212 protein-coding genes, 1 riboswitch and 1 other annotated feature are annotated in these 229205 nt (G+C 69.5%); of the genes, 73 read left to right on the top strand and 139 right to left on the bottom strand.

The features are described 5' to 3' along the window. Window positions 1-16 precede the first annotated feature (16 nt). Together QNI14_RS08280 and QNI14_RS08275 are read right to left on the bottom strand one after the other, a co-directional pair. Window positions 17-1237 (bottom strand): hypothetical protein, encoded by a 1221-nt coding sequence (locus tag QNI14_RS08280; protein ID WP_283716067.1) that lies wholly within the window; start codon window positions 1235-1237, stop codon window positions 17-19. Window positions 1238-1413: 176 nt separating this feature from the next. Next, window positions 1414-1923, bottom strand: coding sequence for a DUF4916 domain-containing protein (locus QNI14_RS08275; RefSeq protein WP_283716066.1), 510 nt, complete (start codon window positions 1921-1923; stop codon window positions 1414-1416). 129 nt (window positions 1924-2052) lie between these two features. Here QNI14_RS08275 and QNI14_RS08270 point away from each other — a divergent pair, with 129 nt between their 5' ends. The 6 genes from QNI14_RS08270 to QNI14_RS08245 all read left to right on the top strand — a co-directional run bounded on the left by QNI14_RS08270 (window position 2053) and on the right by QNI14_RS08245 (window position 13716). Continuing rightward, a complete protein-coding gene (locus QNI14_RS08270; protein WP_283716065.1) occupies window positions 2053-3222 on the top strand; it encodes a hypothetical protein in 1170 nt (389 codons plus the stop codon). 11 nt (window positions 3223-3233) lie between these two features. Beyond that, on the top strand, window positions 3234-5231 hold the full coding sequence (locus QNI14_RS08265) for a peptidoglycan DD-metalloendopeptidase family protein (protein ID WP_283716064.1): 1998 nt from the start codon (window positions 3234-3236) through the stop codon (window positions 5229-5231). Between the two features lie 32 nt (window positions 5232-5263). Continuing rightward, the gene (locus QNI14_RS08260; protein WP_283716063.1) at window positions 5264-5584 is read left to right on the top strand and encodes a hypothetical protein; all 321 of its coding nucleotides are present in this window, start codon (window positions 5264-5266) and stop codon (window positions 5582-5584) included. A 360-nt stretch (window positions 5585-5944) separates the two neighbouring features. Next, window positions 5945-10300: a ricin-type beta-trefoil lectin domain protein gene (locus QNI14_RS08255; protein WP_347177828.1), complete on the top strand. Its 4356-nt coding sequence runs from the start codon at window positions 5945-5947 to the stop codon at window positions 10298-10300. 120 nt (window positions 10301-10420) lie between these two features. After that, window positions 10421-12115 carry a sensor histidine kinase gene (locus tag QNI14_RS08250; RefSeq protein WP_283716062.1) on the top strand — a complete coding sequence of 565 codons (1695 nt, stop codon included), beginning with the start codon at window positions 10421-10423 and terminating at the stop codon, window positions 12113-12115. Between the two features lie 101 nt (window positions 12116-12216). After that, window positions 12217-13716: a tyrosine-protein kinase domain-containing protein gene (locus tag QNI14_RS08245; RefSeq protein WP_283716061.1), complete on the top strand. Its 1500-nt coding sequence runs from the start codon at window positions 12217-12219 to the stop codon at window positions 13714-13716. Window positions 13717-13719: 3 nt separating this feature from the next. Here the strand turns inward: QNI14_RS08245 and QNI14_RS08240 are convergent, their stop codons facing one another. Continuing rightward, window positions 13720-14088 (bottom strand): response regulator transcription factor, encoded by a 369-nt coding sequence (locus QNI14_RS08240; RefSeq protein WP_283716060.1) that lies wholly within the window; start codon window positions 14086-14088, stop codon window positions 13720-13722. Between the two features lie 110 nt (window positions 14089-14198). Here QNI14_RS08240 and QNI14_RS08235 point away from each other — a divergent pair, with 110 nt between their 5' ends. The 6 genes from QNI14_RS08235 (at window position 14199) to QNI14_RS08210 (ending at window position 22626) form a co-directional block, all read left to right on the top strand. Continuing rightward, a complete protein-coding gene (locus QNI14_RS08235) occupies window positions 14199-15818 on the top strand; it encodes a sensor histidine kinase (protein ID WP_283716059.1) in 1620 nt (539 codons plus the stop codon). A 129-nt stretch (window positions 15819-15947) separates the two neighbouring features. Further along, window positions 15948-17399 (top strand): sugar transferase, encoded by a 1452-nt coding sequence (locus QNI14_RS08230; RefSeq protein WP_283716058.1) that lies wholly within the window; start codon window positions 15948-15950, stop codon window positions 17397-17399. Window positions 17400-17445: 46 nt separating this feature from the next. Beyond that, window positions 17446-19083 (top strand): sensor histidine kinase, encoded by a 1638-nt coding sequence (locus QNI14_RS08225; protein ID WP_283716163.1) that lies wholly within the window; start codon window positions 17446-17448, stop codon window positions 19081-19083. Next, a complete protein-coding gene (locus QNI14_RS08220) occupies window positions 19080-20213 on the top strand; it encodes a diguanylate cyclase domain-containing protein (RefSeq protein ID WP_283716057.1) in 1134 nt (377 codons plus the stop codon). Before QNI14_RS08225 ends, QNI14_RS08220 begins: the two co-directional genes overlap by 4 nt. Before the next feature lie 19 nt (window positions 20214-20232). Continuing rightward, the gene (locus QNI14_RS08215; protein ID WP_283716056.1) at window positions 20233-21999 is read left to right on the top strand and encodes a DUF4012 domain-containing protein; all 1767 of its coding nucleotides are present in this window, start codon (window positions 20233-20235) and stop codon (window positions 21997-21999) included. Window positions 22000-22071: 72 nt separating this feature from the next. After that, complete coding sequence (locus tag QNI14_RS08210; protein ID WP_283716055.1) at window positions 22072-22626, top strand: cell wall protein; 555 nt, start codon at window positions 22072-22074, stop codon at window positions 22624-22626. 2 nt (window positions 22627-22628) lie between these two features. Here the strand turns inward: QNI14_RS08210 and QNI14_RS08205 are convergent, their stop codons facing one another. Continuing rightward, window positions 22629-23324 carry an endonuclease/exonuclease/phosphatase family protein gene (locus QNI14_RS08205; protein WP_283716054.1) on the bottom strand — a complete coding sequence of 232 codons (696 nt, stop codon included), beginning with the start codon at window positions 23322-23324 and terminating at the stop codon, window positions 22629-22631. A gap of 30 nt (window positions 23325-23354) precedes the next feature. Between QNI14_RS08205 and QNI14_RS08200 the strand changes: the two genes are divergently transcribed. Both QNI14_RS08200 and QNI14_RS08195 read left to right on the top strand, forming a co-directional pair. Beyond that, the gene (locus QNI14_RS08200; RefSeq protein WP_283716053.1) at window positions 23355-24368 is read left to right on the top strand and encodes a glycoside hydrolase family 6 protein; all 1014 of its coding nucleotides are present in this window, start codon (window positions 23355-23357) and stop codon (window positions 24366-24368) included. 161 nt (window positions 24369-24529) lie between these two features. Then, window positions 24530-25561, top strand: a complete 1032-nt coding sequence (locus QNI14_RS08195; protein WP_283716051.1) for a response regulator transcription factor — start codon at window positions 24530-24532, stop codon at window positions 25559-25561. A 95-nt stretch (window positions 25562-25656) separates the two neighbouring features. Here the strand turns inward: QNI14_RS08195 and QNI14_RS08190 are convergent, their stop codons facing one another. The 3 genes from QNI14_RS08190 to QNI14_RS08180 form a co-directional block, all read right to left on the bottom strand. After that, complete coding sequence (locus QNI14_RS08190; protein WP_430539263.1) at window positions 25657-27060, bottom strand: glycosyltransferase family 2 protein; 1404 nt, start codon at window positions 27058-27060, stop codon at window positions 25657-25659. Window positions 27061-27415: 355 nt separating this feature from the next. After that, complete coding sequence (locus tag QNI14_RS08185) at window positions 27416-28240, bottom strand: fructose 1,6-bisphosphatase (RefSeq protein ID WP_283716048.1); 825 nt, start codon at window positions 28238-28240, stop codon at window positions 27416-27418. Window positions 28241-28436: 196 nt separating this feature from the next. Continuing rightward, a complete protein-coding gene (locus QNI14_RS08180; protein WP_283716047.1) occupies window positions 28437-29111 on the bottom strand; it encodes a hypothetical protein in 675 nt (224 codons plus the stop codon). A gap of 259 nt (window positions 29112-29370) precedes the next feature. Between QNI14_RS08180 and QNI14_RS08175 the strand changes: the two genes are divergently transcribed. Continuing rightward, entirely contained in the window at window positions 29371-29946 is a 576-nt protein-coding gene (locus QNI14_RS08175; RefSeq protein WP_283716046.1) for a hypothetical protein, read from the top strand. 213 nt (window positions 29947-30159) lie between these two features. Here QNI14_RS08175 and truA read toward each other — a convergent pair whose 3' ends face one another. The 3 genes from truA to QNI14_RS08160 all read right to left on the bottom strand — a co-directional run bounded on the left by truA (window position 30160) and on the right by QNI14_RS08160 (window position 33023). Next, window positions 30160-30996 carry a tRNA pseudouridine(38-40) synthase TruA gene (gene truA, locus QNI14_RS08170; RefSeq protein WP_283716045.1) on the bottom strand — a complete coding sequence of 279 codons (837 nt, stop codon included), beginning with the start codon at window positions 30994-30996 and terminating at the stop codon, window positions 30160-30162. Window positions 30997-31273: 277 nt separating this feature from the next. Then, a complete protein-coding gene (locus QNI14_RS08165; protein WP_283716044.1) occupies window positions 31274-32158 on the bottom strand; it encodes a PfkB family carbohydrate kinase in 885 nt (294 codons plus the stop codon). Window positions 32159-32189: 31 nt separating this feature from the next. Further along, window positions 32190-33023, bottom strand: a complete 834-nt coding sequence (locus tag QNI14_RS08160; protein ID WP_283716043.1) for a universal stress protein — start codon at window positions 33021-33023, stop codon at window positions 32190-32192. Window positions 33024-33279: 256 nt separating this feature from the next. On the opposite strand from QNI14_RS08160, the gene QNI14_RS08155 reads away from it, so the two are divergent. Beyond that, entirely contained in the window at window positions 33280-35241 is a 1962-nt protein-coding gene (locus tag QNI14_RS08155; protein WP_283716042.1) for an acyltransferase family protein, read from the top strand. A gap of 42 nt (window positions 35242-35283) precedes the next feature. After that, a complete protein-coding gene (locus tag QNI14_RS08150; RefSeq protein ID WP_430539261.1) occupies window positions 35284-36327 on the top strand; it encodes a GNAT family N-acetyltransferase in 1044 nt (347 codons plus the stop codon). Window positions 36328-36455: 128 nt separating this feature from the next. On the opposite strand, the gene rplQ is transcribed toward QNI14_RS08150, so the two are convergent. From rplQ to QNI14_RS07950, 40 genes are all read right to left on the bottom strand, one after another. Then, a complete protein-coding gene (rplQ, locus tag QNI14_RS08145; protein WP_283716038.1) occupies window positions 36456-37016 on the bottom strand; it encodes a 50S ribosomal protein L17 in 561 nt (186 codons plus the stop codon). 47 nt (window positions 37017-37063) lie between these two features. Then, the gene (locus QNI14_RS08140) at window positions 37064-38053 is read right to left on the bottom strand and encodes a DNA-directed RNA polymerase subunit alpha (protein ID WP_283716037.1); all 990 of its coding nucleotides are present in this window, start codon (window positions 38051-38053) and stop codon (window positions 37064-37066) included. Window positions 38054-38176: 123 nt separating this feature from the next. Next, window positions 38177-38575: a 30S ribosomal protein S11 gene (rpsK, locus tag QNI14_RS08135; protein WP_283716036.1), complete on the bottom strand. Its 399-nt coding sequence runs from the start codon at window positions 38573-38575 to the stop codon at window positions 38177-38179. A 34-nt stretch (window positions 38576-38609) separates the two neighbouring features. After that, on the bottom strand, window positions 38610-38984 hold the full coding sequence (rpsM, locus tag QNI14_RS08130) for a 30S ribosomal protein S13 (protein ID WP_283716035.1): 375 nt from the start codon (window positions 38982-38984) through the stop codon (window positions 38610-38612). A gap of 147 nt (window positions 38985-39131) precedes the next feature. Then, on the bottom strand, window positions 39132-39248 hold the full coding sequence (rpmJ, locus tag QNI14_RS08125) for a 50S ribosomal protein L36 (RefSeq protein ID WP_005050492.1): 117 nt from the start codon (window positions 39246-39248) through the stop codon (window positions 39132-39134). A gap of 66 nt (window positions 39249-39314) precedes the next feature. Then, entirely contained in the window at window positions 39315-39536 is a 222-nt protein-coding gene (gene infA / locus QNI14_RS08120) for a translation initiation factor IF-1 (protein ID WP_017201569.1), read from the bottom strand. A 133-nt stretch (window positions 39537-39669) separates the two neighbouring features. After that, window positions 39670-40347, bottom strand: a complete 678-nt coding sequence (locus QNI14_RS08115; RefSeq protein WP_283716032.1) for a DsbA family protein — start codon at window positions 40345-40347, stop codon at window positions 39670-39672. Between the two features lie 11 nt (window positions 40348-40358). Then, window positions 40359-41192: a type I methionyl aminopeptidase gene (gene map, locus QNI14_RS08110; protein WP_283716030.1), complete on the bottom strand. Its 834-nt coding sequence runs from the start codon at window positions 41190-41192 to the stop codon at window positions 40359-40361. Then, window positions 41192-41779 carry an adenylate kinase gene (locus tag QNI14_RS08105; RefSeq protein ID WP_283716029.1) on the bottom strand — a complete coding sequence of 196 codons (588 nt, stop codon included), beginning with the start codon at window positions 41777-41779 and terminating at the stop codon, window positions 41192-41194. The genes map and QNI14_RS08105 overlap by 1 nt, the downstream gene beginning before the upstream one ends. Then, complete coding sequence (secY, locus tag QNI14_RS08100) at window positions 41776-43101, bottom strand: preprotein translocase subunit SecY (RefSeq protein WP_283716028.1); 1326 nt, start codon at window positions 43099-43101, stop codon at window positions 41776-41778. The genes QNI14_RS08105 and secY overlap by 4 nt, the downstream gene beginning before the upstream one ends. Before the next feature lie 100 nt (window positions 43102-43201). Next, window positions 43202-43765, bottom strand: a complete 564-nt coding sequence (gene rplO / locus QNI14_RS08095) for a 50S ribosomal protein L15 (RefSeq protein WP_283716027.1) — start codon at window positions 43763-43765, stop codon at window positions 43202-43204. After that, a complete protein-coding gene (gene rpmD, locus QNI14_RS08090; protein WP_020098644.1) occupies window positions 43765-43950 on the bottom strand; it encodes a 50S ribosomal protein L30 in 186 nt (61 codons plus the stop codon). The genes rplO and rpmD overlap by 1 nt, the downstream gene beginning before the upstream one ends. After that, on the bottom strand, window positions 43950-44627 hold the full coding sequence (rpsE, locus tag QNI14_RS08085) for a 30S ribosomal protein S5 (protein WP_283716025.1): 678 nt from the start codon (window positions 44625-44627) through the stop codon (window positions 43950-43952). Before rpsE ends, rpmD begins: the two co-directional genes overlap by 1 nt. Continuing rightward, window positions 44624-44983, bottom strand: a complete 360-nt coding sequence (gene rplR / locus QNI14_RS08080; protein ID WP_283716024.1) for a 50S ribosomal protein L18 — start codon at window positions 44981-44983, stop codon at window positions 44624-44626. The genes rpsE and rplR overlap by 4 nt, the downstream gene beginning before the upstream one ends. A gap of 2 nt (window positions 44984-44985) precedes the next feature. Then, the gene (gene rplF / locus QNI14_RS08075; RefSeq protein ID WP_283716023.1) at window positions 44986-45522 is read right to left on the bottom strand and encodes a 50S ribosomal protein L6; all 537 of its coding nucleotides are present in this window, start codon (window positions 45520-45522) and stop codon (window positions 44986-44988) included. Between the two features lie 6 nt (window positions 45523-45528). Further along, window positions 45529-45927 carry a 30S ribosomal protein S8 gene (gene rpsH / locus QNI14_RS08070; protein ID WP_283716022.1) on the bottom strand — a complete coding sequence of 133 codons (399 nt, stop codon included), beginning with the start codon at window positions 45925-45927 and terminating at the stop codon, window positions 45529-45531. Window positions 45928-46061: 134 nt separating this feature from the next. Continuing rightward, window positions 46062-46652, bottom strand: a complete 591-nt coding sequence (gene rplE / locus QNI14_RS08065) for a 50S ribosomal protein L5 (protein WP_283716021.1) — start codon at window positions 46650-46652, stop codon at window positions 46062-46064. Between the two features lie 2 nt (window positions 46653-46654). Beyond that, the gene (rplX, locus tag QNI14_RS08060; protein WP_184215358.1) at window positions 46655-47014 is read right to left on the bottom strand and encodes a 50S ribosomal protein L24; all 360 of its coding nucleotides are present in this window, start codon (window positions 47012-47014) and stop codon (window positions 46655-46657) included. Window positions 47015-47016: 2 nt separating this feature from the next. Further along, window positions 47017-47385, bottom strand: a complete 369-nt coding sequence (rplN, locus tag QNI14_RS08055) for a 50S ribosomal protein L14 (RefSeq protein ID WP_283716019.1) — start codon at window positions 47383-47385, stop codon at window positions 47017-47019. Window positions 47386-47388: 3 nt separating this feature from the next. Beyond that, the gene (gene rpsQ, locus QNI14_RS08050; protein WP_283716018.1) at window positions 47389-47715 is read right to left on the bottom strand and encodes a 30S ribosomal protein S17; all 327 of its coding nucleotides are present in this window, start codon (window positions 47713-47715) and stop codon (window positions 47389-47391) included. Next, window positions 47715-48029, bottom strand: coding sequence for a 50S ribosomal protein L29 (gene rpmC / locus QNI14_RS08045; protein WP_184215349.1), 315 nt, complete (start codon window positions 48027-48029; stop codon window positions 47715-47717). Before rpmC ends, rpsQ begins: the two co-directional genes overlap by 1 nt. Beyond that, a complete protein-coding gene (gene rplP, locus QNI14_RS08040) occupies window positions 48029-48448 on the bottom strand; it encodes a 50S ribosomal protein L16 (RefSeq protein ID WP_184215346.1) in 420 nt (139 codons plus the stop codon). Before rplP ends, rpmC begins: the two co-directional genes overlap by 1 nt. Next, window positions 48448-49206, bottom strand: coding sequence for a 30S ribosomal protein S3 (rpsC, locus tag QNI14_RS08035; RefSeq protein ID WP_184215343.1), 759 nt, complete (start codon window positions 49204-49206; stop codon window positions 48448-48450). Before rpsC ends, rplP begins: the two co-directional genes overlap by 1 nt. Then, entirely contained in the window at window positions 49206-49601 is a 396-nt protein-coding gene (gene rplV, locus QNI14_RS08030; RefSeq protein WP_283716015.1) for a 50S ribosomal protein L22, read from the bottom strand. Before rplV ends, rpsC begins: the two co-directional genes overlap by 1 nt. 42 nt (window positions 49602-49643) lie before the next feature. Further along, a complete protein-coding gene (rpsS, locus tag QNI14_RS08025) occupies window positions 49644-49925 on the bottom strand; it encodes a 30S ribosomal protein S19 (RefSeq protein WP_018187348.1) in 282 nt (93 codons plus the stop codon). A gap of 12 nt (window positions 49926-49937) precedes the next feature. Further along, window positions 49938-50777 carry a 50S ribosomal protein L2 gene (gene rplB, locus QNI14_RS08020; protein ID WP_283716013.1) on the bottom strand — a complete coding sequence of 280 codons (840 nt, stop codon included), beginning with the start codon at window positions 50775-50777 and terminating at the stop codon, window positions 49938-49940. Window positions 50778-50801: 24 nt separating this feature from the next. Next, window positions 50802-51098, bottom strand: coding sequence for a 50S ribosomal protein L23 (rplW, locus tag QNI14_RS08015; RefSeq protein ID WP_283716012.1), 297 nt, complete (start codon window positions 51096-51098; stop codon window positions 50802-50804). Further along, window positions 51095-51757: a 50S ribosomal protein L4 gene (gene rplD / locus QNI14_RS08010; RefSeq protein ID WP_283716011.1), complete on the bottom strand. Its 663-nt coding sequence runs from the start codon at window positions 51755-51757 to the stop codon at window positions 51095-51097. Before rplD ends, rplW begins: the two co-directional genes overlap by 4 nt. Window positions 51758-51759: 2 nt before the next feature. After that, entirely contained in the window at window positions 51760-52419 is a 660-nt protein-coding gene (gene rplC / locus QNI14_RS08005) for a 50S ribosomal protein L3 (protein WP_283716010.1), read from the bottom strand. An 11-nt stretch (window positions 52420-52430) separates the two neighbouring features. After that, window positions 52431-52739 (bottom strand): 30S ribosomal protein S10, encoded by a 309-nt coding sequence (gene rpsJ, locus QNI14_RS08000; RefSeq protein WP_018171443.1) that lies wholly within the window; start codon window positions 52737-52739, stop codon window positions 52431-52433. Between the two features lie 357 nt (window positions 52740-53096). Next, window positions 53097-53339, bottom strand: coding sequence for a hypothetical protein (locus tag QNI14_RS07995; protein ID WP_430539260.1), 243 nt, complete (start codon window positions 53337-53339; stop codon window positions 53097-53099). A gap of 141 nt (window positions 53340-53480) precedes the next feature. After that, complete coding sequence (locus QNI14_RS07990; RefSeq protein ID WP_283716007.1) at window positions 53481-53696, bottom strand: Rv0909 family putative TA system antitoxin; 216 nt, start codon at window positions 53694-53696, stop codon at window positions 53481-53483. A gap of 137 nt (window positions 53697-53833) precedes the next feature. Beyond that, a complete protein-coding gene (tuf, locus tag QNI14_RS07985) occupies window positions 53834-55024 on the bottom strand; it encodes an elongation factor Tu (protein ID WP_283716006.1) in 1191 nt (396 codons plus the stop codon). Window positions 55025-55172: 148 nt separating this feature from the next. Next, window positions 55173-57287, bottom strand: a complete 2115-nt coding sequence (gene fusA, locus QNI14_RS07980) for an elongation factor G (protein ID WP_283716005.1) — start codon at window positions 57285-57287, stop codon at window positions 55173-55175. Window positions 57288-57368: 81 nt separating this feature from the next. After that, complete coding sequence (gene rpsG / locus QNI14_RS07975; RefSeq protein ID WP_018187368.1) at window positions 57369-57839, bottom strand: 30S ribosomal protein S7; 471 nt, start codon at window positions 57837-57839, stop codon at window positions 57369-57371. Between the two features lie 5 nt (window positions 57840-57844). Beyond that, window positions 57845-58213, bottom strand: a complete 369-nt coding sequence (gene rpsL / locus QNI14_RS07970; RefSeq protein ID WP_018171438.1) for a 30S ribosomal protein S12 — start codon at window positions 58211-58213, stop codon at window positions 57845-57847. A gap of 279 nt (window positions 58214-58492) precedes the next feature. After that, the gene (locus QNI14_RS07965; protein WP_283716002.1) at window positions 58493-59896 is read right to left on the bottom strand and encodes a DUF5684 domain-containing protein; all 1404 of its coding nucleotides are present in this window, start codon (window positions 59894-59896) and stop codon (window positions 58493-58495) included. Between the two features lie 65 nt (window positions 59897-59961). Beyond that, on the bottom strand, window positions 59962-60621 hold the full coding sequence (locus QNI14_RS07960) for a spermidine/putrescine ABC transporter substrate-binding protein (protein WP_283716001.1): 660 nt from the start codon (window positions 60619-60621) through the stop codon (window positions 59962-59964). A gap of 39 nt (window positions 60622-60660) precedes the next feature. Beyond that, window positions 60661-61143: a DUF6121 family protein gene (locus tag QNI14_RS07955; protein WP_283716000.1), complete on the bottom strand. Its 483-nt coding sequence runs from the start codon at window positions 61141-61143 to the stop codon at window positions 60661-60663. Window positions 61144-61147: 4 nt separating this feature from the next. Next, window positions 61148-62224 (bottom strand): ABC transporter, encoded by a 1077-nt coding sequence (locus QNI14_RS07950; protein ID WP_283715999.1) that lies wholly within the window; start codon window positions 62222-62224, stop codon window positions 61148-61150. Between the two features lie 256 nt (window positions 62225-62480). Here QNI14_RS07950 and QNI14_RS07945 point away from each other — a divergent pair, with 256 nt between their 5' ends. Next, window positions 62481-63074, top strand: coding sequence for a hypothetical protein (locus QNI14_RS07945; RefSeq protein ID WP_283715998.1), 594 nt, complete (start codon window positions 62481-62483; stop codon window positions 63072-63074). Between the two features lie 4 nt (window positions 63075-63078). Here the strand turns inward: QNI14_RS07945 and QNI14_RS07940 are convergent, their stop codons facing one another. The 6 genes from QNI14_RS07940 to pxpA form a co-directional block, all read right to left on the bottom strand. Beyond that, window positions 63079-63711, bottom strand: a complete 633-nt coding sequence (locus QNI14_RS07940; protein ID WP_283715997.1) for a hypothetical protein — start codon at window positions 63709-63711, stop codon at window positions 63079-63081. A gap of 121 nt (window positions 63712-63832) precedes the next feature. Continuing rightward, window positions 63833-67708, bottom strand: coding sequence for a DNA-directed RNA polymerase subunit beta' (rpoC, locus tag QNI14_RS07935; protein ID WP_283715996.1), 3876 nt, complete (start codon window positions 67706-67708; stop codon window positions 63833-63835). Window positions 67709-67749: 41 nt separating this feature from the next. Further along, entirely contained in the window at window positions 67750-71247 is a 3498-nt protein-coding gene (rpoB, locus tag QNI14_RS07930) for a DNA-directed RNA polymerase subunit beta (protein ID WP_283715995.1), read from the bottom strand. Window positions 71248-71734: 487 nt separating this feature from the next. Then, window positions 71735-72334 (bottom strand): hypothetical protein, encoded by a 600-nt coding sequence (locus QNI14_RS07925; RefSeq protein ID WP_283715994.1) that lies wholly within the window; start codon window positions 72332-72334, stop codon window positions 71735-71737. 41 nt (window positions 72335-72375) lie between these two features. Then, a complete protein-coding gene (locus tag QNI14_RS07920) occupies window positions 72376-73905 on the bottom strand; it encodes a 5-oxoprolinase subunit B/C family protein (RefSeq protein ID WP_283715993.1) in 1530 nt (509 codons plus the stop codon). Continuing rightward, entirely contained in the window at window positions 73899-74654 is a 756-nt protein-coding gene (gene pxpA, locus QNI14_RS07915) for a 5-oxoprolinase subunit PxpA (protein ID WP_283715992.1), read from the bottom strand. Before pxpA ends, QNI14_RS07920 begins: the two co-directional genes overlap by 7 nt. A gap of 130 nt (window positions 74655-74784) precedes the next feature. Here pxpA and QNI14_RS07910 point away from each other — a divergent pair, with 130 nt between their 5' ends. Together QNI14_RS07910 and QNI14_RS07905 are read left to right on the top strand one after the other, a co-directional pair. Next, complete coding sequence (locus QNI14_RS07910; RefSeq protein WP_283715991.1) at window positions 74785-75648, top strand: alpha/beta fold hydrolase; 864 nt, start codon at window positions 74785-74787, stop codon at window positions 75646-75648. A gap of 105 nt (window positions 75649-75753) precedes the next feature. Beyond that, on the top strand, window positions 75754-76269 hold the full coding sequence (locus QNI14_RS07905) for a hypothetical protein (RefSeq protein WP_283715990.1): 516 nt from the start codon (window positions 75754-75756) through the stop codon (window positions 76267-76269). Window positions 76270-76383: 114 nt separating this feature from the next. Here QNI14_RS07905 and QNI14_RS07900 read toward each other — a convergent pair whose 3' ends face one another. From QNI14_RS07900 to QNI14_RS07890, 3 genes are read right to left on the bottom strand one after another with little or no spacing between them, the layout of a single operon-like run. After that, window positions 76384-77361, bottom strand: coding sequence for a DNA-methyltransferase (locus tag QNI14_RS07900; RefSeq protein WP_430539259.1), 978 nt, complete (start codon window positions 77359-77361; stop codon window positions 76384-76386). Beyond that, complete coding sequence (lplAB, locus tag QNI14_RS07895; protein WP_283715989.1) at window positions 77340-78389, bottom strand: lipoate-protein ligase LplAB; 1050 nt, start codon at window positions 78387-78389, stop codon at window positions 77340-77342. Before lplAB ends, QNI14_RS07900 begins: the two co-directional genes overlap by 22 nt. A gap of 24 nt (window positions 78390-78413) precedes the next feature. Next, window positions 78414-79262 (bottom strand): alpha/beta fold hydrolase, encoded by an 849-nt coding sequence (locus QNI14_RS07890; RefSeq protein WP_283715988.1) that lies wholly within the window; start codon window positions 79260-79262, stop codon window positions 78414-78416. Window positions 79263-79348: 86 nt separating this feature from the next. Here QNI14_RS07890 and QNI14_RS07885 point away from each other — a divergent pair, with 86 nt between their 5' ends. Beyond that, entirely contained in the window at window positions 79349-79822 is a 474-nt protein-coding gene (locus QNI14_RS07885) for a MarR family winged helix-turn-helix transcriptional regulator (RefSeq protein ID WP_283715987.1), read from the top strand. Between the two features lie 8 nt (window positions 79823-79830). Then, entirely contained in the window at window positions 79831-81174 is a 1344-nt protein-coding gene (locus QNI14_RS07880) for an MFS transporter (RefSeq protein ID WP_283715986.1), read from the top strand. Window positions 81175-81425: 251 nt separating this feature from the next. Here QNI14_RS07880 and QNI14_RS07875 read toward each other — a convergent pair whose 3' ends face one another. The 5 genes from QNI14_RS07875 to ddaH form a co-directional block, all read right to left on the bottom strand. Further along, the gene (locus QNI14_RS07875) at window positions 81426-82271 is read right to left on the bottom strand and encodes a transglutaminase family protein (RefSeq protein ID WP_283715985.1); all 846 of its coding nucleotides are present in this window, start codon (window positions 82269-82271) and stop codon (window positions 81426-81428) included. Further along, on the bottom strand, window positions 82268-83200 hold the full coding sequence (locus QNI14_RS07870) for an alpha-E domain-containing protein (RefSeq protein WP_283715983.1): 933 nt from the start codon (window positions 83198-83200) through the stop codon (window positions 82268-82270). Before QNI14_RS07870 ends, QNI14_RS07875 begins: the two co-directional genes overlap by 4 nt. Continuing rightward, a complete protein-coding gene (locus QNI14_RS07865; protein ID WP_283715982.1) occupies window positions 83194-84987 on the bottom strand; it encodes a circularly permuted type 2 ATP-grasp protein in 1794 nt (597 codons plus the stop codon). Before QNI14_RS07865 ends, QNI14_RS07870 begins: the two co-directional genes overlap by 7 nt. A gap of 80 nt (window positions 84988-85067) precedes the next feature. After that, on the bottom strand, window positions 85068-86294 hold the full coding sequence (rocD, locus tag QNI14_RS07860) for an ornithine--oxo-acid transaminase (protein ID WP_283715980.1): 1227 nt from the start codon (window positions 86292-86294) through the stop codon (window positions 85068-85070). Then, entirely contained in the window at window positions 86291-87169 is an 879-nt protein-coding gene (ddaH, locus tag QNI14_RS07855) for a dimethylargininase (protein WP_283715978.1), read from the bottom strand. The genes rocD and ddaH overlap by 4 nt, the downstream gene beginning before the upstream one ends. Window positions 87170-87319: 150 nt before the next feature. On the opposite strand from ddaH, the gene QNI14_RS07850 reads away from it, so the two are divergent. Continuing rightward, window positions 87320-88045, top strand: a complete 726-nt coding sequence (locus tag QNI14_RS07850) for a hypothetical protein (RefSeq protein ID WP_283715976.1) — start codon at window positions 87320-87322, stop codon at window positions 88043-88045. 280 nt (window positions 88046-88325) lie between these two features. Here QNI14_RS07850 and QNI14_RS07845 read toward each other — a convergent pair whose 3' ends face one another. Beyond that, window positions 88326-88886, bottom strand: a complete 561-nt coding sequence (locus QNI14_RS07845; protein ID WP_283715975.1) for an acyl-CoA thioesterase — start codon at window positions 88884-88886, stop codon at window positions 88326-88328. A gap of 132 nt (window positions 88887-89018) precedes the next feature. On the opposite strand from QNI14_RS07845, the gene QNI14_RS07840 reads away from it, so the two are divergent. Continuing rightward, window positions 89019-89528 (top strand): GNAT family N-acetyltransferase, encoded by a 510-nt coding sequence (locus QNI14_RS07840; RefSeq protein WP_283715974.1) that lies wholly within the window; start codon window positions 89019-89021, stop codon window positions 89526-89528. A 79-nt stretch (window positions 89529-89607) separates the two neighbouring features. Here QNI14_RS07840 and QNI14_RS07835 read toward each other — a convergent pair whose 3' ends face one another. The 4 genes from QNI14_RS07835 to zapE are packed head-to-tail and all read right to left on the bottom strand — an operon-like array spanning window position 89608 to window position 93931. After that, a complete protein-coding gene (locus tag QNI14_RS07835; protein WP_283715973.1) occupies window positions 89608-91134 on the bottom strand; it encodes a cytochrome b/b6 domain-containing protein in 1527 nt (508 codons plus the stop codon). A 7-nt stretch (window positions 91135-91141) separates the two neighbouring features. Further along, window positions 91142-92107 carry an electron transfer flavoprotein subunit alpha/FixB family protein gene (locus tag QNI14_RS07830; RefSeq protein WP_283715972.1) on the bottom strand — a complete coding sequence of 322 codons (966 nt, stop codon included), beginning with the start codon at window positions 92105-92107 and terminating at the stop codon, window positions 91142-91144. A 1-nt stretch (window position 92108) separates the two neighbouring features. Then, on the bottom strand, window positions 92109-92885 hold the full coding sequence (locus QNI14_RS07825) for an electron transfer flavoprotein subunit beta/FixA family protein (RefSeq protein WP_283715971.1): 777 nt from the start codon (window positions 92883-92885) through the stop codon (window positions 92109-92111). Next, a complete protein-coding gene (zapE, locus tag QNI14_RS07820) occupies window positions 92882-93931 on the bottom strand; it encodes a cell division protein ZapE (RefSeq protein ID WP_283715970.1) in 1050 nt (349 codons plus the stop codon). Before zapE ends, QNI14_RS07825 begins: the two co-directional genes overlap by 4 nt. Before the next feature lie 182 nt (window positions 93932-94113). On the opposite strand from zapE, the gene QNI14_RS07815 reads away from it, so the two are divergent. Further along, window positions 94114-95427, top strand: coding sequence for an HNH endonuclease (locus QNI14_RS07815; protein ID WP_283715969.1), 1314 nt, complete (start codon window positions 94114-94116; stop codon window positions 95425-95427). A gap of 44 nt (window positions 95428-95471) precedes the next feature. On the opposite strand, the gene QNI14_RS07810 is transcribed toward QNI14_RS07815, so the two are convergent. After that, window positions 95472-96248: an enoyl-CoA hydratase-related protein gene (locus tag QNI14_RS07810; RefSeq protein WP_283715968.1), complete on the bottom strand. Its 777-nt coding sequence runs from the start codon at window positions 96246-96248 to the stop codon at window positions 95472-95474. Between the two features lie 173 nt (window positions 96249-96421). Here QNI14_RS07810 and QNI14_RS07805 point away from each other — a divergent pair, with 173 nt between their 5' ends. Next, a complete protein-coding gene (locus QNI14_RS07805; RefSeq protein WP_283715967.1) occupies window positions 96422-99928 on the top strand; it encodes a choice-of-anchor I family protein in 3507 nt (1168 codons plus the stop codon). A gap of 110 nt (window positions 99929-100038) precedes the next feature. Here the strand turns inward: QNI14_RS07805 and QNI14_RS07800 are convergent, their stop codons facing one another. The 7 genes from QNI14_RS07800 to QNI14_RS07770 all read right to left on the bottom strand — a co-directional run bounded on the left by QNI14_RS07800 (window position 100039) and on the right by QNI14_RS07770 (window position 113716). Further along, the gene (locus QNI14_RS07800) at window positions 100039-101223 is read right to left on the bottom strand and encodes a thiolase family protein (protein ID WP_283715966.1); all 1185 of its coding nucleotides are present in this window, start codon (window positions 101221-101223) and stop codon (window positions 100039-100041) included. A gap of 40 nt (window positions 101224-101263) precedes the next feature. Next, on the bottom strand, window positions 101264-103177 hold the full coding sequence (locus QNI14_RS07795) for a hypothetical protein (RefSeq protein ID WP_283715965.1): 1914 nt from the start codon (window positions 103175-103177) through the stop codon (window positions 101264-101266). A gap of 91 nt (window positions 103178-103268) precedes the next feature. Then, the gene (pulA, locus tag QNI14_RS07790; RefSeq protein WP_283715964.1) at window positions 103269-109328 is read right to left on the bottom strand and encodes a pullulanase-type alpha-1,6-glucosidase; all 6060 of its coding nucleotides are present in this window, start codon (window positions 109326-109328) and stop codon (window positions 103269-103271) included. A 126-nt stretch (window positions 109329-109454) separates the two neighbouring features. Next, window positions 109455-110645 carry a bifunctional 2-methylcitrate synthase/citrate synthase gene (locus QNI14_RS07785; protein WP_283715963.1) on the bottom strand — a complete coding sequence of 397 codons (1191 nt, stop codon included), beginning with the start codon at window positions 110643-110645 and terminating at the stop codon, window positions 109455-109457. A 1-nt stretch (window position 110646) separates the two neighbouring features. Next, a complete protein-coding gene (prpB, locus tag QNI14_RS07780; RefSeq protein ID WP_283715961.1) occupies window positions 110647-111549 on the bottom strand; it encodes a methylisocitrate lyase in 903 nt (300 codons plus the stop codon). Further along, complete coding sequence (locus QNI14_RS07775) at window positions 111549-113075, bottom strand: MmgE/PrpD family protein (RefSeq protein ID WP_283715960.1); 1527 nt, start codon at window positions 113073-113075, stop codon at window positions 111549-111551. Before QNI14_RS07775 ends, prpB begins: the two co-directional genes overlap by 1 nt. Then, the gene (locus QNI14_RS07770; protein WP_283715959.1) at window positions 113072-113716 is read right to left on the bottom strand and encodes a GntR family transcriptional regulator; all 645 of its coding nucleotides are present in this window, start codon (window positions 113714-113716) and stop codon (window positions 113072-113074) included. Before QNI14_RS07770 ends, QNI14_RS07775 begins: the two co-directional genes overlap by 4 nt. Window positions 113717-113998: 282 nt before the next feature. Between QNI14_RS07770 and QNI14_RS07765 the strand changes: the two genes are divergently transcribed. Continuing rightward, the gene (locus tag QNI14_RS07765; protein WP_283715958.1) at window positions 113999-114532 is read left to right on the top strand and encodes a ribonuclease H family protein; all 534 of its coding nucleotides are present in this window, start codon (window positions 113999-114001) and stop codon (window positions 114530-114532) included. Between the two features lies 1 nt (window position 114533). On the opposite strand, the gene QNI14_RS07760 is transcribed toward QNI14_RS07765, so the two are convergent. The 3 genes from QNI14_RS07760 to rlmN are packed head-to-tail and all read right to left on the bottom strand — an operon-like array spanning window position 114534 to window position 117356. Next, on the bottom strand, window positions 114534-115016 hold the full coding sequence (locus QNI14_RS07760) for an NUDIX hydrolase (RefSeq protein WP_283715957.1): 483 nt from the start codon (window positions 115014-115016) through the stop codon (window positions 114534-114536). Window positions 115017-115022: 6 nt separating this feature from the next. Then, the gene (locus tag QNI14_RS07755; protein WP_283715956.1) at window positions 115023-116036 is read right to left on the bottom strand and encodes an aldo/keto reductase family protein; all 1014 of its coding nucleotides are present in this window, start codon (window positions 116034-116036) and stop codon (window positions 115023-115025) included. 60 nt (window positions 116037-116096) lie between these two features. Then, the gene (rlmN, locus tag QNI14_RS07750; RefSeq protein WP_430539257.1) at window positions 116097-117356 is read right to left on the bottom strand and encodes a dual-specificity RNA methyltransferase RlmN; all 1260 of its coding nucleotides are present in this window, start codon (window positions 117354-117356) and stop codon (window positions 116097-116099) included. A gap of 81 nt (window positions 117357-117437) precedes the next feature. Here rlmN and QNI14_RS07745 point away from each other — a divergent pair, with 81 nt between their 5' ends. From QNI14_RS07745 to QNI14_RS07725, 5 genes are all read left to right on the top strand, one after another. Then, window positions 117438-118343: a PRD domain-containing protein gene (locus QNI14_RS07745; RefSeq protein ID WP_283715955.1), complete on the top strand. Its 906-nt coding sequence runs from the start codon at window positions 117438-117440 to the stop codon at window positions 118341-118343. 186 nt (window positions 118344-118529) lie between these two features. Next, entirely contained in the window at window positions 118530-120386 is a 1857-nt protein-coding gene (locus QNI14_RS07740; RefSeq protein WP_283715954.1) for a beta-glucoside-specific PTS transporter subunit IIABC, read from the top strand. Window positions 120387-120478: 92 nt separating this feature from the next. Next, window positions 120479-121897 carry a glycoside hydrolase family 1 protein gene (locus QNI14_RS07735; RefSeq protein WP_283715953.1) on the top strand — a complete coding sequence of 473 codons (1419 nt, stop codon included), beginning with the start codon at window positions 120479-120481 and terminating at the stop codon, window positions 121895-121897. A gap of 72 nt (window positions 121898-121969) precedes the next feature. After that, on the top strand, window positions 121970-122440 hold the full coding sequence (locus QNI14_RS07730; protein WP_283715952.1) for a GNAT family N-acetyltransferase: 471 nt from the start codon (window positions 121970-121972) through the stop codon (window positions 122438-122440). 60 nt (window positions 122441-122500) lie between these two features. Beyond that, window positions 122501-123349: a Cof-type HAD-IIB family hydrolase gene (locus tag QNI14_RS07725; RefSeq protein ID WP_283715951.1), complete on the top strand. Its 849-nt coding sequence runs from the start codon at window positions 122501-122503 to the stop codon at window positions 123347-123349. A 30-nt stretch (window positions 123350-123379) separates the two neighbouring features. Here the strand turns inward: QNI14_RS07725 and QNI14_RS07720 are convergent, their stop codons facing one another. The 5 genes from QNI14_RS07720 to QNI14_RS07700 all read right to left on the bottom strand — a co-directional run bounded on the left by QNI14_RS07720 (window position 123380) and on the right by QNI14_RS07700 (window position 127014). After that, the gene (locus QNI14_RS07720; RefSeq protein WP_283715950.1) at window positions 123380-123571 is read right to left on the bottom strand and encodes a hypothetical protein; all 192 of its coding nucleotides are present in this window, start codon (window positions 123569-123571) and stop codon (window positions 123380-123382) included. A gap of 50 nt (window positions 123572-123621) precedes the next feature. Beyond that, a complete protein-coding gene (locus QNI14_RS07715) occupies window positions 123622-124365 on the bottom strand; it encodes a sulfite exporter TauE/SafE family protein (protein WP_283715949.1) in 744 nt (247 codons plus the stop codon). A gap of 63 nt (window positions 124366-124428) precedes the next feature. Next, a complete protein-coding gene (locus QNI14_RS07710) occupies window positions 124429-125271 on the bottom strand; it encodes an SDR family oxidoreductase (RefSeq protein ID WP_283715948.1) in 843 nt (280 codons plus the stop codon). Between the two features lie 11 nt (window positions 125272-125282). Continuing rightward, window positions 125283-126053: an enoyl-CoA hydratase/isomerase family protein gene (locus QNI14_RS07705; RefSeq protein WP_283715946.1), complete on the bottom strand. Its 771-nt coding sequence runs from the start codon at window positions 126051-126053 to the stop codon at window positions 125283-125285. 160 nt (window positions 126054-126213) lie between these two features. Continuing rightward, window positions 126214-127014, bottom strand: a complete 801-nt coding sequence (locus QNI14_RS07700; protein ID WP_430539256.1) for an SDR family NAD(P)-dependent oxidoreductase — start codon at window positions 127012-127014, stop codon at window positions 126214-126216. Here QNI14_RS07700 and QNI14_RS14125 point away from each other — a divergent pair. Beyond that, window positions 126947-127477: a TetR/AcrR family transcriptional regulator C-terminal ligand-binding domain-containing protein gene (locus tag QNI14_RS14125; RefSeq protein ID WP_430539255.1), complete on the top strand. Its 531-nt coding sequence runs from the start codon at window positions 126947-126949 to the stop codon at window positions 127475-127477. The two genes, QNI14_RS07700 and QNI14_RS14125, sit on opposite strands and share 68 nt — an antisense overlap. A 21-nt stretch (window positions 127478-127498) precedes the next feature. After that, entirely contained in the window at window positions 127499-127999 is a 501-nt protein-coding gene (locus tag QNI14_RS07695; protein WP_283715944.1) for a GNAT family N-acetyltransferase, read from the top strand. A 5-nt stretch (window positions 128000-128004) separates the two neighbouring features. Here the strand turns inward: QNI14_RS07695 and QNI14_RS07690 are convergent, their stop codons facing one another. The 3 genes from QNI14_RS07690 to QNI14_RS07680 form a co-directional block, all read right to left on the bottom strand. Then, on the bottom strand, window positions 128005-128787 hold the full coding sequence (locus tag QNI14_RS07690) for an energy-coupling factor transporter transmembrane component T family protein (protein ID WP_283715943.1): 783 nt from the start codon (window positions 128785-128787) through the stop codon (window positions 128005-128007). Next, window positions 128784-130178 (bottom strand): ABC transporter ATP-binding protein, encoded by a 1395-nt coding sequence (locus QNI14_RS07685; protein ID WP_430539262.1) that lies wholly within the window; start codon window positions 130176-130178, stop codon window positions 128784-128786. Before QNI14_RS07685 ends, QNI14_RS07690 begins: the two co-directional genes overlap by 4 nt. 68 nt (window positions 130179-130246) lie before the next feature. After that, window positions 130247-130879 carry an ECF transporter S component gene (locus QNI14_RS07680; RefSeq protein WP_283715941.1) on the bottom strand — a complete coding sequence of 211 codons (633 nt, stop codon included), beginning with the start codon at window positions 130877-130879 and terminating at the stop codon, window positions 130247-130249. Further along, window positions 130872-130981: riboswitch (TPP riboswitch) on the bottom strand. Its footprint overlaps the gene before it by 8 nt. 58 nt (window positions 130982-131039) lie before the next feature. Here QNI14_RS07680 and QNI14_RS07675 point away from each other — a divergent pair. Beyond that, window positions 131040-132488, top strand: a complete 1449-nt coding sequence (locus QNI14_RS07675) for a D-alanyl-D-alanine carboxypeptidase family protein (protein ID WP_283716158.1) — start codon at window positions 131040-131042, stop codon at window positions 132486-132488. A gap of 29 nt (window positions 132489-132517) precedes the next feature. Here QNI14_RS07675 and QNI14_RS07670 read toward each other — a convergent pair whose 3' ends face one another. From QNI14_RS07670 to QNI14_RS07635, 8 genes are all read right to left on the bottom strand, one after another. Then, window positions 132518-133444, bottom strand: a complete 927-nt coding sequence (locus QNI14_RS07670; RefSeq protein ID WP_283715940.1) for a J domain-containing protein — start codon at window positions 133442-133444, stop codon at window positions 132518-132520. Window position 133445: 1 nt separating this feature from the next. Then, a complete protein-coding gene (locus QNI14_RS07665; RefSeq protein ID WP_283715939.1) occupies window positions 133446-134510 on the bottom strand; it encodes an enoyl-CoA hydratase/isomerase family protein in 1065 nt (354 codons plus the stop codon). 29 nt (window positions 134511-134539) lie between these two features. Beyond that, complete coding sequence (locus QNI14_RS07660) at window positions 134540-135013, bottom strand: hypothetical protein (protein WP_283715938.1); 474 nt, start codon at window positions 135011-135013, stop codon at window positions 134540-134542. A gap of 66 nt (window positions 135014-135079) precedes the next feature. Further along, a complete protein-coding gene (locus QNI14_RS07655) occupies window positions 135080-135910 on the bottom strand; it encodes a uroporphyrinogen-III synthase (RefSeq protein ID WP_283715937.1) in 831 nt (276 codons plus the stop codon). A gap of 175 nt (window positions 135911-136085) precedes the next feature. Then, window positions 136086-136352, bottom strand: coding sequence for a hypothetical protein (locus QNI14_RS07650; protein ID WP_283715935.1), 267 nt, complete (start codon window positions 136350-136352; stop codon window positions 136086-136088). Continuing rightward, on the bottom strand, window positions 136342-136752 hold the full coding sequence (locus QNI14_RS07645; RefSeq protein ID WP_283715934.1) for a phage holin family protein: 411 nt from the start codon (window positions 136750-136752) through the stop codon (window positions 136342-136344). Before QNI14_RS07645 ends, QNI14_RS07650 begins: the two co-directional genes overlap by 11 nt. After that, entirely contained in the window at window positions 136749-137183 is a 435-nt protein-coding gene (locus QNI14_RS07640; protein WP_283715933.1) for a hypothetical protein, read from the bottom strand. Before QNI14_RS07640 ends, QNI14_RS07645 begins: the two co-directional genes overlap by 4 nt. 88 nt (window positions 137184-137271) lie before the next feature. After that, complete coding sequence (locus QNI14_RS07635; RefSeq protein ID WP_283715932.1) at window positions 137272-138681, bottom strand: protoporphyrinogen/coproporphyrinogen oxidase; 1410 nt, start codon at window positions 138679-138681, stop codon at window positions 137272-137274. A gap of 50 nt (window positions 138682-138731) precedes the next feature. Between QNI14_RS07635 and QNI14_RS07630 the strand changes: the two genes are divergently transcribed. Together QNI14_RS07630 and QNI14_RS07625 are read left to right on the top strand one after the other, a co-directional pair. Beyond that, complete coding sequence (locus QNI14_RS07630) at window positions 138732-139307, top strand: HhH-GPD-type base excision DNA repair protein (RefSeq protein WP_283715931.1); 576 nt, start codon at window positions 138732-138734, stop codon at window positions 139305-139307. A 1-nt stretch (window position 139308) separates the two neighbouring features. After that, window positions 139309-139731 carry a DUF1801 domain-containing protein gene (locus QNI14_RS07625; RefSeq protein ID WP_283715930.1) on the top strand — a complete coding sequence of 141 codons (423 nt, stop codon included), beginning with the start codon at window positions 139309-139311 and terminating at the stop codon, window positions 139729-139731. Window positions 139732-139782: 51 nt separating this feature from the next. Here the strand turns inward: QNI14_RS07625 and QNI14_RS07620 are convergent, their stop codons facing one another. Continuing rightward, on the bottom strand, window positions 139783-141171 hold the full coding sequence (locus QNI14_RS07620; protein ID WP_283715929.1) for a glycine--tRNA ligase: 1389 nt from the start codon (window positions 141169-141171) through the stop codon (window positions 139783-139785). Between the two features lie 198 nt (window positions 141172-141369). Next, complete coding sequence (locus tag QNI14_RS07615; RefSeq protein WP_283715928.1) at window positions 141370-141744, bottom strand: DUF4870 domain-containing protein; 375 nt, start codon at window positions 141742-141744, stop codon at window positions 141370-141372. 120 nt (window positions 141745-141864) lie between these two features. Between QNI14_RS07615 and QNI14_RS07610 the strand changes: the two genes are divergently transcribed. From QNI14_RS07610 to QNI14_RS07595, 4 genes are all read left to right on the top strand, one after another. Next, entirely contained in the window at window positions 141865-143298 is a 1434-nt protein-coding gene (locus QNI14_RS07610; protein WP_283715927.1) for an SPFH domain-containing protein, read from the top strand. Further along, a complete protein-coding gene (locus QNI14_RS07605) occupies window positions 143295-143798 on the top strand; it encodes a hypothetical protein (protein WP_283715925.1) in 504 nt (167 codons plus the stop codon). The genes QNI14_RS07610 and QNI14_RS07605 overlap by 4 nt, the downstream gene beginning before the upstream one ends. A 91-nt stretch (window positions 143799-143889) precedes the next feature. After that, window positions 143890-145290: an MFS transporter gene (locus QNI14_RS07600; RefSeq protein WP_283715924.1), complete on the top strand. Its 1401-nt coding sequence runs from the start codon at window positions 143890-143892 to the stop codon at window positions 145288-145290. Between the two features lie 71 nt (window positions 145291-145361). Further along, window positions 145362-145631: a hypothetical protein gene (locus QNI14_RS07595; protein WP_283715923.1), complete on the top strand. Its 270-nt coding sequence runs from the start codon at window positions 145362-145364 to the stop codon at window positions 145629-145631. Between the two features lie 12 nt (window positions 145632-145643). Here the strand turns inward: QNI14_RS07595 and menC are convergent, their stop codons facing one another. Then, window positions 145644-146780, bottom strand: coding sequence for an o-succinylbenzoate synthase (gene menC / locus QNI14_RS07590; protein WP_283715921.1), 1137 nt, complete (start codon window positions 146778-146780; stop codon window positions 145644-145646). 23 nt (window positions 146781-146803) lie between these two features. Then, on the bottom strand, window positions 146804-147496 hold the full coding sequence (locus QNI14_RS07585; protein WP_283715920.1) for a GNAT family N-acetyltransferase: 693 nt from the start codon (window positions 147494-147496) through the stop codon (window positions 146804-146806). A gap of 144 nt (window positions 147497-147640) precedes the next feature. On the opposite strand from QNI14_RS07585, the gene QNI14_RS07580 reads away from it, so the two are divergent. Then, window positions 147641-148495: a sulfurtransferase gene (locus QNI14_RS07580; RefSeq protein ID WP_283715919.1), complete on the top strand. Its 855-nt coding sequence runs from the start codon at window positions 147641-147643 to the stop codon at window positions 148493-148495. Between the two features lie 30 nt (window positions 148496-148525). On the opposite strand, the gene QNI14_RS07575 is transcribed toward QNI14_RS07580, so the two are convergent. Beyond that, window positions 148526-148873 (bottom strand): carboxymuconolactone decarboxylase family protein, encoded by a 348-nt coding sequence (locus QNI14_RS07575; protein ID WP_283715918.1) that lies wholly within the window; start codon window positions 148871-148873, stop codon window positions 148526-148528. 160 nt (window positions 148874-149033) lie between these two features. Between QNI14_RS07575 and purU the strand changes: the two genes are divergently transcribed. Then, window positions 149034-149912 carry a formyltetrahydrofolate deformylase gene (gene purU / locus QNI14_RS07570; RefSeq protein ID WP_283715917.1) on the top strand — a complete coding sequence of 293 codons (879 nt, stop codon included), beginning with the start codon at window positions 149034-149036 and terminating at the stop codon, window positions 149910-149912. 9 nt (window positions 149913-149921) lie between these two features. Here purU and QNI14_RS07565 read toward each other — a convergent pair whose 3' ends face one another. Continuing rightward, window positions 149922-150695: an SDR family NAD(P)-dependent oxidoreductase gene (locus QNI14_RS07565; protein ID WP_283715916.1), complete on the bottom strand. Its 774-nt coding sequence runs from the start codon at window positions 150693-150695 to the stop codon at window positions 149922-149924. 84 nt (window positions 150696-150779) lie between these two features. Between QNI14_RS07565 and QNI14_RS07560 the strand changes: the two genes are divergently transcribed. From QNI14_RS07560 to QNI14_RS07550, 3 genes are all read left to right on the top strand, one after another. Continuing rightward, window positions 150780-151253 (top strand): MarR family winged helix-turn-helix transcriptional regulator, encoded by a 474-nt coding sequence (locus QNI14_RS07560; RefSeq protein ID WP_283715914.1) that lies wholly within the window; start codon window positions 150780-150782, stop codon window positions 151251-151253. Between the two features lie 81 nt (window positions 151254-151334). Continuing rightward, window positions 151335-151709, top strand: coding sequence for a YciI family protein (locus QNI14_RS07555; protein ID WP_283715912.1), 375 nt, complete (start codon window positions 151335-151337; stop codon window positions 151707-151709). After that, window positions 151706-152917, top strand: coding sequence for an RNA polymerase sigma factor (locus QNI14_RS07550; RefSeq protein ID WP_283715911.1), 1212 nt, complete (start codon window positions 151706-151708; stop codon window positions 152915-152917). Before QNI14_RS07555 ends, QNI14_RS07550 begins: the two co-directional genes overlap by 4 nt. 127 nt (window positions 152918-153044) lie before the next feature. On the opposite strand, the gene QNI14_RS07545 is transcribed toward QNI14_RS07550, so the two are convergent. The 4 genes from QNI14_RS07545 to QNI14_RS07530 form a co-directional block, all read right to left on the bottom strand. Continuing rightward, window positions 153045-153845: a MerR family transcriptional regulator gene (locus QNI14_RS07545; RefSeq protein WP_283715910.1), complete on the bottom strand. Its 801-nt coding sequence runs from the start codon at window positions 153843-153845 to the stop codon at window positions 153045-153047. Between the two features lie 140 nt (window positions 153846-153985). Continuing rightward, the gene (locus tag QNI14_RS07540; protein WP_283715909.1) at window positions 153986-154501 is read right to left on the bottom strand and encodes a 2'-5' RNA ligase family protein; all 516 of its coding nucleotides are present in this window, start codon (window positions 154499-154501) and stop codon (window positions 153986-153988) included. Between the two features lie 2 nt (window positions 154502-154503). After that, window positions 154504-156486, bottom strand: a complete 1983-nt coding sequence (locus QNI14_RS07535) for a M13 family metallopeptidase (RefSeq protein ID WP_283715908.1) — start codon at window positions 156484-156486, stop codon at window positions 154504-154506. A 57-nt stretch (window positions 156487-156543) separates the two neighbouring features. After that, complete coding sequence (locus QNI14_RS07530) at window positions 156544-158301, bottom strand: lipase family protein (RefSeq protein ID WP_283715907.1); 1758 nt, start codon at window positions 158299-158301, stop codon at window positions 156544-156546. Between the two features lie 228 nt (window positions 158302-158529). On the opposite strand from QNI14_RS07530, the gene QNI14_RS07525 reads away from it, so the two are divergent. The 4 genes from QNI14_RS07525 to araA all read left to right on the top strand — a co-directional run bounded on the left by QNI14_RS07525 (window position 158530) and on the right by araA (window position 163686). Continuing rightward, window positions 158530-159516 (top strand): substrate-binding domain-containing protein, encoded by a 987-nt coding sequence (locus QNI14_RS07525; RefSeq protein ID WP_283715906.1) that lies wholly within the window; start codon window positions 158530-158532, stop codon window positions 159514-159516. Window positions 159517-159806: 290 nt separating this feature from the next. Then, window positions 159807-160526: an L-ribulose-5-phosphate 4-epimerase gene (locus tag QNI14_RS07520; protein ID WP_283715905.1), complete on the top strand. Its 720-nt coding sequence runs from the start codon at window positions 159807-159809 to the stop codon at window positions 160524-160526. After that, a complete protein-coding gene (locus tag QNI14_RS07515; protein ID WP_283715904.1) occupies window positions 160523-162187 on the top strand; it encodes a xylulokinase in 1665 nt (554 codons plus the stop codon). The genes QNI14_RS07520 and QNI14_RS07515 overlap by 4 nt, the downstream gene beginning before the upstream one ends. Beyond that, entirely contained in the window at window positions 162184-163686 is a 1503-nt protein-coding gene (araA, locus tag QNI14_RS07510; protein ID WP_283715903.1) for an L-arabinose isomerase, read from the top strand. The genes QNI14_RS07515 and araA overlap by 4 nt, the downstream gene beginning before the upstream one ends. A gap of 126 nt (window positions 163687-163812) precedes the next feature. Here araA and QNI14_RS07505 read toward each other — a convergent pair whose 3' ends face one another. The 16 genes from QNI14_RS07505 to QNI14_RS07430 all read right to left on the bottom strand — a co-directional run bounded on the left by QNI14_RS07505 (window position 163813) and on the right by QNI14_RS07430 (window position 180832). Continuing rightward, on the bottom strand, window positions 163813-164367 hold the full coding sequence (locus QNI14_RS07505; RefSeq protein ID WP_283715902.1) for a hypothetical protein: 555 nt from the start codon (window positions 164365-164367) through the stop codon (window positions 163813-163815). 3 nt (window positions 164368-164370) lie between these two features. Further along, window positions 164371-164781, bottom strand: a complete 411-nt coding sequence (locus tag QNI14_RS07500; RefSeq protein WP_283715900.1) for a DUF4383 domain-containing protein — start codon at window positions 164779-164781, stop codon at window positions 164371-164373. A gap of 96 nt (window positions 164782-164877) precedes the next feature. Continuing rightward, the gene (locus tag QNI14_RS07495) at window positions 164878-165981 is read right to left on the bottom strand and encodes a glycerate kinase (protein ID WP_283715898.1); all 1104 of its coding nucleotides are present in this window, start codon (window positions 165979-165981) and stop codon (window positions 164878-164880) included. Continuing rightward, on the bottom strand, window positions 165978-167012 hold the full coding sequence (locus QNI14_RS07490) for a LacI family DNA-binding transcriptional regulator (RefSeq protein ID WP_283715897.1): 1035 nt from the start codon (window positions 167010-167012) through the stop codon (window positions 165978-165980). The genes QNI14_RS07495 and QNI14_RS07490 overlap by 4 nt, the downstream gene beginning before the upstream one ends. A 23-nt stretch (window positions 167013-167035) precedes the next feature. Further along, window positions 167036-167905, bottom strand: coding sequence for a sugar phosphate isomerase/epimerase family protein (locus tag QNI14_RS07485; protein WP_283715895.1), 870 nt, complete (start codon window positions 167903-167905; stop codon window positions 167036-167038). After that, entirely contained in the window at window positions 167902-169104 is a 1203-nt protein-coding gene (locus tag QNI14_RS07480) for a dihydrodipicolinate synthase family protein (RefSeq protein ID WP_283715894.1), read from the bottom strand. Before QNI14_RS07480 ends, QNI14_RS07485 begins: the two co-directional genes overlap by 4 nt. Window positions 169105-169107: 3 nt before the next feature. Further along, window positions 169108-170310 carry a Gfo/Idh/MocA family protein gene (locus QNI14_RS07475; protein WP_283715892.1) on the bottom strand — a complete coding sequence of 401 codons (1203 nt, stop codon included), beginning with the start codon at window positions 170308-170310 and terminating at the stop codon, window positions 169108-169110. A 113-nt stretch (window positions 170311-170423) separates the two neighbouring features. Beyond that, window positions 170424-171947, bottom strand: coding sequence for an arabinosylfuranosidase ArfA (gene arfA, locus QNI14_RS07470; RefSeq protein WP_283715890.1), 1524 nt, complete (start codon window positions 171945-171947; stop codon window positions 170424-170426). 29 nt (window positions 171948-171976) lie between these two features. Then, complete coding sequence (locus QNI14_RS07465) at window positions 171977-172636, bottom strand: hypothetical protein (RefSeq protein ID WP_283715889.1); 660 nt, start codon at window positions 172634-172636, stop codon at window positions 171977-171979. A 2-nt stretch (window positions 172637-172638) separates the two neighbouring features. Beyond that, a complete protein-coding gene (locus QNI14_RS07460; RefSeq protein ID WP_430539254.1) occupies window positions 172639-173565 on the bottom strand; it encodes a carbohydrate ABC transporter permease in 927 nt (308 codons plus the stop codon). Then, the gene (locus QNI14_RS07455; protein WP_283715887.1) at window positions 173562-174554 is read right to left on the bottom strand and encodes a carbohydrate ABC transporter permease; all 993 of its coding nucleotides are present in this window, start codon (window positions 174552-174554) and stop codon (window positions 173562-173564) included. Before QNI14_RS07455 ends, QNI14_RS07460 begins: the two co-directional genes overlap by 4 nt. 75 nt (window positions 174555-174629) lie before the next feature. Continuing rightward, entirely contained in the window at window positions 174630-175904 is a 1275-nt protein-coding gene (locus tag QNI14_RS07450) for an ABC transporter substrate-binding protein (protein WP_283715885.1), read from the bottom strand. A gap of 198 nt (window positions 175905-176102) precedes the next feature. Further along, entirely contained in the window at window positions 176103-177041 is a 939-nt protein-coding gene (locus QNI14_RS07445) for a glycoside hydrolase family protein (protein WP_283715883.1), read from the bottom strand. Next, a complete protein-coding gene (locus QNI14_RS07440) occupies window positions 177038-178132 on the bottom strand; it encodes a Gfo/Idh/MocA family protein (RefSeq protein WP_283715882.1) in 1095 nt (364 codons plus the stop codon). The genes QNI14_RS07445 and QNI14_RS07440 overlap by 4 nt, the downstream gene beginning before the upstream one ends. Further along, window positions 178129-179001 (bottom strand): DUF6807 domain-containing protein, encoded by an 873-nt coding sequence (locus QNI14_RS07435; protein ID WP_283715881.1) that lies wholly within the window; start codon window positions 178999-179001, stop codon window positions 178129-178131. The genes QNI14_RS07440 and QNI14_RS07435 overlap by 4 nt, the downstream gene beginning before the upstream one ends. A gap of 55 nt (window positions 179002-179056) precedes the next feature. Then, a complete protein-coding gene (locus tag QNI14_RS07430) occupies window positions 179057-180832 on the bottom strand; it encodes an ABC transporter ATP-binding protein (protein ID WP_283715880.1) in 1776 nt (591 codons plus the stop codon). Between the two features lie 394 nt (window positions 180833-181226). On the opposite strand from QNI14_RS07430, the gene QNI14_RS07425 reads away from it, so the two are divergent. From QNI14_RS07425 to QNI14_RS07415, 3 genes are all read left to right on the top strand, one after another. Then, window positions 181227-181553 carry a hypothetical protein gene (locus QNI14_RS07425; protein ID WP_283715879.1) on the top strand — a complete coding sequence of 109 codons (327 nt, stop codon included), beginning with the start codon at window positions 181227-181229 and terminating at the stop codon, window positions 181551-181553. Window positions 181554-181700: 147 nt separating this feature from the next. Continuing rightward, window positions 181701-183452 carry a glycoside hydrolase family 35 protein gene (locus QNI14_RS07420; RefSeq protein WP_283715878.1) on the top strand — a complete coding sequence of 584 codons (1752 nt, stop codon included), beginning with the start codon at window positions 181701-181703 and terminating at the stop codon, window positions 183450-183452. Beyond that, entirely contained in the window at window positions 183452-184414 is a 963-nt protein-coding gene (locus tag QNI14_RS07415) for a serine hydrolase domain-containing protein (protein ID WP_283715877.1), read from the top strand. Before QNI14_RS07420 ends, QNI14_RS07415 begins: the two co-directional genes overlap by 1 nt. Window positions 184415-184477: 63 nt before the next feature. Here QNI14_RS07415 and QNI14_RS07410 read toward each other — a convergent pair whose 3' ends face one another. Then, on the bottom strand, window positions 184478-186640 hold the full coding sequence (locus tag QNI14_RS07410) for a beta-galactosidase (protein WP_283715876.1): 2163 nt from the start codon (window positions 186638-186640) through the stop codon (window positions 184478-184480). Window positions 186641-186845: 205 nt separating this feature from the next. Here QNI14_RS07410 and QNI14_RS07405 point away from each other — a divergent pair, with 205 nt between their 5' ends. From QNI14_RS07405 to QNI14_RS07395, 3 genes are all read left to right on the top strand, one after another. Next, the gene (locus QNI14_RS07405; protein ID WP_283715875.1) at window positions 186846-188168 is read left to right on the top strand and encodes an ABC transporter substrate-binding protein; all 1323 of its coding nucleotides are present in this window, start codon (window positions 186846-186848) and stop codon (window positions 188166-188168) included. Window positions 188169-188239: 71 nt separating this feature from the next. After that, the gene (locus QNI14_RS07400; protein ID WP_283715874.1) at window positions 188240-189151 is read left to right on the top strand and encodes a carbohydrate ABC transporter permease; all 912 of its coding nucleotides are present in this window, start codon (window positions 188240-188242) and stop codon (window positions 189149-189151) included. Next, window positions 189145-190011 carry a carbohydrate ABC transporter permease gene (locus tag QNI14_RS07395; RefSeq protein ID WP_283715873.1) on the top strand — a complete coding sequence of 289 codons (867 nt, stop codon included), beginning with the start codon at window positions 189145-189147 and terminating at the stop codon, window positions 190009-190011. Before QNI14_RS07400 ends, QNI14_RS07395 begins: the two co-directional genes overlap by 7 nt. A gap of 27 nt (window positions 190012-190038) precedes the next feature. Here the strand turns inward: QNI14_RS07395 and QNI14_RS07390 are convergent, their stop codons facing one another. Beyond that, window positions 190039-190902 (bottom strand): AraC family transcriptional regulator, encoded by an 864-nt coding sequence (locus QNI14_RS07390; protein WP_283715872.1) that lies wholly within the window; start codon window positions 190900-190902, stop codon window positions 190039-190041. Between the two features lie 108 nt (window positions 190903-191010). On the opposite strand from QNI14_RS07390, the gene QNI14_RS07385 reads away from it, so the two are divergent. The 3 genes from QNI14_RS07385 (at window position 191011) to QNI14_RS07375 (ending at window position 197045) form a co-directional block, all read left to right on the top strand. Further along, entirely contained in the window at window positions 191011-194262 is a 3252-nt protein-coding gene (locus tag QNI14_RS07385) for a DUF5107 domain-containing protein (RefSeq protein WP_283715870.1), read from the top strand. Then, complete coding sequence (locus QNI14_RS07380; RefSeq protein WP_283715869.1) at window positions 194259-195566, top strand: cellulase-like family protein; 1308 nt, start codon at window positions 194259-194261, stop codon at window positions 195564-195566. Before QNI14_RS07385 ends, QNI14_RS07380 begins: the two co-directional genes overlap by 4 nt. 120 nt (window positions 195567-195686) lie before the next feature. Next, window positions 195687-197045: an HNH endonuclease gene (locus QNI14_RS07375; RefSeq protein WP_283715868.1), complete on the top strand. Its 1359-nt coding sequence runs from the start codon at window positions 195687-195689 to the stop codon at window positions 197043-197045. A gap of 140 nt (window positions 197046-197185) precedes the next feature. Here QNI14_RS07375 and QNI14_RS07370 read toward each other — a convergent pair whose 3' ends face one another. Then, window positions 197186-199513: a rhamnogalacturonan lyase gene (locus QNI14_RS07370; protein ID WP_283715867.1), complete on the bottom strand. Its 2328-nt coding sequence runs from the start codon at window positions 199511-199513 to the stop codon at window positions 197186-197188. A 219-nt stretch (window positions 199514-199732) separates the two neighbouring features. Between QNI14_RS07370 and QNI14_RS07365 the strand changes: the two genes are divergently transcribed. Genes QNI14_RS07365 through QNI14_RS07340 form a run of 6 tightly spaced genes read left to right on the top strand, consistent with a single transcriptional unit; the run spans window position 199733 to window position 207211 of the window. Beyond that, the gene (locus tag QNI14_RS07365; RefSeq protein WP_283715866.1) at window positions 199733-200914 is read left to right on the top strand and encodes a glycosyltransferase family protein; all 1182 of its coding nucleotides are present in this window, start codon (window positions 199733-199735) and stop codon (window positions 200912-200914) included. Beyond that, entirely contained in the window at window positions 200904-202127 is a 1224-nt protein-coding gene (locus tag QNI14_RS07360) for a glycosyltransferase (RefSeq protein ID WP_283715865.1), read from the top strand. The genes QNI14_RS07365 and QNI14_RS07360 overlap by 11 nt, the downstream gene beginning before the upstream one ends. After that, window positions 202127-203248: a glycosyltransferase family 4 protein gene (locus QNI14_RS07355; protein WP_283715864.1), complete on the top strand. Its 1122-nt coding sequence runs from the start codon at window positions 202127-202129 to the stop codon at window positions 203246-203248. The genes QNI14_RS07360 and QNI14_RS07355 overlap by 1 nt, the downstream gene beginning before the upstream one ends. Further along, window positions 203245-205113 (top strand): ABC transporter ATP-binding protein, encoded by a 1869-nt coding sequence (locus QNI14_RS07350; RefSeq protein ID WP_283715863.1) that lies wholly within the window; start codon window positions 203245-203247, stop codon window positions 205111-205113. The genes QNI14_RS07355 and QNI14_RS07350 overlap by 4 nt, the downstream gene beginning before the upstream one ends. Next, window positions 205110-206207 carry a phosphotransferase gene (locus tag QNI14_RS07345; RefSeq protein WP_283715862.1) on the top strand — a complete coding sequence of 366 codons (1098 nt, stop codon included), beginning with the start codon at window positions 205110-205112 and terminating at the stop codon, window positions 206205-206207. The genes QNI14_RS07350 and QNI14_RS07345 overlap by 4 nt, the downstream gene beginning before the upstream one ends. Then, a complete protein-coding gene (locus QNI14_RS07340) occupies window positions 206204-207211 on the top strand; it encodes a hypothetical protein (protein WP_283715861.1) in 1008 nt (335 codons plus the stop codon). The genes QNI14_RS07345 and QNI14_RS07340 overlap by 4 nt, the downstream gene beginning before the upstream one ends. A 5-nt stretch (window positions 207212-207216) precedes the next feature. Here QNI14_RS07340 and QNI14_RS07335 read toward each other — a convergent pair whose 3' ends face one another. Next, the gene (locus QNI14_RS07335; protein ID WP_283715860.1) at window positions 207217-208209 is read right to left on the bottom strand and encodes a LacI family DNA-binding transcriptional regulator; all 993 of its coding nucleotides are present in this window, start codon (window positions 208207-208209) and stop codon (window positions 207217-207219) included. Between the two features lie 103 nt (window positions 208210-208312). Here QNI14_RS07335 and QNI14_RS07330 point away from each other — a divergent pair, with 103 nt between their 5' ends. From QNI14_RS07330 to QNI14_RS07300, 7 genes are all read left to right on the top strand, one after another. Continuing rightward, window positions 208313-208669 (top strand): L-rhamnose mutarotase, encoded by a 357-nt coding sequence (locus QNI14_RS07330; RefSeq protein ID WP_283715859.1) that lies wholly within the window; start codon window positions 208313-208315, stop codon window positions 208667-208669. Beyond that, window positions 208666-209832, top strand: a complete 1167-nt coding sequence (gene rhaI / locus QNI14_RS07325; protein WP_283715858.1) for an L-rhamnose isomerase — start codon at window positions 208666-208668, stop codon at window positions 209830-209832. The genes QNI14_RS07330 and rhaI overlap by 4 nt, the downstream gene beginning before the upstream one ends. Before the next feature lie 124 nt (window positions 209833-209956). Further along, entirely contained in the window at window positions 209957-210802 is an 846-nt protein-coding gene (locus QNI14_RS07320; RefSeq protein WP_283715857.1) for an alpha/beta hydrolase fold domain-containing protein, read from the top strand. 25 nt (window positions 210803-210827) lie between these two features. Then, a complete protein-coding gene (locus QNI14_RS07315; protein WP_283715856.1) occupies window positions 210828-212864 on the top strand; it encodes a bifunctional aldolase/short-chain dehydrogenase in 2037 nt (678 codons plus the stop codon). 118 nt (window positions 212865-212982) lie between these two features. After that, the gene (locus QNI14_RS07310; protein ID WP_283715855.1) at window positions 212983-214404 is read left to right on the top strand and encodes a rhamnulokinase; all 1422 of its coding nucleotides are present in this window, start codon (window positions 212983-212985) and stop codon (window positions 214402-214404) included. 15 nt (window positions 214405-214419) lie between these two features. Further along, complete coding sequence (locus QNI14_RS07305) at window positions 214420-215664, top strand: alpha-hydroxy acid oxidase (RefSeq protein WP_283715854.1); 1245 nt, start codon at window positions 214420-214422, stop codon at window positions 215662-215664. Between the two features lie 305 nt (window positions 215665-215969). Then, entirely contained in the window at window positions 215970-216137 is a 168-nt protein-coding gene (locus QNI14_RS07300; RefSeq protein WP_167760736.1) for a hypothetical protein, read from the top strand. A gap of 100 nt (window positions 216138-216237) precedes the next feature. Here QNI14_RS07300 and QNI14_RS07295 read toward each other — a convergent pair whose 3' ends face one another. The 6 genes from QNI14_RS07295 to istA all read right to left on the bottom strand — a co-directional run bounded on the left by QNI14_RS07295 (window position 216238) and on the right by istA (window position 220910). Further along, window positions 216238-216423, bottom strand: a complete 186-nt coding sequence (locus QNI14_RS07295; protein WP_032495303.1) for a hypothetical protein — start codon at window positions 216421-216423, stop codon at window positions 216238-216240. Between the two features lie 331 nt (window positions 216424-216754). Further along, window positions 216755-217045 carry a hypothetical protein gene (locus QNI14_RS07290; protein ID WP_283715852.1) on the bottom strand — a complete coding sequence of 97 codons (291 nt, stop codon included), beginning with the start codon at window positions 217043-217045 and terminating at the stop codon, window positions 216755-216757. 245 nt (window positions 217046-217290) lie between these two features. After that, window positions 217291-218025, bottom strand: coding sequence for a GAF and ANTAR domain-containing protein (locus QNI14_RS07285; protein WP_283715850.1), 735 nt, complete (start codon window positions 218023-218025; stop codon window positions 217291-217293). Window positions 218026-218063: 38 nt separating this feature from the next. Further along, complete coding sequence (locus QNI14_RS07280) at window positions 218064-218276, bottom strand: hypothetical protein (protein WP_283715849.1); 213 nt, start codon at window positions 218274-218276, stop codon at window positions 218064-218066. A gap of 142 nt (window positions 218277-218418) precedes the next feature. Then, window positions 218419-219237, bottom strand: coding sequence for an IS21-like element helper ATPase IstB (gene istB, locus QNI14_RS07275; protein ID WP_283715848.1), 819 nt, complete (start codon window positions 219235-219237; stop codon window positions 218419-218421). After that, the gene (gene istA, locus QNI14_RS07270; RefSeq protein WP_283715847.1) at window positions 219234-220910 is read right to left on the bottom strand and encodes an IS21 family transposase; all 1677 of its coding nucleotides are present in this window, start codon (window positions 220908-220910) and stop codon (window positions 219234-219236) included. The genes istB and istA overlap by 4 nt, the downstream gene beginning before the upstream one ends. A gap of 536 nt (window positions 220911-221446) precedes the next feature. Between istA and QNI14_RS07265 the strand changes: the two genes are divergently transcribed. Next, a protein-coding gene (locus QNI14_RS07265) for an IS3 family transposase (RefSeq protein ID WP_283715845.1) occupies window positions 221447-222747 on the top strand; the annotation gives its coding sequence in 2 pieces (ribosomal slippage) (window positions 221447-221741 and window positions 221741-222747; 1302 coding nt in all). Further along, window positions 221725-221877: a sequence feature (AL1L pseudoknot), on the top strand. It overlaps the preceding gene by 153 nt. 27 nt (window positions 222748-222774) lie before the next feature. Here the strand turns inward: QNI14_RS07265 and QNI14_RS07260 are convergent. The 7 genes from QNI14_RS07260 to QNI14_RS07230 are packed head-to-tail and all read right to left on the bottom strand — an operon-like array spanning window position 222775 to window position 229097. Next, window positions 222775-223002 (bottom strand): GntR family transcriptional regulator, encoded by a 228-nt coding sequence (locus QNI14_RS07260; RefSeq protein ID WP_283715844.1) that lies wholly within the window; start codon window positions 223000-223002, stop codon window positions 222775-222777. A gap of 49 nt (window positions 223003-223051) precedes the next feature. Beyond that, the gene (locus QNI14_RS07255) at window positions 223052-223867 is read right to left on the bottom strand and encodes an ABC transporter ATP-binding protein (RefSeq protein WP_228178107.1); all 816 of its coding nucleotides are present in this window, start codon (window positions 223865-223867) and stop codon (window positions 223052-223054) included. Next, window positions 223864-225276 (bottom strand): amidohydrolase family protein, encoded by a 1413-nt coding sequence (locus QNI14_RS07250; protein WP_195691670.1) that lies wholly within the window; start codon window positions 225274-225276, stop codon window positions 223864-223866. The genes QNI14_RS07255 and QNI14_RS07250 overlap by 4 nt, the downstream gene beginning before the upstream one ends. Then, complete coding sequence (gene add, locus QNI14_RS07245) at window positions 225273-226301, bottom strand: adenosine deaminase (RefSeq protein ID WP_228178106.1); 1029 nt, start codon at window positions 226299-226301, stop codon at window positions 225273-225275. The genes QNI14_RS07250 and add overlap by 4 nt, the downstream gene beginning before the upstream one ends. Before the next feature lie 2 nt (window positions 226302-226303). After that, window positions 226304-227095 carry an ABC transporter permease gene (locus QNI14_RS07240; protein ID WP_283715842.1) on the bottom strand — a complete coding sequence of 264 codons (792 nt, stop codon included), beginning with the start codon at window positions 227093-227095 and terminating at the stop codon, window positions 226304-226306. After that, window positions 227092-227811: an ABC transporter permease gene (locus QNI14_RS07235; RefSeq protein ID WP_283715841.1), complete on the bottom strand. Its 720-nt coding sequence runs from the start codon at window positions 227809-227811 to the stop codon at window positions 227092-227094. Before QNI14_RS07235 ends, QNI14_RS07240 begins: the two co-directional genes overlap by 4 nt. A 59-nt stretch (window positions 227812-227870) precedes the next feature. Further along, the gene (locus QNI14_RS07230) at window positions 227871-229097 is read right to left on the bottom strand and encodes an ABC transporter substrate-binding protein (protein ID WP_283715840.1); all 1227 of its coding nucleotides are present in this window, start codon (window positions 229095-229097) and stop codon (window positions 227871-227873) included. Window positions 229098-229205: the final 108 nt, after the last annotated feature.

Here is a 229205-nt window from a genome sequence, read left to right as displayed (position 1 = left end):
CTGCGCGAGGTAGGCGCTACGACGGATTAGCGAGTCGCGTTTCCACCGCGACGGGACGTACGCCGCGGCCACTGAGCCCACGATGAGGGCTTGCGACGAGGGCGAACGCAAGCATTACGAACCATGCCCCCACCTGCCACTGCGACGGTTGCGCCGTGACCGCGGACACCGCAAAGCCGAGCCAGATGACGGTCCCCGGTATCGAGTTGAACGCAACGAACGCCGCCAGCACGAGACCGAGAATCAGGCAGCCTGCTAGCGCCGGATCATTCGACAACGCAACGAGGATGTTGATGTTCGCATGTCCTCCATCCGCTCCGATGCCGCGAGCAGCGATGGATACGCCCGCGACCGAGTTCTTCTGGTCAAAGACAGGGAGGAGAAATGCGGGTACAGCAAGCGCTGCGCTCGCACAGACGAGAACGACCGTCCCGATGGAGCGTCGTCGCATTCGGATAAGGGTTAGACCGACCACGGCGCAGGCAAAAACGATCAATATTGTTGCGGTCGACTGCGTAAGAAGGGTGACGAGCACAATCAGCGCTGAGAGTCCGACCCTCACTCGCGTTGTAGTGACGACGAATAGCGCAGCCACGAGCGGGAGGAGATAGAAGACAACAAGACCGGGCTCCCCGATAAATGGTGCCCCGCGGCGAGTTCCTTCCAGGATCGGGGCGCCAGATGTCGCCAAGGTAAGTGGCGCGTAGAGCTCCAATGTTCTGTGTCCGATTTCGATATTGGCTATCAAGCTCCCCCGGAACCCAACGACGATCGTGGCGAGGTAAGAGGCTACGTAGATAGAGAAGTACACGACCAAACCTCGCAGCAGATCCCGCACGAACCCTCGGCGTTCGGCGATCAGGAATGCGGCAACGGCGAGCAGCGCGTATGACGCAACGAACGGCCACTGCCCCAGCAGAGCGAGTCCGGCTGCCGGGGCAGCCATTGCCGCGACAGCGAGTGCCCGGCCTCCAAACGGTCTCGAAGACTCCGACCGGTAGGTCAGCGACAGCATCAGAAGGCCGCTCGAACCAAGGAGCGCTAGCGACGCCGCCGACTCGCCGAGTACGCCAGGTGGGACCAGGAAAAGGAACGTGGCAGCAAGGAATCCACGAAGAGTAGCGAATCGGATCGCGAAACTCACCGCGAGAACTGCCGCGAATGCCATGAACCCAAGCCGCACGTCACCGGTGACAATAAAAGACACCACTGCTGCCAACGCGCTCGACGTCGCCACAACACCTAAGAACATCGCCCCTCCCCGCTGCTCAGACTAGCTTGCGCACGCACCCAGCTACCGGTAGTCAGCGGTCGAGCCGATGGGAGGTGAAGGTGGCTAAACATCGTTACCCGTCGAGTTGTTTGTCGTGTGGTCGTGACTTCCCAAGAGATTCAGACGAGGACCCCGGAGGCCTACTCAATCGCGAATCGCCAGTTCGACTCCAAGCCGATGAGCTTTAGGACGAGCGTCGCTGATCCAGGCCACATCGACGGCAGCTCATTGGCCGTGAACCATTCAAAATCATGGGCCTCATTGCGTGGTGCCGGTGTGCCGATGAGTTCGACGGCGTAGGAGAGACCAATCGCGTGCTTGCGGGGGTCGTCGCCGTAGACGGTGCCGTCGGTGGGGGCGATGTTCGGCGGGAACCATTCGTAGACATAGTCGGGCTGCGCGTTTGGTTCGATTGCGAGGTCGACGTCGAGGGTGTCGCGGGCGTGACGCCGGAGTGCCTGCACGATGGTCTCGCCTCGGTTCACGCGGCCGCCGAGGTGACACCACACCTGCCCGAACGGTGAGTCACGGAGGATCAGCCCGATCTCGGTCGTGCCGTCCGGAGTCGTCCGCACGGGAATGAAGTCGACACAGGCGATCGGCATTGACTGCTCGATCTGCGCGTAGAGATCGTCGGGCAAGAACGTCACGCGGCTATTCTTGCGGCGCCCACACGCGCAACGCGAATGCTCGGCAATCCTCTACGCTCAAGGCGGGGCGCTGGGGGCGCTGGCGGACAGATCATTGCTCCGCCGAGGGGGAACATCGTGGATCGAGTCGTGCGCACGCGCGCACTGGCGGCATCGCTGGTCGTCGTCGTCGCGACACTGTTCGGCGGCGCATCGAACGCAGCATCGGCTGAGGAATCTGCGCCGAGCCCGGCAGTCGAGGTCTCGGCGGCGAGCGCGTTCACGTCACCTGCCGCAGTTGAGATCGAGGGCGTGGCGCAGGTCGGCGAGGTGCTCACTGCGGTCGTCACCACGGATGCGGTGCCGCTCCCCGATTCGTACACCTACCAGTGGTTCGCAGACGATTACGAGATCGAAGGCGCGACCGAACAGACGTTCCCTGTCGAGGCGTGGTATCGAGATGTGTCCCTCGCGGTCGTCGCGACGCCGGTGCTCGACGGTTACGACGGCGCCAGCGGTGCCGGCCCGTCGCTGCCCACCGATGCAGTCGCCCCGGCGCTGTACACCGGCATCATGATCGTGTCGCTCCCCGACACGATCAGGGCAAGCGACGTGATCACCGCGACGCTCGACAGCGACCTCGCACTTGAACCGGACCATCTCGAGTACACCTGGATCGTCGACGGCGAACCGATCGACGACGGGTGGGAGGGGACGCTCGACCTCGTGCAAAGCGGCTTCCAGGGCGGCGAAGAGCTCGCTGTCTTCGCCCACGCGGGCGCGCTCGGGTACGAACCGGTGTTCGCCACCTCACAGACCGTCACCGTCCTTCCGGCACCGATCCTCACGGTCGACGTCGTCAACCTGGACACGGGGATCGGGATCGGGGTTGGACTCGAGGTCGCCGGCGAACGCTTCCTACACACCGGGCCCGTCACGATCGAAATCCAGGGCGAGCACGCTGTCCCCGGCGAGTGGGAGAGCGTCTTCGACGATCCGATCGTCCTGGGCACCGTCACTCCCGATGTCGACGGAAACTTCAGGTTCGACGCACCGCTCCACTCTCTCCCCGGTGCCCTCAACGTTCGCGTCATCGCGGCAGACGGCACCCTGCTCGCCTCGGAAAACCCCCTGTTCCTCTTCGGAGAAGATCCGGCCGAAGAGTCCGCTGCTGCTGCTGCCGGCGAGCGACTCGCCGAATCGGGCGACGACGCACCGCTCCTGCCGATCGCGCTGATCGGATTCGCGCTGGTCGCCGCAGGCGGCTTCCTGCTACGTTTCGGCAAGCAGTATCCACCGCGGCTGGGGAGTTCGCGATGAACGGGGAATCAATGGGAAACGCCGTCCTGGAAGACGACCGCCGAGTGCTGCCCGCGTGGCGCAAAGCGATCGCGGCAATCGTCATCGCCATCGTCGTCGCCGCGGCCGGTGCCACTGGCACCGCCCCGGCGTTCGCGGCATCCACCATCTCGGCCAAGACACCCACGGTCTCGGGATCCGGGCTCGTCGGGCAAACCCTCACCGCCAACGCCGGCAGCTGGTCGCCCGCCCCCGTCACCCTGCAGTACCAGTGGTACCGCAACGGGGAGCCGATCTCGAAAGCCACCGCACGCACCTACACGCCGACCACCGCCGACGCCGGCCGCAAGGTGCTCGTCATGGTGACCGGCACGAAGCGCGGCTACACCCCCGCCGTCCGCGCGAGCGCGAGCCGCACCATCACCGGCACCTTCACCACTGCACCCAAACCGAAGATCAGCGGCGCCTTCACTCCCGGCTCGAGACTCACCGTCACCACCGGCACGTGGTCGCCCACGCCGACCACGCTCAGCATCACCTGGCTACGCGCAGGCAAGGCCATCCCGGGCGCTACCAAGTCCACATACACGGTCACCAACGCAGACCTCGACAAGCAGGTGTCCGTCCAGGTGACCGCCCGCCGCTCGGGCCACACCACCAAGACGACGGTCAGCACCAGCGCGACCGTCCGGCGCACGTTCAAGACCGCACCCGCGCCCATCGTCGTCACCGACCCGGCGGGACCCATCGTCGGATCGCAGCTCAGGGTCACCGATCAGCTCCCGCGCTGGTCACCCACCCCGACAACGCTCACTTACCAGTGGCTGCGCGGCTCCACCCCGATCAGCGGCGCCACCTCGCGCAGCTACCGCATCACCACCGGCGACGTCGCCACCGGCATCAGCGTGCGGGTCACCGCGAGCCGCACCGGATACCGCACCACCACGAAGACCTCGACGGCAGTCACGCCACGGCCCGCCGCACTCACGATCATGCCCTGGCGGCTGATGGGGACCCCCTCATACGATTCGACGCTTACCGTTCGACCCGAGTTCATCGCGTGCAGCGGTGTGTGCGTGCAACCCGACTTCATCAGCTATGTCTGGCGGGTGAACGGCACGCCGATCAACCACTCCGGGCACGAATGGCGGGTGCCCGCCTGGGCAGCCGGTAAGCAGGTCACCGTTGAACTCATCGGTGTGAAGCCCGGGTACCCGAACGTGTCGTCCGTCGGCCAGCCGGTTACCATCGACCGCAACCTGCGATCCTCGGTCGCGGGTGGCAGCACCATTCCCGTCGACGCCTATCTGCAGTCGAACAACGGCCGCTACCGCTTCATCCTGCAGGGCGACGGCAACGCCGTGCTCTACGACGGCAGTCGAGCAACGTGGTCGTCACGCACGAACGGCAAGGCCCCGCGCGAACTCGTGCTGCAAGGCGACGGCAACTTCGTATTCTACGACACCTCCGGGCGCGCGGGCTGGGCCTCGAACACCGCCGGCAAACCGATCCGCAACCTCGCCCTCCAAGACGACGGCAACCTCGTGCTCTACGGCACCAACGGCGCAGCCACGTGGTCGAGCAACACCGCCACCGGTGGCGGCGGAAGCGTTCCGGGCGTCAACGGCTGGGCGTACCCGATCCGCCCGCACGCGACATTCACCACGTACAGCGGACACAATGGCGACGACATCCCGGTGGGGGTCGGAACGCCGGTGTACGCAATCAGCTCCGGCCCGGTCGCGATCGTGTCGTACCCGATCGGCCCGTGGTGCCCCGTCGGCGGCGTCAGCGGCAATCAGACCGACCTGAGAATCACGACGCAGCGCGACGGCAACACGTACACCGTCGCGTACGCGCACCTCGACTCCTTCGCGGTCAGCAATGGGCAGCAGGTCCAAGCGGGCCAGCTCATCGGATACTCCGGCAACAAGGGATGCTCGACCGGCCCGCACCTTCACATCGACATCAAGGTGAATGGCGTCGCGAACAAGCTCTACCCCCGCGACATCTTCGGACGCAGCTACTGAGCCCGAGCCACCGCGGCGAGGAGGAGTCGACCATGCCTGACGAGAACGAGTCGGCGGTGCCCGGGCGGGCGGCATCCGAGCCGGCGAAGCCCTGGTGGCCGTCGCAGCTGCACATGCTCGTCTGGATCACCTGCGGCGCGCTGCTGCTCGCACTCGCGTTCGGCGGATGGCACGAGGGCCTCATGGTGCGGCTCGAGAATGGCGAGCTCTACGAACCGTCCGACGCCGCAGCTGCCGGCGCCCTCGGGTACTTCAGCGCGTTCTTCGAGCGGGTATTCATCGTCGCGGGCATGGGCGCGATCGTGCTCGGCGGCGTCGTCGCTGCCCTCGCCCACCACCGCAGCACGGTTTGACGCGCGCGAAGGACCCATCCCGCCCGAAGTGCAGCGGCGACACCACCTTTCCACCGGATATTGCGGGCGACAAGACCGGTGCAATATCTTGAGCTCGGCATCCGCGCGATTTAGGCGATCGTGCGTGTTGCGGTGCCGATCTTGGGGAAGATCAAGCTCGCGTGAAGGCGATGTTCGCGGACCGCGATTCTGGGGGAGCAATTGTCAGGTCATTTCTCCGCGGACGCAGTTGGATCCGCGCACGCAGCAAGCCACCCGCCAATTCGCGCAGCGCAACGGCGTAGCCGTCCGCACACCGCACACCGCACACCGGCAGCGGTACTTGCGCTGTTCACCACCCTGGCGCTGTTCGTCGCACTCATGGTGCCGCAGCCTGCACACGCTGCGCGCATGAATTGGCCGGGTCACTGGACGAATCCCGCGGGTGCCGCCCAATGGGAGGATTGGAACTTCAACGCGTGCGGGTATGCCCACATCAACGGGGAGAGCGCCGCGCACTTGGGCTCGGATTCCCAGGGATACCTCTCCGGCCCCGTCCGTTCAATCGGCAAGGGTTGGGTCAAACGCACGACAGGCGACCGAGGTATCAATTCGATCCTCCACGTCGAGTATCAGTCGGCGTCAGGCCCGTTCACCCTCATTTATCAGCACATCGTTCCATCGGTCGCAGTAGGCGCAGAGGTGCAGGCCGGTACCCAGGTGGGGACGGTCGCGAACTGGGCGGGCAACAGCCACGTCCACGTCTCGGTTATCCCAGGGGCTTATTCTGCCCGCACCTCGAGCTACGGGTATCGCGGCTGCTCGACTGGCGCCGGGGCGAACCAGGGTCACGTGAACCCGATCCCATGGCTCACCGCGAACGGTCCCGCACCAATCGGACCACCGCCCCCCTCAGCTATCGACGGCGGTCGAGAGATCCCCGTCGTAGGGACACGAAAGTGCATGGACGCTGAAGGCGCCGGCACCGCGAATGGCACGCGGATCCACATGTGGGACTGCCATGGGGGAAGCAACCAACGATGGAAAGCGACCGCGGACGGTCTCCTTCGGCTCTACGGCAACTACAACATGTGCCTCGACGCGAATGGAGGCGCATCGGTCCACTTGTGGTCATGTGACGCGAACAACCCCAACCAGCGATGGTCGCGACATGATGACGGAACCATCCGTTGGGACGGCAACGGTCTCTGCCTCGACACTGCGGACGACTCGTACTCGAATGGCGCACGGCTCCAGCTCTGGAGTTGCTCGGGCGCAGGCATACCACGATGGGATGACGGCGGCTTGTTCCCAAGGGTGCCCGTCGCGTCGGGTAAGCAGATTCAGGTTGCTGGCACCAACTCATGCATCGATATCACAGACGCAGGGGTGGCAAACGGCACCCGGGTCCAGATGTGGAACTGTCTTGGGAACGCCGCCCAAACGTGGCGATGGTCCGACGGCCTCCTGCGCGCGTACAACAACTACGCAAAGTGTCTGGCAGCTGACACATCGGGCGGTCTACGGCCAGGGAGTCGGGTGCTGATCGCCGACTGTTCCGCGGGCAGTAGTAATCAGATCTGGTCGCGCACGGGCAGTGGCGCGATCGCATCAGGACAAACCGGGCTCTGTCTTGATACCCCCGGCACCGGGTACGAGAACAGTGCACCCCTTCAGCTCTGGGATTGTGCCGCGACCGCAGTGCCCATCTGGACGGAGAACGGTGCACTGCCGCTGCCCGCGATTTCATCCGCCAAACCGTCGCTCGCAGGTAAGGCAGCGGTCGGTCAGACGCTGAGAGCAGAAACCGGCGCATGGACCGCGGGAACAGCCTTCGCGTACAAGTGGCTCGTCAACGGATCAGCGGTCAACGGCGCAGTACAGTCGACCTTCATTCCCACGCAAGCGCACGCAGGCATGACAGTCACTGTCGCTGTAACCGGCTCACTGGCGGGATACGTGTCGAGCACGAGGACATCGTCACCCTCAGCGATCGTCGTGGGCGGAGTGCTGACGAGCTCCACACCAACGATTGCGGGCGCTGCGGTCGTCGGACAAGTCCTCACTGCAAAACCGGGCACCTGGACTTCGGGCACCAAGCTCACCTACCAGTGGTTCGCAAACGGGAAGGCGATCTCCGGCGCAACTTCCTCAGAGATCCAGTTGAACGCGAACCATGCCGACAAGTCGATGAGCGTGGCTATCGCTGGCGAGAAGGCGGGATTCACGTCCGCCTCAAGGACGTCAAAGGCAACTGCGTCCGTGCGCCGCGCGCTCGGCGCCGCCGTTCCGAAGATCACTGGAAGCGCGGTAGTCGGGCGGACGATGAGCGCTCACCCAGGGTCGTGGACATCGGGGGCCACGTTCACCTATCAGTGGGCAGCCGACGGAAGGGCCATCGCCGGCGCGACGAAATCGACCATCACGCTGACCTCGGCGCACGCGGGGACGAAGCTCACCGTAGCCGTCACCGGCCGAAAGCCCGGGTACACGACAGTGACTCGGACTTCGCTTGCGAGTGGAGTTGTGACCGGCGGCACACTGAAGGCAACAACGCCGACCATTTCGGGCACTGCGGTCGTCGGCAAGTCGCTCACGGCGAAAACCGGTGCCTGGACACCAGGAGTGAAGCTTGCTTACCGGTGGTACGCCGGAAGCGACGAGATCCCCGGGGCGACCACACCGACGCTCAAGCTGACTTCAGCCCACGCAGGCAAGAAGATCTCGGTTCTGGTTTCTGGGTCGAAACTTGGATTCACACCGATCGCGAGGAAGTCGGCTGCTACCGCGTCGGTCCTGTTTGCGCTTTCAAGCGCGAAGCCGACGATCAGCGGCCAAGCGATCGTCGGTTCGACATTGACGGCGCGGGTGGAAAACTGGACGACAGGTGCGAAGCTCACATACCAGTGGTCCGCTGATGGCGCACCGATTCGTGGGGCAGTCCACACCACGTTCAAGCTGACGGATCGTTTCGCGGGCAAGCGGGTCACAGTTGCCGTCACAGGCACGCGAGCCGGGTACACCTCTGCAACCGAGATATCGGCTGCCTCGACTGCGGTGCTCAAGGTACTGTCGACGTCGACGCCGACCATCTCAGGCACCGCGATCGTCGGTGGCAAACTCGTCGCGAAGGCGGGGTCTTGGACCTCTGGCTCGACACTGAAGTATCAATGGCTCGCCTCAGGGTCCTCGATTCGAGGCGCGACCAGTAGCACCTTCACGCTGACCGCGGATCAAGCAGGCAAGGCGATGACAGTCGTCGTCACAGGCTCGAAGACGGGCTACGCGACAACGAGCAAGTCTTCAAAGGCGACAGCCACCGTGTTGCGATCGATGTCGAGTACCGCGCCGGCCATCACGGGCACGGCCGTAGAAGGCCAAACCCTCGGCGCAAACCCCGGGAAGTGGACTGCAGGAGCGCAGATCACCTACCAGTGGCTGAGTGACGGCAAGGCGATCGCCGGAGCGACTCAGCCGACTCTGAAGCTCGGCTCTCTCCACGTGGGGAAGACGATTTCAGTTCGTGCGGCTGGATCGAAGTCGGGATATGCGAGCGCGATTCGCACATCCGCATCAACTCCCCGCATCTTGCGCGCGCTGAGAATCGACACTCCCACGGTCACTGGGACGCCGAGGGTGGGGCAGACTCTCAAGGCAAACATGCGTTCCTGGACGCCGGGAACGACACTGCGATATCAATGGCTGGCGAATGACTCCCCGATCCCGGGCGCGACGAGCACTACTCTCATACTCGGCACAGCCCAGGCAGGAAAGACTCTCCGTGTACGGGTGACCGGAGAAAAGAGCGGATACGGGAGCACTTCTCGTACTTCAATCCCTACGGTGCGGGTGCCACTTCTGACGTTCACAACGTCGCCCTCGCCGACGGTGACGGGTTCGACCAGGCCGGGGAGCACTCTTATTGCCGACGCCGGATCATGGCACCCGCAGCCCGTCATTCTCTCGTATCAATGGCTGCGAAACGGCGCAGCGATCAGCGGAGCAATGGACCGCACGTATCTCACGACCATCGACGACGTGAACGCGTCGATCAGTGTTCGAGTCAGCGCCGGGAGAGTCGGCTATGCAACGGTGGAAAGAACATCGCCGAGCGTGCATCTTCCAGCGGCGACCGAACTGAGAAGCGGTGAGACACTTACAGCCGGGGCATTCGTCTCGTCGCCAAGTAGCGCATTTGCCCTCATGATGCAGTCGGATGGGGCTCTCGTCCTCCTCGATGTCCATCGAGGATCACGGCTCTGGTCGACTCCCATGACAGGTGCCGGCTCTCATGCTGTGCTGCAGGGCGACGGCAACTTTGTTGTGTACGACGCCGCCGGTGGCGCCCGCTGGGCGAGTGACTCCCGCGGGAACGCGGTGACCCTCAGGGTGCACGACGACGGAAACGTCGTTATCTACGAGGGCGGCTCAGCAGTCTGGACGCGCTTGGTCGTGGGATGGATCACTGTGGCGCAGGGCGCCACGACCGGGTTCGGCCGAGGGACCCAGGGAATGCCGGCGCCGACCTTGAACGGCTCGATCAATCGGATTTACCCCCCGGGAGCACGCTTGGCTGTGGTGTGCGGTACCACGAGCGGGCAACCAGTCGATGGCGCGGCGACGCCAGGAGTCTCCCGGACCGCAACCTGGCACCGCCTTGCGAACGGCGACTGGGTTCCGGACGCCGACTTCGTCACCGGGGTGAATGGGCTCATTCCAGGGGAGCCACATTGCTGAGCCCCAACGCCGCGCAGTTGAAGGCCGCGCGCTCGTTGGGGACGGCCAGGCGTAGCTCCGGGCGGCGACCGTGGCATCCGCTAGTCTGACCGTCGAGCAGCCATGACGTGAGGGGGTCAGATGCCGGCATCGCCGCGCCCTCGCGCCGCTCGCAGGCCCTTCCACCGCGTCGCACAAGCGGTCCTAGGCACCCTCCGCAGCGGTGAGTACTTCACCCGCTGGTCGCTCATCCTCGCGTTCATCGTCGGCACGTTCCTCAGCGTCCCGAGTGTCGGCGAACCCTCACTCATCGGCTACGCGAAGGGCGTGCTCGTCGCCGCCCTCGGCTTCCTCCCGCTCGCCATCATCGGAGGGTTCGGCGCGATGGCCGAACGCCGTCTCACCTCGGGCGGTGCCCGCATCGTCGTCATCGCGATCACCATCGTCGCCATCGCGGCGCTCCGCCCCTTTGTCAACGACGCCATCAGCCTCGGATTGTTCGACACCGCCACTGGCGCCAACTGGCCCTCCCGCATCACGACGAACGTCATCACGTCGTTCGCGCTGCTCTCGATCTGCGCCATTGCCGTCTCCTACCACCGCCAACTCCGTGCGACGACGGCGCGACTGCGCGACGCCGGTGGCCGTATGCGCGCGGGCATCGCCCACGCCGACCGCATGCTCACCGGCATCCCCGACCTGCTCCACTCGACCGCAGTCGACCTGCGCACGCACCGCGACCTGCTCCTCAGCGGCCCGCTCACGTACGAAGCCGTACGCGCGTTCTGCGAGCGCGTCCGCACCGCCAGCCACCGACTCGACGAGCACGGCCGCACCGACCCGCCCCCCACATCCGAAGTCACCGTGCAGGGCACGCGCCCCGTGCCGCTGCTCGGCAGGCTGGCACCCACGCCGCCGCTCGTCGTGTGCCTCACCTACGTCGCGGCCGCCCTCCCCTTCGGCATCGCCCACGGCGGCATGGACGTCATCGTCATCACGCTCGTCGTCGCCGTCGTGCTCGACCTCGCAGCCGGCGTAGCCGTCCGCGCGACCCGCCGCCTCGCGCCGCGGCCGCGTGGCGTCGTCTTTCTCTCGATCTGGTTCGTCGTCGGCGTCGGCGTGGTGTGCCACACGTACATCCAGGTGCCGCAGGTCGGCACGCTCGGGCTCGTCCCCCTCATCGGCATCCCGCTCGTCGCCGTCATCATCAGCGTCTCGGTCGACGCGTACCGCCGCGCTCGCTCCGAAGAGCTGCGAGCCACCGCGCAACTGCGCAGCAGCGCCGTCGAACTCGCCGCCGCCGTCGAAGCAGCGCGCGCGCCGCTCCAGCAGGCGGTCGACATCCTCCACGGCAGGCTCCAGGGCCGCTGCGTCATCTTCGCCGCGCGCATCGACGACGGCCAGCTCGACGACGCCACGATCGCCACGTTCCGCGTCGAGACCGACGACATCCTCGACTACCTCCTCCGCAGCACCTCCGATGCGGATGCCGACGGCGAAACCGTCGACGACCTCCTTCAGGCGTGGTCGGTCGTCATGCGCGTGCAGGCCGACACCGACGACGACGCCCGCGCGGCCCTCACCGATCCGCACGCCCGACGCGCCGCCGTCGGGCTCGTCAACGAAGCGCTCGTGAACGCCGTCAAGCACTCCGCAGCGCGCGCGGCATCCGTCCGCATCTCGCAGGCCGACGACGCGATCCGCGTCCGCGTCTCGAGCGCCGGCACCCTCGGCACCGGGGTCCACGGACTCGGCGGCCAGACCGCCCGCACCACCCTCAGGCAAGTCGGCGACGACGTCGTGCTCGAAGGGCTCGTTTCCGTCGGCGACGCCTGACGCGCCGCGCCCGTCATCGCGACATCAGGCCGACACACCGCTGTGGCAGACTGATCCCATTCAACTGGGGCGCCTGTGGGGGGCGGAACACGAGAGGCGTCATGGAGCTCAGCGACTACATCCGCATCCTGCGCAAGAACTGGGTCATCATCGTCGTGCTGACGATGCTGGGGCTTGGTGCAGCCGCAGGCTACTCCCTTACCAGGACGCCCACCTACGAGGCATCCAGCACGGTCTTCGTCTCGACCCAGACCGGCGGCAGCGCAGCCGAACTCCAGCAGGGCTCGAGCTTCACGCAACAGCGCATCAACACCTACGTCGGTGTCGCGACCAAGCCCATCGTGCTGAACACGGTCATCGCCGACCTCGACCTCGGCATCACGGCGTCGCGCCTCGCCGACCAGGTCGGCGTCTCGGCGCCGCTCAACTCGACGCTCATCGACATCCGCGTCGAAGACACCGACCCGGTTCGCGCGGCCGACATCTCGAACGCGATCGCCGCGAGTCTCGCCTCCGTCGTCCCCTCGCTCGAGCCCGAATCAGCAGACGGCATGAGTCCCGTGCTGCTCACCCGCGTCGAAGACGCGCAGCCCGCCCTCTCGCCGGCGAGCCCGAACATCCCGCTCAACCTCGCGCTCGGTGCACTCGTCGGCCTCGCCAGCGGCATCGGGCTCGCCGTCCTGCGCACCGTGCTCGACAACCGCGTCCGCACCCCGCGCGACGCCGAGCAGATCACCGAAGCACCCAGCCTCGGCGCGATCGCCTACGACGCGAAGGCGAAAGACCGGCCGCTCATCGTGCACGCCGACCCGCTCAGCCCGCGCGCCGAGTCGTTCCGCGCCCTGCGCACCAACCTGCAGTTCCTCGACATGGGCGGGCGCTCGAGCTTCGTCGTGACCAGCTCGATCCCGAGCGAGGGCAAGTCGACCACGACGATCAACCTCGCGATCGCCCTCGCCGACGCCGGCAAGAAGGTCGCCCTGATCGACACCGACCTCCGTCGCCCGAAGGTCGCCGAGTACCTCGGCATCGAAGGTGGCGCGGGCCTCACCGACGTGCTCATCGGCCGCGTCCGCGTGGGCGACGTCATGCTGCCCTGGGGCGGCCGCAGCTTGTTCGTCCTGCCCGCCGGCAAGATCCCGCCGAACCCGAGCGAGCTCCTGGGCTCCAAGCAGATGGCGACGCTGCTCGGCGCACTCGAGCGCGACTTCGACGTCGTCCTGTGCGACGCCCCGCCCTTGCTCCCCGTGACGGATGCCGCCATCCTCGGCCGCGCCACCTCGGGGGCGATCCTCATCGTCGCCGCGGGTCGCACGACCCGCCACCAGCTGCAGGGGGCGAGCGACGCGCTCACCACCGTCGGCGCCAAGCTTGCGGGCTTCGTCATGTCGATGGTGCCCACCCGCGGGCCCGACTCGTACTACAACGGGTACGGCTACGGATATGGGTACGGCTACACCGAGTACTCGCAGGACACCGCGAAGGGCAAGGCCAAGCGCGGTCGCTCCCGGCGCGCACCGATCGCGTCACTGCCGACGACCGACTTGCGGGACTTGAACCTCGACCCCGGCAACACCGCGGAGCCGCGCGACGACCGCTGAGCGTCAGTCGCGGTCGAAGAGCGACTGCACGCGTGCGCGCAGGTCGCGCGGCATGAACGGCTTCACGAGGTAGTCGTCGGCGCCGGCGGCCTCTGCGCGCGCGAGATCCTGCGGCGACGAGCGTGCCGTGATCATCATGATGCGGGTGCGCTCGAAGTCGGGGTCGGCGCGAAGCGCAGCGCACACCTCGATGCCCGTCTTGATCGGCATCATCCAGTCGAGGATCACCAGATCGGGGTGGTGGGCATACGCCGCAGCCAGTCCCGCACCGCCGTCGTGAGCGACTTCGACCTCGTGTCCGACGCCGACGAGCACATGGCGGAGAAGCGACGCCACATCGGTGTCGTCTTCCACCACGAGAACGTTCGCCACGTCTCCACCCGCTCTTGTCTGACACCGAATCGGCGGTGTCGCTCTCACGATACACTCGCGCATCGCCCGCGAAGGTACGGTGTATCCGTGACGACTCGCGAGGTGCTCAGGTGAAGCCTCACCGCGTCGCGCCCGCGATCGCGATGTGGACGCTCACACCGGCCGGGATCTTCGCCCTCGGCGTCCTCGGCGCCTCGCTCCATGCCCCCGGACTCCTCATCGCGCCGTGGTGGCCCGCGGCCGGACTGTCGCTGTGGTTCGCGCTCCGTGTCGCGCCCCAGCACCGGGCGCTGGCCCTCGTCCTCATCTTCGTCGTGACCGCCGCGGCGAACGCCGTCACCGGCCGCCCGTTCCCGCTGTGCGTCGTCTACGGCGCCCTCAACACGGTCGAGATCATCGCCGCACTCAGCATCCTGAAGGCGTGGCGCACCCCCTACCGACTCGACTCGTTCGCCGCGGCCGCGCGGTTCGTCTTCGCGGCGTTCATCGGAGCACTCGTCCTGAGCGTGAGCGTGAGCGCGATCGGCGCGATCTTCCTCGGCGGCTCGTTCTGGACGACCGTCGTCATCGCCTTCGCGTCGCACAGCTCGGCGATGATGCTGATCGCCCCGTTCGCCGCACTCCCGCGGCGGCTGCCCGACCGGATCAACCCCCTCGAGCTCGTCCTCCACGCGACGATCGCCGCCGCCGCGACGATCCTCGCGTTCGGCCCGTTCTCGAGCGCGCCGCTCGCGTTCCTCGTGTTCGCCGCGCTCGCGTGGGGTGCGCTCCGGTTCCCGATGCACATCGCGTTGACGCAGTCGCTCGTCATCGCCGTCGCGGTCATCGCGCTCGTGCTCTCACCGGGAGACGTGTTCGGCGTGGCCGGCACCTCCATCAACGTCACCGTGACGCTTGTCACGTTCCTGAGCACCGTCGGCGTCTTCACCGTCCTCGTCGTGGCATCCCGCCACGAGAGCAAAACGAACGCCGCCATCGCCCTCACCGCAGCGCACGACGTCGCCGAAGCCGAGCGCGAACGGGCCGCGACCCTCAGCATGCGGCTCGATCTCGAACGGCAGCGTGAGGACTTCGTCACCGCGACCAGCCACGAACTGCGTACACCGGCGACCAACATCCTCGGCTACAGCGAACTGCTCGTGGCCGCCCAGCTCCCGCCGGAGCTCGCCGACTGGTCGAGGGCGGTGCACCGCAGCGCGACGCGCCTGAAACTCCTCCTCGACGACCTGCACCACTCCACTGCGGACCCGGCCCCTCCCGTCGAAGAGACCGACGTCGATGGGTTGATCCGCGTCACCCGCGATGCCCATGCGAAGGACGCGCTGGCGCACCGCACGACGATCGAGATCGTCGGCTCGTGCGGACTCGTCGCGAAGTCGAACACCGTCGACGCCCAGCGAGCACTGTCGAGCCTGGTCTCGAACGCCGTGAAATTCAGCGCCGAGCAGCCGGTGCGGATCTTCGCCCACCGTAACGGCGACCATGCCGTCGTCACGGTCGTCGACAGCGGCGCCGGCATGACCCCCGAGACCCTCGCCAACGCCTTCGAACGCTTCTACCGCGGCGCCGACGCCGAGGCCGCCGTCTCGGGCCTCGGACTCGGACTCGCGACCGCGCGCGAACTCGCCCAGCGCAACGGCGGCGACGTGCGACTCGACTCGACCCCCGGTGGCGGCACCCGCGCTTCGCTGCACCTCCCGGCGACGAATGCCCCTTCCGCCACTGTGTGACGCCCTCGTCATCCTCACGTCACATAGGACTGCTACGTTCGAACGCGGGGACGATTCCGGGGGGAAGGCGGGGAAGTGGCGATCGATGTGGTGCACACACCGACACCGACACGCGACAAGGGTGACGACGTGAACGATGCAAGGCGATCGTGGCGACGCACCTACGCGCGACGAATCTGGTTCAGCGACCTCATCGTGCTGGTCTGGATCGTCTTCGGCACGCAGATCGCATGGTTCGGCACCGGGCAGGCCGAGGTCGCGGTCAAGAGCGGCATCGTCGCGAACGACTTCTCGTATTGGTCGTTCTCGTCGATCCTCGTCGTCCTCTGGATGTGGTCGCTCTCCCTGGCTGACACGCGCGATCACCGCATCATCGGCGCAGGCAACACCGAGTACGTCCGCATCACCCGCGCCAGCGTCACCCTGTTCGGCGTGATCGCGATCATCGCGTTCCTCACTCGCATCGAGGTCGCCCGCGGCTTCCTGCTCATCAGCCTGCCGCTCGGGCTCCTCATCCTGCTCTTCGAGCGGTGGCTGTGGCGCCAATGGCTCGTCGCGCAGCGCAAGACCGGCCGGTACTCCGCCCAGGTGCTCCTCGTCGGCTCACGACGCTCCGTCACCGAGGTGGCAGCCGAACTCATCCGCGCCCCCGGCAACGGCTACCACGTCGTCGGGGCGTGCATCCCGAGCGGAGCGATCGCCGACACCATCGAGGGCACCGGCATCCCGATCATGGGGTCGATCAACGCCGTGAGTGCGGCGATGGATGCCAGCGGTGCCGACACCGTCGTCATCACGAGCACCGACGAACTCCCCCACGACAAGGTGAAAGAGATCTCCTGGGGCCTCGAAGCGGGCCGCCAGCACCTCGTCCTCGCCGCAGGCATCGCCGACATCGCCGGTCCCCGCATCACCTCACGACCCGTCGCGGGACTCCCCCTCATCCACGTCGAGACACCGCGTTTCTCGGGCGGACAGCGTGTCGCCAAGCGGGTCCTCGACGTCACGGCATCCGCCTTCGGCCTCATCCTCATCAGCCCGCTGCTCGTCTTCCTCGCGATCTCCATCCGTCTCTCGAGCGAAGGCCCCATCCTGTTCCGCCAGACCCGCACCGGGCGGGGTGGGCGTGAGTTCACCATGCTGAAGTTCCGCTCGATGGTGGTGAATGCCGAAGCGCTGCTGCCCGAACTCGCGGCGCAGCAGCGCGACGCCGGCAACGACGTGCTCTTCAAGATGAAGAACGACCCGCGCGTCACCCCGATCGGCCGCATCATGCGCCGGCTCAGCCTCGACGAGCTCCCCCAGCTGTTCAACGTGCTCGGCGGCTCGATGTCACTCGTCGGTCCACGCCCGCCGCTCCCGCGCGAAGTCGAGCTCTACGCCGACCACGTGCACCGCCGCTTCCTCGTGAAGCCCGGCATCACCGGACTCTGGCAGGTCAGCGGTCGTTCGTCGCTGTCATGGGACGAGTCCGTGCGCCTCGACCTCTCCTACGTCGAGAACTGGAGCCTCGTGGGCGACATCGTGATCATCGCGAAGACCGCCCGAGCCGCCCTCGCCCCCGGCGAGACCGCCTTCTGACACGAAGCGCCGCGCTCCCTGGTTACACTTGCGGCGGAGCGTGGGTATGCAGACATTCGTGAGCCGGTGGGCCGACAGCCAGCTCATCGGCACGCGCACGCGCTCGGTGTGGCAGTGGCAGCTGATCTTCACGTTCAGCGTGGTCGCGATCGCCGTCGTCATCGCGATCCTCGACGAGACGATCATCACGCACTGGGCGTTCCTGCTCGGCATCGGTCTGATCGTCGCGGCATCCACCGTCTCGCTCGTCACCCCGTGGGCGCAGTACCCGAAGGGCGTGGCACTCACGCTGCCCATCGTCGACATCATCGGCGTCGGCCTCATGGCCGTCAGCGAGTCGAACCTCGGCTATCTCTGGGTGTTCCCGATCGCCTGGATCTCGACGTACTACAGCACACGTGAGCTGATCGGCGCGCTGGCCGTCACCGGCTTCATGAATCTCGTCGACACATGGCCGCGCGGGTACTCCGCCGCGGTCATCCTCGAGCTGCTCATCGTGCTGCTGGCGCTCGCATTCCTCGGCATCACGATCATCGTCGGCGCGCGTCGCACGCGGGCCTTCCGCCACCTCACCCGGCGCCAGGCCGAGCGACTCGATCGCACCCTCCGTCGCGTGCAGTCTGCCGAGACGCGGGCAGTCGCCGTCTTCGACTCGATCTCGGTCGCCCTCGCGCGCGTCTCGGCCAGCGGTGAACTCGTCGCCGCCAACACCAGCTATCGCGCCCTGTACGCGATGGACCCTCGCGACCTGCACTTCTCGGCGGCCGGCGCCGTCGAATACACCGACTACCGGGGCACCGCCGTCCCCGCGAGCGAGACCTCGCTCGCACGCGCCGCGCGCGGCGAGCTCGTCGAGGGCGAACAGCTCTGGCTCTTCGACCGCACCGGCGCCTGGCGGACGATGGGCATGTCGATCACCGCGGCACAGCCCAACTCGCTCGGCGAGCAGACCTTCCTCATCGAGCTCGAAGACCTCACCGCCGTGACCGACGCGCAGCGCGAGCAGCCCAACATCACGCGCGTCGTGTCGCACGAGCTCCGCAACCCGCTCACCGCGATCCTCGGTCACGCCGATCTGCTGCTCGAGAGCGACGGGCTCACCCGGTCGCAGCGCGACCATCTCGAGGTCATCGAGTCGGCGAGCGAGCGGATGCTGACGCTCATCCAGGGGCTGCTCAACCAGACTCGCGACGCCGACAACGCCCGCACCGTCTTCGACCTGGGCCACGTGCTCGCGGCATCCGTCGAAGCATTCACGCCCGCCGCAGCGGCAGCGGCGATCACGATCCACGGCACGATCGTCGGGCCGCTCAACGTCGAGGGCGACGAATTCCGCCTGCGGCAGGTCATCGACAACATCGTGAGCAACGCGATCAAGTACACCGACCGTGGCACCGTCAGCGTCGACGCCAGGGCGGCGGGCAGCAGCATCGACATCGTGATCGGCGACGACGGCATCGGCATGACACCCGAAGACGTCGAGCGCATGTTCACGCCCTACTTCCGCGCGCAGAGCGTGCAGGACGACGGCATCACCGGCACCGGCCTCGGCATGGGCATCACGCGGGATATCGTCGAGAGCCATGGCGGTAACATCACCGTCGAGAGCGCACTCGGAAAAGGCACGACCGTCTCGATCTCGCTCCCTCTCGTCCCGACGACCCCCGAAGGGCCTACGCCGTGAACACCGTCGACGTCACGACCGTCCTCGTCGCGCTCGCGACGACGTGCACGATCGTGATGATCGGCCTCGGGTTCCTGCCCTTCCCGTCGCGGCACGCCTCGATCTGGTCGGGCGCGTTCGCCACCGCGATGGTCGCGACCTACCTGCTCGTCACCGCTGACACGATCGATTCGACGATCCTCCGCGCTGCCGCCAACGGTCCGATCCTCTGCGCGACCGGTCTGCTCTGGGTCGGCCTTCGCGCCCGCCGCGGACGCGAGCCGGTCATGCTCTTCCCGGTGATCGGCGTCTTCACCGTGTTCACGGTGCTGCTCGCGCTGACCGCGACGACGGAGTGGTACGGGCTCGTGTTCCGGCTCGGCTTCGCCGTCGGTGGACTCTGCTCGGCCCTCGCCGCCGTCGAACTCACCCGCATCGAGAAGTCGCTGCGCGACCTCGCCCTGCCGACCATCGTGGCGACGCTCGCCTTCGCGGGCCTCACCGTCATGCTGCTCGTCGACGGCGCCGTCCGCCTCATCGAAGGCGACGGCGGGCAGAGCGAGGCCGAACTCATTGCCCTTCGGTCGATGAACGAGCTCGTCGCCGGCATCTATCTCGTGTGCGCGCTCATCACGCTGCTGGCGATCACGCGAGGCGGCGACGCCCCGTCGTCGAAGGCGTCCGACCTCAGCGACTTCCGTGTCGTCGCGCAAGACCGCCTCGACCGCGCGAAGGCGTCGGGCGACCAGTGGTGGTCGATCATCGACGTGCGACTCGACGACCCGAGCGAACTCCTCGAGGCCTCGAGCGGCCGCGCGTTCGACCGCGTGACATCGCGCTTCGCCGACGACATCCGCTCCGTCATGCCGCCTGAGGCCGACATCCACGCCCTTTCGCCCACCCAGTTCGTCATCCTGTTGCCGCGCCAGGACACCGCGGTGCGAGCGATCCTCTCCCGCCTCCTCGAGCGCATCGCGACGGTCACCGACCAGCAGGCGATCCCGGTGCGCCTCTCCGCCAGCATCGGCGTCGCAGCGGCCCCGCTCGCCGACTACGACCTCACCCGACTCTGCGCATCGGCCGCCGACGCCGCCGCGCACGCGCAGGTCTCGGGCGGCGACCGCTGGGAGCGCGCCGTCTTCGCCAGCTGAGGCGACACGCGACCGAACCATGCCTCAGCACGTCCTGCCCGCACCGGCCCGCACGGCCGGACGCATCTTCGCCTGGATCCTCGGCGCCGTGCTCCTGCTCGCCGTCGTCGCCGCGGGGTGGATCGGGGTCCGCGGCGTGCTCGCCGCGAACCACCTGCTCGCCGCGCAGGCCCTCGTCGAAGACATCGCGACCGACCTCGACAACCTGGCCGACGCCGAGGCCGTCACCGCCCAGCTCACCGAGCACAGCGGCAGCGCACGCGAGCTGACGAGCGATCCGGTCTGGCAGACGGCCTCGGGCCTGCCCTGGGTCGGCCCGCAGCTCGCCGCCGTCGCCTCGGTCGCCGCCGGTGTCGACGACATCGCGACCGGCACCGTCGCCCCGCTTGCGGCATCCGCCGACGGACTCACCGCGAACGCTTTCCTCCCCGCCGACGGGCGCATCGACACGGCCGCGTTCGCGAGCTTCGCCGAACCCGCCGCGCAGGCTGCCGAGAACACCGCGAAGGTGCTCGCCGATGTCACGGCGATCGACCGCACCCCGCTCGCCGCCCCGCTCGCCGAGATCGTCGCCGAGTTCGAGACGCTCGTGGGCGACGCGGCCACGACGACCGACTCGATCGCCCGCGCTGCCCTCCTGCTGCCCCCGATGCTCGGTGCCGACGGCCCGAGGCAGCACTTGCTCATCACCCAGAACAACGCCGAGTGGCGGTCGCTGGGCGGCATCGCGGGCGCGACGTCGGTGATCCGGACGGATGCCGGTGCGGTCACCTTCGCCGAACACCTCTCGACAGCCGACTACTCGTCGTACCCGACCTCGGTGCTCGACCTGGGCGACTACGGCCCCATCTACAGCCAGAAGCCGGGACGCTTCATCCACAACGTGACCCAGGTACCCGACTTCGCCCTCACCGGCGCGCTCGCGGCCGAGCTCGCGGCGCGTGAGGGCGTCGAGGTGTCGAGCGTGATCTCGACCGACCCCGTCGCGCTGTCGTACCTGCTCGCGGCCACGGGACCGGTGCAGCTGCCCAGCGGCGACACCCTCACGGCAGACAACGCCGTGCAGCTCCTGCTCAACGAGGTGTATCTGCGCTACGAAGACCCGCAGATGCAGGACGCGTTCTTCGCGTCGGCAGCCGCGGCGGTGTTCGAGGCGCTCACGACCGGCGCCACCGACCCGACCGCGCTGCTCGGCGCGCTCGCCCGAGCCGGCGACGAACACCGGCTGCTGCTGTGGAGCGCCGACGAGGCCGAGCAGGCGCTCCTCGCCGAGACGACCCTCGCCGGCGCACCGCCGGTCTCGGATTCGAGCGTCGCCCGCCTCGGCGTGTACCTCAACGACGGCACCGGCTCGAAGATGGACTTCTACATGGCCCCCGACGTCTCACTGACGTGGTCGGGGTGCACCGCCGGTCCGCGCACGCTCGACGTGAAGATCACGCTCCAGAACGACGCTCCCGCCGACGCCGCGACGTCGCTCCCCGCGTACATCACCGGCGACGGCGCCTTCGGCGTCGAAGCGGGCCTCGTCCGCACCGTCGGCGAGGTGTACATCCCCGAGGGCTTCGAGGTGGTCTCGAGCGCGAACTCGAACGGCTCCGGCTTCGGCGGCGGGCTCGTCGACGGCAGGCAGGTGCTCTCGTACACACTCGACACCACGTCCGGCGAGACCGGCGAGATCCTGATCTCGCTCCGCACGACCGCAGACGTCCCCCGAGCCGAAGCGTGGGTCACCCCCACCGCCGATGCGGCGCTGTTCCCCGTCGTCGACGCCACGTGCGGATAAGCGGCCGGGCTGCGGGGACTGACCCGATCTGCAGGTAAGCTCGCCGTACCCCACTCGACGGAAAGCCCCATCATGCGTCGGACCCTGCTCGCGATCTGCGTCGCCATCGTCAGCGCCGCGCTGCTCGTCGCCGCGCCCGCAGCGGCATCCGCAGCCACCCTCTACCCGCCCGTCGACGCCTGCACGACCGGCAGCGACGACTTCAGCCCCGGCAGCACCGTCGGCTTCGACTGCGAAGCCGGGACGTTCACGCCGGGCGAGCGCATCACGATCACCGTCACCGGTGAGCGCGGCGACCAGGTGACCTTCGCGACCGTCCGCACCGACATCACGACCGCGAGCGTCGTGCGCACGGCAGACGCCGACGGCGCCCTCGGCACCCTCGAGATCGTGCTGCCCGACGACGCCCGCGGCGTCTATAACATCGCCGCGGTCTCACCGACCTCGGCCGGCGGCACGGCGAGCGCCGTGATCGACACGTCCGCCGAGGGAGTCCTCCCCATCAGCGGCTTCGACGGCAACCAGCTGCTCGGGCTCTGGGTCGGCGGCGGTGCACTCGTCTTCGCCGGACTCGTCGTCGTCGGCGCGGCCGCCTACCGGCGTCATCGCGATGCGACGGACGACTGAGCTCAGGCCGCGAACGGCTTCTTGCGACTGAACGGCTTCGCGGTCACGAGGATCGGCAGATGGTCGCTCGCCCCCTGCGGCAGCGTCGTCACCTGCGAGATCTCGAACCCGCTCGATGTCGCGAAGTCGTAGTGCCCGCGGAAGAACTTGTACCGCGTGTAGGTGCGCGCATCACTCAGGCTCAGCTCGTACCCGCTCTCGCGCACCACCTGGCCGAGGTTCTCTTTGAACACCGGGTAGTTGAAGTCGCCGACCATCAGGATCGGGTCACCCTTGCCGAGAGTCGACAGCTCTTTCAGCGCGGCACGGATCTGGTGGCGGCGCAGCGAATTGAGCGCCGTGAGTGGCGCCGCATGGAACGACGCGACGATGAAGTCGGTGCCGTCGTCGATGTCGCGCAGTTGCAGCCCCAGCATCCGCTCGTCCGCAGGCTTGAGCACGATGTCGTGCAGTGACTTCTTCAGGGAGAAGGTGCGACTCTCGCCCGCTTTGAACCCGTTCTCGCGGTAGTAGATCGCCAGGCCGAGACGGTTCTGCCGCGTGGCATCCGCCAGCACCAGACCGCCGATCCGGTCGGGCATATCGGTCGTGTCGACTTCTTGCAGACACAGCACATCGACGTCGTGCCGGTGGACCAGCTCGACCAGTTCCCCCGCCGCAGCATGCTTGCGGAGGTTGTACGAGACGACAGTGATCATCAGGCATCAGCCTATGACTAGAGTGCAAGAGTGGCTCCCAGGAAGCAGCTGCGGAAGCCCCCGGCCCGCATCGTCGTTCCCATCGCGATCGTCGCGGCGCTCGTCGTCGTCATCGTCGCGATCGGCGTCGTCGGCAACCTCTTGACCCGAGGGTTCCACATCCTCACCGCCCAACCGCCCAGCGCCGGCACCACCTTCGTCGCCCCCGAGCAGTCCAAGGCGAGCATCGCCCTCGACAAGGGACTGACCGGCGACGAGGCGGCCGCAGCTGAGTACCTCGCCGCCCAGCCCACCGCCTACTGGCTGACGCCCGAAGTCGACCCCATCGGCACCGCAGGCGACACCGTGCTCGACCTCGTTACCCAAGCGAAGGATGCCGGAGCGTCACTCGCGATCGTCATCTACGGCCTGCCGGGTCGTGATTGCGGCAACCACTCGGCGGGCGGGCTCTCCGAGTCGGACTACCCGCAGTGGCTCGACGAGATCGGCCGCGCCCTCGACACCGCGCCCGACCTGCAGAAGATCGTCATCCTCGAGCCCGACAGCATCGCCCTCGCCCCCGACTGCGGCAACATCGCCGACCGGGCGCGGCAGCTCTCCGCCGCCGTCGACGAGCTGACCGCGCCGGGCACCTGGATCTACGTCGACGGCGGCCACTCCAACTGGCTCGGCGCCGACCGCATGGCGCAGCTCATCCGCGAGACCGGCGTGGTCGGCAAGGTGCGCGGCTTCGCGACGAACGTCTCGAACTATCAGTCCACGACCGACGAGTTCGAGTACGCCGCGCAACTGTCGTCGATGCTCGACGGCGCCCACGCGATCGTCGACACGTCGCGCAACGGCTCCGCCACCTCGGGCGGCGAGTGGTGCAACCCGCCGTGGCAGAAGGTCGGCGAACCGAGCGGCACGTACGGCGACGGGGTCGTCGACACCAACCTCTGGATCAAGCCGCCCGGAGAGAGCGACGGCGAGTGCAACGGCGGCCCCATCGCGGGCGCGTTCTGGCCGAACGCGGCCGTCGACCTCACCCGCGACGTCCGCTGACCCCGCGGCGTCCGCCCGCCTGGCGTTCAGGTGGCACCACACGCCGCAAACCCGCCCGAAACCGACAACAACTGCCACTCGAGCGCGCTGGCGGGAGCCGCCTCGCGCGCTGTGTAGCATGAGTTCCGACCTCTATCACAAGCCGCTGGGAGTCGATGTTGATGAGTGATGCGAGCACGCTGCACAAGACAGCGGTGATCGTCGAGGACGACCCCGACATCCGTCACCTGATCGTCGAAGTCCTCGAAGCGGCCGGGTTCTCGACCGTCTCGGTCGGCAACGGCATCGACGGCGTGCGCGCCGTGCTCTCGTACCAGCCGCTCATCACGACGCTCGACGTGAACATGCCCGGGATCGACGGATTCGAGGCGGCACGCCGCATCCGCGCGCAGAGCGACACCTACATCATCATGATCACCGGCCTCGAAGAAGAGGCCGACGTGGTGCTCGGTCTCGGCGCCGGCGCAGACGAGTACGTCGTGAAGCCGTTCCGCCCGCGCGAGCTCCGCGCCCGCGTCGAGTCGCTGCTGCGACGTCCGCGCGGCGGCGGCGCACCGGCTGCGGCGCAGCCCACCGCTCCTCGACAAGAGGCTGCCGGCCCGTCGTTCCCGAATGCCCGCCCCGCCGAGGCCGACCTGGCACCGACCACGCCGGTCTTCGACGAGCGGATCATGACCCCGGTCTACCCGCCGTCGCAGCCGACCACCCCGGCGCCGCAGTCCGCGCCGGTCCAGCCGTACATCGTGCCGCAGGGCGCGCCGATGGGCGGCCCGCAGAACGGGCTCGTGCCCGCGGGCTACCACCCCGGCAACGCGGTCGCTCCGGTCTCGAACACGCCCCCGGTCGGCGGCCCCGGCTGGGCCATCCACCGCGACCTCGCCGTCCACGCCGAGCACCGCGTCGTGCTGGTCGCAGGCCGCGAGCTCACCCTCACGCGCACCGAGTTCGACCTGCTGGCGACCCTCATGGAGTCCAAGCGCCGCGTCCGCAGCAAGGCCGACCTGACGCTCGTCCTGCGCGGGGAGTCGTATGTCACGAGCTACTTCGTCGGCGAGGCCGACAAGCGCGCCATCGAAGCGCACATGACGAACCTGCGCCGCAAGCTCGGCGACAACCCGAACAACCCGCGGTACATCGAAACCGTCCGCGGCGTCGGCTACCGCCTCACCTCCGAGACAGTCAACTCCGCCTGATCCTCCCGCGTCGAGCGGATGCCGCGCCGCGGCATCCGCCATCACGAAACCCCCAGCTCGATGAGCCGGGGGTTTCGCTTCGGGTGGCCTGTGGGTCAGACCTTGTACCCCTGGTGTCGCTGGAACAGTTTGAACGCCATCGTGAGCGTCTGGATGACCGTGACGATGCCGAGCACCGGCCAGCCGACCCACAGGATCGCCGACTGCGTGACGGGGTCGAGCAGGTTCCAGATCACCGCCATGCCGATGGCGACGACGATGAGGATGATGAACGGCGCCCAGTGGCCGAGGCTCGCGCCACCCTTCTCGGCGCGCGCCTGGAGCGCCCAGTTGTCGACCTTCTTCTTCGACAGGAAGCGGCTCCACGAACGGATGAAGTGGCTGATGCGGATCCACATGAAGATCTCGGCCGGGAACAACAGCACCGCGAACGCGACGTCACGCGAGTTGGACTTCTCCATCGCGCGGGCCATGCGGTAGTTCAGCGCGGCCGCGACGAGCGGCGGGATCAGCCACCATGCCGAGAACACGAACGCGTTGATCGACAGCGACGCGACGAGCAGCGTGATGAACACGACGCGCACGAAGAGGTTCGTCAGCATCGAGAACTGCTCGAACCAGCGCAGGCGCAGGTTCGGGTGGAAGGGCTGCCCCTTCGTGTCGCCTCGCTGACCGGGCCACATGAGCTCGATGGCGCCGTACGTCCACTTCACCTGCTGGGCGTCGTAGCCCTTCAGGGTCGTCATGCCACCCACGTCGGCCCGAGCGAACGGGCTGATCTTAGTGAGGTAACCGGCCGACTTGATCTGCAGCGAGAGCAGCGAGTCCTCGACCTCGGAGTCCTTGACCCACGGCGAGTTCTGGTGGTTCGCCTTCATGACGTCGCGGAGCGCGGTCGTCGAGAAGATCGAGAACTGCCCCCCGAGCACCGCCATGTTGCGGCCGCGCAGCAGGTTCTGCATGTTGAACGCCGCGAACTGCGTGCGCTGGCCGGTGATGAGCCACTTGGCGATGAAGCCCTTGATGGGCCGGTCGTCGATCGTGTAGATCGCCGAGATGCCACCGATGCGCGAGTCCGAGACCGCCTCGTTCTCGAGGTACTCGACCGCGCGGCGGTCGGCCGTCGTGTCACCGTCGACGCCCAGCAGGTAGTCGTAGCCCTCGACGAGCGCGTAGCCGTAGTTGAGCGCGCCGACCTTCTTGTCGGGGTTCTTGCCGATGTCGTGCACGAACACCTCGGTGAACTGCAGCCCGAGCTCGGTGGTGACCTCGTGCGGCCCCGAGAACTCCGAGGCGATCGACACCGTGGCATCCGAGGTGTTGTTCACGACGACATGGATGACGTCGGGCACCCGGCTCTGCTCGAGGAGCGAGCGGATGACGTCGGCGATCGACTCTTCCTCGTTGTAGGCGGGGACGATGCAGCCGATGGTCGAGCGGTGCACCGAGGTGCTCTCGAGCACCGACGAGAAGTCATCGGCGAACTCATCGACCGGCACCAGGCCCGCGGACGCGCCGTACGGGTCGGCGAAGGGATCGGCGTACGGGTCAGCGCCGCCCTGCTGGTAGTCGGCGGTGTCCTGCCAGCCCTGCTGCGGGGCTTCCTGCCAGCCGCCGACAGGCGCTGCCTGCCACTGGGGTTCGCCCTGCTGCCACTGCTGCTGCGCCTGCGGCGCGGGCTGCCACTGCTGGCCCGCCCACTGCTGCTGACCGTACTCGGGCTGCCACTGCGCGCCGGTGTGGCTCGACTGCCACTGCGGCGCGGGCTGCCAGCCCTGCGGGCCGGGAGGGTTGGGACTCGTCACGTCTGATCCTTCTGCGGAACGTCGACTCGGATGCTACGGGTGATCAGGTTCACGGCTGCGAGGGGCCGCCGGTGCCGCCGGTGACCGTCCACCCTCCGTTGGAGGTCTCCTCTTCAGAGTCCTCCGCGCTCGCATCATCGGACCACCCGTCGGTGGCATCAGTGGACTCGGTAGTCCGAGGATAGATCGCAATCGGGATCACGGGGTAGATCGTCTGCTGGGCGAAGCTCGAGGCGGTGTTCGCCTCACCCTCCACCCACACGTCGAGGGCGAACTGCAGCGTGATGCCGTATGTGTCGGGCGGGAGCTGGTTGATCGTCGTCTCGGGAACGAGCAGCCCGCCCTGGTAGCTGTTGATGAGCAGCCCCTTGCTGGAGCGGATCGTGTCGGTGGGCACGAGCGTGCGCGGGTCGGCGCTGAACTGGAACGGCGAGCTCACCTGGTTCGACGTCTGCGCGGTCTGCGAGCTGATGCTCACGTTCGAGAGGAAGACGCGCCGCTTCTGCTTGAGCACGGCCTTCTCGTCGACACGGCGATCGTGGACGTTGACGGCGAAGCCGAAGGTCTTGGGCGCATCGGCGTACCACTCGCGCGTGCGCTTGGAATCGACGGCCCAGAAGTCGAGGATCACATCGAGTCCGTCCGAGATCTCGTACGTCATCTGCACCGAGCCGTCGTACGTGAACTGCGAGTCGAACGGCATCTCGACGGCGCCGTCGATCGGCGTCGCGGACGGCGTCGGTTCGCTCTGGCCGGGGCTCGAGATCGAGTTGAACGCCTCGACGACCTGCGCGCAGCCGGTGAGCGACAGGGCGCCGGCGGTGAATGCCGCGACAACGGCCAGCCGCGCGCGGCGAGAGAAGCGGAGAGTCATGAGCGGACCTCGATCATCGAAGGGCTTGTTGCAAGGAAGAGGGGACCGGCGGCGGGGTTCGGGTCACCGCCGCCGGTAGCACCCTTTCAATGTAGGAGAGGAACGGCCGCGATCGGCGTGGATTCGGGGAGCCTCGCGGCGGTCTTTACCTCGCGTTGAGGTTCTTGAGGTTGCGTTGAGGTGAACTGCAGGCGTCTCAGCCTTCGGTTTCCTCAGTTTCCTCGGGCTCGTCGTCGGCGGCAGGCTGCGCGATCGCGACGGTCACCGTGTCGGTGGCCGTCTGCTTCGCGAACTGCTTCGACGTCGGGGTCGTCTGCACGAGGTAGTCGTACGTGAACTGCAGGGTCACGAACGTCGCCTCGGCGGGCACCTGGCCGACGTTGAACGTCTGCGAGTAGCTGTACGGGTTCCGCACCAGGTAGCCGGGCGTACTGGTGAGCGTCGACTCGTCCACCTGGGGGCTCAGCGGCGGGAACGACTCGGTGGCGTTGCCGGGCACGGCGACCATCGTGGCCTTCTGCAGATAGACGTCCTGGCCGTCGTTCGGCGTGACGCGGGTCACCATCGAGATGCTCACCGGCTTGAGTGCGCTCGCTGTCCAGAGGTCCATCCGCAGCGTCGACCAGTAGTTGATCCGAGCGGTCACCGAGCCGGCGGTGATGCGACGCTCGGTCGAGCCGCTCGAGAGATCGTTGGGCACCGGCGGCGCGACATCCTCGGTCGGCGTGACAGCTGCCGGTTCGGTCACGGTCGGGGTCGGGCTCTGCAACGCCCACGGCGAGGGACCGCACCCGGTCAGCACGACGATCGCCAGGCCGGTGGCGACGGATGCCGCGGCGAGGCGGGACGAACGAATGTCGAGGCGCCGCATGATGTCCCCTCTCCACGGCAGTGCTGTCATCCTACGGCTCGGGGCCACCTGCGGCCGCCTTCGACGGCGTCGCGACGCCGCCAAGAGTTAACCTGTGCGAAACGGCGTCGACTTGCTCAACCTGAGCAAATGCTGAATACTTTGAGGAGTCCAATCGACGGGGGCGCCGATCCGGACATGGTTCCCTCTGGGGTTTTGGGTTTTTCTTGGGGACTGTACTGCGTCGGCGGCCCGACTCACGACGACCGAAAGCAGTCACATGAAGAACAAAATCAGCAAGGCAGCGGCGGCTCTCGCCATTGCTGCAGCGGCGGTCTTCGCGGCGCCGGCCGTCGCGAGTGCCTACACGCCTGTCGCGCCCGGCGGAACGGTTTCCGTCGAGCCCGGCCAGCCCATCACCCTGTTCATCGACCAGTCGGCACTTCCGGCCGCAGACACCCGCGTCATCTTCACGTTCACCGGTGAGGGCGTCACGGGCGCCAACATCGCGATCGTGAAGACGGCAGTCACGTCGGCGTCGGTCACCAAGCCGCGCGGCTCGAGCGTCACCGTGACCGTCCCCGCAGACGGCTTCGGCGACTACTCGCTGGTCGCGACCGGTGCCACCAGTGGCACCGCGCTTCCCCCGCTCGCAATCGCCCTCCCGGGCGGCGGCGCCGGTGGTGACGGTGGCGACGACGGGTCGGCAGCAGGCGGCGACGGCGAAGGCCTGCCCGACACCGGTTTCGCGGGCGAGACGCTCCTCGGCCTCTGGGTCGGCGGCGGCATCCTCGTCCTCGCCGGTGCGAGCATCGCGGTCGCCACCTCGGTGCGCCGCGCGCGTCAGACGGCGTAAGCACTCACGACAGCACAGCAGTGAAGGACCCCCGGGCTACCGCTCGGGGGTCCTTCCGCGTTACGGCGCGCGTCGGCGGATGCGGCCCGCGCACGATTGCAAAGGATCTGCGGCGACACCCCGCCACGCCCGCCCGCCGCACGGCGCGCCGCGCGGCATCCATTGCAATCGCGCACGCCATTCCCCGAGCGGATGCCACGGGGCGTGGTCCCGCTACTCCGCCGTGAGCTCCCGGCGTGCACGCGTCTGGTCGGCGCGCGCACCGAGCAGGTCGTCGGCCGGGTAGCCGACCTCGGTGAGGGTGAGCCCGCGGGCGGCGAGCACCTTCACCTGGTTGACGCGCTCGAGCCCGTCGCGGATCTCGGCGAGCCGCTCGATCTCGAGCCGCCCCTCCCCGACCGCGACGCATCCCCCGACGAGCGCGCGCACCATGCTGTGGCAGAACGCGTCGGCCTTCACGTGCGCGATGAGCGTGCCGGCATCGTCGCGCCGCCAGTCGTACTCGAGGAGCGTCCGAATCGTCGTCGCCTCTTCGCGCGGCTTGCAGTACGCCGCGAAGTCATGGAGCCCGCGCAGGCTGCGCGCCGCGGCATCCATCCGCTCCACATCCAGCTCGGCGTTCACGAACGTCGTGTGCGCCCGAGCCAGCGGGTCGTACCCCGTCGACCGGTCGGCGAGGCGGTACTCGTAGCGCCGCCACACCGCCGAGAAGCGCGCGTCGAAACCCTGCGGCGCGACGCCGACGCGGTGCACGGCCACGTCGGGGTACTGGCCGAGCACGCCGTTCAGCCGCGCGGCGAGCGCAGCCGGCTCAGGGTTGCGGCCGACCGCGAGGCGGTGCTGCTGGGCGTCGGTCAGATCGAGGTGCGCGACCTGGCCGGATGCGTGCACACCGGCATCCGTCCGCCCTGCGACGACGAGCCGCGGGTCACCGCCGAGGATCCGCACGATCGCGGCTTCGAGCGTGCCCTGCACCGTCCGCAGCCCCGGCTGCCGGGCCCAGCCGCGAAAGTCGGTGCCGTCATAGGCGAGGTCGATCCGCAGGCGCACGCGCTCAGCCTATCCGCCGGCGTCTCCCCCGCCCCGCGGTCACAACGTCTCCATCCCCGAGCGGATGCCGCAATGCAACCGGTCACATCGGCTCCCGCTCGTCAGATTGGCGTCGTTGTGCACGCCACCGACTCGAGGCCGCGGCACCGTCCGCTCCGCGACCCCGCGTGCACAACTCCTCAACAATTGCGCGGATGCCGCCGTGTAACCGGTCTCACTGCCCAGATCACACCGAACGTGAGGAGTTGTAAACGCCGCCTGCGGACGGCGCCTCGACTCACACCAGCCGGTCGACCTCGGCGCGGGTCGGCGGGTCGGCGCCAGGCCGTGACACGGTCACGCCGGCGGTGACGGCCGCGCGGCGCAGCGCGCGCTCGAGCGCCGCGTCGTCGCCCGAGAGCAGCCCAGGGTCATCGACCGCGCTGACGATGAGGCTCGCCATGAAGGCGTCACCCGCGCCGATCGTGTCGGCGACGTCGACCCGCAGCGGCTCGGCCGCCACGACGCCGCCGGCACTCAGCGCGAGCGCACCCGCCGCGCCGCGGGTCATCACCACGACGCGCGGTCCGAACGCCGCGACGCGCGCGAGCACGTCCGCCGCCGCGACGCCGGGGTAGAGCGCCTCGGCGTCCTCGTCGCTGAGCTTGACCACGGATGCCGCGGCGAACGCGCGCTCCGAGATCGCGACCGCGTCGTCACCGACGAGGGCGGGCCGGATGTTGGGGTCGACGGTCACGATCGCGCCCGCTCGCTGTGCGCGCTCGAGCCCCACGAGGACGGCCGACCCGCCGGGCTGCAGGAACAGCCCGATCGACCCGGCATGGACGACGGATGCCGCGTCGACGAGCGCCGACACCGCGTCGTCACCGAGCGACCAGTCGATCTGGAAGTCGTACTCGGCCGACCCGTCGGCGCGGATGCGGGCGCGGGCGGTCGACGTGGCGGCATCCGTCCACGACGCCTCGGCGATGCCAGCACCCGACGTCTCGACCTGCGCGGCGATGCGCCGCCCGCGGTCGTCGCGGCCGATCCGCGTGAGGAGCGTGGCCGCGACGCCTTGTCGCGCAACGCCGACGGCGACATTCGCGGGGCTGCCACCCACGTACTCGGCTCCGTCGACGATGTCGATCAGCGCTTCACCCAGCATCAGCACGGAGGTCATGGATGCCAGCTTGGCAGAAACGCAGCCGACGTCAGCGCACCACGGCGGTGGCCGTCGGCAGGTGCGACAGCAGCTCTTGACTGATCGACCCGAGCAGGAACCGTGCGACGGCCCCGCGCCCGTGCGTTCCGACCACCACGAGCCGGGCGTCGCGCGCGATCTCGCTGAGCACCTGCGACGGGTGGCCGCGCTCCGCCCGACGCACCACCTTGAGGTCGGGGTAGCGCGACGAGATGCCCGCGAGCGAGAGCGCGAGGGTCTCTTCGGCGGCCGACTGCATGTTCGCGAGGTACAGGTCGGGGTAGACCTCCATCGCCGTCCGCGGGGTGTGCAGCGGCGTCCACACGCTCACCGCGATGAGCGGCTCGTCGAGCCGGTCGGCCTCGGCGGCCGCGAACTCGATCGCGTGCTCCGAGACCTCCGAGCCGTCGACACCGACGACGACGCCCGCACCTTCGCCGAGATCGCGGTCCGGCACGACGACGACAGGGCACTTCGACCCGGCGGCGATCCGCATGCCGTGCACGCCACGAGCCGGGCCCGTCCCGGCGCCCCGGTAGTCGCTGCCGATGACGAGCATCGCCGCATCGGCCGACGCCTCCACAAGCACCGAGACGGGGTTACCCGACGCGACGCGGGTGCCGACGTCTCCCCCGACGCGCGCCGCCTCGTCGTCCAGCAGTTGCTGCGCGGCGGTCTGCGCGGCGCCGAGCACCTCGGCTTCGCCGATGGCGCCCACCGCGCCCCCGACGACGGCGATGAGCTCGACGGACTGGTGGGTCCGCGCCGCGCGGGCCACAGCCCAGTCCACGGCGCGACGCGACACCGGTGCTCCGGTGACGCCGACGATGATCCGACCGGACATGATGCATCCCTTCTTCGGGCGACGCGCCAGCCTGATCGCGGTGCCATCAGCGGCGCCGTCGGTGTCTCCTCTCACGCTACCGCGGCGAGAGGCTCCGCGGGAGAGACGCTTCCCCGCCGCACGACCCGGCGCTCCACACACCCGGCATCCCCTCAGGCCCGTCCGAGCACCGGACGTACACTGGATGCCGCGGCCCGCCCCGGCCGCCGCGAGCCACCGACTCGCCCTCGGCCCCCCACCGAACCCGCTGCCACCCATGACCCGATCAACTTCTGCGCGCCTCGGCGGACTCGACGGCCTCCGTGCCGTCGCGGTCCTCCTCGTGCTCGCCTACCACCTGTTCCCGGCATTGCCGGTGCTGCACGGGTTCGTCGGCGTCGACGTGTTCTTCGTGATCTCGGGCTTCCTCATCACCACGCTGCTCCTGCGCGAGCGTGAGGACACCGGGCGCATCGCGCTCGGGGCGTTCTGGCGGCGCCGCGCCCGCCGACTCCTCCCTGCGATCGCCCTCGTCGTGCTGGTGAGCGCGAGCGCCGCGTGGCTCGTCGGCGGCGACGTGCTGGTCGGCCTCGGGATGCAACTGCTGGGCGCCGCGACGTTCGCGTACAACTGGGTGGCGATCGCCGCGGGATCGTCGTACTTCGGTGCCGGCTCGTTCGAGTCGACCTCGCCCGAGCTGCTCCGCAACCTGTGGTCGCTCGCCGTCGAGGAGCAGTTCTACCTCCTCTGGCCGCTGCTCCTCCCCGCCGTCCTGCTGCTGCGCCGCTGGCGCGTCGTGTTCGCGCTCGCCCTGGCCGCCGCGTCGGCGGGCTGGGCCTGGCTCTTGCTCGCCGAAGGCACGACCCGCATCTACTACGGCACCGACACGCACGCCTACGGGTTGCTGCTCGGCGTCGCGCTCGCGTTCCTGCGCCCCGAGCGTCGGGGCCGCGGCGTGCCGGGCACCGTGGGGCTGCTCGCGCTCGTCGGTGTCGTCGCACTCGCGGTGATTCCCTGGCCAGCCGATGCCGCGGTCTTCCCGTGGCTGCTCGTCGCGGCATCCGTCCTCACCACCGTCGCGATCGCCGCCGCCGTCCGCCCGGGCGCGTGGCTCGGCAGCACCCTCGACGTCGCGCCGCTGCGCTGGGTCGGCGAACGCTCGTTCGGGCTGTACCTGTGGCACTGGCCGATCGTCGTGCTGCTCACCGCCGCCGTGTCGGGCGCATCGCCGGACGTCGACGTGCCCGTCTGGGTCGGCGTACTCACCCTCGTGCTCACGGTCGGGGCCGCCGCGGCATCGTACCGCTTCGTGGAGCAACCGATCCGCCGGCGAGGCCTCCGCGGATCCGTCGCAGCGCTCGACCGCGCCCTCCGCGGGCGTCCCGCGCGGCGCTTCGGGGCGACGGCCGCCGTCGTCGCAGGGCTCACCCTCGTCGCCGGCACCACCTCGGCCGTGGTCGACGCCCCGCAGATGGCGTCGAGCGAGAGCGTCGTCGCACAGGGGCAGCGCGCGCTCGACGCGGCATCCGGTACCGCCTCACCAGGCCCGACGATGCCCGGAGTCGTGATCAAGCCGGGCGCCGCACCGCTGCCGCCGCAGTGCGCGTCGACGCACCTCTCCGACGACGAGGGCATCTGCGTCGCCCCCGACGGCCGCCCTGCGCGCCCCGCCCCGGCGTCAGTCCCGGGCTCGCGCATCTCGGCAGTCGGCGACTCCGTGATGCTCGCGTCGGCACCGGGCCTGCTCGAGCGGATGCCGGGAATCGACGTCGATGCGAAGGTGTCACGGTCGATGTCCACCGGCACCGACATCGTCGCGCGCATGGCCGAACGCGACGAATTGCGTGACTACGTCGTCGTCGCGCTCGGCACCAACGGCCCTGTCGACGGTGCCGACCTGCGTCGCTTGCGTGAGGACGTCGGCCCGGAGCGGACGCTCATCCTCGTCAACGCGTACGCGCCGCGCGACTGGATCCCGGGCGTCAACCGCACCCTGACGCGGTTCGCCGCGAAGACCCCCGGTGTCGTCGTCGCCGATTGGTCGGGTGCCATCCGTGCGCACACCGACCTGCTCGCCGGCGACCGGATCCACCCCGGCGCCGCCGGTGGACGCGTGTTCGCCGACACGGTCGAGCACACCGTGAACGAGGTGGAGAACGAGCGCGCCGAGCTGGCGTACCGGGTCTCGGTCGCGCAGTGGACCGTCGCCCAGACCTTCGGCGACGATCCGAAGCCCTGACCTGCCTCCCGGAAGACATGCCGTCTGCGTAACATGGCCCGCGTGAGCGCACCCCACCTCGCCGACCGCCTCGGCCGCCCGTCCGCACCGACACCTCCGGCACACCCCGCGATCGCGACCTGGCGCGCGGCCACGAGCGACGACATCGACGCCATTCACGCCGTCTTCGCGGCGGCCGACGCCGTCGACCACCCGACCTGGATCACGCCCCGCCAGGACGTCGCCGAGGTCTTCGACCTTTCCCACGTCGATCCCGCACTCGACACCCTCGTCGCGGTCCTCCCCGACGGCTCGATCGTCGCTGCCGGCTCCGCGATGCTGCACCCGTCGCGCGTCGACGGCAAACTGTCCGTCGACATCGGCGGTGCCGTCCACCCCGAGTGGCGGCGACATGGCATCGGCGGCGCAATGATGGCGTGGCTCGACCAGCGTGGGCTCCAGCAGATCGCGCAGGCGGCCGCCGCGCTGGAGGATGGCGGCACCGCGGGGCAACTGAAGGTCTACGCCCGCGAGGACAACGTCGACCATGTCGCAGTCGTCGAGGCGCAGGGCTACACGCCCGAACGCTGGTTCACGACGATGGAGCGGGTCCTCGCTGGCGAGCCGACGCAGCTCGAGGCGCCGGAGGACATCACCGTCCTCCCCTATGACCGAACCCGCGACGAGGACGCCCGCGTAGCGCGCAATGACGCGTTCCGTGATCACTGGGGCAGCCTCCCCTCCAACATGGAGCGGTGGCAGCACTTCGTCGGGGGCGACTTCTTCCGCCCCGACTTGTCGCGCATCGCTGTGGCATCCGACGGCACGATCGTCGCCTTCTGCCTGGCATCCGTGAACGAAGACGACTTCGCGGCGCTCGGCGGATCGCACGCGTACATCGATCTCATCGGTGTGGTCCGCTCGCACCGGGGCCGCCGGCTGGCCCCGCTCGTCGTGTCGGCGACGCTCGGGGCGATCTTCGCGAATGGCCTGGAGCGCGCGGTGCTCGACGTCGACACCGCGTCGCCCACCGGCGCGAACGCGCTCTACGAGCGCCTCGGCTTCGTCGCCACCGAGCGCGACGTCGCCCTCGTCCGCCGCGTCTGACCGGCCCCGCGCGACGCCCCACACGCGCGACGGCCCACGCCGCCCGCGGCATCCGCCCCCGCAACACAGCGCAGGGCCCGCCCCCGAAACGGGGGGCGGGCCCTGCGGTATCCCTCGGTGAGGGAGTCTTACTTGGCGTCGTCGCTCTCGACGGCGTCCTCGGCAGCAGCCTCAGCGGCAGCGCCTTCCTCCTGCGACTCCGCGCCGGCGTCGGCCGCGGCGGTCTCCTCGACGGGAGCCTCCTCGACGACCTCGGCCTCTTCGGCGACCGGCTCAGCCGGAGCGGCAGCGGCGGGCGCAGCCTTCTTCGCGGCCTTCGCCTTCGGGGTGACGGGCTCGAGGACGAGCTCGATCACGGCCATGGGCGCGTTGTCACCCTTGCGGTTGCCGACCTTCGTGATGCGGGTGTAGCCACCCTCACGCTCGGCGACCAGCGGCGCGATCTCGGCGAAGAGCTCGTGCACGACGGTCTTGTCGCCGATGACCGACAGCACGCGGCGGCGTGCGTGCAGGTCGCCGCGCTTGGCGAACGTCACCAGGCGCTCCGCGAACGGACGCAGGCGCTTGGCCTTCGTCTCGGTCGTGGTGATCGACTTGTGGGTGAACAGCGCAGCGGCGAGGTTCGCAAGCAGCAGGCGCTCGTGTGCGGGGCCGCCTCCGAGGCGAGCACCCTTCGTGGGCTTGGGCATATCAGTTACTCCAGTTGGAAAAGATCAGTCGGTCGGACCGGCGTGGGTCAGACGGTCTCGTCGTCGTAGCCGCCGTAGAAGTGCGCGCCGTCGAACCCGGGGACCGAGTCCTTCAGCGACAGGCCGAGCGACACGAGCTTGTCGCGCACCTCGTCGACCGACTTCTGACCGAAGTTGCGGATGTTCATGAGCTGCGTCTCCGAGAGGGCGACGAGCTCGGACACCGTGTTGATGCCTTCGCGCTTGAGGCAGTTGTACGAGCGGACCGACAGGTCGAGGTCCTCGATCGGCATCGACAGCTCGTTGGTCAGGACCTCGGCGACCGGCGCGGGGCCGATCTCGATGCCCTCGGCCTCGACGTTCAGCTCGCGAGCGAGACCGAACAGCTCGACCAGCGTGCGACCAGCCGATGCGACGGCGTCGCGGGGCGTGATCGAGGGCTTGGTCTCGACGTCGAGGATGAGCTTGTCGAAGTCGGTGCGCTCACCCGCACGGGTGGCGTCGACGCGGTAGCTGACCTTGAGGACGGGCGAGTAGATCGAGTCCACGGGGATCTGACCGGCCTCGGCGTACTCGTTGCGGTTCTGCGTCGCCGAGACGTAGCCACGGCCACGCTCGATCGTGAGCTCGAGCTCGAACTTCGCCGAGTCATTGAGCGTCGCGATGACGAGCTCCGGGTTGTGCACCTCGACACCGGCGGGAGCCGAGATGTCGGCGGCGGTGACCTCACCGGCGCCGGTCTTGCGGAGGTACGCCGTGATGGGCTCGTCGCGCTCGCTCGAAACCACGAGCTGCTTGATGTTCAGGATGATCTCGGTGACATCTTCCTTCACACCCGGGACGGTGCTGAACTCGTGCAGCACGCCGTCGATGCGGATGCTGGTGACCGCGGCACCCGGGATCGACGACAGCAGGCTGCGACGCAGCGCGTTGCCGATCGTGTAGCCGAAGCCCGGCTCCAGGGGCTCGACGACGAACCGGCTCCGGAACTCGCCGATCTTCTCCTCGGTCAGAGTGGGACGCTGTGCAATGAGCACTATGTGTTCCTTTCAGTCACGTGACCGCTATATGACACGTGCAGTTTCAAGAGGTGTTGAGTTGTGTCTCGGATGCCGGTGGGTCACGCAGAAGCGAGACTCACCGGCATCCGTGCAAAGCGATCAGACGCGGCGACGCTTCGGGGGGCGGCAGCCGTTGTGCGCCTGGGGCGTGACGTCCGAGATCGAGCCGACCTCGAGGCCGGCGGCGGTCAGCGAACGGATCGCCGTCTCGCGGCCGGAGCCCGGACCCTTCACGAAGACGTCGACCTTCTTGACGCCGTGCTCCTGCGCCTGACGCGCAGCGGACTCGGCGGCCATGCCGGCGGCGTACGGGGTCGACTTGCGCGAGCCCTTGAAGCCGACGCCACCCGAGGAGGCCCAGCTGATGACCGCACCCGAGGGGTCGGTGATCGAAACGATCGTGTTGTTGAACGTCGACTTGATGTGGGCCTGGCCCAGCGCGATGTTCTTCTTCTCCTTGCGGCGCGGCTTGCGCGCAGCGGACTTGGCCTGTGCCATGTGCGTGTTCTCCTAAACCTGTGGCGGCCGCGCTTTAGCGCGCCTTCTTCTTGCCGGCGACGGTGCGCTTCGGGCCCTTGCGGGTGCGCGCGTTGGTCTTCGTGCGCTGACCGCGCACGGGCAGGCCGCGACGGTGACGGAGGCCCTCGTACGAACCGATCTCGACCTTGCGGCGGATGTCGGCGGCAACCTCACGACGGAGGTCACCCTCCACCTTGTAGGTGCCTTCGATGTGGTCGCGGAGGGCGATGAGCTGGTCGTCGGTCAGGTCCTTGACGCGGATCGACTCGTCGATCTCGGTCGCGGCGAGGATCTCGACGGAGCGGGTACGGCCGATGCCGTAGATGTAGGTGAGGGCGATCACCACGCGCTTGTCGCGCGGGATGTCAACGCCGGCAAGACGTGCCATGCGATGTCTCCTAGGAGTGAGTGGAGGTGTGGAGCAGGATCGGTGCCCGGGCCTCCGACCCGGGGTGTCCCCCGCACTGCGGGTTCTGATCCTGCCGTTGTGTGTATTGAGTTGTGAGACTGCGGGCCGCGCGGACGCGGCATCCGCTCAGCCCTGGCGCTGCTTGTGACGCGGGTTCGACTTGCAGATGACCATGACGCGACCGTGGCGACGGATGACCTTGCAGTGGTCGCAGATGGGCTTGACGGAGGGGTTGACCTTCATGATGTTCCTGATTCGCTGTCTTCGCCGACGCACCTGGTGGCGCGGGGCGTTACTTCTCGACCGGTCTCAGCGGTAGCGGTAGACGATGCGACCACGGGTCAGGTCGTAGGGCGAGAGCTCCACGACCACGCGGTCTTCGGGGATGATGCGGATGTAGTTCTGCCGCATCTTTCCGGAGATCGTGGCGAGGACCTTGTGACCGTTGCTCAGCTCAACGCGGAACATCGCATTGGGCAGGGCCTCGGAGATCACACCCTCGATCTCGATGACACCGTCTTTCTTCGCCATACGCTCGCTTACAGTTGGCAGACCGGTCGGTCTGCGGTTTGAGTGGGATTGTGGTGACACGCCGAAAAGGCGCAAGGCACCAAAGATTCAGTGTACGTGATATTTTCCCACCCCGCCACCCGGGCGTGGCGGCTCAGCCGATGCGCGACAGCAGGTCGGCCTCGACGTCGCCGGTCACGTTCACGTACTCGCCGTCGACGAGGAGCGTGGGCGTTCCCGCCCCGCCGTTCACCGGGTCCTCGGGGATCGACGAGGTCTGCTCGGCGACGAGGTCGTCCCAGGTGCGGTCGGCGATGCAGTCCGCGGCGCCCGGTGCGCCCGCGGCTTCGGCCGCGGTGACGAGCTGCTCATCGGTCAGGCCCGCACCCGAAGGCTTCTGCCCGAACACATCGACGTAGAACGGGAAGGCGGCGGTCGGCTCGGCCTCCGCCACGCAGTACATGGCGTTCGACGCACGCTTGGAGAAGTCGGTGCCGGATGCCGCGTTGAGCCCCGACAGCGCCACCGGATGCACGTTGAGGGTGATCGCGCCGGCCTCGAGCTGCTCCTCGATGTCGGCGCCGTAGATGTCCTCGAAGTCCTGGCAATGCGGGCAGTAGAAGTCGACGTACACGTCGACCTGCGTCTCACCGGTTCCGATCACGACCGCGCCGGTCGACTCGTCGATGCCCGCGCTGTCGGGTCGGGCAGCGGGCGCCGAGGCGGCGCCGTTCATCACGACCACCAGCGCGATGATGATCGCCAGCACGGCGACCACCGCCACGCTGATCCAGACCGCGAACCAGTTCGTCTTCCCCGCAGCCGCGGCCATGCTCGTCCTCCTCAGGCGATCGGAACAGGCGTGACGCCGAACGCGGCGAGCTTCGAGGCTCCGCCGTCGGTGGCGGTCAGCACCCAGATACCACCATCGTGCACCGCGACGCTATGTTCCCAATGGGAGCCGTCCGTGCCGTCGACGGTGGACACCGTCCAGTCGTCGTCTTCGACGAGCGTCGCTTCGTCGCCCGCGACGACCATGGGTTCGATCGCGAGGCAGAGGCCCGGGCGCACCTCGGGTCCGAGGTCCGCGACCCGGTAGTTGAACACCGTCGGCCCTTCGTGCATCTTGCGGCCGATGCCGTGCCCGACGTAGTCGCGCAAGATGCCGTAGCCCTCGCCCGACGACTCGATCGAGGTCTGCACGGCGTCACCGATCTCACCGACGCGCGAAGCGGATGCCAGTGCCGCGACACCCGCCCACAGCGAGGTCTCGGTCACGTCGGACAGGCGCTGCCGCGCGGCGACGAGTTCGGGGCGCGTCGGGTCGGGCACCACGATCGTGATCGCGGAGTCACCGTTCCAGCCCTGGAACTGCGCGCCGCAGTCGATCGAGACGATGTCGCCGGGCTGGAGCACGCGCTCCCCCGGGATGCCGTGGACGACCTGCTCGTTGACCGAGATGCAGGTCGTGTGACGGTACCCGCGCACGAGCTGGAAGTTCGACTCGGCACCGCGCGAGACGATGACGTCGTGGGCGATCGCGTCGAGCTCGAGGGTCGACGCGCCCGCGACTGCGGCCGGACGGACCGCGTCGAGTGCCGCGGCGGTGATGAGACCGGGTTCGACCATCGCCCGCAGCTGGGCGGGCGTCTTGTAGATCGAACGGCGGAAGACCATCAGGCGGTGATGCCGCGCGCCGCGAGGGCGGCGGTGATGCGCTCGGTGATCTCGTCGAGCGTCCCGACACCGTCGATCACGTCGACGACACCGCGTTCGCGGTAGACGTCGAGGATCGGCGCGGTCTCGGACTCGTAGATCGCCAGACGCTTCGCGATCGACTCCTCGTTGTCGTCGGCACGGCCCTGCTCTGCGGCACGCAGCGACAGCCGCGAGATCGACTCGTCGCGCGGCACCGAGAGCTCGATGACGGCGGTGAGCGCTTCGCCGCGACCGGTGAGGAACGCGTCGAGATCGCCGACCTGACCGAGGTTGCGGGGGTAGCCGTCGAGGAGGAACCCGGCCGCGGCATCCGGCTGCTCGAGACGGTCGCGGACGATCGCGCTGGTCAGCTCGTCGGGCACGAGGTCGCCGGCGTCGATGATCGCCTTGACCTTGAGCCCGAGCTCGGTGCCGTCCTTCACATTGGCGCGGAACACGTCGCCGGTCGAGACCGTCGGGATGCCGAGTGCGTCGGAGATCCGCGCGCCCTGGGTGCCCTTGCCCGAACCCTGCGGACCGACGATGAGGAGGCGAGCAGCGGTCATCGGAGGAGCCCTTCGTAGTGGCGCTGCTGGAGCTGCGCGTCGATCTGCTTCACGGTCTCGAGGCCGACACCGACGATGATGAGGATCGATGCGCCACCGAACGGGAAGTTCTGGTTGGCACCGACCGTCGCCAAGGCGACGAGCGGCACGAGTGCGATGAGGCCCAGGTAAATCGAGCCCGGCAGCGTGATGCGCGTGAGGACGTAGTCCAGGTACTCGGCCGTGGGCCGACCCGCGCGGATGCCGGGGATGAAGCCGCCGTACTTCTTCATGTTGTCCGCGACCTCGACCGGGTTGAACGTGATCGCAACGTAGAAGTAGGTGAAGCCGATGATCAGGAGGAAGTAGACCGCCATGTAGAGCGGGTGGTCACCGGTGGTGAAGTTCGTCTGGATCCACGACACCCAGCCCGGGACCGAACCGTCGGCGGCCGGGTTCGCGTTGAACTGCGCGATGAGCGCGGGGATGTAGAGCAGCGACGACGCGAAGATGACGGGCACGACGCCGGCCATGTTCACCTTGATCGGAATGTAGGTGTTCGTGCCGCCGAGCGTGCGACGGCCGACCATGCGCTTCGCGTACTGCACCGGCACCCGACGCTGTGACTGCTCGACGAAGACGACGAGCGCGACGGTCAGGACGCCGACGGCGAGCACGAGCAGGAAGGTCTCGAAGTTGCGCGCCTGCGCGATGCCCCAGAGCGCCGAGGGGAAGGTCGCGGCGATCGAGGTGAAAATGAGCAGCGACATGCCGTTGCCGATGCCGCGCTCGGTGACGAGCTCGGCCATCCACATGATGAGGCCGGTGCCGGCGGTCATCGTGATGATCATGAGGAGCTGCGCCCACCATGCCTCGTCGGTGAGGAGCTGCTCACACTCGGCGATGCCGGTGATGCCGAACAGCTGTCCCGAGCGGGCGACCGTGACCAGCGTGGTCGACTGGAGGAGCGCCAGCGCGATGGTCAGGTACCGGGTGTACTGGGTCAGCTTGGCCTGGCCGGACTGACCTTCCTTGTACAGCGTCTCGAAGTGCGGGATCACGACGCGCAGCAGCTGCACGATGATCGTCGCGGTGATGTACGGCATCACGCCGAGCGCGAAGATCGACAGCTGCAGCAGCGCGCCGCCCGAGAACAGGTTCACGAGCGAGAGCAGGCCCTCGGTCGAACCGGACTGGTCGAGGCAGGACTGCACGTTCGGGTAGTCGACGAACGGCGTCGGGATGTGTGCACCGAACCGGTAGATGGCGATGATCGCCAGTGTGAAACCGATCTTCCGACGCAGATCCGGAGTGCGGAAGACCCGCGCGATGGCGCTGAACAAGGGGATTTCCTCCAGTGGGATGCTGGGCGCGTCGAAACACGCCGCATTCCAACATACGGCAACAGGGGCCGGAGGTGATCCTCCGGCCCCTGTGACGCGATTACTTGATCGAACCGCCTGCGGCGACGATCTTCTGCTCGGCCGAACCCGAGACCTTGTCGACGGAGACCGTCAGCGCGACCGAGATGTCGCCGGTGCCGAGCACCTTGACCTTCTCGTTCTTGCGGACGGCACCCTTGGCGACGAGGCCCTCGACGGTGACGTCGCCACCGGCCGGGTACAGCTCGGCGAGCTTGTCGAGGTTGACCACCTGGTACTCGACGCGGAACGGGTTCTTGAACCCGCGCAGCTTCGGCGTACGCATGTGGAGGGGCATCTGCCCACCCTCGAAGCCCACCTTGACCTGGTAGCGAGCCTTCGTACCCTTGGTTCCACGACCCGCGGTCTTACCCTTGGAGCCCTCACCGCGACCGACACGGGTCTTCGCGACGTTGGATCCGGGGACCGGACGCAGGTGGTGCACCTTGAGCACGCCGGGGCGCGACGCGGGGGCATCCTTCTTGGCGGCGGGCTTCGCAGCCGCCTTCGGAGCTGCCTTCTTGGCAGCGGGCTTCTTCGCAGGAGCCTCGACGGTCTCGACCGTCTCGTCCTTCTTCTCAGCCATCAGTCGATCTCCTCAACCTTCACGAGGTGCGCGACGGTCTTGATGTAGCCGCGCGTCTGCGCGTCATCCGGACGAACGACGGAGTCGTTGATCCGCTTCAGACCGAGCGAACGCAGCGTGTCACGCTGGTTCTGCTTCTCGCTCACCTTGGACTTGACCTGGGTCACCTTCAGACGGGCGGCCATCATGCACCAACCTTCGCTGCCTTGGCAGCCTCGGCCTCGGCGCGGACGAGCCGGGCCGGAGCGACCTGGTCGAAGTCCAGGCCACGGCGCGCGGCGACCGCACGGGGCTCTTCGAGCTGCTTCAGCGCCTGGACCGTCGCGTGCACGATGTTGATCGTGTTCGACGAGCCGAGCGACTTCGACAGGACGTCGTGGATGCCGGCGCACTCGAGCACGGCGCGGACCGGACCACCGGCGATAACACCGGTACCGGCAGCGGCCGGGCGCAGGAGCACCACACCGGCAGCGGCCTCACCCTGGGTGGGGTGGGGGATGGTCGAACCGACGCGCGGCACGCGGAAGAAGTTGCGCTTGGCCTCTTCGACCCCCTTCGAGATGGCGAGGGGGACCTCACGCGCCTTGCCGTAGCCGACGCCGACGAGACCGTTGCCATCGCCCACGACGACGAGCGCCGTGAAGCTGAAGCGGCGGCCACCCTTGACGACCTTCGACACGCGGTTGATCGTGACGACACGCTCGAGGAACTGGTTGTCGCCCCGGTCGCGCGAGTTGCGGTCACCGCGAGTCTGGCTGCGCTCGCGGCCACCGCGGCGCGGCTCGCGCTCGGCAGGCGCCTCGGCGGCAGCCGTGGTGGGCTGCTCGGTCGCAGTCACTTCGTTCTCCTTGTTCTCGGTCACAGGTTCAGACCTCCTTCGCGAGCGCCATCGGCGATCGCAGCGACGCGGCCTGCGTAACGGTTGCCACCGCGGTCGAAGACGACCTCGGAGACACCTGCGGCCTTGGCACGCTCGGCGACGAGTTCGCCGACCTTGCGGGCCTTCGCGGTCTTGTCACCGTCGAACGTGCGCAGGTCGACCTCGAGGGTCGAAGCGGATGCCACGGTGAAGCCCTTGCTGTCGTCGACCAGCTGGACGAAGACGTGACGGGCGGAACGGGTCACAACGAGACGCGGACGCGACTCGGTGCCCACGATCTTCTTGCGAAGACGGGCGTGACGACGCGAACGGGCGTCGGACTTGCTCTTGAGAGCCATGGTTACTTACCACTCTTTCCGGCCTTGCGGCGCACGACCTCGCCCGCGTACCGCACACCCTTGCCCTTGTACGGCTCGGGCTTGCGGATCTTGCGGATGTTGGCGGCAGCCTCACCGACGGCCTGCTTCGAGATACCGGCGACGGTGACCTTGTTGTTGCCCTCGACCGTGAGCGTGATGCCCGCGGGCGCCTCGACGAGCACCGGGTGCGAGAAGCCGAGTGCGAACTCGACCGCCGTGCCCTTCTGCGCGACGCGGTAACCGGTTCCGACGACCTCGAGGCCCTTGGTGTAGCCCTGGGTCACGCCGATGATGTTGTTGTTGATGAGGGTGCGGGTGAGCCCGTGGAGCGCGCGCGAGTCACGCTCGTCGTCGGGCCGCGAGACGAGAACCTGGTTCTCCTCGACAGCAACCTCGATGGGGCGCGCGACGGCGAGCACGAGCTCACCCTTCGGGCCCTTGACGGCGACGTCCTGACCGGTGACCGTGACGGTCACGCCGGCGGGGATGTCGATGGGAAGTCGTCCAATACGCGACATGTCAGATCACCACACGTAGGCGAGGACTTCCCCGCCGACGCCCTTCTGCTCGGCCTGGCGGTCCGTGAGGAGGCCAGAGGAGGTGGACAGGATGGCGACGCCGAGGCCACCGAGGACCTTGGGGAGCTCGGTCGACTTCGCGTACACGCGGAGACCGGGCTTCGAGACGCGCTTGATGCCGGCGATCGACCGCTCGCGGTTCGGGCCGTACTTCAGGGTCAGGGTGAGGGTCTGGCCGACACGGGCGTCGGAGACCTCCCAGCCGGAGATGTACCCCTCCTGCTGGAGGATCTCGGCGATGTGGGTCTTGAGCTTGGAGCTCGGCAGCGCCACGGAATCGTGGTGCGCGGAGTTCGCGTTGCGCAGACGGGTCAGCAGATCTGCGACCGGGTCTGTCATCGTCATAGGTGTTGTCCTTTTGTCATGCGGTTTCGGATGCCGTTACACGACAGCCGACCTTCGTGGCGTTGCGATATTCAGTTGTGCGCTCGTTCGGCCCCGGAGCACGCCCCGAGGCCGAACGATCGATCTTATCGGACTTACGCCTGAGCGTCAGCCGACTTGAACGGGAAGCCCAGGTGCTTGAGCAGCGCCCGACCCTCGGCATCCGTCTTCGCCGTGGTGACGATCGTGATGTCGAAGCCGCGAACGCGGTCGATCTTGTCCTGGTTGATCTCGTGGAACACGGACTGCTCCTGGAGACCGAAGGTGTAGTTGCCGTTGCCGTCGAACTGCTTGTCCGAGAGACCGCGGAAGTCGCGGATACGGGGCAGTGCGAGGTTGACGAGGCGGTCGACGAACTCCCACGCGCGGTCACCGCGGAGGGTGACGTGGGCACCGATGGCCTGGCCCTCGCGCAGCTTGAACTGCGCGATGGACTTGCGTGCCTTGGTGACGATCGGCTTCTGGCCGGTGATCTTGGTGAGGTCGTCGACCGCACCATCGATCACCTTGCTGTCGCGCGCAGCCTCACCGACACCGGTGTTGACGACGACCTTGACGAGACCGGGGATCTGCATGACGTTGGCGTAGCCGAACTCGTCCTGCAGGGCCTTCTTGATCTCGCCCTGGTACTTCTGCTTCAGGCGGGGCTGGATCTTGCCAGCCGCCGCGGCAGTTGCGTTGCTCATATTCAGAGGTCCTTGCCGCTCTTCTTGGCGTAGCGGACGCGAACGGTGCGCTTGACGCCGTCCTTCGTCTGCTCCTCGACGCGGTGGCCGACACGGGTCGGCTTCTTGGTCGACGGGTCGACCAGCGCCACGTTGGAGATGTGGATCGGGGCTTCCATCGTCTCGATGCCGCCCGTCTTGGTGCCGCGCTGCGACTGGCCGACGCGGGTGTGCTTCGTGACGTAGTTCACGCCCTCAACAACGACGCGGTTCTGCTCGACGAGGATCTCGAGGACCTTGCCCTGCTTGCCACGGTCGCCGCCCTTGTCCTGCTTGCGGCCGCTGATGACCTGAACCAGGTCACCCTTCTTGATGTTCGCCATGATCAGATGACCTCCGGGGCGAGCGAGACGATCTTCATGAACTTCTTGTCACGAAGCTCACGACCGACCGGTCCGAAGATACGGGTGCCGCGGGGCTCCCCATCGTTCTTCAGGATGACGGCGGCGTTCTCGTCGAACTTGATGTACGAACCGTCGGAACGACGGGTCGACTTGACGGTGCGGACGATGACGGCCTTGACCACATCGCCCTTCTTGACGTTTCCGCCCGGGATCGCGTCCTTGACGGTCGCCACGATGATGTCACCCACGCCCGCGTAACGGCGGTTCGAGCCACCGAGCACACGGATCGTGAGGAGCTGCTTGGCGCCGCTGTTATCGGCGACCTTGACGCGAGACTCGTTCTGGATCATTTCTTACTTCGCCTTCTCGAGAATCTCGACCAGGCGCCAGCGCTTCGTGGCGCTGAGCGGACGGGTCTCGTTGATGAGGACGAGGTCGCCGATACCTGCGGTGTTCAGCTCATCGTGAGCCTTCACCTTCGTCGTGCGACGCATGACCTTGCCGTAGAGCGGGTGCTTCACGCGATCCTCGACCTCGACGACGATGGTCTTGTCCATCTTGTCGCTGACGACGTAGCCACGACGCGCCTTGCGGTACCCGCGGGCGTTCTCGTCGCGGACGTCGTGGGCGGCCGACTCGTGGCCGGCGACCTCAGCGGCAGCTGCCTTCTTCTCAGCCATCACTCAGCCTCTTCCTTCACGGCCTCGTCAGCGGCATCCGCCTTCTTGGCCTTGGTCTTCTTCGCCTTCGTCGCCGTCTCGACCGGGGCGGGCGTGGCACGGATGCCGAGCTCGCGCTCACGGATGACGGTGTAGAGCCGCGCGATGTCGCGCTTGACAGCACGGATGCGGCCGTGGCTCTCGAGCTGACCGGTGGCCGACTGGAAGCGCAGGTTGAACAGCTCTTCCTTGGCCTTGCGGAGCTCCTCGACGAGGCGCTGGTCTTCGAACGTGTCCAGCTCGCTCGGGGCGAGCGTCTTGGTGCCGACAGCCATTACGCGTCGCCCTCCTCGCGCTTGATGATGCGTGCCTTGAGCGGCAGCTTGTGGATGGCACGGGTCAGGGCCTCACGAGCGAGTTCCTCGTTGACGCCCGCGACCTCGAAGAGGACGCGACCCGGCTTGACGTTGGCGACCCACCACTCCGGCGAACCCTTACCGGAACCCATGCGGGTTTCGGCCGGCTTCTTCGTGAGCGGACGGTCGGGGTAGATGTTGATCCACACCTTGCCGCCACGCTTGATGTGACGCGTCATCGCGATACGAGCGGACTCGATCTGACGGTTGGTCACGTAAGCGGGCGTCAGTGCCTGGATGCCGAACTCACCGAAGCTGACCTTGGTGCCACCGGTGGCGGCGCCGTCGCGCTTGGGGTGGTGCTGCTTGCGGTACTTGACCTTGCGGGGAATAAGCATCAGGCAGACGCTCCTTCTGCGACGGGGGCCTCGTTGCGGCGGTCGTTGCGGGGACCACGACGGTCGTCGCGACGACGGTCCGACTTGGGCGCGTTGGCCTGCTCGCGAGCGAGTTCCTTGTTGGTGAGGTCGCCCTTGTAGATCCAGACCTTCACGCCGATGCGGCCGAAGGTGGTCTTCGCCTCGTAGAAGCCGTAGTCGATGTTCGCGCGGAGCGTGTGCAGGGGCACACGGCCTTCGCGGTAGAACTCCGACCGGCTCATCTCGGCGCCGCCGAGGCGGCCGGAGACCTGGATGCGGATGCCCTTGGCACCGGCACGCTGGGCGCCCTGCAGGCCCTTGCGCATCGCGCGGCGGAACGCCACACGAGCGGAGAGCTGCTCGGCAATACCCTGCGCGACGAGCTGAGCGTCAGCCTCGGGGTTCTTGACCTCGAGGATGTTCAGCTGGATCTGCTTGCCGGTGAGCTTCTCGAGGTCGGCGCGGATGCGCTCGGCCTCGGCGCCGCGGCGGCCGATCACGATGCCCGGGCGGGCGGTGTGGATGTCGACGCGGACGCGGTCACGCGTGCGCTCGATCTCGATGTTGCTCACGCCGGCACGGTCGAGCGACGTCGTCAAAAGGCGACGGATCTTGACGTCCTCGGCCACGTAGTCGGCGTAACGCTGTCCGGGCTTCGTGGAGTCCGAGAACCAACGCGACACGTGGTCGGTGGTGATGCCGAGGCGGAAGCCGTACGGGTTGACCTTCTGTCCCATTACTTGCTCGCCTTCTTGTCCTTGGCAGCAGCCGTCTCAGCGACCTCGGGGGTCGAGAGCACAACCGTGATGTGGCTGGTGCGCTTCTTGATCTGGAACGCACGACCCTGGGCGCGGGGCTGGAAACGCTTGAGCGTCGTGCCCTCGTCCACGTACGCGTTGGCCACGTACAGGTCCTGCTCGTCCAGGAACTCGTTGTCCTTGTCGGCCTTCACGCGGGCGTTGGCGACCGCCGAGGCAACGAGCTTGTAGATGGGCTCGCTGGCGCTCTGCGGGGCGAACTTCAGGATGGCGAGAGCCTCCTGAGCCTGCTTGCCCTTGATGAGCGCGACGACACGACGAGCCTTCTGAGGGGTCACGCGGATGTGCTTCACGCGTGCGATGGATTCCACCATGTGTTTCTCCTCCTCTTTCTCTCTCTAGGGAGCGCCACCGCCTTAGCGGCGACGGCCCTTCTTGTCGTCCTTCTCGTGGCCGCGGAAGGTGCGGGTGGGCGCGAACTCGCCCAGCTTGTGACCGACCATGGTCTCGGACACGAACACGGGGATGTGCTTGCGTCCGTCGTGCACGGCGATCGTGTGACCCAGCATGGCCGGGATGATCATCGAACGACGCGACCAGGTCTTGATGACGTTCTTGGTACCCGCTTCGTTCTGCGAGACGACCTTGCGAAGCAGGTGCTCGTCGACGAAGGGGCCCTTCTTCAGGCTGCGAGGCATCTTCCTCTACTCCTACTTCCGCTTCTTGCCGGCGTTGCGACGGCGAACGATCAACTTGTCGCTTTCCTTGTTGGGGTGGCGGGTACGACCCTCAGCCTGGCCCCAAGGAGTGACGGGGTGACGTCCACCGGACGTCTTGCCCTCACCACCACCGTGCGGGTGGTCGACCGGGTTCATGGCGACACCACGGACGGTCGGGCGGACGCCCTTCCAGCGCTTGCGGCCGGCCTTGCCCCAGTTGATGTTCGACTGCTCGGCGTTGCCGACCTCGCCGATGGTCGCGCGGCAGCGCGCATCGACGTTGCGGATCTCGCCCGAGGGGAGACGCAGCTGGGCGTAGGGGCCGTCCTTCGCGACGAGGCGAACCGACGTGCCGGCCGAACGCGCCATCTTCGCACCGCCGCCGGGGCGGAGCTCGATCGCGTGGATGACCGTACCGGTGGGGATGTTGCGCAGCGGCAGGTTGTTGCCGGGCTTGATGTCAGCGCCGGCACCCGACTCGACGACGTCACCCTGCGACAGCTTGTTCGGGGCGAGGATGTAGCGCTTCTCACCGTCGAAGTAGTGCAGCAGCGCGATGCGCGCGGTGCGGTTGGGGTCGTACTCGATGTGAGCGACCTTGGCGTTGATGCCGTCCTTGTCGTTGCGACGGAAGTCGATCACGCGGTACTGGCGCTTGTGGCCACCACCGATGTGACGCGTCGTGATGCGGCCCTGGTTGTTGCGGCCACCGGTCTTCGACAGCGGACGAAGGAGCGACTTCTCGGGCGTCGATCGGGTGATCTCAGCGAAGTCGGCGACCGACGAACCGCGACGACCGGGGGTCGTGGGCTTGTACTTGCGAATAGCCATGTCTTGAGTCCTCTAATCCAGCTGTCAGCCGACGGCCGTGAAGATGTCGATGGTGCCCGACTTCAGGGTCACGATGGCGCGCTTGGTGTCCTTGCGCTTGCCGGTGCCGAAGCGGGTGCGGCGGGCCTTGCCCGGACGGTTCAGCGTGTTCACCGAAGCGACCTTGACGCCGAAGATCTTCTCGATCGCGAGCTTGATCTCGGTCTTGTCGGCGCGGGGGTCCACGAGGAACGTGTACTTACCCTCGTCGATGAGCCCGTAGCTCTTCTCCGAGACGACCGGCTTCAGGATGATGTCGCGCGGGTCCTTGTTGACGGTCATGCGGAGACCTCCGAGGTTTCGCCGGCCTTCGCAGCGACGAACGCGTCGTACGCGGCCTTGGTGAAGACGATGTCGTCCGAGACGAGCACGTCATAGGCGTTGAGCTGGTCGAACGTCAGCACGTGCACGTACGCGAGGTTGCGGGTGCTCTTGACGCTGAGTTCGTCGTCGCGGGTGATGACCACCAGGACGTTCTTCGTCGGGGCGAGCGACGCCAGGACCGATGCGGCGGCCTTGGTCGACGGGGCACCCTCGATGCCGAACGAGTCGACGATGTGCAGACGGCCACCACGAGCACGGTCGCTGAGCGCACCCAGGAGGGCGGCGGCGATCATCTTCTTGGGGGTGCGCTGCGAGTAGTTGCGCGGCTTGGGACCGTGCACGATGCCACCACCGGTCATGTGCGGCGCGCGGATCGAGCCCTGACGGGCGTTACCCGTGCCCTTCTGCTTGAAGGGCTTGCGGCCGGCGCCCGAGACCTCACCGCGACGCTTGGTCGAGTGGGTGCCCTGGCGAGCCGCCGCGAGCTGCGCGACGACGACCTGGTGGATGAGGGGGATGTTCGTCTTGACGTCGAAGATCGCGGCGGGCAGCTCCACGGAGCCTGCCTTCTTGCCGTCGGCCTTCACGACGTCGAGCGCGAGAGTCGAGTCAGCCATGTTCAGGCACCCTTCACTGCGTTGCGGACGTAGACGATGCGGCCACGAGCACCGGGGACGGCGCCCTTGACGAGCATGAGTCCCTTCTCGGCGTCGATGGCGTGCACCGTGAGGTTGAGGACGGTCACGCGCTCGCCACCCATACGGCCGGCCATGCGCATGCCCTTGAAGACGCGGCTCGGGGTCGACGATGCGCCGATCGAACCGGGCTTGCGGTGGTTGCGGTGTGCACCGTGCGAAGCCGAAACGCCCTTGAAGTTGTGGCGCTTCATGACACCCGCGGTGCCCTTGCCCTTGCTGGTGCCGACGACGTCGACCAGCTGGCCGGCCTCGAAGGTGCCGTCCACGGTGAGCTCCTGGCCCAGCGAGTAGTCAGCGGCGTCAGCCGTGCGGACCTCGGTGAGGTGACGGCGCGGGGTCACGCCGGCAGCCTCGAAGTGCGCGGTCTGCGGCTTGTTGACCTTGCGGGGGTCGATCTGCCCGTATGCGATCTGCACGGCCTTGTAGCCGTCCTTCTCGGGCGTACGGACCTGCGTGACCACGTTGGGCGCGATCTCGATGACGGTGACGGGAACGAGCTTGCCGTTCTCATCCCAGACCTGGGTCATGCCGAGCTTGGTGCCGAGCAGGCCCTTGGAAACCTTGGTGTTGATGTCAGCCATGATGATCGACCTCAGAGCTTGATCTCGATGTTGACGTCAGCCGGGAGGTCGAGACGCATCAGCGAGTCGACGGCCTTGGGCGTCGGGTCGATGATGTCGATGAGGCGCTTGTGGGTGCGCATCTCGAAGTGCTCGCGGCTGTCCTTGTACTTGTGGGGCGAACGGATGACTGCGATCACGTTCTTCTCGGTCGGAAGGGGCACCGGGCCCACGACCGTCGCGCCCGCACGGGTCACGGTGTCGACGATTTTGCGCGCCGACGAGTCGATGACCTCGTGGTCGTACGACTTCAGGCGAATGCGGATCTTCTGTCCCGCCATTGTTCACTCTCTTTCTCGCGTCTTACCTCGGGGGCATTGGACGCACGAGGCGCTTTCGCGCCGGGCACTCCCCCTCGAAGCCGAGGGATGCTGCACCGCTGTTTTGATGTCAATCCACGGGGCTGAGCTCGTGGCATCCGCTCCCCCGGCACGCACGCGTGCGGATCCGTTTCCGGGTGGGGTGTGGGGATGTGATGTTCTGCTGCCCGCGGCCTAGGTCATCGCGCGTCACCCGAAGGTTGCGCTGCCTATGCACTGCCCTGGCAGTGATCCCGCGCATGCGCGCAGGAATGTGGAACCTGTACAGTCTACGTGCCGTTCGGGCGTGTCGCAAACCCGGGCGTGTCGGATTTCGCCTCAGTCGGCGTGTCGCGGTCGGACCGGTCGGCCCGACCACCAAACGTACCCTCCGGAGAGCACGATCGCACCGCCCGCGATGACCGCCCACCAGGGGAATCGCGGGATGTCGGGGCGTTCGCCGGCGGCATCCACGTCCTTCTGCGGCGTCGGGATGACGCGCTCGGCGGTGACGAGGATGCGGTGACTGTTGACGCCCAGCGGCGTGCACGTGACGAGGGTCATGAGGTCTTCGCCGAGCACCGAAGTTTTCTTTTGAGCGTCAAGTGAACATCGGTTTACGAGACAGCTCTCATGTGAGTGGCCTCTGCGTCGGCTGGATACGGCCTGAACGCCGGAGGGGGTGGATGCCGCGGCATCCACCCCCTTAGTGTCCAATCGGAATCACTCGTTGCCGATGTGCCGATCCGCGGTGTCTCGCAGCTCGTCGACCTTCGCGTCGACCGAGTCCGGGGCGACCTTCTTCACGAACTCGGCAGCGGCGTCGAGGACGTTGTCGCTGACGCCCTCAGCCTGCTCCGACTGCAAGGTGTCCTGGATCTGGTCCTTGTGCTGCTCGAGGAATTCCTTGCCCTTGTTGACCACATCGTCGATACCCATGGCTGTTGCTCCCGTCCGTCAGGTGGGCCGAGCCGATCGCCCGGCGCGGTCAGTCTAGGTCCGCGGCGGATCGTGCGCCAGGGACGACGAAGGGGCCGGGCCCGAAGGCCCGACCCCTGTCGGTGTATCCGAAGAACTTACTTCAGGATCTTGGTCACCGTGCCGGCGCCGACGGTGCGGCCACCCTCACGGATCGCGAAGCCCAGACCGTCCTCCATGGCGATCGGCTGGATGAGCTCGACCGTCATGTCGGTGGTGTCACCGGGCATGACCATCTCGGTGCCCTCGGGCAGCGAGATGACGCCGGTCACGTCCGTGGTACGGAAGTAGAACTGCGGGCGGTAGTTCGTGTAGAAGGGGTTGTGACGGCCACCCTCCTCCTTCGAGAGGATGTAGGCGGTGCCCTCGAAGTTGGTGTGCGGCGTAACCGAACCCGGCTTCACGACAACCTGGCCACGCTCGACGTCGTCGCGCTTGAGACCACGGAGGAGCAGACCACAGTTCTCGCCGGCCCAGGCCTCGTCGAGCTGCTTGTGGAACATCTCGATACCCGTGACCGTGGTCTTCTGCGTCGGGCGGATGCCGACGATCTCGACCTCGGAGTTGATCGCGAGCGTGCCACGCTCGGCGCGGCCGGTGACGACCGTGCCACGACCGGTGATCGTGAAGACGTCCTCGATCGGCATGAGGAACGGCTTGTCCTTGTCACGCACGGGGTCGGGGATGTTCTCGTCAGCGGCATCCATGAGGTCGAGGATCGACTGGACCCACTTCTCGTCACCCTCGAGCGCCTTGAGGCCCGAGACGCGGACGACCGGAGCGTCCTCAGCGAAGCCCTGCGAAGCGAGGAGCTCCGAGACCTCGAGCTCGACGAGCTCCAGGATCTCCTCGTCCTCGACCATGTCGGCCTTGTTCAGCGCGACCATGAGGTACGGCACGCCGACCTGCTTGGCGAGCAGCACGTGCTCACGCGTCTGCGCCATCGGGCCGTCGGTAGCGGCGACCACGAGGATCGCGCCGTCCATCTGGGCAGCACCGGTAATCATGTTCTTGATGTAGTCAGCGTGACCCGGGGCGTCGACGTGTGCGTAGTGACGCTTCGGGGTCTCGTACTCGACGTGCGAGATGTTGATCGTGATACCACGCTGACGCTCTTCGGGAGCCGAGTCGATCGACGCGAAGTCACGCTGCACGTTGGTGGCCGACGGGAACTTGTCGGCGAGCACCTTCGAGATGGCAGCGGTGAGCGTGGTCTTGCCGTGGTCGACGTGACCGATCGTTCCGATGTTGACGTGCGGCTTGGTCCGCTCGAACTTGGCCTTGGCCACTGGGTCCTCCTCAGGACTTGTCGTGTAGTCGCCCGGGCGCTGGATTGCGACCGGGTTTCTACGGGGATGTTGTCAGTGTAGTTGACGTGTCGGTATTCAGTTTGGGCGGATGCCGGGAGCCGGAGCCCCCGGCATCCGAAGAGCGGTGTTACTCGCCCTTGGTCTTCTGGACGATCTCGTCGGCCACCGCGCGCGGCACCTCGGAGTAGCTGTCGAACTCCATCGAGTAGACCGCGCGGCCCGAGGTCTTCGAGCGCAGGTCGCCGATGTAGCCGAACATCTCCGAGAGGGGGACGAGCGCACGGACGATCTTGATGCCCGCGCCGTCCTCCATCGACTGGATCTGGCCACGACGCGAGTTCAGGTCGCCGATGACGTCGCCCATGTACTCCTCGGGAGTACGGACCTCGACGGCCATCAGCGGCTCGAGCAGCACGGGGCCGGCCTTGCGGACAGCCTCCTTGAAGCCCATCGAGCCCGCGATCTTGAACGCCATCTCCGAGGAGTCGACGTCGTGCGAGGCACCGTCGGTGAGGATCGCCTTCACGCCCACCATCGGGAAGCCGGCGAGCACGCCGACCTGCATCGCGTCCTGGAAGCCCTGGTTGGTCGGCTCGATGTACTCGCGGGGGATGCGACCACCCGTGACCTTGTTCTCGAACTCGTAGGTCTTGTCCGCGGTGACCTCCATCGGCTCGAGGCCGAACTGGATCTTTGCGAACTGACCCGAACCACCGGTCTGCTTCTTGTGGGTGTAGTCGTGACGCTCGACGACCTTCTTGATCGTCTCGCGGTACGCCACCTGCGGCTTGCCGACGTTCGCCTCGACGCGGAACTCGCGCTTCATGCGGTCGACGAGGATGTCGAGGTGCAGCTCGCCCATGCCCTTGATGACCGTCTGGCCGGTCTCGGGGTTGAGCTCGGTGCGGAAGGTCGGGTCCTCTTCGGCGAGCTTCTGGATGGCGACACCCAGCTTCTCCTGGTCGGCCTTCGTCTTCGGCTCGATCGCGACCTCGATGACAGGCTCGGGGAACGTCATCGACTCGAGGACGACCGGCTCGTTCGGGTCGGCCAGGGTGTCACCCGTGGTGGTGTCCTTCAGGCCGATGACGGCGTAGATGTTGCCCGCGGTGACCGCGTCGACCGGGTTCTCCTTGTTGGCGTGCATCTGGAAGATCTTCCCGATGCGCTCCTTCTTGCCCTTGGTCGAGTTGATGACCTGCGCGCCCGAGTCGAGCTGACCCGAGTAGACGCGGATGTAGGTCAGGCGACCGAAGAACGGGTGCACGGCGACCTTGAAGGCCAGTGCGGCGAACGGGTCGTTCGCGTCGGGGTGACGCTCGATGACCTTCTCTTCGTCCTTCGGGTCGTGCGCCTCGATGGCGGGCACGTCGAGGGGCGAGGGGAGGTAGTCGACGACCGCGTCGAGCATGGGCTGCACGCCGCGGTTCTTGAACGCGGAGCCGCAGAGCACGGGGTAGAGCTCGCCGGCGACGGTCATCTTGCGGATGGCGCCCTTGATCTCGGCCACGGTCAGCTCTTCGCCGCCGAAGAACTTCTCGAGGAGCTCTTCGTCACTCTCGGCGACGGTCTCCAGCAGCTGCTGGCGGTACTCCTCAGCACGGTCCTTGAGGTCCGCGGGGATCTCCTGGACTTCGTACTTGGCGCCCATGGTGACATCACCCTTGGCATCGCCGGGCCACACCAGGGCACGCATCTCGATGAGGTCGATGACGCCGACGAAGTCGTTCTCGGCACCGATCGGGAGCTGCAGCACGAGCGGCTTCGCGCCCAGGCGCTTCACGATCGTGTCGACGGTGAAGTAGAAGTCGGCGCCCAGCTTGTCCATCTTGTTGACGAAGCAGATGCGGGGGACGTCGTACTTGTCAGCCTGACGCCACACGGTCTCGGACTGGGGCTCGACACCCTCCTTGCCGTCGAAGACGGCGACGGCACCGTCGAGCACGCGGAGCGAACGCTCGACCTCGACCGTGAAGTCGACGTGTCCGGGGGTGTCGATGATGTTGATCTGGTTCTTGTTCCAGAAGCAGGTCACGGCGGCAGACGTGATCGTGATGCCGCGCTCCTTCTCCTGCTCCATCCAGTCGGTGGTCGAAGCACCGTCGTGCGTCTCACCGAGCTTGTGGTTGACACCCGTGTAGAAGAGGATGCGCTCGGTCGTCGTCGTCTTGCCGGCATCGATGTGCGCCATGATGCCGATGTTGCGGACCTTGTTGAGGTCGGTGAGCACTTCTTGTGCCACGGGGTGTCCTTTACGTGTGGTGTGCGGAGGTCGCGGGGTGACCGACCGGCAGGGTGTGCCGGCCGGTCACCGTGGCGCTGATTACCAGCGGTAGTGCGCGAAGGCGCGGTTCGACTCGGCCATCTTGTGGGTGTCTTCGCGGCGCTTGACCGCGGCACCCAGGCCGTTCGAGGCGTCGAGGATCTCGTTCTGGAGACGCTCGGTCATGGTCTTCTCACGGCGACCCTTGGCGTACGAGACGAGCCAGCGCAGCGCGAGCGTGTTCGCGCGGTGCGGCTTGACCTCGACGGGAACCTGGTAGGTCGAGCCACCGACGCGGCGGCTCTTGACCTCGAGGGTGGGGCGGACGTTGTCGAGCGCCTTCTTGAGCGTCGCGACGGCGTCCTGGCCGTTCTTCGCCTCGACACCCTTGAGGGCGTTGTAGACGATGGCCTCGGCGATCGACTTCTTGCCGTCGACGAGGATCTTGTTCACCAGCTGGGTGACGATCGGAGCACCGTAGACCGGGTCGTTGACGACGACGCGGCGGGGTGCGGGTCCCTTGCGAGGCATCTAACTCAACCCTTCTTCGCGCCGTAGCGGCTACGAGCCTGCTTACGGTTCTTGACTGCCTGGGTGTCCAGGGCGCCACGGACGATCTTGTAACGCACACCGGGGAGGTCCTTCACACGACCACCGCGGACCAGCACGAGCGAGTGCTCCTGCAGGTTGTGGCCCTCGCCGGGGATGTAGGCGGTGACCTCGGTGCCGTTGCGGAGCTTCACACGAGCGACCTTGCGCATCGCCGAGTTCGGCTTCTTGGGGGTGGTGGTGTACACGCGAGTGCAGACACCCGCCTGCTGCGGGTTCGCCTTGAGCGCGGGCGCCTTGGTCTTCGAGACCTTGGGCGAGCGACCCTTGCGAACCAACTGCTGAATGGTTGGCACGTTCTCTCCTTGTCGATCTGCGCGGAGCTTTCGCCCGGCGCAGGTGCTGCACGGTGACAGCGTTCGTGGTTTCACCACAGATCCATCGCGCGCCGGATTCCGGCGGGCTTTTGGGTGATGGATATGCCGTGGGGGCGACCTGTTCGCAGGCCGGTCCCTGTGTGGCTCGTGCACCTGATCGCACCGGGGCACGAAACAGGGCGCGCACGCGCGCACACCCGGTCAATGATACGCCGTATGACGGAGGAGGGTCAAACGCGCTCGGATGTCGAGAAGAGGTCAGTCTCCGAGCTCGACGCGCTGCAACCGGAGCGCGGCATCCCCAAGCAGGAATCGGTCCGCGACCTCGACTTCCGTGCCCGGCTCGAGCTCGATGTCGGTGCCGAGCAGACTCGGCAGCAGGACGCCGTTCGTGGAGTCCAGATCGGTGATGTGCCAGGCATCGCCGCGGCGCTCGAGCCGCGCGTGGGTCTTCGACACGGTACGGGTCGGATCGATGATCGTGACGAGTTGGGCACGCGGATGCCGCGGCTCGGCGGCCGGGTGGCGGCCGAGGATCACGACGTCTGCCTCGAGCGGGATCGGCGCACCCGACGGTGGTACGAGCTCCCATACGGCCCGGCGCCGCCGGACCATCACGGTCTGGTCCACGTCGTCGAGATCGTCGCCCGTCGCTTCCGCTTCGTCACGATGCTGCGCGGACACCGACCGAGTCGCCGAAACCGGGGCACCGGCCGCGGGTGATCCGACGACAGCGGAGACCTCGCCGGTGAGCTCCGGGAACACATTCCGCTCATCGACCGGATCGGGTTCGGACGGCGCGGCCGGCTCGTGTCGCGCCGGCGCAGGGCTCCGCGTCACGGGGGCATCCGCTCCCCGACCCGGGACCTCGGAGATGACCGCATCATCACCGGCCGCGACCGGCGGGCTCACGAAGGAGGCGCCCGCCGAAGCGGCACTCGGCGCCGCGCTCGGGGGGAACGGCGCCGGGGAGATCGCGGAGACCTCGTCGACCTCTGCCTGCCAGTCGGGCGTCGAACGGGGATGAGGCATCGGGACGGTCGGCTCATGCCCGGGCGGCATCCCTACAACGGGAGTCGGCGCGGGCGGGAGCGGTGGCGGGGCGACGGGTCCCGCCGGCGGAGGTGGCGCCCACGACTGCGGGGCCACCGCGGCGGCGTGCGGAGCCGGCGGCGGCGTCGTGAGGCCACCCGGCCACGGAGCCGGAGGTGCAGATGTGAACGGGGCGTACGGCGGCGACGCTCCCGTCGGCGGCGGCAGGGTTGGCCGCGCAGCGACGGGACGCGCGCCGCGCCAAGGCGCGGGGCCGAACCCGACGATCGTTGCCCAGACCGGGAAGAGCAGTGCAGCGAGCGCCGTCATCCCACCGCCGTAGCCGAACCCACGGTTGAGCTTGTGGGCCGACATGACCACGAGGACCGTGACAGCGAGTTGTCCGAGCCCTGGAATCAGCGAGAAGAGCACCAGCCACGGCGAGAACCCGCCCCACTTCAAGACCGTCGCGATGTTGAGGAACGGCACCCATCCGCGCCAGGGCTCCTCGCCGAGCTTGCGGAACAACGCGGACAGCGCGAGCGCTACCCATGCATAGATGCCCACCAACAGCACGAAGCTGAGCAGGCCGATGACGGCGTTCGCGGCGCTGTCGACACCCGAATTCATGGGACCACCCTATTCAGCATTCGATGTCAGGTCAGCACTCGGCGACCGTCCCGGATCGGGGCGAATCAGAGTCCGGGGAGCCCGTCGCGAGGGTCGAACGGCGCATCCAGTGAGCGGGTCAGCTCCTCGAGCATCGCCGCGATCTGCGGCTCGACGTACTGACCGACGGCGGCCTGGATCCGCAGTCGATGGCGGAGCAGGATCGTGCAGACCTCGCGACCGATCATGCTCGCGTACTCGTCGGCGAGGCGGACCTCCTGCCGGAGCGCCGCTTTGGCGTCGTCCGACAGCGGCGGCAGCGCCGGGACCGAGGCATCCGCTTCGTCGGCGAGCCCGGCGATGGTGAACAGGAACGGCGAGCCCGGCACCGGGTCGGGATCCAGTGGCAGGCCTTCGAACTCGGGCTCCAGCCCCTCGGCCGGACGGTAGCTCCGCGAGCGGTTGCGCGCCGCCTGCGTGTCGAGCTCGCCCTGCAGCATCGGCAGATTCCGCGATGTGTACTGCGCGACCGCATGGTCGACGATCGTCTTCACGCGCGTCGACAGGCCGTGTTGCACACCGTGCGGAACGTCGGACCCGAGGCCGGCCGCAGAGAGGACCGGAGAACCGAGGCAGCGGCGGCACGGCGCGACGCGACCACGATGGGTCGCCGGCTCCCAGCGCGGCAACCATCGCAGCCAGGCATCCACTGCCAGGCTGACCTGCGTCTCGAGCGAGCGCTCCACGGTGACCATTGTCGCGGAAACCGCGGGAAATCGCTGGATTCAGGACTCGCCGTCGTCGTCCTCGCGTTCCCACGGCCACTCCGGTCGGTGCGCCCTCGTCCGCACCAGGGCGACCGCGACCCATCCCGCGATCGCCGCCGCCGCCGCGAGGACGAGTGCGAACCATGACAGCGCGAAGGCGCCGGATGCCGCGACGGCTCGGGCCGGGTCCACACCGGTGAAGACGGCACCGAGCGCAAGACCGAACGGATAGGCGAGGTACACCGCCCCCGCCGACCAGGCTGCGGCCCCGTACGTCGGCCGCGGCTGCCTGAGCGCCCACAGCAGCAGGAGCTGCAGGACCGCGACCGACAGGCAGAAACCGACGACACCTGCGATGTTGCCGAGACCGCGGGTCGCGACCACATCGGTGTCGGTGAGCAGGCTCGCGAACCCGAGGCCGCAGATGCTCAGCGCCCCGAACCCGCCCGTCGACAGGAAGGCGGCGAGTGTCGGCGTGACGCCGGGACGCGCCTCGTCCACCGGCTCAGTACTGGTGGAGCTGCGGACCGGCCTCGAGCGTGCGCTCGTACTCGCGCTGTGCCTCGTCGTTCAGCTCGGTGATGCGACGACCGCGCGCCGATGCCCATGCACCGAACCAGACCGTGACCTCGCGCCCGAGGACGAACGCGATGACCGCGAGCGGGGCGAGGAGGTGCTCACCGATCAGCGTCGCTGCCTGCGACGGGGCGATCGACCAGAACGGTGCCGCAACGAGCTGTCCGAGCAGGTAGCCGCCGTACGACACCGCGCCGACGAGAAGACCGAGCACGACCCACAGTCCCCAGCGACCCCGGTTGATGAACGCGCCCAGCAGCCAGAATCCGAGGAAGAAGACGACCACCGGGACCCAGAATGCGGCCGTCGAGAGGGCGGACACAGCAGCCATCGGAAGGTCGGCGAGGGCGATCCCGTTCTCCCACGCTGCGAAGCCGAGCACGGCTGCGAGGTAGAGGACGGCGAACACGAGGGCGGCGAGCAGGCCGATCGCGCCGATCACACCACGGTTGCCGCGCGGGCGCGGGGCCTCGGGCGCCTGGACGAAGATGGGCTGCTGCGAGTACACCGCGGTCGGTGCGGCCGCTTCGGGCGCGCGGTCGGCGAGGGGCGCGGCATCCACCCGCTCCGTCACCGCCTCGCTCCGCGTGATCGGCTCGCTGTGCGTGACCGGCTCACTGGGGGTCACCGTGGCCGGCGTCTCGTTCGCGTGCGCGTACGCGGCGGTGGCGGCAGCGGGAGCGGATGCCGCGTCGGTGGCGTCCGGCTGGGGACGGTACAGCGGCTCGCTCGAGACGGCGGAGGCGGGCACCGCGGACTCGTCATCGGCGTACTTGCCGTAGTCGACACCGAGGTCGGACCCGCGGTCGGTGAACGAGAACGAGGCGTCGCCACGGTCGGAGGTGCGCGAGGCCGCCTCGGCGTCGGCGAGACTGTCGTTGGCGCTGCCCACGACGTCGTCGACCGCGGGCTGCTCGGGCGTGGTCTCCTCGACCGGGTCGCCGTAGGCGGCGTCGCCGTCACGCGTGTTCTCGGGGGTGCGCTCGCCGTTGCTGGGGTCGCTCATTGCCGTGTACTCCTCACGCGGGGCGCGCGCCACCGCACCTGGAAGCGTATCCCTGGCGTGAGAGCCTGCCCCGCAGGCGTGCCGACGTGTCCCGACCCCGGATCTCCGGGCGTGTCCACGCATCGAGAGACCCCCTGTTGCCGACCGCTCCCCGTCATGCCGGTGCGGAAGGAGCGCACTCGACACGAAGGGGATGTCTCGGCGGGCACGGTCGGATGCGCCGGGCTCCCGGGGTGCGGCGCGTATCGTGAAGGGCATGAGGATCGGGGTGCGTGCTGGGGCGACAATCGCCCTCACAGCTGCAGCACTCGCGGTCACGGCGTGCGCACCGGAGCCGGATGCCGCACCGACCCAGACCGTGCTGCCCTCCCCCACTCCGACCGTCACCCCCGTCCCGATTGCGGACTTCCCGTTCGGCCCGTCCACGTCGATCACGGCGCTCCCCGAGGACTGCGCGAGCATCCTCACCGACGAGATCCTCACCTCGCTCGAAGGGATTCCGCTCAATGCCGCGGGCACGGGGGGCGGCATCCGTCCCGACAGCAGCCGCGTGTGCGTGTGGGCGGACCCCGGCGCCAGCATGACCCGCCTCGTCACCGTCGTCGGCTACGCGCCGGAGCGCGAAGCGCGCGATGCGTTGTACCTGCTCGGCGTCGAGGACGGCTACCTCTGCTACGAACCCGACGACGGCATCCGCTGCGAGAAGACCTGGGAAGAAGGCCCGCTCGAGCTCACCCAGGGGCGCACTGTCTACTGGCGCGACGGCGTCGCGGTCGACACGCAGTACTCGAACCTCGCACCGCAGGGGTACACCGCGGCGATCGTCGACGCGCTCTGGCCCGACGACTGAGCCGTCAGTCCTGCGCCGCCCACGCGGCTTCCGCAACGCGACGAGCATGCCCAGACGGATGCCACGCATCCTCGGACGTCGACACCCAGAGCCCGCCGCCGGTCTCGATCGTCTCGACGAGGTCGCCATCCGTCCGGGTGCACAGGGTCCGACTGTCTCGGACGTCGCACGCGAAGCCGACGGTCGGGAGCGCGGATGCCGCGATCGCCCCGGCATCCGTCGGCACCGACGCGACCGTCGTCGACACCGACCCGACATCCGCCGTCCAGGTGCAGGTCATCGACACCTCGGGCAGCAGCGCATCGACCAGCGCGGTCGCGGAGCTCTGCGGTGCGTCCGTCGACGCGACGAGTTCAGCGCCCGACGTCCACCGCATCGACGCCCACAGGGCGTCGTCGTACAGGTCGCGGCACTCGTCGAACGCCGCAGGATCGACGGGCGTCTCAGAGGGCTCGGGCGCCGGCGGCGCGGCATCCGGATCGAAGAAGCGCTGGACCTCGGTGAACGCCCCCGCGAACCATCCCGACGTGGCGGGGAACAACGGCAGCGCGACCACGATCATCGCGATCACGACCGCCGCGCACACGACGCCCACGAACCACGCGAACACCGTGTTGCGTCCCCCCACCGAAGCCATGCCTCAACGGTACGTCGCCGTCTCGCGGATGCCGCGCCGCACCGCCGCCGGAAACGACGACGGCCCCCCGGATCAGATCCAGAAGGGGATCAGATCCAGAGGGCCGTCGTGCGGATGGTGCTTAGTTGTAGCTGCCCGGCGTGAAGTCGTCGGTCGAGAAGCTGTCGAAGTCGACGTAGCTCAGGTCGGCGTCGCTGTACGCGCCGTCCGAAGCGAAGATGCGGTTGGGGTACCGCTCGCTCTTCGCCTCCTCCGTCGCCTCGACGGTGACGTTGCGGTACTTCGCAAGGCCGGTGCCGGCGGGGATGAGCTTTCCGATGATGACGTTCTCCTTTAGGCCGACGAGCGGGTCGCTCTTGCCCTCCATGGCCGCCTGCGTGAGGACGCGGGTGGTCTCCTGGAACGACGCGGCCGACAGCCACGACTCGGTCGCGAGCGACGCCTTCGTGATACCCATCAGCTCGGGACGACCCGACGCGGGGCGCTTGCCCTCGGCGACCGCCTCGCGGTTGAGCTGCTGGTAGCGCTTGAAGTCGACGAGCTCGCCCGGGAGCAGCTCGGTCTCGCCGTGGTCGACGACGGTGACCTTGCGGAGCATCTGACGGACGATGACCTCGATGTGCTTGTCGTGGATCGGCACACCCTGCGAGCGGTAAACACCCTGGACGCCGTTCACGAGGTACTTCTGCACTTCGCGGGCACCCATGACACGCATGACCTCCTTGGGGTCGAGCGTGCCGACCTGCAGGGGCTCACCGACCGAGACGCGCTGGCCGTCCTCGACGAGGAGGGTGGCGCGCTTGAGGACCGGGTAGACGTGCGGCTCATCGCCGTTGTCGGGCGTCAGGATGACCTTCTTGGCCTTGTCGGTCTCGTCGATCTTGATGACACCGTCAGCCTCGGCGATCGGGGACGAACCCTTGGGGGTACGCGCCTCGAACAGCTCCTGCACGCGGGGAAGACCCTGCGTGATGTCGTCTGCCGACGCCGAACCACCGGTGTGGAACGTACGCATCGTCAGCTGGGTACCGGGCTCACCGATCGACTGTGCCGCGATGATGCCGACGGCCTCACCGATGTCGACGAGCTTGCCGGTCGCGAGCGAACGGCCGTAGCACTTCGCGCAGACACCGACGGCCGAGTCGCAGGTGAGCACCGAGCGGACCTTGATGGTCTCGATGCCGCCGGCGACCAGCTTGTCGATGAGCACGTCGCCCACGTCGTCGCCGGCCTCAGCGAGCACCGTGCCCTGCGCGTCGACGACGTCGGCGGCGAGGGTACGGGCGAAGACCGAGTTCTCGACGTTGGCGTCACGCACGAGCGTGCCGGTCGCGTCGGGAGCGGCGATGACGAACTCGAGGCCCTTGCCGGTGCCGCAGTCCTCTTCGCGGATGATGACATCCTGCGAGACGTCCACGAGGCGACGGGTCAGGTAACCCGAGTCGGCGGTACGGAGTGCGGTGTCGGCGAGACCCTTACGGGCACCGTGGGTGGCGATGAAGTACTCCGCGACCGACAGACCCTCGCGGTACGAGGAGATGATCGGGCGGGGGATGATCTCACCCTTGGGGTTGTTCACCAGGCCTCGCATACCCGCGATGTTGCGGATCTGCAGCCAGTTACCACGGGCACCCGAGCTCACCATGCGGTTGATGGTGTTGTCTGCCGGGAAGTTGTCCCGCATCGCCTTCTGGACCTCGTCGGTGGCCTCGGTCCAGATCTTGATGAGCTCCTGGCGACGCTCGGCGTCGGTGGTGAGACCCTTCTCGAACTGACCCTGGACCTTGGCGGCCTGCTTCTCGTAGGCGCCGACGATCTCCTTCTTGTTCGGCGGCGTGAGGACGTCGCTGAGGGCGACGGTCACACCCGAACGGGTGGCCCAGTAGAAACCGGCGTCCTTGATCCGGTCGAGGGATGCCGCGACCTCGGTCTTCGGGTACTCCTCGGCGAGCTTGTTGACGATCTGCGACAGCTTGCCCTTGTCGGCCTGCTCGCGGACGAACGGGTAGCCCTTGGGGAGCGTGTCGTTGAAGATCGCCTGACCCAGCGAGGCGTCGACGAGACCGTGACGCTCGTAGCCCTCGGGAGCTTCGCCCTCGAGGAAGGTGAGACCGGGCACGCGGATGCGGACCTTGGCCTGCAGGTCGAGGGTGCCCTCGTCCTTGGCCAGGATCGCCTCGCCGACCGAACCGAACACGCGGCCCTCGCCGGCTGCGCCTTCCTTGAGCGTGGTCAGGTGGTGGAGACCGATGATCATGTCCTGCGAGGGCAGGGTCACCGGGCGGCCGTCCGACGGCTTCAGGATGTTGTTCGACGCGAGCATGAGCACGCGGGCCTCGGCCTGCGCCTCGACCGAGAGCGGCAGGTGGACAGCCATCTGGTCACCGTCGAAGTCGGCGTTGAACGCCGCGCACACGAGCGGGTGCAGCTGGATGGCCTTGCCCTCGACGAGCTGCGGCTCGAAGGCCTGGATGCCCAGGCGGTGCAGGGTGGGTGCACGGTTCAGGAGCACCGGGCGCTCGCGGATGATCTCCTCGAGCACGTCCCAGACCTCGGGACGGGTGCGCTCGACGGCACGCTTGGCGGCCTTGATGTTCTGCGAGTGACCGAGGTCGATGAGGCGCTTGATCACGAACGGCTTGAAGAGCTCGAGCGCCATCTGCTTGGGCAGACCACACTGGTGCAGCTTCAGCTGCGGGCCGACGATGATGACCGAACGGCCCGAGTAGTCGACGCGCTTGCCGAGCAGGTTCTGGCGGAAACGACCCTGCTTTCCCTTCAGCATGTCGCTGAGGGACTTGAGGGCACGGTTGCCGGTACCGGTGACGGGGCGACCGCGGCGGCCGTTGTCGAACAGCGCGTCGACGGCCTCCTGCAGCATCCGCTTCTCGTTGTTGACGATGATCTCGGGGGCACCGAGGTCGATCAGGCGACGGAGACGGTTGTTGCGGTTGATCACGCGACGGTAGAGATCGTTCAGGTCGGAGGTGGCGAAGCGGCCACCGTCGAGCTGGACCATCGGGCGAAGCTCCGGCGGGATGACCGGGACGACGTCCAGGACCATCGACGCCGGCGACATGCCGGTCGACAGGAACGAGTTGACGACCTTGAGGCGCTTGATCGCGCGGATCTTGCGCTGGCCCTTGCCCTCGGAGATCTGCAGGTGCAGCGACTCGGCCTCGGCGGCCAGGTCGAACGCCTCGAGGCGACGCTTGATCGACTCGGCGCCCATGTAGGCCTCGAAGTACTGGCCGAAGCGGTCCTGGAGCTCCTGGAAGATGTCGTCTTCCTGCTTGAGCTGGCCGACCTCGAGGCCGCGGAACTCGTCCCACATGCGCTCGAGCTTGGCGACCTGCTCGTCACCGCGCTTGCGGATCGTCGCCATCTCCTTCTCGGCGGCGTCCTTGACCTTCTTCTTCTGGTCGGCCTTGGCACCCTCGGCCTCGAGCGCGGCGAGCTCGTCCTCCAGCTTCTGGAGGCGGTCGGCGACGCGAGCATCGCGACGGTCCGCGATGTTCTTGATCTCGAGGCGCAGGTTCGACTCGTGCGTCGGGAGGTCGCGGTGACGCGCCTCCTCGTCGACCGAGATCACCATGTAGGCGGCGAAGTAGATGACCTTCTCGAGGTCCTTCGGCGCCATGTCGAGCAGGTAGCCCAGGCGCGACGGGACGCCCTTGAAGTACCAGATGTGGGTGACGGGGGCGGCGAGCTCGATGTGGCCCATGCGCTCACGACGGACCGAGCTCTTGGTGACCTCGACGCCGCAGCGCTCGCAGACGATGCCCTTGAAGCGGACGCGCTTGTACTTGCCGCAGGCGCACTCCCAGTCGCGGGAGGGGCCGAAGATCTGCTCGCCGAAGAGGCCGTCCTTCTCGGGCTTGAGCGTGCGGTAGTTGATGGTTTCGGGCTTTTTGACCTCACCGAAGGACCAACGACGGATGTCGTCGGCGGTGGCGAGACCGATGCGAAGCTGATCGAAGGTGTGTGACTCGAGCACTGATTCTCCTGTGTCGGAATTTGAGTTCGTACCGGTGCGGGTCAGATCTCGTCGATCGACGTCGACTCGAACCGGGTGGAGATGTTGATGCCGAGCTCTTCCGCAGCGCGGAAAGCCTCGTCGTCACTGTCGCGCAGGTTCACCTCGGTGCCGTCGGCCGAGAGGACCTCGACGTTCAGGCAGAGGGACTGCATCTCCTTCATGAGGACCTTGAACGACTCCGGGATGCCGGGCTCCTGGATGTTCTCGCCCTTGACGATCGCTTCGTAGACCTTCACGCGACCGACGATGTCGTCGGACTTGATCGTGAGGAGCTCCTGCAGCGCGTACGCGGCACCGTAGGCCTCGAGGGCCCACACCTCCATCTCGCCGAAGCGCTGTCCACCGAACTGCGCCTTACCACCGAGCGGCTGCTGGGTGATCATCGAGTAGGGCCCCGTCGAACGAGCGTGGATCTTGTCGTCGACGAGGTGGTGCAGCTTCAGGATGTACATGTAGCCGACCGAGATCGGTGCCGGGAACGGCTCGCCCGAACGGCCGTCGAACAGGTCGGCCTTTCCGGAGCGGTCGATCAGGCGCACGCCGTCACGGGTGGGGTTCGTCGAGTCGAGCAGACCCGCGATCTCCTCCTCGAACGCACCGTCGAACACGGGCGTCGCGACCTTGGTGCCGGGAGCGGCCTCGCGGGCGACCTCGGGGAGGCTCTCAGCCCACTCCGGCGACCCGTCGACCTTCCAGCCCTGCTTAGCGACCCAACCGAGGTGGGTCTCGAGGACCTGGCCGAAGTTCATTCGACCGGGGATGCCGAGCGGGTTCAGGACCACGTCGACGGGCGTGCCGTCGGCGAGGAAGGGCATGTCCTCGACGGGGAGGATCTTCGCGATGACACCCTTGTTGCCGTGACGACCGGCGAGCTTGTCACCCGCAGTGATCTTGCGCTTCTGGGCGATATACACCACGACGCGTCGGTTGACGCCCGAGCCGAGCTCGTCGTCGCCGTCCTCGGCGTTGAACTCCTTGACCGCGATGATCGTGCCCTGTTCACCGTGGGGCACCTTCAGCGACGTGTCGCGGACCTCGCGGCTCTTCTCGTTGAAGATCGCGCGGAGCAGGCGCTCCTCGGCCGAGAGCTCGGTCTCGCCCTTGGGCGTGACCTTGCCGACGAGGATGTCGCCGGGGCGCACCTCGGCGCCGATGCGGATGATGCCGCGCTCGTCGAGGTCCTTCAGCAGGTCGGGGCTGACGTTGGGGAGGTCACGGGTGATCTCCTCCTTGCCGAGCTTGGTGTCGCGGGCGTCGACCTCGTACTCCTCGATGTGGATCGAGGAGAGCGTGTCGTTCTTGACGAGCTCCTGGCTGAGGATGATGGCGTCCTCGAAGTTGTGGCCCTCCCACGTCATGAAGGCGACGAGGAGGTTCTTGCCGAGGGCAAGCTCGCCGTTCTCGGTCGCGGGACCGTCGGCGATGACCTCGCCGGCCTCGACGCGCTCGCCGGCCGAGACCACGACGCGCTGGTTGTACGACGTGCCCTGGTTCGAGCGGTCGAACTTCCGGAGGAAGTAGTCCTGCGTGCCACCCTCGTCGAGCTGGACGGTGACGACGTCGGCGGAGACCTCGGAGACGACACCGGCCTTCTGCGCGGTGATGACGTCACCGGCGTCGATGGCTGCGTAGCCCTCCATACCGGTACCGACGATCGGCGACTCGCTGCGCAGCAGCGGGACGGCCTGACGCTGCATGTTCGCACCCATGAGGGCGCGGTTCGCGTCGTCGTGCTCGAGGAAGGGGATGAGCGAGGTCGCGACCGACACCATCTGGCGCGGCGAGACGTCCATGTAGCCGATCTCGTCGGCGGGGAACAGGTCGACCTCACCACCGTTGCCACGACGGGCGAGGATGCGGTCGTTGACGAACGACCCGTCCTTCTTCAGCTCTGCACCGGCCTGGGCGACGATGTAGTCGGTCTCCTCGGCTGCCGTGAGGTAGTCGATCTGGTCGGTGACCTTGCCGCCGACGACCTTGCGGTACGGCGTCTCGATGAAGCCGAACGCGTTGATGCGAGCGAACGATGCGAGCGAGCCGATGAGGCCGATGTTCGGGCCTTCCGGGGTCTCGATCGGGCACATGCGGCCGTAGTGCGAGGGGTGGACGTCACGGACCTCGACGCCGGCACGCTCACGCGAGAGACCACCGGGGCCGAGCGCCGAGAGGCGACGCTTGTGGGTCAGACCCGCGAGCGGGTTGTTCTGGTCCATGAACTGCGACAGCTGCGACGTGCCGAAGAACTCCTTGATCGCCGCCACGACGGGACGGACATTGATCAGGGTCTGCGGCGTGATCGCCTCGATGTCCTGCGTGGTCATGCGCTCGCGGACGACGCGCTCCATGCGCGACAGACCGGTGCGGACCTGGTTCTGGATGAGCTCGCCGACCGCGCGGATGCGACGGTTGCCGAAGTTGTCGATGTCGTCGACGTCGAGACGGATCTCGGCGGCCTTGCCGCTGCGGACGCCGTCGTAGCTGACGTCGCCGCGGTGCAGGCGCACCAGGTACTTGATCGTCGCGACGATGTCCTCGACGGTCAGGACCGAGTCGGACAGCGGCTTGTCGATGCCGAGCTTCTGGTTGATCTTGTAGCGACCGACCTTGGCCAGGTCATAGCGCTTCGCGTTGAAGTAGAAGTTGTCCAGGAGCGCGCGGGCGGCCTCGGCGGCGACCTGCTCGCCCGGACGGAGCTTGCGGTAGATGTCGCGGAGCGCATCTTCCTTGGTGAGGATCGTGTCCTTCTCGAGGGTCTCCTCGATCGAGCTGAAGCCCGCGAACTCGTTCATGATGTCTTCGCTCGAGAGGCCGAGTGCCTTGAGGAAGACGGTGACCGACTGCTTGCGCTTGCGGTCGATGCGGACGCCGACCTGGTCGCGCTTGTCGATCTCGAACTCGAGCCATGCACCGCGGCTGGGGATGACGCGCGCCGACACGATGTCCTTGTCGGAGGTCTTGTCGGGCGTCTTGTCGAAGTAGACACCGGGCGAACGGACGAGCTGCGAGACGACGACGCGCTCGGTGCCGTTGATGATGAACGTACCCTTGGCGGTCTGGAGCGGGAAGTCGCCCATGAAGACCGTCTGGGTCTTGATCTCACCGGTGAGGTGGTTCATGAACTCGGCCTCGACGTACAGCGGGGCGGCGTAGGTCTTGCCGCGCTCCTTGCACTCCTCGATCGAGTACTTCTCGGGCTCGAGGTACGGGTTCGTGAACGAGAGCTGCATGGTCTCGCCCAGGTCCTCGATCGGCGAGATCTCTTCGAAGATCTCGTCGAGACCGCTCTGCACCGCGATGTCGGTGCGACCGGCGGCCTGCGCCTCGGCGAGGCGCTCGCGCCATGCCTCGTTGCCGACGAGCCAGTCGAACGACTCAGTCTGCAGCGCCAGCAGGTCAGGGACCGTCAGCGTGTCGGAGATCTTGGCGAACGAGAGGCGGGAAGCTCCGCGGCCGTTCTTGGGGGTGGTGGTGGAAGTTGCGTTGCGCGCAGCAGCCAAGGGAATTACCTCCGTGAGCCCGGGGAGGGCTGGTTTTCCTTGTCGTCAGGTGGAGTACTCCCGAATCCGACGCCTGCGGCACGCGCCGATGGGATTCCATCGGGGCCACAGGCACAAGCCGACCACCATATGAGGGCAAGTAGAGGGGAGCGCAACTACCCACTATAGGTCAGCCGACGCGCCGTGTCCACCCGGATCGTTGACGAGTTCGATTCGCTGCGGTATAACCGCGCGATCCCCGGATTCCCGCGGGTGCGGCATCCGCGACGGACTCGGAACACTCCACCGGCTCGGGGTGGAGAACCCGAGCCGGTGGAGTCCGGCGCCGCTTCGCTCCCGAATGCGTGGGCGCCGAGCCCGTATCGACACCGCCGGAATGAGGTGCAGCGGAATCGCTTCCGAGCCTATGTCGCCACGGCCCGTGAAAACGGGCCCGAGCGAGGTTTTTCGATGAGATCTCTCTCATCGAGATCCGCGTGATTCCGCGTCAGTTCCAGGTCCAGGTCGCAAGGACGGATGCCGCGAGCGCATCGCGCTCCGCCTGGTCGATGCCGGGGCTGAAGGAGAACGTCACGATGTGCGTCTGGCCTGCCGAGGTCAGGTAGTACTGGTCGATCGTGTACTCGACGCCCTCCGAGGTGAACCCGGCGGTGAGGTGGGCGGACTCGGCGCCGGCGGCATCCACTCGGTCGAGGACCGTGACGTCGGTCGCCTGGGCCGCTTCGAGCTCGGCGACGCCGGCGCTCTCCACCTGCTCGGGCGTGATCTCGCCAGCAGGAGAGGTGATGACGTTCACGTTGTCGGAGAAGCCGTCTTCGATGTCGGCGAGGTCGACGGCGAACATGCTCGCGTCGTACCCCTCGGGGGCCTCCTCGGGGAAGCCCCAGCCTTCGGGGACCTGGAACGTGTACGCCTCGGCGGTCACATCCGGACCGATCGCCGGCGCCACCGCCGCGGGCGACGTGGCCGCCGGTGCGGGCGACTCGTCGGCGTCGGTTCCGGCGGGCGCGCTGCAGCCGGCGAGCGCGAGGCCGGCCGAAAACGCGAGCAGGACGGCGGCGGCACGAGAGCGGACGGATCGGCGCATGGCTCGACGGTACGCCCTCGAGCGAGCCCGTGGGGCGCCGGTCAGACCGCTCTGGCGTGCCGGAACCTGACCCGCGTGCCTGGACGCGCCTGCGCGAGCGCGTCGAGCCCGTCGTCAGTGATGACGGCGATCACCGGGTACCCGCCGGTGACGGGGCCGTCGGGGCCGAGGACCACCGGACGGCCGCTCGGCGGCACCTGCAGTGCGCCGGGCAGCATGCCCTCGCTCGGCAGTTCCCCGTGACGGATGCGCTCCAGCGCCGGACCGTCGAGGCGGAGGCCGACGCGATCGGCGTCCGCCGTCACCGACCAGACCGCGTCGAACAGGAGCGCTCGAGCCTCGGCGGTGAACCAGTCGGCGCGCGGCCCGGCAGCCACCGGGACGTCGAGCGCGTCACCGGGCGGCGTCCAAGGGTGCAGATCCTCCGGCGGCACCTCCCCCGCGGTTTCGTCGGCGAGTGCGAGGCCGTCACCCGCAGCGAGGCGGGCCGGCCCGAGCCCGGCCATCACGTCGGTCGCGCGGGAGTCGAGCACCGGCGATGCCGCCACACCACCCCGGATCGCGACGTATCCGCGGATGCCGGCGGTGAACGCACCGACCTCGAGGTCGGCGCCCGCCGGCCACCGGTGCGCGCGGAACGGGTCGACCTCGCGGCCGCCGATGCGGATCGGCCCCCACGCGCCCGCGACCGCGACCCACAGGTCGGTGCGCGCCGTCGCACGGAATCCTCCGACGGTGACCTCCAGCCCTGCGGCCGACTCGACGTTGCCGACGAGGCGGTTCGCGGTTCGCAGCGCCGCGCGGTCGGCTGCACCCGAGCGCGCCACGCCTTCCGCGAGGTGTCCGGGCCGCCCCTGGTCCTGGATCGTGGTGAGGGGACCGGCGGCGACGACGTCGACCGCGGCGCGCGCGGGTGCGGCATCCGTTCGCGCGTCAGCCGCACCGAACGCGGTCGCGCGGGTCGGCACGAACCGCACCCGTTCGCCGGGGTGCAGGAGGGCAGCGCGCGACCGAGCCGGGTCGAACAGCTGCGCGGGCGTCGTGCCGAGCAGCCGCCAGCCGCCCGGCGTCTCGCGCGGATACGCGCCGGTGAACTCCCCCGCGACACCGACGGCACCCGCCGGCACGCGCGTGCGCGGGGTCGACAGGCGCGGAACGTCGTGCCGCCAGTCCGCGCTGACGAGGTAGCCGAACCCCGGTGCGAACCCGGTGAACGCGACCGTCCAATCAGCCGCGGCATGCTCCGCGGCGAGCGCGTCGGTGGAGACACCGAGGAGGGATGCCACGTCGGCCAGGTCGACGCCGTCGTAGACGATCGGCACCTCGACCAGCGGTGTCGCGCTGCGGTCCGCCTCCGCGGGCGTGGCATCCGCTCCCTCGATCCACGCGCGCGCGGCCGAGACCGGGAGTGCCGACGGGTCGACGCGGACGAGCACTGTGCGGGCGGCCGGGACGAGGTCGACGACGCCGGCGGGGCGGGTCGCCGCGAGGCGCGCATGCAGCGCGAGTACCTCGTCCAGCGAAGCGACCTCGGCCAGCAGCGACCGGTCGCCGAACGGCAGGATCACCACGGCGCGCGCACCGCCACGCCCGCGGCGTCCAGCGCGGCGCGTACCGCGCGGGCCATCGCGACCGCGCCGGGCGAATCGCCATGGACGCACAGCGACGCCGCATCGGCGCGCAGCAGGGTGCCGTCCACCGCTTCGACGACGCCCTCGACCGCGAGCCGGACGGCGCGGGCCGCGACGACGCCCGGATCGTGGAGGAGGGCGCCCGGCTCGGTGCGCGGCACGAGGCCGCCGGTCGGCAGGTATCCCCGGTCGAGGAACGCCTCGGCGACGAACGGAAGTCCCGCCGCGGTCGCAGCGCGGACGATCTCGCCCGGCATCCCGAGGACGGGCAGGGGACGGCCGACCACGGCCGCAGTGTCGGCGACCGCTGCGACGACGGCATCGGCGGCATCCGCGTCGCGAGTGACCACGTGGTACAGCGCACCGTGCGGCTTCACGTACCGGAGGTCGGCGCCGGCGTCGACGAGCGCTTGCAGCTGCGCGCGCACCTGCCCGCGAAGGATGTCGGGCGCGACGGCGAGCGCGGTGCGACCGAACCCCGCCCGGTCGACGAACGACGGGTGCGCCCCGACCGCGACCCCGGCGGATGCCGCGCGGGCGACCGCCTCGCGCATCGAGGCGTCGTCACCGGCGTGGCCACCGCACGCGACCGACGCGCTCGAAATCAGCGGGAACATCGCGGCGTCATCGGCCGTCGGCACACCGTCGGTCGTCTCGCCGAGGTCGGCGTTGAGGTCGATCGCGGGCATGCGCCCACGGTACCGGGGGCGGGCGGGTGAACACTCGGCGACCGATGCGTCAACCCGTCGCCACGGCGCACCGCCCGACCGTAGCGTCGGAGGCGACGCCGGGAACGGCCCGGCCGGAAGGAGCCGCATCGTGGCATTCATCACCGTGGCGACCGAGAACTCGGTCGACGTCGACATCTTCTACACCGACCAGGGATCGGGGCAGCCGGTCGTCCTGATCCACGGGTTCCCGCTCAACGGCGAGTCGTGGGGCAAGCAACACGCGGCGCTGCTCGACGCCGGGTACCGCGTCATCGCGTACGACCGTCGCGGATTCGGGGCGTCCACGAAGGTGGCATCCGGCTTCGACTACGACACCTTCGCCGCCGATCTCCACGCGCTCATCGAGGAGCTGGACCTCTACGACGCCGTGCTCGTCGGCTTCTCGATGGGCACCGGCGAGATCGCCCGTTACCTGTCGCGCTACGGCTCGTCGCGCATCGCGAAGGCGGTGTTCATCGGATCGCTCGAGCCGTGGCTGCTGAAGACCGACGAGAACCCCGACGGCGCCGGCGACCAGGCGTTCTTCGACGGCACCGCCCAGGCAGTGCGCGACGACCGCTATGCGTTCCTCACCGGGTTCTTCCGCGACTTCTACAACCTCGACGACCTGCTCGGCTCGCGCATCTCGCAGGAGGCGGTCGACGCCTCGGTCGCCGTCGCGAACCAGGCCGGCAACGCCGCGATCGCCGCCGCTCCCCTCACTTGGCCGACAGACTTCCGCGCCGACGTCGACGCATTGTCGGTGCCGGCGCTGATCGTGCACGGCACGGCCGACAACATCCTGCCCATCGACGCGACCGCCCGCCGATTCCGCGAACTCGTGCCGACCGCGGAGTACGTCGAGATCGAGGGCGCCCCGCACGGCCTGCTCTGGACGCACGGCGCCGAGGTCAACGAGGCGCTGCTCGCATTCCTCGCGACCGAGGTGGAGGGCGACACCGACGCGGAGTGACGCGCACTCGTCGCGACTGACATGCGGCCACGGCATGTCGTGACCGGCGAGCGCTGGTCTCCCGCTCCGGCGCGTGCGACGATGGGCGCGTCGGAGGGGGACACGATGACGATCGAGGCGACAGGTACGACGGCGAAGACCATGCGGGTGGATGCCGCGCTCGCGAAGCGACTGGCGAAAGATGCCGGGCGGAGGCACCTCGCACCCGTGTGGATCGGCGCGGCCGTGCTCGCGGTGATCTGCCTCGGGTGGCCGATCTTCTTCACCGGCAACCCGCGATCACTCATGACCGGCGGCTTCTGGTTGTTCATCGCGCTCACGATCCTCATCGCGGCTCGCGCGATGCGGGCACCGGCGATGCTGCGACTGATCGAGGGCGTCTACCCGCGCGGCGATGAGCTCGCCGTCGAGATCGACGAAACCGGAGTTACCACGACGACCTCGATCGCCCACGTGCACATCCCCGCGCGCGCGATCACCTCGGTTGCGGTCGCCCGCCACTCCGTCAGCGTGCGCGTGTCGGGGATCGCCGGCCAGGGGGTGGTCCTCCCCCGCGAGCTCGTCGACGACGCTGCCGTGGCGACGCTCCGCGCAGCGGCGTCGCGAGCGCGCCGGCGCTGAGCGCGCGGCATCCGCTCACGCCCGCCTTGCAACAACTCCGGAGTTCCCGACGAGGAACGCACCGAACGAGGCTCGGACGGCCGCTTGAGACAGATTCTCCGGAATTGTTGCCGGTCAGCCGACGACGATGGCGTCGGGGATCCGGGCGCGCATGACGGCGAGCGCCTCGGGGCTGTGATCGACGAGCACGGCGTCGCGGCCGAGGGCGTCGGCGACGGCGCCGGTGGTGCCGGACCCTGCGAAAAGGTCGAGCACGCGGTCCCCGGGACGACTGGATGCCTGCACGATGCGCCGCAGGATGCCCTCGGGCTTCTGCGTCGGGTACCCCGTCTTCTCGCGTCCCGACGTCGGGACGATCGTGTGCCACCAGACGTCGGTCGGGAGCTTGCCGCGCGCGGCCTTCTCGGGCGTGACGAGACCCGGTGCCATGTACGGCTCCCGGTCGACCGCCTCGGAGTCGAAGTGGTAGCCGGACGGATTCTTGACGTACACGAGGATCGTGTCGTGCTTGCTCGGCCAGCGGCGGCGAGACTTCGCGCCATAGTCGTACGCCCAGATGAGCTCGTTGAGGAAGCACTCACGGCCGAAGACCGCGTCGAGCATGACCTTCGCGTAGTGCGCCTCGCGGTAGTCGAGGTGCAGGTACAGGGTGCCGTCGTCGGCGAGCAGTCGCCACGCCTCGCGCAGGCGCGGCTCGAGGAACCCCCAGTAGTCGTCGAACCGGTCGTCGTACAGCCGCAGCGCGCCGCGCGTGCGGGCGTACGAGGTACCGCGGAACCCGCCCTTGACCGGTGCCGACGGGTCGGGGACGAGCGGCGGCAAGTCTGCGGCCGGTGCAGAACTCCTCACATCCGCGCCTTCACCGTCGCCCGCACCGCGTGATTCCGGGGGTGCGCCGGCACCGGCGCGCGAATCTTGAGGAGTTATGGACGCGGCGCGGGTCGCGGACTCGATCGCGCGCTCCTGCGTGCGGCCCGTGTTGAACGGTGGGTCGAGGTAGACGAGCGTGAACGAGCCGTCGGCGAACCGTCGGGCGACGTCGAGGTTGTCGCCGAGATGGATCTCGACGGTCACGGCACGCGCTGCAGCCACGCGTCGGTGGCGAACTTCGACGCGACGAGTGCCTCGGCCTCGGCGTATTCGTCGGCCGAGATCACGCCGGGGGTGGCGCCGTAGAGCGACGTGAAGGTCTCCTTCAGCCGGTCGATGATCTCGGCGCGCGGCATCCCGGTCTGACTGCGGAGCGGGTCGACGCGCTTGGCGGCCGATGTCGTCCCCTTGTCGGAGAGCTTCTCGCGGCCGATACGGAGCACCTCGGTCAGCACCTGGCCGTCCATGTCGTAGCTGAGCGTCGCATGGTGCAGCACACCGCCGTTCGCGAGCCGCTTCTGCGCGGCACCGCCGATCTTGCCGCTCGGCGACGCGATGTCGTTCAGCGGCTGGTAGGTCGCCTCGATGCCGAGCGACCGCAGCGCGTGAAGGACCCAGTCGTCGAGGAAGGCGTACGAGTCGGCGAAGGTGAGGCCCGCGACGAGCTCGGCCGGGACGTACAGCGAGTAGGTGATGATCGAGCCGGCCGCCATGAGCATGGCCCCGCCGCCCGAGATGCGGCGGACGACCTCGAAGCCGTGCTTCGCGGCGCCGTCGGGATCGACCTCGTTGCGCAGTGACTGGAACGATCCGATGACGACGGCGGACTCGTCCCACTCCCAGATGCGGAGCGTCGGGGTACGGCGACCGTCCCCGACGCGTGCCGTGAGCACCTCGTCGAGGGCGAGGTTCATCGCCGGCGAGACCGCCTTCTCGTGAACGATCTCCCACGCGAACTCGGTCCAGCCCGGCGCGACGATGAGCGCGCGGCGGACGGCAGTGCCGACCGACTCGGGCGTGAAGCCGAGCAACTGCGCCCCCTCGGGCAGTGCGCCGCGGACCGCCGCGGCGATCGCGGCGACGTCGGACTCGATCGGCATCCCGGTGATGGCGGCGTCGATGTCGGCGAGCGCGTCATCGGGCTCGAGGAAGAAGTCGCCGGCGAGGTGGAAGTCGGCGATGCGGCCGTCCTCGACCTCGAGGTCGACGACGACCAGCTTTCCACCGGGGACCTTGTACTCGCCGTGCATGGTGCCCAGCCTACGGTCGCGCGCTCAGTCGCGGCGCGGGATGCGGGCGTCGAGCCAGGCGAGCAGGTCGGCGCGCACCTCGGCCTGCGAGTGCTCGTTGAAGATCTCGTGCCGCGCGCCGGGGTAGACGAGGGTCGTCACGTCGGTCAGCCCGGAGCGGGTGCGATAGGCGTCCGCCAGCTTGTGCACGCTGCGCGGGCCGCCGACCGGGTCGTCGCGGCCGACCATCAAGAGCACCGGCAGCGGCACCCCGAGGTCTCGCCCGGGCTTGCCGAACAGGCGTGCAGCCTCGATCGGCCCGAAGAGCTTCAACAGCGGCTCGGTCGTCGTAAGCGGGTCGTCGAGGAACGCCGCCTGCACGGACGCATCGGTCGACAGCCACTCGACACCGTTGGCATCCGGTCCCGCCCATCGCGCATTCAGCGGGGCCGCGTTCAGCGATCCCGGCCACCGCAGCGCCGAGCCGGAGAGGATGAGCGCGGCGTACGCCTCCGGCTCCTCGTCGACCATCATCTGCGCGAGGAACGACCCCCACGAATGGCCGAGCAGCACGAGCGGCAGCCCCGGGTGCGCATCGCGGATGATCCCGGTGAGTTGCCGGCACGCGGCGAGCGCCGCGCGGAGCCCTCCGACGCCGAGACGACCGAGTTTCTCGGGTCCGCCGTGCTGACGGATGCCGGTGCGGCCGTGCCCCCGGTGATCGTCGGCGTAGACCGTGAAACCGTCGGCCGTCAGCGCCGCGATGACGGCGCCGTAGCGGCCGGCGTGCTCGCCGACGCCGTGGAGGAGTTGGACCACGCCGCGCGGGGTACCGACCGCAGGGTGGACGTCGTAGACGATCGCGACGCCGTGCGCGTCGGTGAACTCGGGCATGGTTCGCATCTTAGGGGCGCGGATGCCGCGGGCTCCGAATCCGCCCGGCTGTTAGCCAGACTAATGAGCTAGGCTAATGAATCGACATGAACGCCTCCCCCACCGCACCCCCCTCCGAATCACCCGCAGCTGCCCCCGCCGAAGACCTCGCCCACGCGGCATCCGACTTCCGGCTCGCAACGTTCCGGCTCGCCCGCCGCCTCCGCTCGCAGCGCGCCGTCGATTCGATGAGCGACGCGCAGTTCGCGGTGCTCGCCGTGCTCAAGGTGTACGGGCCGCACACCCTCGGCGAACTCGCCGACCGCGAGCGCGTCTCGGCGCCGTCGATGAACCGGACGGTCAACTGTCTCGAGGAGTCGGGGTACCTCAGTCGGACCCCCGACGACACCGACCGGCGCAAGGTCAACATCGAACTGACTGACGCCGGCCGCGAAGTCGTCGACGAGACGGCCCGCCGCCGCGACTCGTGGATGGAGCACGCGCTCGCCGAGCTCACCCCCGCACAGCGCGCGACCCTCGCCGACGCAGCGGCGCTCATGCTGGAGGTCGCCGCCCGATGAGTTCCGCCATGTTCCGCAGCTTCTCCGTGTTCAACTACCGCGTCTGGTTCATCGGCGCCCTCGTCTCCAACGTCGGCGCCTGGATGCAGGCGACCGCGCTCAGCTGGGTCGTGCTCACCCAGCTGACCGACAACGACGCGACCGCGATGGGCATCACGATGGCGCTGCAGTTCGCGCCGCCGCTCCTGCTCGTCGGGGTGACCGGGTGGGTCGCGGACCGCTTCGAGCGACGCCGACTCCTCTTCTTCACGCAGGGCCTGCTCATGCTGCTCGGGCTCATCATCGGCGCGTTGCTGCTGCTCGATGTCATGAACCTCTGGACGATGTACGCCTTCGCGTTCGCCCTCGGCATCGTGGCCGCGTTCGACAACCCGGCACGGCAGGCGTTCGTCTCCGACCTCGTCGCCCGCGAGAATGCGTCGAACGCCGTCGCCCTGAACGCCGCATCGTTCAACACCGCGCGCATGATCGGCCCAGCCGTCGCGGGTTTCGTGATCGTCGCCGTCGGCACCGGATGGGTGTTCCTCCTCAATGCGATCACGTTCGCGGCGATGCTCGTCTCGCTCGGCCTCATCCGCGCCGACGAGCTCGCCCCGCGACCCAAGATGCGCAGCGCCGCACGCATGGCCGACGGCCTTCGCTACGTGTGGGGGCGCCCCGACCTCGTCGTCACCTTCGTCATGGTGTTCCTGCTCGGCGCGTTCGGCATGAACTTCCCGATCCTGGCGTCCACGATGGCGCTCGAATTCGGGCAGGAGGCCGACGGGTACGGCATCCTCAGCTCGATCCTCGCGGTGGGCTCGCTCGCCGGTGCGCTGCTGGCCGCCCGGCGCGATCGCGCCCGACTCCGGCTGGTCATCGGCGGCCTCGGAATGTTCGCCGTGGCATCCGTCCTCTCGGCCTTCGCACCCGGCTACGCACTGTATGCCGTCACGCTCATGTTCATCGGCTTCGCGGTCGTCACGACGCTCACCACCGCGAACGGCTACGTGCAGACCACGACCGAACCGGGCCTGCGCGGACGCGTCCTCGCGCTCTACATGGCGATCCTCATGGGCGGCACCCCGATCGGCGCCCCCATCATCGGGTGGGCGGCCGACGCATTCGGCCCGCGCGTCGCGATCCTCTTCGGCGCGGCGGCGGCACTCGTCGCGTTCGCCGTGGGTCTGACCTGGCTCATCGTCTCGGGGCGACTACACCGCCACGAGAAGCGGCGCTTCGCCCTCACGATCGACGAGACCCGACCGATCACGGTGATCACGCCGGAGGAGTTCAGCGACGAAGTCGCCGGGACGACGCCGATCCGTGTGCCGGACGACGAGCAGCCGACCGAGGTGCGGAAGGTCAGCTGACCTCGACGGTGGCGCGGCATCCGTCTCGCGAGAAACCACTCCGACACGAAACATCACGCCTGCGATGGCTTCTCGGGGCGGACGTGGTTTTTCGGAGCAGCGCGCACCGACGCACACGGACCGTCAAGACACTGCCCCGTCTGTCGCCATTGCTGATGCCACGGCGGCACGGTCGTAGCGCTTCACCCTCGCCCCGGCGCGTGCACCATGATCGCGCTGTCGAGGAGGACGCCGCGAGCCCGGTGTAGCGGTCAGGCCTCGCGGGTGATCTGCACCTGCACGGCGAGCTTGCCCTTGAAGCCACCTGCGTACACACCGCGCAGCGGCGGCACGTCGTTGTAGTCGCGGCCGCGACCGACGGTCACGTGGCGGTCGCCGATCTCGGCGTCGTTCGTCGGGTCGAACCCGTGCCACGACCCGGCGTACCACTCCACCCACGCGTGCGACTCCCCGACGACCGGCACGCCGACCTCGGCGTTCGGGTTGGGGTGCAGGTAGCCCGAGACGTAGCGGGCCGGGATGCCGACCGACCGCAACGCACCGAGCGCGATGTGGGCCATGTCTTGGCAGACACCCTTGCGGGAGGCCCACGCCTCTGCCGCGGTGGAGTGCACCTCGGTCGCGCCGGGCACGTACTCGACCGCCTCGCCGACCGCCGTCGCGATCGCGAGCGCCGCGTGCGACGGGTTCTCGTGCTGCGCGGCGATCGCCTTCGCCATCGCGGCGACCTCTTCGTGCGGCTCGGTGCGACGCGTCTGGCCGAGCATCTCGACCGTGGAGATCGAGCGCTGCGCGTCGCGCTCGAGCGCTTCCCACGTCGTGTCGGGGTGCGTCAGGGGCCGCGCCCGCACCTCGACGAGCGACCGCGCCGTGATCTGCAGCGCCGAGTGCTTCGCGAGCACGTCGAACGCCGCGACGCGGGTGCCGAAGTAGTCGATGTACGAGTTCACGGCCGTCGACGGCTCGATGTCGAGCTGCGAGCTCAGCACGAACTGACTGTCGCTCGTCGTCGGGAGCATGCGGGCCTCGTTGTACGACGCGCCCACGTCGCCGGGGTAGTCGAACCCGGTGGTGTGCTCGATGCGCAGACGCTTCATGAGGTCTCTCCGATCCAGCTCGGTTCGGCGTGCGTGGGGAAGAATCGTCCCCGGATCGCCTCGGATGCCTCGCGGGTCACCGACTGCACGCTCTGCATGTGCTCGGGGAGTTCCGCGAGCACCTCTTCGATCGGGCGGTACTCGAGCTCGTTGCGGATGCGGCCGAGTGCGCGCAGCACCGAGTTCGAGTGTCCGACGCGGTCGGCGACCGGGTCGATCGCGCTCATGCAGCGCTCCGCCGTCTGGATCGAGTGGATGATCGAGCGCGGGAACAGTCGGTCGAGCAGCAGGAACTCCGCCGCGTTCCGCGAACTCGGCATGCCACGGTAGGTGCGCAGGTACGCCTCGTATGCGCCGCACGAGCGGAGGATCGTCGTCCACGACGGGCCCGACGCCTCGGTGAGCGAACGCGTCGCGAGCATCCGCGCCGTCATGTCGGTACGCTCGATCGCGCGGCCGAGCGTGAAGAACTGCCACGACTCGTCGTGGCTCGTCGAACTGTCGGTCACGCCGATGGCGAGCGCGGCGCGCTCGCGCACCCACTGGAAGAACTCGTGCACCTTCTCGTCGTTCAACCGGCGCGGCATCCGGGACGACGTCGTGTTCAGCGTCTCCCACAGCTCCGTCGAGACGATCTCGCGCGCGCGGCGGGCGTTCTCACGTGCGGACTGCAGCGAGTACGCGATCGACGACGGGTTCGACCGGTCGACGGCGAGGTGGGTCAGCACGTCGGCGCGGGTGACCGGACCGTCGGTCGTGCGCGGCACGGTGCCCATGACGCCCATGAGCGACCGGCACGCGGTGTCCTCGTCGATCCAGGGGTCTTCGAGCAGGAGCTGCAGGTGGACGTCGAGGATGCGGGCGGTGCCGTCGGACCGCTCGATGTAGCGGCCGATCCAGAACAGCGACTCGGCGATGCGGCTCAGCATGCGGTCTCACCTCCGTCGCGGCGAGAGAACAGCTGCGCGCCGAGAGTACGGGTCGCACCCGACCCCTCGGCCGCTCTGTGTTCTCTCGCGGTCAGTGCAGCGTCGGCGGGCGACGCCGAGGCGGCGTCGCGGCCCTGCTGCTGCTGTTCCTGCTGCTCGTGCGTGCTGCGCGGGCGATCCTGCGGCGAGTGCGTCGGCTCGTCCTGCGCGTCGTAGATGACGGGGATCGCCGACGTCGGCGTCGCCTGCTCTGCCACGAGGCCGGCGAGGGACGGATGCTGCCCGCCGTACTCCCCGCGAGACGGGGCGTCGCCGCCCACGATCCAGGTGTCCTTCGACCCGCCGCCCTGGCTCGAGTTGACGACGAGCTGTCCCTCGGGCAGCGCGACGCGGGTGAGCCCGCCGGGAAGCACCCAGACCTCATCGCCGTTGTTGACGGCGAAGGGGCGCAGGTCGGCGTGGCGGGGGCGCATACCGTCTTCGACGAGCGTCGGGATGGTCGAGAGCATCACGACCGGCTGCGCGATCCAGCCGCGCGGGTCGGCCTGCAGCTTCGTGCGGAGCGCGTCGAGCTCGGCGCGGCTCGCGTCGGGACCGACAACGAGGCCCTTGCCGCCCGAGCCGTCGACGGGCTTCACGACGAGCTCGTCGAGCCGGTCGAGCACCTCTTCGAGCGCGCCCGGGTCTTCGAGGCGCCACGTGTCGACGTTCTTGAGGATCGGCTCTTCGGCGAGGTAGTACCGGATGAGGTCGGGCACGTACGTGTAGAGCAGCTTGTCGTCGGCGACGCCGTTGCCGACCGCGTTCGCGATCGTGACGTTGCCGAGGCGGGCGGCGAGCATGAGGCCGGGGGCGCCGAGCATCGAGTCGGCACGGAACTGGAGCGGGTCGAGGAAGTCGTCGTCGACGCGGCGGTAGATGACGTCGACGCGACGCGGACCGCGCGTCGTGCGCATGAAGACCTTGCCGCCCTGGCAGACGAGGTCGCGCCCCTCGACGAGCTCGACGCCCATGAGGCGTGCGAGCAGCGTGTGCTCGAAGTACGCGGAGTTGTAGACGCCGGGCGTGAGGACGACCACGTTCGGGTCATCGACACCCGGAGGTGCCGAGTTGCGCAGCGCCTGCAGCAGCTTGTTCGGGTAGTCGCCGACGGGGCGCACCCGCATCTTCACGAACAGCTCAGGCAGCGTCTGCGCCATCACCCGTCGGTTCGAGATGACGTAGCTGACACCCGAGGGGACGCGCACGTTGTCTTCGAGCACCCGCATCTCGCCGTGCTCGTCGCGGATGAGGTCGATGCCGGCGACCTGGATGCGCACGCCGTTGGCGGGGCGGATGCCGGCGGCCTGCCGGTAGAAGTACTGCGATGAGGCGATGAGCTTCGCGGGGAGCACGCCGTCGCGGACGACGTGCTGGTGGCCGTAGGCGTCGTCGAGGAACGCCTCGAGCGCTCGGACGCGCTGCTGCACGCCCTTCTCGACCCGCGACCACTCGTCGTAGGCGATAACGCGGGGGACCGCGTCGAGCGGGAACGGGCGTTCCTCACCGGCGAAGTCGAACGTGACGCCCTGCGCGAGGTACGAACTCGCGAGCGACTCGGTGCGTCCGCGCAGCTCCTCCTGGGTCATCTGCGCGAGGGCCTGGTAGAGCTCTCGATACGACGATCTGGACTCGGCAGCCGCTCCTGCAGAGGTCGGCTCGGAGAACATCTCGTCGAAGGCGGGCACCCCGGAGGGGGTCTTCCTCGGCGCCAGCGTGGAGCCGTATCCGTCGAACAGGTCACCCATGACCCGAGCCTAACGCGGCCCCTGTTGCCGGAGTGTTTCGGCCCTGAGGCCTTGACAGCATGCCGTGCGGATGCCGCGCCTCAGCCCGCCAGGACGACCTTGAGCTGCTCGACTGCCCAGTCGATCTCGGTCGCCCGGATCACGAGCGGCGGCGCCATGCGGATCGTCTGCCCGTGCGTGTCCTTGACGAGCACGCCGCGGCCGAGGAGCCGTTCGGCGACCTCTCGCCCGGTGCCGATCTCGGGGTCGATGTCGACGCCCGCCCAGAGCCCGGCGACCCGCACGGCGGTCACGCCCGAGCCGAGGAGCCCCTCGAGTCGGTCGCGCAGGTGGTCGCCGAGGGCGGTGGCACGGGACTGGAACTCGCCCGACGCGAGCATGTCGACGACCACCCGACCGACAGCCGCCGCGAGCGGGTTTCCGCCGAAGGTCGAGCCGTGCTCACCGGGGTGGATGACCCCCAGTACGTCGCGATCTCCGACGACGGCCGACAGCGGGAGGATGCCGCCACCGAGCGCCTTACCGAGCAGATACAGGTCAGGCACGACGCCTTCGCGGTCGCACGCGAACGTCGTCCCGACGCGGCCGAGCCCCGACTGGATCTCGTCGGCGATGAACAGCACCCGCTGCTCGGTGCACAGCTCGCGCACCGCACGGAGGTACCCGTCCGGCGGGATCACGACGCCCGCTTCGCCCTGGATGGGTTCGATCAGCACGGCCGCGGTGTGCTCGTCGATCGCGGCGGCGAGCGCAGCGGCATCCCCGTACGGCACGGTCCGGAAGCCGGGTGCGAACGGACCGAACCCGTCGCGCGCCTGCGGGTCGTCGCTGAAGCCCACGATCGTCGTGGTGCGGCCGTGGAAGTTCCCCGCGGCCACGACGATGTTCGCGGCATCCGTCGGCACACCCTTGACCCGGTACGCCCATGCGCGCGCGACTTTGATGCCGGTCTCGACCGCCTCGGCTCCCGTGTTCATCGGCAGCACCATGTCTTTGCCGGCGAGCTCGGCGAGCGCAGTGGCGAACGACCCGAGCACGTCGTTGTGGAACGCGCGGCTCGTCAGCGTGAGCCTGCCGAGCTGTTCGGTCGCCGCCGCCACGAGGGCCGGATGCCGGTGCCCGAAGTTCAGCGCCGAGTACGCCGAGAGCAGGTCGAGGTACCGGCGCCCCTCGACGTCGCTGACCCACGATCCCTCGCCGCGCGCGACGACGACGGGGAGCGGGTGGTAATTGTGGGCGACGTGTGCAGCTTCGGCGTCGATGAGTTCGGCCGTCGCAGTGTCGGGCTCGGTGCGGATGTCGGTCATCGTCGTCCTCCTCGCAGTTCCAGGGTGCAGCATTTGATCCCGCCGCCGCCGAGCAGCAACTCGGACAGGTCGACGGGCACCGGGGTGTAGCCGCGTTCGGCGAGCTGCGCGGCGAAGCCCGTCGCACGCGGCGAGATGAAGACGTGCTTGCCGTCGCTCGCGGCGTTGAGGCCGAAGACGGCGCCATCCTCGTCCGACACCTCGATCGCGTCGGGGTAGCGCTCGGCGAGGATCGTGCGGGATGCCGCGTCGAACGCCGTCGGCAGGTAGGCGATGTTCGCGCGTTCCACGCCGCCCGGCCCTTCGACCGGATCGAGCACGGTGATGGCGGTGTCGAGGTGGTAGAACCGCGGGTCGATCAGCCGGAGCGAAAGCACCTCGCGGTCGAACACCTCGGCGAGCTCACGGTGGCTGTCGCCGACCGAGCGGAAGCCGGTGCCGGCGAGGATCGTGTCGCCCACCAGCAGGAAGTCACCCTCGCCCTCCTGGACCTCCACCGGCTCGACGACGTCGAAGCCGTTCGCGGCGAACCAGTCCATGAACGGTCGCTCCTCGCCGCTGCGCTCCGGCACCCGGAACTTCACGCCCAGCGCGCGACCGTCGACGATGAAGCCGCCGTTGGCGGTGTAGACCATGTCGGGCAGGCCGGGCACAGGATCGATGAGCTCGACCTCGTGCCCGAGCGACACGTACGCGTCGTACAACTCCTGCCATTGCCGCACGGCCTTCGCGGTGTCGGTGGGCTTCGTCGGCTCCATCCACGGATTGATCCGATAGCTCACCGTGAAGTACTCGGGGCGACACATGAGGTACCGGCGACGCTGCGCGATGCGCGCGGACGTCGGGACTGCGGTGGTGTCGTTCGTCGTGGACATTGATCGCTCCTCGAGACGAAGGGCGGCGGACGCTGTCCAGAGGCCCGGCGGAGCTCATCGAACCGACGACCCGGGCACGCCGGTTTCATCCTGCCACGGCACCCTCGATTGCGCTCCCGTGCGTTCGAGAACGGTGACAGGATGCCTCATATGGGGCGACGAACTGGGGAACAGACGAAGGCGCTGCTGCTGCGCGCGGGCATGCAGATGCTGCTCGAGCGCGGGATGAGCGCCGGCGTGCAGCACATCCGCCTGCAGGACGTGCTGCGCCGGACCGGTCTCACCACGGGCGCCGCCTATCGACTGTGGGCGGACCAGTCCGATTACCACCGCGACCTCGCCGTCGCGATGATGCGGATGCGAGTGGTCGGCCCCGCCGACACGATGCAGGCCGCGATCGTCGACCTGATCGAATCGGGCGCGTCGGGCGAAGACGTCATCAACGCCGCCGCGCTCGCACACGTGCGCACCGCGAACCTCGACATGTCCGACCCCACCGACCTGCTCGACGCGCAGTCGTTCCTCATCGCGCTCGCCCTGCGGACGACTGCAGACACGTGGCCCGAACTCACCGAGGCGAGTCACGAACGCCACCGCGAGTCGGTCGCCGCCTTCTCGGACCTGTACCAGCGACTCATGGACGCGTACGGCATGCGCATGCGCGCGGGGCTCACGCTCGAGGACTTCTCGGAAGCGCTCGCCGCGATCGCCGAAGGGTTCGCGATCCGCGCGCTCGAAGGGCTCGAGCACCCGACCTACCGCCTCGACGGCGCCGACGGGTTGCCCACCGGCGAGTGGACGCTCCTCGGACTCTCAGTCCGCGCACTCGTGTTCGGGTTCATGGTGCAGGACACGCCCGCGCCGGGCGGCGACTGAACCGAGTACCGGTCGGCGCGGCATCCGCGCTCGGGCAAAAGGAAAGCCCCGGAGCGGAAGGCTCGGGACCTTCGGCTCCGGGGCGACACTCCCCCTGGTGTGTCTTTCACACGGACTCGTCGGCTCAGCCGAACTGGAACGATTCGTCCGCGGGCGCGCTCCCCAGCAGCGCAGTTCTCATGCTGGCGATCCCGGAGCGCTGCGCACCAGAAAGATAAATTGTTTCTTTGTAGGCGCGCGGGACATCCCGCCATCACGGGACAGAGGAGGCCGCGACCGCCTACGGCCAGACGCTCGGCGCCGGGACGCGCGTCGACGGCAGCGCCGCGCCGGCCGCCCAATCGTTGATCCATTGCGGGAGCGGCGCGAGGGTGTCGGGGCGATGCAGCGCCTCGAACAGCTCCTCGATCGGAACGATGCCGCCACCACGTCGCAGGAACCGCACCCGCAGCACCATCTCGGCGTAGACCTCACCGCGGACGACCGCGCGGTGCATCTGATAGACCGCCTTGTCGTCGTGCCCGATGATGCGCGTCTCGACCGTGAAGCGCTGCCAGAGCTGCAGCGACTTGCGGAACGTCACCGACTCACTCGCAACGACCCCGTACCAGCCGCGCTCGCTCATCGCCTGCCAGATACCGGTCCGCACCAGCAGGTCGAACCGGCCGAGGTCGAACAGCGATGCGTAGCGACCGTTGTTCATGTGCCCGAGCAGATCGATGTCGGTCGGCAGCGTCCGCAGTCGGATGCGCCCCACCGTGTCAGGTGCCAGTGCACCGCGCCGGCGGTAGAGAACCCGGGCGCGCATCAGAGTCAGCAGGGTCCGCCACCATACGTTCACGAGCCGCGAGCCTAGTCCGCCCCCACCACGGACCGGCGAATCCGTTGTGGAAGTTCGACAGTGGCGGATGCCGCGCACGGTGGCATCTGCACCGATTTCACGATCCTGCGAGGCCGTGCGTAGAGTCTGCCCATGGAAGCCGAACTCCAGACCGACATCGTCGTCCGTCCCGTTCGCGATGTGGACGCGGAGGCTCTCGGCCGCGTGCACGCCACGTGCTGGCACGAGACCTACGACCACCTGATCAGCAGGGCGGCGCTCGAGAGCGTGTCCGCCAAACGCCTCGCCGAGCTGTGGACCCACTGGTCGCAGCAGGGACCCGACCACCACATGGTCGCCGCGCTCGTCGACGGAGAGATCGTGGGCTTCGCCGGCTCGGGCCCCGCCCGCGAGGACGACGCCCCCCGCCGCCGCGAGCTGTACTTCATCTACCTGCTCGACGCGTGGCACGGCACCGGCATCGGCCAGCGCCTGTTCGACGCGGTCATCCCCGACGACGAGTCGGAGCTGTACCTGTGGGTCGCCGAAGACAACCCCCGTGCGCACCGCTTCTACACCCGCAACGGCTTCGCCCTCGACGGCGAGACCCACACCGAGCCCTTCCTCGGCGAAACGCTGACGGAAGTCCGTTTCGTGCGCTGACGCGCGAGACGACCAGGACGGCGCGGCATCCCGACTCGGGTGTCGCGCCGTCCCCCTTTTGTCGAACGGATGCCGCGGTTCAGCGGCCGCTGACGTTGCCGAAGAGCTTGGCGATCGGGGCGACCACGATGGGTCGGGCCGCGATGAACGCCGCGACGATCGCGGCGAGCGACAGTGCGAAGAGCCAGAACCCGGTCCAGTTCGCCGCGTACGCGTCGGGATCGACCGATCCTTGCGCGGCGTACATGTGGTTCAGGTTCCGCAGCGCCCCGGTCGCGAACACGAGTGCGACGTGGATGACGATGAACACGACGAAGTACAGCATCACGGGGAAGTGGGCCTTGCGCGCCCACTCGACCGGGTACAGCTCGTTCAGCTTCGTCGCCTGCTTCGGCCACACCGCGCTCATGCGGTAGCCGGTGATCGCGGCGAGCGGCGCCGCGACGAACACGGTCGTGAAGTACGCGAGCTGCTGCAACGAGTTGTAGTTCACCCAGCCGTTCTCGGTCGGCCAGTCGAGCGACACGTACTGCAGCGCGGCCGACAGCGCGTTGGGGAACACCTCCCAGCTCGTCGGCACGATGCGCATCCACTGGCCAGTGGCGAACAGCAGCACCACGAACACGAGGCCGTTCACGAGCCACAGGACGTCGAGCGCCTGGTGGAACCAGAGCGTGAGGCTCATCTTGCGCTTGCGATGCTTCTTCGAGATCCAGAACGCCGAGGGCCGCTTCTCGCTCCGGACCTGCAACCCGGTGCGGATGATCAGCACCATGAAGAACGCGTTGAGGAAGTGCGACCAGTTCAGCCACGCCGGGAAGCCGACCGGCGCACCCTCGGGCAGGTGGTACTCGCCGGGGTAGGTGACGAGGAAGTCCTGCATCGGCTCGAGGCTCAGGATCCAGCGCACCGCGACGACCGCCATCGCCGCCGCGTAGAGCAGCGCGCCGCCACCGACCACGACGATGCCGACCCACTGCGCGGTCGTGAACGGGCCGCGGCGCGCGGGCTCGGGCCGCGGCACCGGACGACGCGCAACACCCTGGTGCGCGAGGCGGCGCTCGGTGAGCGGTTCGCGAGGAGCGGATGCCGCGGAGGCGGCTGCTGCGGGCGCGGCAGCCGCTCGAGCGGCTTCAGGTGGCACTTCTTGTCGCTCTGCCGGGTCCGAAGCGACAACTGCTGCCACCTGAGCGGGCGTGCTCGGCGCGGCATCCGCTTCGGGGGAAGCACCCACCGGCATCGTGTCGGCGGGCGGCCAGGCCTCGCCGCCCGCGGTGCGGGGCAGCCCGCGGCGGAAGTGCGCACCCTCGAGGGGCGCATCCTGCGCCTCGGCCACCGCCGAAGCAGCGTCGGGCGCCCCCGGAGCGGCGTCTGGCGCCCCCGGAGCAGCGTCTGGCGCCCCCGGAGCCGACGCCTCGACCTCACCCGAAGCGGATGCCGCAGCCGCGGCACCGCCTTCAGGTGGCAGGTCGTGTCGCGTCGAGCCCGCGGAAGCGGCATCTGCTGCCACCTGAACCGGGTCGGCAGCATCCCCCGCGGGCGGCCAGGGCTCGCCGCCGGGCACGCGGGGAAGTCCCCGGCGCACGTGTCGCGCGTCCGTTCCCATGCCGCTCCTACTTCTTCGCTGCCTCGAGGGCCGCGATCAGCTGCGGCACCACGGTGAACACGTCTCCCACGACGCCGAAGTCGGCGATGTCGAAGATCGGTGCATCTCCATCTTTGTTCACCGCGACGATGGTCTTCGCCGTCTGCATGCCCGCCTTGTGCTGGATCGCGCCCGAGATCCCGAGTGCGATGTACAGCTGCGGCGACACCGAGACGCCGGTCTGGCCGACCTGATACGAGTACGGCACGTACCCGGCATCCACCGCGGCACGCGATGCGCCGACCGCGGCACCGAGCACGTCGGCGAGCTGCTCGACGAGCGCGAACCGCTCCCCCGACCCCAGTCCACGGCCGCCCGAGACGACCTTCGCGGCGCCGCGGAGCTCCGGACGGGTCGACGTCGCGACGACGGCATCGACGCCCGAGACGGTCGCCGCCGGGGCTCCGGATGCCGCGACCTCCAGCGCCACGACCTCGAGCGGCCGCGCCTCGGCGCGCGCGTCGATCGAGCCCTGCCGCACGGTGATGACGGGTACGCCGAACGTCGGTGCCGACGTCACCGTGTACGCGCCGCCGTAGACGGAATGCTGCGCAAGCACGCCGTCCTCGTCGCGGGCGACCCCGACGGCGTCGACCGACAGGGCGAGCGAACGGCGGGCGGCGAGGCGCCCGGCGACGTCTCGCCCCTCGATGGAGTTCGACACGAGCACGGCGTCGGGCTGCACGAGGTCGATTGCGGATGCCACGGCGTCGACGACCGGCACGGTGAGCCCCTCGCCGGGCGCAGCGGTGAGCACGACCGCGGCGCCGAGGGCGGCGGCATCCGCTGCGACATCGGCGTCGGTCACGACGAGCGCGACGGGCGTGCCGACCTGGGCGGCGGCGCCGAGGAGTCCGGCGGCAGCCTTCTCGAGCGCACCGTCGGGCGTCACGTCGAGCCAGACGAGGATCGCGTCTTCGGTGAAGTCGGTCATGTCACACCAGCCTGTTCTCGAGCAGGTACGCGGCGAGCTGGTCGCCCGCGTCGCCCTCGTCGGTGATCTTCACGCCCGCGGTGCGTGGCGGTTTCGCGGCGACGGTCGTCATGATCGTCTGCGGCGCAGCGGACGGGTCGACGTCGACCTCGAGGTCGGCGAGCGAGAGGGTCTCGAACGGCTTCTTCTTCGCCGCCATGATCCCCTTGAAGTTCGGGAACCGCGCGTCGGGGAGCGCCTCGGTGATCGAGATCACGGCGGGCAAGGGCGCCTCGACGGTCGCGGTGCCGACCTCGGTCGCGCGCGTCCCCGAGATCTGCTCGCCGGTGATCTCGACGGCGGCGAGCGCGGTCGCGTGCGGGACGCCGAGGTGTTCGGCGAGCATCGCGGGCAGCACGCCGCCCGATCCGTCGGTCGACAGGTTGCCGGTGATGACGAGGTCGTAGCCGGTGCGGCGCAGGGCCGCTGCGAGCACTCGGGCGGTGACACCCAGGTCGGCGCCGGCGAGCGCGTCGTCGACGACGTGGACGGCGGATGCCGCCCCCATGGCCAATCCCTTGCGGACCGACGTGGCCGCGGCATCCGACGCCATCGACATGACGACGACCTCGGTGCCCTCGTTCGCTTCGGCGTACGTCAACGCGACCTCGAGGGCGCGTTCGCCGATCTCGTCGAGCACCCGCTCGGACGCACCGCGATCCGCGAGCCCCGTCTCGAGGTCGAGCACGCGGTCGCCGTACGTGTCCGGCACCTCTTTCACCAGGACGACGATCTTCATTGACTCCTCCTCGACATCGACGTCGAGTCTACGTTTCCGTCCTCGGATGCCGCCTGGAGCGACGCGAGTCGACCCTGTGTTCCCAGTCGACTCAGCGTTCTGGCGGCATCGACGGGCACGTCCGCCGCGTCGGTCAGCCGCGCAAACGACGCAGCGGCGTGGACGACGAGGCGGACGTCGTGGTCGTGGAGCACGTCGACGAGCGTCGTGAAGCGCATGAGCGGCTCGCGCCGGACGGTGGCGAGGTCGGGCACGGCGTGCAGGGTGAGCGCGTCGAACCGGTCGGCGAGCGCCTGGAACTGTCGCACGCCGACCTCGGCGACGCAGAGCGCGGCGAAGTCCGCCTCGACGTGTGCACCGTCGATGCGGCGAACCTGGACGGGGATGTCGGCGAGGACGAGCTCGATGGTCGCTGCCGAGGTGGGCGGGGACGGGTGCCAGGCCCCGGAGGCGAAGCGCGGCCTGGCGGTGTCGCCGGCAGAACGGTGGTCCGGGCCGTCACCGAGATCGACGACCGCGAACGTCTCGGCGATGTGCTCGATCGCCGGGAGGAACCGGTCGTGCAGGCCAGGAGCTGGCAGGAGGTCGGCCGGTGCGTAGTTGCTCGTCGCGATGACCGTGATGCCGTCCTCGGCCGCGACCTCCAGCAGCGCCGAAAGGTACAGCGCGTCGGCGAGGTCGTGCACGTGGAACTCGTCCACAAGCACGACGCGGATGCCACCGAGCATGCGCCGCAGCATCACCGCGGGCGCCTTCCAATCGCGGGCGAGCTCGGCCTGCAGCATCCGGAACAGTTCGTGCAGGTGAAGTCGGCGGGTGTCCTCGCCGAACGCGGCGAGGTACCGCTCGGCGAGCATCGACTTGCCCCGGCCGACGGGCCCGTGGAGGTACAGGCTCGGACGATCGTCTCGGGCGATCGCGGCGACCGCCACGCGCTGGCTGGCGTCGAGGTCGAGTCCGTCGACGGATGCCGCGAACCGGGCGGTCACCTCGACGGGTCGAGTCGGCGGCTGCTCGTCGATCGCCTCCGGGTCGTCCTCTGCCACGGTTCCATCGAACCAGACCCTCCGCCGGTGCGGGCGTTCATGTGAGATCTGCGGCCCTGCGGGCCCGGCTGAGACGAGGGTGTTCACTGAGGTCGGAGAATGAAGTTTTTCTCATCTTGATCTGGGGTTGATTCGCTGGAATCGGGCCTCTCAATGTCGGAACCCCTCACCAGAATGGATGTATGACCAGCCCCGCAGAGACTCCCGGATCGGACGCCTTCACGGCGTCCCTCGCCGGGCTCGCGCACGGGGCTGAAGGGGTGCTCGCGCGGGCGGCGGAAGCGCAGATCGCGGAGGTCCGACTCCTCGCCGCCGCGGCCGCCCTCGCGGAGAAGACGGCGGCCGGTTCACCCGCGAAGGTCCGCGAACAAGACATGGCGCTCCGGTCGATCTCCGCCGAACTCGCCGGGATCATGCGGGTCGCCGACCGCACGATGCAACGCCGGATCGATGAGGCGAGGACGATCGTCGAGGACTATCCGACCGCTTTGGCCGCCTGGGAGGCCGGCCGCATCGTGCGCGGGCATGTCCTCACGATCATCGCCGCAGGGAGCGTGCTCCCACCCGAACTGCGCGGTCAGTTCGCAGTCGCCGCAATCCCGAAGTGCGAACGCGACACCCCCAACCGGGTCCGGCCAGCGCTCGAGATGCTCGCGCAGCACCTGCACCCGCGGTCGTTCGCAGAGCGGCACGAGCAAGCCGCGGCCGGGCGGTGCGTCAGAATCGTGCCCGGTAGCGACGGGATGTCCGAGCTGATCGCGAAGATGCCGACCGCGATCGTCGAGGGCATGCACGATCGGCTCACCCGGATGGGACGCGCGATCATCGACACCCGGGGCGAGCGCGCGGCTCTTGGTGACGCCGAGATCGTGTCAACCGACGCGCGCAGCATGGACCAGGTCCGCGCCGATCTGCTCGCAGACCTGGTCCTCGCAGGCACGCCCGCGCTCGACGACACGAAGGACACCAGCGCCGGACCGCTCGGGAAGATCCGGGCGCGCATCCAGGTCGTCATCCCCGCGCACGCCCTCGCGGGGGACGACCACGACGCGTGTGATCTCGTCGGACGCTCCCCCATCGACGCCGCGACTGCCCGCGAGTTGGCGGCAGGGAACAGCCAGTGGGAACGACTCGTCACCCACCCGGTCACCGGGGCGGTCCTCGCGGTGGACTCGTACCGGGTCCCCGAGAAGATGCGCCGCTACCTCCAGGCTCGCGATCAGCACTGCAGGTTCCCCGGCTGCCGACAAGCGGCGGTCCGCTGCGACGTCGATCACAACGAAGATCACGCGCTCGGCGGGAAGACCCACGTCTGCAACCTCTGCCACCTGTGTCAACGGCATCATTCGATGAAGCACTTCACCTGCTGGAGAGTGCGACAACTCAAGGGTGGTGTCCTCGAATGGACCTCACCCCTCGGCAGGATCTACAGAGAAGACGCCCCGGTACCGGCCGTCGCGTTCACCCCTGCCGACCTCGCACTCCCGCCGTTCTGACCAGCCACGCCAGGCGGGCGTGCGCCCGACGCGCCCCGAGCGGGTCAGCGGTGGCGGAAGGCGGCGGCGCGCTTCTCGCGGAACGCGGCCATGCCCTCCTTCTGGTCGTCGGTGTCGAACAGCGCGGCGAAGGCGTGCTGCTCGAACCGCAGCCCCTCCGCAAGCGTCGACTCCCGCGCGACGTCGAGCGCCGCGGTCGCCGCGTACAGCGACGGCAGCGACTTCGACGCGATCGTCTCGGCCGTCCGCTGCGCCTCGTCGAGCAGCTCCGCGGCCGCGACCACCCGAGACACGAGGCCGATCCGGTCCGCCTCCTCCGCGCCGATCTGGCGCCCGGTCAGGATCAGCTCCGCGGCTTTGTACGAGCCGATCGCGCGTGTCAGGCGCTGCGTGCCACCCATCCCCGGAATGACGCCCAGGTTGATCTCGGGCTGCCCGAACTTCGCGGTGTCCGCCGCGAGGATCACGTCGCACATCATCGCAAGCTCGCATCCGCCGCCGAGCGCGTAGCCGGCGACCGCCGCGATCACCGGGGTCCGCACCCCCGCGAACCGGGACCACGGCGCGAAGTGCCCCTCAAGCAACATCTGGGTGCCGGTCAGCGCCTCCATCTCCTTGATGTCGGCGCCGGCCGCGAACGCACGCTCGCTGCCGGTCACGACGATTGCACCGATCCCCTGGTCGGCGTCGAAGGCCTCCGCTGCATCCACCACATCGCGCATCACCTGCGTGTTCAGCGCGTTGAGCGCCTCGGGACGGTTGAGGGTGATCCAGCCGACGCGGCCCTGCGTGCTGGTGAGGATGGTCTCGTACTCGCTCATCGCCCCATGCTCGCAGACGTCCGGTCCTCGCGCCCAGCACCGATGGACACGCCAGGCCGGGCGTCCGTCCACCGACCGTTCACCTGGCGTCCACTCAGAGGCAGGTGCCCGTCATCCCGCGTCGATAGGACGGAGGGGCGCACCTCGCGCCCATCCCGACCATGAGGAATCCGATGCCTTCGCACGCTTTCCGTCGCTCCGTCGCCCTCGGCACGGCTGCGGCATTGACCTGCACGCTCGCAGTCGTCACGACACCCGCCACCGCGGCGCTCGTGACCGACCGCCCGACCACCTCGGCCGCCGTTCCGGCGCTCGAACTGACCCCGATCGGCACCTACGAGACCGGGATCTTCGACGAGTCCGCCGCCGAGATCGTGCAGGCGTACAAGAACCGCCTCTTCGTCGTGAACGCGCAGGCCGGCGTCGTCGACGTGCTCGACAACAGCGACCCGACGAAGCCCGTCAAGCTCTTCTCGATCGCCGCAGACGGCGTCGCGAACTCGGTCGCGATCCGCGAGGACGGCCTCGGCGTCATCGCGATCGAGGCTCCCACCAAGACCGACGACGGCCACCTGGTGTTCTTCGACGCGGATGCCACGGCCGCAGCCGACGCCACGCTCGGCACCGTGCCGGTCGGTCCGCTGCCCGACATGGTCACGATCTCGGCCGACGGTGCCTACGCGGCCGTCGCGAACGAGGGCGAGCCCGCGGACGACTTCAGCATCGACCCCGAGGGTTCGGTCGCCGTCGTCGCGCTACCCGACACGAAGACGGCACCGGCGACGAGCGCCGTCCGCACCGCCGACTTCCACGCCTTCGAGGCGCCCGGCGCCCTCCACGAGGACGTCCGCGTCTTCGGTCCGACCCCGCACGGCGCCGACAACCCGGTGAGCCGCAATCTCGAGCCCGAGTACATCACCACGGTCGGCACCACGGCCTACGTCACGCTGCAGGAAGCGAACGCGATCGCGGTCGTCGACCTCGTCACCGCGACGGTCACCGATGTCCACCCGCTCGGGTTCAAGGACCACGGGCTCGAGGAGAACGCCCTCGACCCGAGCGACCGCGACGACACGGTCGAGCTCCGCACGTACGAGGGCCTCAAGGGCATCTACATGCCCGACGCCATCGACTCGTACACCGCCGGTGACACCACGTACCTGGTCACCGCGAACGAAGGCGACGCCCGCGAGTGGGGCACCTACGTCGAGGGCACGCGTGCGAAGAACATTGCCGACGACGGCTACGGCCCCGTCTGCGCCACCAGCCCGCTCGCCGACTTCCTCGGCGACGAGGACCTCGGCCGTCTGAACGTGACCACCGAGAACGGCTTCAACGAGGGCGACGGCTGCTACGACGAGCTCTACGCCTTCGGCGCCCGCTCGTTCTCGATCTGGACCACCGACGGCGAGCTCGTCTGGGACTCGGGCTCGAGCTTCGAGGAGATCACCGCGGCCGCAGCGCCCGAGTTCTTCAACTCGAACCACTCCGAGTCGAACCTCGAGGGCCGGAGTGAAGACAAGGGCCCCGAGCCCGAGACCGTCGTCATCGGCGAGCTCAGCGGACGCACCTACGCGTTCGTCGGCTTCGAGCGCGTCGGCGGTGTCGCCGCGTACGACGTGACCGACCCGACCGCGCCGACGTTCGTCACGTACGTCAACAACCGGGACTTCTCGGAGTCGGTCGAAGACGGTGGCGACCTCGCCGCCGCCGGCGACCTCGGCCCCGAGAGCATCGCGTTCATCGACGCCGCCGACTCCCCGAACGGTTCGCCGCTGCTCGCCGTCGGCAACGAGGTGTCGGGCACGACCACCGTCTTCGAGGTGACCGACTTCCTCGACCCGATCGACATCGACATCCTGACGATCAACGACTTCCACGGTCGCCTCGAGTCGGCGTTGAACGATGACGACCTCCCGAGCACGGATGCGGGCGACGAAGCGGGCGCCGCCCGCATCGCCGGCGCAGTGAACGCTGCGAAGGCCGAGAACCCGAACACCCTGTTCGTATCGGCCGGTGACAACATCGGCGCGTCGACGTTCACGTCGTTCATCCAGCAGGACAACCCCTCGATCGACGCGCTCGTCGCCGCGGGCCTCGACGTCTCGGCCGTGGGCAACCACGAATTCGACGGCGGCTGGGCCGACCTCCGCGACCGGGTGATCCCCCGCTTCGGCGGCACGGACTTCGCCCTCGGAGCGAACGTCTACGCCAAGGGCACGAAGACCCCCGTGCTCCCCGAGTACACGGTCAAGACGGTCGACGGCGTGCGCGTCGCGTTCATCGGCACCGTGACCACCGACACGGCCACGATGGTCGCACCCGACGGCATCGCCGACATCGAGTTCGGCGACCAGCTCGAAGCTGCGAACCGGGCCGCCAAGACGATCGAAGACGGCGACCTCGCCGACGTCGTCGTGCTGCTGACCCACTCGGGCACCGCCACGTCGAACCAGTGCGCCACCGTGGCATCCGACCCCTCGGACTTCGGTGACCTCGCCCGCGGCGCGGACGCGTCGATCGACGCGATCGTCTCGGCGCACACGCACCAGACGTACGCGTGCGAGATTCCCGTCGAGGGCACCGACGACACCCGTCCGGTGATCCAGGCCGCCGAGTACGGCAAGGCGATGGGCGAGCTGCAGCTGCAGGTCGACCGCGCCTCGAAGTCGCTGCTGAGCATCGAGGGCAGCACCTTCACCCTCGCCGACAAGGGATACGAAGCCGACGCGGAGGTCGCTGAGATCGTCGCCGACGCTGTCGCCGTCGCCGAGGAAGAGGGCGCGGTGCCCGTCGGCACCATCAGCGCCGACATCCTCCGCGGTGGCGCCACCCCCGGCAGCGACCGCGGTGTCGAGTCGACGCTCGGCAACGCCGTGGCGGACTGGTACCTCTGGGCCACCTCGAACGACGCCTACGCCGGCACCCCGGCACAGATCGCGCTCATGAACCCGGGTGGCCTGCGCGCCGACCTGCTGTTCGGCACCGACGGCACCGTGACCTACAAGCAGGTCGCCGAGGTGCAGCCGTTCGCGAACACGCTTGTGACGGTCACCCTCACCGGTGCGCAGATCGAGGAGATCCTCGAGCAGCAGTGGAAGGCCGAGGGCGAGCGCCCGAAGCTGCACCTGGGCGTCTCGGAGGGCTTCGCCTACGAGTACACCGAGATCGCACCGCTCCCCGGTGAGACGGTCGGTCGTGGTGGCGACGTCACGTCGATGACGTTCGAGGGCGAGGCGATCGCTGCGGACGACGAGTTCACGGTCGTCACGAACTCGTTCCTCGCCGCCGGTGGCGACGGCTTCGCGACGTTCGCCGAGGGCACCGACCGCACCGACACCGGCCAGGTCGACCTGGCCGCGACGGTCGCGTACTTCGCCGCACACGACGAGGTCGCCCCGGGCGAGCTCGGCCGCGCAGCACTCGCCGACGAGTCGGTCGACCCAGAGCCCACCCCGGAGCCCACGCTCCCGGGCACGGGTGACGACGACGCGACCGGTGACGACGACGGTTCGGGTTCGGACGACGCTGCTGGTGAGGACGGCGCCGCCGCAGGCGACGACGAGCTCGCGAACACCGGTGGCGACATCGCCTCGATGGTCACGCTGCTCACCGCCGCCGCGCTGCTCATCGCCCTCGGCACGGTGCTGGTCCTGCGCCGCCGCCGCCAGGAGGCCTGAACCCCCTGGAGGCATGTGCCCCGCTGATCGGAATGGCCCCCTCGCCCACACGGGTGAGGGGGCCGTTCCCTTTGATGCCGGGGAACCGGTGCCGCAGAGCGGATGCCGCGTCAGGCGTCCCAGCGTCGCAGGAGCGCGGCGAGCGCCTGGCCGCCGCCGATGCACATCGTCACGACCCCGAACTCGCCGCCGGTGCGCTGCAGCGTCAACGCCGCGCGGACGGTGAGGATCGTGCCGGTCGCGCCGACCGGATGGCCGAGCGCGATCGCGCCGCCGTACGGGTTCGTGCGCGCCGGGTCGAGTCCGGTGTCGCGCATGACGGCGAGCACCTGCGACGCGAACGCCTCGTTGAGCTCGACGGTCGACACGTCGGCCGGGGTGAGTCCGGTCTGCGCGAACAGCTTCCGCAGCGCGAGCGTCGGGGCGTACCCCATGATCGCGGGATCGAGCGCGGCCGTCGTGACCGCCTCGATCGTCGCGAGCGCCGGCAGACCCTCCGCGCGGACATCGGACTCGCGCATCACGACGACCGCCGCTGCGCCGTCGTTGATCCCCGAGGCGTTGCCCGCCGTCACGGTGCCACCCTCGGCGAACGCCGGCCGCAGCGCGGCGAGCGCCTCGAGCGTGGTGTCGGGGCGCGGATGCTCGTCGATCGTGACCTCGACCGGCCGGCGGCCGCCGGTCGTCGTGGCCACGATCTCGTCGGCGAACGCCGCGCGCGCGGCATCCGTCGACGCCCGCCGCTGGGATTCGAGGGCGTACGCATCCTGGTCGGCGCGCGAGACGCCGAACCGCTCGGCGACCGTCTCGGCGGTCGTGCCCATATGGCGGCCGGTGAACGGATCGGTGAGCATCGCGAGCGTGCCGTCGAGCAGCGCGCGGTGTCCGAGCGCAGGCCCGCTCCGCGCCCCGAAGTCGTAGAACGGCATCCGCGTCATGTTCTCGGCGCCGCCGGCGACCACGACGTCGATGCCGCCCCACTGCAGCTCCTGCGCGGCCGACCAGATCGACTGCAGCCCCGACCCGCAGAGGCGGTTCACGGTGAACGCGGGGGTGTCCTCGTCGAGTCCCGCCGCGAGCGCGATCCGACGTGCGATGTACGCGTCGGATGCCACCTGCCCGATGGTCCCGACGACGACCTCGCCCACCCGCGACGGCGCGACGCCCGAACGCGCGAGCGCCGCGCTGACGGCCTGCGCGCCGAGTTCATGGGCGGGGGTGTCGCGGAACGCGCCGGCGAACCGGCCGATCGGCGTGCGCGCGCCGGCGACGATGACGGGGCGGTCGCGGCTCATCCTGCGGCCTTCCCGTTCGTCGCCGACGCGGCGCACATGATCATCGCGCGGGCGTGACGTAGAGCCCGAAGGTGACCATCGAGCCTGGGTCCGCCAACACGACGGGTACCGACTGCGTGGCTGTCCGGGACGTCCGCACACCCTTCGTCGACGTCGAGACATGGGTCCGTTCGATGACGTCCGATCGCGTATTGGCGTCGAGTGCGGCGACCAGTTCATCGAAGCTCTGCAGCATCTCCGGGTCGACGGTGCTCTCCTCATCGACCGTGGGGACCGACACCGTGACCCGCAGGCCCCGCTTCGCAGTGCGCGGGACGGTGGCCTTGAACTCGAGGTAACGGGTGACTCGCTCCGCGCCGCGGATCGGCGCGAACACGGCACGGAACGCATACGTCTTGCCCCGGGTCGCCGTGAGCTTGCCGTCCTGCGCGATGGACGACCAGACACCGTTCTTCTTCATCTGGATGCCTGCGAGTCTGGCCGCTCGATACCCTTCCTCGAAGACCGTTCCGATCTGCACCGCGGTGATCTTCACCGCTTCGAACGGGTTGGACTGGAGGATCGCGATGTCGTCCGCGATGTTCATTCCGACGGCCGACGGGAAGTCATACCGGTCCGCGTAGCGGTTCTCGTTGTCGAGGACGCCCGCGGTGCCGTCCTCGCGCTCGAATCGGATCGTCCACCGCACCCGCGCCGAGCCAACCTGCAAGTTGTCCAGCATCCGGACGGCCTCGTTCGCGGCCTGCGTGTACGCGACAGCGGGGATCAGCTCCGCCTCGGACACGGAGCTGGCGACCGTGCTGCGCTTCGCCCCGAGGCGACTCGTGGACTGCACGCGAATCACCTCGGGCCCGTCGCCGAGCACGCCTCGGATGCCGACGAGTCGGTCGTCGGCGAGCGTGCCCTTCACCCGGCCGATCGCGCTGATCAGCTTGTACGACCCCGTCAGGTCGGGGACGATGCGCGCCGCCGAAGCGCCGTGGATGCTGGCGGAAAGGTCGGAGTTCCAGTTGTTCGGGTGCCCGTACGCGAAGACCTCGTCGCCGCACACCGCGGTGACGGTTCCGACGCTCGCTTCGCCGACGGCGCCATACGCGTACGAGACGGCGATGTTCCCACCCGCGACGATGGGGAAGTCGGCGCCCTCGGTGACGGCGCTCGCGGTGGCGCGGCCACTCGCGGTCACCCCGCGGTATCCGTCGACGCGCGAGGCGATGAGACGCGTCGCGTCGTCGAGCTCGGCGGCCGTGGCGCCGGTCGTGACACGGACCGGTTCGAGGCGGCGGATCGCGCTCGAGCTCGAGGTCGTGGGCTCGTCGGCCATCCGCGCGGCCTGCTTGCGCGCCGACGGTGCGAGCGTGCGCGCTTCGGGCAGCTGCCCCATCGACCGCATGTACGCCGCCGGGGTGACTCCCGCGACGTTGTCGGGCAGGAAGCTGAAGCCGTACGCGACCGCGCCCACGAGCGCGCCGTCCTCGTCATAGACGGGAGAGCCCGACGCACCCGACCACACGCCCGTCGCGAGCGAGGACGACGTCCCGTTCACGAGGTCGCCGTCGAGACGGACCAGCAGCAGATCGCGCGGATTCCCGTCGGCGTCGAGTCCGAGGCCGTTATCGAGCTTGCCGATGTACTCGCCGGTGAAGCTGGTCGGCGTCGTGCCCTTGATCGTCGAGAGCCACGTCACCTGCTCACCGTCCTGCAAGTCTGCGATCGGAGAGATCGCGAGTTCCTGTCCTGCGACATCGCAGAACAGCTCCGGCTCTGCGGGCGCGGCCGAAGCCGGCGCCGCCGTGAGTGCGCCGACGAGTCCCGCCGTCGCGAGCGCGGCGACCACGGTCCGCGTCGCGCGCGTTCCCCCGAATGTGCGTGCAGCCATCTCTTCCCCCTGGTTGCGGGCGTCCTCCCCCTGAGCGGCGCGCAGGTCGTCGGGACGCAGGATCTTGAATACCACGAGAACGCCGCCGACGCGGCACCGCGGTCGCGGCGCCTGCGCGCGTCGTGCGGAGTTGTCAGCCCGCGGCTTCTCCGGGCGCCGAGCCGCGTCAGTAGACGAGGAGCGGAATCGGCAGGAGCGACCGCGAATCGGCGTGTTCCTCCGCGCCGGTGAAGCTCGTGCGGAGGACGTGGACGCCCTTGCTGAGCTTCGGGAGCGGCAGATCGATGCGCCCCTTCGCGGATGCCGGGAGCTCCGCGCTCGCGAGCGTCTTCGATCCCTCCATCACCGTCACCGTACCCACCGGCGCGCTGCCGTCGACAGCGATCACCTTGCCGGTCATCCGCACCGCCGCACCATGCTTCGCGACCGGCGGCGTCGGCACGGCGACGACCGCCGTCGCAACGGGCGCCGCATCGACCAGGACCGCGACCGATCGGGCCGGCACGGTCACGGTGCCGGTCGCGGCATCCCACGTCGTCGTCTTGACGACGGCGTCGGACCCCTTCGCCTGTGCGGATGTCAGCACGAACCCGCGTCCGGCGAGATCGTCGATCGTCTGCGTCGTCGCCTCCGGAGACGCGTTGAACACGACGAGCGCGCCGTCGAGGTCGCGGTCGGCGTCGGTGTCGCCTGCGAGGTCGTCGATCTGCATCACGATGACGCCCGGGTCGGCGTCCGGCCCGCTCTTCGGGAACGACACCTTCTCGGAGATCGCCGCCGCGGACCCGAGCCGCAGCAACCCGACCTCGGAGCGCACCCGCAGCAGGTCGAGTGCGGAGGCCTCGGCCGCGGCGATGTCGTCGGCCGTCGGCTTCAGCGCCGCGTTCTCGAGGAGCGGCGCCATGATCGGCCACTTCTCCTCGTTGTCGGCCGCAGGCGGCAGGCCGGAGCCGAAGGTCGACTCCTGCCCCGTCCAGTCGATCCGGTTGAACCAGTCGCCGGAGTTGTAGCTGTTGCGGTCGAGCGACTTCGAGCGCAGCAGCTCGGTGCCCGCGTGCCAGAACGACGGCGACTGCGACAGCGTCACGGTGGCGAGCGACAGCGTGTTCATCCGCACCCGGTCGGCCATCGAGGTCTCGACCGGGAGCTTGAGGACGGACAGGTCGTACAGCGTCTCGTTGTCGTGCGCGTCGACGTAGTTGATCACCTCGTCAGGCTGGTCGGCGTAGCCGGCCGACTGGCCGTTGTAGTCGAGTTCGGAGCCCGGCTTCAGCGAGCCGTCGGCTGTGGGCAGCTCGTAATCGCGCAGGTTGCCGATGAGTCCGAGCTTCACAAGGTCGGTCTGGCGGGCGAGGTCGGCGAGCGCCTCGTCGGTCGAGCCGTTGATCGGGTCACCGTTGGGGTCGGTCCCGAGTCCGGTGCCGTAGCCCTGACGGAACGTCGAGCCGCTGTCGACGGGGCTGCCGCCGTGCACGGCGTCGCGGAGTCGGTCGTTGAAGGTCGCGATGCCCGTGCCGCCGAGCTGCCCCTGCGTCGCCTGTTCGAACAGCGCGTTGTCGGCGACCTCGCCGAAGTTCCAGCCTTCGCCGTACAGGTACACGGCCGATCCGTCGACGCCGTCCTGCTTCACGGTCAGTTCATCGAGCGCCTCGCGCACGGCGAGCATGTTGGCCTTCGAATGGTGGCCCATCAGGTCGAACCGGAATCCGTCGACCTTGTAGTCGCGCGCCCATGTGACGACCGAGTCGACCATGAGCTTCTCGGCGACCTCGTGCTCGGTCGCGATGTTCTGACAGCAGGTCGAGGTCTCGACTGCGCCGGCCAGGTTAAGCCGGTGGTAATAGCCGGGGACGACCTGATCGAGGACGGACTTCCCGTCCTGACCGGATGCCGCGGTGTGGTTGAAGACCTGGTCGAGGACCACCTGCAGACCCATCCCGTGCAGGGCACCCACCATCCCACGGAACTCCGCCACCCGCGCACCGCCGTCGGGCTGGAGCGCGTACGACCCTTCCGGGGTCGTGAAGTGGAACGGGTCGTACCCCCAGTTGAACCCGTCGGTGTCCGCGACCTCGGCGATGCAGGCCTGCTGCTCGCTCGAGCCCGGCGGAAGCGCCGCGAGGTCGCAGTCGGGCGTCGCCTGGGCCGCACGATCCTCCTCGATCGTCGCGATGTCGAACGACGGCAGCAGGTGCACCGTGTTGATGCCCGCCTCGGCGAGCTGTCGCAGCTGCGCCGTTCCTGCACTCTTCCGGCTGAAGGCGGCGTACGTCCCCCGCTCGGCTTCGGGCACGGTCTCGTCGCTGATGGAGAAGTCGCGGATGTGCAGCTCGTAGATCGCGCGGTCGACGTTCCGTTCCACCGCCTTCGGCTTGGCCTTCTGCCACTGCTTCGGCATGTACGCCTTGTCGGCGAGGCTGATCGCGACGGAGCGCGTCGAGTTCTCGGTCAGTACGACGGATGCCGGATCGGTCACCACGTTCGTCTCGATCTGATCGGTGCTCGGTGCGAAGACGACGACCTCCCAGAGGTACTCGTCGCCGATGAGCGCCCGCCCGCCCGCGGCGGTCCAGGTGCCGGATGTCGCGTCGAACGACGCCTCGTGACGGACGGGATCGCCGGAGGCACCGGCGTCCCACGTCAGCAGGGTCGCTGACTGCGCGGTCGGCGCCCACAGGCGGAAGGTCGTCTTCGTCTTGGCGCCCTTGCCTGAGAACGAGACGCCGAGGGCGTCGTCCGCCACCTCCTCGGCGTAGAGGTCGTCGAGCACGCCGGGGATCTGGACGCCCGTGAACGCAGTCAGTGCGCCGGCGGCGTCGCGCTCGGCGACGCGCAGCTGTCCGCGCAGCAGCTCGGCCACCGCATCCCGGTCGACCTCCTCGAGTCGCAGTGCGGTGAACTCCGTCAGCGCGGGGAAGCGCTCGCGCTGCTCGTCGGTGAGGCCGCCGTCGGCGGGCGACAGCTCGATCGCCTCACCGCCGGTCACCGTCCCGTCGGTGACCGCGAGCTGTGCGTCTGCGGAGCCGTAGAGCGACCAGCTCGCGCCGGCGTCTGCACCGCCCAGGTCGCTGGGCCACGCGAGCGTCTCTGCGTCGATCCAATGCGCCCGCGCTTCACCCGTGCCGGCGAGCGGCGGGTCGGCGGCCTCGATCTCGAGCACGTGCGTCTCTGAGTCGTAGCTGAAGACGACGGCCTTGCCCGCGGTCGCCGTGAAGGCGATGTTCTCGCCGCCGCGCACGCCGTCGGCGCCGTAGTTCTCGTCCCAGCTGAGGCCGTGCGCGACCTTCACCTCGTACGAGCCGGTCGGCAGACCGTTCGTCGAGAACTCGTAGACACCGTCGCGGTCACCGTCGAACATGAGCGCGCGGAGGCAATCGGGCGCCCAGTCGGCCGCACAGCCCAGCTCGCTCTGGAACGAGCCCGCCAGGGTAACGACCGGACCTTCGGACGAGGACTGCACCCGCTTCGTCAGCGGGTCGAAGAAGAAGGTGATCGGGCCGCCGGGGTGGGTGACGACGATGTTGGCACCGTTCGGCACGCCATCCGCGCCGTAGTTCTCGTCCCAGCTCTTCTCGGCCGCGACCTTGTACTCGTAGGTGCCCGCGGCCAGGTCGACGCTGAGCCGCCACTTCCCGTCGACGAGCGCCATCTGCGCCTGGTCGCAGTCCGGCGCCCAATCCGATCCGCACCCCATCTCGGTGTTGAGGCTGCCGGGGATGCTCACGGCGTCGTAGGCCGTCGGCTCTTCGGGCTGTTCGGGCTCCGCTTCGACGACGAGGTTCACCCGGTTGCCGACGGAGGCGTAGGTGGATGCCGCGGAGCGCTGACCGGCGGCATCCGTCGACACTGCCCGGTACTCCAGCAGCGTCCCGTCCGCGAGCCCGCGCACGTCGGCGAAGACGCCCGGCGTGGTGTCCTCGGCGGTGCCGAGCGGCGTCCACTCGTCGGAGCCGGCGACCCGCCATGCGAAGCTCGTCTCGCGCCACGAGGCGTCCGCCGTGGCACCGATTGCGGTCGAGCCCTTCACCCCGGCGCCGGCGACGGGAGCCGCGACGGTCAGCGGCGCCGCCTCGGTCGGGGCACTGACCTCACGATCGGCGCGGAGGACGACCGCCGAGAGGGCGGGCACTTCGAGGGTGCCCGTCGCCGCGGCATCCGTCGTCAGCTCGGTATCGGTGCCGTACAGCGGGACGAAGTCCGCATCGGCGGTCAGCGTCGGGACCGTGACACTCTGGGCCTCTGCGGTGTTGTTCAACGCCACGAGGTACTCGGTGCGCTCGTCGCGGTCGACACGGGAGAAAGCGTAGACGCCGTCAGCGGCGTACCGCTCGATCTGCGCACCGTCCACGAGCGCCGGGTGCTCTGCGCGAAGCCGCGACAGCTCGGCCACATGCGTGTACACGGGTGCGGCGGTGTCGTACCGGTCGCCCGAGCCGACGGTCTCGCCGGTGATCAGCTGCTGGTCGCGGTATTCAGGCACCTGCGTGCCGAAGAGCGACTGCCGCGCGGCCTTGTCGCCACCGGCGCCGACGAACCCTTGCTCGTCGCCGTAGTAGACGACCGGCTGGCCGCGCGAGAGGAACATGAGATCGTGGGCGAGTCGGTCGCGCTGCAACGCATCGTCCGCGCCGTCCAAGAAGTATCCGATGCGGCCCATGTCGTGATTGCCGAGGAAGGTGGGAAGCGCCGTCGCCGACGAGTCAGGTGTGGTGTACCGGTCGTCCCCCTCGAACAGCCGGGCGAGGGTCGACACATTGCCGCCCTTGGCGAAGCTCGTCGCCGCGGCCTGGAACCCGAAGTCGAGCACCGAGTTCATGTCGCTGTCGCGCACATAGGGTGCGAGCAGCGCCGGGTCGGCGTCGTAGACCTCACCGAACATGAAGAAGTCGTCTTTGCCGACGGATGCCGCGTACTCCCGCACCTCGGAGGTCCACTGTTCCCAGAACTCGAAGTTCACATGCTTCGCGGTGTCGATACGGAAGCCGTCGATGCCAAGGTCGATCCAGTCCTGGTACACCTCGACGAAGCCCGATACGACGTCGGGGTGCTCGGTCATGAGGTCGTCGAGGCCCGAGAAGTCGCCGTACGTGACGGACTCGCCGGTCCAGGTCGAGTCACCGCGGTTGTGGTACAGCGTGGGGTCGTTCAGCCACGCGGGCACCTTGACGTCCTGCTCGCCTTCGGCGATGACGGGCGTGTACGGGAAGCTCGTCGCCGCGTCGAGCTCGGGGAAGTCGTCGGTTCCCGCGTAGTCCGCCGGGTCGAACGTGTCGCCGTTCGCGTCGCGGTACGGGTTCGTGGCCTGGTCGATGTAGGCGTATTCGCCTTCTTCGTACGAGATCACGTCGGCGGTGTGGTTCGTGATGATGTCGAAGTAGACGTCGATGCCCTCGGCGTGCGCCTCGTCGATGAACGCCTCGAGCTCGGCGTTGGTGCCCAGATGCGGGTCGATGCGAGTGAAGTCGGTGATCCAGTACCCGTGGTACCCGGCGCTGATGTTCTCGCCCTCCCCCTGAACGGGCTTGTTCATGAAGCTGGGCGTGAGCCAGATGGCCGTCGTGCCGAGCCCCTTGATGTAGTCGAGGTTCGCGCGGAGCCCCGCGATGTCGCCGCCCTGGAAGAAGCCCGTCGACGTCGGGTCGAACCCGGTCACGAGCCGGTCGCCTGTCAGCCCGCCGGTGTCGTTCGCGGGGTCACCGTTGGCGAATCGGTCGGTCATGACGAAGTAGAACTGCTTGCCGTCTCCCGCCTGTCGGACCGGTTCGGCAACGAGCGCGTCATCTGCGGCGGTGTGATCGCCGCGGACCGACAGCAGCTCCAGCCCCACGCGCTTCTGCACGTCGTCGAAGAGCACGCGCACGGTCGACGGGCCCGCGACGGTGAGCGGAATGTTCTCACCCCCGCCGTCAAGCCCGTATCCCTCGTCCCAGCCGTCGTCGACGGCCACTTTGTACTCCCATGAGCCTGCGGGGATCTCGAACTCGGCGGCGAACACGTCGGCCGTGTCGGTCGACGTGAGCTCGGTCGCGGCACAGTCGGGTTGCCAATCGGCCGAACACCCGAGTTCGCTCTGGAGGTCGCCGACGAGGGCGAATGTGCGCGCGTCGGCTGCTGCGGCGACGGGGGCCGTCAGTGCGAGCGCACTCAGGAGCAGGATGCCGGAGGTCGCGGCGGCGAGGGCGCGGCGGTACGGCGCCAGGGCGCGTGACGAGGGGAACTTCGGCATGAGTGCTCCTGTGTCCCGGGCACGACGGCGTGCCCGATGCTGTGCCGGCAACACTACTCATACCGGTCACAGCCACACATGAGAAAGTCCTCATCCGGACCCATTCGCATGGGGCTTCCGCGCTGGTCAGCCCGCGGCTTCCTCCGGACGCTCGAGGGCCTCGACCTCCGCGGCATCCGGCTCGTAGCCCTCGACGTGACGTTCATCCGGGCCGTTGTAGGCCGACAGCGGTCGGATGAGCGCGTTCGCGGCCTGCTGCTCCATGATGTGCGCCGTCCACCCGGTGATGCGCGCCGCGATGAACAGCGGCGTGAATGTGAGGGTGTCGAACCCCATCAGGCTGTAGGCGGGACCCGACGGGTAGTCGAGGTTCGGGTAGATGCCCTTGCGGGAGACGAACTCGCTCTCGAGCGCGTCGTACAGGGCTGCGACATCGGGGCGGTCGTAGTGGTCGACGAGCGCGTCGAGCGCGAGCTTCATCGTCGGCACACGCGAGTCGCCGCGCTTGTAGACGCGATGCCCGAAGCCCATGATCTTGCGTTTCGCGGCGAGCGCCTCGTCGAGCCACGGCACGACGTTCTCGGCCGATCCGATTTCGGTGAAGATGTGCAGCACGGCCTCATTCGCACCGCCGTGGAGCGGTCCCTTGAGCGCACCGATGGCCCCGACGACCCCCGAGTACAGGTCGCTGAGGGTAGAAGTGATCACGCGTGCCGTGAAGGTCGACGCGTTGAACGAGTGCTCCGCGTACAGGATCATCGAACGGTTGAACGCGTCGACGACGACCGGGTCGGGCTCTTCACCGAAGGTCATCCAGAGGAAGTTCGCCGCGTAATCGAGATCCTCCTTCGGTTCGATGATCTCGAGTCCGTGGCGCCGGCGCTGACCGTAGGCGACGATGGCGGGCAGGATCGCGAACAGTCGGACGCTGCGATCGAGGTTCTCGGCCGGGGTGCCTGCCGCGTCGAGCACGTTGTCGATGCCCGCCGTCTCGAAACCGCCGAGCAGGCTGACGATCGTCCGCACCTCGTCCATGGGGTGCGCGGACGTCGGCATCGCGTCGATGAACTCGCGGACATTTGCCGGTATCGCCCGGGTCGCGCGTTCCACGGCGCGCAGCTGGGCGAGCTGGTCGTCGGTGGGCAACTCACCGTGCCACAGCAGGTAGGCAACCGCCTCGAACGACTGCGTCGCAGCGAGCTCCTGCACGGGATAGCCGCGGTACAGCAGCGAGTTCGTCTCGGGGTTGACCTTGCTGATCGCGGTCACGTCGGCGTAGACGCCGGCGAGCCCCTTCTTGATGTCCGGTTCGCTCATGTCACTCCTTTGTGAGGTCGAAGGTGAAGACGTTCGCATCGAAGTGGCTGTAGCCCTCGTAGTCGATGAGGTCGTACAGATCGGCGCGGTGCTGCATCTCCCCCAGGTGCGAGGTGAGGTGCCCTTCGTCGTTCAGCGTAGCCAGCGCACGACCGGCTGCGCCCATCGCCATCCGCAGCAGCGACACCGGCCAGATGACGATGTTCACCCCGACGTCCCGCAGCTGCGACGTCGAGAAGAGGTCGCTCTTCCCGAACTCCGTCATGTTCGCGAGGATCGGCACGCCGACTGCCGCCCGCACCGCAGCGAACTCTTCTAGGGTGCGCATCGCTTCGGGGAAGATCGCGTCGGCGCCGGCATCGACGAGGTGCTTGGCGCGAGTGATCGCGGCATCCAATCCGTCGATCGCGCGGATGTCGGTGCGCGCCATCACGAGGAAGTTCGGGTCGCGGCGCGCATCGACGGCCGCCCGGATCCGCTTGATCGCGGTGTCCTGATCGACGACCGCCTTGCCGTCGAGGTGGCCGCAACGCTTCGGGTTCACCTGGTCTTCGATGTGGGCGCCGGCGATGCCGGCATCCTCGAGCGACTGGATCGTACGCGCGACGTTCATCGGCTCACCGAACCCGGTGTCGGCGTCGATGATCGCCGGCAGGTCGGTCATCCGGGCGATCTGCTGCCCGCGGCCGGCGACCTCGGTCAGCGTCGTCAGGCCGATGTCGGGGAGCCCCAGGTCGGCGGCGAGCACCGCACCCGAGATGTAGACGCCCTCGAACCCCCGCTGCTCGATGAGCCGCGCCGAGAGCGGGTTGAAGGCGCCGGGGAACCGCAGCAGCTCACCGGTCGCGAGCCGCTCCCGGAACAGGCGGCGCTTCTCGTGCGCCGGCGTGGTGGCGTACAGCATCAGAACAGGCCCTTCGGCGCCGGCGCGGCCTCGAGCGTGCCCGCCTTCGCGACGATGTCGAGCTGGCGCACCTCGTCGGCGGTCAGCTCGGGGAGCCGCTGTACGAGGTCGAGGAACCGCTCGATCTCGGCGGCCTCGAGCACGGGTTCGGCGAGGAGGCGGAACTTGCGGATGTAGTCCGCGCGGGCGAATGGCCGCGCGCCGAGGGGGTGCGCATCGGCGACGGCGATCTCGTCGACGACCGTCGAACCGTCGGTCAGCGTGATTTCCACGCGACCGCCGAACGCCTTCTCGTCGGGGTCTTCGGAGTGGTAGCGACGGGTCCACTCGGCATCCTCGGCCGTCGTGACCTTCTGCCACAGCTCGACCGTGTCGGCGCGACCGGCACGTTCCGGGGTGTACGAGTCGACGTGGTGCCAGCCGCCGTCCTGCAACGCGACCGTGAAGATGTACGGGATCGAATGATCGAGGGTCTCGCGGGATGCCGCGGGGTCGTACTTCTGCGGGTCGCCGGCACCCGAGCCGATGACGTAGTGGGTGTGGTGGCTCGTGTGGAGCACGACCGACGCGATGTTCGCGGGGTCGCGGAGTTCGGGACGCTCGGCGCCGAGCTTGCGGGCCAGGTCGATCCACGCCTGCGCCTGGTACTCGGCGGAATGCTCCTTCGTGTACGAGTCGAGGATGGCGCGCTTGGGCTCGCCGGGAGCGGGCAGCGGCACCTCGTACGCGGCATCCTTGCCGTCGAGCATCCAGGCGATGACGCCGTCCTCGCCTTCGTAGATCGGGCTGGGCGAGGTCTGGCCGCGCATCGCCCGGTCGACCGCCTCGACGGCCATCTTGCCGGCGAACGCGGGGGCGTGCGCCTTCCACGTCGAAATCTCGCCCTTGCGCGACTGGCGGGTCGCGGTGGTGGTGTGGAGGCCCTGCCCGACCGCTTGGTAGACGGTGTCGACGTCGAGCCGGAGGAGGGTACCGATGCCGGCCGCGGCCGACGGGCCGATGTGGGCGACGTGGTCGATCTTGTGCTTGTGCAGGCAGATCGAGCGGACGAGATCCATCTGGATCTCGTACCCGGTCGCGATGCCGCGCACGAGCGCCGCGCCGTCGGCGCCGACATGCTGCGCGACCGCGAGGATCGACGGGATGTTGTCGCCGGGGTGCGAGTACTCGGCGGCGAGGAACGTGTCGTGGTAGTCGAGTTCGCGCACGGCGACGCCGTTCGCCCACGCCGCCCACTCCGGGCTCGTGCGCACGTCGTTCGGGGCGCCGAAGAGCGTCGCGCCGGCTCCCCCCGTCGAGACGGGGTGCGACAGCGCCTGCGCGCGGGCGGCGTTGATCGGCGCCCTGGTGAGCGACGCCGCGGCGACGGCGGCGTTGTCGATCACACGGTTGATGATCATGTCGATGACGTCGTCCTCGACGGCGACCGGGTCGACGGCGACCTGGGCGATCTTGTAGGCGAGCTGCTCCTCGCGGGGCAGTTCCTCGTCGCTGCGGTACACGCGGACGTGGTGGGTGACGGTCATGGGGTTCCTTCCAGGGAGGCGAGGATGCTCGTGAGCGCGTTGTGCAGGTGGATGTGGGTGGCGTGGACCGCCAGATCGGCGTCGCCGGCGGCGATGGCCTCCGCGATGAGGCGGTGCTCCGGAGCGGATGCCGCGAGTCGCTCGGGCTTGTCGCGGGCGAACTGGCGCACCCGCACGAGGTGGGTGCGGACGGTGCGGAGGGCCGACGCGAGATAGTCGTTCGCCGCCGCGGCATCCAACTCGGCGTCGAATCGGGCGATGAGCGCGTAGTACTCGTCCGCATGGGATGCCACAGGTTCAATGGTGGCGAACTCGGCGGCGAGCGCTGCGAAGCCGTCGCGGTCGGCAGCGCGGGACGCGAGGCGGGCGGCGGTCTCTTCGAGCGCGCGGCGCAGGTCGAACAGCGCGCGGATGTCGTCGACGTCGATGCCCGCGACGACGGTCACGCGCGGGGACTGCTGCTCGACGAGCCCGTCCGCCGAGAGGCGGCGGAGCGCCTCGCGCAGGGGCGTGCGGCTCACGCCGAGCCGCGTCGCCTGCTCGACCTCGCCGAGGACGGCTCCCGGAGCGAGCGTGCCGCGCTGGATCTCGTCGAGGAGCGTCGCGTACGCCCGATCGCCGGCGCGCGTCGGTTCACCCATGCCGACAGTGTATGCACTCCCGCCGGTCGTGTCGCCGGATGGTCGGGAATTCTCGCTGAGCGTATACATTTTGCGCGGCCCGCACGCCGCTTCAGGTGGCAGCACACGCCGCATCCCAGCGGCGAAAGCGACGAGAGCTGCCACTTGAACGAGGGAGGGGACGACCCCGCGGCCCGCACGCCGCTTCAGGTGGCAGCACACGCCGCATGCCAGCGGCGAAAGCGACGAGAGCTGCCACCTGAACGTGCGAGCCCGGCGCCGCGGCGCGGGTAGCGTGGACGGGTGACCGAGATCCCCCGTTATGTCGTGGCCACCGACGGCGCCTGCAAGGGCAACCCCGGACCCACAGGCTGGGCGTGGGTCGGCGAAGACGGGCACTGGGCCGCAGGGTCGCTCCCCGAGGGCACGAACAACATCGGCGAGCTGCTCGGGCTGCTGAAGGCGATCGTCGACCACCCGAACGTGCGCGAACTCGTCGTGCAGGCCGACTCGAAGTACGCCATCGACACCTACGAGAAGTGGATGGACGGGCACCGCCGCCGCGGCTGGAAGACCTCCACCGGCGCGCCCGCCAAGAACCGCGACATCCTCGAACAGCTCATCGACGCCCGCGAGGCCCGCCGCGCGTCGGGCATGCCCGACGTCGTGCTCGAGCACGTCCGTGGACACCGCGGGCACGTGTTGAACGAGTGGGCCGACGAGCGCGCCGTACGGGCCTCGGAGCATGCGGCATCCGGGAAAGCCTCGGCCTGGTCGTCGCTCGGCGGCACGCACGAACTCCTCGACGTGAGCGACGCGCCGAAGAAGACGCGCTGACTCAGCGGGCCTCGGCCAGCAGCTCGGCGAGGCGCTCGAGCGCGGGGCGCTGCCCCTTCACGACGAGTTCGGCCGCACGCTCGAGCGGCATCCACTCGGCACGGTCGACCTCGGGGAACGACGCCGTCTTGCCCGACCGTGGCGGCCATTCCATCTCGAACTCGCCGAAGACGAAGTCGGGGTCGGATGCCGCGAACGCCGCGCCGTCGCCGACGAACACCGTGACGCGCTTGCCGGACGCGTACCCGAAGGTTCCGAGCTCGGCGTAGTCGACGTCGGGCGCATCGACGCCGAGCTCTTCGCGGAACTCGCGCTTCGCGGCATCCACCGCCGGCTCATCCGGGTCGAGCTCACCCTTGGGGATCGACCAGGCACCCTCGTCCTTCGACGCCCAGAACGGCCCGCCCATGTGTGCGATCAGCGCCGACACCCCGCCCTTCCCGTCGAGACGGTAGAGCAGGATGCCGGCGCTGTGCGCAGCCACGACGGATCAGACCAGGCGGGCCTTCGGCGACACCGAGTACGTCTCCTCGGGGTCGGTGACCGCGACCGACGCCAGGGCGTCGTTGACCGCCTGGTAGGTCGCGTCGTCGAGCTGGACACCCGAAGCCTTGACGGTGTCCTCGAGCTGCTCGGGGCGCGACGCACCCACGAGCGCGGCCGCGATGTTCGGGTTGTGCAGCACCCACGCGAGCGCGAGCTGCGGCATCGTGATGCCGGCCTCCTCCGCGATCGGCTTCAGCTTCTGCACCGCAGAGAGCACCTCGTCGTTCATGAAACGCGAGATCATCTGCGAGCCTCCCTTCTCGTCGGTGGCGCGCGAGCCCTCGGGCAGCGGCTGGCCCGGCACGTACTTGCCGGTGAGCACGCCCTGCGCGAGCGGCGACCAGACGATCTGCGAGATGCCGAGCTCTTCGGAGGTCGGGACGACCTTGCCCTCGATCACGCGCCAGAGCGCGGAGTACTGCGGCTGGTTCGAGATGAGCTGGAAGCCGAGCTCCTTCGAGAGCGCGTGCCCGGCCCGCAGCTGCTCGGCCGTCCACTCGCTGACGCCGATGTACAGCGCCTTGCCCTGGCGGACGACGTCGGCGAACGCCTGCATCGTCTCTTCGAGCGGAGTCTCGTAGTCGTACCGGTGCGCCTGGTACAGGTCGACGTAGTCCATGCCGAGGCGCTGCAGCGAGCCGTTGATGCCCTCGAAGATGTGCTTGCGCGAGAGACCGTGGTCGTTCGGGCCCTTTGGTCCGATCGGCCAGTAGACCTTCGTGAAGATCTCGAGCGACTCGCGGCGCTGCCCGCGCAGCGCGTCGCCGAGGACGACCTCGGCTGCGGTGTTCGCGTACGTGTCGGCGGTGTCGAACGACGTGATGCCGAGGTCGAGCGCCTTGTGGACGGTGGCCACGGCGGCGTCGTTCTCGACCTGCGAAGCGTGCGTCAGCCAGTTGCCGTACGTGAGCTCCGAGACCTTCAGACCGCTGTTGCCGAGGAATCGATAGTTGACCATGTTCCGACGCTACCGCCGCGGTGGATGCCTCGCGCGGGTGTCTCGCGGACAGCGAAACCGTCAGACGGATGCCGCGGCTGCGGCCTCGTCCTCTTCGGTGGCCACGAGCTGGCCGCAGGCGCCGTCGATCTCCTTGCCGCGGGTGTCGCGGAGGGTCGTCGGGATGCCGGCCTCGTTGAGGCGCCGGACGAACTCGTTCTGCACGTCGACGTCCGATGCCGTCCACACCGAGCCCGGCGTCGGGTTCAGCGGGATGGGGTTCACGTGCACCCAGCCGCGGCCGCGCTCGTTGAGCTTGGTCGCGAGCAGGTCGGCGCGCCACGCGTGGTCGTTCATGTCCTTGATGAGGGCGTACTCGATCGAGACGCGGCGACCGGTCTTGTCGAAGTACTCGCGCGCGGCATCCAATGCCTCATCGACCTTCCAGCGGGAGTTCACCGGGATGAGTTCGTCGCGCAGGTGGTCGTCGGGGGCGTGCAGCGAGAGCGCGAACGTGACCGGGATGTCCTCATCGCTGAGCTTGCGGATCGCGGGCACGAGCCCGACCGTCGACACCGTGATGCCGCGAGCACTCATGCCGAGGCCGTGGTCCTTGTCAACCATCGTGCGGACGGCCTGCATGACGCGGGCGTAGTTGGCGAGCGGCTCACCCATGCCCATGAAGACGATGTTGGTGACGCGCTCGTCCTTGTGGCCGACCTTGCGCGGGTCGCCGAGGCCGCCATCGGCAATGAGCCGGTTGGCGCGAACGACCTGGTCGACGATCTCGGCCGCCGACATGTTGCGGGTGAGGCCCGCCTGGCCGGTCGCACAGAACGGGCAGTTCATGCCGCAGCCGGCCTGGCTCGACACGCAGAGCGTGATGCGGCCGGTGTAGCGCATGAGCACCGACTCGACGAGGGCGCCGTCGTGCAGCTTCCAGAGGAACTTGATCGTGTCGCCGCCGTCGGTCTCGAGCCGGCGCACCTCGGTCATGAGGTTCGGGAGGAGCCCCGCGACGAGCTCCTCGCGACCGGATGCCGGGAGGTCGGTCATCTTCGCGGCATCCGAGGTGTAGTGCTGGAAGTAGTGCTTCTCGAGCTGGCCGGCGCGGAAGCCGGGGAGCCCCAGCTCCTTGAGCTTCTCGACGCGCTGCTCGCGAGTGAGGTCGACGAGGTGCACGGGCGGCTTGCCGCGCTTGGGGCTCGCGAACTGCAGGAGCGGGCGACCGGTGTCGTCCTTCGCCTGGGTCCACCCTTCGGTCCGCGGGCGCACCTGCTTGGGCTTCGTGGTGCGCACGGCGGACATGCCGTCGGGGCGTTCGGGCGTGGACTCGGTCATACTCCCAGGGTACCGGCGCGCACCTGCGGAACGCCTGGGGTGGCGGGATGACGGATGCCACGCGGCCCTAGAATCGTCGCCATGACGGAGGGGCATCCGCAGCGTCGCGGCACCATTGCGCACAAGGTGCTGAACAACAACGTCGTCATCTCCGTCGACGAGCAGGGACGCGAGCGCGTGCTCATGGGCCGCGGGCTGGGATTCCAGCTGAAGCCGTCCGACACGATCGACGCCAGCAAGGTCGAGAAGACCTTCATCCTCGAGGGCGGCGAAGACGGCGAGCGCGAACGCCGCATGCTCATCGACACGCCGTACCCGGTCATCGAGGCGGTCTCGCGGGCCGTCGATCAGGCGGAGCGGTCGCTCGGTCATCACCTCGGCAGACGGCTCACGATCGCGGTGATCGACCACGTGCAGTTCGTCCTCGAGCGCCTCGACAAGGGCATCCGCATCCCGACCGCGGCGATGCCCGAACTCAGGGTCCTTCACCCGCAGGAGTTCGCGGCCGCGACGAAAATGGCGGCGGCGATCTCGACCGCGCTGGAGCGAGAGCTCCCCGCCGAGGAGGCGGTCTTCCTCACGATGCACCTGCTGAACGCGACGCGCGATGAGCCGAACGGCACCGCCGCGTTGCTGTTCCGCCGCGTGCAGCACGTGGTGCTCACCGTCGAGAACGCCCTGGGTGTGAAGCTCGACGTCGAAAGTCCCGATTACGCCCGGTTCGTGCTGCACATCCAGTTCCTGTTGCAGCGGCTCGTCTCGCGCACGATGCTCCGCAGCGCCGACACGTCGTTCTTCGAGTTCGCCAAGCACAGCTACCCGCGGTCGTTCGAGATCGCGCAGGAGGTCAAGGCGTACGTGCGCGCGGCGACCGAATCGGAGCTCACCGACGAGGAGCTGCTGTACGTGATCGTCCACGTCGAGCGCCTCGCCGGACAGGTCGGCGTACGACCCGGTGGCGACCCCGCCGGCGGCGTGCTAGCCTGACCGACTGCAGGGCGAAGTAGCCCCGCGAGCGCGACGGATTGTTACTGCGGCAGCAGGCAAAACCTGAACTCACACCACCGGAGACGGCGGTGAACGAGTTCAGGTTTTTTTGTTGCCCGGAAACGGCTCCGACGCACTCTCTTCCCGAAAGCGCCGCATCGAAGCGGTGAGAAAGAGCGTGTCCCGATGGACTACTCGAAGACCGCAGCAGGCGTCCTCCAGGGCGTCGGCGGCGAGGAAAACGTCCGCTCCCTGGTGCATTGCGCGACGCGTCTGCGCTTCGTGCTGAAGGACGAGGCCAAGGCCGACTCGGCAGCCGTCAAGGCCGTCCCGGGCGTCGTGACCGTCGCCCAGGCGGGCGGCCAGTACCAGGTCGTCATCGGCAACGACGTGCCCGACGTGTTCGCCGAGATCGGCAAGATCTCGAACTTCGGTGGCAGCGCCGACGGCGCCGCGGACGACGCCCCCAAGGGCAACCTCTTCAACCGTTTCATTTCGATGATCTCGTCGATCTTCACCCCCGTGCTGTGGGCACTCGCCGGCACCGGCCTGCTGAAGGCGTTCCTCGCCGCAGCGGTGACCTTCGGCTGGATCGCAACCGACAACTCCACCTACGCGGTGTTGAACGCACTGTCCGACGCGTTCATCAACTTCCTGCCGATCGCCCTGTCGATCACGGCCGCGCGCTACTTCAAGGCGAACGAGTGGACCTCGCTCGCCATCGCCGGCGCGCTCGTCTACCCGACGATGGCGGGCCTCGTCGGCCAGCCCGACCTCACCTTCTTCGGCATCCCGTTCACGATGGTCAGCTACGTCTCGAGCGTCATCCCGATCATCGTCGTCGTCTGGCTGCAGAGCCACGCCGAGAAGTTCCTCTACGCGAAGCTTCCCGGCGCCGTCCGCCGCTTCGTCACCCCGATGCTCGTCGTCCTCGTCGCGGTTCCGCTCGTCTTCGTCGTCATCGGGCCGATCTCCGACCTCCTCGGCGGCGCGCTCGGCAACGGCATCGGCTGGGTCTTCGAGAACGCACCGTGGGCCGGTGGCGCCATCATGGGTGGCTTCTGGCAGGTCTTCGTGATCTTCGGTCTGCACTGGGGCCTTGTCCCGCTGTTTACGCTCGAGTTCCAGACGACGGGGCAGATCTCGCTCGTCGGTCCGGTCTTCGCCGCCGTCCTCGCGCAGGCCGCCGCCGTCGCCGGTGTGTGGGTGCGTGCCCGCAACAAGAACCTGAAGTCGCTTGCCGCGCCCGCGACGCTGTCGGGCTTCCTCGCCGGCATCACCGAGCCCGCCATCTACGGCATCAACCTGCCGCTGAAGCGCCCCTTCGCGTTCGGCATCGTCGGCGGTGTCATCGGTGGCGCGATCATCGCCCTCGGCGGCGTGTTCTCTACCGCGTTCGTGGTGCCCTCGGGCCTCGCGCTGCCCGCGCTCCTCGGCAACGGCAACATGCTGATGCTCGCCCTCGGCCTCGCGGTCGCGATCGCCGTGCCGTTCCTGCTGACGGTCATCATCGGGTTCGTGGAGCCGACGGAGGATGCCGCACCGGCACCTGCCGCCGCTGCCACCGACCTCGTCGTGTACAGCCCCCTCGACGGCACCGTCGTCGCACTCTCCGAGACCCCGGACGCCGCGTTCGCCGCGGGCGCGCTCGGTGACGGCGTCGCGATCCAGCCCCGCAGCGGCGCGCTCTACGCGCCGTTCGACGCGACGATCGCCGCCGCGTTCCCGACCGGTCACGCGATCGGCCTGCGGCACGCCGACGGCGCCGAGGTGCTGATCCACATCGGCATCGACACCGTCAAGCTCGGCGGCACGCACTTCGACGTGAAGGTCACCACCGGCCAGGAGGTCAAGGCGGGCGACCTGCTCGTCGAGTTCGACGCCGACGCGATCGCCGCGGCCGGGTACGACCTGACGACGCCGATCGTCGTGACCAACGGCGAGCTCTACCCGGCGCTGGCCGACGTCCAGACCGGACCGGTCGCGCACGGCGAGCCGCTGTTCACCGCGGTCTCGATCGAGTCCGCACCGGTCTCGGCCTGATCCGACCGGATGCCGGGTCTCGTCGCACCCGAAGCGGCGAGACCCGGCATCCATTCCTCTCCTCGACGAACACACACGACAAGAAAGCGACCATGAGCACCATCTCGTTCCCCGACGGCTTCCTCTGGGGCGGCGCGACCGCCGCCAACCAGCTCGAGGGCGCATACCTCGAAGACGGCAAGGGCCTCTCGATCCAGGACGTCATGCCGCAGGGCATCATGACCCCGCGCAGCGAGGGCCCCACCGACGACAACCTGAAGCAGATCGGCATCGACTTCTACCACCGCTACGCCGAGGACATCGCGCTCTTCGCCGAGATGGGCTTCAAAGTCTTCCGGTTCTCGATCGCGTGGAGCCGCATCTTCCCGAAGGGCGACGAGACCGAGCCGAACGAGGCCGGCCTCGCGTTCTACGACCGCGTGCTCGACGAGCTCGAGAAGCACGGCATCGAGCCGCTCGTCACCATCTCGCACTACGAGACCCCGCTGCACCTCGCCGAGACGTACGACGGCTGGGTGAACCGTGACCTCATCGGGTTCTACGAGCGCTACGTCCGCGTGCTGTTCAGCCGCTACGGCGCCCGCGTGAAGTACTGGCTGACCTTCAACGAGATCAACTCGGTCGTGCACGCGCCGTTCATGTCGGGCGGCATCAACACGCCCAAGGAGCAGCTCTCCAAAACCGACCTGTACCAGGCGGTGCACCACGAGCTCGTGGCATCCGCCCTGGCGACGAAGGTCGCGCGCGAGCTCGCCCCGAACGCGCAGATCGGTTGCATGGTGCTGTCGATGCCCGTGTACCCGCTGACCCCGAACCCCGACGACGTGTTCGCGGCGCTCACGACCGAGCGCGTGAACCTCGCGTTCGGCGACATCCACGTGCGCGGCGAGTACCCCGGGTACTACCTCCGCAGCCTGCGCGAGATGGGCGTCGAGCTGCAGATCAGCGACGACGACAAGGCGCTGCTCAAGGAGCACACCGTCGACTTCGTGTCGTTCAGCTACTACTCCTCGATCTGCGAGACGGTCGACCCCGAGCAGCGCGTCATGGGCGAGGGCAACCTCTTCGGCGGCGTCAAGAACCCGACCCTCAAGGAGTCGGAGTGGGGCTGGCAGATCGACCCGGTCGGCCTCCGCCTCGTGCTGAACCAGTTCTGGGACCGCTGGCAGAAGCCGCTGTTCATCGTCGAGAACGGGCTGGGCGCCAAGGACCAGCTCATCGAGGTCGACGGTGTGAAGACCGTCGCCGACGACTACCGCATCGCCTACCTGCAGGCGCACCTCGAGGCGGTCGGCGAGGCCGTCGCCGACGGTGTCGACCTCATGGGCTACACGACCTGGGGCTGCATCGACCTCGTCTCGGCGTCGACCGCCCAGCTCAGCAAGCGGTACGGCTTCATCTACGTCGACCGGAACGACGACGGCAGCGGGTCGCTCGATCGCTTCAAGAAGCAGTCGTTCGACTGGTACGCCGAGGTCATCCGCACGAACGGCGCCTCGCTCCAGGCGTGAGCGTCAGTGGGGGCGGGGCGCGCACGCGTCAAGCCCCCACCGCCCCCACTCCCCGCTCGCTACCGTGGCGAGGTGAGCGACATCCAGATCCGCCCCATCCGCACCGACGACGCCGGCGAGGTGCTGACCCTGCAGCGCGCCGCGTTCGTGCAGGAGGCCCTCATCTATGGCGATCCCGACATGCCGCCACTGACCCAGACGCTCGAGGAGCTGACCGCTGAACTGCACGAGAACCTCGGTCGCGTGGCACTCGACGGCACGCGGATCGTCGGCGCCGCGCGAGCGCGCCTCGACGACACCCTGCTGCTCATCGGTCGCATCGCCATCGCACCCGACCAGCAGGGCGCGGGCATCGGATCCCAGCTCCTCGCCGCCGTCGAAGAGTCCGGGCGACAGGCCGGCGCGACCGAAGCCGAACTGTTCACGGGCTCCCTCAGCGAGGCGAACATCCGCCTGTACGAACGCGAGGGCTACCGCGAGACGCAGCGCGTCCCCGGCGACGGCGGCGTCGACCAGGTCTTCCTCCGCAAGCGCCTCGACTGACGGCATCCCTCGGGAGTCGGCGCACACCTCGCGTTCGTCCGCATCCCCGAGAATGGAATCATGACCCGCATCGCCTTCCTCGACGTCGACGGCACGATCCTGGAGCACGGTGACGCGATCGCCCCCTCCACGGTCACGGCCATCCGCACCGCCCGCGAGAACGGTCACCTCGTGTACCTCTGCACGGGCCGTGCCGCCGGCGACATCCACCCGAAGGTGCGGGAGATCGGCTACGACGGCGCGATCACCAACGGCGGCGCCTACGCCGTGCGCGGCGACGAGCTCATCTTCGCCGACCCGATGCCGCGCGAGGACACCGACCGTCTCATCTCGTACTTCGAGGCCGAGGACATCGACTATTTCCTGCAGTCCGACGAGGCCGTGTACGCGAGCCCTGGGGTCGGCGCGATGGTCGACCGGTTCTTCGAGCGCCGTCGACGCCAGCACCTCGAGGACGCCCGCCGCCTCGGGCTCTCGGAGCCCGTCGACCCGAAGCCCGTGATCTCGTATCGCCCGCTGACCGAGGCGAACCTCGACCAGATCGCGAAGACGACGTTCATCAGCAAGCGCTCCGACAGCGTCGATCGTGCGCAGGCCGACCTGGGTGACCGCTTCCACGTCATCCCCGGCAGCATCCCACTCCCGGGCGGTTCGAACGGCGAGATCGGTCTGCGCGGCACCACCAAGGGCTCCGCGATCCTGCGCGTGCTCGAGGTGCTCGGCCTCGACGCCGCCGACGCGATCGGCATCGGCGACAGCTGGAACGACGCCGAGATGTTCGACGTCGTCGGCTCCCCCGTGGCGATGGGCAACGCCGATCCCGCGCTCAAGGAGCGCGCCGGCAACGTCACGACGGACGTCCTCGACGACGGCGTCTGGAACGCCTTCGTGAGGCTCGGCCTCATCTGACGCGAGCGGATGCCGCGGCGCGGCATCCGCTCAGTCCTTCTTCCTCCCGAAGCTCTTGAACCAACCGGCGACGCTGATCGCGTTCTCCACGGTGCCGCCACTGATGTACCCCGCGGCGAGGCCGCTGAACTCACGGAAGCACGACTCGCACAGCGTGCGCGTCGCGGTTCGCTGCCCCTTGCCGCGCAGCCGCGCCCGGCACTGATCGCACCTGTCGTCCATGCCGCGAGCCTCGCACCTGCCAGCGTCGAAGCGCAAGGCGCGGCATCCGCTCAGTGGACGGGGAGCAGCAGGTAGAGCGCGCCGGCAATCGTGAAGGCGATCACGAGGCGGTCGAACAGGCGCTGCGGCACGCGGGACGCGATCGCGCGGCCGCCGAACGCACCGATGACGACGAGCGGCACGAGCACCGCATCGATCAGCAGCCCCTGCGGGGTGATCAGTCCGAGGCCCGCCGAGAACGGGACCTTCGTGATGTTGATGATCGCGAAGAACCACGCGGCGGTGCCGAGGAACGCCTTCACCTCGAAGCGCGACGCGAGGAAGTACATGGACATCACCGGGCCTGCGGCGTTGGCGACCATCGTCGTGAAGCCGCCGAGCGAGCCGTAGGCCGCAGCGGCGACGCGGCCGCTCCGGACGGCGTCGGGCCGTGCCCGCCGACGCCATAGCGTCACCGCGACAACGGCGAGCAGGATCACCCCGATGACGCGGCGCACCCAATCGTCGTCCGCGAACGCCATGAAGGCGACTCCGACCAGCAGCCCGACGATGACGGCGGGCGCGAGACGAATGAGCGAGCGCCAGTCGGCGTGCTGCCGATACATCCAGAGCGCGAACATGTCGCCGACGATGAGGAGCAGCAGGATCGTTCCGGTCGACTGCTTCGCCGGAAGGACAGCAGCGAACGCTGCCGCGGCAACCGTGCCGGCACCCGGCAGCGCCGTCTTCGCGAGCCCGATGATGAGCGCCCCCGCCGCGACCACAATCCAGGCGAGTGCGGTCAGTTCTGGCATGCGGGGAGCTCGGCGATCACTCCATCACGCTATCGCTCGCCGGGCGACACCCGACCCGCTCGCTCAGTCGAGGAAGATGTCGGGGAACAGCTCACTGTCGGGTGTGCCGGGCGTCGCGGCGTAACCGGAGAAGTCGGTGACGCCGGCATCCCGCAGCACGTCCTCGACGATGAGCGTCTGACCGGTGTACTCGCGCGCCGGCTTCGTGATGACCTCGTACGCCGCGTCGGCGTAAACCTCGGGCGTGCGGCTGACCTTCATCATGCGGTCGCCGCCCAGCGCGAACTGCACCGCCGCGGTCGCGATCGTCGTCTGCGGCCACAGCGTGTTCGCGGCGACCCCGTCCTTCGCGAACTCGGCCGCCAAGCCGAGCGTCGCCATCGTCATGCCGTACTTCGCGAGCGTGTAGCCGGTGTGCGCGCCGAGCCACTTCGGCGACAGGTTCAGCGGCGGGGACAGCGAGAGGATGTGCGGGTTCGCGGCATCCTTCAGCATCGGCAGCGCAGCCCGCGACAACAGGAACGTGCCGCGCACATTGACCCCCTGCATGAGGTCGTACTTCTTCGTCGCGAGTTCCAGCGAGCCCGACAGGTCGATGACCGACGCGTTGTTCACGACGACGTCGATACCGCCGAACTCTCCCCGGGTCTGCAGGACGGCGCCGGTGATGTCGTCCTCATTGCGGACGTCGCCGACGATCGGCAGCGCATTCCCGCCAGCCGCGCGGATCTGCTCAGCCGCACTGTGCACCGTGCCCTCGAGCTTCGGATGCGGGCTGTCGGTCTTCGCGATGAGGGCGATGTTCGCGCCGTCGCGTGCTGCGCGCAGCGCGATCGCGAGGCCGATGCCGCGGCTGCCGCCCGACATCAGGATGGTCTTGCCGGCGAGGGGTGCGGTGCCTGTCATGGGTTCCTCCGTCAGTGGCGGGGCGTGCGGGATGCCGCGGCGAACGCGGCCACGCGGGTCTTCGAGTCGTCGGTGTCGAACGCGGCGCCGATCGTACGCGCCTCGTCGGCGAGGTTCTCGGCGAAGCTGCGGTCGGCGCCGGCGCGGATGAGGCGCTTCGCCTGGCCGAACGCGCCGGTTGTACCGTCGAGCCAGCCGCGGGCGATGCCCTCGGCGGCGCTCTTCGGGTCGTCGGCGACCGCTGTCACCAGGCCCCAGTCGAGCGCGGTCTCAGCGTCGATCGTGGTGTCGGTGAGCAGCAGCTGCAGCGCGCGGCGCTGACCGACCGCGGCCGGCAGCAGCGTCGAAACGCCGAGGTCGGGGGTGAGACCGATGTTCGCGTACTTGCTGACGAACTTCGCCGCCGGCGAGGCGACGACGTAGTCCGCCGTGAGCATGAGGCCGATTCCGCCGCCCGCGACGGCGCCCTGCACCGCCGCGACGATCGGGATCGAGGACTCGACGAAGGTGCGGATGCCGTCGTGGATCACGTCCGCCATCGCGGTGATCGCGGAACCGTCCGACCCGGTGGTCGCCATGGCGACGACATCGCCGCCGGCGCAGAAGGCCGGTCCCGCGGCATCCAGCACGATGGCACCGATGGTGTCGTCGGCAGTGAGCTCGTGTGCGAGGTCGCGCCAGCGCGTGCCCATCTCGAAGTCCATCGCGTTCAGCGACGCCGGTCGGTTGAAGGTCAGGCGGGCCAGCGCACCGTCGCGCTGCAGCAGGATCGTGTCGCTCATCGGGTCTCTTTCGGTCTCGGCGCGGATATGTTCCCAGCTCGGCGGCAACAACTCCGGAGATACGGCCGCGTCGAGCCGAGCCGCGTCCGGAAATCCGCGTGTGTCAGCCGCCGCGCGTCGCGAAACTCCGGAGTTACTGCCGCGAAGGCCACAACCCCGCTCACTTCGGTGCCATCCGGATCGCGCCGTCGAGGCGGATCGTCTCGCCGTTGAGGTAGCCGTTCTCGACGATCTGCTGCACGAGCGCGGCGTATTCGTCGGGGCGGCCGAGCCGTGCGGGGTGCGGCACCTGCTGGCCGAGCGAGTCCTGCGCCGCCTGCGGAAGGCCGGCGAGCATCGGGGTCTCCATGATTCCGGGGGCGATGGTGCACACGCGGATGCCGTACCGAGCCAGTTCGCGCGCGGCCGGGAGGGTGAGCGCGTGGACGCCGCCCTTGCTCGACGCGTACGCAGGCTGGCCGATCTGGCCGTCGAACGCTGCGACCGACGCGGTGTTCACGATGACGCCGCGGTCACCCGATGCGGTCGGCTCGGTCGCCGCCATCGCCGCGGCCGCGTGCGCGAGCACGGCGTAGGTGCCGACAAGGTTGATGCGGACGACGCGCTCGAAATCCGCAACCGACCCGGGACTCCCGTCGCGGCCCAGGATCTTCGCCGGCGTCGCGATGCCGGCGCAGTTGACCGCGATGCGGAGCGGTGCGACGGCGGATGCCGCAGCGACGGCGTCCGCGACCTGCGCGGCATCCGTCACATCGGCGGCCGCGAACGTGCCACCAAGCTCGGCCGCCACGTCGGCACCGGGCGACGTCGGGAGGTCGACGATCACGACGTGGGCGCCGGCAGCGGCCAGGCGGCGGGCGGTCGCGAGTCCGAGGCCGCTCGCCCCACCGGTGATGAGCGCGGCTGCGCCGGTGATCTCCACGTCGTTCTCCTTCGAACGGGATTGCGTCTCATTCCACATGCGACTGCGTCTCACGCAGTGGATACGACTCCAGGGTAGTCGCACGCCACCGCTCCGCGCATCGTCCGTGACATCCGCAGGCCGCGACTGCAGGATGGAGCGATGTCGATCCCCGCGACGGACGCCCTCGCCGCTTCGCACGCGCCGTGGGACGCGACATGACCCACCCGATCATGTTCGACGACGCCGACCCGGGCCTCGCGCTCGTCCGCCATCCCGCGACCCCGCCCTCCGCGACGCCGCATTCGAGTCCCTCGGACGTCCACCTGCGGCGGCGATCGCAGCAGTCATCGGTCGCGCGGTCGACCGTGGCGACCTGCCGCCGGGCGCGCCCGTCGAACTCGCCGCGGGGGTCATCCCCGCGGCAGCGTTCCGCAGCGTGATGGCCCGAGGTCGTCCACTCGACGCCGAGTCGATCACCGCCCTCATCGACCGCATCGTCCTGCCGGCCCTCCGCGCCTGACACGCGACGTAGGCTCGTCCGGTGAGCGAGCGGACGAGCATCGAGTCCCGAATCGTCGACGTCGCCTGGGACGACACCCGCGCGGCTTCCCTCCGCGACGAGCTCGATGCCGACCTCGGCTTCCGGTACGAGGGGTTCCACGGCGACGAGCCCGCGGAACGCGCGGCCGCCCGAGCGCGAGCGCTCGCGATGCATCCCGACGAGATCGTCGCCACCCTCCTCGCCGTCCTCGACGACGCACCGGTCGGCCACGTGATCCTCCGCCGTCTCGATGCGGAGTGGGAGATCAAACGGCTCATCGTGACACCCGCAGCACGCGGCCGCGGGGTCGCGCGCGCGCTCATGCGCGCCGCACTCGACCGTGCACGGGGTGGCGGCGCAGCACGAGTCATCCTGCAAACCGGCCTCCCGCAGCCGGAGTCCATCGCGCTCTACGAATCGATGGGATTCACCCGCATTCCGGTGTACGAGCCGTACGCCGAGACGATGCCGCGATCGGTCTGCTTCTCGTACGCGTTCTGACGAGGTCACGACCAGACGAAGCGAAACGTTCCCGCCCACACGGCCACGGCGATCGAGATCGCCATGATGGCGACCGCCCCCGCGACCGCGACCGCATCCCGCGCCGACAGGGTCGATTGTCGAGCCCAGGTGCGGGTGACGGGCGCCCCGAACCCGCGCGCCTCCATCGCCGTCGCCAGCCGCGTGCCTCGACGAACAGCGAAGACCAGCAGCACGAACGCCATCGAGAAGAACCTGCGCACAGCGTTCCGGTCGCCGACGCCGCGGGCCCGGCGCGCGAGTCGCATCGCACGCCAGTCGTCGACGAAGAGCCCGAGGGTGCGCGTTCCTGCGAGCACACCGAGGACGAGGCGCGAGGGCAGTCGGACAATCTGCGCGAGCGCTGCCGCGAGCTCGATGGGGTCGACGCGGCTGAAGAGCAGGATCGTGGGCAGCGCGAGCGCGACGACCCGGACGCCGACGGCGATCGCGAAGGCGACGGACGCGTCGCTGATCGTCGCGTACCAGAACGAGGCGTAGACGCGGCCCGCGGGTTCGGCATAGAGCAGCATGCTGAGCCCGGCGATCGGCGTGAGCACCAGGATCGGCAGCATCCGGCGGAGGACGGTCGAGGCGCTGAGCCCCGTCAGCGGGATGCAGGCGATGAGGAGAGCGACGGCCACGCCCGCGCTCACCGGATCGATCGTCGAGAGCAGCGGAATCGAGAGGAGCAGCGCGAGCAGGATGCGGACGGCCGGATTCACGCCGTCGAGCCACGCGACGCCGACCTCCCTCGTCGCCGCGGTCACGGCGCGACTCCGGCCAACGCCCAGCGTCGACCGCCGAGCAACCGGACGACCTCGTCATCGTGGGTGACGGCGACGACCGAGCGCCCCTCGCCGATCTGCTCCTGCAGCAGCCCCACGATGCCCGCCCACCCGTGCCGGTCCTGCCCGAACGTCGGCTCATCGAGCACGATCACCTGCGGCGATGTCGCGAGCACCGTTGCGACGGAGAGTCGTCGCTTCTGCCCTCCCGACAGCGTGAACGGATTCGCCCGCGCGAGCATCGCGAGGCCGAGCCGCTCGAGCAGGTCATCGACGACGCGCGAAGTCGCGGCATCCGTCATCTTCAACGCCCGAGGGCCAACGGCCAGCTCGTCGCGGACGGTCTGCGTGAGGAACTGGTGCTCGGGATCCTGGAAGACCGTGCCGATCCGCGTGAGCAGCTCTCGGGAAGTCCACCTCGACGGCCGGCTCCCGCGCCGGCCCGCGGGCACCAAGGCCGCCTCCACCGACCCCGCGTACTCAGGGAGGAGCCCAGCGAGGGTGAGCGCGAGGGTCGACTTGCCCGCGCCGTTCGGCCCGGTGAGGACGAATGCCGCGCCGGCGGCGATCTCGAGATCGAGGCCTTCGCGCACGGCGGTGCGCCCGTCCCGCGAGATCGCGAGCTCCCGCGCCCGCAGGGCGCTGTCCGCACCGCTCGGCGCCGCCGGGAGGGCAGGGAGGTCGACGGGTCGCCCCGGCAACCAGACGCCAGCCGCCAGCAGGACATCAGCATGACGCTCGAAGACCTCGGCGGGGGTCCCGTCGGCGAGAAGTCCGCCAGCCGCGTCCAACACGATGACGCGGGTCATCAAGTCGCGCCACACATCGGTGCGATGCTCGATCACAACGAGCGTGGCGCCCGATGACAGCGCAGCCTCGCCGACCGCCTGTCGCACTTCCTCGACGCCTTCGGGATCGAGGTTCGCGGTCGGCTCATCGAGCAACAAGAGCCCCGGTCGCATCGCGAGCACCCCGGCGATGGCGAGCCGCTGCTTCTGCCCGCCCGAGAGTCGAGCCGTCTCGCGTTCGACTGGAACCTCGAGCCCGACCGCATCCAACGCTTCCGCGACCCGCGCCGGGATCTCCGCCGGATCGACGCCGAGGTTCTCGCAGCCGAACGCGACGTCGTCGCCGACCCGGGAGAGCACGACACCGGCATCCGGGTCCTGGAGGACCAAGCCGACCCTGCCGCGGTGGGCGGCGGGGTCCTCTCCGTCGATCAGCAGCGATCCGGATGCCGCACCGTCTTCCTCGCTGCCGAGCAACCCCGCCATCCCCGCGAGGAGGGTCGACTTGCCGGCACCAGATGCGCCGAGCAGCAGCACACGCTCACCGGGTGCGATATCGAGGTCGACATCGCGCACCGCGGGCAGCCGCCGACCGGCATACCGCCAGCCCCAACCTCGCGCGCGGACCGCGGCTGGGCGCGCGCGCTCCCCAGTCAGACCTCGTCCGCCTGTTCTCGACCCGACGCGAAGCGGCTCAGCGCGCCGGTCTTCGCGAGGGCGCGCACGAGCACCCACCCCACGACACCCGCGAGCACGGCACCGGAGATGACGACGCAGCCGAGGTAGATGGCATTGAACTCGAACGTCTTCAGGATGTTCGGGGAGTCGCCGTAGAACAGCTCGAAAATCCATGCTGCCGCTCCGGCCGCGGCGCCGGCTGCAGCCGCGACCCACAGCCCGAATCGGCGGTAGAGCAGGATGGCGAAGATGAGCTCTGCGCCCAGCCCCTGCACGAGCCCCGACAGCAGGGTCGACACGCCCCATACGTTGCCGAGCAGCATTGACACGATCGCCGCGACGACCTCGACAAGAAGGGCCGCGCCGGGTTTGCGGATGACGAGACCACCGATGACGCCGCCGATCAGCCAGATGCCGACGGCGAGGCCGCCGAGTCCGGGAGTCGCGGCATCCATCACCGAGAACCAGCCGTACCCGACTCCGTTCCAGAACCAGAACAGGAGTCCGACGGCGACGCCCAGCACGGCGGCGACGACGATGTCGACGACCCGCCAGCGGAAGCGCTGCGAAACGGTGGTGGACGTGGGTGCGTGCGTGGACGCGTGCATCGTTGCTCCTCCCTGCGCCGGCATGATCCGGATCAGGTTCGACGGTCGAAGCGTGGGTCGCTTCCTCTCAGCCCGGCTCACCGGACTCCCGTGGTTGTGCGATAAGTATATCCATGCGGCAGACCCGACCCGCGCGGGGCGCTACCGTTGATCAGTGACCATGGAAGACGCCACGCCGCTCACGCGCCGGCAGCTTCGCGCCCAGGCGGGCGACGCCCCTTCCGCCGCCTCGGACACGGATGCCGCCGACCTCGACGCGCCCGAAACGTCGCCCACCGACCCGCCACTCACCGCGACCGGTCGCATCGCCCTGACCTGGGTCGACGACGACGCGCTCCGACCGGAGCCCAGCCCGCAGACCTCCGAGTTCGAGCTCCTCCCCCCGCTGCGCCGTCCGCGTCGCCGGTTCGACGCGCGCATCGCCGTCGTGCCGACTGTCGCCGTTATCGCCCTCGCGATCGCCTACGTCGCCGGGATGCTGCTGTGGCCCCTCAGCGCGGTAGAACCGAACGTCACCACCGCCGAAGCGACGCCGCTGCGCGGCGGCGCTGCCTCGGTGGAGTGGCCGACCGACGGCGCAGGCGCGGTGTCGGTGTCGGGCTTCTCGACTGCGGCATCCACCGACGAATCGGTCCAGCTCGCCAGCCTCACGAAGCTCGTGACCGCGCTCGTGGTGCTCGATGAGGCGCCGCTCGAGGTCGGCGAGCAGGGCCCGTCGTACGACTTCGTGTTCGCCGACCGCAGCGAGTACTGGCAGTACATCGCAGAGAACCAGTCGGCACTCAACGTGCCCGACGGTGGATCGCTCACCCAGTACGAGCTGCTCCAGGGCATGCTCATCGCGTCGGCGAGCAACTACGCCGACCGCCTCGCGACCGAGCTCTTCGGCTCGGTCGAGGCGTACACCGACGCGGCGAACGCGTGGCTCGATGCGAACGGCCTCGCCGATGTGACCGTGACGGATGCCTCGGGCTTCGACCGCGACAACACGGCGACGCCTCGTGCGATCGTCGCGCTCGCGAAGCAGGCCATGGCGAACCCGGTCATCGCCGAGATCGTGGCGACGCCGTCGGCCGAGCTCGAGGGTGCCGGGTTCTTCGAGAACACGAACGAACTCCTCGGCACCGACGGTGTCGTCGGCATCAAGACGGGCAGCTACGGCGGGTATTACAACCTCGTGGCCGCGCGCACCGCGTCGGTCGGCGGCGAGGAGGTCACCATCTTCGGCGCCGTGACCGGACAGCCCACCGACGCGCTGCGCGTCGAAGAGGCCGCACGGCTGCTCGACGAGGTGACCGCGGATGCCGCGACGCCGTCGACGCTCGCCGCAGGCACCGTCGTCGCGAGTGTCACGACGGCCTGGGGCGCGTCGGCGAACATCGTCACCGACGCCGACGCATCGCTACTGCTGTGGAACGCGGCATCGGCCGAGACCGACGCCACCATCGACCTCGGCGATGAGCGCGCGGCGGGCGACGACGCGGGCACGCTGGCGCTCACCGGACCGGCCGGTGCGACCGAGGTCGGGCTCGTCCTCGATGACGCCGTCCCCGGCCCCGACATGTGGTGGCGGCTGAGCCACCCGCTGGAACTGCTCGGCATCATCTGAGCCGTGCCCCGAGTCACGCCGGCGCGCGGTCAGGCGAAGCGGACGCCCTGCTGCAGGCGGGTACGGACGTCGAACAGCTCGTTCCCGCCGATCTCGCGCGCGCCCGTGACGCCACGGCGCAGCACCGTCGACAGCGCGGCGCGGCCGACCACCGCGACCGGCAGTCCCTTGACCCTGCCGAGCTCCTCGATGGGGGATGCCACGTCGTCGTCGGGCAGCACGACGATCGCGCCGCTGAACTTCACCTTCAGCGCGCGGCCGAGTCCACGGGCGGCGAGCACGAGCCCCGCCACGGGGGCGCCCGAGATGACGTCGCCGATGAGCTCGCCACGCCGGGTGCGCACCGGACCGCCGAAGTCCTCGGACAGCACGGCGTAGAGCCCGCTCGGCCCGAGCACGATGTGGTCGAGCTTCAATTCGGGGGCGCGCGCGTCGGCCAGCACGTCGTGCCACACCGTGTACCCCATGCCGAGGTCGCCGACGATGCGGGCGGTCGCCTCCTCGGCGAGCGCGTCGGCGAGCAGGCGTCGCACGTCGTGCGGGGCGCTGCGCACGAGCGCCGGGTCGTAGGGGTCGGCGAGATCGACGCCGCGACCTGCCCACTCGCGGATGAGCCCGAGGTACCGCTCGCGCCGCCACCCGCCGGGCTGACCGAACGACCGCGCCTTGGGTCGGGTGTCGGCGGGACGAGACGGCGGCCGCCACTGCGGCGCGTCGGGTGCGAACGACTGCGCGTCACCGAAGCCGTGGCCGCGGTCGTACGACGCGCGCGCATCAGGTGTGCCGACGAGCTCCCACGCCCGCTGCACCTGCACGAACAGCGCGGCGTCCCCGCCGGTGTCGGGGTGGGTCTGCCGCAGCCGCAGGCGATAGGCCTTCCGCAGGTCGTCGTCGCTGACGTCCGGGGCGACCTGCAGCACCTCGTAGGCCGATGCCGAGAGCGGACTGTCGAACACGTCAGGCCGCCCAGAGCGGGATCGACGGCACGTGCGCGAGCGCCGATGCGGCGGCATCCGCGGGGACATCGGCGAGCGTCGAAGGCTGCCAGTGTGGCGAACGGTCCTTGTCGACGAGCTGGGCCCGGATGCCCTCGACGAGGTCGGGCTGCGTCGTCGCGAACCACTCGACGAGCGCGTACTCCTGCGCGAGCGCCGAGCGCAGATCTGGCAGCGACCGTGCTGCACGCACCGCCGCGAGGGTGACGGTCACGCCGGTCGGCGACAGCGACTCGATGAGATCGGCGGTCTCGGATGCCGCCGACTCGGGCCGCGCCCGCAGTCGCTCCACGATCTCGGGCACCGTGTCGCCCGCGAACGCGTCGTCGATCCAGGGCCGCGCCGCGGCGAGGCGCGACGGCTCGGGGGTCTCGTCGAACAGGAGCGTGATCTCGGTCGGGGTGTGCGGATCGGCGCGCGTGATGAGCGCGTGGTGCAGGTCGCCGAGCCGATCGGCGGGCACGAGGTGATCGGCGAACCCGGCGTAGGTCGCGTCGGCGGCATCCATCGTCCCGCCGGTGACCGCCAGGTACTCGCCGACGCGGCCCGGCGCGCGGGAGAGCAGCCACGAACCACCGACGTCGGGCGTGAACCCGATGCGGACCTCGGGCATGGCCAGCTGCGAACGCTCGGTCACGACGCGCACGGCGGCGTGGCCGGCGAGGCCGATGCCGCCGCCCATCGTGATGCCGTCGGCGAAGACGACGACCGGCTTCGGGTACTCAGCGATGCGCGCGTTGAGCGCGTACTCGTCGCGGAAGAACGTCATCGCACCGACTGCATCACCGGCGAGCACCTGCTCCCGCAGGCTGCGGACGTCGCCGCCGGCGCAGAAGCCGCGATCACCGGCGCCGTCGAGGAGCACGAGGGCGACGTCGGCGTCGTGCTCGAACGCGTCGAGCGCCGCACCGATTCCGAGGATCATCTCGTGATCGACCGCGTTGATCGCGCGCGGACGGTCGAGCGTCACGTGACCGACGCTGCCGTCGGTGCGCACCTGGAGCGTGGATGCCGCGGAGCCTGTCACTCCGGCAACGTTACCGGCAGCGGAGGCGGTCAGGCCTGTGCTGGACGGGGCGCGCGGGTACGAGCCGGTCGCGGTACCCGCGCGGCATCGGGTGCGCCGACGACCGGGATCTCGGTCGTCGTCAGGGCGACGACGTCGACCGGCTCGTCTCGGGCGTCGAGGCGAAGCGCCTGCACAAGGGCGAGGCCGTGGCGGGTCGTCAGCACAAGCCGCTGGAACTCCGGGTCGCCCTCGAGGTCGATGACGACCGATGCGCGACTGCGTCGCACGAGGACGAAGTCGTCGCCACCGGCGGACCGCCAGCGGCCCATCGCGAACGTCCGCGGCACGACCGTGCCGGGGGACGGCACACCGCGCAGCCACGTCCACGGGTCGTCGACGAGCTGCACTTTCGTGATGCTCGACCGCTCGACGCGCACCGACTCGCGGCGGAACGACAGCGCGCGCTCGGTGGCGGTGAGCGCGACTTCGAGTCGCGTCGAGTCCAGCAGCAGCGTCACCATGCCATCAGTCTGCCAAACCCGCGCGGCTGCGTGGATGCCCCGGCGGCAACGATCCGATTTCGACCGTCAGGAGTCGATGCGGGGGAACGATCCGGTCGGCGGTGCGGCGTCGATGACGGCCTGCGGCACCGGGAACTGCGACACTGCGGCGATGAGCCCGAGGACGCTCTGCTCCTTGGCGACGGCACTGACAGCGAGTCCGGCGCGGCGCGCGTCCTTCGCGGTGCGCGGACCGATCGCTGCGATCACGGTCGCCTCGGGGATGTCGGGGAACTGCTCGTGCACCTGCTCGGCGACCGAGCCGCTCGTGACGAGAATGGCGTTGATCCGCCCCGACCGCACGTCACCGGCGACCTTCTCGGTGACGGGGACGCCCACGGTTCGGTACGCGACGACGCTGCGTACGTCGTGGCCGGCTTCTTCGAGCAACCGGGTCAGCACGGGCTTCGCCAGCTCGCTGCGGAGGGTGAGCACGCGCGTCGGCTCGGGCTCGAGCGCGAGCAGCTGCGCCGCCATGCCGGCTGCGGAATTGTCGTCGTCGGGAACGAGGTCGACGCGGTACCCGACAGCCGTGAGTGCGGCCGCCGTGGTCTCACCGACGGCTGCGACGCGAGTGGATGCCGGGATCTCGGCACGGTACGCGTGGAGGACGTCGACCGTTGTCGAGCTGGTGAGGGTCACCCAGTCGAAGGCGCCCTCTGCGAGGTCGCGGAGTGCGGCCTCGAGGCTCGTCGGGTCTTCGGACGGAGCGAAGTTCACGAGCGGCGCGATGACCGGTGTCGCGCCCTGTGCGCGAAGTTCCGCGGCCACGCTGTCGCCCCACGGGCCACCACGAGGGACCAGCACACGTCGCCCCTTCAGAGGCTTCGGCGCGGAACCCGCAGCAGCTGTGTTCATGGTTCGACTCTCGTGTAGGCAATCGGCCACCCCGGATTGCGGACGGCCGACGGGTACGGGGTTGCCGCCACGCGGGTGCGCGGGCTCGGGACCGAATCGCCGGCAGCATACGCATCATCGCCGCTGCCTGCCTTGAGCATACCCCCGCGCTCGCGAGGGTCGGACGCAGGCCTCGTCAGCGCGTGTACAGGCGGACTGCACCCCACACGAGCGCACCGACCGCGACGGCCACGCCGACGGCGGCGAGTGCCGCACCGGTCGGGTTACGGTCTGCGAACAACCGGGCCTGCGCGCTCGCGCGCTCGGTCGCCTTGGCAGCGCGTTTCGGGAAGTTGGCCTTGTGCTCGATCGCGTGCAGCGCGGCCTTGAGTTCGGCGCGGGCACGCTCGACCGGGTCGGTGATGCCGTAGGGCACGGCGGTCCGGGGCAGCTCAGAACTCATCGGTGACCTCCTTGACGATACCCGCGTCGGTCTTGGCCGCCGACACGGGGTTCTCGCGGTTCGACATCTTCTTCACGCGGGCGAGACCCAGCAGCGCCAGCACTGCGACGAGCACGAGTCCGATGCCGACGAGGATCAGTGCGGCCAGCCACGGCGCCATCCAGGAGGACAGCCCGATGATGGTGAACGCACCGATCGCGGGAATCGTCCAGAACAAGACGAACAGCGCGAGGACGAACCAGAGGCCGACGACCCCGGCATCTTTGCCCGTCCGCACCGCCCACGCCTTCGCGGCATCGATCTCGGCGACGATCAGGTTGCGGATCAGCTCCGGCAGGTCGCCGATGAGCGACAGCAGTCCGTCGTCGCCTCGGTCACGGAATCCGCGAGGCGTGCTCATGAGCCCGAGGCCGACGGCTTCTTGGCGCGGCTGGCAGCGGGCTTCCGCGCCGTCGTGGTCTTCGAAGCGGTGGTGCTCTTCGACGCGGTCGTCGTGCGCTTCGCAGCTGACGACGTCGCCTCGGCGGCATCCTTCACGTCATCGGCGGTGTCACCGGCGGCGTCGAGAGCAGCATCGAGCTTCTGCCCGGGCGTGCCCTTCGTGGTGACCGCGCGGGTGACCTTGACGGCACCGTCCCACAGCACGCCGGGGACCGCGAATGCGGCCGACTTGCCGAGTTCGGACACCTTGTCGACCTGCTTCTGCACCGCTGGGGTGTTGTAGAGCTTGAGGTACGCGTCCTTGATCTGCTCGTAGCGTTCGCGTCCGGCGCGGGCGCCGAGCACGTAGCCCGCTGCGAGCCCGACGACGATTCCGATCTTGCCCTTCATGGCGATTCCTCACGTTGAAAGCGATGTGGTGCCGAGTGTTCAGCGTAGTCGGCATGCCGATGTCGGCATACTCCCCTTGACATCCGTCTCAGCGCGAGGCACCCTCGTCGCTCGAGCCCCAGAGCAGTGCCGACCGGAGCCGCTCCGACTCGGCCATCGCGCCGGCCGCGACGCGCGCGAGACCGTTGCCGCCGACCCACGCCCCGACGACCGCCAGCGCGGCCAGCGACCGGGTCGCCTCGCGGAGCGCGTCTCGAGCCGGCGATGTGGCCGATGAGGGGAGCGCGCGGGGAGCGACGACGCGATGGCCGCCCCGCACGGCGGAAAGATCGGCACCCAACAGCTCGGCGGCCGCGGCCCGCGCGAGGGCGATCACCTCGATGTCGCTCCGCCCGGACGCCGGAAGTGTGACGCGGATCACGTGCGGGTCACCCGACGCGTGCGGCCAGGTCGCCGTGGCGTGGACGACCGACAACGCCGCAGCGGTGCCGGGCACGGCGTACACGGCATGCCCGCGCGGTGCGGCATCCAACGCGGGCCCATCGACGAGCAGGGTGACGACGTCCACGTCGTCCGGTGACAGCGGCGAGCCGTCGGCCTCGGGAACGTGTGCGGCGAGCAATCGACGCGCGGGCGCCTCGGGCGTCGCCACGACGACGGCGGTCGCGTCGATGCGTTCGGGCCCGTCCTCGGTCGCAGCGGTGACGGTCCATCCGTCGTCACTCGCGGCGAGTTCCGTCACCTCGACACCGACCCGCACCTCCGCGCCGAGTTCGATGAGCCGCGTGACGAGGGCGGTGATGAGCGTCGACATGCCGCCGCGGAGCGTCGCGCGTGCCGGCGCGGCATCCGTTCCCAGTTGCGCGACCGCACCGGTCAGCGACCCGGTGCGCGTGAGTGCTTGGTTGAGCCCACGTGCGGCGGCGTCGACGTCGACCTCGTCGGGGTCGACCCCGTGGACGCCGAAGGTGAGGGGCGCGACCATCCGGTCGACGACGCGCGCGCCGAGCCGGGAGCGAACGAGCGCGCCGAGGCTGCGCTCCGCACCGATCGTGAGCGGCGGGCGGAGCCGGTCGAGGTAGGCCCGCCAGGCCCCTGCCCAGCCGATGATCCGGCGGGTGCGTTCGTCGAACGGATTCGACGGGATGCCGAGGATCGCTTCGGCGGGCATCGGGGCGACCCCGAACGGGCCGGCGACCCACGTGTCGGCATCACGAGCGGGGACCACGTGCTCGCTGAGCCCGAGGTCCGCGATGAGATCCGCGAGCACCCCCTGCGTCACGCGGTACCCGTCGGCGACCGTGTCGACGACGACACCGTCGAGATCGGCGCTGCCCACGAGACCGCCGACGCGCGCGTCCGCTTCGAGCACGGTGACGGCCATGCCGACCCGCGCGCACTCGAGCGCGGCGACGAGCCCCGCGAGCCCACCGCCGACGACCACCACGCGGGTGTGTGTGGCATGCGAGACGAGGTCGGCGGCGGCATCCGAGGTCATGGTTCCATCCTCCCCCACACGCCCTGCGGCCCGGATGGGAACATGGACGCATGGCACTGCACATCACCGGCGACGCCGCTGCCGACGCGCTCCTCACCGACGAACCCCTGGCCCTGCTCATCGGGATGCTGCTGGACCAGCAGATCGCGATGGAGACGGCCTTCGCAGGGCCGCTGAAGATCCGGGACCGCACCGGCGGTTTGGATGCCGCGGGCATCGCCGCCGCCGACCCCGAGGCGTTCACGGCGGCGTTCAGTCAGACGCCCGCGGTGCACCGCTTCCCCGGCTCGATGGCGGGCCGCGTGCAGGCGCTGTGCCAGGCGCTCGTCGATGATTGGGGCGGCAACGCCGCCGCGCTGTGGACGCAGGGCGACCCCGACGGGGCGACCGTGCTCAAGCGGTTGAAGGCGCTGCCGGGGTTCGGCGATCAGAAGGCGCGGATCTTCGTCGCACTCCTCGGCAAGCAGTACGGCTTCACCGGCGCCGGATGGCGCGAAGCAGCCGGCGCCTACGGCGAGGAGGGATCGTTCCGGTCGGTCGCCGACATCGTCTCGCCGGAGTCGCTCGCGAAGGTCCGCGAGCACAAGCGCGCCGCCAAGGCCGCTGCCAAAGAAGCGAGGGCCTGACGTGAAGCCGACCGGCGGGAGCGTCGGCGCGTTCATCGCCGCGGTGACGCCCGCGAAGCGGCAGCGCGACGCCGAGACGCTCGTGGCGCTGATGGCCGAGATCACCGGCCGCGAGGCCGAGCTCTGGGGCACGATCATCGGCTTCGGCAGCTGCCACTACCGCTACCCGACGGGCAACGAGGGCGACATGCCGCTGCTCGCGTTCGCACCGCGCAAGGCGTCGTCGACCATCTACCTCGACCAGGTCGCCGCCCACACCGAAGCGCTCGAGCGCCTCGGTCCGCACACCTCGAGCGTCGGCTGCCTGTACATCAAGGACCTCGAGCTCGTCGATCTCGACGTGCTCCGCGGAATCCTCGAGCAGACCTACGCCTGGACCCTCGCCGGCGGCGACGACTACGCCGCCATCACGGTCACGCGCTAAGGCACGGTCACGCGCTGAGGTGGATGCCGCGCTGCGCGGCATCCACTCGGGTCAGACGCCGCGGAGCTTGGGGGCGAGCCAGGCCTGCAGCCCGTCGAGCGACACGCGCTCCTGGGCCATCGAGTCGCGGTCGCGGATGGTGACCGCGTTGTCGTCGAGCGAGTCGAAGTCGACCGTGACGCAGAACGGGGTGCCGATCTCGTCCTGACGGCGGTACCGGCGACCGATGGCGCCGGCGTCGTCGAAGTCGACGTTCCAGCCGCTCGCACGGAGTTCGTCGGCGACCTGACGCGCCAGCGGCGAGAGGCGCTCGTTGCGGCTCAGCGGCAGGACGGCGACCTTGACCGGGGCGAGTCGCGGGTCGAGGCCGAGCACCGTGCGGGTGTCGGTGCCGCCCTTGGCGTTCGGCACCTCCTCTTCGCGGTACGCGTCGACGAGGAACGCCATCATGGCGCGGGTGAGGCCGAAGGACGGCTCGATGACGTACGGCACGTACGTCTCGCCCGAGGCCTGGTCGAAATACGTGAGCTTCGTGCCGGATGCCTCGATGTGCGACGACAGGTCGTAGTCGGTGCGGTTGGCGACGCCCATGAGCTCGCCCCACTCCTTGCCGGTGAAGCCGAAGCGGTACTCGACGTCGATGGTGCCGGCCGAGTAGTGGGCGCGGTCCTCTTCGGGCACGTCGAACTGGCGCATGTTCTCGGGGTCGATGCCGAGGTCGATGAACCAGTCCCAGCACGCCTGCACCCAGTGCTCGAACCACTGTGCGGCCTCAGCCGGCGGCGTGAAGAACTCGATCTCCATCTGCTCGAACTCGCGCGTGCGGAAGATGAAGTTGCCGGGGGTGATCTCGTTGCGGAACGCCTTGCCGACCTGGCCGATGCCGAACGGCGGCTTCTTGCGCGACGCGGTGAGCACGTTCGAGAAGTTCACGAAGATGCCCTGCGCGGTCTCGGGACGCAGGAAGTGCAGGCCGCTCTCGTCGCCGGTGACGCCGAGATACGTCTTCACGAGTCCCGAGAACGACTTCGGCTCGGTGTAGTTGCCCTTCGTGCCGCAGTTGGGGCACGGCACGTCGGCGAGACCGTTCTCTGCCTTGCGACCCTTGCGCGCCTCGTAGTCCTCGATGAGGGTGTCCTCGCGGAAGCGCTTGTGGCACTGCAGGCACTCGACGAGCGGGTCGACGAAGGTCGCGACGTGGCCCGACGCCTCCCAGACGCGCTTGGGCAGGATCACCGACGAGTCGAGGCCGACCATGTCGCCGCGACCGCGCACGAAGGTCTGCCACCACTGACGACGGATGTTCTCCTTGAGCTCCGTACCGAGGGGGCCGTAGTCCCACGCCGACCGCGATCCGCCGTAGATCTCGCCCGCCTGGAACACGAACCCGCGGTGGCGGGCGAGGGCGATGACTTTGTCGAGGCGGGACTGCTCGGCCACGGTGGCTCCAATGGTCGTTCGAGGGGATGTTGTCGCCGAATGGCGCGGCATCCATCCTACCGAGGGCTGCGACGGGTCCCCCGGCCCTCAGCCACCGAGAGAACAACCACGCGCCGAGGGCACGGCTGCGCCCCGTCCCCTCGGCGCGGAGATGTTCTTTCGCGGCGAGGTCAGCGTTGCGCGTGCTCGCGAGGGTGCTTACGAGACGAAGCGGATCGACAGTGGCGGCGTGTACCACTCCCCGCGATTCGCCTTCATCGCCGCGATGATCTCCACGACGAGGGCGAAGATCCCGACGGCCGGAGCAGTGAGGAAGCCGATCCCGACGAACATGAGCGGGACGGAGACGGCGATCGCGATCAGCACCGTCAGCTGGAAGTTCAACGCGCCCGCCGCGTGCGCGCGAATGAACGGCCCACGGTCGCGGAGGACGAGGTACGCCACGAGCGGTCCGAGCCACGACAGCACGATGCCGCTCACGTGGGTGAGCGTCGCCCAGAGTCGCTCGTCGGCGGGGCTCATCGGCGGGGTCGGGGCGTAGACCGGGTGTCCGGGCGGCGGAGGCGTCGTCATGCCGCCCAGCGTAGGGCGTGCGCGCGATGGGGAGTCCTCCCTCGCCGCAGCGGCATCCGAGCGGCTACGGTCGAAGGACGACATCGTCACGGTAGACATCGGAACTTCGGGGGAACCTTCATGGACGCACTCATCGCCGGCGGAGCACTCGTGATCGGCGCGATCGTCATCGTCGCCATCATCATCTTCATCATCATCCTGATGGTGGTACTCCGGGCCTGGTACAAGGTCGCGAAGGCCGACCAGGCGCTCGTCGTCGTCGGTAAGAGCCAGAAGAATGCGGCCGGCGACTCGTCGCGCATCTCCGTCATCACCGGCGGCGGCTCGCTCGTGAACCCCCTCACCCAGCGCGCCGAGATGATCTCGCTACGCGCACGCCAGATCAAGATGGAGCCGACGGCACAGGCATCCAACGGCGTCACGGTCATGGTCGCGGGCGTCGCGCTCGTGAAGATCGGCTCCGACCCCGAATTCGTCCGCCGCGCGGCCGAGCGCTTCCTGTCGCAGGACGGCGCGATCGAGCAGTTCACCACCGAGCAGCTCGAGGGTGCGCTCCGCGGCGTCGTCGCGACGCTGACCGTCGAGCAGCTGATGAAGGACCGACAGAAGCTGTCGGACCAGATCGCCGAGGGCATCAAGAGCGACCTGCTCTCGCAGGGCCTCATCCTCGACTCGTTCCAGATCCAGGGCATCACCGACAAGAACGGCTATATCGACGCCCTCGGCGCGACCGAGGTCGAGCGCGTCCGCCGCGAGGCCGAGGTCGCCCGCATCAACGCGGCCCGCGAGGTCAAGGCCCGCCAGATCGCCACCGACGAGGCCAACCTCATCGAGCAGACCGCGTACGACCGCAACACTGCAGAGGCCTCGGCCCAGGTCGGTCGCGCCCGCGCCGAGGCCGAGCAGGCCGAGGCCCTCGCCCGCGCCGAGCGCGAGCAGGCGGTGCTGCTGCAGCAAGCCGAGAACCGCCAGGCGCAGCTCGACGCCGACGTCAAGAAGGTCGCCGACGCGTCGCTCTACGAGCGGCAGCGCGCTGCCGACGCCGACGCGTACACGCAGGTCAAGGCGGCCGAGGCCCGCGCGCAGATCGCGGCTCAGGAGGCCGAGGCCACGCGCCTTCGCGCCCAGGCCGACGCCGACGCCGTCCGCGTCGAGGGTGAGGCCCGCGCCGGTGCCATCCAGGCCGAGGCCGCGGCCATCGCGCAGAACCAGGAGGCGCTGCTCGCCCAGCGCGCCATCGAGGCGCTCGTGCCCCTCATGACCGAGTTCGCCCGCGGCTTCGACAAGGTCGGCTCGATCACCGTCCTCGGCGGCGAGGGCGCGTCGAGCCACATCGCCGGCGAGAGCGCCTCGAGCATGCGCGCCACGTTCGACGCCGTGCAGGCCGCCACCGGCCTCGACCTGCGGCAGATCATCCAGGGCCAGGCGACCGGCCGCGGCATGGCGCAGGGCCTGCAGAGTGACAGCCCGGCTGCTCCGGCACCGGCGGCGACCGCGGCATCCGCTCCGGCCAGCACGCCCGACATCGCAGCACCCTCGCCGGACGAGGTATGACCGACGCCGGCGAGGAGCGGGAGGTCGTCGCAGACGCCGCCCTCTCCTCGCGGCTCGCGGGCGCCTATCTGCGGTGGATGCTGCGCAGGCCGGTGTGGCTCGTGATCGAGGCGGCCGCGGTGATCCTGCTCTTCGTTGCAGCTGGGCTCGCGGTCGCCACAAGCGATGCGACGCTCCTCGTCTTGGTCGCGCTCTGGGACGTGCTCGTCCTGGGGATCTTGCTCTGGACATACCTGCTGACCCGCTCGAACATCCGCCGCGCCTACCCGGTCGGGTCGACGATCGGCGTCCGCGTCGGCGATGACGAGCTCCACATGACGTCGCCGCTCGGCACGAGCAGCATCCGCTTCTCGGCCTTCCGCGACGCCATCACGGTCGGCGACGCGGTGCTGCTGACGACGCGGTCCCGTGGCACCGGCGTGCCGGTGCTGCCGAGGATCCTTTTCCCCGACCAGGAGCTCGCCCGACTCCGAGACCGCATCGCCGCCGCGCGCGTCTGACCCACCTCGAGCCGACGCCCTCGACCTACTCGGACGGCGATAGCCTGATCGGATGCCCGATGGAGACGATGACAGACGCAGACTCTCCCGGATGCCACGACAAGGGGTCATCGTCGCCGTCTTGTCGATCGCGGGACTCTGCTCGTCGTTCATGTTCACGCTGGTCGTCCCGATCCAGTCGAAGCTCCCGGAGCTCCTGAACGCCAGCCGCGAGGACACCGCCTGGGTGGTCACGGCGACCCTGCTGGCATCCGCCGTGTTCACCCCCATCGCCGGGCGGCTCGGTGACATGTACGGCAAGCGCCGCATCATCCTCGCCCTGCTCGCGCTCCTCGTCGCCGGCTCGATCATCGCGGCGGTCTCGACCGGCATCGTCGGCGTCATCATCGGCCGCGCCCTCCAGGGCGCCGTGGTCGGTGTCGTCCCACTCGGCATCGCGATCATGCGCGATGTGCTCCACGAAGCCCGTGTCGACACCGCGATCGCGCTGATGTCGGCGACACTCGGTGTCGGCGGCGCGCTCGGCATGCCGATCAGCGCGCTCATCACCGAGACGAGCGACTGGCACATGCTGTTCTGGGCGTCGGCCGCCCTCGGCGCCGTCGTCTTCGTCGCGGTCCTGAAGATCGTGCCGGTCAGCACGCTGCGCGCACCGGGACGCTTCGATGTCCCCGGTGTCGTGGGCCTCGCGGTCGGACTCACCGGCATCCTGCTCGCGATCTCGCGCGGCAACGAGTGGGGCTGGCTGTCGCCGGCGACCCTGCTGTGCGGGCTCGGCGGCATCGGCGTGCTGCTGCTGTGGGGCTGGTACCAGTTGCGCACCACCGACCCGCTCCTCGACCTGCGGGTCGCTGCACGCCCCGCCGTGCTGTTCACGAACCTCACCTCGGTGGCGATGGGCTTCGCACTGTTCTCGTCGAACGTCTCGTACCCGCAGCTGCTCGAGCTGCCGACCGCGGCCGGCGGATTCGGGCTGTCGCTGATCGCCGCCAGCCTGGTCGTCATGCCGGCCGGCCTCGTGATGATGGTGATGTCGCCGTTCTCCGCACGGATGGCGCGCACCGTCGGTCCGAAGCTGCTGCTCATCCTCGGCGCCTGCGGCATCATGTCGGCGTACGCGTTCTCGCTGCTGTGGACGAGCGAGGTGTGGCACGTGCTCGTCGCGAACCTCCTCATCGGTGTGGGCATCGGCTTCGGCTTCGCCGCGATGCCAATGCTCATCATGCGGTCCGTCCCCCGTGAGGAGACGGGCGCCTCGAACGGCCTCAACGCCCTGTTCCGGTCGCTCGGCACCTCGACCGCGTCCGCGGTCATCGGCGCTGTGCTCGCGACGTTCGCCGTCACGCGCGACGGGGTCGCCGTGCCGACGCCGCAGGCGTTCCAACTCTCGTTCGTGTTCGGCCTGGTCGCGGCTGTCGTCGCGCTGACGATCGCGTTCTTCATCCCCCGCAATCGCGACCCGCACGAAGCGCACCCGTCACTGCCGCACTGATCCTGTAGCACGGATGCTGCAGGCGTGGCATCCGCTCGACGCGACCGCCGCCGGGCCCCGACAATGGGTGCATGACCTACGCGACCGAACCCCGCCGCAACCCGACCGCTTGGGCCGCCTTCTGGGTGGGACTCGTCGGCCTGCTGCTCATGCCGATCCCCGCGTTCATCGGCTTCTTCCTCGGTGGCGGGCTGTCGCTCGTCGCCGCGGTGCTCGTCGTGATCGCCCTCTTGAAGGGCCTTGCGCGCCGCGGCAAGGGCATCGCCCCGGTGGTGTTCGCGGGCATCTTCGTCCTGCTCACGTGGGGCGGCATCTCGGTCGGCGGCGGCATCTGGTGGTGACCGCCGCGGCGCTCAGCGCCGCAGCGTGAGACTCTCGACTGTGAACGCGTCGAGCGCGTCGCGGTCGATCTCGACGCCGAGTCCCGGTCCGGTCGGCACGCGGACGTGGCCGTCTTCGAGGACGGCGGGCTCGGTCACGATGTCGCGGGCATAGAACCGATCGGATGCCGACACGTCACCCGGCAGCGTGAACGCGGGCAGCGCCGCGAGCGCGGCGTTCGCGGCCCGGCCGACGCCGGTCTCGAGCATGCCGCCGCACCACACCGGTACGCCGGCCGCCTCGCACAGGTCCGCGATGCGGACGGCTTCGAGATACCCGCCCACGCGACCGGCCTTCACATTGATGACGGTGGTCGAGCCGAGGGCGAGCGCGTCGCGCGCGGCCTTCGCGGAGGTGATCGACTCGTCGAGGCAGATGGGCGTCCGCAGCTGCTGCGCGAGCGCGGCGTGGTCGACGATGTCGTCCTCCTGCAGCGGCTGTTCGATGAGCAGCAGTCCGAACCGGTCGAGGCGGGCGAGCAGGTCGGCGTCGGCGAGTGTGTACGCGGAGTTCGCGTCGACCTGCAGCGGGATGTCGGGGAACGCCGCCCGCACCGCCGCGGTGTCGTCGATGTCGCGCCCGGGGCGGATCTTGATCTTGATGCGCACGTACCCCTCGTCGAGGTAGCCGCGGACGGTCTCGACGAGCGCTTCGGGATCGGCCTGGATGCCGACGCTCACCCCCGACGGCACCGTCTCGCGCACAGCGCCCAGGTACGACGCGAACGAGCGACCCTCGGTGCGGAGCGCGGCATCCAGCACCGCCAGCTCCAGCCCCGCCTTCGCCATCCGGTGCCCGACGACGTGCTCGAGTGCACCCGCGACCTCCTCGGGAGCGATCGCGTCGCACGCGAGGAGCGCCGGGGCGAGCCACCGCCTCGCGACGTCCCACGCGCCGTGCGTGTACTCGCTCGAGTACGAGGGCATGTGCTGCGTGACGATCTCGCCCCAGCCCGAGACACCGTCGGCCGTGTCGGCGCGGACCACGATGACCTCGCGGACCGTCTCGGTGCCGAACGACGTCGTGAAGGGACTGACCAGCGGGATGTGCAGCACCCGCAGTTCGACCTGCTCGAGACGGACGGATGCTGCGGGCGCGTCGATCGGCATGGCGCCAGGCTACGGGGTCGCTGTCAGGGCCGGGTGAAGAGATAGCCCTCGCCGGAGCGGAAGCCGCCGACCACGAGCCCGGCGTCGTGCTGCGCGCGGAAGGCGTCGCGCACGCGTAGCCGCCACGCGGCCGCCTCCTGCGGGTCCGACACCCGCAGCGCTTCGATGTCGTGCGGCAGCTCGACGACCGCGACGACGTCGGCGGGCTCAGGGTTCCGCTGCGGCGACGCGAGGTGCCACGCGACGTGCAGGCGGTCGCTCTCTTCGCCTGCGTTGACACCGTCGTCCATCGCGCCGTAGTGGTGCACGAGGTAGTCGGTGACGCGGGCGCCGAGCACCTCGAGGTTGAAGTGCGCGTTCCGCGCGATGAGCGGGTCGAACGTCCACGTGATCGTGCCGACGTCGCGCGCGAACGCCCACTCGCGCTGGTGCTGCTTCAGCGCGCGGCCGATGCCCCGCGCCTGGAACCCGGGCAGCACCCCGGTGACGTGCGAGTGCATGCTGCGCGCCGCAGGTGGACCGAAGAACGCAGCGGATGCCGCAACCATACGCTCGCCCTCGAAGACGCCGACGACGTAGTTGCCGGAGTGCTCCAGCGCACGGAGGAGATTCGGCGGCATGCCGCCGTCGGGCGACCCCCACACCGCGCCGAAGACCCGGCTCGCGAGGACGATGTCCTCGATCGTGTGCAGTTCGCGGATGTCGAGGTCGACCATGCCGCCACCGTACCCGCAGCACGGACACCCTGGCTGTCGCACCCTCCCCGCGCCACGCACGACTGTTGCGCCGTATGACGGCGTGCGTTTCGGCATGTTTCCTCACGGGAGGCGGTGCTGCGGGATCGACGTGAGGCTCGACCCGTGGCATCCCTCCTCTCGGTCGACGACATCGACGTCGCCCGCGCGTCCGGGCGGACGGTGCGGCTGCTCGACGTGCGCTGGCGGCTCGATCTGCCGGAGGGGCGCCCGGCCTACGTTGCGGGGCACCTGCCCGGCGCGGTGTACGTCGACCTCGAGCGAGAGCTGGCGAGTCCGGGGCACCCCGAGCTCGGGCGGCATCCGCTCCCCGACGTCGATGACCTCCGCGCCTCGGTGCGCCGGTGGGGCATCGACCGCGGCGACCTTGTCGTCGCGTACGACGACAACGACGGTGTCGCGGCCGCGCGTGCCTGGTGGCTGCTACGGCGGCGCGGTATCGACATCCGCGTGCTCGACGGCGGGATCGGCGCGTGGATCGCGGCGGGGCTCCCGCTGCAGACCGGCGACGTCGCCGTCGCACCGGGGAACGCCGACGTGATCGACGCGGACCCCGGCGAGATCTCGCTTACCGATGTCGCCCGCCTGCCCCGCCACGGGGTACTCGTCGACGTGCGGAGCCCCGAGCAGTATCGGGGCCGGGCCGCGGCGCTCGACCCGGTCGGCGGTCACATCCCCGGCGCGATCAACCTGCCGGCGGTCTCGCACATGCTGCCGGACGGCCGCCTGCGGGCGCCGGCCGAGATCGCCGCGACGCTCGAAGCGCACGGTATCCGCCCCGGCACACCCGTCGCGGTGTACTGCGGCTCGGCCGTCGCGTCGGCGCACTCCGCGCTCGCCTACGAGCTCGCCGGCGTCGACGCGCGGGTCTACACCGGGTCGTGGAGCCAGTGGTCGCGCACCAGCGGACAGCCGGTGGCGACCGGGCCCGGGCCGTGGGACGTCACCGTCTCGGCCTGAGCCCAGTCGCCCTGAACACTGCGCAGCGTGTCAGTGCTGGTGCGGCGGGTTCTCGGCCAGCTTGAAGGCGAGTCGGCCATGCGTGAAGCCGCCGCCGGCGCGGATCGCGGTCGCGACCCACGAGGTCTCTGCGAGCTCGGCCTTCGTCGCCCCGGCGCGCAGTGCCGCCTGCGTGTGGCTGTCGATGCAATACGCGCACTGCGTGGTCACGCCGACGGCGAGCGCGATGAGCTCGCGGTACTTCAGCGGGATCTCGCGGCCCTCCGTCGCGAAGACGGCGCCATTGAACGCCGCCCACGTCTGCAGGATGTCGGGGGTCTCCTCCTTGTAGACGCGGGTGTACGCGGCGTCGCCGGTGCGGTCGAAGAAGTCGGTCACGAGTGCTCCTCGGTGTCGGTGGTCATGGCGGGCACAGGGCGCCCGTTCCGACCCTAGGGACGAGCGGATGCCGCCCGGGCCGCCGCCGTCATCCGGCGACACAGCCGCGGTGCGGCTGCTGCGGTCGGCGGCATCCGCTCGTTCAGGGCAGAATCGAGGGATGACGTCGCCTGCGCCGCAGCTGCACCCCGCCCACGCCTGCCTGATCGTGCACGGCAAGGACACCCCGGGGATCATCGCGGCCGTGTCGGCGATGATCACCCGCATCGGCGGCAACATCGTCGCGTTCGACCAGTACTCCGACGACCCGCGGGGCGGGGCGTACTTCCAGCGGGTCGTGTTCCACCGCCCCGACTTCGCGGCCGCGCGCCCGCAGATCGAGGCCGAGATCGCGACGACGCTCGAGCCGTTCGAGCTGGAGTGGTCGCTGACCGACCAGTCGGTACCCAAGCGCATGGCGATCCTCGCGTCGAAGCAGGACCACTGCCTGCTCGACCTCTTGTGGCGCAACCGCCGCGGCGAGCTGCCGACCACGATCCCGATGGTCATCTCGAACCACACGACCTCTGCCGAGGACGTTCGCTCGTTCGGTGTGCCGTTCTTCCACGTGCCGTCGGTGCCCGGCCCCGACAAGTCGGCATCCGAGGCGAAGATCCTCGAGCTGCTGAAGGGCAACGTCGACTTCGTCGTGCTCGCCCGCTATATGCAGATCCTGTCGCCGGCGTTCCTCGAAGAGCTCGGCGTGCCGGTCATCAACATCCACCACTCCTTCCTGCCCGCGTTCATCGGCGCCGAGCCGTACCGCAAGGCGAAGGAGCGCGGCGTGAAGCTCATCGGCGCGACGAGTCACTACGTGACCGGCGACCTCGACGAGGGGCCGATCATCGAGCAGGACACCATCCGCGTGACCCACGGCGACACGGTCGAGGAGCTCGTCCGCCGCGGTGCCGACGTCGAGCGTCAGGTGCTCTCGCGCGCGGTGCGCTGGCACGCCGACGACCGCGTCATCCGCCACGGGAACCACACGATCGTCTTCTGACGCGGGGCGCTAGAGCGTCGTCGTGAGCACGCCGCCGTCGGCGCGGAGCGCTGCGCCGTTCGTGGCCGAGGCGAGCGGGCTGGCGAGGTAGGCGACGAGACTCGCGATCTCGGCGGGCTCGATGAACCGCTCGAGCAGGCTCGTGCGGTTCTGCCCGATGACGGCGGCTTTGGTCGCCTCCGCGGGAGCTCCCTGCGCTTCGGCGATGGATTCGACGACGGATGCCACGCCGTCGGAGTACGTCGGTCCGCCGAGCACCGTGTTGACGGTGACCGCGGTGCCACGGGTGAGCTTCGCGAGCCCGTTGCCGAGCGCGATCATCGCGGCCTTCGTGACGCCGTAGGGGATCATGTCGGCGGGCACGTTGACGCCGGACTCGCTCGCGATGTTGACGATGCGTCCCCAGCCGCGCTCGAGCATGCCCGGCAGCACCTCGCGCGAGAGCCGCACGGCGCTCATGAGGTTCACGTCGAGGTACCGCTGCCACTCGTCGTCGCCGAGGGCCGCGAAGTCGGTGAGCTCGAACAGGCCCGCGTTGTTCACGAGGATGTCGACCTCGCCCAGCTCGCCGATGACGCCCGAGACGTCGCCGACGACGGCCGAGACGTCGGCGTCCGGCACCTCGTCGCGGATGCGCAGGGCCGCGGCATCCGTCCGACCCTGGTCGCGACCGTTGAGCACGACGGCGGCGCCTTCGGCCGCGAGCGCGGTGGCGATCGCGAAGCCGATGCCCTGTGTCGATCCGCTGATGAACGAGCGCTTGTGGCGCAGCTGGAGATCCACGTCTTCTCCCTCCGTTGACTTGCTTAGGAAAGTCAGGCTACGTCCATTCACTTGCTTGAGCAAGTCATGTCGTACACTGAAGGCATGCCCAGCCACGCACTCGAACCCGCCGAACTCGAGACCTGGGCGTCACTCGCGACGCTGCTCGAGTGGCTCCCGGCCGCGCTCGACGCGCAGCTGCAACGCGACGCGGGCCTCACTCACTTCGAGTACGGCGTGCTTTACGCGCTCGCGCACGCCGACGACCGGACGCTCCGGATGAGCGTCCTCGCCGGGTACGCGCACAGCACGCTCTCGCGCCTGTCGCGAGCGGCGACCCGCCTCGAGGCACGCGGGCTCCTGCGGCGCGAGACCGACCCGTCCGACGGCCGGTACACGCTCGCCGTGCTGACGGACGCCGGTGCCGACGCGCAGCGCGCGGCCGCGCCCGGGCACGTGGAACTCGTCCAGCGGGTCGTCTTCGGCGCACTCACCGACGCGCAGGCACGGCAGCTCGGCGGCCACACCCGCAAGATCCTCGCCGCCCTCGACGGCGACCGTGGATGGCGGCCCGCCTGATTCGCGGCATCCTGTCGAGAATCGACGACCGGCTCCGACACACTGGAACGGCCGAGACGCGGCCGAGAAGGAGCACCGGACATGAAGTACCTCATCCTGATCCAGAGCAACGCCGCCGTGGCCGACATGTTCGCCGCAATGACCGACGAGCAGCGCAGCGCCGCCTACGAGCTGTACTGGTCGATCGAGAGCGACCTCGAGGCCTCGGGCGAACTCGTCGAGTCGAAGGCCCTCGACGAGCGCGGCCAGCGCGTCGTCACCCGCACCGGCGATGTCGTCACCGACGCGCCGCTCCCCGAGACGACCGAGGTCGTCAGCGGCTTCTACCTCGTCGACGTCGCCGGCCCCGAGCGGGCCCACGAGATCGCGGCGCGGTTCCCCGAAGCCGCGGTGGGCGGCATCCGCGTCGCGCGGACGCTGACCGCGGAGGACTTCCAGGCCGCGGGCTTCATGTGACACCGCGTCGGCCGGCTCCGCAGGCCGCGCTCGTCGCCGCCCTGCGGCAGGCCGTGCCGCGCGCGGTTGCCGCTGTCACGCGCCGCATCGGTGACTTCGACGACGCCGAGGACGCGGTGCAGGAAGCCCTCGTCGCGGCCGCCCGGCAGTGGCCGCAGGACGGCATCCCCGACGAACCCGCGGCGTGGCTCACCACGGTCGCCGTGCGTCGCGCGATCGATCAGGTGCGGTCGGATGCCGCGCGCCGCGAGCGAGAGCTGCGGATCACGATGCTCGACCCGGCACCCGCCGCCGTCTCGACCGTCGACGACACGCTCGCGCTCTACGCGCTGTGCTGCCACCCGGCGCTCCCCCGCACTGCGCAGGTGCCTCTCACGCTCCGCGCGGTCGCCGGGCTCAGCACCCGGGAGATCGCGCGCGGACTGCTGCTCAGCGAGGCGACGGTGGCCCAGCGGATCTCCCGCGCGAAGGCGACACTGCGCGCCGCCGACGCGCGCTTCGACGACGCAGACCTCGCCGATCGCATCCCGACGATCCTCGACGTCCTCGGGCTCGTCCACACCGAGTCGCACAGCGCCGCCGAGGGCGACGCCATCACCCGGCCGGAGCTCGCGGTCGAGGCGCTGCGGCTCGCGCGACAGCTCCTTGCCGTGACACCGTCGTCGGCGCCATGGCACGGCGAGGTGCGCGGCCTCGTCGCACTCATGCTCTTCACGAGCGCCCGCACCCCGGCACGGATCGCCGCCGACGGGTCGCTCGTCGCCCTCGCCGACCAAGTCCGCTCGCTCTGGCGGCGGGACCTCATCGCCGAGGCCGACGACCTGCTGACCGTCGCACTGTCGCGGCATCCGCTCGGCCCGTTCCAGCTCCGCGCCGCGATCGCAGGGCTCCACGATGCCGCGACGAGCTTCGCCGACACCGACTGGCAGGAGCTCCTCGCGCTCTACGACCTGCTGCGGGTCATCGACCCCGGTCCGGTCGTCGAACTCGCGAGACTCGTCCCGTTCGCCGAGGTGCACGGGGCGGATGCCGCGCTGCGGCTGCTCGACGACCTCGCGCCGCGGACGCCCGCGGTGCGGGTCGGCGCCGTGCGCGCGCATCTGCTCACCCGCGCCGGTCGCCCCGCCGCCGCGGCGTACCGCGAGGCGGCGGGGCTGGCCGGCAACGGCGCCGAGCGACGCTGGCTCGAGGCCCGCGCCGCGGAGTAGCGCCGCAGTGACGCCGCCCGGGCGTGCACAACGTCTCCGTTTCGGCGACGCCGAGGCGCGGAAGCGGCCCGAACCGGCGCACAGCGCCCCGATTGGAGACGCTGTGCACGCGGCCGTGCCTCGCCGGTCAGGCGACGGGCTGCTGCAGGTCGACGATCCAGCGGGTGCCGGGGCCGTCGAACGGGGTCTGCTCGTAGATCTCGCGGGCCGGTCCGTCGAAGCGGAGCCCGCGACGCTCGATCTCGCCGACGAGCCCCTGCCACGCGGCCTGGATACCTGCGAGGTCGTCGGCCTCGAGGCGCACGGTGAGGGCCCTCGGGTGCGCGGCGACGATGGCCGCCTCGAGCCCGTCGGGGACGGGTGCGTCGCCGATCTGCTCGGCGGCCGCGGCGATCACGCCGTCGTCGACCGTCGTGTAGACGGCGACACCGGGACCGACGTAGGCGGCGCCGGACTCGCGGATCAACGCGTTGACCCGGTCGAACATGCCGCTGATCTCCTCTTCGATCTGCGCCATCTCGCTGACCTTCACGGCCAACTGGACGACGCGCAGCTCGGGGAGTGCGGTTTCGATGAATGCGGACATGGGATGCTCCTTCTCGATCGATCGGAGTCTCGTCTCGATCTCGCGCAGGCGCTGCCGATCGGCGTCGATTTGCGCCGCGAGCTCCCCGCGGCGCGTGCGCAGCAGGTCGGCCACCGATGCACCCGGCGTCGCGTCGTCCAGCATGGCGCCGACCTGCTCGAGCGTGAACCCGAGGTCCTTCAGAGCGACGAGCCGGTTGGCGCGATCCAGCTGCGCCGCCGTGTATGAGCGGTACCCCGAGAAGGGGTCGACCCGCTGCGGGCGCAGCAGACCGAGCTGGTCGTAGTGACGCAGCATCCGCACCGAGACGCCGGCGAGGCGAGCGAATTCTCCGATACTCAACATGGTGATCCCAGGCCACAGTCTGACACCGTGTGAGGGTCAAGCGATGAGGCGGAATCCGCCGAGCGCGCTCGCCGAGCCGACGCAATCGGTCACGCGGACGCCGCGAATGCGACGATTCGCGTCGGGTCGACGCCGGCTCAGTCGCGGAACCCACCGAGGTCGGTGACGGTGGCGGATGCCGCGTCCCACCGCCGCAGCGCGCGGGCGCGGCCGTGCAGGTCACCGCCGACCAGCGGCAGCGCGCGGTCGAGGTCGGCGACCTTGAGGCGGCGGGCGAGGGTGACGTGCGGCATCCACTCGCCGGGAGCGGAATGCGGGGCGTTCTCGCCCGGACCGGCCGCGCCGTGCACCGCGGCGTGGAGCTCGAGCAACGCCGCAGACGGCAACACCGACCGCGCGAGCACCCGGCGGTCACCGGAGCCGAACAGCAGCGGGGCGCCGAGTACGACAGGGAACGCCGCACGCTCGGCGACGGCGAACGGGCCCAGCTCGGGCCGCACCAGCAGCGTCACGTGCGGCCGGTTGCTCGGCGCGGTGTGCGCGGCGAGGCTCGACAGGCCCGCCGCGGCGAGCGCATCCCACTCCGCGCGCACGGCGCGCTCGGTGTCGTCGTCGAGCAGCAGCTCGATGCTGACGACCGGCGCGCCGCGCATGCTCACCAGATGGTGACGCGCTGGTCCTCGTCGAGCCACAGGGCGTCGGACTCCGTGACCCCGAACGCCGTGTAGAATTCGTCGACGTTGCGGACGATCTGGTTGCAGCGGAACTCGTTCGGCGAGTGCGGATCGATCGTCAGCAGCCGGATGATCTCGGCGTCGCGACCCTTCTGCTGCCAGATCTGTCCCCAGCTCAGCAGCAGGCGCTGGATGCCGGTGAACCCGTCGACCACGGGTCCGTCGGGGTCGGTCGACCCGATCGCCTTCAGATGGAGGCGGTACGCCTTGATCGCGATGCCGAGTCCGCCGAGGTCGCCGATGTTCTCGCCGATCGTGAGCGCGCCGTTGACGGTGTGATCGGCCGCGAGGCCCTCCGGCACCAACGCGTTGTACTGCTCGATGAGGGCGCTCGTGCGTTCGGTGAACGCGGCGCGGTCCTCGTCGGTCCACCAGTCGTTGAGCGCGCCGGTGCCGTCGAACGCGCTGCCCTGGTCATCGAAGCCGTGGCCGATCTCGTGGCCGATGACCGCGCCGATGCCGCCGTAGTTCGCCGCGGCATCCCGCTCGAGGTCGAAGAACGGGAACTGCAGGATCGCAGCCGGGAACACGATCTCGTTCATGAGCGGGTTGTAGTACGCGTTCACCGTCTGCGGGGTCATGAACCACTCGTCGCGGTCGATCGGCGCACCGAGCTTGGCGAGCTGGCGGTCGTGCTCCCACGCGTTCGAGCGGCGCACGTTTCCCGTGAGATCGGATGCCGCGATCTCGAGGTCGCTGTAGTCCTTCCACGCCACCGGGTATCCGACCTTCGGCGTGAAGCTGTCGAGCTTCTCGAGGGCGCGCTCGCGGGTGGCGGGCGTCATCCACTCGAGGCCGGTGATCGACTGCCGGTAGGCCTCGACGAGGTTCGCGACGAGCTCGTCCATCTCGGTCTTCGCCTGCGGCGGGAAGTGCCGCTCGACGTACACCTTGCCGACCGCCTCGCCGAGCGCGGCCTCGACGAGCGAGACGCCGCGCTTCCAGCGCTCGCGATTGACGGGGACGCCGGTGAGCTCGGTGCCGTAGAACGCGAAGTTCGCATCGACGAACGCCTGCGACAGGAACGGCGCCGACGCGCGGATCACGTGCAGCCGCAGCCACGCCTTCCAGTCCTCGAGCCGCTCCTCGGTCAGCAGCGACCCGAGCCCCTCGAGGAAGCTCGGCTGGTACACGTTCACCTCGGTGATCGCGTCGGCACGACCCGGGGCGACCGCGTCGCGCCACGGCGCCAGGTCGACGCCGGCGAGCTGCACTGCGGCATCCCACGACATCAGGTTGTAGGTCGCGACCGCGTCACGGCTGCGGACGTTGTCCCAGTGGTGCGAGGCGAGCTCGGTCTCGAGCGCGAGCACCCGGTCGGCCTGCGCCTCGGCGTCGGCGACGCCCGCCAGCGTCAGCATCGTCGCGACATACGTACGGAACGCGGCGCGCGTGCCCTCGAAGTTGTCGAGGCGGTAGTAGCTCTCGTCGGGCAGCGACAGTCCGCCCTGCACGATGAAGGTCACGTACCGCTGCGGGTTGCCGGGATCGGGCTCGATGTACGTGCCGAAGACACCGCCGACACCCTCGCGCTCCAGCACACCGACGGTGTGGAGCAGGCCCGCGACGTCGGTCACCTGGTCGACGAACGTCAGCTGCGGGGCGATCGCGTCGGCACCCGCCGCCTCGATCGCGTCGGTGTCCATGAAGCTCGTGTAGAGGTCGCCGATCTTGCGCGCCTCGGTGTCGGGCTCGGCGGTCTGCGCCTCTTCGATGATGACCTTGACGTCGTGCTCGGCCTGCTCGGCGATGAGATGGAACGACCCCCACCGCGCCTTGTCTTCGGGGATCTCGGTGCGGTCGAGCCACGAGCCGTTCACGTGCCGGTACAGGTCGTCCTGCGGGCGGACGGTGGCGCTCAGTTCATCGAGGTGGATGCCGGAGGGCAGGGTCTTCTCGGTCATGCGTCCCACCCTAAATGCGGGCGGCGGCGGGGGGGCATCCGCTTGACTTCCCCCGGTTCACTGGCGGGTGGTCTCGCAGCCCTCGGCGGCGGGGACGCCCGCGAATCGGTCGCGCGTCCACTCGACGAGCTCGGTGAGCAGCGGCGACGGACGTTCCACCACACCGGCATGCTCGTAGCCGTCGTAGATGCGGAAGTCGACGTCCTGCCCGGCGGCGCACATCCGGTCGACGAAGTCGGCTTGCGACCCGGCCGAGATCACGCTGTCCGAACCACCCTGCCCGACCAGTAGCGGCGCGGTCTGCAGCATCGGCGCGGTGTTCTCGCGCAGGCGCACGCCCAGGTCACCCGTCGCCGGCGACGTCGAGAACAGCCGCGGATCGGTGCTCATCCCGAGCGCGGCGGCGACCGACACGATGATGGCCGGGTCGCTGAGACAGCGCTCCGACATCTGGCGCAGGCTCGTCTCGGCGCCGGGGCGTACATAGTCGCGGTACTCGATTTCGGGGTAGATGTCCGAGAACGACGCGAACGCGTACGAGGCGAAGATGCTGCCGCCGGTCACGCTCGAGATGTTCTGCACGAGCGTGGCCGGGTCGCTCGCCGGCGCGAGCGCGGCGACGCCCTGCACCCAGACGTCCGGCGCGTACTCGCGCGCGAGCGCGCCGGTCCACAGCGCCGCGCCGCCGCCCTGCGAGTGCCCCCAGACGACGGTGCGGGCGCCGAGGTCGGCGTCTTCGAGCTCCTTCGCGGCGCGCACCGCGTCGAGCGACGCGTAGGCGCTGGGCGGGCCGATGAGGTACGGATGCGGCCCCTCGGTGCCGAGGCCGATGTAGTCGGTCGACACCACCGCCCACCCCTCGCGGATGAGTGTCGGCAGGATGTACATCGCCCCCGACCACATGCCGCGCGGCTGCAGCGACGGAGCGCAGTGCTGCGCGTACCCGGTCGTGCCGTGGTTCCAGTCGATGACCGGCCACTGGCCGTCGCCGTCCTTCGGCACCGCGACGATGCCGCTCGCCTCGCGGACCTCACCGTCGACACCGGTGGTCGTGTAGAGGATGCGCCAGGCGTTCGCCGTCGCCGGGATGCCACCGGTGAACGGCTCGGCGCGAATGAGCCGCCCCGGCTCATCGGGCATGTCTCGGGGCGCCGCGTAGAACTCGTCGACGACCGTCGATCCTTCGCGCAGCGGCACCGTGACGACCGTCGTCGTGACGGCGAGCGCCACCGACGCGAGCGCGATCACCGTGCGACCCCAGCGGCGGGGCCGTACCGCGGGGGCCTTGGCGGCATCGTTGCGACGGCGGATGCGCGTCCAGAGGTCGACGACGCCGCTCATGATGAGTCGCGCACCGAACACGACCGCGACCACGAGGAGCGTGATGTCGGGCCAGAACAACGCGAGCACGCCGAAGATCACGCCCGAGGCGCCGAACGCGGCATCCGCGATCCGCGCGTCGATCGTGCGACCGCGACCGAACGCTGCGGCGAACCCGAGCGCGCCCGCCGCGAACAGCAGCACGCCGACGACGCTCGCGAGCGCTCGCACGGTGAGGCCCGGTGCGAGCAGCACGATGAGGCCGGCGATGAGCCACGCGAGGCCGGTCAGCGTGCGCCACCGCGGCCGCTCCGACTCGTCGGCTCGGCCGGTGAGGTCGAGGACGCCGGTCAGCACCATGCCGCCACCGATGAGCCACGCGAGAACGTCGAGCGCCGTCGTCGGCCGGATCACGATCACGACGCCGAGCACGAGCGCCGCGATCGCGACGACGATGCGCACCCACTCGGGCATGCGGGCGTGGAGGCGCGCCAACGCGAGACGCTGCAATATCCGCATCGGTCACCTCCGGCGGGTTCGGGTCTCCGGTCTCGGGGTTCCCCACCGTAGTCGGGGTGCCGGATCGGTGCGGAGGCCTCGACATTCCAGCGCCGGGATGCAAGCCCTGTCCGTTTACGCACGGGTTTGGGTGTGAAACCGTGCGTCGTTACGCCCGAAATCGCGCGTAAACGGACTGGGCGGGTGCGCGGATACAGTGGCGGCATGGGACGAGCGGGGACGACACGAGCCGGCGTGCGCGACGTCGCCGCCCGCGCCGGGGTCTCGACGCAGACCGTCTCGCGCGTCATCAACGACAGCCCGAAGGTGCGCCCCGACACCCGAGCCCGGGTCGAGGCGGCGATGGCCGAGCTCGGCTACCGGGTGAACAACGCCGCTCGCGCACTCGGCACCTCGACCACGCGGACGGTCGGCGTCATCGCCTCGGATGCCACCCTCTCCGGCCCCTCCGCCGGGATCGCCGCGCTCGATGCGGCCGCCCAGGACGTGGACCGTTGGATCGCGACCGCGTACGCCGACGCCGCCGACCCGGTCGCCGTGACGGCCGCGGCATCCCGTCTGCTCGCACAGGGGGTGGACGCGCTCATCGTCGTCGCGCCGCACACCGCGACGCTGCCCGCGCTACGCGGCACGATCGGTGAGACCCCGCTCGGTGCGCTGCACTCCGGCGCGGGCGGCGAGGTGCAGCGGCGCGCGGCGGGGCTCGCGGTCTCGCATCTGCTCGAGCTCGGGCACCGGCGCATCGCGCGGCTCGCGGGGCCGACAGACTGGCTCGAGGCGATCGAGCGCGACGCGGGTGCCGCGGCGGTGCTGGAAGCGGCGGGCGCGGAGGCCGCACCGGTGTGGCACGGCGACTGGAGCGCCGCGGCCGGCGCGGCCGTCGCCGACGAGGTGGCCGCCGCGGTGCGCGCGCCCAGCGGGCCGACGGCCGTCGCGGTCGCCAACGACCAGATGGCGCTCGGCCTCATCGCGGGGCTGCAGCGCGCCGGCATCGCCGTGCCGGGCGACGTCAGCGTCACCGGATTCGACGACAACGCGGATGCCGCCTTCTACACGCCGGCACTGACGACCGTCCGCGTCGACACCGCCGGCGAGGCCCGCCGCGTCGTCGCCGAGGTCCTCGGGTTGGGCGACGCCACACCGGCGTCCGCTCCCGTGCTCGTGGCGCGCGCCTCGACCGCCGCCCGCTGAGCCGCGTCCTCCTGCAACAACTCCGGAGTTTCCCGCTGCCGCGCCGCCCCCAGCCGTTGTTACGGGCGTGCGGGGTCGGTTTCTCCGGAGTTGTTGCCGCGCCCACGTTCGTAACTCCTCAACTTCGGCGGCAGTTCTGCCCGAACCGGCCAGATTCGGGCTGTTCGATGCGGCTTTTGAGGAGTTGTGAACGGCGAGCGGATGCCACGCGGCACGAGCAGCGGCCGCCGACATCGGCGGTGGCCCAACAACCGGTGGCATCCGCGCCGTGTTATCGGTAACATCGCAGCATGACCGATCCCAATGAGGCGATCAGCCCCGAGGTGCAGCGCGCGATCGACGCCATCCGCGCCGACGTCGCCGCCCTGCACGCCGAACTCGTCCGCTACGGCCTCGTCATCTGGACCGGCGGGAACGTCTCGGGCCGCGTGCCGGGCGCGGACCTCTTCGTCATCAAGCCCTCCGGCGTCTCGTACGACGACCTCGCTCCCGAGAACATGATCCTCTGCGACCTCGACGGCAACGTCGTCGCCGGCAGCCCCGGCAGCGAGCGGTCGCCTTCGAGCGACACCGCCGCGCACGCCTACGTGTACCGGAACATGCCCACTGTCGGCGGCGTCGTGCACACCCACTCCCCCTATGCCGTCGCTTGGGCCGCGCGCGGCGAAGAGATCCCCTGTGTCATCACCGGTATGGCCGACGAGTTCGGCGGGCCGATCCCGATCGGGCCGTTCGCGATCATCGGCGACGACTCGATCGGCCGCGGCATCGTCGAGACGCTGAGCGGCCACCGCTCGCGCGCCGTCCTCATGCAGAATCACGGTCCGTTCACGATCGGCGTCAGCGCGAAGGATGCCGTGAAGGCGGCCGTCATGTGCGAGGACGCAGCCCGCACCGTGCACTTCGCGCGGCAGGGCGGCGAGGTCATCCCGATCCCGCAGGACAAGATCGACGCCCTCTACAACCGCTACCAGAACGTCTACGGCCAGAGCTCGGACGACCGTCGATGAGTGCGGAGCTGATCAGTCAAGGCAGGGCAGCGCTGGGCATCGAGCTCGGCTCGACGCGTATCAAGGCATGCCTCGTGGATGCCGCCGACCCCACCGTCGTGCTCGCGACCGGTGCGCACGCGTGGGAGAACGCGTTCGAGGACGGCGTCTGGACGTACCCGGAGGACGCCGTCTGGTCGGGGCTGCAGGCCGCGTACGCCGACCTCGCCGCCGAGGTTAAGCGGCAATATGGCGCCCGGATCGAGACCCTCGCCGGCATCGGTGTCTCGGCGATGATGCACGGCTACCTCGCGTTCGACGCGGACGGCACCCTGCTCGTGCCGTTCCGCACGTGGCGCAACACCTCGACCGGGCCGGCTGCCGCCGAGCTCACCGAGCTGCTGCGGGTGAACATCCCGCTGCGCTGGTCGATCGCGCACCTGCATCAGGCCGTGCTCGACGACGAGGCCCACCTCGCGTCGCTCGCCCGCATCAACACCCTCGCCGGGTGGGTGCACGAGCGGCTGACCGGCCGCTTCGTGCTCGGCGTCGGCGACGCATCGGGCATGTTCCCGATCGGCGCGGACGGCGACTACGACCGCGAGCGCATCGCGACGTATGACGCGCATGCCGGGCTTCACCGGCCCCTCGCCGACCTGCTTCCCGAGGTGCTCCCTGCGGGAGCGGATGCCGGCGCCCTCACCGCCGCCGGTGCGGCCCTCCTCGACCCGAGCGGCACACTGCAGCCCGGCGCGGTCGCCGCCCCGCCGGAGGGTGACGCCGGCACCGGCATGGTCGCCACGAACGCGGTGTCACCGCGCACCGGCAACGTCAGCGCCGGCACGAGCATCTTCGCGATGGTCGTCCTGGAGCGTCCGCTCGAGCGGGTCCACACCGAGATCGACCTCGTGACGACGCCCGCGGGCGACCCCGTCGCGATGGTGCACTGCAACAACGGCGCCAGCGAGCTCGGCGCCTGGGCGGGATTGTTCGGGGCGTTCGCGGCGGCATCCGGTTCTGCGATGCCTGCCGATGCGGTGTTCGAAACGCTGCTGCGGGCCGCGCTCGACGGCGCCCCCGACGCCGGCGGACTGCTCGCGTACAACCACCTCTCGGGTGAGCCGATCGCCGGGCTCGACGAGGGCCGACCGCTGTTCGTGCGCACGCCCGACGCCGACTTCACGCTCGCGAACACGATGCGCGCGCACGTGTACGGCGTCTTCGCGACGCTCGCGCTCGGCATGCAGACGCTCGCCGGGGAGGGCGTCGCGCTCGAGCAGATGTTCGCGCACGGCGGGGTGTTCCGCACCGCCGGCGTCGCGCAGCGCTTCCTCGCCGCGGCGCTCGACGCACCCGTCACCGTGGGCGACACCGCCGCCGAGGGCGGGGCATGGGGCATGGCGGTGCTCGCCGCGTTCGCCGTTCACCAGCCCCGAATCGCGGATGCCGCGGCATCCGACCCGCACATCGGCGCCGGCGAAGCGCTGGAAACCCTCGCGACGTACCTCACCGACCACGTGTTCGCGGGGGCGGCATCCGTCACCGCCGACCCCGACCCGGCCGACGTCGCCGGGTTCGCCGACTACCTCACCCGCTACCGCGCCGGCCTCGCCGCCGAGGCCGCAGCCGTCGCCGCACTGCCCGTGCGCGGCATCCGCTCATCGAACGAAGGAACCGCATGACCCTCTCCACCAGCCTCGAGCAGTACACCGTCTGGTTCGTCACCGGCAGCCAGAACCTCTACGGCGAAGAGACGCTGCGGCAGGTCGCCGAGCAGTCGCAGGCCGTCGCCGCGGGACTTTCCGGACTCCCGGTGAAGGTCGAATGGAAGCCGGTGTTGAAGGATGCCGACTCGATCCGCCGGCTCGCGCTCGACGCGAACGCCGACGACTCGGTCATCGGCGTCATCGCGTGGATGCACACCTTCAGCCCCGCGAAGATGTGGATCGCCGGCCTCGACGCGCTGCGCAAGCCGTTGCTGCACCTGCACACGCAGGCCAACGTCGAGCTGCCGTGGAACGACATCGACTTCGACTTCATGAACCTCAACCAGGCCGCGCACGGCGACCGCGAGTTCGGGTACATCCAGACGCGCCTCGGCGTCTCGCGCAAGACCGTCGTCGGGCACGTCTCGAACCCGGTCGTCGTGCAGCAGATCGACGACTGGCAGCGCGCCGCCGCCGGCTGGCAGGCCGCCCGCACCCTCAAGCTCGCCCGCTTCGGCGACAACATGCGCTACGTCGCCGTCACCGAAGGCGACAAGACCGAGGCCGAGCTGCAGTTCGGCGTGCAGGTCAACACGTGGGGCGTGAACGAGCTGGCGGATGCCGTGGCGCAGGCCACCGACGCGCAGATCGACGCCCTCGTCGAGGAGTACGTCGCCACCTACGACGTCGCCGACGAGCTACTCCCGGGTGCCGACCGCCACCAGTCGCTCCGCGACGGCGCCGCGATCGAGATCGGCCTCCGCTCGTTCCTCGAGGCGGGCGGATTCGGCGCGTTCACCACGTCGTTCGAGGATCTCGGCGCGCTCACGCAGCTGCCCGGGCTCGCGGTGCAGCGCCTCATGGCCGACGGCTACGGCTTCGGCGCCGAGGGCGACTGGAAGACCGCGATCCTCGTCCGCGTCGCGAACGTCATGGGCGCGGGCCTCCCCGGCGGCGCGAGCCTCATGGAGGACTACACGTACGACCTCGTGCCCGGCAACGAGCGGATCCTCGGCGCGCACATGCTCGAGGTCTCGCCCTCGCTGTCGAGCGCGAAGCCACGGCTCGAGGTGCACGAGCTTGGTATCGGCGGCAAGTCCGACCCGGTGCGCCTCGTCTTCACCGCCGACCCGGGGCCGGCGCTCGTCGTCGCGATGAGCGACATGCGCGACCGGTTCCGCCTCGTCGCGAACGTGGTCGAGAACGTCGACGCCCCCGACCTGCCGAAACTGCCGGTGGGACGTGCGGTGTGGAAGCCGCAGCCCGACTTCGCGACCTCGGCCGCGTGCTGGCTCGCCGCGGGAGCCGCACACCACACGGTCATGACGACCGCGGTCGGCATCGAGGTGTTCCGCGACTTCGCCGAGATCGCCGGCACCGAGCTCCTCGTCATCGACGACGACACCACGGTGCGCGGGTTCCAGAAGGAGCTCCGCTGGAACCAGGCGTACTACCGCCTCGCCCGCGGAGTGTGAGTGGGAGCGGATGCCGCGGGGCGGCATCCGCTCGTCGCTTGTGCGTCAAGCCCTTGATCCTGCTTCAGGTGGCAGGACACGCCGCTACGCGCCCCGCGAAGCGGCAAGTACTGCCACCTGAGCGGGTCAGTGGCCGCCGTGGCCCGGGAGTACCAGCTCGTGGTCGGAGTGGCTCGGCGCGTCGCTGCCGACGGCGGTCGACCCGAGTGACGGAGTGACGAGCCCGGCGACGACGATGCAACCGGCGATGAGGCCGATCATGCTCGTGCGGCGTGGCTCTCGAGCAGCGGATGCCGCGGGCGTGGCATCCGCTTCGGAACGTGCCGCACGGCGCACCGTCAGTGCCGCCGCGATGCCGACCACCAGCGTGAGCAGCAGCGCGCTGGCGACGGCGAGCGCGCTGACTCCCTGGGGATCGAGCGCGAGCGCCGCGACGACCGCAGCGATCGCGACCAGCGAGCCGCCCGTCGTCAGGCGCGGCAGGACGAGGCGACCGGTCGCGAGGGCCGCGACGCCCCAGGCCAGCGTCGCGGTCCCCACGAAGACGAGCAGGACGCCGACGCCGCGCGAGGCGGGGTCGGCGCCCTGGGTGACCGCACCCGCACCGAGCCCGAGGTCGAGCAGGCCCGCACCCCAGGCGGCGAGCGCCGGCCAGGAGCGGGTCAGTGCGGATGCGGTCATGGTTCAGACCGCCTGACGGGGCGAGACCTGCTTGTCGGCGGCGATGCCGGTACCGAGAAGCACGAGCGCGCTGGCGAGGTGCAGGAAGTGGTCGTTCGTGTTCAGGGCGAGCACGTTGGCGGCGGTGTCGGCGATGAAGAATCCGACGATGCCGAGCAGCAGGTACGCGGCTCCGACGACGATGTTGACGCCCTTCGCGGCCTTCACGTTCGAAAGGCCGCCGATGAGCAGCGCGGCGCCGATCAGCAGGTGGGCCACGTTGTGGAGCGGGTTGACCTCGAAGATGCCGAGGAGCAGGCCACCGTCGGTCGAGACGAAGCCGACACCTGAGGTCGCGGTGAAGCCGAGCAGACCGACGAGCAGGTAGACGGCGCCGAAGATCGTGGCGACGAGGCGGTTGGGTGAGGTGCGCATGGGAATCCTCCTTGTGCTGCGGTGGATGCCGCGGGCGCGCCATCCTGCACAGAGTGTTCGGAGGTGCGCGGCGATCGGATTGCCGGATTGCCGGGCTTAGCGCGCGGCGAGCTCCCGGCCCGCGGCGCGGAGCCAGCGCACGGGGTCGGCGAGCGACGCTTCGGCAGCCCCGGCGAGGTCGGTGAGCGACACAGCATGCGCGAACGCCGACACATCGGCATCCGGCGCGATGCGTCCGGCGACCAACGCGACCGGCACGCCGGCGATCGAGGCCGCGCCCTGCACGAACGTCGGCACTTTGCCGGCTGCCGACTGGGTGTCGAACGATCCCTCGCCGGTCACGACGACGGATGCCGCCGACGCGGCACCCGCGAGATCGATGAGTTCCGCCACCTCGCCCGCCCCGGGCCGCAGCACCGCGCCCCAGGCGGCGAGCGCGAAGCCGGTGCCGCCGGCGGCGCCCGCACCTGGAAGCTCAGGATCGAGCTCGGGCGCCAACAGTCGGCCGAAGCGCCGCAGCGCGGCATCCGCTGCGGGGATGTCCGTATTCGTGAGCCCCTTCTGGGGCCCGAAGACGGATGCCGCGCCGTTCGATCCCGTCAGCGGGTTGGTGACGTCGCTGAGGACGAGCACCCCGTCCGCGGGCAGGGCGCGAAGCCGCGACCGGTCGACGGCCGCGACGGCGGCGAGCCCGCGGGCGCCCCGGCCGGTATCGACGCCATCGGCGTCGCGGAAGCGGGCGCCGAGGGCGCGCAGCATCCCGCTGCCGCCGTCGGTCGACGCGGAGGAGCCGATCCCGAGCACGAGGCGGCGGACGCCTGCGTCGAGCGCGGCCGCGATCGCTTCGCCGAAGCCGGTCGTGTCGGCGTCCCACGGCAGGCGGGTCTCGCCGAGCAGTTCGATGCCGCTCGTGGACGCCAGTTCGACGACACCCGTCCCGTCGGGCAGCTCGAGCCATGCGGCATCCACCAGATCACCGCGAGGACCATGGACGCGCACCGGATGCCGCACGGCACCCGGCACTGCCGCGGCGAAGGCGTCGAGCGTGCCCTCACCGCCGTCGGCCATCGGCCGCAGCACGATCTCGGCGTGCGGGTCGGTCTCGTGCCATCCGGCAGCGAGCGCCTCGGCCGCGGCCGCGGCGGCGATGGAGCCTTTGAAGCTGTCGACGGCGATGACGACGCGGCGCGGAACGCTCACGCGAGTGCCGGCGTGCTGTCTCGGAGCAGCACGTCGAACCCGATCGGCGCGGGCGCCCACTCGAGGTCGGTCGCGGCACGGAACGCCTGATAGCCGACCTCCTCGAGCGGAACTCGGACCGTCGTGAGCGCCGGGGTCACGTCGCGGCCGGTGGGGATGTCGTCGAAGCCTGCGAAGGCGATGTCGCCGCCGGGCTCTCGTCCCGCATCGCGTGCGGCCGACAGCGCACCGATCGCGACGACGTCGCTGATCCCGAAGACGACGGTGCCGGTCGCGACACCGTCTGCGAGTGCCTCAGCCATCGCGGCGCGTCCAGCTTCGCGTGAGAAGCCGCCGCGGTAGATGCGGGGCGCTTCGCCACCCGCTCCGGTGAACCCGTCAGTGAACCCGGCGACGCGGTTGTCGCTCGTCACGATGCCCTCTGCCGCGGCGAGGACGATCGCCCGCGTGTACCCTCGCTCGGCGAGCGCAGCGCCGAGCGCAGCGGCGCCGCCATGGTTGTCGATCCGCACACCACGCACGCCCTCGGTGTCGGCACCGAACGCGACCACCTGTCCGCCGACGGCGCGCAGCTGGTCGAGCTCTTGCAGCAGCGTCGCGTCGAACTCGCCCGAGGGGCGTGACGCCGCGAGGATCAGCCCGCGCGGCCGTTGTCCACGCAACGCACGGACGAGGCGCACTTCGCGATCCGCGTCGCGCTCGGTGATCGCAACGGTGACGACGAGGCCCGCCTCGTCGGCGCCGCGCGCGACACCCGAGGCGATGAGCCCGAAATAGGGGTCGGCGATGTCGGCGACGAGCAGCGCGATGATCGCGGATGTCCCCCGTGCGGTCGCCTGCGCCGACAGGTTCGCGGTGTACCCGAGCCGTGCCGCGGCGGCCTCGACCCGCTCGCGGTAGGCGTCCGCCACCTTGCGGGTTGAGCCGTTCAACGCGCGTGACGCGGTCGCAAGCGACACTCCCGCCTCTCGGGCGACGTCGTCGAGCGTGACGGCCGCGACGGTGCGGCGCGGGGAGGTCGGGTCGGCCATGGTCGAGAGTCTAAGCGGGTCCCTCAGCCGCGGAGCGAAGGCGTGACCGATGCCGCGAACGCCGCCGCCGTGTGGCGGACGGTCTCGGCGGGGTCGGTGGCCCACACGTCGGCATTGAAGATCTCGACCTCGATGTCGCCGCGGTACCCGGTGTCGACGACCGCGCGGGTGAGGCTCGCGAGATCGATGACACCCTCACCGGGGTGGTGGCGTCCGAGGAGCACATCCGCCGGGAGCGGCGTCCTCCAGTCGCACACCTGGTACGACGCGATCCGTCCCTCGCGCCCGGCGCGCTCGATCGAGTCGTAGACGTCCGGGTCCCAGAAGATGTGGAACGTGTCGACGGTCGCGCCCACGACGGACGGGTCGAAGTCCGCGGCGATGTCGAGCGCCTGGCCGAGCGTCGAGACGACGCAGCGGTCGGTCGCGTACATCGGGTGCAGCGGCTCGATGGCGAGTGTCACGCCGGCCGAGGCGGCGTGCGGGGCGAGTTCGCCGATCGCGTCGCGGACACGCTCGCGAGCGCCGCGCAGGTCGCGCGATCCCTCCGGCAGTCCGCCGGCGACGAGGACGAGCACCGCGGCCGAACCGGGAGCGCCCGCGGCGGCGAGCGTCGCCGCCTCCTCGATCGCGACGAGGTTGTCGTCGATCGATGCCCGACGCGCAGGCCCCTCGGGCATCGTGAAGAAGCCCGAGCGGCAGTGGGTCGAGAACCGCAGACCCGAATCGGTGAGCATGCGGGCGGCGGTCGCCAGCCCGACCTCCTGCACCGGCTCGCGCCAGAGGCCGATCGAGGCGATCCCCGCCTCGGCGGTGACGCGCAGCGCGGTCGCGAGATCGGCGTGCTTGATCGTGCCCTGGTTGATCGACAGGCGCGGGTCGACGGCGCTCACGAGATGACTCCGTTCAGCCGCAGCATCCCGTGCCAGCGCTCCGCGGCGAGCTCCGGCCGCTCGAACGCCTTCGCCGCGTTGGCGAGCTCGACGATGCGGGACAGGTGCGGCAGGCTCCGCGCCGAGTGCAGGCCGCCCACCATCTGGAAGGCGGGCTGGTGCCCGTTGAGCCAGGCGAGGAACGCGACGCCCGTCTTGTAATAGAAGGTCGGCGCGGCGAACACCTGACGCGAAAGCTCCTCGGTGGGCCCGAGGACCTCGAGGTAGCGGGCCGGGTCGCCGGCGTCGAGTGCCTGGATCGCGGCGGATGCCACGGGCGTCAGCGCCGCGAACGCGCCGAGGAGCGCGTCTGAGTGCTGTCGCGGCGATGCGGGGTCGCGCTCGGGCTGCGGTGCGTCCGGCACGTCGGCACCACCGATGAGCCCGACGTAGTTGAAGTCGTCGCCGGTGAACATGCGGACACCCTCGGGAAGGCGCTCGCGGACGGAGACTTCGGACGCGGCATCCAACAGGCTCATCTTGACGCCCGCGACCTTGTCGGCGTGCTCGCCGATGATCTCGAGCAGGACGGCCGAGGCCGTCTGCCAGTCGGCGGCACCGAAGTAGCCCTGCAACTGCGGGTCGAACGCGGTGCCGAGCCAGTGCAGCACCACCGGCGCCTCGGCGCGCGAGAGCACGTCGCGGTACACGCGGCGGTAGTCGTCGGCGGATGCCGCGGCCCGGGCGAGGTGGCGGGAGGCCATCAGCACGGGGCCGGCGCCCTGTTCCTCGGTGAAGTGGAGCTGCTCGAGGTAGGCGGCGGTGATCTGGTCGAGCGTGATGTGCTCGTCGTCGACGTGGTCGGTGTTCACGCCGACGACGACCGAGCCGCCCTCCTCGCGTGCGACCTGCGCGGAGCGCGAAATGAGCTCACGCGTCGCCGCGGCATCCAACCCCATGTTCCGCTGTGCGGTGTCCATGGCGTCGGCGACGCCGAGGCCCCACGAGTACACGTTGCGACGGAACGCGAGCGTCGCATCCCAGTCGATGTCGGCCGGCTGCCCAGGGGTGTTGTCGGCGTATGTGCGGGGCACGACGTGCGCGGCGGCGTACGCGACGCGGCTGCGCAGCGGGCCGTTCGGACGGGTGTAGCTCGACGTGTCGACAAGCGGGACGGACGTCACCGCGCCGTCGGCGGCGAGGAGGGAGAGCTCGGTCACGGGTCAGTCCAGCGAGAGCGCGGGCAGCGAGACCTTGCGGCCCTCGCGGCTCGACTGCAGGCCTGCCTCGGCGAGGAGGACGCCGCGCGCACCAGCGAGCAGGTCGTACTCGTAGGGGGTGCCGTCGACGTACGAGACGAGGAACTCCTCCCACTGCTGGCGGAAGCCGTTGAGGAAGACCTCGTTCGTCGGCACCTCGGCCCAGTCGAGGTCGTAGTCGTGGTCGTCGGCGAGATCGGGGTTCCAGACCGGCTTCGGGGTGGCGTTGCGGTGCTGGATCTTCGCGCCGAACAGGCCCACGACGGCGGAACCGTGCGTGCCGTCGACGTGGAACTCGACCAGCTCGTCGCGGTTGACGCGGACGGTCCACGACGAGTTGATCTGCGCGATGACGTCGTTCTCGAGCTCGAAGACGCCGTACGCCGCATCCTCGGCCGTCGCGGTGTAATGCTCGCCGCGCTCGTCCCAGCGGTCGGCGATGTGGACGGACGCCTGCGCGTAGACCGACTTCACGCCGCCGAACAGGTTCTCGAGGATGTAGTTCCAGTGCGGGAACATGTCGACGATGATGCCGCCGCCGTCTTCGGCGCGGTAGTTCCAGGAGGGGCGCTGGGCCGGCTGCCAGTCGCCCTCGAAGACCCAGTAGCCGAACTCGCCCCGCACCGAGAGGATGCGACCGAAGAAGCCGGAGTCGATGAGGCGCTTCAGCTTCTGGAGGCCCGGCAGGTAGAGCTTGTCGTGCACGACACCGGTCTTGACGCCGGCCTCGGCGGCGAGCTTCGCGAGCTCGAGCGCCTCCTCGACCGACTCCGCGGTGGGCTTCTCGGTGTAGATGGTCTTGCCTGCGGCGATGGCCTTGCGCAGCGCCGACGCGCGGGCCTTCGTGACGAGGAAGTCGGCGTAGATCTCCCAGCGCGGGTCGGCGAGCGCGGCATCCAGATCGGTCGTGTAGTCCTCGATGCCGTGCTTGGCCGCGAGGTCGGCGAGCTTCGCCTCGCTGCGCCCGACGAGGAGGGGCTTCACCGTGACCTTCGATCCGTCGGGCAGCTCGATGCCGCCCTGGTCGCGGATCGCGAGGATCGAGCGCACGAGGTGCTGCCGGTACCCCATGCGGCCCGAGACGCCGTTCATGATGATGCCGATCTCACGGACGGCGGGGACGGATGCCGCCGGGGCGGCGACGGGGGCGATGGTCGTCTCTGACACGGGGAGTCCTTTGGGTTCAGGCGTTCACTCGAGTGGGTAAGCGCTTTCCGTACGTCCAGCATGCCACTGGAACGCGTGATCTGCAAGCACTCGCAGGCGAGCCCTTGCGTATTTCAGGCGAGCCTGATGGCACCCCAACTCACGGGGGGCAGCGTCAGGGTGAGCGACTCCCCCGCTACCGCGGCGCCGTCGAGGGCTCGCACGCCGACGCGAAAGGGGTCACCGAGGGTGTTGGCGGCGTACCGGTCGTCGTCATGCAACAGCGCCGACTCGACGACCGCGACCTCGCGGCCGAGCTCACGCAGGAGCGGCGCCAGGTCGACGGTCACGGCCGCGGCATCCGTCGTCGAACGGTTCACGAGGAAGAGCGACACCCCCTCGTCGTCGATCGTCGCGACCGCATTGACCGCCGCGACCTCGCCGAAGCGCTCGCTCGTGAAGGTGTCGGAGGTCACCGGCACGCGCACGGCGCGACCGTGCGCGAGGCGGGAGGTGATCGAGAAGGGGAAGAAGGTCGTCTGCCGCCACGCGATGCCACCGGGCTCGGTCATGATCGGCGCGATCACGTTGACGAGCTGCGCGAGCGACGCGGAACGCACCCGGTCTGCGTGCTGCAGGAGCGTGATCAGCAGGTCACCGAAGACGACGGCGTCGAGCACGTGGTACTGATCCTCGAGGAGCCTCGGCGCGACCGGCCACCCGCGCTCCTCGGGCTTGTCGTTCTGTCCACCCTCCTCGTTGTGGAGGTACCAGACGTTCCACTCGTCGAACGAGATCATGATGCGCTTGTCGCTCTTCTTCGTCGCGGCGACGGTGTCGGCGATCGCGACGACCGACTCGATGAAGCGCGCCATGTCGACGCCCGACGCGAGGAACTCCTGCGCGTTCCCGCCCATCTCCTGGTAGTAGGAGTGGCACGAGATGAAGTCCACGTCGTCGAAGGTGTGCTCGAGCACGGTGCGCTCCCACGACCCGAACGTCGGCATACCGCTGCTCGACGATCCGCACACGACGAGCTCGAGACCGGGGTCGACCATTCGCATCGCCTTTGCGGTGCGGGAGGCGAGCTTGCCGTAGTCGTCGGCGTTCCGGTGCCCTACCTGCCACGGACCGTCCATCTCGTTGCCGAGGCACCACATGCGCACGTCGAAGGGTGTCGGCCGGCCGTTGGCCGAACGCTGCGCGGTCCATGCCGTATCGGCATCCGCGTTCGCGTACTCGAGCAGGTCGAGCGCCTCCTGCGTACCGCGCGTGCCGAGGTTGACGGCGAGCATCAGGTCGGAGCCGACGTGGTCGAGCCACGCCTGGAACTCGTGAAGCCCCACCTCGTTCGTCTCGGTGGAGTGCCACGCGAGGTCGAGCCGACGCGGGCGGGCCTCCTTCGGTCCGATGCCGTCCTCCCAGCGGTACCCCGAGACGAAGTTCCCGCCCGGGTAACGGATCGTCGAGACGCCGAGCTCTGCGACGAGGTCGATGACGTCGTGCCGGAACCCATCCGCACCGGCAGACGGATGCCCCGGCTCGAAGATGCCGTCGTAGATGTGGCGCCCGAGGTGTTCGACGAACCCGCCGAAGATGCGGCGGTCGATGTCGCCGATCGCGTGGTGCGGATCGATGCGGGCAGCGGCGTCGGCCATGACGGTCTCCTTCGTGAGCGTGGTGGGGGTCAGCGGCGGCGGGCGTCGACGGCCACGACGGCCAGAGCTGCGCAGCCCATCGCGGCGATACAGAGCGGCGGGAGCACCCATGTCAGCAGCACGACGAGGCCGACCGCGACGAGCAGGAACCCGCTCCCGACGACGTCGCCCGCGACTGCGCGTGGTGCGCCGGCGATGGCGCGGCGCCAGCCGGCCTCGGGTGTCCAGCGACCGGCCGCGACGAGGAGTCCGAGGCCGAGTGCGGCGAGCCCAGCCCACCCGACGGCTTCGACGATGGTCCCGCCGGGCAGGAACCCCGAGCGCGCCAGGTCGATGTCGAGGAGCAGGATGCCGGTCGCCACGAGCACGACGAACCCGACGACGGCACCCGGCAGGAGTCCCGCCCGCACGTCCCGCCAGTAGAGCGAAACCCGCGAGTCATCGGCCGCGACGAATCGACGGAGGTGACGGATGCCGGCAGCGAGCGCTGCGGGCAGGGTGATGACCAGCAACCCCGTGAGCGTCATGAGGAGCCCGATCAGCAGCACCTCGCCGAACAGCGCGAACTTCGCGGTGGCACCGGGGAACCGAGCGATCGGGACGTCGCCCCGCACCGGACCGGCGCCCGAGCGAGCATCGCGCTCGGCCGCGCGCACGGCCCGACGCGATGCGTTCCCAATGGCTGCCATGGTCAGCCCTTCAGACCCTGGGTGGCGACGCCGTCGACGAGGAACCGCTGGAAGACGAGGAAGAACAGCAGCACGGGGATCAGGGCGATGAACGATGCCGTCACCGTTGCACCGAAGTCGCTTGTCGACGTTTGGTCGTTGTAGAGCCGCAGCGCGATGGGCAGCGGGTAGTTCTCGGGGCTCGTGAGGTACAGGAGGGGTCCGAGGAAGTCGTTCCACGACCAAATGAACGCGAAGATCGCGCAGGTGATGAGCGCGGGCTTGATGAGCGGCAGGATCACCGACCAGAAGATGCGCACGTGTCCGGCACCGTCGATGAGCGCGGCTTCGTCCATGTCGCGCGGGAGCTGGCGGATGAACTGAACCAGCAAGAAGACGAAGAAGGCCTCGGTCGCGAGGAACTTCGGCAGCAGCAACGGCCAGAACGTGTCGACGAGTTCGAGCTGGTTGAAGATGATGTACTGCGGGATGATCACGACGTGGAACGGCAGCAGCAGCGTGCCGATCATCGCGGCGAAGAGGATCGCGAGCCCCTTGAACTGGATGCGGGCGAACGCGTACGCCGCGAGTGCGGACGAGAGCACCGTCCCGATCACCGACCCGACCGCGATGATGAGCGAGTTCGCGAAGAACCGCCACATCGGTACGCCCGCGATGCCTTCCATGACCTTGAGGTAGTTGTCGATCGTCGGCGCTTCGGGGAGCAGGCCCAGGTTGGAGCCGAACTCGCTGTTCGGTTTGAACGTCGCGAACAGCAGCCACACCAGCGGGTACAGCACGATCGCCGTGATCGCGATCAGCACGACGAACCAGATCACGGTCTGCCAGCCGCGGCGGCCGAGCTTCGGGCGACGCTTCGGCGCAGGCTGGCCGGTGACGACAGCCTCGGTGGACACGGGTGCGGCGGACTCCGCCATGCTGATGCTCATCGGTTGTCTCCCGCGTAGTGGACCCAGTTCCGCTGCGTGCGGAACAGGATGACGGCGATGATCGCGACGACGATGAGGAGGACCCACGCGATCGCGGCCGCGTAGCCCATCTGTCCGTCGGTGAAGCCGCGCTTGTAGAGGTACAGGGTGATGAAGTTCGTCATGCCTGCCGGGCCGCCCGAACCGTTCGAGATGATGTACGCCGACGCGAACACCTGGAACGCGTTGATGAGCCCCAGCAGCAGGTTGAAGAAGATGACCGGCGAGAGCATCGGCAGCGTCACCGCACGGAACCGCTGGAACGCGTTCGCGCCGTCCATCTCGGCGGCCTCGTACAGCTCCTTCGGCACCTGCTTGAGGCCGGCGAGGAAGATGACCATCGTCGCGCCGAATTGCCAGACGGCGAGCAGGATCATCGCCGGCAACACGAGCGACGGGTTTCCGATCCACCCACCGAGGTCGATGCCGAAGAACGACAGCGAGTTGTCGACCGGCCCGTCGTTCGCGAACATCGCGCGCCAGACGATCGCGACCGACACCGAGCCGCCGATCAGCGACGGGGCGTAGAACGCGGAGCGGAAGAACCCCGCGCCCTTGTCGCGGTAGTTCAGCAGCATCGCGACACCGAGCGCCGCGGCCAACATGATCGGGGTACCGATCAGCACGTAAACGAGGGTGATCTGCGCCGACTGCACGAAGTTCGGGTCGTTCGTGAACAGGCGGACGTAGTTGTCCAGCCCGACCCACTCCGGCGGGGTGAAGATGTTGTACCGCGTGAACGACAGATACAGCGAGTACACCATCGGGATGATGGTGAGCCCGAAGAATCCGACCAACCACGGCACCAGGAAGCCGTAGCCGGCGAGCGTCTCGCGCCGTTCCCGGCGACGCTGCTCCGGTCGCCCGGCGCCCTCGGGGCGCCGGCGGCGGATGGTCCGGCTGCGCCGGTCGTCGCCAGTCACGATGACGCGTGTTGCTGTCGTGGTCACGGGCTGTCTCCCTGGGATGTTCGTCGATGCGTCGGGGTCCGGTGGTGGCCGGACCCCGACGCCGGTTCGAGCGTCTTACTGGTTGAGGATGACGTCGGCTTCGGCGAAGAACTCGCTCACCGCGTCGTCGACCGTCTTGGTTCCGAGGCCGAGCTCCTTGCCCAGGTCCCAGAACTTCTGCTCGAGGGAGCCGTAGCCGATGACCGGGATCGGCGGGGCGTCGCCGATGCGGTCCGCGTTGGCGTCGATGTAGTCCGCGACCTGCTTGTCGACGCCCTCGAGCGTCGCGCCGGCGAGCTTGGACGACGACGCCGGGAAGCCGAGCGTCGTGCCGAAGATCTCACCCGCGGCTTCGCTGTTGACGACGAAGTCGAGGAAGATCGCGGCGGCTTCGGGCTCATCTGTGCGCGAGGAGATCGCGACCTGGAGTCCGGCCTGCTGGTAGAGGTCCTTGGCGCCGACCTCGGTGACCGGCGGCGCGACGAGGGAGATCGAGGATGCACCCGAGTCGGCGAGGTAGCCGCCGAGGAAGTTGCTCCAGCTCATCTCACTCGCCGTCAGGCCCGCGCCGAAGCCGGAGACGGGCGAGATTTCTTCGAGCTGCTGCTGCGGAACGGTGACGTCGGCACGGTTGGCCGCGCCCGACTCCCAGTACTCCGCGAGCTGCTCCTCGGTGAACCCGAGCTCGCCCTCGTCGGTGTACAGGTTGCCGCCTTCGGCGCGCAGCTTCAGCTCGAACGTCTGGATGCGCTGCGTGTAGTCGGTGCCGCCGTAGACCTCGCCACCGGTGGCATCCGTCACGTCGGCCATCCAGTCGTCGAACTCGTCGAAGGTGAGGTCGCCGGTCGGCGCTTCGATGCCCTGCTCGGCGAGGATGTCGTCGTTCACGAAGTTCGCCCACAGGCTGTACCCGGTCGGGAGCGAGTACTGCGTTCCGTCGAGGGCACCGGTGCCCAGGAGTGCGTCCTCGAACGTCGTCGTGTCGACGTAATCCGACACCTCAGCGAGGTCGAGGAGGTGGCCGGGCTCGCCGTACTGGCGAAGGTAGCTGTCGGAGAACTGGAAGACGTCCGGGAGGCCACCCGAGGCGACTTCGGTTGCGCGCTTCTCCCAGAAACTCGGGAAGTCGGTGAACGAGGTGTTCACCGTGATGTTGGGGTACTCCTCGTTGAAGGCCGCGATCAGGTCGTTGTACCGAGTGGCGCGGTCGTCGTTACCCCAGAACGCGAAGTCGATCGAGACTTTTTCTTCGGGGTCGAACTCGCCGGCGGGCTCGGTGCCGCCCGAGCAGCCGGCCAGGACCAGCGCGGCCGACGCTGCGACGGCGACGCCTGCTGCAGTCCGCTTCATGGTGAACATCGTTGTCCTCTCTGTCGAACGTCGGCGTTCAGATTCCGCGAGACGTCCATGTCGGGTGGTGCGGGGTGAGCGAACCCGAGATGCAGATCTCGGAAAGCGCTTGCCGGCAACCATAACCTGCGATGAAACGATTCGCAAGCGTCGGCTTCGGCGTAACCCGATCGTGACGTGTGACCGGTAACAGTCAGGTTAAGGCTGGCAGATCAAACGGCCGCCGTCCACTCGCAGCCGCACGCGGTAGACGGCGCAGCGACGATCCTCGATCGACTCCTCCACCTCGTCGTGCGGGTCGCGCGCGCCGAGGCGCGACGGCTGGCCGAAGAAGTAGAACCAGGTGGCATCCGCGCCATTGACAGCGGCGCCGTGATGCCCGAATCCCGGCCCGGGCACCGACCCGGCGCCGAGGATCACCTCGTCCTCGCCGCCCTGCCGCTCCCACACCTCGGCATCGGCCGACCGATAGACGGCCATGCCGCGCCACTCGTCGACGATGAGCCACCACCAGCCGTCCAACTCGAACACGCAGGGCCCCTCGTGCGGCCTGCCGCCGATCGCGGTGCCGAGCGGATGCCACGCCTCGAGGTCGTCCGATCCCGAGACGGCCGTCGTCGAGTCGGCGGCCTCGTCCTTGTACCAGAGCCGCCATCCGCCGGGCGTAGGGGCGACGCCGGCGTCGATGACGCGGTCGCTCGCGAGGGCGAGCGGGCCGCGGCGGGCCCAGGTCGCCAGGTCCGCCGAGACGTACTCGACGATGCGCCGCGCGTGCCCGGGCCATCGGTCGGGGACGCCGTCGATCTCGGTGAGGTACATGCGCCACGCGCGGCCGTCGTGCACGACTTCGGGCGCCCAGTGGGTGGCATCCGTCGTCGCGGGAGGACCGGCGGCGTCGAGGGCGAGCCCCTCGGCGGTGGGTTCGAGCGTGCCGGCGTACGTCCAGGCCACACCGTCTGACGACCGCGCGACACCGATGCGACTGCCGTGCACCCAGGCCACGCCAGGACCGGGGTCGGGGTGCGTCGCGCGGCGCTGCGTGTAGAACATCCACCAACCGCCGTCGGCGATGACCACGAGGGGGTCGGTCGCGCCGTCGTAGACGGGGTCGCGGTACAGCTCGGCGGGCAGCGTCACTCGCCGCGCTCCCGCAGGTCGGTGACGGGGCTCGCGAACCCCGCGCGGTGCGTCGGGTGCGCCGCGAGGTCGGCGGGCGTGATGAGCGCGCCGTCAGCGGCCGCCGAGGCGTAGATCGCGGCGACGATCTCGAACGACCTCGCGGGCGCATCGGCCGTCGGCGGCAGCGGGAGCCCCTCACGCAGCGACCGGAACACCTCGCGCAGGAGCGGCACGTGCGAGCTCGGCTCCTCGACCTCGGGCAGCGCCCATGCCGGCGCGGCGTCCTCGAATCCGGGTGCCGGGGTGATCGACCAGTGCTCGTGCCCGTGGCCGTAGAGATGCTCGACCGTGATCGTCGCGCGCTGCGTGTCGATGCGGATCGCGCTCACCTCGCGCGGCGACACCGCGCTCGTGACGACCTGGGCCACGACCCCGCCCTCGAAGGTGACGGTCGCCGTCGAGGCGTCCTCGGTCTGTGTCTCGCGGTCGAGACGCCAGAGCCGCCCCTGCACGCTCGTCCAGTCGCCGAGCAGGAACGCGAGGAGGTCGAGTTGGTGGATGCCGTGCCCGAGCGTGGTTCCGCCACCTTCCGTCTCCCACTTCCCCCGCCACGGCACCGCGAAGTAGCCGGCATCCCGGTACCAGAGCGTCTGGCAGACGGCGACGAGCGGATGCCCCAGCGCACCTGTGCGCAGCAGATCGCGCACGTGCGCGGCGGCCGTGCCGGTGCGCTGCTGGAAGACGACGGCGAGTTCGCGACCGGCCACCGCCGCAGCGGCGCGCATGTCGTCGAGCTCGTCGAGCGACGGCGCGGGCGGCTTCTCGACGACGACGTGGGCACCGGCGGCGAAACCGGCGATCGCCTGTTCCCGGTGCGCGACGGGCGGTGTGCACACGTGCAGCACGTCGATCCGTTCGTCCGCGAGGAGCGCGTCGAGGTCGTCGAAGACCGCGGGCACGTCCCAGCGCTCGGCGAACGCGTCGGCGGCGCCGCGGCTGTGATCGGTGACCGCGACGAGCTCGGCGTCCGGCAGTGCGGCGATCGCCGCAGCGTGGTGATGCGCGATCGCGCCGGTGCCGACGATGGCGCAGCGGAGCGGCTCGGTCATGCGGATGCCTCCTGGAGATCGGCGACGAGGCCGGGGACGAGAGATGCCGCACGGGCCGCGACGTCCGCCGGGCCCACGACGATGACGGCGGCGAGCACGACCGCGTCGCCCGGGGCGACCTTCGTCTCGGTGTGGAAGAACGGTGCGGGGTTCAGGCCGGCGTACTCGGCGCTGCGCGCGAACCACGGCGCGGGGGCTGCGGGAGCGGCATCCGCCATCAGCACGCCCGCTTCGCGACCCGGCGCGACGAACGCGAGCCAGGGCGCCGGCTCGCCGCGTGCGGCGTCGCCGACCGGGCCGTCCGGCGCATCGATCGCGCCGCCCGTGAACGACTCGGGACCGCGCCAGAAGATGCCCGCGTAGCCGGCATCCGGTCGCCCCTTGGTCGTCGGCGAACCGAAGGCGAGGGGATCGTCGGCGACGTTGCGCAGCGACGAGTGCCACGAGAGGGCCCAGGTCTCGTCGTCGACGGGGGTCGCGGTGAGCGTGCGGCGTTCGCGGAGGACCGTTTCGCCCTGTTCCGCGATCCAGTCCAGGTGCTCGACGACGGTGCCTGCCCGTTCGGCCTCGAACGACCGATGCACCTGGGCCCCGTTGTTCGGGAGCTGCACGTAGCCTCTGCCCCGGACGTAGGTGGGCCCACCCCAGAAGTTGTGCGGGCCGACGACGGGGAGTGCGAGCGACAGTCCTTTGTGCCAGACGTGATCGCCGGGGCGGTATCCGGTGACCGGCTCGCCGGTGCGGGTTCGGAGCAGCGCGTACGGGCGCGGGGACTCGAGCTGCGGCTCCGTCGGCCGCAAGACGTACTCAGCGAGCTCACGGTTGCCGTCGATGAGGCGCAGGCGATCGCCGCCTTCGTCGAACCTCATGCGCCTCCCCCTCGAATGACCGTCGCCTCAGCCTAGGCGACGGAATGGGAAAGCGCTATCCGATCCCCGTCTGGGTGAGGTGCAGGTGCGCGTAGCGCCCGCCGGCGTCGAGCAGTTCGGCGTGCGAGCCGATCTCGACGATCGAGCCGTGCTCGAGCACCACGATGCGGTCGGCCTCGCGGATCGTCGACAAGCGGTGCGCCACGACGAGCGTCGTGCGCCCCCGCATGAGCCGCGTGAGCGCGTCCTTCACGAGTTCCTCCGACTCGGGGTCGAGGGCCGAGGTCGCCTCGTCGAGCAGCAGGATCCGCGGGTCGCGGACGAGCGCTCGCGCGATCGCGAGCCGCTGCCGCTGGCCGCCCGACAGGCGCGCGCCGCGCTCGCCGACGACGGTGTCCCACCCGGCATCCTGTCGCTCGACGAACTCCCACGCGTTCGCATCGCGCAGCGCCCGCTCGACCCGCGCGTCAGACACGTCGCTGAGCCCGTACGCCACGTTCTCGCGGATCGTCCCCTCGAACAGCACCGACTCCTGCGGCACGACCGACACGGAGCGGCGGACGGTGCGCAGGTCGAGGGTCTGCATGTCGACGTTGTCGAGCAGGATCCGACCCGACGTCGGCCGGACGAACCCGAGCACGAGGTTGAGCAGCGTCGATTTGCCCGACCCCGACGATCCGACGAAGGCGACCGTCTCGCCCGGCGTGATCTCGAGCGAGATGTCTCGCACGGCGTCGGCCGTCGCGTCGTCGTAGCGGTGCGCGACGCGGTCGAGCACGAGCGCGCCGCCCACCTCGTCGACGACGCGCTTGCCTTCGTTCTGCTCGAGGTCGGGCTCCTGCAGCACCTCGGCGATCGAGCGCACCGACTCGAGCCCGCGCGCCCCGACCGGGATGAGCATGAGCAGCTGCGTGAGCCCCTGCGTCAGCAGCGTGAAGTACGTCGAGAGGAGCACGACCTCACCGGGCGAGATCGGCAGGATGCCGGTGAGTGCGAAGACCGCAGCGAGCACGAGGCATCCGACACCCAACAACTGCATCGCGACCCACGAGACCGACGCGACCCGCCCGTTGAGCATGTCGAGGTGCAGCCCCGCGCGCCGGACGCCGTCGGCACCGGTCGCGACGCGGGTCACCGCGACGTCTTCGAGGCCGTGCGCGCGGGTCACGGGGATGAGCGAGGCCATCTCACCGACACGCGCCGACAGCACTTCGACTTCGCGCCGGAACACCTCATTGCGCTCGCGCGACCGGTTGCGCATGCCGTAGCGGATGCCGATGGCGATGGGCACCGCGAGTGCGTAGACGGGCAGGAACTCAGGCACCGCGACTGCTGTCATCGCGAGCGCGCCGACCATGACCATCGTCGCCGACAGGAACGGGTGCGTGACCTGCTGGAGCATGAGCTCGACGTTCTCGACGTCGCGGACGACCTTGGTCTGCACGATCGAGGAGCTGACCCGGCTGTGGTAGCCGATCGAGAGGCTCTGAAGTCGGGCCGCGAGGGCGTTGCGAAGGTCGGCGCCGGTGTCGCGGACGACGGTCATGAAGCTGCGCGTGTAGAGCAGGTGGTTCGGGTAGTTCTGCAGCAGGAGGACCGCCGCGAGGGCGAACCACCACAGCACGGCCGTGACGTCACCGTCTTCGGCGACGATGTCGATGATCGCCGCGGTGATCACCGGGAGGAACCACAGCGGGATCTCTTTGAACGTAAACGCGAGCACGGCGACCGAGATCCGGCCGGGTCGGCGCGCGAGCAACCGCAGGATCGACCGGGTCGGGTGGGCGCCGTCGATGAGATCTCCCACGCGGGAAAGCGGTTTCCTGCTCATGGCGTCCATGCTACGGATCACGCCGGCGCGGGGCCAGGGTGGCGGCCCGTTCGCGCGGCATCCCCCCTCGTCGTCGACATCATGCCCTCTCACCGAGACCACACGTCGTGGGCGCGCACAGCGTGTGTATTCGACGAGTGGACATGATCCGGACGGAGCAAGCGAATGCCGCGCGCGCAAAAGTGACGCCATGCGCGGCGTCACGTGACGGCGTCCCGCGACAGACGCCACCATTCACGCGGCGGATACTGCGGACTACAGTTCCGACATGGGGATCTGGGGTCGAGCATCGCGATGGTCAGGCGTCGCCATCGTTGCTGCGATCATGGCGACGGGGTGCAGCGCACATCCGGGACCGGCGCCAGATCTGAGTGACGGCAGGGCATTCACCGAGGTGCAGCAGCTGCCCGACGCGCCCGCCGCGGTTCGCGACGCCGAGCTCGGATGTGGCGAAGTCGAGCTCGGCCACTCCGAAGCTCTCCCTGCCTCGGCTGTCGGATGCCTGGTGGATGCCACGGCCAGCGGGGAACCCGCGGCACTGGCGTGGACGTCACCGACGGTCGAAGGCGACCCGATCGTCTCCTTCGCGCTCGTCGAGGCGGGCAGCACCGAGATGACCGTGCACGAATCGACACACTTCGACAGGTTCGGGGAACCGACGTGGACACAGCGGACCTGCGCCGCGTCAGACTTCACCGACGTGGGCTGCCCGTACCGCTGACCATCGCCGAGATTCCGTCGCAGGTGGTCGCTTCGGGGCGCGGCATCCGACCATCTGTGACGGAATCTCGAGCGGATGCCGCGCGCAGCGGCGTCTCGCTAGGGAAAGCGCTTCCCGCGGGCGGCGACGCTGGCTAGGGTGGGGCGGGTGACCTCCCGTTTCACCATCGGCGACACCGACTTCGAGCTCGACGGCGAGCCCCACCGCATCATCTCCGGCGCGATGCACTACGCCCGCGTGCACCCCGAACTGTGGCGCGACCGCATCCGCAAAGCGCGCCTCATGGGCCTCAACACCATCGAGACCTACGTCATGTGGAACGCCCACGAGCCCGTCCAGGGACAGTGGGATGCCACGGGCGCGCTCGACCTCGGCCGCTTCCTCGACATCGTCGCGGAAGAGGAGATGCACGCGATCGTCCGCCCCGGACCCTACGTGTGTGCGGAGTGGCACAACGGCGGCCTGCCGACCTGGCTCACGGCCGACGGCGATCTCCGTCTGCGCAGCTCCGACCCGCGCTACCTCGAGGCCGTGACCTCGTACCTCGAGAAGGTCAACGCGATCGTCGCACCCCGGCAGATCGACCGGGGCGGCTCGGTGATCCTCGTGCAAATCGAGAACGAATACGGCGCCTACGGGTCCGACAAGGCGTACCTCGCGGAACTCATCCGCGTGACCCGCGCGGGCGGCATCACCGTGCCGCTGACGCAGGTCGATCAGCCGATCCCGCACATGCTCGAGGGCGGCGCGCACGACGGACTCCACAAGACGGGATCGTTCGGCGGACGCATCGACGAACGCCTCGCCGTGCTGCGAGAGCACCAGCCGACGGGGCCGCTCATGTGCATGGAGTTCTGGTGCGGCTGGTTCGACCACTGGGGCGAGAAGCACCACACCACGACGTTCGCGGACTCGGCAGCCGACCTCGACCGGCTCCTCGCGGCCGGCGCGTCGGTGAACATCTACATGGTGCACGGAGGCACGAACTTCGGCCTGACCGCCGGCGCGAACGACTCCGGCCGCTACCTGCCGATGGTGACGAGCTACGACTACGACTCCCCCATCACCGAGTCGGGCGACATCACCGAGAAGTTCCGCGCGTTCCGCGACGTCATCGCGAAGCACGCCCCGGTGCCCGACGAGCCGTTGCCCGAGCCGGTCGACGCCCCGACCCCGACGGCGCGGCTCGAGGCCGTGGCGTCGCCCCTCGACCTCGTCGCCGCGGGCCGCGGGGAGTTCGCGGCGCCGCCGATGATGGACGAGCTCGGTGCCGACGTGGTCCTCGTCGAGTACCGCGTCGACGCGCCGCTCGACCACCCCGCCGTCCTGCGCGCCGAAGTGCGCGATTACGCCTGGGTGCGGCGGGACGGAACCCTCGTCGGCCGGCTGCAGCGGACGCTCGGCGACGATACCCTCATCGTCCCCGCCGGCAGCGAGCTCAGCCTGCTGGTCGAAGAGACCGGCCGCGTCAACTACGACACGAAGATCGGCGAGCCGAAGGGCCTCATCGGCGACGTGCAGCTCGACGGGGCACCCGTCACCGGTCCGTGGCGGGCGCGGACGATCGACGTTCCCGCACTGGGGGCCGCCATCACCGACGCCGCCGCGACCCCGCTGGACGGACCCGCCGTCGGCCCGGTGGGGCTCCGCGGCTCGTTCGAGCTCGCGGCATCCGCTGATCTCTTCCTCGACACCCGCGGGTGGGGCAAGGGCTACGCGTGGGTGAACGGGTTCTTCCTCGGACGGTACTGGCGGCGCGGACCGCAGCGCACGCTCTACGTTCCCGGTCCGGTGACGCGCACCGGGGCGAATGAGGTGGTCATCGTGGAACTCGAAGAGACAGCCGAACCGACGGCGCGCTTCCTCGCGCGCCCCGACCTGGGACACGAGGTGGAGTGATGTACACCGCTGCATTCGATCTGGTCCGGCGGCACGTGACGGAGGGGCGCCTGCCCTCGGCCGTGTTCGGCGTCGCGACCGCCGACGGCACCGTCGCCCTCGACGCCTTCTCGGCGGATGCCGCCGACCGCTATCCGCTCTTCTCGATCACCAAACCGCTCGTCGGCATCGCCGTCGCGCGTGCGATCGAGCGCGGGCTGTTGACGCTCGACACCCCGCTCGCGACGGCGCTGCCCGGGTTCGACGGGGCACGCGAGGACGTCGTGCGGCTGCGGCATCTCGTGTCGCACACGTCGGGCATCTCCGAGCCGCCGCTCGATCCGGCGCCGCCGCTGCGCACGGTGCTGGCCACGGCCGGCCGCGACTTCGCGCCGGGTGCGGCGTCGCGCTACTCGACGATCGCGTTCGAGGGCATCGCCGCCCTGCTCGAGCAGGCGACCGGCATGCCCTGGGATGCCGCGGTCGCCGAGTGGACGACGGAACTGGCCGCCGACGGGATCAGCTCGGATCTCTCGGATGCTGCGACGATCGGGGACGCCGCCGACGCCGGCGTCGACATGGCGCGGTTCACGGCGGGCCGGAACGCGGGAGCGGGCCTCGCTGCGCGCGCCGACGACCTGCTCCGACTGGGGAGCGCACTCCTGCGGATCGGCGCCGGCGAGACCAGCGGCATCCTGCAGCCGGCGACGCTCGGGATGATGCTGCGCCCGATCACCGGCGACATCCCGCGGCTCGAGCCGTACGTGGCATCCCGCGGGCAGGACTGGGGCGTCACCTGGAACCTGCGCAGCCGCGCGCCGGGCCTCATCGATCAGGACGTGTACGGGCACGGCGGCTGGGCGGGCACCGAGTTCTGGGTGCACCCAACGGCGGGCGTGGCGTGGGTGCTGCTCACGAACCGCGCGATGCGCGAGGGCTTCGACCTCGACGCGCTCGACAACGCCGTCGTCGCCGCCCGCTGAGCGGGAGGATCGACCGCGGCGCGGCCGACCCCGGCGCAGGCTGGCGCGGGGGATACCCGACGCTCAGCCCACCCGCGCCGCCGCGCGCCCCTCCAGCCGCGCCGCCGCGATCCCCGCGCCGACGGGCCGCTCCCCCGGGAAGTGCACCGCCGCGGCCGGCGGCCCGGGCAGGATCTCGATCCGCAGCGAGGACGCCCCGGCGCGCGCGTCGGCGGGGATCCGCCACGGGCGACCCGTCCACAGCGCATCCGCGACGAGCCGGTCGCCGTCCCACGCCCGTGCGACGTCGCCGCGCCAGTCGAGCGTCAGCGTCCGGTCGTCGTCCGGCGCGACCGCGACCTGCGCCACCGCGGCATCCGACCAGTCCAGCGGCACCGAGGCCCGTCCCGACGCACCGGCCACAGCCGACGGAGCCGCCCCCGCCTCACGTTCGATCGTCCAGGTGACGGCTTCACCGCCGGCGGATGCCGCCACCGAGACCGCCCGCCACCCGGCATCCGTCAGCGTCTCGACCTCCGCCGAGTCGGTCCCGGCGAACGTGACGGTCCCGTCTGACGCGGCCACACCGCCGGGCGCCCACACGAGCGTGCCGTCGACGACCGCAACGGCGTCGGCGTCGGCCTCCGCGAGCACCAGGACCCGCGCCACGACCATGCCCTCGCGGGAGAGTTCGACGAGCCGTCCGCGTCCGACCGATTCCACCTCGAGCACGTCGGCATCGGCGTCGAGCGCAGCGGGGATGCCGGCGGTCTCGGCCGCGACGAGCAACGGCAGCTCGCGCCAGACGAGCTCGGTGATCGGCTGCGCCGTCATCCACGTGATCGTCGCGTCGCCGACCGGCAGCCCGAAGGGCCACGCGAACGCGGCGCCCGAGGGGATGTCGACGGCGGGGAACACCGCGAGCCCGCTCACCTCGAACGCCACGCCGTCGTGCGCGGGGAGGTCGACGCCCGGCTGGCGGTTCACGACGAACACGAAGCCACAGCGACCGTCGGAGCGCACCGACCACCGAAGGCCCGTCACATCGGGCGAGTCGACCGCACCGACGGGGAACGACGCCGGCATCTCGGCGAGTGCCGCGCCCCACCGCTCGAGCAGCAGGTGCTGCCGCCGCAGCGCGAACCAGCTCGGACGCACGGCCCCGTCGACCTGCACGGGTGCGCCAAAGTCGTACGCGAGCTCGACGAAGTCGTTCGGCGCACCGGTCTCGTGCGACTCCTGCAGATGGCGCCGCGGATTCCGCCCGTCGGCGTACATGTAGTACCCCTGCCAGACGCTGCCCGAGGCGAGCTTCGCGAGGGCGAGGGCCGAGACATCGGATGCCGGGACGTCGAGGCGCCGATGGTACGCCGAGGCCATCCCGCCGCCGAGCTCGCACGTCGCGAACGGGTACGGCTCGACCGCGTCGCGGACGGACACGACGCCGCCGCCGCGGTGGTCGGCGCCGATCGAGTCGTCGTCGCGCCGAGGTGAGGGGTAGAAGTTCGAGAAGCTCCGCAGGTCGGGTCCCGCGTCAGCGTCGACCCAGAACGACTCCGGATAGCCGCCGTACACCGGCAGTGCACCGGCGGGCACCTGCGCGCCGCCCCATGCGGTCGCGGTCCAGATCGGTGCGCCGATCCCGTGCGCCTCGGCCATCTCCCGCAGCCGCTCGAGATGCGCGGCACCGTCGTACAGCTCGTTGTCGACCTGCACCGACAGCAGCGGGATGCCGGCGACCTCGACCGCCAGCTGGGCGTACCAGGCATCGACGACCGCGAGGTAGTCGGGGTCGTTCGTGCGCAGCGGCAACCCGGAGTCGGCGAGCCAGTCGGGCAGGCCGCCGTGCCGCGCCTCGGCGTGCGCGTAGGGTCCGATGCGCAGGATCAGTCCGAGCCCCGCGCGCTGCACTTCGAGCGCGAACGCCCGCAGGTCCAGGTCACCGGTGAAGTCGACCTCCCCGCGCTGCGGCTCGTGGTGGTTCCACAGCACGTACGTGGCGACGTGCGTGAGGCCGCCGGCGCGCGCCGCGCGCAGCACCTCGGCCCACCGCGCCCTCGGGATGCGGCTGTAATGCATTTCGCCCGAGACCGGGAAGACCGCGGCATCCGCTCGATGGATCGCCCTCGTCGTGACCGTCACCCCCGACGCATCGCCCTCGCTCGGACGGACGTCGGCGGGCGTCGCCGGGCTCGGCGCCGGGACATCGATTCGGTGGGTGCGGGGCGTCAAGACTTCCCGTGACATCGAAACCTCCATCGGTTCAGTCGCGATCGCGTCCCTCGAGCCTACGAACCGCGGATGCCGCCCCGGCGACGACCAGCGAATCGTCCAGGCATGCCGCGGCATCCACCATGCCGGGCGATCCGAGCCGCGTTCTAGCCTCGGATCCGCACCGCCCGCGGCATCCCGCAACCCGGCGACGCTGCCGCCTCACATGCAAAGGAGCATCATGTCCCTTCTCGCCCGCTTCCGGCGCCCGGCCACGGCACTCGCCGCCGCCACCGCCGCGACGCTCGTCCTCGCCGGCTGCACCGGCTCCCCCAGTGGCGGGACGCCCGACGGCGAACCCGTCGAGATCACGTTCCAGTCCTGGGTGCCCAACATCGACCAGGCCGTCGACGCGTTCAACGAGTCGCACGACGACATCCAGGTGACGCTCGAGACCATCACCGCCGGCCCCGACGGCGGCTACGCGACCATGCTGTCGGCCGTGCAGGCCGGCAACGCCGCCGACGTCGCGCAGGTCGGCTACGATTCGATCCCCGACTTCCTCATCAACGACGGCCTCGAGGACATCACCGAGTACGCCGAGGGCTCGGCCGAGCTCTTCTCGCCGTGGCAGTGGGAGACGGGCGTCTTCGACGGTTCGGTGTATTCGATCCCCCAGGCATCCGGTCCGCTCGGCCAGTTCTACCGCGCCGACATCTTCGACGAGCTCGGCATCGAGGCGCCGACCACGTGGGACGAGTACTACGAGGCGGCGAAGGTCGTCCGCGCGTCCGACCCCGACCGCTACATCGCCGCGTTCGCCTTCAACCAGGCGCCGTGGATGATCGGCCTCGCCCAGCAGGGCGGCGCGAACTGGTTCGGCACCGAGGGCGACGCGTGGACCGTCGACATCGACGGCGACGAGACGCTGAAGGTCGCCGAGTTCTGGCAGAAGCTCGTCGACGAGGACCTCGTGAAGGTCGTCGCCGACATGTCGAACGAGTGGAACGCCGACATCCAGAACAGCAACATCCTCACCTGGATCTCGGGCTCGTGGGCCGACGCGATCGTGCGCGGCACCGCGCCCGAGACGGCCGGCAACTGGGCGGTCAGCCCGGTGCCGCAGTGGAACGCCGGCGAGAACGTCTCGGCCACCTGGGCCGGCGGTTCGGCGAGCGTCGTGCTGCGCGGCACCGACCACCCCGCCGAGGCGACCGAGTTCGCGGTCTGGCTGAACTCCGACCCCGAGTCGGTGTCGATCCTCACGAGCATCGGCGCCGGTTGGCCCGCCCTCGCCGACACCAGCGCGATCGCGTCGTTGCAGGACGACCCCGAGGTCTTCGCCTTCTACGGCGGGCAGGACATCTGGGACACGTTCGCCGAATCGGATGCCGCGGTCGACACGTCGTGGAAGTGGCCGCCGCTGTCGTCAACGCTGTTCGCCTCGCTGAGCGACAACGTGTCGGCGGCCGTTGAGAACGGCACCCCGCTGGTCGACGCGTACCGGCTGACGCAGGAGGACGTGGTCGCGGCGCTCACCGAGCGCGGCATCAACGTCCAGTGAGCCTCCGGGGTGGGAGGGCGCCCGGCGCCCTCCCACTCCTTCCCCGTTCCCGCCGCCCGAACCGGAGCACCATGACCGCCCTCGCCCCTCCCCGCCGACGCGCCGGCAGCCCTGCGAAGTGGGTGCTGCTGCTGCCCTTCGTGGTGATGTTCGCGCTGTTCTTCGTCGCCCCGATCGTCTACGCGATCGTGCAGAGCCTCTTCGCCACGAAGAGCTCGGGGCTCGGCCTCGGCCGGCCCGAGACGACGTTCGTCTTCTTCGACAACTACGCGCGGGCGCTCAGCGACCCCGCGTTCGTCGAGAGCGTCGGCCGCCTGGTGCTGTTCGCGGCGATCGAGGTGCCGCTCATGGTCCTCACCGCGCTCGGGCTCGCGCTCCTGCTCGACTCGGGCAAGGCGCGCTTCCCGCGGTTCTTCCGCGTCCTCTACTTCGCGCCCTACGGCGTCCCCGGCGTCATTGCGACGCTGCTGTGGGGCTTCCTCTACATCCCCGCGACGAGCCCGGTGATCCAGGCGCTCGGCGCGATCGGCATCGACGCGAACCCGCTCTCGAGCAGCGGCGTGCTATTCGCCATCGCGAACATCGCGCTCTGGGGGTTCGCGGGCTACAACATGGTCATCCTCATGGCCGCGCTCGACGCCATCCCGTCCGAGCTCTACGAGGCGGCCCGCGTCGACGGCGCCTCGACCTGGTCGACGACCTGGCACATCAAGCTCCCGCTGGTGCGACCCTCGATCATCCTCGTGACGGTGTTCACGATCATCGGCACGCTGCAACTGTTCGTCGAGCCGCTCGTCCTGCAGCCGCTCACATCGGCGATCAGCTCGACGTACACGCCGAACCTCGCGGCGTACAACCAGGCGTTCGCGCAGGGCAACCCGAACCTGGCCGCCGCGATGGCCGTGCTCGTCGCCGTGCTCGGCTTCGTCTTCTCCTTCGGATTCCTCCGTCTCGTCAACCGGAAGGACTCCCGCGCATGGTGAACCGCGCCCCGTCGACCCGCAGCGGCACGCCCAGCACGCTGGCCGTCAACCTCGTCCTCGCCGTCGCCGGTGTCTACTTCCTGCTGCCGCTCGTGTGGGTGCTCGTCGCCGCGACCAAGTCACCCGGCGAGCTGTTCGGCACGTTCGGACTCTGGTTCAGCGACACCCCGCGCGCCTGGGAGAACCTGGTCGCGTTGTTCACGCAGAGCGACGGCATCTTCACCCAATGGGTGCTGAACAGCCTGCTCTACTCGGGACTCGGCGCGTTGGTCGCGATGATCCTGTCGGCCGCCGCCGGGTACGCGATCGCGAAGTACGCGTTCCGCGGCAAAGAGACGCTGTTCTCGATCATCCTCGGCGGCGTCCTCGTGCCGGCCACGGTCATCGCGCTGCCGCTGTACTTCCTGCTCAACACGGTCGGACTCACCGGCTCGTACTGGGCAGTGCTCCTCCCCAGCATGGTGAGCCCGTTCGGCGTCTACCTCGCGCGCATCCACGCGAACGCGAGCGTGCCGGACGAGATCATCGAAGCCGCGCGACTCGACGGTGCGGGCGACCTCCGCATCTTCGGCACGATCGCGACGCGCATGATGGCGCCGGCGCTCGTGACGATCTTCCTCTTCCAGTTCGTCACCATCTGGAACAACTACCTGCTGCCGCTCGTGATGCTGAACGACACGAAGACCTTCCCAGTCACGCTCGGCCTCACCCTGTGGAACTCGCAGACCCAGCGCGACCCGGCCTTCTACTCGCTCGTCGTGATGGGCTCCGCCGTCTCGGCGATCATCCTCGTCGGACTCATGATCGCGCTGCAGCGCTTCTGGCGCGCCGACCTCACCGCCGGGGCCACCAAGGGGTGACTGGATGCCGCACCGCGCGGCATCCAGTCACCCCTTGTGGTGCTCGCGGTAGGCCGTCGGCGCCATGCCGTGCGTGAGGCGGAATCGGCGCGAGAAGTAGAACGGGTCGCCCATGCCTACGCGGCGGCCGATCTCGGCGACGGGAAGGTCGGTGGTGTCGAGCAGGTGCCGCGCCCGCGCCATCTTCAGCGCGAGGTGGTGCGCCACCACGCCGCCGCCGGTCGCCTCGCGGAAGAGCGCGGCGAGGTGCGACGGCGACACCCCGACCATCGCGGCGAGCTCGGGCACGTGGACAGTGCCGTCGACGCGGTCCTCGAGGTAGCGGAGCGCGCGCTCGAGAGGAGTGCCGTGCTCGGGGAGCAGCCGGTCGACCGCGAGCTGGGTCAGCAGTCGCCAGGCCATGCCCGACGTCGCCACCAGGCGTGCGGGGGTCGTGTCGCGTTCGAGCGAGGTCGAGATCTCGTCGAGCATCGCCGTCACCCGGTCGGCGCCCCGGAGCGACAGCGTCACGCGGGCAGGCGAGATATCCGCGGCCTCGAGCAGCTCTGCGACGTCGGAGCCGCGGACGTGGCACCACCAGATCGTCCAGGGGTCGTCTTCGGAGGCACCGTAGGAATGCGGGATGCCGCCGGGCAGCACGATCGCGGTCGACGAGCCGACGCGCACGCGTTGCCCGCCCGCCTCGACCCACCCGCTCCCGTCGACGCAGACGATCACGATGGTCTCGGCCGCACCGTTCGGGCGGCGGCGACCATGGTCGGCAGCACGCGGGAAGTAACCGGCATCCGTCACGACGATCCGACGCGTGACCGGCCTGAGCAATGCCGCCTCGACGAGCGGGCGCGGGACGACGCTCAGTCGCTGCCGCTCGAAGCCGTCCGCCCGTTCCACGACCCCATCCTGCCACCGGAAGTCCCTCGGAGGCTGACCAGCGGATCGTCCAGGCCGATGCGGCGATCGGTCATGGAACGATGCGCTCGTCGACCGTAGATTCGCCTCGTGACCGACGACGACACCCTGCCCCGCCGCGCCACCAGCCGGATCGACCTCCCGGCGGCGCCGGCCGACCAGCAGGCGATCCTCGACGCCGGCGGCGTGGCCTGCTGGGCGCAGGACGTCGAGATCGACACGTACGAGCCAGGCGACCCCGACCCGTACCCGGCGTTCCTCGAGCGTCGCGTGTACCAGGGCTCGAGCGGTCGGGTGTATCCGCTGCCGATGACCGAGACGATTTCGCACGAGAAGCGCCCGCGCGCGTGGCGGGCGATCCATCTCGAGAACGCGTACGTCCGGCTGATGCTGCTCCCCGAGATCGGCGGCCGCATCCACATCGGCTACGACAAGGTCGCCGGGTACGACTTCTTCTACCGGAACAACGTCATCAAACCCGCCCTCGTCGGGCTCGCGGGCCCCTGGATGTCGGGCGGCGTCGAGTTCAACTGGCCGCAGCACCACCGCCCCGCGACGTTCCTGCCGGTCGATTCGCGCATCGAGCGCGAGGGCGACGGGGCCGTCGTCGTGTGGCACAGCGATCTCGACCCGCTGCAGCGGATGCGTGGACTCCACGGCATCCGACTTCGCCCGGGATCGTCGCTGATCGAACTCGACGCGCGCCTCCACAACCGCACCGACGTGCCGCAGACCTTCCTGTGGTGGGCGAACGTCGCCGCGCGCTCGCACGAGCGGTACCAGTCGTTCTTCCCCGACGACGTCCGGTTCGTCGCCGACCACGCGCGCCGCGCGATCACGGCGTTCCCGCGCGCCGACCGGCCGTACTACGGCGTCGACTACCCCGCCCTCGCCGCCGAGCGGCCTGACGCCGACCGCATCGACATCTACAGCAACATCCCGGTCCCGACGTCGTACATGATCACCGACACCGCCGACGCGTTCTTCGGCGGGTACGACCACGACGCCGACGCGGGCTTCGTCCACTGGGCAGACCCCGCGCTCTCGCCCGGCAAGAAGCAGTGGACGTGGGGCGACGGCCCGATCGGCCGCGCCTGGGACGACCAGCTCACCGACACCGACGGTCCGTATGTCGAGCTCATGGCGGGCGTCTACACCGACAACCAGCCCGACTTCGCCTGGCTCGTCCCCGGCGAGACGAAAACGTTCCGGCAGTACTGGTACCCGATCCACGCGACCGGTCCGGTGCGGCAGGCGACGACGGATGCCGCGGTGTCGGTGTCCGGTTCGCGCGTCTCCGCGATCGCCACCAGCGCGCACGACGCCCGCGTCGCGATCACCCTCGCCGACGGTTCGACGATCGAGGCGGCGGCGCCGCTCGGGCCCGACGCACCCTGGACGACCGAGGTGGACGGCGAGGCCGTCGCAGTATCCGTCCATGAGGGCGACCGCGAGCTCGTCGCCTGGCGCCGCCGCGAAGACGATGCCGGCGAGCCGTGGGTCGCCACGGCACCGCCGCAGCCGACCGAGATCGACGCGGCCGACGAGCTGTACGCGACCGCGATGCACCTCATCCAGTACCGGCATCCGACCCGGTCGCCGCTGCCGTACCTGGAGGAGCTGCTCCGGCGCGATCCGGGCGACATCCGCGCCCGCACCGCGCTCGGCGCGTGGCACCTGAACCGCGGCGCGTACGCCGCCGCGCGGGAGCACCTCGAAATCGCGGTGGCGCGCGAGACCCGCCGCAACCTGAACCCGCGCGACGGCGAGGCGCACGCCCTGCTCGCGCTCGTCCTCGAGCGGCTCGGCGACGACGCCGGCGCCGACCGCCGCTGGGGCCGCGCCGGTTGGAACGCCGTCTGGGCGGCGCCGGCAGCACTCGGCCGCGCACGCATCGCGCTGCGGAACGGGCGGGCGGGCGACGCGCTGCGGCTCGCCGAAGGCGCGGCATCCATTCCCGAGGCGCAGCGGGTGCGGGCACTCGCGCTGCGCGCGCTGGGTCGCGAGGCGGAGGCCCGCGAGGCGCTCGACGCGCTCGTCGCGGCCGACCCGCTCGACCCCGTGACGATGCTGCTCGCGGGCGCGGGCACACCCGTCGACCCGCGCACCGCGCTCGACGCGGGGGCGGAGTTCGCCCGCGTCGGCGCGTGGCGCGAGGCCCTCGCCGTGACGGCGGCGACCGCGACAGGACCCGCGGGATTCGGGAACGTGGAACCCGCGCGGCGGCTGCTGCGCGCCGCGTGGGCGGATGCACTCGGTGACGCCGCGACGGCCTCGGCGGAACGGGCGGCGGCAGATGCGCTCGAACTCGACGGCGCGTTCCCCGCCGGCCTCGACCAGCACGACGCGTTGGTCACCGGTGTAGCACGCGGGTCGACCGCTGCGGCGAGTCTGCTCGGCTCGTGGCTCATCGACGCCGGGCGCGACGCCGACGCCCGCGACGCCCTCCAGCGGGCGATCGACGGCGGCGCCGCCGATCCGGTCACCCTCCGGAACCTCGCACTTGCGACGGTGCGCGCGGGCGGCGACCCCGCCGACGCCGCCGAGCTCTACGAGGTCGCGCTCGCGGTGCGCGTCGACGGGCGCCTCGTCCTCGAGCGCGACCTCGTCGCGCAGCTGACCGGGACGGATGCCGCCGCCAGACTGGCCCTGATCGAGCGGCACCGCGAGGTTATCCCGACGCGCGACGACCTGTCCGTCGTGCACGTCGGGCTCCTCCTCGACGCCGGGCGGATCGACGCGGCGTGGGCCATCGTGACGACGCGCACGTTCCGCGCATTCGAGGGCGGCGAGGGCGTGGTCCTCGCCGCGTACGACCGGGCCGCGTGCGCGGTCGCGCGGCGGCTCCTCGACGCGGGCGACGCCGCCGGCGCGGCGGAGCTGCTCGAGGCGGGGATCGCCGCACCCGCGAACCTCGGCGAGGGGCGGCATCCGTCGGTCCCGCTCGCGGAGCGGTTGGTCCTGCTCGGTGACGCGCGTCGCGCGTCCGGCGATGTCGCCGGAGCGGATGCCGCGTGGCAGGCCGCCCGCGCCGCGACGCCGCTCGCGGTCGCGCCGCGGCCGGCGGACGCCGCGACGTTCTGGATCGGGGTCGCGCACACGCGGCTCGGCGAGCACGACCTGGCTGCCGCCGCGTGGGACGCGCTGGAGGCACGCGCGAACGAGATCGACGCGACGCCCGACGCCGTGGACTACTTCGCGACCTCGCTCCCGGAGCTGCTCGTGTTCGACCTCGACACCCCAGAGCGCCGCCGCGAGCACGCCGAGGTGCTGCGAGCCTTCGCTGTGCAGGGGCGCGCGGATGCGGCATCCGCTTCGCGACTCGAGAGGATGGACGCATGACCGAGCGCTACCTGGGTTCCGGCACCGTCGCCCGCGACACGTCGGGGCTGACCGGGCCCGTCCCGGAGCACCTGCCGGAGCGGCTGGCGATCACGCTGTGGGACTTCTCCTGGTACACGCGCGCTGGTGAAGGCGATGTCTACGCCGACTTGGATGCCGCGTGCGCCGACGCCGCCACACTCGGCTACAACGCGCTCCGCATCTGCGCGGCCCCGATGCTGCTGTTCGGCGGGCTCGGGCTCGACGATCTCGCGCGGGACCTCGACATCGAAGGCCTCGGCGCCGCGCCCGGCGGCGGGTACTACGGGCAGCGGACCCGCTGGTACGACACCCCCGGCGGCTACCGGATCGACCTGCTCGCGCACCTCGCCGAGTTGTTCGCCGCCGCCCGGCGTCACGGGCTCGTGCTGATCCTCGCGAGCTGGGAGTACCAGCAGTCGCCGTCGTTCGCGCGGTCGCCGCGGTGGTTCGAGGCGATCGACGCCGTGCCACTCGACGAGCGCTACCGGTCACTGGCCGACGCGTGGGATCGAATGCTCACGTGGATCGATGCGCAGGGGTTCCGCGATCTCGTCGCGCTCGTCGAGCTGCACAACGAAGTGGACTTCTCGATCCTCCCTGCGCTGGGGGACGGCGGAGCCCACGAGGTCGTGCGGCTGCGATCGCGGCATCCGGATCTGCTGATCACCGCCAGCTACGGCAAGCCTCCGCATCTCGCGATGCACCGAGTGCCCGGCGGACTCGGGGCCGCGCAGTTCCACGTGTACAGCTACGGGGTGCTCGACGCCCTGCAGCAGCGGATCGACATCCGGTCCGAGGGCAGCGAGGGCTTCCCGAACGCCGAGTTGCAGGCGCTGCTGCTAACGGACGCACCGACGCCCGCGGAGTACGGCCGACCGGCCGAGTGGAAGCTGCGGGCGACCGTCGTCACCGACCAGATGATCTACGGGTACGACTGGGTCGACGTCGAGGCGTGGGACGCGTGGCTGGATGCCGCGTACCCGCCGTACGCCGAGGTGATGCGCCGCGAGATCGAGTCCCGCGTGATCGCGATCGCCGAGTGGGCGCGCTGGCAGGGTGTCCCCGCGCTCGTCGGCGAGGGATGGGTCGGTTATACGCCGTTGCACGGTTCGTTCGAGGAGGGTGAGATCGGGCGCGGGCTCGCGGAACACGGCATCCGCACCGCCCTCGCGCACGGCGTGTGGGGCGCGGTCCCCTGCTCGAACGCCGCCCCGCACCACCCGATGTGGCAGCTCCGCGACTGGCAGCGCTCCGTCAATGCCCTCGTCCGCGGGAGCCGTTGACGCAGCCCGACACCACGTGACCCGTGCGATTGAAATGATGAACTCTTTCTCATCTTGACCTGGGGTTCAGAAGCCCGAATCGAGCTCTCCAATGTCGTACCCCCTCACCACAATGGAGGTATGACCAGCCCCGCAGAGACTCCCGGATCGGACGCCTTCACGGCGTCTCTCGCCGGGCTCGCTCATGGGATGGAGGGCTTGGCTCAGGATGCCGCTGCCGTACAGATCCGCGAGGTCCGACTGCTCGCCGCCGCGGCCGCGCTCGCCGAGAAGACGTCCGCCGGGTCGCCCGCGCGGGTCCGCGAGCGAGACATGGCGCTCCGGTCGATCTCCGCCGAGCTCGGCGGGATCATGCGAGTCGCCGACCGGACCATGCAACGCCGGATCGACGAAGCACGCACGATCGTCGAGGATTACCCCGCCGCGCTCGAGGCGTGGGAGGCAGGCCGCATCGTGCGGGGGCACGTCCTCACGATCGTGGCCGCCGGTTCGGTACTCCCGCCAGAGTTGCGAGGCGCGTTCGCGGATGCCGCGGTCCCCAAGTGCGAACGGGACACCCCGAACCGGGTCCGGCCCGCGCTGGAGATGCTCGCGCAACACCTCCATCCGCGCTCGTTCGCGGAACGACACGAAGAGGCCGCAGCTGGTCGGTGCGTGCGGATCGTGCCTGGCCGGGATGGGATGTCGGACCTGATCGCGACGATGCCGACCGCGCTCGTCGAGGGTGCACACGACCGTCTCACCCGGATGGGCCGTGCGATCATCGACACCCGCGGCGAACGCGCGGCGGGCGCGGGACTCGGACTCGACAGCACCGATGGAACCACGGGCGACCACTCCCGCGCCGAGATCGTCACCACCGACGCGCGCACCATGGACCAAGTCCGGGCAGACCTCCTCGCCGACCTCCTCCTCGCCGGCACACCCGCGCTCGACGAGACCCGCGACACCAGCGCCGGGCCGCTCGGCAAGATCCGCGCGCGCATCCAGGTCGTGATCCCCGCGCACGCACTCGCGGGCGACGACCACGACGCCTGCGACCTGGTGGGCCGTTCCCCCATCGACGCGGCGACTGCTCGTCAACTCGCGGCAGGAAACACCCAGTGGGAGCGGCTCGTGACCCACCCGGTCACTGGTGCCGTGCTCGCGGTCGATTCGTACCGAGTGCCCGAGGCGATGCGGCGGTACCTGCAGGCGCGGGACCAGCACTGCCGGTTCCCCGGATGCCGCCAGGCGGCGGTCCGCTGCGAGATTGACCACAACGAGGATCATGCGCTCGGCGGGAAGACCCACACCTGCAACCTGTGCCACCTGTGTCAGCGACATCATTCGATGAAGCAGTTCACATGTTGGAGAGTTCGACAACTTTTGGGTGGCGTCCTGGAATGGACCTCACCCCTCGGCAGGATCTACAGAGAAGACGCACCACGGCCCGCTGTTGCGTTCACCCCTGCCGACGTCACCCTCCCGCCGTTCTGACCCACCACCCGGTACGGGCGTTTCGACTCGCTGGACCCGCTCAACGACCGCTGCAACACACCGGTCGCCCCGCGAGGGAGCGCAGCGACCGAGACGAAACGCCCAACCATGCGAAGGACGTTTCGTCTCGCTGCGCTCGCTCAACGACCGCGGGTCGAACCATCCCAGCCCAGCGGCACGTCCTCGAAGGACATGTCGGACGCCAGGTAGAAGTCGGTGTACGCGGGCTGGTTGTACGTCGTCTGCTGACGCGCGATCTCGGCCCGGTACTGCGGGTCGTGCATGAGCGTGTAGAGCTTGTGCTCCGTCGGCTCCGTCGAGACGTAGATACGCAGCGCCGACGAGTCCGCCGTGCGCACGAGCAGTTCCTCGCGCCAGTCCCCCAGCACGTCGGCCACGAGCGACGGGTTGCCCTTCGTGCCGTTGTTGGTGAGGGTTCCGGATGCCGTGAGCATCGTCCCGCGCGTCCAGTCGTCGATCGTGGGGGTCACGGTCTGCGCGCCGTTCACGATCTGCGTCGTCAGGTCCCCGGCCCACCGGATCGACATGTTCGTGCCCGGGTTGGTGGACTGGAGCACGTCGCCGGAGGCGGAGAGGAGCCCGGAGGCATCCGTTCCGGCGGGCATGCTCGACCAGAGCTCGACACCGTCGACGTCGGGCCGAACGTCGCCGACCATCCCGCGACCGGTGTCGCGACCGGAGTACGCCCCGAAGAGCACCTCGCCGGTCGCGGCATCCCGCATCGCCGTGCCGTACGGGGCGTACGCGCCGCCCTCGTGGACGGTGAAGATCTCCTTGCCGGGGCGGTTCGGGTCGAAGTCGCCGACGTGCATCGCGTCGCCGTGACCGAGACGCACGTTCTCGCCGGGCGTCGCACTGCCTGCGGGCATCGTGTCGAACGAGGAGTAGAGCAGGCTGCCGTCGTCGTCGAGGGTCGCGGATCCGTAGACGATCTCCTGCTTGCCGTCGCCGTCGACGTCGGCGGCGCTCAGGCTGTGGAAGCCCTGCGTCGTGAGGGTGCCGTACTCGGGGTCGGTGCCGTCGCGCCCGTGCGGGCCGTCGTTGAACGGGTTCGTCATCGGCACATGGCCGCTGTCGACGAACCAGCGCTTCGTGAGGTGCTTGCCGTTCCAGTCGTAGGACGCGACGGTCGAGCGCGTGTAGTACCCGCGGGCGAACACTGCTGAGGGTCGTGTTCCGTCGAGGTAGGCGACGCCCGAGAGGAAGCGGTCGACGCGGTTGCCCGGCTCGATCCGCGACATCGCATAGTCGCCCCACAGCAGCCCGTCGTCGCCGCGGCCCGGCTCGTAGCGCACCGTCTCGAGCTCCTTGCCGGTCTTGCCCTCGAACACCGTGAGGTACTCGGGACCGTCGACGATGAAGCCCTCGAAATTCCGCAGCACGTTGCGGGCCGAGCGCGAGGGAGCGTAGACGTCGATGAAGTAGTCGACAAGCTCTTCGGCGTCGGCGCGGCTCAGCGGGTAGTCGTACTGCGGCTCGGCGCCGAGCGCCTCCTCCAGCGTTGCCGGCCACTGACCCGAGACGATCTCCTCGCGCTCCGACCATCCCTCGAAAACGTCCGCGAGGTGGGTCGCGTAGTCCTCGGCGCTCATCCGGTAGTCGTCGGAGTGGGAGTAGCCGGCCTTGCGGTCGGCCTTCGGCATCGTGACGAACTCGGCCTTCTTCGCCTTGCCCTTCTTGTACTCGGTGCTCTTCGTGCCCGGCGCCGTCTTGAGCATGATCTCGGCCTTGCCGTTGCCGTCGAAGTCGTAGACGAGGAACTGCGTGTAGTGCGCGCCGGCGCGGATGTTCACACCCAGGTCGATGCGGTTCAGCAGTGTGCCGTCGAGCTCGTACGTGTCGATGTAGACCGGGCCGGTGTAGCCGACCTGCGAGACGTCCTTCGAGTTCGACGGGTCCCACTTGACGACGTATTCGTATGCTCCGTCGCCGTCCACGTCGCCGACGGAGACGTCGTTCGCGGAGTACGTGTACGCCTCGCCCGCGGGCGTGACGCCGTCGGCGGGCCTGGAGAGCGGGATATCGAGGAACGGCGACCCCTGCACCGTGACCTTGTCGGAGGGCTTGCCCTCGCGCTTGCCCTGCAGCGGCGAGACGGTGTACCGCGAGCGCTCCGTGCCGTCCGGGTCGACATACGTGGTCGAGTCGGTGACGGTCGCGATGCGCTTGCCGTCGCGCTTCACGACGAAGTCGGTGCCGGTGAGCCCGGTCGCCGACGCCCCCGTGGCCTCGCTCTTGAAGAGACGCCAGGTGAGGCGGATGCCGTCGTCTCCCGGAAGCGCGACAAGACCGCGATCGAGCTTCTCGAGCTGCGGTGATGCCGCGGGCTTCGGCTTGCCGGGGCCGTGTCCCGGCTGTGCCATCGCGGCCTGGGCCGGGATGACGAGGGCCGTCGCGGCGAGCGCGGCGACGACGGATGTGCGGACGGGTCTTCTCATCGGATTCACCTTCGGTCGTTCATCATCGAACTTCGGAATGCGCTTTCCCCAGTCGCCGATCCGAGCCTATGGTCGCCGCCTGGGGCATGTCAACGGCAGGTAACGCGCAAGTAAGCGCGCTCTCACGAAGGGCTCACCCTGGGCTTAGCGGGGGCTTGCACGGTAGAGGGATCGCTTCACCGTCCACAGCTCCATCCCGCTGCTCCACCCCCGCCTGGAGGTCGCCCCATGGTCATCCGCATCGCGCTCTACTCCCACGATTCCGTCGGGCTCGGCCATGTGCGGCGCAACCTCGCCCTCGCGCACACGCTGTCCACGCACCTGCCGGACGCGCTCGGTGACGAGGTCACGGGGTTGCTCATCAGCGGGCAGTCCGCCGCGACCGCGTTCCCGACGCCGCCCGGCTGGGACTGGCTGATCCTGCCGAGCATCACGACGGGCCCCCAGGGGTACTCGTCGCAGCGACTGACCACGGGGCTCAAACGGATCACGGCCGTGCGCGGCGGCAGCGTCGAGGCGGCCATGGCCGCCTTCCGCCCCGACCTCTTCATCGTCGACCGTCACGCGTTCGGGGTCGAGCGCGAGCTCGCCCCGGCACTGCGCTGGCTGCGCCGCAACCGCCCGTCGTGCACGACGATCCTGGGCCTGCGCGACGTGCTCGACGAGCCCGCCGCGACGAGGCGCGAGTGGGCGGCGATCGGCGGTGCCGACGCGGTCCGCAAGACGTACGACGAGATCTGGGTGTACGGCGACCCGACCGTCCACGACCTCACCCGCACCGGCGAGCTTCCCGCCGGTCTCGCCCCGCTCGTCCGCCACACCGGCTACCTCAGCCACGGCAGACCAGGGCGCGGACATCCGGTCGCCGACGAACCGTTCGTGCTCACCACGGTCGGCGGCGGCTCCGACGGCGGCGCGATCGCGGCCGCGGCGGCGCGGGCGACCGTGCCGGGCGGCATCCGTCACGTCATCGTCACCGGGCCCGAGATGCCCGATGAGGACCGGCGGGCGATCCGCGAGGCGGCCGGGCCCGAGACCACCGTGACCCGCTCGGTGCCCGATGCCCTCGCCCTGATCCGCCGCGCGAGCGCGGTCGTGAGCATGGGCGGCTACAACGCGGTCGCCGAGATCATGAGCACCCGAACGCCGGCGCTCATCGTCCCCCGGGCCAACCGGCGCATCGAACAGCCGCTCCGCGCAGACGCCCTCGCCGCCCGCGGCGCGGTCGAGACGATCGCCGCAGCGGATGCCACCCCCGAAGCGCTCACCGCGTTCTTCGCCCGCGCCGTCGACACCCGGGTCGACCGCACCGGGATCGACCTCGACGGACTCCGGACCGTCGCCGGGATGGCCGCCGACCTCGTCGGTGCGGCACGCGCACGGAAGGCGGTGATGGGCAATGCAGGCTGAATCGGCACCCCGGATCGGGTACGTCACGAAGGTGTACCCGCGGTTCTCAGAGACGTTCGTCGTGACCGAGATCCTCGCGCGAGAAGCGCAGGGCGAAGACCTCGTGATCTTCTCGCTCCGGCCGACCAACGACGCTCGCTTCCACCCCGAGCTCGCCCGCGTGACGGCGCCCGTCGTCTACCTCGACCGGCCGCAGAAGCCGTCGACACTGTGGGCTGCGCTCCGCTCGGCCGACGACCGCACCCGCGCGGGCGCCGCCGACCATCTCGACGAGCTCCTCGCCGCCGAGGTCGACGACGCCGTGCAGGCGGTCCTGCTCGCCACGGCCGCACGCAGCGAGGGCATCACCCACCTGCACGCGCATTTCGCCTCAGCAGCGACGACCGTCGCCCGACTGGCGTCGCTCGTGAGCGGCATCCCGTACTCGTTCACGGCGCACGCGAAAGACCTCTTCCACGAGAGCGTCGACCACGACGATCTGGCGCGGAAGTTCGCGGATGCCGCGTTCGCAGTGACCGTCAGCGACTTCAACCAGGCCTTCCTGGAGCGCACCCTGCCGAGCACCGACCGCGTCTCGCGCCTCTACAACGGACTCGAGCTCGACCGGTTCCCGGTCCGCCCGCGGCCGGTCCGGTCGGGTCCGCTGCACGTCGCCGCGGTGGGGCGACTCGTCGCGAAGAAGGGCTTCGACGTGCTGATCCGCGCGGTCGCGGAGCTTCGGGCCGAGGGCGTCGACGTCCTCGTCGAACTCGCCGGTACGGGCGAATTGCAGGGCGACCTCGCGGCACAGATCGCCGCGGCCGACCTCGACGACCGGGTTCGGCTCGCCGGCCCGCTGCCGCAGCACGACGTGGCCCGTCTGCTCGCGGCATCCGATGTCTTCGTCGCACCGTGCGTCGTCTCGGCCGACGGCAACGCGGACGGCCTGCCCACCGTCCTGCTCGAGGCGATGGCGACGGGCGTCCCCTGCATTTCGACCGACGTGACCGGCATCCCCGAGATCGTCCGCGACGGCGAGACCGGTGTGCTGTGCCGCGCCGGGTCGGTCGACGACCTCGTCGCAGCCCTCCGCGGCTTCGCCGACGGGACGACGGATGCCGCGGCGATCTCGGCCCGCGCCCGCCGACTGGTGGAGCGCGAGTTCGACTCCCGCAGGCAGGCCGGCCTGCTCGCCGCGCTCACCGCCGGCGTCTCGCTCGAGGAGGTGGCGTGATGCGCGTCGCGTACGTCTGCGCCGACCCCGGCGTCCCCGTGTTCGGGACGAAGGGCTCGTCCGTCCACATCCAGGAGATCATCCGCGCCTTCCGCTCCCGCGGCGACGAGGTCGTCGTGTACTGCACGCGACGGGGGCACGACGTGCCGGACGACCTCGCCGAGGTCCGCGTCGTCGAAGTGCGCGTGGCGGGCGGCGATCCCGCCGAGCGCGAGCAGTCGATCGCCGCGGCATCCGCCCTGCTCGCGATCCGCGCGGCGCAGGACGGCTTCGACCTCGTCTACGAGCGGTTCTCGCTGTTCAGCCGCGCGGGCGCCCACATCGCGGATGCCACGGGCGCGCGCGTCGTGCTCGAAGTGAACGCCCCACTCATCGACGAGCAGCGCGAGCATCGCGTGCTCGTCGACGACGCCGAGGCCGAGTCCGCAGCGCGTACGGCGCTCACCACGGCCCACGTGGTCGCGTGCGTCTCGGAGCCGGTCGCCGACTGGGCGCGTGCGCACGGCGCCGCGGCCCCGATCGTCGCGCCGAACGGCGTGAACACGTCCCGCATCCGCCCGATCCACCGCGGCGACGACGGCCCGCTGCGGGTCGGCTTCGTCGGCACGCTCAAGCCCTGGCACGGCGTCGAGGTGCTCATCGACGCCGTCGCGATGCTCGGCGACCGGGCGACGCTGACGCTCATCGGCGACGGCCCCGAAGCGGCATCCCTCCGCGCCCGTGCTGCGGCGCGCGGCGTTGCGCTCACCGAGACCGGCGCCGTCCGCCCCGCCGACATCCCCCGCCACCTCGCGAACCTCGACGTCGGGGCTGCGCCCTACCCCGACGGGCAGGCGTACTTCTCGCCGCTGAAGGTCTACGAGTACCTCGCCGCGGGGCTACCGGTCGTGGCATCCCGCATCGGACAGATCCCCGCGATCGTCGCCGACGGCCGATCAGGACTCCTCGTCGAGCCCGGCTCGGCCGCCGACCTCGCCCGCGCGCTGGCCCGCCTCGCCGACGACCCGGCGCTCCGCGAGCGGCTCGGCGCCGAGGCTCGCACCGACGCGGTCGCCCACCACGACTGGTCGCAGGTGCTCGAGCGCATCCTCGCCGACACCTCGGCGGAGGTGCCGGCATGAAGCGCCGCGATCGCAAGGCCGAGCGCAAGACCCGCAAGAAGGAACCAGCCGTGACCACCCCGAAGGCTAGGCCCATCCGGCGCACCCTCGCGACCGTGCGTCCGTTCCTCAGGCCGCACGCCTGGCTGCTGACCGGCGGCCTGTTCGCCCTCCTCGTCGAGGTCGCGTTCCGCGTGCTGGAGCCGTGGCCGCTGAAGATCGTCGTGGACTCCCTCGCCGTGAGCCTCGGCGCGCAGAGCGCGGCCACCACCGGTATCCCGGCGGCGACGGTCGAGCTGCTCCTCGCCTGCGGCGGCGCGTTGCTCGTGATCGTCTGCCTGCGGGCGCTCACGTCGTACCTCAGCACCGTCGCGTTCGCCCTTGTCGGCTCCCGCGTCGCGACGCAGCTGCGAGCCCGCGTCTTCGAGCACTTGCAGTCGCTGTCGGTGCGGTTCCACTCGGTGGCGCCCGCAGGTGACATCGTGCAGCGGCTCGTCGGCGACGTCGGGCGTTTGCAGGAGGTGGCGGTCAGCGCCGGCCTCCCCCTCGTCGGCAACGTCATCACGCTCGTCGCCCTCGCGGCGGTCATGCTGTGGCTCGACCCGATGCTCACCGTGGTCGTCGCGGTCGCGGCATCCGCATACCTCCTCCTCTCGCGCAAGTCGGGCACGGCGATCACCGAGGCGTCCCGGACGACCCGCAAGGGCGAGGGCCGGCTCGCAGAGTCGGCGTCCGAGACCCTCGACGCGATCCGCGTCGTGCAGGCGTACGGCCTCGAGCGCTCGCGCGGCGACGTGTTCGACCAGGGCAACGGCGTCGCGCTGCGCGAGGGCGTGAAGGCGCGACGCCTCGCTGCCGCGCTCGAACGGCGCACCGACGTGATCGTCGGCGTCGCACTCGCGGTCGTGCTCGTCGGCGGCGGCTGGCAGGTGCTCCAGAACCAGATGTCGCCCGGCGACCTCGTCGTCTTCACCGCCTACCTGAAGCTCGCGATGCGCCCGCTCAAGGACCTCGCGAAGTACACCGGCCGCATCGCGCGCGCCGCGGCGTCGGGCGAGCGGGTCGCCGACCTGCTCGACACCCGCGTCGACGTGCGCGAAGCGGCGGACGCGGTGCCGCTCGAGGCGACGGCGGGCGACGTGCGGTTCGAGGGCGTGTTCCTCGCCGACGGCCGCGGCGCCCCGCTGTTCAGCGACCTGCACCTGCACCTGCGCGCCGGCGAGACCGTGTGCCTGCTCGGCCCGTCGGGAGCGGGCAAGTCGACGCTCGTCGGCCTCCTCGGACGCTCGATCGACCCGGTGTGGGGGCGCGTCACGATCGACGGCGTCGACGTGCGCGACGCGACCCTCGAGAGCGTGCGCGGCGCGATCTCGGTCGTCCTCCAGGAGACGGTCCTGTTCGCGACGTCCGTGCGCGAGAACATCCGCCACGGCCGGCTCGACGCGACCGACGAGGAGGTGGAGGATGCCGCCCGCCGCGCTCGCGCCCACGACTTCGTCGCGGCGCTCCCACAGGGCTACGACACCGTGCTCGGCGGCCGCGGCAACACCCTCTCGGGCGGGCAGCGGCAGCGCGTCGCGATCGCCCGCGCGATCCTCCGCGACGCGCCGATCGTCGTCCTCGACGAGGCGACCACAGGGCTCGACCCCGAGGCGCGCGAGGCCGTGCACCGCTCGCTCCGCGAACTCACCGAGGGCAAGACGACGGTGACGATCACACACGATCCCGCCGCGGTCGTCGGCGCCGACCGCGTGCTGTGGCTCGAGGGCGGCCGGATCGTCGAGGACGGCGCCCCCGAGATCCTCCTCGCCGATACGTCGAGCCGCCTCTCGTCGTGGTTCGAGACCGCGCGCCGCGCGATGGACGCCGAGGAGGTGTCACGATGATCGCCGACCTCGCGGCCCGCGACCCGCAGCTGCCCGTCGCAGACCTCCTCGACGCCGATCGGATGACCGACCTGCTCGGCGCCCCGACCGTCATCGAGCGGGTGCGCTACAAGCCGGGCACGAGCCTCGTCCTCGGCGTGCGGCAGGGCGACGCGCACGGCTGGGTCGCGGCCTACGCCGACCCCGAGAAGCTCGCGAAGACCCGGCACCGCGCGCGGCGCTCCGGTGCGGTCGTCGTAGACGTCGGCGGCCTCGCGCAGACCGCTGCCGGCACCATCTCCGCCGACCGCGTCCTCGGACCGGTGCTGCGCCGGGGCCGGCGCGCACTCGGCGGCGCCTGGGGCGACACCGTCCTGCGCTACAACCCGCACCGGCGGCTCGTGGTCCGGGTCGGCGACCGGGCGATGAAGGTCTCGGCGGCGGATGCCGCACCCCTCACCGCCCGTCTCGCGGAAGCCGGGCTCCTCGTCCTCCCGTCGCAGCCCGTCGCGACCGGCGTGCAGGCGACCCCCTGGTGGGGCGACGGCGACCTCGCAGATCACCCCGACGCGGATGCCGCGACCGCGGCCGGCCGCGCGCTCGCGGCGCTCCACCGCGCGCCGTGGCACGTCGCGGGCGAGCTCGCACCGTCGACGACCGGCGACGCCGATCTCACCGGCGCGGTCGACGCGATCGCCGTGCTCGACCCCGACCTCGGTGCGCGCGCGGAGCGCGTCGCGGGCGGCATCCACCGACTCCCTGTCGGGGTGCGCAGCGGCGCCGTCCACGGCGACTTCACCGCCGACCAGGTGCTCGTCGGAGAGGGCGACGTGCGGCTCATCGACTTCGACCGCGCCGGGCTCGGCGAGCCGGAGCGCGACCTGGGCGCCTTCGCCGCCGGCGAGTTGCTCGCGGGCCGCGGCGCTGAGCTGACCGATGCGCTCCGCAGTGGATACGAGGGCGAGCTCGACGAGGCTGCCCTCGCCCGCTGGACGGCGACGGCCGCCCTCCAGCGCGCCGTCGAACCGTTCCGCACCGGCGACCCGTCGTGGCCGACGGCGATGCGCCGGGCGATCGACCTGGCCGCCGACGTCACGGCCGGGGTGGCCGCATGAGCGCCGTCGACCTCCCCGCCACCGCCCGCGTCGACGGCGAGACGTGGACGGTCTCGCGCGCTTGGCCGGTCGCGTCGGGCCCGCAGCCGGTCGAACTCCGCGCCGACGGAAGGGTGCGTGGCGCGTGGTGGTCGGGCGGCCGCATCACCGCCGACCCCGCCGGTGTCGACCCGTCGCTCCCCGGACTCGCCGACGTCACCGGCGACCTCGTGTCGCACCGGCCAGGCAAGCGCGCGGTCGTGCGGGCGGACGGCGGGTACCTCAAGGTCGTGCGCCCACGGAAGGCGGCCGACGTCGTCGCGGCATCCGCGCAGGCCGCAGCGTTCGGCAGCGTCTTCGCCGTCCCCGAGCACACGCCCGACCACGGAGCCGAAGCGCGCGGCGTCGTGCGGTTCTCGACGGTCGCCGGTCGCACCCTGCACGCGCTCGGCGCCGACCCGACGACGGCCGATCGCGACTGGGATGCCGCGTGGCGCGCGTGGCACACCGGCTGGGTCCGCACGGTCGCGAACGACCCCGGCGACGCGCCGGTGCATGACGCGGCGGCCGAGGCCCGGGTCGCCCAGGAGTGGGTCGCGCACGCAGTGCGCGCGCTGCCGGGGCGCGCCGCCGCCCTCGAGACCGGTGCCGCCGCAGTGACCCGTGGGCTGCGGCGGCACCCTTCACCCCTCCTCGTGCTCAGTCACCGCGACCTGCACGACAAGCAGCTGCTGTGGGACGGCGAGCGCATCGGCGTACTCGACGTCGACACTGTGGCCCGCGCCGAGCCCGAGCTCGACCTCGCGAACCTGCGCGTCCACGTCGACCTGCGCCTCGCGCAGCGACACTGGTCACCCGAGCGCGCCGACGTCGCCCGCGAGTGGATCGATCGCACCGCCGATGCCGTGGGAGCGGATGCCACCCGCCTGGCCGCCTACGCCGCCGCGACCCGCCTGCGCCTGGGCTGCCTGTACCTCTTCCGCCCGCAGTGGCGCCCCCTCGCCCTCGAGCTGCTCCCTGCCTGACCTGCTCAGCCGCCGGTGGAGGCGCGGACGACGAGCTCGGGGCGGAAGCGGATGCGCTGCGGCGCGGCATCCGGGTCGGCGAGCGCGGCGAAGAGCGCGTCGACGGCGGCAGCGCCGATCTCGCGCGCCGGCTGGCGCACCGAGGTGAGCGGCACGACGGTCGCCTGCGCGAAGTCGATGTCGTCGTAGCCGACGAGGGCGATGTCGTCGGGCACGCGGAGGTCACCGAGGATGCCGGCGCCCTGCAGCACGCCGACGGCGAGCAAGTCGTTCGCGCAGAAGACGCCGTCCGGCCGGTCGGCGGGGGCGCGGTGGGCGAGCTGTTCGCCGACGTTCCGCCCGGCGAGCACCGTGAGCGACGGCGTCTCGATGACCTCGAGCGTCGCATCGGGCACCGCCGCGATCGCGCGACGTGCGCCCTCGAGTCGGTCGGCGACCTGTCGGATGGATGCCGGTCCCCCGGCGAACGCGATGCGTCGACGCCCGCGCTCGAGCAGGTGCCCGACCGCGAGCGCGCCGCCCTCGACGTCGTCGACCGCGACCGAGGGGACGTCGGCACCCTCATCCTCGGCGTCGAGGAGGACGAGCGGGATCCCGAGGTCACCGAACGCGGTCGCGTCGGACACCGGAGTCAGCAGCACGCCGTTCACCCGCTGCTCGCGGAACAGGTCGAGGTAGGCGGCCTCTCGCCCGGGGAGTTGGTCGCTATTGCCGACGAGCACCGAGACGCCGTGGTGCGCAGCGCGCTCCTCTGCGCCGCGGGCGACCTCCGCGAAGAACGGGTTCGCGGTGTCGAGCACGACGAGCCCCAGGCTGCGGCTGCGCCCGGCGCGCAGTTGCCGGGCGGCGTCGTTGCGCACGAACCCGAGCTCGGCGATCACCTCGTGCACGCGCTCGACGGTCGCGGCCGCGACCTTCTCGGGCCGGTTGAGCACATTCGACACCGTGCCGACCGACACCCCAGCCGCTTTCGCGACGTCCTTCACACTCGTTGCCACTACCGGTCCCGCCTTGACGTCTGATTCGTTTCAGACTACGGTGTGAATCGTTTCAGGTCTCGATGCCGGCCCGCGGAGGTCCGGCCTCCCACAAAGGAGTGACATGACCCGCGTGGCCTTTCAGCTGCAGGTCGACCCGGCGCTCCTCGACGAGTACATCGCCCGACACACGCCGGTCTGGCCAGAGATGCTCGCCGAGATCGCGGCATCCGGTCGGCGCAACTACTCGCTCTTCCTCGGCGCCGGCGGCCGACTCTTCGGTTACTACGAGGTCGACGACGACGCGGCCGCGCAGGCGTACCTCGCCGCCTCCCCCGTCGCCGCGGCATGGGAAGCCGAGATGGCCCCGTTCTTCATCGGCCTCGCCGGTCGACCCGACCAGGCGGCCACCCCGCTCACCGAAGTCTTCAACCTGCACGACCAGTCGGCGGCCTCCGCCGCAGAAAGCGACCCCTCATGACGACGCTGTCCCCAGAGATCCTCACCCAGCTCGAAGGCCAGGGCATCGAACTGCCCAGCTGGGCCTTCGGCAACTCCGGCACCCGCTTCCGCGTCTTCGCGACGCCCGGCACGCCCCGCGACCCGTTCGAGAAGATCGCGGATGCCGCCCAGGTCAACCGCTACACGGCGCTCGCCCCGAGCGTCGCGCTGCACATTCCGTGGGACAAGGTCGACGACTACGCCACCCTCCGCCGTCACGCCGAGGACCTGGGTGTCGAGCTCGGCACCGTCAACTCGAACACGTTCCAGGACGAGGACTACAAGTTCGGCGCTCTCACCCACCACGACGAACGCATCCGCCGCAAGGCGATCGACCACCACCTCGAGTGCATCGACATCATGGATGCCACGGGGTCGCGCGACCTCAAGATCTGGCTCGCCGAGGGGTCGAACTACCCGGGTCAGAACGACATGCGCGGCCGCCAGGACCGCCTGCAGGACTCGCTCCAGCAGATCTACGCGCGCCTCGGCGAGGAGCAGCGTCTCGTCCTCGAGTACAAGTTCTTCGAGCCGGCGTTCTACCACACCGACGTTCCGGACTGGGGGACCTCCTACGCCCAGGTGGCATCGCTCGGCGACAAGGCCATGGTCTGCCTCGACACGGGTCATCACGCGCCCGGCACGAATATCGAGTTCATCGTCATGCAGCTCCTGCGCCTCGGAAAGCTCGGTTCGTTCGACTTCAATTCGCGCTTCTACGCCGACGACGACCTCATCGTGGGCTCGGCCGACCCGTTCCAGCTATTCCGCATCCTCACCGAGGTTGTCCGAGGCGGCGGCCTGAACAACCCCGATGTCGCGTTCATGCTCGACCAGTGCCACAACATCGAGGACAAGATCCCGGGCCAGATCCGCTCGGTGCTGAACGTCCAGGAGATGACGGCACGCGCGCTGCTCGTCGACCGCGATGCGCTCACCGCGGCGCAGACCGCGAACGATGTGCTCGGCGCCAACGCCGTGCTGATGGACGCGTTCTACACCGACGTGCGGCCCGCCCTCGCCGAGTGGCGCGAGTCGCGCGACCTGCCCGCTGACCCGATGGCCGCGTATGCGGCATCCGGCTACCAGCAGACCATCGCCGACGACCGCGTCGGCGGCACGCAGGCCGGCTGGGGCGCCTGACCCGACCACCGGTGGCGCGGGATGCCGATCCCTGCGCCACCGGTTCCCACCCCCACCGTTCGCCCGACACGACGCACCGCCGACACCCGGACGCCGTGACCGGTGATGACTCGAGGAGCAGAGCATGAGCGACACACCCGCACCGTTCGGCGCAGCCGACGGCCTCGTGCGCGTGTACCCCGCCGGGCTGGCGGAACGCCCGACACCCGGCCTGCTCTGGCTGCACGGCGGCGGCTTCGCCGGCGGCGACCTCGACATGCCCGAGGCCGACCACGTCGCGCGCACGCTCGCGAGTGCGGGTATCACGGTGTGCTCGGTCGACTATCGACTCGCCCCGCTTCCTGCAGGATCCCCGGCTCCGGAAACCTCGCGAGTGCGTGCGCACTATCCAGCGGCATCCGACGACGCCCTGACGGCGTGGGAGTGGATGCTCACCGAGTCCGCGACACTCGGCGTCGACCCCGCACGCCTCGCGATCGGCGGCGCCAGCGCCGGCGGGAACATCGCCGCCGGCGCGACGCTGCGACTCGTGCACTCCGGCCGCACCGCCCCCGCGCTCGTCATGCTCGCCTACCCCACGCTCCTCGCCGTGCAGCCCGACCCCGACGCAGCGCTCCGCCGCGCCCTCGACGCCCAGCCCGCGGCCGATCGGTTCGGCCCCGACGTCGTCCTGCCGATGTACGAGAACTACCTCGGTGGCCCAGTGGATGCCGCGCCGATCGCCGCGATCCCCGGACGCGCGACGGCCGACGAGCTCGCCGACTTCCCGCCGACGCTCATCGTCGCCGGTGAGGTCGACGAGCTCCGCGTCTCGAGCGAGCATTTCGCCCGCACGCTCGCCGATGCCGGCCGGAGCGTCGACCACATCGTCGAGCCGGGCACCGATCACGGATACCTCAACCGGCCCGCAGACGGCCCTGCCGCCTCCCTCACCCTCGATCGTTTCGCTGCGCGCCTCGCCGCGCTCTGACCCGCACCGCACCGAAGGAACACCCATGACGAACCCGACCGCCGCCGACCTCATCGCTCGCAGCAACCGCCTCGGCGCAGACCCGAAGAACACGAACTACGCCGGCGGCAACACCTCGGCGAAGGGCACCGACATCGACCCGGTGACGGGCGAGCCCGTCGAGCTCCTCTGGGTGAAGGGCTCGGGCGGCGACCTCGGCACGCTCAAGCCCGAGGGCCTCGCCGTGCTGCGCCTCGACCGCATGCGTGCGCTCGTCGACGTCTACCCCGGCCTCGACCGCGAAGACGAGATGGTCGCCGCGTTCGACTACTGTCTGCACGGCAAAGGTGGCGCAGCCCCCTCGATCGACACCGCGATGCACGGACTGGTGGATGCCGCCCACGTCGACCACCTGCACCCCGACTCCGGCATCGCCATCGCGACCGCCGCCGACGGCGAGGCGCTGACCACCACGATCTTCGGCGAGAAGGTCGTCTGGGTGCCGTGGCGTCGCCCGGGCTTCCAGCTCGGCCTCGACATCGCTGCGATCAAGGCCGCGAACCCCGCCGCGATCGGCTGCATCCTCGGCGGTCACGGCATCACCGCGTGGGGCGACACCTCCGACGAAGCCGAGCGGAACTCCACCTGGATCATCGACACCGCTGCCGCCTACATCGCCGAGCACGGCGCCCCGCAGCCGTTCGGCGAGGTCCGGGCCGGATTCGAGGCACTGTCGGACGACGAGCGGCACGCCAAGGCCGCGGCCCTCGCGCCGACGATCCGCGGACTCGCCTCGACCGACAAGCCCATGGTCGGCCACTACACCGACGGCGACGTGGTGCTCGACTTCTTGGCATCCGAGAAGGCACCTGCCCTCGCCGAGCTCGGCACGAGCTGTCCCGACCACTTCCTGCGCACCAAGGTGAAGCCGCTCATCCTCGACCTGCCGGCGACCGCCTCGGTCGAGGAGTCCATCGCGCGCCTGCAGGAACTGCACGTCGCCTACCGCGCCGACTACCAGGCGTACTACGACGCCCACGCCGACTCCTCTTCGCCGGCCATTCGCGGCGCCGACCCGCTCATCGTCCTCGTCCCGGGCGTCGGCATGTTCAGCTACGGCGCGAACAAGCAGACGGCGCGCGTGGCCGGTGAGTTCTACGTGAACGCGATCAACGTCATGCGCGGCGCCGAGGCACTTTCGACCTACTCGCCCATCTCCGACGCCGAGAAGTTCCGGATCGAGTACTGGGCGCTCGAAGAAGCGAAGCTGCAGCGGATGCCGAAGCCCAAGACCCACCAGGGTCGCATCGCGTTCGTGACGGGCGCGGCATCCGGTATCGGCAAGGCCATCGCCACGCGTCTCGCGGCTGAGGGCGCGTGCGTCGTCGTCGCCGACCTCGGCCTCGAGAAGGCGCAAGCCGCCGCGGCCGAGCTCGGCGGCACGGATGTCGCGATCGGTGTGGCGGCGAACGTGGCGGATGCCGCGGGCGTGCAGGCCGCGATCGACGCGACGGTCCTCGCCTTCGGCGGCATCGACCTCGTCGTGAACAACGCCGGCCTGTCCCTGTCGAAGCCGCTGCTCGAGACCACCGAGAAGGACTGGGACCTGCAGCACGACGTCATGGCGAAGGGCTCGTTCCTCGTGGCGAAGGCCGCTGCGAAGGCGCTCATCGAGCAGAAGCTGGGCGGCGACGTCATCTACATCTCGTCGAAGAACTCGGTCTTCGCCGGCCCGAACAACATCGCGTACTCCGCGACGAAGGCCGACCAGGCTCACCAGGTGCGGCTGCTCGCCGTCGAACTCGGCGAGCACGGCGTGCGCGTCAACGGCATCAACCCCGACGGCGTCGTCCGCGGTTCGGGCATCTTTGCCGCCGGCTGGGGCGCGAACCGCGCCGCGACCTATGGCGTCAAGGAAGAGGACCTCGGCCAGTTCTACGCGAACCGCACCATCCTCAAGCGCGAGGTCGTGCCCGAGAACGTCGCCGACGCCGTCTACGTGCTGACCGGCCCGGAGCTCAGCCGCACCACCGGCCTGCACATCCCGGTCGACTCCGGCGTCGCCGCCGCGTTCCTGCGATGACCGCGCTTCTGCTCGGCGAACGCGCCGCTTCTTGCCGAGTGCGCCGCCTGTTGCGCGACAACACGGGGCGCACTCGAAACGAAGGGGCGCACTCGGCGCGCGTGGTAGGGGCGGCGACGTGACCGCGCAGACCGTCGCCGCGGTCGACCTCGGGGCGACGAGCGGGCGCGTCATCGTCGGGCGCGTCGGCCCGGGCGTCCTCGAGACGACGACGGTCGCGCGCTTCGCCAACGACCCGGTGCGCCTCACCGACGGCCTGCACTGGAACCTCGTCGGGCTCTACGACTCCGTCCTGCAGGGGCTCCGCGAGGCGCTGCGCCCGTCAACCGAGGGGGACGGCGTCGCCAGCATCGGCGTCGATTCGTGGGCGGTCGACTACGGTCTCATCCGCGGCGGACGCCTGCTCGGCGAGCCGTTCCACTACCGCGACGAGCGCACCGCTCGCGGGGTCGAGGCCGTGCACACGCGGCATCCGCACGCCGAGCTCTTCGCCCGCAACGGCCTGCAGTTCCTGCCGTTCAACACGCTGTACCAGTTCGCCGCCGAAGACCCCGAGGTGCTCCGCCTCGCCGACCACGCGCTGCTGATCCCCGATCTCATCGGGTTCTGGCTCACCGGGCAGGCCCGCACCGAGCGCACCAACGCATCGACGACGGGCCTGCTGCGCGCCGACACCGGGGAGTGGGATGCCGAGTTGCTGGCGTCCGCCGGCATCACGCCCTCGCTGCTCGCACCGCTGATCGCGCCCGGCGAGACGCTCGGCGCGCTGTCGCGCGACGTCGCATCGGTACTCGGCGGCACCGCACCGGTCACCGCCGTCGGCTCGCACGACACGGCTTCGGCGGTCGTCGCGGTGCCGATGTCGTCGCCAGATGCCGCGTACATCTCGTGCGGCACGTGGGGGCTCGTGGGCGTCGAAACGCCGCGGCCGGTGCTCACGCCCGCGGCGCGCGAGGCGGGGTTCACGAACGAGGGCGGTGTCGACGGCCGCATCCGCCTGCTCCGCAACGTGATGGGGCTGTGGATCCTCAGCGAAGCCGTCCGCGGCTGGCAGCGCGAGGGCCACGCCGTCGACCTGCCGACGCTGCTCGACGCCGCCGAAGAGGTCGCCGGCGAGGTCGCCGTCTTCGACGTCGACGACCCGCGGTTCCTGCCGCCGGGCGACATGCCCGCGCGGATCGCCGCCTGGTGCAACGAGCACGGCGTCGCCGCGCCCCGCACCCGCGCCGAGTTCGCGCGCAGCATCATCGAGTCGCTCGCGCGTGCCTTCGCCGACACCGCGCACGAAGCCGGACGCGTCGGCGGCGTCGACGTGAAGGTGATCCACATCGTCGGCGGCGGGGCCCTCAACGAGCTGCTGTGCCGCCGCACCGCCGACCTCGCGGGCGTGCCCGTGCTCGCCGGCCCTGTCGAAGCGACCGCACTGGGGAATATCCTCGTGCAGGCACGCGCCGCCGGCCTCGTGGCCGGCTCCCTCGAATCCCTCCGCGACCTCGTCGCCCAGACCCACCACCCCCGCCGCTACGAGCCGCGGGCGTAACCAAAGGACCCGCACATGGTTCAGCGCCAGTTCCCGAAGCCCCTCGAGCTCCTCGAGCTCATGCAGTTCAAGAAGCCCGAGCTCAACGGCACGAAGCGTCGATTGGATGCCGCGTACACGATCGACGACCTCCGCAAGATCGCCAAGCGCCGCACCCCGAAGGCCGCGTTCGACTACACCGACGGCGCCGCCGAGGGCGAGACCTCGCTCGCGCGTGCGCGGCAGGCGTTCCAGGACGTCGAGTTCCACCCCGACGTGCTGCGTCCCGCCGCCGAGGTCGACACGTCCGTCGAGATCCTCGGCGGGCCGTCGGCACTCCCGTTCGGCATCGCGCCGACCGGGTTCACGCGACTGATGCAGACCGAGGGCGAGACCGCCGGTGCGAGCGCGGCCGGAGCCGCCGGCATCCCGTTCACCCTCTCGACGCTCGGCACGACCTCGATCGAGGGCGTCAAGGCGGCGAACCCCAACGGGCGTAACTGGTTCCAGCTGTACGTCATGCGCGACCGCGAGATCTCGTACGGCCTCGCCCGCCGCGCCGCCGAGGCCGGATTCGACACCCTGCAGTTCACGGTCGACACCCCGATCGCGGGTGCCCGCCTGCGCGACAAGCGCAACGGCTTCTCGATCCCGCCGCAGCTCACCCTCGGCACGATCGTCAACGCGATCCCCCGGCCGTGGTGGTGGATCGACTTCCTCACCACGCCGAAGCTCGAGTTCGCGTCGCTCTCGGCGACCGGCGGCACCGTCGGCGACCTGCTCAACGCGGCGATGGACCCGACGATCAGCTACGAGGACCTCAAGGTCATCCGCGAGATCTGGCCCGGCAAGATCGTCGTCAAGGGCGTCCAGAACGTCGAGGACTCGAAGCGCCTCATCGACCTCGGCGTCGACGGTCTCATCCTGTCGAACCACGGCGGCCGCCAGCTCGACCGCGCGCCGATCCCGTTCCACCTGCTGCCGACCGTCGTCCGCGAGGTCGGCAAGGACGCCACCGTCATGGTGGACACCGGCATCATGAACGGCGCCGACATCGTGGCATCCCTCGCCCTCGGCGCGAAGTTCACGCTCATCGGCCGCGCGTACCTCTACGGCCTGATGGCCGGCGGGCGCGCGGGCGTCGACAAGACGATCTCGATCCTCCGCAGCGAGATCGAGCGCACCATGACGCTCCTCGGCGTCTCGTCGGTCGCCGAGCTCGAGCCCCGCCACGTCACACAGCTGACGCGCCTCGCCCCGATCCCCCGCCCCGGCGCCTGAGGCCGGCGGCTGGCCGCCCGCCGCGGCCCGACGCGGCGTGCGGCATCAGCAGCAACAACTCCGGAACATCTCGCGTCGTGGCTTGCTCACGTGGCGGAAATCGGCGGGAGTGCAGCCTCCACCCGTCCGGATCTCCGGAGTTGTTGCAGCCGTGGTCGCGGCATCCGCTCGCCGTCGCCGTTCACAACTCCTCAAAACCGGGCCGAACCCGCCCCGAGACCCCGGTTTCACCGCGTTGCGGCCCCGAGCATGAGGAGTTGTGAACGCGGCCCTAGGCCGTGTTGATCAAGTCTGATTTGATCCAGATGAGCGTCGCGGCGGAGCAGACGGCGGCGGTGTTCGCCGGCACGTGGCTAAACGTGCTCGGGTGGGCGGTCATCCTTCTCGTGGCCGCGAGCCTGGCCGTTGTCGGCGTCATCGAGAACGTCAACATTCGAGCGGGCAAGAAGTACAAGCCGCGGCCGCGCAGCTGACCGTGCTCGAGCGGGGAACTCGCGGCCCGCGTTGGAGCGGGGTCGAGGGGATCTCCCTCTCGTGTGGGCCGGCCCGGTCAGGGTCAGCCCACCGCCATGATCAGAGCGTGAGCGTGTGCAGCACGGTCGCCGCGGTGCCGGTGGGCGTGCCGTAGGACGTGGCGTGCAGCGTCGCGGCGCGGTTAGTGATGAGGCTGAGGGCGACAGGTTCTTCCTCGGACTCGTCGGTCGCGTCGCCGGGTTCGTCTTCCCATTCGCGCAGCACACGCCCGTCGACATCGACCACACGCCACAGCCCCCCATAGGTGGGCGACGGGACCGGTCCTCTCGTACTTGAACACCAGGGCCGTCGCGGTGGGCCAGCCGTGCGCGGCCGCAGCGACGATCAGCGCGTACGCGGCCGCGGCGACCTGATCGACGTCGCCGGATGCCGTGGGCGGCGTCGACGGCGGCTTCAGCCTCGCGCAGCGCCCCGGTGTGTATCCCCACACGTCGACGTCGACGGCGGGTGTCGTGGTGGTGGTCATGGTAAGCCTTCCTTCTGCAGCTGAGGGTGATGCGGCAGGATAATGCCGCGGGTGACGCGGCCCGGCGTAAGCCGGTCCCCGTCCGGTTGATCAGGCGAGGAGCGCGCCGCGCACCGGGACGGTGGCGATGTGCTCGACGGCAACCTGTGCGCTGTCCGCGGTGTGGAGCTTGCGGAGGACCACCCACGGGCTCCCCTCCCCGTACGCCTCGCCACGGGTGAGCACCTGGAACCCGTTGTCGATGTGTTCCTGCTCGACGGCGGCGAGGCGGGCCTTTTCCGCGGCGTTGTCGCGGAGGCTCTGCGCGGTGTGCTCGAACTGGGTCAGGTCGGTGGTGGCGACCTCGACCAGGTGCGCGCGGGCGTCGGCTGAGTATGTCAACCTTTCTTGGCCCCACTAGGGCGTCTATATCTGGCCCCTGCAGATGTGGATCATTCCTTAGACGAGCGGCCGTGCGCTTTATTGCTGCGGCGAACAATGAGGAGGCTGGTCACCCGGGAACCGGCGGGAGGGCGGCTATGAAGTGGCGTATGGAACGGAGCTGAACACTTTGAGTGCTTGGGATGTCGGCGGGCAGTGAAGCCCTGTTGAATCCACTGCTTCAGAGATCGGTTAGTGAGCGGGGGTCAGTCTTCGAAGTATGTTGTCTTTCCGTCTGCTCCGGAGACGCGGCTGACGATGTCTTCTGCCACGGTGTTGAGTTTTTGGTTCCGGTGGCTGGAGGTTCGCCGAAGGATTTCGATGGCTTGTTCCTTGGAGCATTGGTTTTGGGCCATGATCATCCCACAGGCCAAATCGATGGCGGTCCTGCTTTCCAACGCGGCCCGTAAGTTGCCCGCGAGGTCGTCGGCTGCGCTGATTCTGATGGCCAGGCGGAGGGCTTGGCTGGCGATATCGGCAAAAACCGTGGCGTCTTTGATCGTGTTTTGAGTGAATACACCAGTGGCTGGGGAAAAGAAGTTCACGGCAGCGCTGGCATCTGTCCCCAGTTGAAGGGGAATGCCCAGAACGCTGCGGCACCCTGATGCAGCCAGTTCCTGGCAGTACGTGGGCCAGCGGGGATCGGTGGAAACATCAGTGAGCAGAACGGCGGTACCAGTCCGCAGTGCTTGCCTGCAGGGTCCGTCGCCCAACCGTTGTTCGATGCCGTCGAGCAGGATTGCGTCATCGCTGCTGCCGGCAATCGTGGTGCTGCGTTTGCGCCGGACCAACGTGACAGCGCTTTCGATCCGTTCGCCGGTGCCCTTGGACATCGTGGCTGCTGCGAGACCGGACATGCCATCCAGGAAGCCCTTAATGTCTTCGGTTGCGACCAGGGCATGTAACCGCGCAGAGTTTCCGTCGTTTTCCTGCCCAGTCATGGGACAAACTTACGGTCGCTGCAGCAAAGGCACAACACTCACCGTCCGAAGCGTCTCTCCTGCAGTTCGAGGAGGGCGTCGGAGAGCAACTCGGCGTCGATCATGCTGATCTGCATCAGCCCGTGAACGTATGCCTCCAGTTCCAGAGGCCCAGCGGTCCCGCCGACTGCATAAAATGCTATCCAGAGATCGTCCGGTGTGATGCTGCCCTCTGTCAGCAGACTCCGGGTTCTTCTGCGGATCTCCTCCATGCACTCATGCTAAAAACTGCGCGCAGCGCCATGCAAGGCTCCTGGGCAGGGAGAGCACGCTTTTTGTGCCAGCAAGTTTTCCGGACTCGACATGTTGCACGTTGTTCGTTCCCGCTCCTGGAAGGCCTGGCCGCAGAGGCGATTAGCTGGCGGTTTGATGTGCGATGGTGTGGGCGAGTCGGTAGGAGTCGGTGCCGGTTTCGATGATGGCGCCGTTGAAGGTCAGCCGGTCTACGATCGCGGCGCAGAGACGCGGATCTGTGAAGGTTTTGGTCCAGCCTGAAAATGATTCGTTGCTCGCGATGGCGATGGAGTTTTTCTCCTCCCTTTCGGTGAGGACTTGGAAGAGGAGTTCTGCGCCGCGACGGTCCAGTTCCATGTAGCCAAGTTCGTCAATGCAGAGCAGGTCGACGCGGCCATAGCGGGCGATGGTTTTGGCCAGGACTTTCTCGTCGGCGGCTTCGATGAGTTCGTTCACGAGCCTGGTGGCGAGCGTGTATTTGACCCGGTAACCTTTTTCGGCCGCGGCGGTGCCGAGCCCGATAAGCAGGTGGGATTTGCCAGTGCCGGAGTCCCCGATCAGACACAGGGGCGAGCCTTTGCGGATCCAGTCCCCGGTGGCGAGCGTATGGATGGTGGCGGGGTTGATGTTCGGGTTCGCGTCAAAATCGAAGTCCCCGATCCATTTATCCCGGGGAAAGTTCGCAGCTTTCACTCGGCGGACGGAAGAACGCCGATCCCTGTCATCACACTCAGCCAGCAGCAGCTCGGCCAGGAAGCCTTGATAGCTCAGTTGTTCTTTCCCGGCGACGGTCAGGGCTTCATCCAGAACCCCACGGATGGTGGGCAAGCGCAGCCGGCGGCAGGCCTGGTCCACCGCGGCGACCGCTGCGTGTTCGGTCAAGCCGCGCCGTCGGCGCAGGGTCGGAGTGATGGTGGCGGCCGGTGCTGTGGGGCTCATGAGATGTTCTCCTTCGACGCAGGTCCTGCAGGGTGTTCGGTGCGTTTGGCCAGCAGCTCGTCATAGGCACTGACCGACGGCAGGGGCCGGGCATCTGCCGGGAGCCCGGCGATGACGGCGGCGGGGTCCATGAGCCGGCGCCGGGTGAGACTGACAACCCGTTGCACTTTCAATTCGCCCTGAGCACCGCGATGACGGTCCGAACCGGCCCCACCCCGGAAAGATGCCGTTGCGTGTCTGCGGGCTTCAACTGCGACAACGTCAGCACTGACAGCTCCCACTCCCAGCGCCGCGGTGATCCCTGCATAGATGTCTCCTGCGTCCATCGAGCGGTGCAGCAGCAGGACGTCGATGAGTTCACGGGTCCCCTCGGCATCGCCGTTGACCCGGCGGGAAGCGGCCCAAAAGGCCTCATGCGCGTTGGTGAACGCCCCGGATTCCCGTGCCCTGGCCAGAGCAGTGGAGCCGGGGAGGGCGCCGGGTTTGGTTTTGAGTACTTCGAGATAGTGATCCAGCTGGACCGACTGCCCCGGCCGGGCGGCGACCCGCTGATGCCTGGCGACCACAGTGCGGCCGTCGAACACCACGACCTCAGACGCCCGCAACGAGACCCGGACCCTCCGGCCGATGAACCGGGCCGGGACGGAGTACTTCACCATCCGGACCGTAACCATCGAGGACCTATCAACTCGAGGGTTCAGCACCAGACCCGGATCAAATTGCTCCGCCGGCAACGAGGCCAGGAACGGCCGTTCAATTTCGAAGTCCTGACCGATGGTGCGGATCCTGTCATTGATTCGCCGGAAATCGTCCTGTGCTTCCCAGGCCCGTATCCGGTCGTTGAGCTCGTCCAGGGATTCAGCGACTGGCATCGGCGAGAGTCTGTTGCGCCGGAACCAACCCACTTCTCCTTCAACCCCGCCCTTTTCATGGGCCCCTGCGATGCCAGGCTGGCAATAGAAGGGATCGAAGCCGTAGAACGATCGGAACAACACCCACCGGTCGTTCTCTTGGCGCTGCCGGCCTTGCCCGAACACCACTGCGGTGACCGCGCTGGTGAGATTGTCGTAGCGGATGTGTTTGGTCGGGATGCCGCCAAGAATGTTAAAGGCCTCGATATGGCCTTCGAGAAAGGCTTCCTGGGCTTGGGTCGGGTAGATCCGGTGGATGGCTCTGCCCGAATGCGATAGCCGGAAGATGAACATGTGACACTTCGTCTTTACCCCGTTCAGCACGACATAGACCTCGCCGAAGTCCACCTCGGCTTCTGCGCCTGGCGCGTGTTCCTGAGGAACAAACACCTCGACGCGGCGTCCGGCCTCCACATCAATCTGGGCCCGGCGGACCCTGACGTAATCACGCACCGTGGAATACGAGAGCTCCTGCGCGCCGTGCTCTTCGATGAGCCGGGCCAGGATCCTTCGTGCGGTATGGCGCTGCTTCCGCGGAGCCGTCGTATCCTCGATCAACATCGCGTCGATCGCTGCCTTGAACGGCTCCAGCCTCCAGGACACGCCTTGTCTCGGTTTGCGCCCCGGCGGTGAGGCAGACTCCAGAGCCTGCCTCACCGTCCTCCGGTGAACCCTATGCCGGACCGCCAGCGCACGAACCGATAAACCCTCAACCCGGGCGTCCCTTCGGATCTGCGCGAACAACTCCACTCTCGACTCCATCCAGACCAGCCTTCCGCCGCATCCATCCACTGATGAATCCAACGTTGAAGGTGGGGCCACAAATAACCGTCACAAGGTGCCCGGCGAGTCACAAAGTGGGGCCAGAAATAGCCGTCCTACCGGGGCCATCCAAACCTGTCACAGTCAGTCGGCGGCGTCCTCGAACTCCAACAGCACCGCCGCCTGATCGAGCGTCAGCGAGTGCTCGTGCAGCGCGGACGTGACGGTCGCGGACTCCGCGACGGCGAGGCCCTTCTTCACCGCGTCGGTCTTGGTGCCGGTGCGCTTGGCGATCTGCGCGGCACTGATGCCCTCGAACGCCAGCTACGCCTCGGATTGGCCGGCATACGCATTGCACATGTCGAGAGACAACGCGGAGTTCAACGCGCGATTCTCCACCTTGGCTACAAAGCACCATCCTCGACCGCGACGGACTGAGCACGCGTGAGGACCGCCGTGAAGTGACCAGGTTCGTCGGCGAAAGTGAAGCGCCCCGGGTCTGATGGAGGCTCTCAAACCAGTGAAGGATGAGAGTCATGGCAGCACCACGGAAGTACAGCGAGGAGCTCAAGGAGCGCGCGACGCGGATGGCGCTCGACGCGCGACGAGATCCCGCGACGAAGACCGGAGCGATCAAGCGGATCGCCGACCAGCTCGATATCCATCCCGAGGCCCTGCGCACTTGGGTCAGGCAGGCCGAGATCGACGCCGGTGAAGCGCCCGGCACGACGACCGCGGACACGCAGAAGATCGCCGACCTCGAGCGGGAGGTCCGCGAGCTGCGGCGGGCGAACGAGATCCTGAAGACCGCGTCGGCTTTTTTCGCGGCCGCGGAGCTCGACCGCAAGCTGAAGTAACCGAGGTGCCCACCGCGGTGCTCGTCGACTACATCGATGAGCACCGCGACCGGTTCGGGGTCGAGCCGATCTGCCACGTCCTGCGTGACGCGGGCCTGAAGATCGCCCCGAGCACCTACTACGCCGCCAAGACGCGCCCGCCGTCTGCCAGAGCGGTCAGAGACGAGCAACTGAAAGCCGACATCGCGGCTGTCCATGCCGACAATCTCGGCGTCTACGGGGCGCGGAAGATCCACGCCGAGCTGAACCGGGAAGGCGTCTCGGTTGCCCGTTGCACCGTCGAGCGACTGATGCGCGAGCTCGGCTTGCGAGGGCTTCGGCGCGATAAGCAGGTCAAGACCACCTCGGGTGATGGCGCGGAGACGGAGCGGCCAGCGGATCTCGTCGGACGAGCGTTCACCGCGACGGCACCGAACCAGCTCTGGGTCGCGGATCTGACCTATATCCGCACCCATGCCGGATGGGTCTACGCGGCGTTCGTGATCGACGTGTTCAGCAGGCTCGTCGTCGGCTGGCAGGTGTCCACGAGCCTGCGTACGGACCTCGCGCTCGACGCGCTCGATATGGGGCTCTGGCAGCGCCGCCGGAACGGGCAGGACACGACCGGGCTCGTCCACCACAGCGACCGAGGAGTCCAGTATCGCGCCATCCGCTACACCGAGCGCCTCGCCGAAGCCGATGCCGTCGCTTCCGTTGGAAGCAAAGGCGATTCGTATGACAACGCGATGGCCGAAGCGTTCAACTCGCTGTTCAAGGGCGAGTGCATCCGGAACCCAGCGATGCGGCCGAAGGGCGGCTGGGCGTCGATCCGCGATGTCGAGATCGCCGTCGCCGAATATGTCGACTGGTTCAACCAGCGGCGACTGCACGGCGAGATCGGGCACGTCCCGCCGGCCGAGTTCGAGCGGTCGCATTGGGCATCGCTCGACGCGACCCGATACGCTCACGAGCAGGTTCCGATCGGAGCCGGTTCCAGATAACCGAGCCTCCACGAAACCCGGGGCGCTTCACTCGGGCTGGGCGACTATTGCACCCTTGTATTTGCGCAACTCGAGAAAGCGCTGCTGCTCCAGCACCTGAAAGGCCTCGCGCACGGGTACTCGGGAGACGTCGAAATCGGAAGCAATCTCCTCCTCGCGAAGCCGGCTGCCGGGAACGTACGAGCCATCGATGATCCGTCCCCGGATCGCGGCGGCAATCACGTCGCGCAGGGGAAGCCCAGCACGAGAAGCCATGCTCCTCACTCTAGGGACCAACCCCGCCAGATGCCGAGTTCCGGTCGCCTCAGCTGGATGCTCCCCCGCTTGCGGACGATTCCGCCTCCGTCGCGTCCAGTCGCGCGTTCAGCCCGTCGACGATGCGATGCAAGCGATCATCCCGCAGCAGATCCGGCTCACGGGGTCGCTCGAACCCCACTTCGACGACATCGGCGACCTGCGCCGGTCTGGCGCTCAGCACGACGACTCGGTCGGCGAGGAACACCGCCTCCTCGACGCTGTGCGTGACGAGGAGCGTCGTGATGCGCAACCGCGTCCACACCGCCTGCAGCTCCACATTGAGTCGTCGTCGCGTCACCGCGTCGAGCGCTCCGAACGGCTCGTCCAGAAGCAGAACGGAGGGATCCAGAGCCAGAGCCCGCGCGATCGAGACTCGTTGACGCATCCCGCCGGAAAGCTGGGACGGGCGCGCATCGGCGAAGCCCCGGAGTCCGACCAAGTCGATCAGATCATCTACCTGGTGCCGATCGACGTCACGGCCCGCGACTCGGAAAGGGAGCTCAATGTTCTTGCGCACCGTCAACCACGGCAGCAGTGCGTGGTCCTGGAACGCGACACCCAGGCGATGATCGCGCGCGAGGACTCGCGGATGCTCACCGGCGATCGTCACGGACCCCGAAGTCGGCTCGTCAAGTCCGGCAATCATCCGCAAGATCGTCGACTTCCCCGAGCCCGACGGGCCGATGAGCGCGACGAACTCCCCCTCGGCGATCTCCAGGTCTACCCGCTTGATCGCCTGGACCGACGCTCCGCGCTTCAGCCGGAACGACTTCGAGACCGCCTCGACCCGCACGCTGCGCCCGAGAGGCGCGCCGGCGTTCATCGGCCCACCTGGAGTCGTGCGCGGTCCGCGATGCCGCGGGAACGCTCCGAGGCCTCCCGCACCAGGGCCGCGAGGTCGCCGTCAGCGCCAAGGAAGGTAGGAACGCCGCGTTCGACGACGACCCGACCGTCGACTATCACGGTACGTACCGCGACCGTGGGTTGCAAGAATACGAGCGCCGCGTACAAGTCGGCCGCGGGCGTCATCCGCGGCTCCTCCAGATCAAGGATGACGAGGTCGGCGCGCTTGCCGACCTCGATCGATCCGATCAGGTCATCCATACCCAGAACCCGCGCTCCCTCGATCGTTGCCATTTCCACGACCCGCTGCGGACTGATCGCCCCCGGGTCACGACTCACCGCGCGGTGCAGGAGCGCCAGGAGCTTCATCGAACCGAAGAGATCGACCGCATCCGAGCAGTTCGCATCGTCCGTGCCGATCCCCATCGGGATGCCCGCCCGGAGCATTCGCGGAACCGGCGCGACCCCGGCGCCTAGAAAGGCGTTGCTCGCCGGCTGCGTCGATACCCGGGTGCCCGATTCTGCGAGCAACCGGATCTCACGATCGGAGACGTCGATGCAGTGCGCCGCGAGCAACCTCTCATCGAGCGCACCGACGCTGTCGAGATACTCGACCGCGCCCATCATGTGCTGCACGCGCTCCCGCTCGTCCTCGGCGACGTGCATCGTCCACATGGTTCCGCGCTCGCGCGCGATCTGTCGGCTCCGCTGCAGGGCGCGTCGGGAGACGATTCCGGGGATCGCCGGCGACGGCCACACTCGGATCCGACCCTCACCGGCCCTGTCGTACCTCCGCACGATCTCATCGAGGTCGGCCAAGACGCGATCGGTGTCGACGAAGATGTCGCTGTCCGGAACGTCCGGGGCCTTCGCACGGACCGCGCCGAGATAATCCTCGAAACCCGGCGCAGGCTGGTCGGCGAACATGCGAGCGTATACAGCGCGGATGCCGCTCTCGACGAGGGCCTCGACAGTGCTCGCCGCGGTGGAGACCATGGAACGCGTTCCAGCATCCTCGTTGTCAACGATCGTCGTCACACCGTTCATCAACGCCTCCGTCGCGAACAGCAAGGTCGCGCACCGGATGTCGTCGTTCTCGTACACGCTCAGGCCCGGGTACAGCACGTTGTAGAGCCACTCGTAGAGTGGCCGATCGTGGGAGTAGCCGCCGCGAAGCAGGATCTGCGGCACATGGGTGTGCGCGTTCACGAGTCCCGGGATCACCGCGCGCCCCGCCGCCTCGATCACCCGCGAGCCGACGGGAATCTCGACGTTCGATCCCACTGCGACGATCTCGCCGTCCTCGACCAACACGGTCGCCCGCTCGAGGTCGCGGCGCTCATCGTCCATCGTCAGCACTCGCGCGTCAACGATCGCCACCGCGCTCATGCCCGCGCCTCCTCGCCGGCTGCCACCGCATCGAGCTCCGCGAGCAGCGCGCTACGACGGTCATCGTCGCAGAAGGCCGACTCGATCGATGTTCGCGCGATGGCGAGAAGGTCATCGCGCTGCCAGCCGAACGCCCGCGCGGTCGCGGCGTACTCCTGGTCGAGAATCGATCCCAGGGCAGTGCCGTCGTCGGTGTTGAGGCTGATCCGCACCCCGGCTTGCCGCAACTCCTCGACTGGATGCGCGGCCCGGCTCTCGGTAAATCCAAGAGCGACGTTCGACCCCGGGCAGATGCCGAGCGGGATGCCTCGGTCGGCGATCTCGGCGACCAGCGCCGGTTCCTCGATCGCGCGGAAGCCGTGATCGATACGATCGGCCATCAGGAGGTCGATCGCATCGCGGACACCCTCGGGACCACTGGACTCCCCTGCGTGAACGGTCCGGTAAATGCCACGGGATGCCGCGCGGCGGAAAGTGTCGGCGAACCTTGCGGACACACGCCCGGCAACCGCTTCGTCGCCGTCGATCGACAGGGCGACCACCCGCGGATGGTCCCGCTCCAGCATCCAATCCAGCAGTTCATCGGCCTCAGCGGCGGATTGCTGGCGCAACAAGCTCAGGCACAGGCCAGTCGACGGGAGTCCGTCCTGTTCCGCCTCTCGCCATCCGGCGTCGAGGGCGTCGACGAGTCCCGCGATATTTCCGCGCCAGGCCTCCCAGTGGGTCGGGTTGATGATCACGTCGGTGTAGCGGATGCCGCTGGCCGCCTGCCTCTGGGCGAACCGATAGGCGACGGATGCCGCGTCGTCGGCGGTCCTGACCAGCGACGCACCCCAGTCGAGGAACTGGAGAAATTCGGTGAGTCCGTCGAAATCGAAGAGCTGCTCGGCCGGTCGGCGAAGGGGCACCCCGTACTTGCCGGCCAGTCGCATCAGCTCCTCCCGGTCGATGCATCCGTCCAGGTGCACGTGGACCTCGGCTTTGGGTACCGTCCGTACCCAAGCCTCGTCGATGTTGTCGTTCACGATCATCCCTTCCCATTACTGCTGTCGTGATAAGCCGCTTCGAGCCACCGCGTCACGGCCGAAGCCAGCCCGAAGAATGCGAGAGAGAGCACTGTGGCGACGATGGCGGCACCCCAGGATCGCGACATGTCGTAGGAGACCCGCGACACCACGAAGAGCTGCCCGAGACCCGACGACCCGACGACGAACTCGGCGAGCAGCACCCCGACCACCGACCCGACCGCAGAGAGCCGGAACGCCTCCAAGAGCGAAGGGACCGCGGCCGGGAGATCGAGCCGCCGGAACCTCGTCCATCTCGAGGCTCCCAGCACCGTCAGCAGGTCCTGCTTGCTGCGCGAGGCGGAGGCCAGACCGCGCGACACCAGGACGAACGCTGGAAAATACGCGACCAGTGTGGCGACGACCAGCACGGTCGGCGTTCCGTAACCGACAATCCGCGCGAAGATCGGAACCATCGCCACCATGGGAACAGCGCGGACGATCAGCACCGCGGGCCGCACCGCCGCACGCACGACTCCTGAGAGATGGGCCGCGATGGCGAGTCCGATGCCAAGCAGTTGTCCCAGGACGAGACCCGTCGCGGCCAGCCCGGCGCTCACCGTGAGGTCGGGAAGATACGCATCCGGATGTCCGACCAGGTCGGCGAGAACACTCGCCGGGGAGGGCATGACGACCCGGTTGACCTGCCCGATCACGACCCACAGCGCCCACGCGGCGACGATCGCCACGACCGCCACGTTGTCCCAGGCGAACCGGGCGACCGCTCGCCCGATAGCCGTCACGCGCGCGTTCACAGCCCGAACCTCGCCGCGCTCCGCCGGGCGAGTGACGCAGCGCCGCCGTAGACGATGCTGGCGGGCACTGCGGTCAGGACCCCCGCCGCCCACAGCAACGGGATGTCGTAGTTCTGCATCGAGTTGATCAGCAGGGGCCCGATGCCCCGGGCGGAGCCGAACCACTCGCCGATCACCGCCCCCAACAGGGCCGCGGGAATCGCCAGCTGAAGAGCCGCGAACACCGCTGGGAGCGCCGCGGGCGCTTCCAGCTGCGCGAGCACCGCGATCCGCCGGGCACCCAGTACGGCAAACAGGTCCTCCTGCGCCGCCCGTCGGGTCCACAGCGCGGAGCAGATGACGACAAAGGCAGCGAAGTAGGCCGCTGTCGCCGCCAGCGCCGCGGGCACGACGGCGCGGGGCAGAAGGACCATGAGCAGCGGGCCGAGGGCGACGACCGGAACCGCCTCGACGAGAACCGCGAAGCGCTCCGCCGGGCGACGCGTGACCGGCATCAGGCGGGAGAGCACCGCGGTCGCCACCGCGGCGCTGATTCCGATCACGCCGCCGAGAAGCCCCTCCTGGACGGTCACCCCGAGCGCCCCCCACAACCTCGGCGCACGCGCGGGATCGACGATCACCCACAACACGTCGGTGAGGGGTGGCCAGGAGGTGGAGAGGACCCCGGTCCGGCCGATGATCTCCCACGCCGAGGCGAAGAGGAGCACGCCGATCACGATCTCGATGGTCTTTCGGGACCGCGTCGCCGTGCCGACCGGACCGAGGTCCTGCACAGTCATCGGAGCAGGGTTGCCGATCCGCCGAAGACCTCGTCGAGCAGCGATTCGTCAACGTAAGTCGCGACATCAGGAAGATCGGTCATGCCCGCAGCCCGCAGGATCGGGTACATCTTCTGCTCGATGTCCTCCGCCGAGATCCGCAACAGACCCGACTCCGCGGTGAGATCGCTCGTCGTCATCGGGATCTGATTGATGTTCTCCTTGATCTGCTGGCTCAGCGAGAGTCCCAGGTCGGCTCCCCACACGTCGACCGCGAGCTGCGCGGCCACTTCGGGGTCGTCGGCGTTCTTCTCCCAGCCCTTCACGGTAGCCCGCAACCAGGCGACAACCAGGTCGCGGTTCTCTTCCAGGTAGGTGCGGTCGACGAAGATCATGTTGGAGTAGACATCCAGACCCAGGTCCTGCCACGACACGCTGGTGTAGTCCACACCCTGCTCTTCGAGGATGAGTCCCTGGTTGGTGGCGAAGGCGACGCTCCCGTCGACGTCTCCGTTCACGAGCGCTTGCACGTCGTAGCCGATCGGCACGAACTCGTAATCCGGCTCTAGCCCGTTGATGGTGAAGATGGCATCCAGTTCACGCTGCTGCCCCTGGGGGCTTCCGATGCGCTTGCCGATCATGTCCTCGACCGAGTTGATCGGGTTCTCGGAGAGCGACAGGATTGCCAATGGGCTCTCCTGGTAGACAGCACCGACGAGCACCACGTCGGCTCCCTCCGACACGGCGTCGATGAACGAGGTGAAGTTCGTATCGAGTCCGATCGGTGCGTCACCGGATGCGACGATCTGAACGGTGTTGGAGACGTTGGGGCCGCCCGGCAGCCATTCGGCGACGATGCCCTCCTCCGCGTAGTAGCCCTCGCTCTCGGCGATCCACATTCCGGCGAACTCCACGTTGGTGACCCAGTTCAGCTGTGTCGCCACGACCGGAAGGGACTCTTCCTCGGTCGATGGCTCCGCCGCACAACCGGCGATCGTCAGCATCCCCACCATGGCCGCACCCGCCCAGGCGAGACGCCTATCGCGGTGGCTTGAAGTCTTCATAAGCCTCTCAATTCTCGCGGCAATCATGACGCGATCTCTCGCGTTTTGTATACGATCCATGCTCGCTGGCTGTCGTTGCGCGGGCATGGCCTGAACATTTCCAGCGTGTAAAAGATGCTGCGCCGCCCGCAGGGGCGGGTCACCGGCGCCGTTCCCGGCACTGAAGCGTTCGGCGAGCACCCCGAAGTCAGGCGGTCGCTGCGATCCTCAGGTGAAGCGCCCCGGGTCTGATGGAGGCTCTCAAACCAGTGAAGGATGAGAGTCATGGCAGCACCACGGAAGTACAGC

The sequence above is a fragment of the Microbacterium dauci genome (assembly GCF_030065535.1).
In the GTDB taxonomy this organism is placed as follows: Bacteria; Actinomycetota; Actinomycetes; order Actinomycetales; family Microbacteriaceae; genus Microbacterium; species Microbacterium dauci.
The sequence above is the reverse complement of the archived record's forward strand: the minus strand, read 5'-3'. Positions and strand labels throughout refer to the sequence as shown.

What these genes read in the sequence shown, in the direction of transcription:
- araA (WP_283715903.1), top strand. Translation starts at nt 162,184, where the DNA reads ATGACCCTCTCCACCAGCCTCGAGCAGTACACCGTCTGGTTCGTCACC.
- QNI14_RS07635 (WP_283715932.1), bottom strand. Translation starts at nt 138,681, where the DNA reads ATGACCTCGGATGCCGCCGCCGACCTCGTCTCGCATGCCACACACACC.
- QNI14_RS07490 (WP_283715897.1), bottom strand. Translation starts at nt 167,012, where the DNA reads ATGGCCGACCCGACCTCCCCGCGCCGCACCGTCGCGGCCGTCACGCTC.
- QNI14_RS07710 (WP_283715948.1), bottom strand. Translation starts at nt 125,271, where the DNA reads ATGACAGGCACCGCACCCCTCGCCGGCAAGACCATCCTGATGTCGGGC.
- QNI14_RS07450 (WP_283715885.1), bottom strand. Translation starts at nt 175,904, where the DNA reads ATGAAGCGGACTGCAGCAGGCGTCGCCGTCGCAGCGTCGGCCGCGCTG.
- rplP (WP_184215346.1), bottom strand. Translation starts at nt 48,448, where the DNA reads ATGCTTATTCCCCGCAAGGTCAAGTACCGCAAGCAGCACCACCCCAAG.
- QNI14_RS07415 (WP_283715877.1), top strand. Translation starts at nt 183,452, where the DNA reads ATGTACACCGCTGCATTCGATCTGGTCCGGCGGCACGTGACGGAGGGG.
- QNI14_RS07815 (WP_283715969.1), top strand. Translation starts at nt 94,114, where the DNA reads ATGACCAGCCCCGCAGAGACTCCCGGATCGGACGCCTTCACGGCGTCC.
- QNI14_RS07330 (WP_283715859.1), top strand. Translation starts at nt 208,313, where the DNA reads ATGACCCGCGTGGCCTTTCAGCTGCAGGTCGACCCGGCGCTCCTCGAC.
- QNI14_RS07675 (WP_283716158.1), top strand. Translation starts at nt 131,040, where the DNA reads ATGGAAGACGCCACGCCGCTCACGCGCCGGCAGCTTCGCGCCCAGGCG.
- QNI14_RS07650 (WP_283715935.1), bottom strand. Translation starts at nt 136,352, where the DNA reads ATGAGTTCTGAGCTGCCCCGGACCGCCGTGCCCTACGGCATCACCGAC.
- QNI14_RS07315 (WP_283715856.1), top strand. Translation starts at nt 210,828, where the DNA reads ATGACGAACCCGACCGCCGCCGACCTCATCGCTCGCAGCAACCGCCTC.
- QNI14_RS08185 (WP_283716048.1), bottom strand. Translation starts at nt 28,240, where the DNA reads ATGACTCTCCGCTTCTCTCGCCGCGCGCGGCTGGCCGTTGTCGCGGCA.
- QNI14_RS08245 (WP_283716061.1), top strand. Translation starts at nt 12,217, where the DNA reads ATGGAGCTCAGCGACTACATCCGCATCCTGCGCAAGAACTGGGTCATC.
- QNI14_RS07660 (WP_283715938.1), bottom strand. Translation starts at nt 135,013, where the DNA reads ATGGTGACGCTGCTGCTGGACTCGACGCGACTCGAAGTCGCGCTCACC.
- rplF (WP_283716023.1), bottom strand. Translation starts at nt 45,522, where the DNA reads ATGTCGCGTATTGGACGACTTCCCATCGACATCCCCGCCGGCGTGACC.
- rpsG (WP_018187368.1), bottom strand. Translation starts at nt 57,839, where the DNA reads ATGCCTCGCAAGGGACCCGCACCCCGCCGCGTCGTCGTCAACGACCCG.
- QNI14_RS07260 (WP_283715844.1), bottom strand. Translation starts at nt 223,002, where the DNA reads ATGGCTTCTCGTGCTGGGCTTCCCCTGCGCGACGTGATTGCCGCCGCG.
- QNI14_RS07440 (WP_283715882.1), bottom strand. Translation starts at nt 178,132, where the DNA reads ATGACCGAGCCGCTCCGCTGCGCCATCGTCGGCACCGGCGCGATCGCG.
- QNI14_RS07615 (WP_283715928.1), bottom strand. Translation starts at nt 141,744, where the DNA reads ATGACGACGCCTCCGCCGCCCGGACACCCGGTCTACGCCCCGACCCCG.
- QNI14_RS07500 (WP_283715900.1), bottom strand. Translation starts at nt 164,781, where the DNA reads ATGCGCACCTCACCCAACCGCCTCGTCGCCACGATCTTCGGCGCCGTC.
- QNI14_RS07800 (WP_283715966.1), bottom strand. Translation starts at nt 101,223, where the DNA reads ATGAGCCGCGACCGCCCCGTCATCGTCGCCGGCGCGCGCACGCCGATC.
- QNI14_RS08215 (WP_283716056.1), top strand. Translation starts at nt 20,233, where the DNA reads ATGCCTCAGCACGTCCTGCCCGCACCGGCCCGCACGGCCGGACGCATC.
- QNI14_RS07700 (WP_430539256.1), bottom strand. Translation starts at nt 127,014, where the DNA reads ATGTGGAATGAGACGCAATCCCGTTCGAAGGAGAACGACGTGGAGATC.
- QNI14_RS07300 (WP_167760736.1), top strand. Translation starts at nt 215,970, where the DNA reads ATGAGCGTCGCGGCGGAGCAGACGGCGGCGGTGTTCGCCGGCACGTGG.
- QNI14_RS08205 (WP_283716054.1), bottom strand. Translation starts at nt 23,324, where the DNA reads ATGATCACTGTCGTCTCGTACAACCTCCGCAAGCATGCTGCGGCGGGG.
- QNI14_RS07840 (WP_283715974.1), top strand. Translation starts at nt 89,019, where the DNA reads ATGGAAGCCGAACTCCAGACCGACATCGTCGTCCGTCCCGTTCGCGAT.
- rplQ (WP_283716038.1), bottom strand. Translation starts at nt 37,016, where the DNA reads ATGCCCAAGCCCACGAAGGGTGCTCGCCTCGGAGGCGGCCCCGCACAC.
- QNI14_RS07890 (WP_283715988.1), bottom strand. Translation starts at nt 79,262, where the DNA reads ATGCCCGAGTTCACCGACGCGCACGGCGTCGCGATCGTCTACGACGTC.
- QNI14_RS08180 (WP_283716047.1), bottom strand. Translation starts at nt 29,111, where the DNA reads ATGCGGCGCCTCGACATTCGTTCGTCCCGCCTCGCCGCGGCATCCGTC.
- QNI14_RS07535 (WP_283715908.1), bottom strand. Translation starts at nt 156,486, where the DNA reads ATGACCGAGAAGACCCTGCCCTCCGGCATCCACCTCGATGAACTGAGC.
- QNI14_RS07405 (WP_283715875.1), top strand. Translation starts at nt 186,846, where the DNA reads ATGTCCCTTCTCGCCCGCTTCCGGCGCCCGGCCACGGCACTCGCCGCC.
- QNI14_RS07555 (WP_283715912.1), top strand. Translation starts at nt 151,335, where the DNA reads ATGAAGTACCTCATCCTGATCCAGAGCAACGCCGCCGTGGCCGACATG.
- QNI14_RS07560 (WP_283715914.1), top strand. Translation starts at nt 150,780, where the DNA reads ATGCCCAGCCACGCACTCGAACCCGCCGAACTCGAGACCTGGGCGTCA.
- QNI14_RS07520 (WP_283715905.1), top strand. Translation starts at nt 159,807, where the DNA reads ATGACCGATCCCAATGAGGCGATCAGCCCCGAGGTGCAGCGCGCGATC.
- menC (WP_283715921.1), bottom strand. Translation starts at nt 146,780, where the DNA reads ATGCCGATCGACGCGCCCGCAGCATCCGTCCGTCTCGAGCAGGTCGAA.
- rocD (WP_283715980.1), bottom strand. Translation starts at nt 86,294, where the DNA reads ATGACCGACATCCGCACCGAGCCCGACACTGCGACGGCCGAACTCATC.
- QNI14_RS07715 (WP_283715949.1), bottom strand. Translation starts at nt 124,365, where the DNA reads ATGCCAGAACTGACCGCACTCGCCTGGATTGTGGTCGCGGCGGGGGCG.
- rpsK (WP_283716036.1), bottom strand. Translation starts at nt 38,575, where the DNA reads ATGGCACAGGCCAAGTCCGCTGCGCGCAAGCCGCGCCGCAAGGAGAAG.
- QNI14_RS07755 (WP_283715956.1), bottom strand. Translation starts at nt 116,036, where the DNA reads ATGGTCAACTATCGATTCCTCGGCAACAGCGGTCTGAAGGTCTCGGAG.
- QNI14_RS07965 (WP_283716002.1), bottom strand. Translation starts at nt 59,896, where the DNA reads ATGAATTCGGGTGTCGACAGCGCCGCGAACGCCGTCATCGGCCTGCTC.
- QNI14_RS08165 (WP_283716044.1), bottom strand. Translation starts at nt 32,158, where the DNA reads ATGACCTCCGTGCTGATGCTGGGTGAAGCGCTGATCGACATCGTCGAC.
- QNI14_RS07305 (WP_283715854.1), top strand. Translation starts at nt 214,420, where the DNA reads ATGGTTCAGCGCCAGTTCCCGAAGCCCCTCGAGCTCCTCGAGCTCATG.
- rplE (WP_283716021.1), bottom strand. Translation starts at nt 46,652, where the DNA reads ATGAGCAACGCAACTGCCGCGGCGGCTGGCAAGATCCAGCCCCGCCTG.
- QNI14_RS07380 (WP_283715869.1), top strand. Translation starts at nt 194,259, where the DNA reads ATGACCGAGCGCTACCTGGGTTCCGGCACCGTCGCCCGCGACACGTCG.
- rplC (WP_283716010.1), bottom strand. Translation starts at nt 52,419, where the DNA reads ATGGCTGACATCAACACCAAGGTTTCCAAGGGCCTGCTCGGCACCAAG.
- QNI14_RS07250 (WP_195691670.1), bottom strand. Translation starts at nt 225,276, where the DNA reads ATGAGCGCGGTGGCGATCGTTGACGCGCGAGTGCTGACGATGGACGAT.
- QNI14_RS07605 (WP_283715925.1), top strand. Translation starts at nt 143,295, where the DNA reads ATGACCGACGCCGGCGAGGAGCGGGAGGTCGTCGCAGACGCCGCCCTC.
- rpmC (WP_184215349.1), bottom strand. Translation starts at nt 48,029, where the DNA reads ATGGCTGTCGGCACCAAGACGCTCGCCCCGAGCGAGCTGGACACGTTC.
- infA (WP_017201569.1), bottom strand. Translation starts at nt 39,536, where the DNA reads ATGGCGAAGAAAGACGGTGTCATCGAGATCGAGGGTGTGATCTCCGAG.
- QNI14_RS07720 (WP_283715950.1), bottom strand. Translation starts at nt 123,571, where the DNA reads ATGGACGACAGGTGCGATCAGTGCCGGGCGCGGCTGCGCGGCAAGGGG.
- QNI14_RS07435 (WP_283715881.1), bottom strand. Translation starts at nt 179,001, where the DNA reads ATGAGGTTCGACGAAGGCGGCGATCGCCTGCGCCTCATCGACGGCAAC.
- QNI14_RS07775 (WP_283715960.1), bottom strand. Translation starts at nt 113,075, where the DNA reads ATGACCGTCACCCACCACGTCCGCGTGTACCGCAGCGACGAGGAACTG.
- QNI14_RS07410 (WP_283715876.1), bottom strand. Translation starts at nt 186,640, where the DNA reads ATGTCACGGGAAGTCTTGACGCCCCGCACCCACCGAATCGATGTCCCG.
- ddaH (WP_283715978.1), bottom strand. Translation starts at nt 87,169, where the DNA reads ATGTCCACGACGAACGACACCACCGCAGTCCCGACGTCCGCGCGCATC.
- QNI14_RS07320 (WP_283715857.1), top strand. Translation starts at nt 209,957, where the DNA reads ATGAGCGACACACCCGCACCGTTCGGCGCAGCCGACGGCCTCGTGCGC.
- QNI14_RS07950 (WP_283715999.1), bottom strand. Translation starts at nt 62,224, where the DNA reads ATGAGCGACCCCAGCAACGGCGAGCGCACCCCCGAGAACACGCGTGAC.
- rpmD (WP_020098644.1), bottom strand. Translation starts at nt 43,950, where the DNA reads ATGGCCGCCCGTCTGAAGGTGACCCAGGTCAAGTCCAAGGTGAGCGAG.
- QNI14_RS07740 (WP_283715954.1), top strand. Translation starts at nt 118,530, where the DNA reads ATGGACTACTCGAAGACCGCAGCAGGCGTCCTCCAGGGCGTCGGCGGC.
- QNI14_RS08260 (WP_283716063.1), top strand. Translation starts at nt 5,264, where the DNA reads ATGCCTGACGAGAACGAGTCGGCGGTGCCCGGGCGGGCGGCATCCGAG.
- rplD (WP_283716011.1), bottom strand. Translation starts at nt 51,757, where the DNA reads ATGGCTGACTCGACTCTCGCGCTCGACGTCGTGAAGGCCGACGGCAAG.
- QNI14_RS07600 (WP_283715924.1), top strand. Translation starts at nt 143,890, where the DNA reads ATGCCACGACAAGGGGTCATCGTCGCCGTCTTGTCGATCGCGGGACTC.
- QNI14_RS07645 (WP_283715934.1), bottom strand. Translation starts at nt 136,752, where the DNA reads ATGAGCACGCCTCGCGGATTCCGTGACCGAGGCGACGACGGACTGCTG.
- rpsC (WP_184215343.1), bottom strand. Translation starts at nt 49,206, where the DNA reads ATGGGACAGAAGGTCAACCCGTACGGCTTCCGCCTCGGCATCACCACC.
- rplB (WP_283716013.1), bottom strand. Translation starts at nt 50,777, where the DNA reads ATGGCTATTCGCAAGTACAAGCCCACGACCCCCGGTCGTCGCGGTTCG.
- QNI14_RS07990 (WP_283716007.1), bottom strand. Translation starts at nt 53,696, where the DNA reads ATGGGTATCGACGATGTGGTCAACAAGGGCAAGGAATTCCTCGAGCAG.
- QNI14_RS07925 (WP_283715994.1), bottom strand. Translation starts at nt 72,334, where the DNA reads ATGCGCCGATCCGTCCGCTCTCGTGCCGCCGCCGTCCTGCTCGCGTTT.
- purU (WP_283715917.1), top strand. Translation starts at nt 149,034, where the DNA reads ATGACGTCGCCTGCGCCGCAGCTGCACCCCGCCCACGCCTGCCTGATC.
- rpsJ (WP_018171443.1), bottom strand. Translation starts at nt 52,739, where the DNA reads ATGGCGGGACAGAAGATCCGCATTCGCCTGAAGTCGTACGACCACGAG.
- QNI14_RS07745 (WP_283715955.1), top strand. Translation starts at nt 117,438, where the DNA reads ATGACGGAGGGGCATCCGCAGCGTCGCGGCACCATTGCGCACAAGGTG.
- QNI14_RS07640 (WP_283715933.1), bottom strand. Translation starts at nt 137,183, where the DNA reads ATGAAGGGCAAGATCGGAATCGTCGTCGGGCTCGCAGCGGGCTACGTG.
- QNI14_RS07735 (WP_283715953.1), top strand. Translation starts at nt 120,479, where the DNA reads ATGAGCACCATCTCGTTCCCCGACGGCTTCCTCTGGGGCGGCGCGACC.
- QNI14_RS08160 (WP_283716043.1), bottom strand. Translation starts at nt 33,023, where the DNA reads ATGTCCGGTCGGATCATCGTCGGCGTCACCGGAGCACCGGTGTCGCGT.
- QNI14_RS07585 (WP_283715920.1), bottom strand. Translation starts at nt 147,496, where the DNA reads ATGGTCGACCTCGACATCCGCGAACTGCACACGATCGAGGACATCGTC.
- QNI14_RS07280 (WP_283715849.1), bottom strand. Translation starts at nt 218,276, where the DNA reads ATGGAGGAGATCCGCAGAAGAACCCGGAGTCTGCTGACAGAGGGCAGC.
- QNI14_RS08255 (WP_347177828.1), top strand. Translation starts at nt 5,945, where the DNA reads ATGGTGCCGCAGCCTGCACACGCTGCGCGCATGAATTGGCCGGGTCAC.
- QNI14_RS07365 (WP_283715866.1), top strand. Translation starts at nt 199,733, where the DNA reads ATGGTCATCCGCATCGCGCTCTACTCCCACGATTCCGTCGGGCTCGGC.
- QNI14_RS07905 (WP_283715990.1), top strand. Translation starts at nt 75,754, where the DNA reads ATGACGATCGAGGCGACAGGTACGACGGCGAAGACCATGCGGGTGGAT.
- QNI14_RS07885 (WP_283715987.1), top strand. Translation starts at nt 79,349, where the DNA reads ATGAACGCCTCCCCCACCGCACCCCCCTCCGAATCACCCGCAGCTGCC.
- QNI14_RS08155 (WP_283716042.1), top strand. Translation starts at nt 33,280, where the DNA reads ATGACCCGATCAACTTCTGCGCGCCTCGGCGGACTCGACGGCCTCCGT.
- rplX (WP_184215358.1), bottom strand. Translation starts at nt 47,014, where the DNA reads ATGGCGAACATCAAGAAGGGTGACCTGGTTCAGGTCATCAGCGGCCGC.
- QNI14_RS08115 (WP_283716032.1), bottom strand. Translation starts at nt 40,347, where the DNA reads ATGGCCGCGGCTGCGGGGAAGACGAACTGGTTCGCGGTCTGGATCAGC.
- QNI14_RS07785 (WP_283715963.1), bottom strand. Translation starts at nt 110,645, where the DNA reads ATGAGCGAACCGGACATCAAGAAGGGGCTCGCCGGCGTCTACGCCGAC.
- rplN (WP_283716019.1), bottom strand. Translation starts at nt 47,385, where the DNA reads ATGATCCAGAACGAGTCTCGCGTCAAGGTCGCCGATAACAGCGGCGCC.
- QNI14_RS07940 (WP_283715997.1), bottom strand. Translation starts at nt 63,711, where the DNA reads ATGGCTTCGGTGGGGGGACGCAACACGGTGTTCGCGTGGTTCGTGGGC.
- QNI14_RS07395 (WP_283715873.1), top strand. Translation starts at nt 189,145, where the DNA reads ATGGTGAACCGCGCCCCGTCGACCCGCAGCGGCACGCCCAGCACGCTG.
- QNI14_RS08105 (WP_283716029.1), bottom strand. Translation starts at nt 41,779, where the DNA reads ATGACCGCTGCTCGCCTCCTCATCGTCGGTCCGCAGGGTTCGGGCAAG.
- rplO (WP_283716027.1), bottom strand. Translation starts at nt 43,765, where the DNA reads ATGGCTGAGAAGAAGGACGAGACGGTCGAGACCGTCGAGGCTCCTGCG.
- rpsH (WP_283716022.1), bottom strand. Translation starts at nt 45,927, where the DNA reads ATGACGATGACAGACCCGGTCGCAGATCTGCTGACCCGTCTGCGCAAC.
- QNI14_RS07465 (WP_283715889.1), bottom strand. Translation starts at nt 172,636, where the DNA reads ATGGCAGCCATTGGGAACGCATCGCGTCGGGCCGTGCGCGCGGCCGAG.
- istA (WP_283715847.1), bottom strand. Translation starts at nt 220,910, where the DNA reads ATGGAGTCGAGAGTGGAGTTGTTCGCGCAGATCCGAAGGGACGCCCGG.
- QNI14_RS07350 (WP_283715863.1), top strand. Translation starts at nt 203,245, where the DNA reads ATGAAGCGCCGCGATCGCAAGGCCGAGCGCAAGACCCGCAAGAAGGAA.
- QNI14_RS07805 (WP_283715967.1), top strand. Translation starts at nt 96,422, where the DNA reads ATGCCTTCGCACGCTTTCCGTCGCTCCGTCGCCCTCGGCACGGCTGCG.
- QNI14_RS08210 (WP_283716055.1), top strand. Translation starts at nt 22,072, where the DNA reads ATGCGTCGGACCCTGCTCGCGATCTGCGTCGCCATCGTCAGCGCCGCG.
- rpmJ (WP_005050492.1), bottom strand. Translation starts at nt 39,248, where the DNA reads ATGAAGGTCAACCCCTCCGTCAAGCCCATCTGCGACCACTGCAAGGTC.
- QNI14_RS07770 (WP_283715959.1), bottom strand. Translation starts at nt 113,716, where the DNA reads ATGGGTGAACCGACGCGCGCCGGCGATCGGGCGTACGCGACGCTCCTC.
- QNI14_RS07345 (WP_283715862.1), top strand. Translation starts at nt 205,110, where the DNA reads ATGATCGCCGACCTCGCGGCCCGCGACCCGCAGCTGCCCGTCGCAGAC.
- QNI14_RS07430 (WP_283715880.1), bottom strand. Translation starts at nt 180,832, where the DNA reads ATGAGCAGGAAACCGCTTTCCCGCGTGGGAGATCTCATCGACGGCGCC.
- QNI14_RS07525 (WP_283715906.1), top strand. Translation starts at nt 158,530, where the DNA reads ATGGGACGAGCGGGGACGACACGAGCCGGCGTGCGCGACGTCGCCGCC.
- QNI14_RS08225 (WP_283716163.1), top strand. Translation starts at nt 17,446, where the DNA reads ATGCAGACATTCGTGAGCCGGTGGGCCGACAGCCAGCTCATCGGCACG.
- QNI14_RS07835 (WP_283715973.1), bottom strand. Translation starts at nt 91,134, where the DNA reads ATGGGAACGGACGCGCGACACGTGCGCCGGGGACTTCCCCGCGTGCCC.
- rpsQ (WP_283716018.1), bottom strand. Translation starts at nt 47,715, where the DNA reads ATGGCTGAGAAGAAGGCAGCTGCCGCTGAGGTCGCCGGCCACGAGTCG.
- pxpA (WP_283715992.1), bottom strand. Translation starts at nt 74,654, where the DNA reads ATGCCCGCGATCGACCTCAACGCCGACCTCGGCGAGACGACCGACGGT.
- QNI14_RS07655 (WP_283715937.1), bottom strand. Translation starts at nt 135,910, where the DNA reads ATGAACACAGCTGCTGCGGGTTCCGCGCCGAAGCCTCTGAAGGGGCGA.
- rpsM (WP_283716035.1), bottom strand. Translation starts at nt 38,984, where the DNA reads ATGGCACGTCTTGCCGGCGTTGACATCCCGCGCGACAAGCGCGTGGTG.
- QNI14_RS07865 (WP_283715982.1), bottom strand. Translation starts at nt 84,987, where the DNA reads ATGGGTGACCTGTTCGACGGATACGGCTCCACGCTGGCGCCGAGGAAG.
- QNI14_RS07830 (WP_283715972.1), bottom strand. Translation starts at nt 92,107, where the DNA reads ATGACCGACTTCACCGAAGACGCGATCCTCGTCTGGCTCGACGTGACG.
- QNI14_RS07340 (WP_283715861.1), top strand. Translation starts at nt 206,204, where the DNA reads ATGAGCGCCGTCGACCTCCCCGCCACCGCCCGCGTCGACGGCGAGACG.
- QNI14_RS07945 (WP_283715998.1), top strand. Translation starts at nt 62,481, where the DNA reads ATGAGGATCGGGGTGCGTGCTGGGGCGACAATCGCCCTCACAGCTGCA.
- QNI14_RS07630 (WP_283715931.1), top strand. Translation starts at nt 138,732, where the DNA reads ATGGCACTGCACATCACCGGCGACGCCGCTGCCGACGCGCTCCTCACC.
- QNI14_RS07540 (WP_283715909.1), bottom strand. Translation starts at nt 154,501, where the DNA reads ATGCGCGGCGCGCCGGTCGTCAGCATCGAGCTGCTGCTCGACGACGAC.
- pulA (WP_283715964.1), bottom strand. Translation starts at nt 109,328, where the DNA reads ATGCCGAAGTTCCCCTCGTCACGCGCCCTGGCGCCGTACCGCCGCGCC.
- QNI14_RS07375 (WP_283715868.1), top strand. Translation starts at nt 195,687, where the DNA reads ATGACCAGCCCCGCAGAGACTCCCGGATCGGACGCCTTCACGGCGTCT.
- QNI14_RS07515 (WP_283715904.1), top strand. Translation starts at nt 160,523, where the DNA reads ATGAGTGCGGAGCTGATCAGTCAAGGCAGGGCAGCGCTGGGCATCGAG.
- QNI14_RS07355 (WP_283715864.1), top strand. Translation starts at nt 202,127, where the DNA reads ATGCGCGTCGCGTACGTCTGCGCCGACCCCGGCGTCCCCGTGTTCGGG.
- QNI14_RS07825 (WP_283715971.1), bottom strand. Translation starts at nt 92,885, where the DNA reads ATGAAGATCGTCGTCCTGGTGAAAGAGGTGCCGGACACGTACGGCGAC.
- QNI14_RS14125 (WP_430539255.1), top strand. Translation starts at nt 126,947, where the DNA reads ATGAGCGCGGCTGCGCCGGTGATCTCCACGTCGTTCTCCTTCGAACGG.
- QNI14_RS07505 (WP_283715902.1), bottom strand. Translation starts at nt 164,367, where the DNA reads ATGACCGCATCCGCACTGACCCGCTCCTGGCCGGCGCTCGCCGCCTGG.
- prpB (WP_283715961.1), bottom strand. Translation starts at nt 111,549, where the DNA reads ATGCTGTACGCCACCACGCCGGCGCACGAGAAGCGCCGCCTGTTCCGG.
- QNI14_RS07870 (WP_283715983.1), bottom strand. Translation starts at nt 83,200, where the DNA reads ATGCTGAGCCGCATCGCCGAGTCGCTGTTCTGGATCGGCCGCTACATC.
- QNI14_RS07360 (WP_283715865.1), top strand. Translation starts at nt 200,904, where the DNA reads ATGCAGGCTGAATCGGCACCCCGGATCGGGTACGTCACGAAGGTGTAC.
- rplR (WP_283716024.1), bottom strand. Translation starts at nt 44,983, where the DNA reads ATGGCTCTCAAGAGCAAGTCCGACGCCCGTTCGCGTCGTCACGCCCGT.
- rhaI (WP_283715858.1), top strand. Translation starts at nt 208,666, where the DNA reads ATGACGACGCTGTCCCCAGAGATCCTCACCCAGCTCGAAGGCCAGGGC.
- arfA (WP_283715890.1), bottom strand. Translation starts at nt 171,947, where the DNA reads ATGGCCGACGCCGCTGCCCGCATCGATCCGCACCACGCGATCGGCGAC.
- QNI14_RS07875 (WP_283715985.1), bottom strand. Translation starts at nt 82,271, where the DNA reads ATGAAGCGTCTGCGCATCGAGCACACCACCGGGTTCGACTACCCCGGC.
- rplW (WP_283716012.1), bottom strand. Translation starts at nt 51,098, where the DNA reads ATGACCGTCAACAAGGACCCGCGCGACATCATCCTGAAGCCGGTCGTC.
- lplAB (WP_283715989.1), bottom strand. Translation starts at nt 78,389, where the DNA reads ATGCACGGCGAGTACAAGGTCCCCGGTGGAAAGCTGGTCGTCGTCGAC.
- QNI14_RS07680 (WP_283715941.1), bottom strand. Translation starts at nt 130,879, where the DNA reads ATGCACGCGTCCACGCACGCACCCACGTCCACCACCGTTTCGCAGCGC.
- QNI14_RS07400 (WP_283715874.1), top strand. Translation starts at nt 188,240, where the DNA reads ATGACCGCCCTCGCCCCTCCCCGCCGACGCGCCGGCAGCCCTGCGAAG.
- QNI14_RS07460 (WP_430539254.1), bottom strand. Translation starts at nt 173,565, where the DNA reads ATGAGCATCAGCATGGCGGAGTCCGCCGCACCCGTGTCCACCGAGGCT.
- QNI14_RS07285 (WP_283715850.1), bottom strand. Translation starts at nt 218,025, where the DNA reads ATGACTGGGCAGGAAAACGACGGAAACTCTGCGCGGTTACATGCCCTG.
- QNI14_RS07255 (WP_228178107.1), bottom strand. Translation starts at nt 223,867, where the DNA reads ATGAACGCCGGCGCGCCTCTCGGGCGCAGCGTGCGGGTCGAGGCGGTC.
- QNI14_RS08250 (WP_283716062.1), top strand. Translation starts at nt 10,421, where the DNA reads ATGCCGGCATCGCCGCGCCCTCGCGCCGCTCGCAGGCCCTTCCACCGC.
- QNI14_RS07810 (WP_283715968.1), bottom strand. Translation starts at nt 96,248, where the DNA reads ATGAGCGAGTACGAGACCATCCTCACCAGCACGCAGGGCCGCGTCGGC.
- QNI14_RS08265 (WP_283716064.1), top strand. Translation starts at nt 3,234, where the DNA reads ATGGGAAACGCCGTCCTGGAAGACGACCGCCGAGTGCTGCCCGCGTGG.
- istB (WP_283715848.1), bottom strand. Translation starts at nt 219,237, where the DNA reads ATGAGCCCCACAGCACCGGCCGCCACCATCACTCCGACCCTGCGCCGA.
- QNI14_RS07610 (WP_283715927.1), top strand. Translation starts at nt 141,865, where the DNA reads ATGGACGCACTCATCGCCGGCGGAGCACTCGTGATCGGCGCGATCGTC.
- rpsS (WP_018187348.1), bottom strand. Translation starts at nt 49,925, where the DNA reads ATGCCTCGCAGCCTGAAGAAGGGCCCCTTCGTCGACGAGCACCTGCTT.
- QNI14_RS07850 (WP_283715976.1), top strand. Translation starts at nt 87,320, where the DNA reads ATGGGGCGACGAACTGGGGAACAGACGAAGGCGCTGCTGCTGCGCGCG.
- QNI14_RS07705 (WP_283715946.1), bottom strand. Translation starts at nt 126,053, where the DNA reads ATGAGCGACACGATCCTGCTGCAGCGCGACGGTGCGCTGGCCCGCCTG.
- QNI14_RS07880 (WP_283715986.1), top strand. Translation starts at nt 79,831, where the DNA reads ATGTTCCGCAGCTTCTCCGTGTTCAACTACCGCGTCTGGTTCATCGGC.
- QNI14_RS07725 (WP_283715951.1), top strand. Translation starts at nt 122,501, where the DNA reads ATGACCCGCATCGCCTTCCTCGACGTCGACGGCACGATCCTGGAGCAC.
- rplV (WP_283716015.1), bottom strand. Translation starts at nt 49,601, where the DNA reads ATGGTGGAATCCATCGCACGCGTGAAGCACATCCGCGTGACCCCTCAG.
- QNI14_RS08175 (WP_283716046.1), top strand. Translation starts at nt 29,371, where the DNA reads ATGAAGAACAAAATCAGCAAGGCAGCGGCGGCTCTCGCCATTGCTGCA.
- rlmN (WP_430539257.1), bottom strand. Translation starts at nt 117,356, where the DNA reads ATGACCGAGTCCACGCCCGAACGCCCCGACGGCATGTCCGCCGTGCGC.
- QNI14_RS08195 (WP_283716051.1), top strand. Translation starts at nt 24,530, where the DNA reads ATGAGTGATGCGAGCACGCTGCACAAGACAGCGGTGATCGTCGAGGAC.
- map (WP_283716030.1), bottom strand. Translation starts at nt 41,192, where the DNA reads ATGGTCTTCCGCCGTTCGATCTACAAGACGCCCGCCCAGCTGCGGGCG.
- QNI14_RS07595 (WP_283715923.1), top strand. Translation starts at nt 145,362, where the DNA reads ATGACCTACGCGACCGAACCCCGCCGCAACCCGACCGCTTGGGCCGCC.